This is a genomic window from Microbacterium hatanonis (assembly GCF_008017415.1).
In the GTDB taxonomy this organism is placed as follows: Bacteria; Actinomycetota; Actinomycetes; order Actinomycetales; family Microbacteriaceae; genus Microbacterium; species Microbacterium hatanonis.
Window position 1 is genome coordinate 113,087 of sequence record NZ_VRSV01000002.1, and the last position, 227,158, is coordinate 340,244.

204 protein-coding genes, 3 tRNA genes and 1 pseudogene (2 of these 208 cut by a window edge) are annotated in these 227,158 nt (G+C 70.6%); 106 read left to right on the plus strand and 102 right to left on the minus strand.

Going from position 1 to position 227,158, the window contains the following annotated elements:
• Window positions 1-343: the 3' portion of an LCP family protein gene (locus tag FVP77_RS10740; protein ID WP_147894625.1), read on the plus strand. 920 nt of this gene lie to the left of the window's left edge; only the last 343 of its 1,263 coding nucleotides appear in the window; its start codon lies beyond the left edge, outside the window; it ends in the stop codon at window positions 341-343.
• Window positions 344-482: 139 nt separating this feature from the next.
• On the opposite strand, the gene FVP77_RS10745 is transcribed toward FVP77_RS10740, so the two are convergent.
• Entirely contained in the window at window positions 483-1,556 is a 1,074-nt protein-coding gene (locus tag FVP77_RS10745; protein WP_147894626.1) for a M15 family metallopeptidase, read from the minus strand.
• Window positions 1,557-1,664: 108 nt separating this feature from the next.
• Between FVP77_RS10745 and FVP77_RS10750 the strand changes: the two genes are divergently transcribed.
• A complete protein-coding gene (locus FVP77_RS10750) occupies window positions 1,665-3,764 on the plus strand; it encodes an intein-containing Rv2578c family radical SAM protein (protein WP_187266907.1) in 2,100 nt (699 codons plus the stop codon).
• Between the two features lie 97 nt (window positions 3,765-3,861).
• On the opposite strand, the gene FVP77_RS10755 is transcribed toward FVP77_RS10750, so the two are convergent.
• The gene (locus FVP77_RS10755; protein WP_147894627.1) at window positions 3,862-6,075 is read right to left on the minus strand and encodes a DEAD/DEAH box helicase; all 2,214 of its coding nucleotides are present in this window, start codon (window positions 6,073-6,075) and stop codon (window positions 3,862-3,864) included.
• A gap of 314 nt (window positions 6,076-6,389) precedes the next feature.
• On the opposite strand from FVP77_RS10755, the gene FVP77_RS10760 reads away from it, so the two are divergent.
• Both FVP77_RS10760 and FVP77_RS17070 read left to right on the plus strand, forming a co-directional pair.
• A complete protein-coding gene (locus tag FVP77_RS10760) occupies window positions 6,390-7,295 on the plus strand; it encodes an aldose 1-epimerase family protein (RefSeq protein ID WP_147894628.1) in 906 nt (301 codons plus the stop codon).
• A 310-nt stretch (window positions 7,296-7,605) separates the two neighbouring features.
• Window positions 7,606-8,094, plus strand: a pseudogene (locus tag FVP77_RS17070) (DUF998 domain-containing protein); the annotation flags it as partial.
• Between the two features lie 88 nt (window positions 8,095-8,182).
• On the opposite strand, the gene FVP77_RS10770 reads toward FVP77_RS17070, so the two are convergent.
• The 4 genes from FVP77_RS10770 to FVP77_RS10785 form a co-directional block, all read right to left on the minus strand.
• Complete coding sequence (locus FVP77_RS10770; protein ID WP_147894630.1) at window positions 8,183-11,413, minus strand: efflux RND transporter permease subunit; 3,231 nt, start codon at window positions 11,411-11,413, stop codon at window positions 8,183-8,185.
• Between the two features lie 187 nt (window positions 11,414-11,600).
• Window positions 11,601-12,563 carry a DNA topoisomerase IB gene (locus FVP77_RS10775; RefSeq protein ID WP_147894631.1) on the minus strand — a complete coding sequence of 321 codons (963 nt, stop codon included), beginning with the start codon at window positions 12,561-12,563 and terminating at the stop codon, window positions 11,601-11,603.
• Window positions 12,564-12,567: 4 nt separating this feature from the next.
• Window positions 12,568-12,834: a DUF7218 family protein gene (locus FVP77_RS10780; protein ID WP_147894632.1), complete on the minus strand. Its 267-nt coding sequence runs from the start codon at window positions 12,832-12,834 to the stop codon at window positions 12,568-12,570.
• Between the two features lie 90 nt (window positions 12,835-12,924).
• Window positions 12,925-13,581, minus strand: coding sequence for an FMN-dependent NADH-azoreductase (locus FVP77_RS10785; RefSeq protein ID WP_147894633.1), 657 nt, complete (start codon window positions 13,579-13,581; stop codon window positions 12,925-12,927).
• Between the two features lie 79 nt (window positions 13,582-13,660).
• Between FVP77_RS10785 and FVP77_RS10790 the strand changes: the two genes are divergently transcribed.
• The 3 genes from FVP77_RS10790 (at window position 13,661) to FVP77_RS10800 (ending at window position 15,606) form a co-directional block, all read left to right on the plus strand.
• Window positions 13,661-13,999 carry a winged helix-turn-helix transcriptional regulator gene (locus FVP77_RS10790; protein WP_147894634.1) on the plus strand — a complete coding sequence of 113 codons (339 nt, stop codon included), beginning with the start codon at window positions 13,661-13,663 and terminating at the stop codon, window positions 13,997-13,999.
• 126 nt (window positions 14,000-14,125) lie between these two features.
• A complete protein-coding gene (locus tag FVP77_RS10795) occupies window positions 14,126-15,001 on the plus strand; it encodes a DUF4097 family beta strand repeat-containing protein (RefSeq protein WP_147894635.1) in 876 nt (291 codons plus the stop codon).
• On the plus strand, window positions 14,998-15,606 hold the full coding sequence (locus FVP77_RS10800; protein WP_147894636.1) for a PadR family transcriptional regulator: 609 nt from the start codon (window positions 14,998-15,000) through the stop codon (window positions 15,604-15,606). The genes FVP77_RS10795 and FVP77_RS10800 overlap by 4 nt, the downstream gene beginning before the upstream one ends.
• A 3-nt stretch (window positions 15,607-15,609) precedes the next feature.
• Here FVP77_RS10800 and FVP77_RS10805 read toward each other — a convergent pair whose 3' ends face one another.
• Entirely contained in the window at window positions 15,610-16,158 is a 549-nt protein-coding gene (locus FVP77_RS10805) for a universal stress protein (protein WP_147894637.1), read from the minus strand.
• Between the two features lie 140 nt (window positions 16,159-16,298).
• Here FVP77_RS10805 and FVP77_RS10810 point away from each other — a divergent pair, with 140 nt between their 5' ends.
• Window positions 16,299-16,517 (plus strand): DUF3073 domain-containing protein, encoded by a 219-nt coding sequence (locus FVP77_RS10810; RefSeq protein ID WP_147894638.1) that lies wholly within the window; start codon window positions 16,299-16,301, stop codon window positions 16,515-16,517.
• A gap of 25 nt (window positions 16,518-16,542) precedes the next feature.
• Here FVP77_RS10810 and FVP77_RS10815 read toward each other — a convergent pair whose 3' ends face one another.
• The 4 genes from FVP77_RS10815 to FVP77_RS10830 all read right to left on the minus strand — a co-directional run bounded on the left by FVP77_RS10815 (window position 16,543) and on the right by FVP77_RS10830 (window position 21,432).
• Window positions 16,543-17,760, minus strand: coding sequence for an MFS transporter (locus tag FVP77_RS10815; protein WP_246134080.1), 1,218 nt, complete (start codon window positions 17,758-17,760; stop codon window positions 16,543-16,545).
• A gap of 13 nt (window positions 17,761-17,773) precedes the next feature.
• Complete coding sequence (gene purF / locus FVP77_RS10820; protein WP_147894639.1) at window positions 17,774-19,282, minus strand: amidophosphoribosyltransferase; 1,509 nt, start codon at window positions 19,280-19,282, stop codon at window positions 17,774-17,776.
• A 6-nt stretch (window positions 19,283-19,288) separates the two neighbouring features.
• Window positions 19,289-20,419, minus strand: coding sequence for a phosphoribosylformylglycinamidine cyclo-ligase (purM, locus tag FVP77_RS10825; RefSeq protein ID WP_147894640.1), 1,131 nt, complete (start codon window positions 20,417-20,419; stop codon window positions 19,289-19,291).
• A 167-nt stretch (window positions 20,420-20,586) separates the two neighbouring features.
• Window positions 20,587-21,432 carry an endonuclease domain-containing protein gene (locus FVP77_RS10830; protein WP_147894641.1) on the minus strand — a complete coding sequence of 282 codons (846 nt, stop codon included), beginning with the start codon at window positions 21,430-21,432 and terminating at the stop codon, window positions 20,587-20,589.
• A 216-nt stretch (window positions 21,433-21,648) separates the two neighbouring features.
• On the opposite strand from FVP77_RS10830, the gene FVP77_RS10835 reads away from it, so the two are divergent.
• Window positions 21,649-22,263, plus strand: coding sequence for a zinc-binding alcohol dehydrogenase (locus tag FVP77_RS10835; RefSeq protein ID WP_147894642.1), 615 nt, complete (start codon window positions 21,649-21,651; stop codon window positions 22,261-22,263).
• On the opposite strand, the gene FVP77_RS10840 is transcribed toward FVP77_RS10835, so the two are convergent.
• From FVP77_RS10840 to FVP77_RS10865, 6 genes are read right to left on the minus strand one after another with little or no spacing between them, the layout of a single operon-like run.
• Window positions 22,264-22,608 carry a potassium transporter Trk gene (locus FVP77_RS10840; protein ID WP_147894643.1) on the minus strand — a complete coding sequence of 115 codons (345 nt, stop codon included), beginning with the start codon at window positions 22,606-22,608 and terminating at the stop codon, window positions 22,264-22,266.
• A gap of 52 nt (window positions 22,609-22,660) precedes the next feature.
• Entirely contained in the window at window positions 22,661-23,899 is a 1,239-nt protein-coding gene (locus FVP77_RS10845; RefSeq protein WP_147894644.1) for a hypothetical protein, read from the minus strand.
• The gene (locus FVP77_RS10850) at window positions 23,896-25,071 is read right to left on the minus strand and encodes a hypothetical protein (protein WP_147894645.1); all 1,176 of its coding nucleotides are present in this window, start codon (window positions 25,069-25,071) and stop codon (window positions 23,896-23,898) included. Before FVP77_RS10850 ends, FVP77_RS10845 begins: the two co-directional genes overlap by 4 nt.
• Complete coding sequence (locus FVP77_RS10855; RefSeq protein ID WP_147894646.1) at window positions 25,068-25,874, minus strand: heme ABC transporter ATP-binding protein; 807 nt, start codon at window positions 25,872-25,874, stop codon at window positions 25,068-25,070. Before FVP77_RS10855 ends, FVP77_RS10850 begins: the two co-directional genes overlap by 4 nt.
• Complete coding sequence (locus FVP77_RS10860) at window positions 25,874-27,007, minus strand: FecCD family ABC transporter permease (RefSeq protein ID WP_425463137.1); 1,134 nt, start codon at window positions 27,005-27,007, stop codon at window positions 25,874-25,876. The genes FVP77_RS10855 and FVP77_RS10860 overlap by 1 nt, the downstream gene beginning before the upstream one ends.
• The gene (locus FVP77_RS10865) at window positions 27,004-28,104 is read right to left on the minus strand and encodes a heme/hemin ABC transporter substrate-binding protein (RefSeq protein WP_147894647.1); all 1,101 of its coding nucleotides are present in this window, start codon (window positions 28,102-28,104) and stop codon (window positions 27,004-27,006) included. Before FVP77_RS10865 ends, FVP77_RS10860 begins: the two co-directional genes overlap by 4 nt.
• A gap of 179 nt (window positions 28,105-28,283) precedes the next feature.
• Here FVP77_RS10865 and FVP77_RS16835 point away from each other — a divergent pair, with 179 nt between their 5' ends.
• Window positions 28,284-30,101: a hypothetical protein gene (locus tag FVP77_RS16835; protein WP_187266908.1), complete on the plus strand. Its 1,818-nt coding sequence runs from the start codon at window positions 28,284-28,286 to the stop codon at window positions 30,099-30,101.
• 74 nt (window positions 30,102-30,175) lie between these two features.
• Window positions 30,176-31,189, plus strand: coding sequence for a WxL protein peptidoglycan domain-containing protein (locus FVP77_RS10875; protein WP_147894648.1), 1,014 nt, complete (start codon window positions 30,176-30,178; stop codon window positions 31,187-31,189).
• On the opposite strand, the gene FVP77_RS10880 is transcribed toward FVP77_RS10875, so the two are convergent.
• Window positions 31,163-31,531, minus strand: coding sequence for a sterol carrier family protein (locus FVP77_RS10880; protein WP_147894649.1), 369 nt, complete (start codon window positions 31,529-31,531; stop codon window positions 31,163-31,165). The genes FVP77_RS10875 and FVP77_RS10880 overlap by 27 nt on opposite strands.
• Window positions 31,532-31,575: 44 nt before the next feature.
• On the opposite strand from FVP77_RS10880, the gene purD reads away from it, so the two are divergent.
• Window positions 31,576-32,847, plus strand: a complete 1,272-nt coding sequence (purD, locus tag FVP77_RS10885; protein WP_147894650.1) for a phosphoribosylamine--glycine ligase — start codon at window positions 31,576-31,578, stop codon at window positions 32,845-32,847.
• A 21-nt stretch (window positions 32,848-32,868) separates the two neighbouring features.
• Here purD and FVP77_RS10890 read toward each other — a convergent pair whose 3' ends face one another.
• Window positions 32,869-34,374, minus strand: a complete 1,506-nt coding sequence (locus tag FVP77_RS10890) for a SulP family inorganic anion transporter (protein ID WP_147894651.1) — start codon at window positions 34,372-34,374, stop codon at window positions 32,869-32,871.
• 105 nt (window positions 34,375-34,479) lie between these two features.
• Here FVP77_RS10890 and FVP77_RS10895 point away from each other — a divergent pair, with 105 nt between their 5' ends.
• Window positions 34,480-34,842: a helix-turn-helix domain-containing protein gene (locus tag FVP77_RS10895; RefSeq protein ID WP_147894652.1), complete on the plus strand. Its 363-nt coding sequence runs from the start codon at window positions 34,480-34,482 to the stop codon at window positions 34,840-34,842.
• Window positions 34,843-34,845: 3 nt separating this feature from the next.
• Here FVP77_RS10895 and FVP77_RS10900 read toward each other — a convergent pair whose 3' ends face one another.
• Both FVP77_RS10900 and FVP77_RS10905 read right to left on the minus strand, forming a co-directional pair.
• A complete protein-coding gene (locus FVP77_RS10900) occupies window positions 34,846-36,360 on the minus strand; it encodes an MFS transporter (protein WP_147894653.1) in 1,515 nt (504 codons plus the stop codon).
• Window positions 36,357-36,980 (minus strand): PadR family transcriptional regulator, encoded by a 624-nt coding sequence (locus FVP77_RS10905; protein WP_147894654.1) that lies wholly within the window; start codon window positions 36,978-36,980, stop codon window positions 36,357-36,359. The genes FVP77_RS10900 and FVP77_RS10905 overlap by 4 nt, the downstream gene beginning before the upstream one ends.
• 70 nt (window positions 36,981-37,050) lie before the next feature.
• On the opposite strand from FVP77_RS10905, the gene FVP77_RS10910 reads away from it, so the two are divergent.
• The 3 genes from FVP77_RS10910 (at window position 37,051) to FVP77_RS10920 (ending at window position 39,824) form a co-directional block, all read left to right on the plus strand.
• Window positions 37,051-37,395 (plus strand): MmcQ/YjbR family DNA-binding protein, encoded by a 345-nt coding sequence (locus FVP77_RS10910; protein ID WP_147894655.1) that lies wholly within the window; start codon window positions 37,051-37,053, stop codon window positions 37,393-37,395.
• Window positions 37,396-37,421: 26 nt separating this feature from the next.
• Complete coding sequence (locus FVP77_RS10915) at window positions 37,422-38,357, plus strand: phosphoribosylaminoimidazolesuccinocarboxamide synthase (protein ID WP_147894656.1); 936 nt, start codon at window positions 37,422-37,424, stop codon at window positions 38,355-38,357.
• A 147-nt stretch (window positions 38,358-38,504) separates the two neighbouring features.
• Window positions 38,505-39,824 carry a uracil-xanthine permease family protein gene (locus tag FVP77_RS10920; RefSeq protein ID WP_121151306.1) on the plus strand — a complete coding sequence of 440 codons (1,320 nt, stop codon included), beginning with the start codon at window positions 38,505-38,507 and terminating at the stop codon, window positions 39,822-39,824.
• Here the strand turns inward: FVP77_RS10920 and FVP77_RS10925 are convergent.
• Window positions 39,821-40,201, minus strand: coding sequence for a winged helix-turn-helix transcriptional regulator (locus FVP77_RS10925; protein ID WP_147894657.1), 381 nt, complete (start codon window positions 40,199-40,201; stop codon window positions 39,821-39,823). The genes FVP77_RS10920 and FVP77_RS10925 overlap by 4 nt on opposite strands.
• 93 nt (window positions 40,202-40,294) lie before the next feature.
• On the opposite strand from FVP77_RS10925, the gene FVP77_RS10930 reads away from it, so the two are divergent.
• Both FVP77_RS10930 and FVP77_RS10935 read left to right on the plus strand, forming a co-directional pair.
• A complete protein-coding gene (locus FVP77_RS10930) occupies window positions 40,295-41,149 on the plus strand; it encodes an SDR family oxidoreductase (protein WP_147894658.1) in 855 nt (284 codons plus the stop codon).
• 70 nt (window positions 41,150-41,219) lie between these two features.
• Window positions 41,220-42,530 (plus strand): GNAT family N-acetyltransferase, encoded by a 1,311-nt coding sequence (locus tag FVP77_RS10935; RefSeq protein ID WP_147894659.1) that lies wholly within the window; start codon window positions 41,220-41,222, stop codon window positions 42,528-42,530.
• A gap of 10 nt (window positions 42,531-42,540) precedes the next feature.
• On the opposite strand, the gene FVP77_RS10940 is transcribed toward FVP77_RS10935, so the two are convergent.
• From FVP77_RS10940 to FVP77_RS10960, 5 genes are all read right to left on the minus strand, one after another.
• Window positions 42,541-43,542, minus strand: a complete 1,002-nt coding sequence (locus FVP77_RS10940; RefSeq protein WP_147894660.1) for a LacI family DNA-binding transcriptional regulator — start codon at window positions 43,540-43,542, stop codon at window positions 42,541-42,543.
• Window positions 43,543-43,570: 28 nt separating this feature from the next.
• Entirely contained in the window at window positions 43,571-45,052 is a 1,482-nt protein-coding gene (locus tag FVP77_RS10945; protein ID WP_147894661.1) for a GH1 family beta-glucosidase, read from the minus strand.
• Between the two features lie 41 nt (window positions 45,053-45,093).
• A complete protein-coding gene (locus FVP77_RS10950; RefSeq protein WP_246134081.1) occupies window positions 45,094-46,023 on the minus strand; it encodes a carbohydrate ABC transporter permease in 930 nt (309 codons plus the stop codon).
• A complete protein-coding gene (locus FVP77_RS10955) occupies window positions 46,020-47,069 on the minus strand; it encodes a carbohydrate ABC transporter permease (RefSeq protein ID WP_147894662.1) in 1,050 nt (349 codons plus the stop codon). The genes FVP77_RS10950 and FVP77_RS10955 overlap by 4 nt, the downstream gene beginning before the upstream one ends.
• Before the next feature lie 73 nt (window positions 47,070-47,142).
• A complete protein-coding gene (locus tag FVP77_RS10960; RefSeq protein ID WP_147894663.1) occupies window positions 47,143-48,447 on the minus strand; it encodes an ABC transporter substrate-binding protein in 1,305 nt (434 codons plus the stop codon).
• A 200-nt stretch (window positions 48,448-48,647) separates the two neighbouring features.
• Here FVP77_RS10960 and FVP77_RS10965 point away from each other — a divergent pair, with 200 nt between their 5' ends.
• Genes FVP77_RS10965 through FVP77_RS10980 form a run of 4 tightly spaced genes read left to right on the plus strand, consistent with a single transcriptional unit; the run spans window position 48,648 to window position 51,048 of the window.
• Window positions 48,648-48,896, plus strand: coding sequence for a phosphoribosylformylglycinamidine synthase subunit PurS (locus FVP77_RS10965; RefSeq protein ID WP_121151288.1), 249 nt, complete (start codon window positions 48,648-48,650; stop codon window positions 48,894-48,896).
• On the plus strand, window positions 48,893-49,600 hold the full coding sequence (purQ, locus tag FVP77_RS10970; RefSeq protein WP_121151286.1) for a phosphoribosylformylglycinamidine synthase subunit PurQ: 708 nt from the start codon (window positions 48,893-48,895) through the stop codon (window positions 49,598-49,600). The genes FVP77_RS10965 and purQ overlap by 4 nt, the downstream gene beginning before the upstream one ends.
• A 14-nt stretch (window positions 49,601-49,614) precedes the next feature.
• Window positions 49,615-50,109, plus strand: coding sequence for a cupin domain-containing protein (locus tag FVP77_RS10975; protein ID WP_147894664.1), 495 nt, complete (start codon window positions 49,615-49,617; stop codon window positions 50,107-50,109).
• A 9-nt stretch (window positions 50,110-50,118) separates the two neighbouring features.
• The gene (locus FVP77_RS10980) at window positions 50,119-51,048 is read left to right on the plus strand and encodes a 2-hydroxyacid dehydrogenase (protein ID WP_246134082.1); all 930 of its coding nucleotides are present in this window, start codon (window positions 50,119-50,121) and stop codon (window positions 51,046-51,048) included.
• A 116-nt stretch (window positions 51,049-51,164) separates the two neighbouring features.
• Here the strand turns inward: FVP77_RS10980 and FVP77_RS10985 are convergent, their stop codons facing one another.
• Window positions 51,165-51,722, minus strand: a complete 558-nt coding sequence (locus tag FVP77_RS10985; protein ID WP_147894665.1) for a nucleotidyltransferase family protein — start codon at window positions 51,720-51,722, stop codon at window positions 51,165-51,167.
• 67 nt (window positions 51,723-51,789) lie between these two features.
• On the opposite strand from FVP77_RS10985, the gene FVP77_RS10990 reads away from it, so the two are divergent.
• The 15 genes from FVP77_RS10990 to FVP77_RS11060 all read left to right on the plus strand — a co-directional run bounded on the left by FVP77_RS10990 (window position 51,790) and on the right by FVP77_RS11060 (window position 69,523).
• Window positions 51,790-52,851 carry an XdhC family protein gene (locus tag FVP77_RS10990; protein ID WP_187266909.1) on the plus strand — a complete coding sequence of 354 codons (1,062 nt, stop codon included), beginning with the start codon at window positions 51,790-51,792 and terminating at the stop codon, window positions 52,849-52,851.
• On the plus strand, window positions 52,848-53,312 hold the full coding sequence (locus FVP77_RS10995) for a nucleoside deaminase (protein ID WP_147894667.1): 465 nt from the start codon (window positions 52,848-52,850) through the stop codon (window positions 53,310-53,312). The genes FVP77_RS10990 and FVP77_RS10995 overlap by 4 nt, the downstream gene beginning before the upstream one ends.
• Before the next feature lie 153 nt (window positions 53,313-53,465).
• On the plus strand, window positions 53,466-54,230 hold the full coding sequence (locus tag FVP77_RS11000; protein WP_147894668.1) for a nucleoside phosphorylase: 765 nt from the start codon (window positions 53,466-53,468) through the stop codon (window positions 54,228-54,230).
• Complete coding sequence (locus FVP77_RS11005; RefSeq protein ID WP_147894669.1) at window positions 54,230-55,612, plus strand: 8-oxoguanine deaminase; 1,383 nt, start codon at window positions 54,230-54,232, stop codon at window positions 55,610-55,612. Before FVP77_RS11000 ends, FVP77_RS11005 begins: the two co-directional genes overlap by 1 nt.
• Window positions 55,613-55,727: 115 nt before the next feature.
• Window positions 55,728-56,669, plus strand: a complete 942-nt coding sequence (locus FVP77_RS11010; RefSeq protein WP_147894670.1) for a nucleoside hydrolase — start codon at window positions 55,728-55,730, stop codon at window positions 56,667-56,669.
• A 96-nt stretch (window positions 56,670-56,765) separates the two neighbouring features.
• The gene (locus tag FVP77_RS11015; RefSeq protein ID WP_147894671.1) at window positions 56,766-57,587 is read left to right on the plus strand and encodes an FAD binding domain-containing protein; all 822 of its coding nucleotides are present in this window, start codon (window positions 56,766-56,768) and stop codon (window positions 57,585-57,587) included.
• Window positions 57,584-60,511: a molybdopterin-dependent oxidoreductase gene (locus tag FVP77_RS11020; RefSeq protein ID WP_147894672.1), complete on the plus strand. Its 2,928-nt coding sequence runs from the start codon at window positions 57,584-57,586 to the stop codon at window positions 60,509-60,511. The genes FVP77_RS11015 and FVP77_RS11020 overlap by 4 nt, the downstream gene beginning before the upstream one ends.
• Entirely contained in the window at window positions 60,508-61,119 is a 612-nt protein-coding gene (locus FVP77_RS11025; RefSeq protein ID WP_147894673.1) for a helix-turn-helix domain-containing protein, read from the plus strand. Before FVP77_RS11020 ends, FVP77_RS11025 begins: the two co-directional genes overlap by 4 nt.
• Window positions 61,120-61,292: 173 nt before the next feature.
• The gene (locus FVP77_RS11030; RefSeq protein WP_147894674.1) at window positions 61,293-62,363 is read left to right on the plus strand and encodes an ABC transporter substrate-binding protein; all 1,071 of its coding nucleotides are present in this window, start codon (window positions 61,293-61,295) and stop codon (window positions 62,361-62,363) included.
• Window positions 62,364-62,432: 69 nt separating this feature from the next.
• Entirely contained in the window at window positions 62,433-63,812 is a 1,380-nt protein-coding gene (locus tag FVP77_RS11035) for an amidohydrolase family protein (protein WP_187266910.1), read from the plus strand.
• A 91-nt stretch (window positions 63,813-63,903) separates the two neighbouring features.
• Window positions 63,904-65,409 carry an aldehyde dehydrogenase family protein gene (locus FVP77_RS11040; RefSeq protein ID WP_147894675.1) on the plus strand — a complete coding sequence of 502 codons (1,506 nt, stop codon included), beginning with the start codon at window positions 63,904-63,906 and terminating at the stop codon, window positions 65,407-65,409.
• On the plus strand, window positions 65,406-66,767 hold the full coding sequence (locus tag FVP77_RS11045; protein WP_147894676.1) for an NtaA/DmoA family FMN-dependent monooxygenase: 1,362 nt from the start codon (window positions 65,406-65,408) through the stop codon (window positions 66,765-66,767). The genes FVP77_RS11040 and FVP77_RS11045 overlap by 4 nt, the downstream gene beginning before the upstream one ends.
• An 85-nt stretch (window positions 66,768-66,852) precedes the next feature.
• Entirely contained in the window at window positions 66,853-67,353 is a 501-nt protein-coding gene (locus FVP77_RS11050; protein WP_121151259.1) for a thiamine pyrophosphate-binding protein, read from the plus strand.
• Window positions 67,350-67,964: a thiamine pyrophosphate-dependent enzyme gene (locus tag FVP77_RS11055; RefSeq protein ID WP_147894677.1), complete on the plus strand. Its 615-nt coding sequence runs from the start codon at window positions 67,350-67,352 to the stop codon at window positions 67,962-67,964. The genes FVP77_RS11050 and FVP77_RS11055 overlap by 4 nt, the downstream gene beginning before the upstream one ends.
• The gene (locus FVP77_RS11060) at window positions 67,964-69,523 is read left to right on the plus strand and encodes a GMC family oxidoreductase (RefSeq protein WP_147894678.1); all 1,560 of its coding nucleotides are present in this window, start codon (window positions 67,964-67,966) and stop codon (window positions 69,521-69,523) included. Before FVP77_RS11055 ends, FVP77_RS11060 begins: the two co-directional genes overlap by 1 nt.
• A gap of 124 nt (window positions 69,524-69,647) precedes the next feature.
• Here the strand turns inward: FVP77_RS11060 and FVP77_RS11065 are convergent, their stop codons facing one another.
• The 12 genes from FVP77_RS11065 to allB all read right to left on the minus strand — a co-directional run bounded on the left by FVP77_RS11065 (window position 69,648) and on the right by allB (window position 82,935).
• Window positions 69,648-70,706, minus strand: a complete 1,059-nt coding sequence (locus tag FVP77_RS11065) for an adenosine deaminase family protein (protein ID WP_147894679.1) — start codon at window positions 70,704-70,706, stop codon at window positions 69,648-69,650.
• On the minus strand, window positions 70,703-71,308 hold the full coding sequence (locus tag FVP77_RS11070) for a helix-turn-helix domain-containing protein (RefSeq protein WP_147894680.1): 606 nt from the start codon (window positions 71,306-71,308) through the stop codon (window positions 70,703-70,705). Before FVP77_RS11070 ends, FVP77_RS11065 begins: the two co-directional genes overlap by 4 nt.
• Before the next feature lie 7 nt (window positions 71,309-71,315).
• Window positions 71,316-72,347 carry an adenosine deaminase gene (gene add / locus FVP77_RS11075; protein ID WP_147894681.1) on the minus strand — a complete coding sequence of 344 codons (1,032 nt, stop codon included), beginning with the start codon at window positions 72,345-72,347 and terminating at the stop codon, window positions 71,316-71,318.
• Between the two features lie 60 nt (window positions 72,348-72,407).
• Window positions 72,408-73,289, minus strand: a complete 882-nt coding sequence (locus tag FVP77_RS11080; protein WP_246134083.1) for an ABC transporter permease — start codon at window positions 73,287-73,289, stop codon at window positions 72,408-72,410.
• The gene (locus FVP77_RS11085) at window positions 73,286-74,161 is read right to left on the minus strand and encodes an ABC transporter permease (RefSeq protein WP_147894682.1); all 876 of its coding nucleotides are present in this window, start codon (window positions 74,159-74,161) and stop codon (window positions 73,286-73,288) included. The genes FVP77_RS11080 and FVP77_RS11085 overlap by 4 nt, the downstream gene beginning before the upstream one ends.
• Entirely contained in the window at window positions 74,151-74,975 is an 825-nt protein-coding gene (locus tag FVP77_RS11090) for an ABC transporter ATP-binding protein (protein WP_183042495.1), read from the minus strand. The genes FVP77_RS11085 and FVP77_RS11090 overlap by 11 nt, the downstream gene beginning before the upstream one ends.
• Before the next feature lie 21 nt (window positions 74,976-74,996).
• Window positions 74,997-76,073 carry an ABC transporter substrate-binding protein gene (locus FVP77_RS11095; RefSeq protein ID WP_147894683.1) on the minus strand — a complete coding sequence of 359 codons (1,077 nt, stop codon included), beginning with the start codon at window positions 76,071-76,073 and terminating at the stop codon, window positions 74,997-74,999.
• A gap of 206 nt (window positions 76,074-76,279) precedes the next feature.
• The gene (locus FVP77_RS11100; protein WP_246134084.1) at window positions 76,280-77,584 is read right to left on the minus strand and encodes an allantoate amidohydrolase; all 1,305 of its coding nucleotides are present in this window, start codon (window positions 77,582-77,584) and stop codon (window positions 76,280-76,282) included.
• Window positions 77,585-77,587: 3 nt separating this feature from the next.
• On the minus strand, window positions 77,588-78,814 hold the full coding sequence (locus tag FVP77_RS11105; RefSeq protein WP_147894684.1) for a pyridoxal-phosphate-dependent aminotransferase family protein: 1,227 nt from the start codon (window positions 78,812-78,814) through the stop codon (window positions 77,588-77,590).
• Complete coding sequence (locus FVP77_RS11110; RefSeq protein WP_147894685.1) at window positions 78,811-80,475, minus strand: AtzH-like domain-containing protein; 1,665 nt, start codon at window positions 80,473-80,475, stop codon at window positions 78,811-78,813. The genes FVP77_RS11105 and FVP77_RS11110 overlap by 4 nt, the downstream gene beginning before the upstream one ends.
• Window positions 80,472-81,575, minus strand: coding sequence for an acetamidase/formamidase family protein (locus tag FVP77_RS11115; RefSeq protein ID WP_147894686.1), 1,104 nt, complete (start codon window positions 81,573-81,575; stop codon window positions 80,472-80,474). Before FVP77_RS11115 ends, FVP77_RS11110 begins: the two co-directional genes overlap by 4 nt.
• Window positions 81,576-81,585: 10 nt before the next feature.
• Window positions 81,586-82,935: an allantoinase AllB gene (allB, locus tag FVP77_RS11120; protein WP_147894687.1), complete on the minus strand. Its 1,350-nt coding sequence runs from the start codon at window positions 82,933-82,935 to the stop codon at window positions 81,586-81,588.
• Between the two features lie 93 nt (window positions 82,936-83,028).
• On the opposite strand from allB, the gene uraD reads away from it, so the two are divergent.
• From uraD to pucL, 3 genes are read left to right on the plus strand one after another with little or no spacing between them, the layout of a single operon-like run.
• Entirely contained in the window at window positions 83,029-83,550 is a 522-nt protein-coding gene (gene uraD / locus FVP77_RS11125) for a 2-oxo-4-hydroxy-4-carboxy-5-ureidoimidazoline decarboxylase (protein WP_147894688.1), read from the plus strand.
• Window positions 83,547-83,897 (plus strand): hydroxyisourate hydrolase, encoded by a 351-nt coding sequence (gene uraH, locus FVP77_RS11130; protein WP_147894689.1) that lies wholly within the window; start codon window positions 83,547-83,549, stop codon window positions 83,895-83,897. The genes uraD and uraH overlap by 4 nt, the downstream gene beginning before the upstream one ends.
• Window positions 83,898-83,899: 2 nt before the next feature.
• On the plus strand, window positions 83,900-84,817 hold the full coding sequence (pucL, locus tag FVP77_RS11135) for a factor-independent urate hydroxylase (RefSeq protein ID WP_147894690.1): 918 nt from the start codon (window positions 83,900-83,902) through the stop codon (window positions 84,815-84,817).
• 101 nt (window positions 84,818-84,918) lie between these two features.
• On the opposite strand, the gene FVP77_RS11140 is transcribed toward pucL, so the two are convergent.
• Window positions 84,919-85,446: an adenine phosphoribosyltransferase gene (locus FVP77_RS11140; protein ID WP_147894691.1), complete on the minus strand. Its 528-nt coding sequence runs from the start codon at window positions 85,444-85,446 to the stop codon at window positions 84,919-84,921.
• A gap of 118 nt (window positions 85,447-85,564) precedes the next feature.
• Window positions 85,565-86,767, minus strand: coding sequence for an NAD(P)/FAD-dependent oxidoreductase (locus FVP77_RS11145; protein ID WP_147894692.1), 1,203 nt, complete (start codon window positions 86,765-86,767; stop codon window positions 85,565-85,567).
• A 197-nt stretch (window positions 86,768-86,964) separates the two neighbouring features.
• Here FVP77_RS11145 and FVP77_RS11150 point away from each other — a divergent pair, with 197 nt between their 5' ends.
• Window positions 86,965-88,641 (plus strand): glycoside hydrolase family 13 protein, encoded by a 1,677-nt coding sequence (locus tag FVP77_RS11150; RefSeq protein WP_147894693.1) that lies wholly within the window; start codon window positions 86,965-86,967, stop codon window positions 88,639-88,641.
• A 163-nt stretch (window positions 88,642-88,804) separates the two neighbouring features.
• Here FVP77_RS11150 and FVP77_RS17075 read toward each other — a convergent pair whose 3' ends face one another.
• A complete protein-coding gene (locus tag FVP77_RS17075; RefSeq protein ID WP_246134085.1) occupies window positions 88,805-93,862 on the minus strand; it encodes a family 78 glycoside hydrolase catalytic domain in 5,058 nt (1,685 codons plus the stop codon).
• 38 nt (window positions 93,863-93,900) lie between these two features.
• A complete protein-coding gene (locus FVP77_RS11165) occupies window positions 93,901-95,247 on the minus strand; it encodes an MFS transporter (protein WP_147894694.1) in 1,347 nt (448 codons plus the stop codon).
• A 127-nt stretch (window positions 95,248-95,374) separates the two neighbouring features.
• On the opposite strand from FVP77_RS11165, the gene FVP77_RS11170 reads away from it, so the two are divergent.
• Together FVP77_RS11170 and FVP77_RS11175 are read left to right on the plus strand one after the other, a co-directional pair.
• A complete protein-coding gene (locus tag FVP77_RS11170; RefSeq protein WP_147894695.1) occupies window positions 95,375-96,370 on the plus strand; it encodes a LacI family DNA-binding transcriptional regulator in 996 nt (331 codons plus the stop codon).
• Window positions 96,371-96,518: 148 nt separating this feature from the next.
• Window positions 96,519-97,733, plus strand: a complete 1,215-nt coding sequence (locus FVP77_RS11175; RefSeq protein WP_147894696.1) for an amidohydrolase — start codon at window positions 96,519-96,521, stop codon at window positions 97,731-97,733.
• A 21-nt stretch (window positions 97,734-97,754) separates the two neighbouring features.
• Here FVP77_RS11175 and map read toward each other — a convergent pair whose 3' ends face one another.
• A complete protein-coding gene (gene map / locus FVP77_RS11180; protein ID WP_147894697.1) occupies window positions 97,755-98,528 on the minus strand; it encodes a type I methionyl aminopeptidase in 774 nt (257 codons plus the stop codon).
• 44 nt (window positions 98,529-98,572) lie between these two features.
• Between map and FVP77_RS11185 the strand changes: the two genes are divergently transcribed.
• Complete coding sequence (locus FVP77_RS11185) at window positions 98,573-98,848, plus strand: helix-turn-helix transcriptional regulator (protein WP_147894698.1); 276 nt, start codon at window positions 98,573-98,575, stop codon at window positions 98,846-98,848.
• 96 nt (window positions 98,849-98,944) lie between these two features.
• Here FVP77_RS11185 and FVP77_RS11190 read toward each other — a convergent pair whose 3' ends face one another.
• Entirely contained in the window at window positions 98,945-100,009 is a 1,065-nt protein-coding gene (locus FVP77_RS11190; RefSeq protein ID WP_147894699.1) for a VanZ family protein, read from the minus strand.
• Between the two features lie 59 nt (window positions 100,010-100,068).
• Complete coding sequence (locus FVP77_RS11195) at window positions 100,069-101,433, minus strand: MFS transporter (RefSeq protein WP_147894700.1); 1,365 nt, start codon at window positions 101,431-101,433, stop codon at window positions 100,069-100,071.
• A gap of 139 nt (window positions 101,434-101,572) precedes the next feature.
• On the opposite strand from FVP77_RS11195, the gene FVP77_RS11200 reads away from it, so the two are divergent.
• The 5 genes from FVP77_RS11200 (at window position 101,573) to FVP77_RS11220 (ending at window position 107,869) form a co-directional block, all read left to right on the plus strand.
• Window positions 101,573-103,468, plus strand: coding sequence for a helix-turn-helix domain-containing protein (locus FVP77_RS11200; RefSeq protein WP_187266911.1), 1,896 nt, complete (start codon window positions 101,573-101,575; stop codon window positions 103,466-103,468).
• Window positions 103,469-103,597: 129 nt separating this feature from the next.
• Window positions 103,598-104,869 carry a hydroxymethylglutaryl-CoA reductase, degradative gene (locus tag FVP77_RS11205; RefSeq protein WP_147894702.1) on the plus strand — a complete coding sequence of 424 codons (1,272 nt, stop codon included), beginning with the start codon at window positions 103,598-103,600 and terminating at the stop codon, window positions 104,867-104,869.
• A complete protein-coding gene (locus FVP77_RS11210; RefSeq protein WP_147894703.1) occupies window positions 104,866-105,840 on the plus strand; it encodes a hydroxymethylglutaryl-CoA lyase in 975 nt (324 codons plus the stop codon). Before FVP77_RS11205 ends, FVP77_RS11210 begins: the two co-directional genes overlap by 4 nt.
• The gene (locus FVP77_RS11215) at window positions 105,837-107,060 is read left to right on the plus strand and encodes a CaiB/BaiF CoA transferase family protein (RefSeq protein ID WP_147894704.1); all 1,224 of its coding nucleotides are present in this window, start codon (window positions 105,837-105,839) and stop codon (window positions 107,058-107,060) included. The genes FVP77_RS11210 and FVP77_RS11215 overlap by 4 nt, the downstream gene beginning before the upstream one ends.
• Window positions 107,057-107,869, plus strand: coding sequence for an FAS1-like dehydratase domain-containing protein (locus tag FVP77_RS11220; RefSeq protein ID WP_222707724.1), 813 nt, complete (start codon window positions 107,057-107,059; stop codon window positions 107,867-107,869). The genes FVP77_RS11215 and FVP77_RS11220 overlap by 4 nt, the downstream gene beginning before the upstream one ends.
• A 3-nt stretch (window positions 107,870-107,872) precedes the next feature.
• Here the strand turns inward: FVP77_RS11220 and FVP77_RS11225 are convergent, their stop codons facing one another.
• Both FVP77_RS11225 and FVP77_RS16940 read right to left on the minus strand, forming a co-directional pair.
• Window positions 107,873-108,904: a wax ester/triacylglycerol synthase domain-containing protein gene (locus FVP77_RS11225; protein ID WP_281290333.1), complete on the minus strand. Its 1,032-nt coding sequence runs from the start codon at window positions 108,902-108,904 to the stop codon at window positions 107,873-107,875.
• A gap of 15 nt (window positions 108,905-108,919) precedes the next feature.
• Window positions 108,920-109,135, minus strand: a complete 216-nt coding sequence (locus tag FVP77_RS16940) for a hypothetical protein (protein WP_222707726.1) — start codon at window positions 109,133-109,135, stop codon at window positions 108,920-108,922.
• A gap of 147 nt (window positions 109,136-109,282) precedes the next feature.
• Between FVP77_RS16940 and FVP77_RS11230 the strand changes: the two genes are divergently transcribed.
• Complete coding sequence (locus tag FVP77_RS11230) at window positions 109,283-111,337, plus strand: APC family permease (protein WP_147895640.1); 2,055 nt, start codon at window positions 109,283-109,285, stop codon at window positions 111,335-111,337.
• A 112-nt stretch (window positions 111,338-111,449) separates the two neighbouring features.
• On the opposite strand, the gene FVP77_RS11235 is transcribed toward FVP77_RS11230, so the two are convergent.
• Both FVP77_RS11235 and FVP77_RS11240 read right to left on the minus strand, forming a co-directional pair.
• Complete coding sequence (locus FVP77_RS11235) at window positions 111,450-112,709, minus strand: DUF2254 domain-containing protein (RefSeq protein WP_147894705.1); 1,260 nt, start codon at window positions 112,707-112,709, stop codon at window positions 111,450-111,452.
• 9 nt (window positions 112,710-112,718) lie between these two features.
• Window positions 112,719-113,507, minus strand: coding sequence for a Pr6Pr family membrane protein (locus FVP77_RS11240; protein ID WP_147894706.1), 789 nt, complete (start codon window positions 113,505-113,507; stop codon window positions 112,719-112,721).
• Between the two features lie 290 nt (window positions 113,508-113,797).
• Here FVP77_RS11240 and kdpF point away from each other — a divergent pair, with 290 nt between their 5' ends.
• The 6 genes from kdpF (at window position 113,798) to FVP77_RS11270 (ending at window position 121,682) form a co-directional block, all read left to right on the plus strand.
• Window positions 113,798-113,887: a K(+)-transporting ATPase subunit F gene (gene kdpF / locus FVP77_RS11245; protein ID WP_147894707.1), complete on the plus strand. Its 90-nt coding sequence runs from the start codon at window positions 113,798-113,800 to the stop codon at window positions 113,885-113,887.
• A gap of 1 nt (window position 113,888) precedes the next feature.
• A complete protein-coding gene (gene kdpA / locus FVP77_RS11250) occupies window positions 113,889-115,571 on the plus strand; it encodes a potassium-transporting ATPase subunit KdpA (RefSeq protein ID WP_147894708.1) in 1,683 nt (560 codons plus the stop codon).
• 1 nt (window position 115,572) lies between these two features.
• On the plus strand, window positions 115,573-117,783 hold the full coding sequence (gene kdpB, locus FVP77_RS11255) for a potassium-transporting ATPase subunit KdpB (protein ID WP_147894709.1): 2,211 nt from the start codon (window positions 115,573-115,575) through the stop codon (window positions 117,781-117,783).
• A gap of 11 nt (window positions 117,784-117,794) precedes the next feature.
• Complete coding sequence (gene kdpC, locus FVP77_RS11260) at window positions 117,795-118,391, plus strand: K(+)-transporting ATPase subunit C (RefSeq protein ID WP_147894710.1); 597 nt, start codon at window positions 117,795-117,797, stop codon at window positions 118,389-118,391.
• A 118-nt stretch (window positions 118,392-118,509) separates the two neighbouring features.
• Complete coding sequence (locus tag FVP77_RS11265; protein WP_147894711.1) at window positions 118,510-121,011, plus strand: DUF4118 domain-containing protein; 2,502 nt, start codon at window positions 118,510-118,512, stop codon at window positions 121,009-121,011.
• A complete protein-coding gene (locus FVP77_RS11270; RefSeq protein ID WP_147894712.1) occupies window positions 121,008-121,682 on the plus strand; it encodes a response regulator in 675 nt (224 codons plus the stop codon). Before FVP77_RS11265 ends, FVP77_RS11270 begins: the two co-directional genes overlap by 4 nt.
• A gap of 221 nt (window positions 121,683-121,903) precedes the next feature.
• Here FVP77_RS11270 and FVP77_RS11275 read toward each other — a convergent pair whose 3' ends face one another.
• Entirely contained in the window at window positions 121,904-122,395 is a 492-nt protein-coding gene (locus FVP77_RS11275) for a hypothetical protein (protein ID WP_147894713.1), read from the minus strand.
• Window positions 122,396-122,620: 225 nt separating this feature from the next.
• Between FVP77_RS11275 and FVP77_RS11280 the strand changes: the two genes are divergently transcribed.
• From FVP77_RS11280 to sufU, 5 genes are all read left to right on the plus strand, one after another.
• A complete protein-coding gene (locus FVP77_RS11280; RefSeq protein WP_147894714.1) occupies window positions 122,621-123,553 on the plus strand; it encodes an ABC transporter ATP-binding protein in 933 nt (310 codons plus the stop codon).
• The gene (locus FVP77_RS11285; RefSeq protein WP_147894715.1) at window positions 123,550-124,686 is read left to right on the plus strand and encodes an ABC transporter permease; all 1,137 of its coding nucleotides are present in this window, start codon (window positions 123,550-123,552) and stop codon (window positions 124,684-124,686) included. Before FVP77_RS11280 ends, FVP77_RS11285 begins: the two co-directional genes overlap by 4 nt.
• 165 nt (window positions 124,687-124,851) lie before the next feature.
• Window positions 124,852-127,221, plus strand: a complete 2,370-nt coding sequence (locus tag FVP77_RS11290; protein WP_147894716.1) for a M1 family metallopeptidase — start codon at window positions 124,852-124,854, stop codon at window positions 127,219-127,221.
• Window positions 127,222-127,292: 71 nt separating this feature from the next.
• The gene (locus FVP77_RS11295; protein ID WP_147894717.1) at window positions 127,293-128,591 is read left to right on the plus strand and encodes a SufS family cysteine desulfurase; all 1,299 of its coding nucleotides are present in this window, start codon (window positions 127,293-127,295) and stop codon (window positions 128,589-128,591) included.
• The gene (gene sufU, locus FVP77_RS11300; protein ID WP_147894718.1) at window positions 128,588-129,022 is read left to right on the plus strand and encodes a Fe-S cluster assembly sulfur transfer protein SufU; all 435 of its coding nucleotides are present in this window, start codon (window positions 128,588-128,590) and stop codon (window positions 129,020-129,022) included. Before FVP77_RS11295 ends, sufU begins: the two co-directional genes overlap by 4 nt.
• A 22-nt stretch (window positions 129,023-129,044) precedes the next feature.
• On the opposite strand, the gene FVP77_RS11305 is transcribed toward sufU, so the two are convergent.
• The 7 genes from FVP77_RS11305 to FVP77_RS11340 form a co-directional block, all read right to left on the minus strand.
• Complete coding sequence (locus FVP77_RS11305; RefSeq protein WP_147894719.1) at window positions 129,045-129,656, minus strand: hypothetical protein; 612 nt, start codon at window positions 129,654-129,656, stop codon at window positions 129,045-129,047.
• Between the two features lie 36 nt (window positions 129,657-129,692).
• Entirely contained in the window at window positions 129,693-130,085 is a 393-nt protein-coding gene (locus FVP77_RS11310; RefSeq protein WP_187266912.1) for a TIR domain-containing protein, read from the minus strand.
• A 79-nt stretch (window positions 130,086-130,164) separates the two neighbouring features.
• The gene (locus tag FVP77_RS11315) at window positions 130,165-130,713 is read right to left on the minus strand and encodes a hypothetical protein (protein WP_147894721.1); all 549 of its coding nucleotides are present in this window, start codon (window positions 130,711-130,713) and stop codon (window positions 130,165-130,167) included.
• 88 nt (window positions 130,714-130,801) lie between these two features.
• On the minus strand, window positions 130,802-137,023 hold the full coding sequence (locus FVP77_RS11325; protein ID WP_187266913.1) for a ThuA domain-containing protein: 6,222 nt from the start codon (window positions 137,021-137,023) through the stop codon (window positions 130,802-130,804).
• Window positions 137,024-137,325: 302 nt separating this feature from the next.
• Entirely contained in the window at window positions 137,326-138,573 is a 1,248-nt protein-coding gene (locus FVP77_RS11330; protein ID WP_187266914.1) for an ROK family transcriptional regulator, read from the minus strand.
• Between the two features lie 82 nt (window positions 138,574-138,655).
• Entirely contained in the window at window positions 138,656-139,636 is a 981-nt protein-coding gene (locus tag FVP77_RS11335; RefSeq protein ID WP_147894723.1) for an SRPBCC family protein, read from the minus strand.
• 10 nt (window positions 139,637-139,646) lie between these two features.
• A complete protein-coding gene (locus FVP77_RS11340; RefSeq protein WP_246134086.1) occupies window positions 139,647-140,006 on the minus strand; it encodes an ArsR/SmtB family transcription factor in 360 nt (119 codons plus the stop codon).
• 131 nt (window positions 140,007-140,137) lie between these two features.
• Here FVP77_RS11340 and FVP77_RS11345 point away from each other — a divergent pair, with 131 nt between their 5' ends.
• The 6 genes from FVP77_RS11345 to FVP77_RS11365 all read left to right on the plus strand — a co-directional run bounded on the left by FVP77_RS11345 (window position 140,138) and on the right by FVP77_RS11365 (window position 146,185).
• Complete coding sequence (locus tag FVP77_RS11345; RefSeq protein WP_147894725.1) at window positions 140,138-141,106, plus strand: alpha/beta fold hydrolase; 969 nt, start codon at window positions 140,138-140,140, stop codon at window positions 141,104-141,106.
• An 80-nt stretch (window positions 141,107-141,186) separates the two neighbouring features.
• Entirely contained in the window at window positions 141,187-143,517 is a 2,331-nt protein-coding gene (gene purL, locus FVP77_RS11350; RefSeq protein WP_147894726.1) for a phosphoribosylformylglycinamidine synthase subunit PurL, read from the plus strand.
• A 10-nt stretch (window positions 143,518-143,527) separates the two neighbouring features.
• On the plus strand, window positions 143,528-143,665 hold the full coding sequence (locus tag FVP77_RS16840) for a hypothetical protein (protein WP_183042492.1): 138 nt from the start codon (window positions 143,528-143,530) through the stop codon (window positions 143,663-143,665).
• A gap of 41 nt (window positions 143,666-143,706) precedes the next feature.
• Complete coding sequence (locus FVP77_RS11355) at window positions 143,707-144,432, plus strand: hypothetical protein (protein ID WP_147894727.1); 726 nt, start codon at window positions 143,707-143,709, stop codon at window positions 144,430-144,432.
• Window positions 144,433-144,465: 33 nt separating this feature from the next.
• Window positions 144,466-145,446: a hypothetical protein gene (locus tag FVP77_RS11360; protein ID WP_147894728.1), complete on the plus strand. Its 981-nt coding sequence runs from the start codon at window positions 144,466-144,468 to the stop codon at window positions 145,444-145,446.
• A 7-nt stretch (window positions 145,447-145,453) separates the two neighbouring features.
• Window positions 145,454-146,185, plus strand: coding sequence for a YqjF family protein (locus tag FVP77_RS11365; RefSeq protein ID WP_246134087.1), 732 nt, complete (start codon window positions 145,454-145,456; stop codon window positions 146,183-146,185).
• A 173-nt stretch (window positions 146,186-146,358) separates the two neighbouring features.
• On the opposite strand, the gene FVP77_RS11370 is transcribed toward FVP77_RS11365, so the two are convergent.
• The 4 genes from FVP77_RS11370 to FVP77_RS11385 form a co-directional block, all read right to left on the minus strand.
• Window positions 146,359-147,267: a glycine betaine ABC transporter substrate-binding protein gene (locus FVP77_RS11370; RefSeq protein ID WP_147894729.1), complete on the minus strand. Its 909-nt coding sequence runs from the start codon at window positions 147,265-147,267 to the stop codon at window positions 146,359-146,361.
• Window positions 147,268-147,319: 52 nt separating this feature from the next.
• Window positions 147,320-148,252: an ABC transporter permease gene (locus tag FVP77_RS11375; RefSeq protein ID WP_147894730.1), complete on the minus strand. Its 933-nt coding sequence runs from the start codon at window positions 148,250-148,252 to the stop codon at window positions 147,320-147,322.
• Complete coding sequence (locus FVP77_RS11380) at window positions 148,252-149,559, minus strand: quaternary amine ABC transporter ATP-binding protein (protein ID WP_246134088.1); 1,308 nt, start codon at window positions 149,557-149,559, stop codon at window positions 148,252-148,254. Before FVP77_RS11380 ends, FVP77_RS11375 begins: the two co-directional genes overlap by 1 nt.
• A gap of 542 nt (window positions 149,560-150,101) precedes the next feature.
• Complete coding sequence (locus tag FVP77_RS11385; protein WP_147894732.1) at window positions 150,102-150,419, minus strand: chorismate mutase; 318 nt, start codon at window positions 150,417-150,419, stop codon at window positions 150,102-150,104.
• 95 nt (window positions 150,420-150,514) lie between these two features.
• Here FVP77_RS11385 and FVP77_RS11390 point away from each other — a divergent pair, with 95 nt between their 5' ends.
• Entirely contained in the window at window positions 150,515-151,660 is a 1,146-nt protein-coding gene (locus tag FVP77_RS11390) for an AI-2E family transporter (protein WP_147894733.1), read from the plus strand.
• A 22-nt stretch (window positions 151,661-151,682) separates the two neighbouring features.
• On the opposite strand, the gene FVP77_RS11395 is transcribed toward FVP77_RS11390, so the two are convergent.
• The 4 genes from FVP77_RS11395 to FVP77_RS11410 all read right to left on the minus strand — a co-directional run bounded on the left by FVP77_RS11395 (window position 151,683) and on the right by FVP77_RS11410 (window position 156,548).
• Window positions 151,683-152,891, minus strand: coding sequence for a lactonase family protein (locus FVP77_RS11395; RefSeq protein ID WP_147894734.1), 1,209 nt, complete (start codon window positions 152,889-152,891; stop codon window positions 151,683-151,685).
• Complete coding sequence (locus tag FVP77_RS11400) at window positions 152,891-154,177, minus strand: adenylosuccinate synthase (RefSeq protein WP_147894735.1); 1,287 nt, start codon at window positions 154,175-154,177, stop codon at window positions 152,891-152,893. The genes FVP77_RS11395 and FVP77_RS11400 overlap by 1 nt, the downstream gene beginning before the upstream one ends.
• 88 nt (window positions 154,178-154,265) lie before the next feature.
• On the minus strand, window positions 154,266-155,468 hold the full coding sequence (locus tag FVP77_RS11405) for an acyl-CoA dehydrogenase family protein (RefSeq protein ID WP_187266915.1): 1,203 nt from the start codon (window positions 155,466-155,468) through the stop codon (window positions 154,266-154,268).
• A gap of 120 nt (window positions 155,469-155,588) precedes the next feature.
• Complete coding sequence (locus FVP77_RS11410; protein WP_147894737.1) at window positions 155,589-156,548, minus strand: LysR family transcriptional regulator; 960 nt, start codon at window positions 156,546-156,548, stop codon at window positions 155,589-155,591.
• A gap of 208 nt (window positions 156,549-156,756) precedes the next feature.
• On the opposite strand from FVP77_RS11410, the gene FVP77_RS11415 reads away from it, so the two are divergent.
• From FVP77_RS11415 to FVP77_RS17185, 9 genes are all read left to right on the plus strand, one after another.
• Complete coding sequence (locus FVP77_RS11415) at window positions 156,757-158,010, plus strand: ABC transporter substrate-binding protein (protein ID WP_147894738.1); 1,254 nt, start codon at window positions 156,757-156,759, stop codon at window positions 158,008-158,010.
• Window positions 158,011-158,044: 34 nt separating this feature from the next.
• Entirely contained in the window at window positions 158,045-159,238 is a 1,194-nt protein-coding gene (locus tag FVP77_RS11420; RefSeq protein ID WP_147894739.1) for a flavin reductase, read from the plus strand.
• A gap of 160 nt (window positions 159,239-159,398) precedes the next feature.
• Window positions 159,399-160,100, plus strand: coding sequence for a DUF1684 domain-containing protein (locus FVP77_RS11425; protein WP_147894740.1), 702 nt, complete (start codon window positions 159,399-159,401; stop codon window positions 160,098-160,100).
• Window positions 160,101-160,144: 44 nt separating this feature from the next.
• A complete protein-coding gene (locus FVP77_RS11430) occupies window positions 160,145-161,641 on the plus strand; it encodes an ABC transporter substrate-binding protein (protein WP_147894741.1) in 1,497 nt (498 codons plus the stop codon).
• An 80-nt stretch (window positions 161,642-161,721) separates the two neighbouring features.
• Entirely contained in the window at window positions 161,722-162,684 is a 963-nt protein-coding gene (locus FVP77_RS11435; RefSeq protein WP_147894742.1) for an ABC transporter permease, read from the plus strand.
• Window positions 162,681-163,544, plus strand: a complete 864-nt coding sequence (locus FVP77_RS11440) for an ABC transporter permease (protein WP_147894743.1) — start codon at window positions 162,681-162,683, stop codon at window positions 163,542-163,544. The genes FVP77_RS11435 and FVP77_RS11440 overlap by 4 nt, the downstream gene beginning before the upstream one ends.
• Complete coding sequence (locus tag FVP77_RS11445) at window positions 163,541-164,341, plus strand: ABC transporter ATP-binding protein (protein WP_147894744.1); 801 nt, start codon at window positions 163,541-163,543, stop codon at window positions 164,339-164,341. The genes FVP77_RS11440 and FVP77_RS11445 overlap by 4 nt, the downstream gene beginning before the upstream one ends.
• Window positions 164,338-165,093, plus strand: coding sequence for an ABC transporter ATP-binding protein (locus FVP77_RS11450; protein ID WP_147894745.1), 756 nt, complete (start codon window positions 164,338-164,340; stop codon window positions 165,091-165,093). Before FVP77_RS11445 ends, FVP77_RS11450 begins: the two co-directional genes overlap by 4 nt.
• A 39-nt stretch (window positions 165,094-165,132) precedes the next feature.
• Complete coding sequence (locus FVP77_RS17185) at window positions 165,133-165,780, plus strand: peptidylprolyl isomerase (protein ID WP_147894746.1); 648 nt, start codon at window positions 165,133-165,135, stop codon at window positions 165,778-165,780.
• Window positions 165,781-165,846: 66 nt separating this feature from the next.
• On the opposite strand, the gene mmsB is transcribed toward FVP77_RS17185, so the two are convergent.
• The 4 genes from mmsB to FVP77_RS11475 all read right to left on the minus strand — a co-directional run bounded on the left by mmsB (window position 165,847) and on the right by FVP77_RS11475 (window position 170,592).
• Entirely contained in the window at window positions 165,847-167,052 is a 1,206-nt protein-coding gene (gene mmsB, locus FVP77_RS11460) for a multiple monosaccharide ABC transporter permease (protein ID WP_425463138.1), read from the minus strand.
• Window positions 167,049-168,593 (minus strand): multiple monosaccharide ABC transporter ATP-binding protein, encoded by a 1,545-nt coding sequence (mmsA, locus tag FVP77_RS11465; RefSeq protein WP_147894747.1) that lies wholly within the window; start codon window positions 168,591-168,593, stop codon window positions 167,049-167,051. The genes mmsB and mmsA overlap by 4 nt, the downstream gene beginning before the upstream one ends.
• Window positions 168,594-168,662: 69 nt before the next feature.
• Window positions 168,663-169,784: a multiple monosaccharide ABC transporter substrate-binding protein gene (gene chvE, locus FVP77_RS11470; protein ID WP_147894748.1), complete on the minus strand. Its 1,122-nt coding sequence runs from the start codon at window positions 169,782-169,784 to the stop codon at window positions 168,663-168,665.
• Between the two features lie 343 nt (window positions 169,785-170,127).
• Complete coding sequence (locus FVP77_RS11475; protein WP_147894749.1) at window positions 170,128-170,592, minus strand: VOC family protein; 465 nt, start codon at window positions 170,590-170,592, stop codon at window positions 170,128-170,130.
• Between the two features lie 97 nt (window positions 170,593-170,689).
• On the opposite strand from FVP77_RS11475, the gene FVP77_RS11480 reads away from it, so the two are divergent.
• The 5 genes from FVP77_RS11480 to FVP77_RS11500 all read left to right on the plus strand — a co-directional run bounded on the left by FVP77_RS11480 (window position 170,690) and on the right by FVP77_RS11500 (window position 176,658).
• Window positions 170,690-171,682 (plus strand): helix-turn-helix transcriptional regulator, encoded by a 993-nt coding sequence (locus tag FVP77_RS11480; RefSeq protein ID WP_147894750.1) that lies wholly within the window; start codon window positions 170,690-170,692, stop codon window positions 171,680-171,682.
• 189 nt (window positions 171,683-171,871) lie between these two features.
• Complete coding sequence (argG, locus tag FVP77_RS11485; protein WP_147894751.1) at window positions 171,872-173,314, plus strand: argininosuccinate synthase; 1,443 nt, start codon at window positions 171,872-171,874, stop codon at window positions 173,312-173,314.
• A 58-nt stretch (window positions 173,315-173,372) separates the two neighbouring features.
• Window positions 173,373-173,990 carry a TetR/AcrR family transcriptional regulator gene (locus FVP77_RS11490; RefSeq protein ID WP_147894752.1) on the plus strand — a complete coding sequence of 206 codons (618 nt, stop codon included), beginning with the start codon at window positions 173,373-173,375 and terminating at the stop codon, window positions 173,988-173,990.
• Window positions 173,987-174,808 carry a hypothetical protein gene (locus FVP77_RS11495; RefSeq protein ID WP_187266916.1) on the plus strand — a complete coding sequence of 274 codons (822 nt, stop codon included), beginning with the start codon at window positions 173,987-173,989 and terminating at the stop codon, window positions 174,806-174,808. Before FVP77_RS11490 ends, FVP77_RS11495 begins: the two co-directional genes overlap by 4 nt.
• Window positions 174,805-176,658, plus strand: coding sequence for a YhgE/Pip family protein (locus FVP77_RS11500; protein ID WP_147894753.1), 1,854 nt, complete (start codon window positions 174,805-174,807; stop codon window positions 176,656-176,658). Before FVP77_RS11495 ends, FVP77_RS11500 begins: the two co-directional genes overlap by 4 nt.
• Window positions 176,659-176,746: 88 nt before the next feature.
• Here FVP77_RS11500 and mnhG read toward each other — a convergent pair whose 3' ends face one another.
• From mnhG to FVP77_RS11535, 7 genes are all read right to left on the minus strand, one after another.
• Window positions 176,747-177,145 carry a monovalent cation/H(+) antiporter subunit G gene (gene mnhG, locus FVP77_RS11505; RefSeq protein ID WP_147894754.1) on the minus strand — a complete coding sequence of 133 codons (399 nt, stop codon included), beginning with the start codon at window positions 177,143-177,145 and terminating at the stop codon, window positions 176,747-176,749.
• Complete coding sequence (locus tag FVP77_RS11510; protein ID WP_147894755.1) at window positions 177,142-177,411, minus strand: MrpF/PhaF family protein; 270 nt, start codon at window positions 177,409-177,411, stop codon at window positions 177,142-177,144. The genes mnhG and FVP77_RS11510 overlap by 4 nt, the downstream gene beginning before the upstream one ends.
• Window positions 177,408-177,989: a Na+/H+ antiporter subunit E gene (locus tag FVP77_RS11515; RefSeq protein ID WP_147895643.1), complete on the minus strand. Its 582-nt coding sequence runs from the start codon at window positions 177,987-177,989 to the stop codon at window positions 177,408-177,410. The genes FVP77_RS11510 and FVP77_RS11515 overlap by 4 nt, the downstream gene beginning before the upstream one ends.
• A gap of 25 nt (window positions 177,990-178,014) precedes the next feature.
• The gene (locus FVP77_RS11520) at window positions 178,015-179,571 is read right to left on the minus strand and encodes a Na+/H+ antiporter subunit D (protein ID WP_147894756.1); all 1,557 of its coding nucleotides are present in this window, start codon (window positions 179,569-179,571) and stop codon (window positions 178,015-178,017) included.
• The gene (locus FVP77_RS11525; protein ID WP_147894757.1) at window positions 179,568-180,146 is read right to left on the minus strand and encodes a Na(+)/H(+) antiporter subunit C; all 579 of its coding nucleotides are present in this window, start codon (window positions 180,144-180,146) and stop codon (window positions 179,568-179,570) included. The genes FVP77_RS11520 and FVP77_RS11525 overlap by 4 nt, the downstream gene beginning before the upstream one ends.
• Window positions 180,143-183,082, minus strand: coding sequence for a Na+/H+ antiporter subunit A (locus FVP77_RS11530; RefSeq protein WP_147894758.1), 2,940 nt, complete (start codon window positions 183,080-183,082; stop codon window positions 180,143-180,145). Before FVP77_RS11530 ends, FVP77_RS11525 begins: the two co-directional genes overlap by 4 nt.
• 100 nt (window positions 183,083-183,182) lie before the next feature.
• Window positions 183,183-184,250 carry a LacI family DNA-binding transcriptional regulator gene (locus FVP77_RS11535; RefSeq protein WP_147894759.1) on the minus strand — a complete coding sequence of 356 codons (1,068 nt, stop codon included), beginning with the start codon at window positions 184,248-184,250 and terminating at the stop codon, window positions 183,183-183,185.
• Between the two features lie 57 nt (window positions 184,251-184,307).
• Here FVP77_RS11535 and FVP77_RS11540 point away from each other — a divergent pair, with 57 nt between their 5' ends.
• Entirely contained in the window at window positions 184,308-185,537 is a 1,230-nt protein-coding gene (locus FVP77_RS11540; protein WP_147894760.1) for an MFS transporter, read from the plus strand.
• 9 nt (window positions 185,538-185,546) lie between these two features.
• Here FVP77_RS11540 and FVP77_RS11545 read toward each other — a convergent pair whose 3' ends face one another.
• The gene (locus tag FVP77_RS11545) at window positions 185,547-186,194 is read right to left on the minus strand and encodes a response regulator transcription factor (protein WP_147895644.1); all 648 of its coding nucleotides are present in this window, start codon (window positions 186,192-186,194) and stop codon (window positions 185,547-185,549) included.
• On the minus strand, window positions 186,191-187,393 hold the full coding sequence (locus FVP77_RS11550) for a sensor histidine kinase (RefSeq protein WP_147894761.1): 1,203 nt from the start codon (window positions 187,391-187,393) through the stop codon (window positions 186,191-186,193). Before FVP77_RS11550 ends, FVP77_RS11545 begins: the two co-directional genes overlap by 4 nt.
• Before the next feature lie 118 nt (window positions 187,394-187,511).
• Between FVP77_RS11550 and FVP77_RS11555 the strand changes: the two genes are divergently transcribed.
• The 3 genes from FVP77_RS11555 to FVP77_RS11565 all read left to right on the plus strand — a co-directional run bounded on the left by FVP77_RS11555 (window position 187,512) and on the right by FVP77_RS11565 (window position 189,899).
• On the plus strand, window positions 187,512-188,300 hold the full coding sequence (locus FVP77_RS11555; protein WP_147894762.1) for a GAP family protein: 789 nt from the start codon (window positions 187,512-187,514) through the stop codon (window positions 188,298-188,300).
• A 192-nt stretch (window positions 188,301-188,492) separates the two neighbouring features.
• The gene (gene nucS / locus FVP77_RS11560) at window positions 188,493-189,188 is read left to right on the plus strand and encodes an endonuclease NucS (RefSeq protein ID WP_147894763.1); all 696 of its coding nucleotides are present in this window, start codon (window positions 188,493-188,495) and stop codon (window positions 189,186-189,188) included.
• A gap of 27 nt (window positions 189,189-189,215) precedes the next feature.
• A complete protein-coding gene (locus FVP77_RS11565) occupies window positions 189,216-189,899 on the plus strand; it encodes an HAD hydrolase-like protein (RefSeq protein WP_147894764.1) in 684 nt (227 codons plus the stop codon).
• Window positions 189,900-189,908: 9 nt separating this feature from the next.
• On the opposite strand, the gene FVP77_RS11570 is transcribed toward FVP77_RS11565, so the two are convergent.
• The 6 genes from FVP77_RS11570 to FVP77_RS11595 all read right to left on the minus strand — a co-directional run bounded on the left by FVP77_RS11570 (window position 189,909) and on the right by FVP77_RS11595 (window position 196,099).
• A complete protein-coding gene (locus tag FVP77_RS11570) occupies window positions 189,909-190,880 on the minus strand; it encodes a fumarylacetoacetate hydrolase family protein (protein ID WP_147894765.1) in 972 nt (323 codons plus the stop codon).
• Entirely contained in the window at window positions 190,877-191,890 is a 1,014-nt protein-coding gene (locus FVP77_RS11575) for an amidohydrolase family protein (protein ID WP_147894766.1), read from the minus strand. The genes FVP77_RS11570 and FVP77_RS11575 overlap by 4 nt, the downstream gene beginning before the upstream one ends.
• Window positions 191,887-193,020, minus strand: coding sequence for an FAD-dependent monooxygenase (locus FVP77_RS11580; protein ID WP_147894767.1), 1,134 nt, complete (start codon window positions 193,018-193,020; stop codon window positions 191,887-191,889). The genes FVP77_RS11575 and FVP77_RS11580 overlap by 4 nt, the downstream gene beginning before the upstream one ends.
• A gap of 38 nt (window positions 193,021-193,058) precedes the next feature.
• Window positions 193,059-194,057, minus strand: a complete 999-nt coding sequence (locus tag FVP77_RS11585; protein WP_147894768.1) for a cyclase family protein — start codon at window positions 194,055-194,057, stop codon at window positions 193,059-193,061.
• Window positions 194,054-195,019, minus strand: a complete 966-nt coding sequence (locus FVP77_RS11590) for a fumarylacetoacetate hydrolase family protein (protein WP_147894769.1) — start codon at window positions 195,017-195,019, stop codon at window positions 194,054-194,056. Before FVP77_RS11590 ends, FVP77_RS11585 begins: the two co-directional genes overlap by 4 nt.
• A 69-nt stretch (window positions 195,020-195,088) precedes the next feature.
• Window positions 195,089-196,099 (minus strand): VOC family protein, encoded by a 1,011-nt coding sequence (locus tag FVP77_RS11595; RefSeq protein ID WP_147894770.1) that lies wholly within the window; start codon window positions 196,097-196,099, stop codon window positions 195,089-195,091.
• A gap of 158 nt (window positions 196,100-196,257) precedes the next feature.
• Here FVP77_RS11595 and FVP77_RS11600 point away from each other — a divergent pair, with 158 nt between their 5' ends.
• The gene (locus tag FVP77_RS11600; RefSeq protein ID WP_147894771.1) at window positions 196,258-197,172 is read left to right on the plus strand and encodes a LysR family transcriptional regulator; all 915 of its coding nucleotides are present in this window, start codon (window positions 196,258-196,260) and stop codon (window positions 197,170-197,172) included.
• 28 nt (window positions 197,173-197,200) lie between these two features.
• Here the strand turns inward: FVP77_RS11600 and FVP77_RS11605 are convergent, their stop codons facing one another.
• Together FVP77_RS11605 and FVP77_RS11610 are read right to left on the minus strand one after the other, a co-directional pair.
• Window positions 197,201-198,430: an MFS transporter gene (locus FVP77_RS11605; RefSeq protein WP_147894772.1), complete on the minus strand. Its 1,230-nt coding sequence runs from the start codon at window positions 198,428-198,430 to the stop codon at window positions 197,201-197,203.
• A 191-nt stretch (window positions 198,431-198,621) separates the two neighbouring features.
• Window positions 198,622-198,828, minus strand: coding sequence for a cold-shock protein (locus FVP77_RS11610; RefSeq protein ID WP_116646995.1), 207 nt, complete (start codon window positions 198,826-198,828; stop codon window positions 198,622-198,624).
• A gap of 307 nt (window positions 198,829-199,135) precedes the next feature.
• Here FVP77_RS11610 and FVP77_RS11615 point away from each other — a divergent pair, with 307 nt between their 5' ends.
• From FVP77_RS11615 to FVP77_RS11635, 6 genes are all read left to right on the plus strand, one after another.
• Window positions 199,136-199,348: a hypothetical protein gene (locus FVP77_RS11615; protein ID WP_147894773.1), complete on the plus strand. Its 213-nt coding sequence runs from the start codon at window positions 199,136-199,138 to the stop codon at window positions 199,346-199,348.
• A 37-nt stretch (window positions 199,349-199,385) separates the two neighbouring features.
• Entirely contained in the window at window positions 199,386-200,702 is a 1,317-nt protein-coding gene (locus tag FVP77_RS11620; protein WP_147894774.1) for a sensor histidine kinase, read from the plus strand.
• Window positions 200,703-200,716: 14 nt separating this feature from the next.
• Window positions 200,717-201,382 (plus strand): response regulator transcription factor, encoded by a 666-nt coding sequence (locus tag FVP77_RS11625; RefSeq protein WP_121151060.1) that lies wholly within the window; start codon window positions 200,717-200,719, stop codon window positions 201,380-201,382.
• Window positions 201,383-201,590: 208 nt separating this feature from the next.
• Window positions 201,591-204,188, plus strand: a complete 2,598-nt coding sequence (lanKC, locus tag FVP77_RS11630; protein ID WP_147894775.1) for a class III lanthionine synthetase LanKC — start codon at window positions 201,591-201,593, stop codon at window positions 204,186-204,188.
• 17 nt (window positions 204,189-204,205) lie between these two features.
• Window positions 204,206-204,328, plus strand: a complete 123-nt coding sequence (locus FVP77_RS16845) for a class III lanthipeptide (protein WP_187266917.1) — start codon at window positions 204,206-204,208, stop codon at window positions 204,326-204,328.
• 426 nt (window positions 204,329-204,754) lie between these two features.
• Window positions 204,755-205,078: a hypothetical protein gene (locus FVP77_RS11635; protein WP_147894776.1), complete on the plus strand. Its 324-nt coding sequence runs from the start codon at window positions 204,755-204,757 to the stop codon at window positions 205,076-205,078.
• An 87-nt stretch (window positions 205,079-205,165) separates the two neighbouring features.
• Here FVP77_RS11635 and FVP77_RS11640 read toward each other — a convergent pair whose 3' ends face one another.
• Window positions 205,166-206,146: an aldo/keto reductase gene (locus FVP77_RS11640; protein ID WP_147894777.1), complete on the minus strand. Its 981-nt coding sequence runs from the start codon at window positions 206,144-206,146 to the stop codon at window positions 205,166-205,168.
• 84 nt (window positions 206,147-206,230) lie between these two features.
• Window positions 206,231-207,070 carry an SDR family NAD(P)-dependent oxidoreductase gene (locus FVP77_RS11645; protein ID WP_147894778.1) on the minus strand — a complete coding sequence of 280 codons (840 nt, stop codon included), beginning with the start codon at window positions 207,068-207,070 and terminating at the stop codon, window positions 206,231-206,233.
• Between the two features lie 151 nt (window positions 207,071-207,221).
• Between FVP77_RS11645 and FVP77_RS11650 the strand changes: the two genes are divergently transcribed.
• Window positions 207,222-208,100: a helix-turn-helix transcriptional regulator gene (locus tag FVP77_RS11650; protein WP_147894779.1), complete on the plus strand. Its 879-nt coding sequence runs from the start codon at window positions 207,222-207,224 to the stop codon at window positions 208,098-208,100.
• Window positions 208,101-208,272: 172 nt separating this feature from the next.
• Here FVP77_RS11650 and FVP77_RS11655 read toward each other — a convergent pair.
• Window positions 208,273-208,356, minus strand: a tRNA-Leu gene (locus FVP77_RS11655).
• A 253-nt stretch (window positions 208,357-208,609) separates the two neighbouring features.
• On the opposite strand from FVP77_RS11655, the gene FVP77_RS11660 reads away from it, so the two are divergent.
• From FVP77_RS11660 to pknB, 7 genes are read left to right on the plus strand one after another with little or no spacing between them, the layout of a single operon-like run.
• On the plus strand, window positions 208,610-209,347 hold the full coding sequence (locus FVP77_RS11660) for an FHA domain-containing protein (RefSeq protein WP_147894780.1): 738 nt from the start codon (window positions 208,610-208,612) through the stop codon (window positions 209,345-209,347).
• Entirely contained in the window at window positions 209,347-209,889 is a 543-nt protein-coding gene (locus tag FVP77_RS11665) for an FHA domain-containing protein FhaB/FipA (RefSeq protein ID WP_147894781.1), read from the plus strand. Before FVP77_RS11660 ends, FVP77_RS11665 begins: the two co-directional genes overlap by 1 nt.
• A 17-nt stretch (window positions 209,890-209,906) precedes the next feature.
• On the plus strand, window positions 209,907-211,145 hold the full coding sequence (locus FVP77_RS11670; RefSeq protein WP_147894782.1) for a PP2C family protein-serine/threonine phosphatase: 1,239 nt from the start codon (window positions 209,907-209,909) through the stop codon (window positions 211,143-211,145).
• On the plus strand, window positions 211,145-212,542 hold the full coding sequence (locus FVP77_RS11675; RefSeq protein WP_147895645.1) for an FtsW/RodA/SpoVE family cell cycle protein: 1,398 nt from the start codon (window positions 211,145-211,147) through the stop codon (window positions 212,540-212,542). The genes FVP77_RS11670 and FVP77_RS11675 overlap by 1 nt, the downstream gene beginning before the upstream one ends.
• A 52-nt stretch (window positions 212,543-212,594) precedes the next feature.
• Window positions 212,595-214,052, plus strand: a complete 1,458-nt coding sequence (locus tag FVP77_RS11680) for a peptidoglycan D,D-transpeptidase FtsI family protein (protein WP_147894783.1) — start codon at window positions 212,595-212,597, stop codon at window positions 214,050-214,052.
• Window positions 214,049-215,791 carry a serine/threonine protein kinase gene (locus tag FVP77_RS11685; RefSeq protein ID WP_147894784.1) on the plus strand — a complete coding sequence of 581 codons (1,743 nt, stop codon included), beginning with the start codon at window positions 214,049-214,051 and terminating at the stop codon, window positions 215,789-215,791. The genes FVP77_RS11680 and FVP77_RS11685 overlap by 4 nt, the downstream gene beginning before the upstream one ends.
• Window positions 215,788-217,527: a Stk1 family PASTA domain-containing Ser/Thr kinase gene (pknB, locus tag FVP77_RS11690; protein WP_147894785.1), complete on the plus strand. Its 1,740-nt coding sequence runs from the start codon at window positions 215,788-215,790 to the stop codon at window positions 217,525-217,527. The genes FVP77_RS11685 and pknB overlap by 4 nt, the downstream gene beginning before the upstream one ends.
• On the opposite strand, the gene FVP77_RS11695 is transcribed toward pknB, so the two are convergent.
• From FVP77_RS11695 to FVP77_RS11700, 3 genes are read right to left on the minus strand one after another with little or no spacing between them, the layout of a single operon-like run.
• Window positions 217,511-218,173: an anthranilate synthase component II gene (locus FVP77_RS11695; RefSeq protein ID WP_147894786.1), complete on the minus strand. Its 663-nt coding sequence runs from the start codon at window positions 218,171-218,173 to the stop codon at window positions 217,511-217,513. The genes pknB and FVP77_RS11695 overlap by 17 nt on opposite strands.
• Window positions 218,170-218,325: a hypothetical protein gene (locus tag FVP77_RS16850; RefSeq protein WP_187266918.1), complete on the minus strand. Its 156-nt coding sequence runs from the start codon at window positions 218,323-218,325 to the stop codon at window positions 218,170-218,172. Before FVP77_RS16850 ends, FVP77_RS11695 begins: the two co-directional genes overlap by 4 nt.
• Entirely contained in the window at window positions 218,325-219,125 is an 801-nt protein-coding gene (locus tag FVP77_RS11700) for a class E sortase (RefSeq protein ID WP_246134090.1), read from the minus strand. Before FVP77_RS11700 ends, FVP77_RS16850 begins: the two co-directional genes overlap by 1 nt.
• 53 nt (window positions 219,126-219,178) lie before the next feature.
• Between FVP77_RS11700 and FVP77_RS11705 the strand changes: the two genes are divergently transcribed.
• Window positions 219,179-219,418, plus strand: a complete 240-nt coding sequence (locus FVP77_RS11705; protein ID WP_121150989.1) for a cell division protein CrgA — start codon at window positions 219,179-219,181, stop codon at window positions 219,416-219,418.
• A 60-nt stretch (window positions 219,419-219,478) separates the two neighbouring features.
• Here FVP77_RS11705 and FVP77_RS11710 read toward each other — a convergent pair whose 3' ends face one another.
• Entirely contained in the window at window positions 219,479-220,402 is a 924-nt protein-coding gene (locus FVP77_RS11710) for a rhomboid family intramembrane serine protease (RefSeq protein WP_147894787.1), read from the minus strand.
• Window positions 220,403-220,412: 10 nt separating this feature from the next.
• Complete coding sequence (locus tag FVP77_RS11715) at window positions 220,413-220,970, minus strand: peptidylprolyl isomerase (RefSeq protein WP_147894788.1); 558 nt, start codon at window positions 220,968-220,970, stop codon at window positions 220,413-220,415.
• Window positions 220,971-221,071: 101 nt separating this feature from the next.
• On the opposite strand from FVP77_RS11715, the gene FVP77_RS11720 reads away from it, so the two are divergent.
• Window positions 221,072-221,653, plus strand: coding sequence for a DNA helicase (locus FVP77_RS11720; RefSeq protein WP_147894789.1), 582 nt, complete (start codon window positions 221,072-221,074; stop codon window positions 221,651-221,653).
• Window positions 221,650-222,132, plus strand: a complete 483-nt coding sequence (locus FVP77_RS11725) for an aminoacyl-tRNA deacylase (RefSeq protein ID WP_246134091.1) — start codon at window positions 221,650-221,652, stop codon at window positions 222,130-222,132. The genes FVP77_RS11720 and FVP77_RS11725 overlap by 4 nt, the downstream gene beginning before the upstream one ends.
• Here the strand turns inward: FVP77_RS11725 and FVP77_RS11730 are convergent.
• Entirely contained in the window at window positions 222,129-222,551 is a 423-nt protein-coding gene (locus FVP77_RS11730; protein ID WP_147894790.1) for an NUDIX hydrolase, read from the minus strand. The two genes, FVP77_RS11725 and FVP77_RS11730, sit on opposite strands and share 4 nt — an antisense overlap.
• Window positions 222,552-222,590: 39 nt before the next feature.
• On the opposite strand from FVP77_RS11730, the gene FVP77_RS11735 reads away from it, so the two are divergent.
• Window positions 222,591-223,187 (plus strand): TetR family transcriptional regulator, encoded by a 597-nt coding sequence (locus FVP77_RS11735; protein ID WP_246134149.1) that lies wholly within the window; start codon window positions 222,591-222,593, stop codon window positions 223,185-223,187.
• 2 nt (window positions 223,188-223,189) lie between these two features.
• On the opposite strand, the gene FVP77_RS11740 is transcribed toward FVP77_RS11735, so the two are convergent.
• From FVP77_RS11740 to FVP77_RS11760, 5 genes are all read right to left on the minus strand, one after another.
• The gene (locus FVP77_RS11740) at window positions 223,190-224,515 is read right to left on the minus strand and encodes an NtaA/DmoA family FMN-dependent monooxygenase (protein WP_187266919.1); all 1,326 of its coding nucleotides are present in this window, start codon (window positions 224,513-224,515) and stop codon (window positions 223,190-223,192) included.
• A complete protein-coding gene (add, locus tag FVP77_RS11745; protein ID WP_147894793.1) occupies window positions 224,512-225,522 on the minus strand; it encodes an adenosine deaminase in 1,011 nt (336 codons plus the stop codon). The genes FVP77_RS11740 and add (FVP77_RS11745) overlap by 4 nt, the downstream gene beginning before the upstream one ends.
• Before the next feature lie 28 nt (window positions 225,523-225,550).
• Window positions 225,551-226,621 (minus strand): ABC transporter substrate-binding protein, encoded by a 1,071-nt coding sequence (locus FVP77_RS11750; protein ID WP_147894794.1) that lies wholly within the window; start codon window positions 226,619-226,621, stop codon window positions 225,551-225,553.
• A 203-nt stretch (window positions 226,622-226,824) separates the two neighbouring features.
• Window positions 226,825-226,897, minus strand: a tRNA-Ala gene (locus tag FVP77_RS11755).
• A gap of 10 nt (window positions 226,898-226,907) precedes the next feature.
• A tRNA-Ile gene (locus tag FVP77_RS11760) sits at window positions 226,908-226,981 on the minus strand.
• Window positions 226,982-227,099: 118 nt separating this feature from the next.
• On the opposite strand from FVP77_RS11760, the gene FVP77_RS11765 reads away from it, so the two are divergent.
• Window positions 227,100-227,158 carry the 5' portion of a VIT1/CCC1 transporter family protein gene (locus FVP77_RS11765; protein ID WP_147894795.1) on the plus strand. 664 nt of this gene lie beyond the right edge of the window, so the window shows 59 of its 723 coding nt (coding positions 1-59); it begins with the start codon at window positions 227,100-227,102; its stop codon lies beyond the right edge, outside the window.

The window sequence follows — 227,158 nt, forward strand, 5'->3', positions numbered from 1 at the left end:
GTTCGAGGACATCGTGTTCGTGCAGTATCCGTCGGTGACGGCTGCCGGAGACACCAACCGTGTCGAGCCGAACACCTCCGCGGCGACGCAGCTCTGGGAGGCGATCGAACAGAACCGCCCGCTCGAACTGACAGGAGACGTGGGCGCCAACGGCGGGGTCGTCGAGGTCACGCCCGAGCCCACCGTTCCCGAAGAGACGTCCGATCCGCCGCAGACGCCCGATCCCGCCCAGACGCCCGACGACGCCGCCGCCACTCCCGGCGACGTGGCGACGCTGCCGCCCAGCATCACCGGCTCGACCGCCGCACAGGACACCTGCTCGTCGGGGAATCTCCGCCAGTAGGCATTGCTCGAGCCGTCGACCCCGCATGCTTTCGCCGAGCCGACACGCGGTCGGCGCCGATAGCGTACTGGCTCGGCGAGTGCGTACGGGCTCGACGGCGGGGAAGCGCGCAGGAGGACGGGGCTCGGCCGGGGCGGGCTCAGCTCGCGTAGCCGGGGGCGGCGGGGAGGCCGAAGAACTCCTCGAGCGTCGTCCAGCCGCCGTCGTGGTACGCCCGGGCGAGCTCGGGGCCGACGTACCGCAGGTGCCACGGCTCGGGGAGATAGCCGGTGACGTCGGTGCGCCCGTCGAGGTAACGCACGATCCAGCCGTGCTCCCACGCGTGCTCGGCGACCCACGCGCCCTGCGGGGTCGCAGCGAGGTCGTCGAGCGAGCCGCATCCCGACGTGCCGCACGCCACGACGTCGGCACCGAGGCCCGACTGGTGCTCGCTGAAACCGGGCCGCGCGCTGACGAGGTCGGCGCCGGCGACACCACGGTCGCTGACGTGGCCGCGGTAGGTGGACTGCTGCGTCGAGTAGGAGCGGTAGCCGCTCTCCATCGCGAGATCGCCCACGCCCGCGTCACGAGCGGCGCCCACCATCGCCGACAGGGCGGTCGCCGCATCCGTCCGCAACTCTCCGCCGGAGAGGCTCTTCACTCCCTCGGGGAGGGCCAGGGGCGACGGGCCGAAGTCGATCGGCGAGAACGGCCGCTGCTTGTTGACGACGACCCAGGTGCGGTTCGGGTCGCCGAGCGGGATGCACGGCGCCGCGCCCGCAGCAACCGCCGAGCGGAAAGCCTCGGCGCCGCCCGCAGCGGCGATCACCGCAGCGTCGTCTCCGGAGGCGAGCACCTCGGCGAACGCCGGGTCATCGCAGAGGGCGCCGCCGGCGGCGGTGGCGTTCATCGTCGGCGACGGGAGCCCTTCGACGGGCATCGCCTGGATCATCGCGTCGATGCTCGGCGAGGGTTCGCTCGGGGTGGAGAGACGGTCCGGCGCGGAGACGGGCGCGCCCTCGGTGAGCACCCCTCCCGCGACCGCGGCGGTGACCGCCCCCGCCCCGCCGAAGAGCAGCGCGCCGGAGGCCGCCACGGCGAAGATCGCCCGCAGGCGCGCGGCTCGGCGGCCCCGCGCATGTCGAGCCAGGGTGCGCGGCGGGCTGGACGCGCGCTCGGCCGCCACACGCGCCTCTCGGCGCGTGCGGGGGGAGAACGGGCCGGGTTCCGTCACGTCCCCATTGTCGCCGATGGGCCGGAGCGAAACGAGGGAGCGGCGCGCCCTTCGAGACTGCGTCGCCACAGGCTTGCTTAACATTCGTATTTCTGTTCCCATGGAAACATGAGATGGCAGGGACAACAGCTGGGCGTGACGGATGCTGCGGCCCTGCCCGGTCTCGAGCGCATGGACGGCCTCGTGCGATCGGTCACCACTCCGGAGTTCGCCGGCATGACCTTCCACGAGGTGCTCGCGAAGACGGCGCTCAACCGCGTTCCGGGCGCGTCGGCGATGCCCTTCGACTGGACGGTGAACCCGTATCGGGGGTGCAGCCATGCGTGCACGTATTGCCTTTCACCCGACACCCTGATCCTCATGGCCGACGGACGGCAACGCCCAATGTCCGGCCTGCGTCCGGGCGACGAGATCATCGGAACCGAGCGATCGGGCTCGTACCGGCGATATGTCCGCACGACCGTGAGGGCGACCTGGACCACGCGCAAGCGCGCCCATCGGGTGACACTGGCAGACGGCACCGAGATCGTCGCAAGCGGCGACCACCGCTTCCTCAGCGAGAGGGGCTGGAAATACGTCACCGGCACGATGGCAGGAGCCGCCCGGCGCCCCTACCTGACACCGCAGAACCGGCTGCAGGGATTCGGCATCGGCGGCCCCCCGATGATCGATCCGCCTCTCGGAGAAGACTTCCGCCGTGGATACCTGGCGGGGATGATCCGCGGCGACGGGATGATCTTCCACCGCACCTACGACGACGGACGCCGCGTGCGGACGGTGCATCGCTTCCGCCTCGCTCTCGCCGACACCGAAGCACTCGACCGCACCCGCACGTTGCTCGCCGCCGAGGGGATCGCGACGAATACCCGCCCGTTCGGCGAGGCTACTTCCACGAGACAGGAGATCACCGCGCTCCACACGGCGAAGGGCGGGGATATTCGGCGGCTCGAGAGCCTCGTGTCCGAACCTGCGCTGCGCTCGAAGGACTGGCATGCCGGCTACCTGAGCGGCATGTTCGACGCGGAAGGCTCATGCTCACGTGGCATCCTCCGGATCTCGAACAAGGACGCAGACGTGCTGCGGATGCTGCGCGAAGCCCTCACCGCGTTCGACTTCCCGTACGTGCAGGAGCCGCCGAGGGAGAACGGGGTATCCACGATCCGTCTGCGGGGAGGCCTCCCCGTCCGCCAACGATTCTTCTCGGTCACCGCCCCGTCGATCACTCGCAAGCTCGACATTGTCGGAACCGCTGTCAAGACGTTCAGCGACCTCCGAGTGACCGGCATCGAAGACCTTGGCACCGAGATCGACATGATCGACATCACTACCGGGACCGGTGACTTCGTCGCCAACGGAGTGATCAGCCACAACTGCTTCGCACGCGGCACGCACGAGTACCTCGATCTCGATGCGGGCAACGACTTCGACAACCAGATCGTCGTGAAGGTGAACGTCGCCGAGGTGCTGCGCAAGGAGCTTCGGCGCGGCTCGTGGGCCCGGGAGCCCGTGATGCTCGGCACGAACACCGACCCCTATCAGCGCGCCGAGGGTCGGTACCGGCTGATGCCGCAGATCGCTTCGGCGCTCACCGAGACGGGCACGCCGTTCTCGATCCTCACGAAGGGCTCGCTCCTGCGGCGCGACCTTCCGCTGCTGGCGGAGGCCGCCGCATCCGTACGAGTGTCGCTCGCGATGTCGATCGGGGTGTTCGACGACGCGCTGCAGCACTCGATCGAACCGGGGACCCCCAGCGCACAGGCGCGACTCGACACCGTGCGGGCGGCGACCGAGCTGGGCTTCCGGGTGACGGTGTTCCTCATGCCGGTGATCCCGCACCTGACCGACTCGATCGCGGCGCTCGACGACGCGCTGCGGCGCATCAGCGAGGCCGGGGCCGTGCGAGTCGTCTACGGCGCGCTGCACCTGCGTCCGGGCGTCAAACCGTGGTTCTTCGAGTGGCTCGAGCGGGAGCACCCCGAACTCGTGTCGTCGTACCGCGGTCTGTACCCGGGCGTCTCCACGTCGGCGCCCAAGGCCTACCGCACCTGGCTGTCGAAGCGGGTGCGGCCTCTGCTGCGGATGCACCGCCTCGACGGTCACGACGAGGACGACCATCCGCGCGGCCGACCGCAGCCGGGCCTCGCCGCCCGCACGCCGCTCGCGACGCCGACCGTGCGACCCGCGGTCGCTCCGGCGACCCTGTTCTGACCCTCCCGCGCCGGCCGGTTCGGGGCGCAAAAATCGGGTGGGGGCGCGGAATTCCACGCCCCCACCCGAAGAATGCGCCCCGAACCGGGGCGGGGTGTCAGCCGGTGACGTTCGCGATCTGGCGGCCGGCGATCTCTTCGAGGAGGTCGTCGCCGGGGCGGGCGTCCTCGAACGGCGCGTCGATCTCGGCTCGCTCGAGCATCTCGACCATGCGGCGACGACGCTGACGCGGGATGAGCGTCACGACCCGACCCGTCCGGCCCGCGCGGCCGGTGCGGCCCGAGCGGTGCAGGTAGGTCTTGTACTCGTCCGGCGCGTCGGCCTGGACGACGAGGTCGATGTCGTCGACGTGGATGCCGCGTGCCGCGACGTCGGTCGCGACGAGCACCGCCACGCGGCCCGACGTCATCTTCTCGAGGTTGCGCGTGCGCTTGGCCTGGTTCAGATCGCCGTGGAGCGCGACGGCCGAGATCCCGGCGTCGTCGAACTGCTCGGCGAGCATCTCGGCGTACGCACGGGTGCGGGCGAAGACGAGCGTCTTGCCGGCCCGGTCGACCAGCGACACGAGGATCTCGGCCTTGTCGCGATGGTCGATCACGAGCACACGGTGCTCGATCGTTCCCGACTCCTGGTCTTCGCCGGCGACCTCGTAGACGGCGGGCTCCACGAGGAACTCGTCGACGAGCGCGGCGACCTCGCGGTCGAGGGTGGCCGAGAAGAGCAGCTTCTGGCTGCCGGCCGCGGTGTGGCGCAGAATCCGCTGCACGGGCTCGAGGAACCCGAGCTCGCACATGTGATCGGCCTCGTCGAGAACGACGATCTTGACCTCCGAGAGGTCGAGCTTGCCCTGCTCCACGAGGTCTTCGATGCGCCCGGGGGTTCCGATGACGATGTCGACGCCCTTGCGAAGAGCCCCGACCTGGCGACCCTGGGGAACACCGCCGTAGATCTGCGTGGTGAAGAGTCCGACGCTGCGCGCGATCGGCTGCACCGTGCTGTCGATCTGCAGCGCGAGTTCACGGGTCGGCGCGAGGATCAGCGCACGAGGCGCACGGGCGAAGGCCCGCTTCGTTCCCGCGCCGGCGCGCAGCACGCTCTCGACGAGCGGGGCGCCGAACGCGATCGTCTTGCCCGAACCGGTGCGTCCGCGAGCCAGGACATCCCGGCCCTGGAGGATCGGAGCCACGGTCGCGGCCTGGATCGGGAACGGGCTCGAGGCGCCGAGGTCGGCGAGGACCCGCACGATGTTCTCGCCCAGGCCGAGCTCCGCGAAGCCCAGCTCGGTGACGGTCGCCGCGTCGACGGCGTCGGCCTGGAGTCGCTCGTGCACGACGTCGACGTGCTGCTCCTGCTGCGCGCTGCGCTTCGGCGCCGAGGACCAATCGGAGCGACCCGGCCCTTCGGAGCGACGGTCGTCGCGGCGGGGACGGTCGTCGAACGAACGAGCCGGACGGTCATCACGAGCCGGACGGTCACCGAACGAACGAGCCGGACGCTCGGCCGAACGGGCGGGACGCTCGTCGAAAGAGCGGCGGGGGCCGTCGTCGAACGAACGGGCCGGACGGTCATCACGAGCCGGACGGTCACCGAACGAACGAGCCGGACGCTCGGTCGAACGGGCGGGACGCTCGTCGAACGAACGAGCCGGACGGGCGTCGCGGCGGGGACGGTCGTCGAACGAACGAGCCGGACGGTCATCACGAGCCGGACGGTCACCGAACGAACGAGCCGGACGCTCGGTCGAACGGGCGGGACGGTCATCGAACGAACGACGGGGACGGTCGTCGCGGTACGACGGACGCGCGTCGCCGGTGGTGCGACGCTCGGTGCGGTCGACGCGGTCGGTGCGCATGGGGCGGTCGTCGCGGCGGGGACGGTCGTCGAACGAACGAGCCGGACGGCCCTCGAACGACCGGGCCGGGCGGTCGGACGAGCGTGCGGGACGATCGTCGTAGGAACGGACGGGGCGTTCCGAGGACCGCGCGGGGCGGTCGTCGTAGGAACGGGGCGGGCGGTCGTCGAACGAGCGACGCGGACGGTCGTCGCCGCGACCCGTACCGCCGGCCTGGGTGCGGATGCCGCGCGACTCGTCGCGGCCGGCGCGCTCCTGCGCGGTCCAGCGACGCTTCGGGGCCGCCTCGGTCGTCTCGGCCGCGCGGTAGCCGCGGTGGCTCGGGCTCTTGCTGCCGGGCTTCGAGGCGGAGGCCCCGTCGCCGTGACGCTTGCGATCCTGGTACGCGGGCTTGTCGCCGTAACGCGGTTCGAAGTTCTTGGCGGGCCGGCCGCCGGCCGGCTTCTTGCTTTTGGGCATGGGAGGTGTCCTTCTCGGTTCTCACACGAGAACAGCGCCCGCGCGCAGCGGGAAACCCGGGCTCATCGTCGGCCGGGGGCCATTCCAGTAGATGGTCCGGGGCCGCGGATCGGGCCCCGTGAATCGGCCCCGAGGACTCACACAAGATGCCCGCGCCCTAGGCGCGGTGTCCTCCGCCGACCTGCCAACGCTACCCCAGCTGCCTGTGAGGCGCCCGCACGGTGCATCGACGCGGCTCCGGCGCACTCCGGCGGCCACCTTCTACGCTGTGGGGAGCGGATGCTTCGCACGCCGCCCGAGCCGAGGAGCACCCCATGATCGCCGATCCGACCGGACGCCGTTTCGTCCTCCGCCGCGACGACGTCATCGCGGAGATCGCCCAGGTCGGTGGATCGCTGCGCGCCCTCACCGTCGGAGGCACCGACCTCGTCTCCCGATACGCCGACGACCTTGCGACGCCGTCGGCGTCGGGTGTCGTGCTCGTGCCGTGGCCGAACCGCATCCGCGACGGGATCTGGCACGACGACGGCGAGATCCGACGCCTCGCGGTGACCGAGCCGGCGTTCGGAAACGCCAGTCATGGCCTGCTGAGGTTCTCGCCCTACGCGGCCGATTCCGAGCCGACCGATCGGGTGACGCTCCGTGCCGACGTCTATCCGCAGACGGGCTACCCGTTCCATCTCGCCACCGCCGTGACCTACGCCCTCACCGCGACGGGAGTGCACGCGACGCACGATCTGACGAACGTGGGGACGGGATCCGCGCCCGTCGCGATCGGAACGCACCCGTTCCTGGAGATCGGTGGTGTCGACACCGCAGAACTCGTCATCCGCTCCAGCGGCACGAGCCGGCTCATCCTCGACGACCAGAAGATCCCGGTCGGCGAGCAACCCGTCGACGCCGACACCGATCTGCGCGATGGGCGGCGCATCGGAGACCTCTCCCTCGACACGGCCTACCGCGGGCTCACGCGCGACGCCGATGGACGCGTCCGCCACACCCTCACCGCGCCGGACGGACGGGTGTCGACCCTGTGGCAGGGAGTCGGGTTCGAGTGGGCCCAGGTCTTCACGACCGACCGCTACCCCGCCCGCGACCTGGCCGTCGCCATCGAGCCGATGACCGCGCCGGCGAACGCCTTCAACTCGGGCACCGACCTGCGCCGTCTCGCGCCCGGTGAGACATGGACCCTCGAGTGGGGCATCGAGCTGACCGTCTAGCTCCTCGCCTCGCGGGGGCTACGACCCGCGGCACACGCGGCCGACTCACAGGTTCGATGTCAAGCCCGTCATCTCGCCGACTCATCCGGGCGGTACCATGTGCACGACGGCTTGCCGTCGCGCTGGGGAGCGAATTCTGGATGGAACCCGGCGTTCGCTTTCCGTAGGGGTAGAAGGGGCTGGGGGTCCCGCGGGGGGTGAACGCCCCGTTAGTCCTGGATGGAAAATGCCCGCGTCGAGCGTCGCTGCACCCCTGCCCCTCCGATTCTCCGTGCCGTCGGCTCGCGCCGCCGCGTCGCGACTGACGACGATGCACTTCGGCGCCGCATCCCTCGTGATCCTCGTCGGCGGCATCCTGCTCTCCATCCTCACGACGACCGAGCCGCTGTGGTGGCAGCTCCACTTCAGCGAGCTCGGCACGTACCGCAACACGTCGGGGGGCTTCTTCAACGGCACGCTGATCATCGCGGGGATCGCGGTGACCCTGTACGCGCGCAGCGTGGGGCGCGACCTCCGCCGCATCCGGCGCGTCTACGTGCGCCGCGGTGCGCCTCTCGTCGCGCAGGTCTGCCTGTCGATCGTGGGTGTGAACCTCTCGCTGGTCGGGTGCATCCCGCTCAACGTCAACAAGACCCTGCACGACAACGTCGCAGGCTCCATGGTGCTCGGCTTCGCCGCGTTGCTGCTGACGTCGCCGATCCTCCTGCACCGCATGCCGAAGCGCCTGGTGTTCACGACGAGCATCGTGTTCGTCGTGATCTTCATCGGCGCCTGGCTCTTCGTCACAGAGACGATCAACCTGGCTCTGTTCGAAGTGATCGCCACCAGCGCGATGTTCGCCTGGTCGGGCATCTTCACGCGGAGCCTCACGGCCCGCGTGCAGGCGGTCAGCTCTCCGGGTGCTCTCGTCGGTACTCCCGGCGCGACGCCGGTGCCGCGTCGTCACCGTGCGGTGCGCTCGCACCGGCGTGCGCTGCGACCGACGAGCCGTCCGCAGGTCCGGTCGCTGACGGGAGTGCCGCGTCGCCCCCAGCCGGTGCGCCCCGCCGTGCTGCGCGCCGCTCACGCGCCCCTTCCACGAGGGCGTACAGGGTCGGCAGCACGAGGAGCGTCAGGACAGTGGACGACACCAGCCCGCCGATCACGACGATCGCGAGCGGTTGGGAGATGAACCCGCCATGCCCCGTGATGCCCAGAGCCATCGGAGTGAGGGCGAAGATCGTCGCGAGCGCCGTCATCAGGATCGGCCGCAGTCGCCGTGAGCCGCCCGCGATCATGGCGTCGGCGACGTCGAGGCCCTTACGGCGGTACTGATTGACCAGGTCGATCAGCACGATCGCGTTCGTCACGACGATGCCGATGAGCATCAGCACACCGATCAGCGATGCGATGCCCAGCGGGATCCCGCTGACGATCTGCAGCAGGATCGCCCCGGTGGCCGCGAACGGGATCGACACCAGCAGAAGGAGCGGCTGGAGCAACGATCTGAACGACGCCACCATGATGATGTAGACGATCAGGATCGCCGCGAGCATCGCGAGCCCGAGCTGGGCGAAGCCCTCCTGCTGCTGGGTCAGCACGCCCCCGACCTCGGCGTCCGCCGACGAGGGCAGCTGCGCATCGGCGAGCGCGGCGTTCACCGCCGAGGAAGCCGCGGTCAGATCGTCGCCGTCCGGCGCGACCGTCACGGTGGCGGTCTGCTGACCGCGCACCGTCGTGATCGAGGTCGGCCCCTGCGTCTCGGCGACCGTGGCGATCTCGTCGAGTCGCACGATGCCCGCGGCGGTCGGGATGCTGAGAGCCCGCAGCTCGTCGATGGTGAGGGGCCTCTGGGCGGCCGCGATGTAGACCGTCAGCGAGGTCTCGTCGATCTCCACCGTGCCTGCCGAGCGGGGTTGCATCGTGTTCGAGACGAGACCGCCGACGGCGACCTCCGACAGCCCGCGCTGCGCGGCGGCGTCACGATCCACGGACACGGCGATGTACGGCAGCGAGTCGGACAGGTTGCTCGTGACCTGGCCGATGTCCTCGCGCGCGTCGAGCGCCGTCACGACGGCATCGGTCGCCTCCTGCAGCGTCGACCCGTCGGGCGCGGTCACGTCGATCTCGATGTCGCTGGATCCGAATCCGCCACCGGATGCGGCGACCGAGACCGTGCCGACGTCGTCGAGATCGGCGATCGCGTTCTGCACATCGCGTCGCACGGCTTCCTGGTCGGCATCGGTGTCGGTGGTCACCGAGTAGGTGATGCCGGCTCCGCCGCCGCTGAACGCGTCGCGCAGCGCCGACCCCGTCGAGCCGATCGAGACCTGCACCGTTCGGATGCCCTCGACGCCTTCGAGAGCCGTCTCGACGCGCTGCGCCGCCGCGTCCTCGGTCTCGAGGCTCGCTGCGGGGGCGACCTCCTGAGTGATGGTGAGGGTGTTCTGGCCCGAGTCCCCGAGGAAGTTGATCTTCATCAGCGGAGCGAGGAATCCTGTGCCGACCAGGACGACCGCCGCGAGAACGAGGGTGACCGCCTTGTGGGCGAGCGTCCACCGCAGCACCGGGAGGTATCGCTTCTGGAGACCGCTCGGCGGTGCGGCGGGGTCTTCGGGATCGATGGAGCGGCCTTCGGCGTCGGTCACGGGTTTGCCGGGCCGGAGGAACCAGTAGGCGAGCACGGGCACGATCGTCAGCGCGACGAAGAGCGAGGCTGCCATCGCGATCGACACGGTGAGCGCGAACGGTCGGAACAGCTCACCCGTGAGGTCGCCGACGAAGGCGATGGGGAGGAAGACCGCGACGGTCGTGAGCGTCGAGGCGGTGATCGCGCCGGCGACCTCCCGGACGCCGAGGAGGATGGCCTGGGTCTTGTCGGCACCCCGCACGTAGTGCCGTTTGATGTTCTCGATGACGACGATGGAGTCGTCGACCACACGCCCGATGGCGATGGTGAGCGCGCCCAGGGTCAGGATGTTGAGCGAGTACCCGAAGGCCTGGATGCCGATGAAGGTGATGAGCACGCTCGTCGGGATCGAGATCGCCGTGACGAGGGTGGAACGCACCGACAGCAGGAACACCAGGATCACCAGGACGGCGAAGACCAGCCCCAGCAGTCCCTCGAGGGCGAGCGACTCGATGGACTGCTCGATGAACGGCGCCTGATCGAAGACGACCGTGAAGGTCGCGCCCTCGAACGACGACTCGAGGGCGGGGAGCGCCGCGAGCACACCGCGGGAGACGTCGACGGTGTTCGCCGACGGGAGCTTCGTCACCGCGATCGTCAACGCCGGCTCGCCGTCGACGCGCGAGATGGAGGTCACCGGGTCGGCCTGCAGTTCCACGGTGGCGACATCGGCGATCGTCGTCGTCGCGGCGGCGGCCTGGGCGGCGTCGGTGGGGACGAGCGGGAGCGCGGAGAGGTCGTCGACCGAGGTGATCTTCGCACCGGTCTGCACGGTCAGGGTCTGATCGCCCTCGGTGATCTCGCCGCCGGGGAAGAGCACGCCGTTCTGATCGAGAGCGTCGGTGATGGCCTGCTGCGAGAACCCGCGTTCTGCGAGCGCCGTCTGGTCGGGGGTGATCGTGATGCGCTGACCGACGCCGCCGACGACCTGCGCTGCATTGACCCCGTCGACGTCTTGCAGGTCGGGCACGATCGTCGACTGGAGCGTCGCCTGTGCGGTGTCGGCGTCGGCGTAGCCGGTGACGGCGATCTGGATGACGGGGAAGTCGTCGATGCTCACCGACACGACGTTGGGCTCGACGTCGGTGGGGAGCTGCGCTTTGATGCGGTTGATCGCCTGTGTGATCTTCTGCTCGGCGGTGGCGAGGTCGGTGCCGTACGTGAACGACGCCTGCACGATCGACGCGTTGGTCGTGCTCGTCGCGGTCGTCGACTCGAGGCCGGGGACCCCCTGGATGGCCGTCTCGATCGGCGTGGAGACATCGTTGCTGACGACCTCGGGCGAGGCACCGGGGTAGGTCGTGACGACCGAGAGCACGGGCAGCTCGATCGAGGGGATGAGCTCCTGCTTCAGGCTCGTCAGAGCCAGGCCTCCGAACACCGCGACGACGATCGTGACCAGCGCGATGAGCGCCCGGTTCTTCAGGCTGAGGACGGCGAGGTTCGACACGGGGGTCCTTCGCGGATCGCGGGTGCTGCGGGATCGATACAGAGATGTATCGGTTTCAGTATTCCACGCGTGCGACGGGCCCGGCCGGGAGTTCGGCCGGGGAGCCCGGCACCGAGAACCCCCACTCCCGTCGCGTCGACGACATCCGCGCCTTCGGCCGTCGGCCTGCGGCCCACCGTGCGACGCCTCAGCCGAGGATGAGCGCGCGGATGGCGTTGTCGCGCGACCCGTCGAGACTCAACAGCCGCCCCTTGCGATATCGGTCGAAGACGCGGGGGTCGATGTAGCTGCTCTTGGCCACGGCGGGGGTGTTGCCGAGCCCGTCGGCGGTGGCGCGGATCGCCAGGAGTTCCGCGCGCTTGCGATCGCTCGCGGTGTCGACGGTGCCGATGCGGGCCAATGCCTCTGCGGCGAGGACGGTTCCTCGAAGCGTGCGGAAGTCCTTCGCCGAGAAAGTCCCGCCGGTGAGCACGCGCACGTAGGCGTTCACATCGCCCGGTCGCAGAGCGACGCGGCGGCGCCCCCTCCGGTACGACAGGAGGGGCGCTCTCGGGCGACCGGCGGCGAGCTCGCCGAGGGCCGCGGCGAGGTCGTCGTCGTCGAGCTCCAGGTAGGCGCGCTTGCCGCTCTTCGCCGGGAACGACAGCTCGACGTGCGACCCGTCGACCGTGGCGTCGCGGCGCTGCAGGGTGGTCAGGCCCCGACTGCCGTTGGTCGTGAAGTAGCGCGCCGAGCCGACGCGCGGAGCCACCTGGTCGAGGAGCCGGAACGACACCGCCAGCACGCGCTCGCGGTCGAGTTCGGCGCGTCGCAGCGACTGCGTGACGCGCCCCCTCGCCCGAGGCAGGGTGTCGGCGAGCGCGAGGGCGCGGGCGAACTTGCCCTTGTCCTGACGCTTCGACCAGTCCGCGTGGTAGAGGTACTGCCGCCTTCCCGCCTCGTCGGTGCCGACCGCCTGGATATGGGCGAGCGGCTCGTGCGAGATCCAGACCTCCCGCCACGCCGGCGGGATCACCAGCGCGCGCGCCCGGTCGGCGGCGTGGTCGGCCACAGCACCACCGGCGTGATCGACGTAGCGGAATCCTGCACCCGACCTCACCCGGCGAAACCCGGGATCCTCGTACGGGCGCACCCGAAGGAGCCGCGCCACGGCGTCAGTGCTCGCGGAGCATGGTGATCAGCTCCGCCTTCCTCTTGCCCGAGTACCCGCTCAGGCCGAGCTCCTTGGCTCTCGCCCTCAGCTCGGGAACGGTGCGGTCCTCGTAGTCCTCGGCCCGGCCGCCGCGCGTTCCCACGCGCGAACGTCCCTGCGCCGCGGCGGCATTGGAGATGCGGGCGGCCTTCTCCTTGGACGCGCCGTCTTTGCGAAGCTCCTCGTACATGTCTGGATCTTTGAGACTCGATCCGCGCGCACCGGGCATGGCGGCTCCTTCCGTCACCGAACTGAGCCCGAGATTAGAGCGCGCCGCGTGCTCGGCGCCGCGGGGTTGACACCGCGACGCCGAGCACGTTCAGGCGGCGGCGCGAGAGAGAGCGTCGGCGAGGAAGCGGCCGTGCTCGAGTGCCTGAGCGTGCGACTCCCGCGCGATCTCGGCCGCGGCGTCGGCGAACTGGTCGAGCGCGGGGTTCACACCGACGAGGGTGAACTCCCGCTGGACGACGCGGACGTCCATCCCCCAGACGTCGGCGAGGATGCGGCGCATCCACCCGGTCGCGTGATCCCAGCCCTCGCGCGGCGTGCCGTCGCGGTAGTTGCCGCCCTGCACGGTGGCGAGGACGGCCGGGCGGCCTCGGAGCGTGGTGGCGCCCGGCTGCATCCGCTCGTCCGTGACCACGAGGTCGACCCACGACTTGAAGTGCTGCGAGACGCCGAAGTTGTACAGCGGAACGGCGAACAGGAAGGCGTCCGCCTCGACCAGTTCGTCGACGAACGTCGCCGCAAGGGCGACCGCATCGCGCTGCTCGGCGGAGCGCTCCCCCGGTTCCACGGCGCCGGCGGAGACGGCCGCAGCCCATGCCGATGCGGGGACGGGGTCGACGCCCACGTGACGACGCACGATCGATGCGCCGGGGTGCGAGGCCGCCCACTCGGCCTCGACCACGTCGCCCAGCTCACGGCTGAGCGACCCTTCTTCGCGGATGCTGGCATCCAACCGGAACAGAACCATGGCACTCTCCACTTCTCGAAACCTTGTCACTCGTTATTTGCTAGCGACTGCGGAAAGACTAGCAGAGTAGAATGACCCCATGGATGCGGCCACCCCCCACGATGCGCGGAGTTGCGACGCGGCGCTCACCCACGCGTTCGTGGTACTGGGGAAGCGCTGGAACGGCATGATCCTCGGGGTCCTGGGCGGCGGCGAAGCGTCGTTCTCCGATCTGCGACGCGCCCTCGACGGCATCAGCGACTCCATGCTCTCCGAGCGGCTGAGCGAACTGGCGGCGAACGGTCTCGTGACGCGGACCGTCGAATCGGGGCCGCCGGTGAGCGTGCGATACGCCCTCACCGCCGGCGGGTGCGCCCTGGTGCCCGCGCTCGACCAGATCCGCGACTGGGCGAGCATCCACCTCGTACGCCCGGCCTGACGCTTCGACCGCCGCGCTCGAGGCCGCCGACCCTTGGTCCGCACGCATTGCTCTGGCGAGACGCGATATATCGTGTTATCTTCTCCTCAACGCGATATATCGCGACCATGCGAGAAGGAGTCGACCATGACTATGGAGAAGTGGATCATCCACCCCGGCGAGACGCGCGTCATCGACATCGAAACGGTGCGCTCGCTGAAGGCCGGCCTCGTCGGCGGCCAGATCGATGTCGTCGCCCATGACGAACCGGGCGTGCGCATCGAGGTGCACGGCGTAACGGTCAAAGACCTGCGCATCGAGATGTCGGGCGACGCGCTCGAGATCGACCACCCGCAGCTGCGCTGGGACAACTTCCTCGAGGTGTTCCGCAACTTCGGCGCCGGCGGGCCCAAGGCCGAGATCAGCGTCGCTGTGCCGCGCGACATCGCCTTCACCCTCGGGGTCGTGAGCGCGAGCGCGCTCGTGGCCGGCCTGAAGACCTCGGCGCGGCTCAACACCGTCTCGGGCGACATCATCGTCGACGGACTCGACGGCGACCTCACTCTCAACGCCGTCTCCGGCGACGTGCAGGTGCGGGAGCTCCGCGGCGCCCTCACCGCCAACAGCGTCTCGGGCGACGTCGCCGCCACAGGCGAGATCACCAAGACCTCCGTCGACACCGTCTCGGGGTCCGTGCTGGTCGACTCCAGCGGCCCGATCCACGCGATCAACGTCAACACCGTCAGCGGCAACGCGACCGTGCGCCTCGACGAGGGGCTCGCCGCGAACTACGTCGCGCGCACCGTCAGCGGGCGCGTGCAGGTCGACGGCGTGGTGCGTTCCGGCTCGGGACCCACCAACTACAGCGGCTCGTCCGGAGAACTCGCCGGCAACTTCGTCGACGTGCGCACCAACGCCGTCTCGGGCGACCTCACGGTGCTGCGCCGCCCGGCGCTCGCCTCATCGGAGTCGCCCGCCGTGGCGCCCGCCGCGCACGAGCACGAGTCGGAGGAGGAGCGATGAGCCCGGTGTTCTCGCACGGCGACCTGCGCCTCTACCTGCTGAGCCTGCTCGACGAGTCGCCCCGCCACGGCTATGACCTCATGCAGGCGCTGTCCGACCGCACCGGAGGCACCTACACGCCCTCGGCCGGCACGATCTACCCCCGCCTCGCCAAGCTCGAGGAGGAGGGACTCGTGACGAAGACCGTCGACGGACGCAAGACCGTCTACGAGATCACCGACGCCGGTCGCACCGAGGTGGCCGCCCGTGCCGGCGACCTCCGCGGCATCCAGGACGACCTCGCCGACAGCGTGAGACTCATCGCGCAAGAGGTGCGCGGCAGCGTCCGCGACGCGATGCGCAGCCTCCGCGCCGATCTCGCCGCCGCCTCGCGCGACGAGCGCGCCGAGCCCGCGACGCCCTCGACCGACGATGATCCTCGCGTGCGCAGCCGCGAGCAGCTGTATCGCGCCGACGCCCTCGTGAGCGAGTTCCGCGCGCGGGTGCGCAGCGACCTGCGCACCCGCGTCGCACGAGGCGGAACGCTCACCGCCTCGACGGTGGACGCTCTGGAAGCCGCGCTCGACGAAGCATCCCGAGCCCTCACCCGGGCGATGCAGGGCTGATCGTCACAGGCCCCAGTCGATCTCCTGATCGTGAGGCACCGGTTCGCCCAGCGGCACCACCAGCACCGGTCGGTGCTGCCGGTGGGTGAGCCGAGCGGCGACCGATCCGGTGAAGAACTCGCGGATCGACTCGCCGAGACCCCGGCGGCGGGTGCCGACCACCAGCAGCGGAGAGTCGATGCGATCGGCGAGTCGGGCCAAAGCCGTCGCCGGATCGCCGACCAGCTGATGCACCGACCACGCGACGTCGGTGTCGGCCAGAGCGAGGCGCGCCGCCTTCTCGACCTCGTCGAGCTGCGCACGGGCGGCGTCGGCGGCCATCTCGACCTGCGAGGAGTGGACGTACCCGTCGGGGTCTTCGAAGGTCACGAACCGGGTGACGTCGACGTGCACGACCGCGAGGGGAGCCGACGACAGTCTCGCGAATCGCGCGGCCTCCACCACGACCCGGGGGCTCACGCCCGGCGCGACACCGGCGATCACCGCGCCGCGCGGCACGTCGGTCGAGCCGGCGAGCGGCCCGTCGGGCTGGAGGGATGCTTCGTCGCTCATCGGTCGCGTCCTCTCGCCCCCCGGCGCGGGAAGCGCAGGAGGCCACCGTGATATCCTGAATGCTACTCTTACCGGCTTCGATCCGGATTCGCGAATACCGGGCTGGACAAGCCCGCGTCAGTCAAATGAGGGGGTCTCGCATGGGGCGTGGCCGTCAAAAGGCGAAGCACACCAAGATCGCCCGGGAACTCAAGTCGTTCAGCCCGTCGGTGAACTACTCGGCACTCGAGCGCGAGCTCGGGCACCCCGACGCCGACGAGAACGCTTACGAAGACAAGTGGGCGGATGAGTTCGACGACGACGAAGAAGGCGAAGAGGAAGACACTCCTCAGTCGTCCACCTCGCACGTGAGCCGCTGAGGCTTCTCGAACCCGCGTCGGCTCCTCACCAGGGGCCGTGTCGTCGTTCCCACTCGTCTTCCACCGTGCCCGAGCGCACGACGAAGACGGCGGCGGGAGCGGCCATCGCGATCACGACGCCGAGGATCACCAGCGCGACCGTCCAGTCGCCGGTGATCTCGTGGGTGACGCCGATCGCCAGCGGCACGAGAGCCGCGAAAGCGTAGCCGACGCTCTGGACGAACCCGCTGGTGGCCACGGCGGTGTCGTGCGCCCGCGTGCGGAGTCCGAGCAGCACCAGCATCATCGGGAACAGCAGCGGCGGCAGCCCGAGAAGAACGACCCAGAGCGCGGTCGCTGCCGCCGGAGCGAAGAGCAGTCCGGCGATCGCGACGAGACCGCCGCCGACCGCGACCGCATAGAGGCTGCGGATCACACGGTAGCGGGCTACCAGCAGGGGCACGAAGAGCGTGCAGGGCAGCCCGACCAAGGCGAAGAGCGCGAGCAACGCACCCGCCCCCTCGGCCGAGGAGCCCGCGACGTCGACGAGGATCGCCGGCAGCCAGGCGAACGCGGCGTAGACGACCGAGGCGTTCACCGCGAAGGTACCGGTGAGCGCCCACGCCAGGGGAAGACGCACGAGACGGCGGACGACATCGACGCGCGGCCCCTCGATCGCGTCACGGGGCGAGCGCCGCGCGCGCACGGCGATCACGACCCAGGGGACGAGGGAGGCGGCCCCCACCGCCGCCCACACCGCGAACGACAGCCGCCAGCCGAGCGAGTCGGCCAGGGGCACGGCGAACAGCGGCGGGACGAAGGTGGCCACCGTCATGGCGGTCGTATACACCGCTGTCATCGCACCGACGCTGCGGGGGAAGTACTTCTTCACGATGCCGGGCAGCAGCACGTTGCCCACCCCGACCGCGGCGAACAGCACGGCGGTGACGGCGAACAGCGACCAGGCGTCGAAGGCGAGGGCGCGGGCGGCGAGCCCCACCGCCCCCACGGCCACGGCCGCCAGCGCGAGTCGCTCGAGGCCGACCCGCCGCTCGATGGCGGGCGTCAGCATCCCCATCACGGCGAAAGCCGCGGGAGGCGCCATTCCGATGAGGCCGACGAGCGCGGCCGGCAGGGCGAAGTCGCGATCGATGCGATCGATGACGGGCGACAACGATGCCACGGCGATGCGCAGGGTCGCCGCCATCAGCACGATGCCGACGACGACGAGCGCGCGGCCGACCGGCCGGGACGGCGCGCTCACGGCCGCGACCGTGTCACGAGGACTGCGAACCCTCGACCCAGGCGAGGTACTCGGCCGAGACCGTACCGGTGATGTATCGGCCGTCGAAGCAGCTCATGTCGAGGTCGGTGACGTCCGAACCCTCGAGGATCGCCGCCTTGAGGTCGTCGACCTCCTGATACACGAGGTAGTCGCAGCCCAGCTCTTCGGCGATCTCGGGGATCGTGCGGTTGTGGGCGACGAGTTCCTCGCGCGAGGGCATGTTGATGCCGTACACGTGGGGGTAGCGGACGGGCGGCGCCGCCGACGCGAACGTCACCGTCTTGGCGCCGGCGTCGCGGGCCATCTGGATGATCTCGCGGCTCGTGGTGCCGCGCACGATCGAGTCGTCGATGAGCAGCACGTTCTTGCCCTTGAACTCGCTCGACATGGCGTTGAGCTTCTGACGCACGCTCTTCTTGCGCACCGCCTGTCCGGGCATGATGAAGGTGCGGCCGACGTAGCGGTTCTTGTAGAAGCCCTCGCGGTACTCGATGCCGAGCTTGCGCGCGACCTGCATCGCCGCCGGGCGCGACGAGTCGGGGATCGGCATGACCACGTCGATCGCCTCGATCGGCGTGTACTTCGCGATCGTGTCGGCCAGGCGGTCGCCCATGCGCAGGCGCGACTCGTAGACGGCGATGCCGTTCATCACCGAGTCGGGACGGGCGAGGTAGACGTACTCGAACGAGCACGGCACGAGCTGCGGGGTCGGTGCGCACTGCTGCGTGTGCAGCGTGCCGTCGAGCGTGATGAACACGGCCTCGCCCGGCAGCAGGTCGCGCACGACCTCGAAGCCGGCGTTCTCGAGCACGAGCGATTCGGATGCCACGACCCACTCGTACCCGCCGGAGTGCCCGACCGCCTCCACGCCGATCGACTCGCCGACAGACGCCGACGGGTCGGCCGCGCGGGTGCCGAGGATCAGCGGGCGGATGCCGAACGGGTCGCGGAAGGCGAGCAGGCCGTACCCGGCGATCAACGCGATCGCGGCGTACGACCCCTCGACGCGCTCGTGCACGCGGGTCACCGCGGCGAACACCTGTGCGGGGTCGAGATCGGGGCCGCCGATCTCGGACTGCAGCTCGGAGCCGAGGATGTTCACGAGCAGCTCGGTGTCGGAGCTCGTGTTGAGGTGGCGGCGGTCGCGGTGGAACAGCTCGTCTGTCAGCTCACGGGTGTTCGTGAGGTTGCCGTTGTGCACGAGGACGATGCCGTACGGCGCGTTCACGTAGAACGGCTGCGCCTCTTCCTCGTTCGACGCCGTGCCCTTGGTGGCGTAGCGCACGTGCCCGAGGCCGATGCCGCCGAGGAGCGTGCGCATGTCGCGCGTGCGGAAGCCCTCGCGCACCATGCCGCGTGCCTTCGAGATGTGGAAGATGCCGTTCGACTCGGCCGTGGCGATACCCGTCGAATCCTGCCCGCGGTGCTGCAGGAGGAGGAGGGCATCGTAGATCTCCTGGTTGACCGGGCCTTGGCCCACCATTCCGACGATTCCGCACATGTGGTGTTAGTTCGCTCCGGTTTCGGATGAGCCGTCGGCGTAGGCGCCCACGAGCCGCACTGCTCCTCCGTCGACACCCTTGGCGCCCTGTTCGAAGTCGCCGTCGGGGAGGGGGCTGTCGTGGATGGTGCCGACCGGCCACGTCTGGATGCCGAGGGCCGCGAGGTGGGCGGCAGCAGCATCCGCCTTCCCTGCCGAGACGACCGCGAGGAAGCCGATGCCGAGGTTCCACGTGCCCTCGGTCTCGGTGAGGGAGAGACCGCCGAGGTCCGCCAGCACGCGGAAGACCGGCGGAGGCGACCATGACGCGCGATCGACGTCGACCCAGGTGCCGCGGGGCAGCACGCGCGCGAGATTGGCGGCGATGCCCCCGCCGGTGACGTGTGTCAGCGCGTGCACGCCGTCGCCGAGGGCGTCGACGAGCCCGAGCAGCGGGGTCGTGTAGAGGCGGGTCGGCTCGAGGAGCGCCTCGCCCCACGTCACGCCGAAGTCGGCGGCGACGTCGCCGTACTGGATGCCGCGGCCCGAGACGATGTGGCGCACGAGCGAGTAGCCGTTGGAGTGCAGACCGCTGGAGGCGAGGGCGAGCACCACGTCGCCCGGGCGCACGCGCTCGGCGCCGAGGATGCGGTCGGCCTCGACCACGCCCGTCGCCGCTCCGGCGACGTCGTAGTCGTGGGGTCCGAGCAGGCCCGGGTGCTCCGCCGTCTCGCCGCCGACGAGCGCGGTGCCCGTCTCGGCGCAGCCGCGCGCGATGCCCGCGACGATGTCGGCGATGCGCTCGGGGAAGATCTTCCCGCACGCGATGTAGTCGGTCATGAAGAGCGGCTTGGCGCCCACCACGACGATGTCGTCGACGACCATGCCGACCAGGTCGAGGCCGATCGTGTCGTGCTTGTCGATCGCCTGCGCGATGGCGACCTTCGTGCCGACGCCGTCGGTGCTGGATGCGAGGAGCGGTCGGCTGTAGCCGAGCAGTGCCGAGGCGTCGAACAGGCCGGCGAAACCGCCGACGCCGCCGAGCACCTCTGGGCCGTGCGTGCGGCGGACGGCGGCCTTCATGAGCTCGACCGCGCGGTCACCCGCAGCCGTGTCCACGCCGGCATCGGAGTAGGGATTGCGGGGAGCTTCGGCCACGGTGACAGCCTACCGGCGCGCTGCGGCACGGTCTGCGCCCGTGACGCCGTCCCGCGTCACGCCAGGAGGACCGCCCCCCCGTCACGTAGGGAGGAGATGTCACGAGAGGAGGATGCTGCGCGCCCGAGGGGCCCTCCGCCCGTGAGATCTCCTTTCGCGGTGACGCCTCAGGCGGCGAGGTGGAGTCCTTGAGCGACGGCGCGAGAGAGAAGATCCTGCACCGAGACCCAGTCGTCGACGACCTGCCGGTACCCGACCCGGATCACGTGGTACCCGCGCAGCGCCAACTCGGCGTCGTGCCGCACGTCGCTTTCGCGCTGGGCGCCGACATGGTGGCCGCCGTCGATCTGCAGCACCAGGCGTTCGCCGATCAGGAAGTCGACGGGGCGTCCGGCGATCCACGCCTGCGCGATGATGCGCAACCGCATCCACTTCAGCCTCGGCAGGACGAACGACTCGAGCCCCGAATCGGAGAACGGCTGGGCCGCAGCAAGGATCTCGCGCGCCCGCGACCCGATGGGAAGACGCTGCAGCTCGAGCACGTCGACCCGTTGCGCGCGGAGCGCCGACTCCCACACCGCGAGCGCCGCCTCGAACGGCTGGCAGACCGCGACGAGCGCGAGAACGTTCTGGATCGGATCGCTCAGCGCGTCGGCGGCTCGCGGGAGGAGGGGCCGGGCGCGATGCACGTGCGCACCGGCGGGCACGTCGACACGGCCCGCGTTCGGCGGGGCGGCGACGTGCATCCCGGAGTGATCGAGCACCCACAGGCCGAGCCGCTCGGCCTGTGTGACGCACGTGAGGACCACCCCCGCCCGAGCCGCCACGAGGAGGGCGGGGTCGGCATCGGGCAGGGCGATCCACGACCGCCTGACCCGGATGGCGAGTCCGCGCTCGATCGCGGCGGCGATGGTGCGGTGCGGATGACCCTCGCGAACCAGACGGATGCTGCGGACGAGACCGCCTCCCGCCCGCAGAGCCATCGTCAGTCGTACCAGATCACGTTCGCGCATCCCCCGACCCTGGCCGACGGGGCGAGGTGCGGACCCGACCCGTCGGAGGGGTGGGGACGATCCGCTGCCCGGAACCGCTGGGGAGGAGCGGGCGGTGTCGCGAACGGAGGAGTTCTCACCGGGGGCTGACCCGGCGCGGCCGCAGCATCCTCCGCTCGTGAGATCTCCTCCGCCCGCGACGGGGGCGGGGCGGGCACACGGACCTACAATGGCGGCATGGCGGGCACCGGCGGTCCGGAGTGGACGATCCGCGAGGACGCGGGGGTCGCGGTGCTGCTCGCGCTCTACCTCCGGCAGGCCATCGGCGTCCGTTCCCCCGACGAGCTCCCCCACCTTCGCGGTGTGCCCGCCCGCACCGGCCCCGAGCGCGACGAAGAAGCCCAGGCCCGGCTCGAACGCCAGTGGCGCGAGTACTGGGCGATGACGGTGGAGCCGCAGGCCCACCCCTCACCCGTGCCGCTCGAGCTCGTCGACGACTTCGAGACCATGATCGCGCTGCCCGCCCAGGGCATGGCCGACCTCCAGGCCGCGATCGTGCCGCACGCGCGCGCCTCTCTCGCCTACGCGCGGGCGGAGAACGCGCGGTACTCGTCCGACTCGGGCGGCAGGCCCGGCGTGTCGTATCGCGCCTACGCCAGCGCGATCGCCGAGCACGAGCGACGCGTCGGCCGCCGCGCGCACTCGTTCGAGCTGAACGTCCAGGTGCTTCCGCTGACCCAGCGCGGCGTGTGGTGGATCGGCTCTCTCACCGTCGCCGTGACCGACGGGCTGCGCGGCGATGTGGTCGCGTTCGACGCGGCCATCCACCCGATCATCGCGGAGCTCGCCTGATCAGTCGGGCAGGTGCACCCGCTCGTGATCGACGACCACCTCGCGGGTTCGTCGACCGACCGTGCGGTCGAAGATCAGCGCGACGACACCGCCGATCGCGATGCCGGCGGGCACGCAGATGAGGGCGATGAAACCGAACACCTGCATGGGTGCGTACTCGATGCCCGTGTACTGACTGGTCTCGGCGGGGCGGGAGAACGCCAACGTCAGGATCATCGCGATGACGATGCCGAGAGCGGCGCCCGCGACCAGGAAGACGCTGTACTTGGGCGCCCGGCGCACGGTGACCGTCTCGACCTCGTCGGTGACGGAGGGAGGCGGTGCGTACTCGGGCTGGGCGGCCATGACCCTATTGTCGCACCGCCCGCCCGATACGGCGCCGGCGGTCTCTCGACACCTACGGGATCGCCCTGCGCTGCCAGGGGAGCAGCTGCATGAGACCGAGCACGGCGATGATCGACAGACCCAGTGCCGCGGCCGTGCCGAGCAGCGGCACCACGAGCGGCGACATCGCGGTCGCCGCGTCGGGCACGAGCCCCCGGGGCGACGGCACCGTCGTCAGCGCGGCCGTCGCGACGATCGGCATCGTCGGGACGGACGGCACCGCGAGGGGCGAGGCGACGGCCGGGGCCGTGCGCACCGGGTTGGAGGGCGTCGCCCCGGCGGCCTGCGCGCCGTCGCCGGAGCCGCCCGCAGGGGCGGCGATCGGGGCGGATGCGTCGTAGCTGACGGTCAGCGCGGTCGCGGGCTTGGCGGGGTCGCGCACGCCGCCGGAGGTCAGCCAGTACGCGCGCTGGCCCGTGCGGCTCTGGTAGTCGACGAAGCTCTGCGGGAACGATCCCCAGTACGCCTGGTTCTGCGCGGTGCGCGGCGCCTGACCGTCCGAGACGGCGACGCCGAGGTACTCCGGAACGACCGAGAACCCGGCGCCGCCCGAGGAATCGACGCGACGCACTTCGGCGAGCACGATCGACTGGTCGGGGAGCTTCTCCCACTTCGTCGTGTCGTCCATCGACGTGCCCCATCCGCTGGCCGTGCCCACGAGGCGCCCGGTGCCGGAGGCGTCGATCGTGAGCACCGGATCGGTGACCGACCAGTACGTCATGCCCCCGTAGAAGACGACCGTGAACGAGCCGCTCCAGCGGAGATCCATGCCGCCGTCGGCGCGGACGGAGCCGGTACCGCCGTCGATCACCACGTTGTTCCCCGAGGCGCTGGTCATGCTCGACGTGGTCACGGCGCGACCCTGCGGGTCGAGGCAGCGGGTGTCGAACGACGCCGGCACCCACTCGCCCGCGGCATTGGGCTTCTCGATGCGCACCGAACCGGCTCGGGCCGAGTACAGCCCGTCGCCGGCGCCCCAGACGCGGGCGCTGCCGGCGTCGCCGGCACGCCCCGCGCTCAAGAAGTTGCAGCCGCCGGCGAAGGCGCCGGCCCCCGCCTCGGTGTTCAGGCCCCACCGCAGCTGTGCGTTCGTGATCGTCGTGCCGTCGGCCGGGTTCGCCGGCACCTCGACGAACTCGGGAATGGTGACGGTGATCTCGTCGGGCGCGGCGATCGCGGGCGCGGCGGCCCCGAGGGAGAGGGCCCCCACGGCGAGGACGGCGGCGATGGCGGCCGCGAGACGGCGGGTCATCGGACGACCTCCATCGGAGTCGTGGACGGGACGACGGGTGCGGATGCTGCGGCCGTCGGGGCGTCGGTCGATGCCTCCGCGACCGGGACCGCGGCGGCCGCCTTCCGCGCCTTGTTGCGGCGGTGGCGACGGCGGAGCCCCGCGATCAGGCTCGTGACGATGAGGACGACGGCGAGCACGATGCTCGCCAGCAGCACGACCACCACCCACTGCGGCGTCTCGGTCGTCGCCGCCGAGACGAGGCCCGCTGCCGCAGTGCTGCCGGTGACGGTGACCTCCGCCTCGGCCACGACGCCGGACCCCGCACCGCGGAGGCTGACGAGATGGGTGCCGTCGCGCGCGTCGGACGGCACGGGGAGCGCCCCCGCGACCTCGCCGAGGGAGCCGGCGGTCAGCGGCCCGACCGCGGTGAGTCCGGAGTCGAGCGAGGCGACGATCTGCTCCCCGGGCGTGAACCCCTGGCCCGTGAAGACGATCGAGGTGCCCGCCTCGACGAACCCCGACGCGAGCCCGACCCTCACGGAGCCTGCGGGAGCCGCGGGCGCTGCGGGCGCAGCATCCGTCCCGTCCTCGGCGGCCGCCGGCGCCGTCCCGAAACTCACCGGCGTGAACGTCTCGTTGTTGGCGTTCTTCACGCCGTGCGCGCCGATCGTGATGATGCCGCACGTGACCTGGCGGCAGTCGACCTCCGACACCCGGCCGTCGCGGTCCTGACTCTCGAAGACGGCGCCGGGCACGACCATCGACAGGCTCCACGATCCGTCCGCGCCGAGCACGCCGTTCGCCGAGGATTCGGTCTGGCTGCCGGGGAACGCCAGGAATCGCTGATACCCGGCGTTGTCGGCCGACTCGGCATCGGGAACGTATCGGTAGTCGCTGCCGACCTCTCCTCCCTGCGAGGGGCGCCACGATCCACCGGCCGCGTCGTCGACCCACCCGAACAGCACGTAGACGCCGCCGAAGCCCTTCGCGATCGACTGGAAGCCGGTGCCGCTGACCGTCACCTCGGTCGCGTAGTCGGCCGGCAGGAGGCTGCCGCCGTCGGGCCCGGCGACCGATACGCCCGCGGACGCCCAGGCGGGCGTCGCGCCCGCGATCGCCGAGGCCGCGATGGCCGTCGCGATCGCGAGGGCGGCGAGCGGTCGGACTCGGCGGTGGGTGCTGGCGGTCATGCGATGCGCTCCTCAGAAGAGTCGGAGTGGGTGGCGGACGGGTCGGCGATCACCAGGAGCGAACCCCCGGGCCCGTCGAGGACGTGGATCGGATGCCGGTACACCCGCGTGAGCAGCTCCGGCTCGAGCACCTCGCGAGGGGCGCCCACGGCGACGAGCCGTCCGGCCTCGAGCAATGCGATGCGATCGGCGTAGGCCGCCGCCAGCGCGAGGTCGTGCAGCACCACGACCGCCGCGCCCCCGGCGGCGACACGGGCGCGGGTGCGGGACAGCACGCGATGCTGATGCCGGATGTCGAGGCTCGCGGTGGGCTCGTCGAGCAGCGCGATCCCGCATTCCTGCGCGAACGAGCGCGCGAAGGCGACCCGCGCCCGCTCGCCTCCCGAGAGCGAGGTCACCGGACGCGACGCGAACGACTCGACCTCGCCCGCGACGAGCGCGACGCGTACCGCTTCATCGTCGCGGTCGGCCTCGGGCCGCCGACGCCACGGCGCCCGCCCCATCGCGACCACCTCGGCCGAGAGGAAGGGGAACGAGACCTCGTTGCTCTGAGTGAGCACGGACCGGCGACGGGCACGGTCTTCGACGCGGTGCGTCGCCAGGGGTCGGCCGTCGAGCCGCACCTCGCCCTCGTCGGGCGCGCGGTCGCCGGCGAGCACCGACAGGAGCGTGGATTTCCCGGCGCCGTTCGGACCCACGAGCACGAGCAGCTCGCCCGGGTGCAGGTCGAGGTCGACGCCGTCGAGCAGACGGCGCCCCCCGACCGATACGCCGACGTTCCGTGCGCTCAGCACCGCGGCCATCACCCCCACCCTCCGGAGCGTCGCCGCGTGCGCCGCAGCAGCCAGAAGAAGAAGGGGCCGCCGATGAGAGCGGTGATCATGCCGATCGGAAGCTCCGAGTTCGGCACGACCGTGCGCGCGACGAGGTCGGCGGCCACGAGCAGCACCGCGCCCCCGAGCGCACTGGCGGGCAGGAGCAGCCGATGGCCGGGGCCCAACAGCATCCGCATCAGGTGCGGCACGACCAGCCCGACGAAACCGATGATGCCGCAGAAGGCCACCGCGGCGCCGGTGAGAAGCGCGATGACCACGATCGCGACGACGCGCAGCCGCTCCACCCGCACGCCGAGGTGCTCGGCCTGTCGCTCGCCCAGGGCGAGCAGGTCGAGATCGGGGGACAGCAGCAGGCAGACGGCGACGCCCACCGCCACCAGCGGTGCGACGATCGTGACGTCCTGCCACCGGGTGCCGTTGAGCGACCCCAGCTGCCAGAAGACGATCTGCTCGCGCTCCTGTGTCGACCCGAGGTACGTGAAGAGGGCGATCGCCGCGCCTCCGATCGCGTTGACCGCGATACCGGTGAGGACGAGCGTGACCACCTCCGTGCGTCCGTCGGCTCGGGCCGAGGTGTACACGACGATGGTCGCGGCGAGGCCGCCGAGGAAGGCGAACAGCGGCACGGTCAGAGGCCCGGCGAACGAGAGACCGAAGACGATCACGGCCGACGCGCCGACGGCCGCGCCCGAAGAGATGCCGATCACGCCGGGCTCGGCGAGCGGATTGCGGAACACGCCCTGCATGACGGCGCCGGCGGTCGCGAGCGAGGCACCGACGAGCACCGCCATGAACAGGCGCGGCAGGCGGACGAGCCAGAGGGTGGCCTCGCCGTTCACGTGCGTCATGGCCGCTCCGCTCGGCACCGACATCCAGCCCGCGCCGAAGGAGGAGACGAACCCGTTCCACGCTCGGGCGAACGATCCGAGCACCTCCGCGGGAGGGATCGAGAGCTGCCCGGTGCCGGCCGAGACGACCGTCAGCACGACCAGCGCCGCGCCCATCGCGACGAAGGTCGCGATCGCGACCGCGCGGCGATCCCGACGCCTCGGGACAGCGGCGGGGGCGGCGACGGCGACCGTCTGGGTCGCGGCGCTCACCCCGCCGACTCCGGTGCGTAGATCGCCACGGCGAGCGCGTCGAGGGTCTGCGCGGTGTTCGGGCCGAAGCTCAGGATCGTCGAGTCGGCCATGTCGACGATGCGGCGGTTGCGGCCCGCGTCGGTCTGGGCGACGGCGGGGAGGTGCTCGGCGAGCCCGTCGACGCCCCCGACCGAGGCGAGCCCATCGGTCATCATCAGGATCAGATCGGGGTTCGCGTCGATGAGCGCCTCGTCGGTGACCGGCCGCATCCCCTGCCAGCCGATCTCGCCGGCGATGTCGATACCGCCCAGGGCGGTGATGAGGGTGTCGGCGCCGGACTCCTCGCCGAAGAGGTAGTAGACGCCCGACTGCCCCCGCACGTAGAGGAACATCATGCGCAGCCTCTGCGACGGGTCCGCCGGGGCGACGGCGGCGATCTCGGCGACCTTCGCGTCGACGGCCGCCGTGGTGCGCGCGGCGAGCGTCGCCCCCCGCTCGGATACACCGAGGGCGTCGGCGACCTGCTGGGTCAACGCGCCGACCGTGTCGATCGAACGGTGCGAGTCGACGACGACGACCGCGATGCCTGCGTCGCGCATCTGCAGGATCGTGTCCCACGGACCGAGGCTGGTGTCGGTCAGGATGACGGTCGGGGCGGCGTCGAGGATGGCCTCGGCGTTCAGCTCGTGACCGTTCGCCGTGACGAGGGGGAGATCGGATGCCTCGGGGAACGCGCTCGACACGTCGCGCCCCACGACCGAGTCGCCCAGTCCGAGCTCGAAGACGATGCGCGAGAGCGAGCCGTAGATGTCGAGGGCCAGAATGCGCGACGTGTCGGTGACGGTGACGGTCGTCCCCTGCGCGTCGACGATCGTGGCGGGCAGGGCGGCGGCGCCCTCGATGATGGGGTCGATCGCGCTGTGCGCGGCGACCGCGGTCGCCGGGCCCTGCCACGACAACGGGTCGGCGATCGGCGACACCTCCGCGAGCGGCGGCGTCGCCGGAGCCGCTTGGTCCGTGCCTGCTGTGGCGCCGGTGCACCCGGCGAGCGCCAGCGCGGCGACGAGCAGCGCGGCGGGCAGCGAGAACGTGCGACGTCTCTGCGTGATGGTCATGACGGCCCCCGGCGGGTCGGAAGGTGGTCGAAGTTAGGTCAGGCTTACTTCCATCTTGCCGGAAAGAGCTCGGACATGGTTAGGTAAGCCTCACCTACTATCCCACATCCTTTTCTCAGGATGACGCCGGCACCCGACACCGCCGCGCGATGAGGGATGGCATCACGAAAGGAACGAACGTGGATTCTTCGACCATGCGTCGACGGTTCAACCGCTCGGCCGCCGTCGTCGCCGCCGCGGCGCTCGCACTCGGCGGCGCGGTGGCTTTCGCCGCGCCGGCACAGGCGGCGACCGCGGGTGCGGTGACCAACGCCACCCTCAGCTGGGGGCTGAGCGGCGAAGCGGGAGGCGGCGCGTTCTTCGGCGGCTGCAACTTCCTCAGCGCCGGGAAGGCCGGCAACACCGGGAGCTCCCGTGTCTGGACGGAGGCCGACGGCTTCTTCCAGACCACCGCGGGCAACGTCTCCGTCACGAAGCCCGATGCCACCGGCGCGCAGGTGCCCGTCGCCTGGGCGGACAAGTGCAAGAACCCCTCCGGCACCGCCGTGAGCGCGGCGTCGACGACGTCGCTGACGAAGATCCAGGTCAACATCTCCAACGGTCAGGGGCAGGTGGCCTCCGACGGGTCGGTGCAGCTCGCATGGGACGGCGACTTCACGGTCGCCTTCTACGGCGGCCTGACGTACTGGACCGCGTCCGACCCGACGCTCTCGCTCGACGCGAACGGCAACGGGCAGCTGACGGCGACGGCCAGCGGCTACGGCACGTCCATGGAGGATCAGACGCAGTGGGTGCCGATCGCCGACCAGCAGATCGTGCTCGCCGACATCGCGGCCGGCCAGGTCTCGGACACCGGCTTCACGGCGACGCCCGCCTACCTGGGCGTCGAGGTCACCACGACGGGAACCGCTCAGACGCGCACCGGCACGAACTGGGGATCGTTCCCGCAGTCGTACGTCGACTTCCAGAACCTCACCGGTCAGTCGAGCTACTGGTACTCCTCGGGCGGATCGCGTGACGCGGCCAAGCCGGCGAGCCCGCTGACCGTGGGCTACTCCGTCGCGGCCGCCCCCGCCGCGCCGTCGGTGTCGGTCTCGAAGACCGAAGGCATCTCGCGCACCGGCGAGACCCTCACGATCACCGGCTCCGGCTTCGTGCCGAGCGGCACCTCCACCAACGGCACACGCCCGCCGCTGGCCGGCCAGTTCAGCGGTGCCTACGTCGTGTTCGGCAAGTTCCTCGACGCCTGGAAGCCCTCCGCGGGGGCGGCGAGCTCGGCGCGCAAGGTGCTGACGCAGAAGTGGGCCGTCCCCGAGGCGAGCGCGGCGACGATCGGCGGCGCGAACGCCGGCGCGATCACGCTGCAGGCCGATGGATCGTTCTCCACGCAGATCACCGTCTCGGCGTCGGAGGCGAACGACCTGCTCGCCGGCAACTACGGCATCTACACCTACGGCGGCAGCGGCACCGTGTACGCCCCCTTCGAGACGTTCACGCCGCTCACCTTCACGGGGGCCGACGACGTGGTCGTCGAGATCCCCGAGTGGGTGGATGAGGCGACCGGCTCGTTCGGCTGGGCGTTCGAGGGCTCGAGCCCCGCGAACCTCGGCGTCGCCGCGCAGGCGGGGACGAACTTCGTCGCCTCCGGATCGCTCACCGACATCGTGGTGACCGACACCCGCGCCGGTGGAACATCGCCGTACACGTGGTCGATCGCCGGGCAGGCGTCGGACTTCACGTCGGGCGCGCAGACCTTCTCGGCCGGCTTCCTCGGCTGGACCCCGAAGGTCGTCGCCGGCGGCAGCCTCGTCTCGGCGGGCGCCCCGGTCACCTCGAGCCAGCTCGGCGGCACCGGGCTCGCGTCCTCGCGCGCCCTCGCATCGTCGACCGCGGCCGTCACCGCCACGGTCGGCGCGGACCTGTCGCTCGTGCTCCCCGGCACGACCCCGGCGGGTCAGTACACCAGCACCATCACCATCACCGCCCTGTCGGAGTGAGCGTGCGCGGGGTCCCGGCCGTCGCCGGGGCCCCGCGTCGCTCACCGCAGACCCCGTAACCCGAAAGACCCGCCGTGCCCGCTCACCGCTCCACGACGATGCTCGCCGCAGCGACTGCATCCGCCCTCCTCGTCCTCGGTCTCGCCACCCCCGCGATCGCGGCGGACAGCGGCGGCGTCGCATGGACGGTGAAGACCGTCGACAGTGAGAACGGGACGGGGCGAGGCAGCTTCAGCTACGACCTCGAACCCGGAGCGAGCGTCAGCGACGCCATGGTCGTCGTCAACACGGGCACCGTCGCCCTCCCCCTCGACGTCTACGCCGCCGACGCCTTCACCACGGCCGGCGGCGACGTGGACCTCGTCGCCGATGCGTCCGCCTCCGACGACGCCGGCCTCTGGGTGAGCGTGGCGACCTCCCAGATCGTGCTCGAGCCGGGGGCCCAGGCCGAGATCCCCTTCACCCTCACCGTGCCCACCGGTGCGCAGCCGGGCGACCACGCCGCGGGCCTCGTGACGTCCCTCGCGGGCGCCGACGCCTCGGCGATCCTGTCGGTCGAACGCCGCCTGGGCACCCGCATCAACGTCCGTGTCGCCGGCGCACTGCTGCCCGCCGCCCAGGTCGAGAACGTGCGCGCCTCGTACACGCCGTCGTGGAACCCCTTCGAGGCAGGCACGCTGACGGTCGAGTACGCCCTCCGCAACACCGGCAACACCCGCCTGACGGGCGTCGGTGCGATCGAGGCGGCGGGCCCCGTGGGACTGTTCGCGAGCCGCACGACCGCGGAGCAGCTCGACGAGGTCATCCCGGGTTCGACGATCGAGATGCGCCGCACGCTCCCGGTCTCCGCCCTCGGGTGGCTCTCGGGGGCGGTCGTCATCGACCCCGAAGGCGTCGGGCTCGGGGCGGGACAGCTCGCGTCCGTCGTGACGGATTTCTCCACCCTCGCCGTTCCGTGGAGCCTCGTCGCGCTCCTCGTGGTCGTCGCCGGCCTCGTCGTGGCGGCCGTCGTGCTCGTCCGCCGTCGGCGCGCGAGCGCACCGACGGCCGGGGACAAGCCGTCAGGGACGCAGGGGAAGCAGGGCTGAGAGGTCGGCCCGCACGCCCGAGGCGACGATGCGGCCCGCGGCCGCAGCATCCGCCCATTCCTCGCCTCCCGTGGCCAGCGCGATCCACGTCGCGGCGTCGGTCTCCACGACGTTCGGCGGCGTGCCGCGCGTGTGCCGCGGCCCCTCGATCACCTGGACCGCGCCGAACGGGGGCACCCGCACCTCGACCGAGTTGCCCGGCGCCTTCTCCACCAGCAGCTGCAGCAAGTAGCGCACGGCGGTCGCCAGGTCGCTGCGCGCCGGCGGGTGTCCGGCGGCATCGGCGGCCGAGACCGCCCCCAGTGCCGCTCGTCCGTCACCGGTCTCGATCCGTCGCGCCATGACCTCCACGCTACGCGCGGAAACCCGGTCGATAGGGTGGGCGGGTGAGAATCCTCGTCCTCGGCTCCGGCGCGCGCGAGCACGCCATCATCCTCGCCCTGCGTTCGGAGGATGAGGCGCACGCGATCTTCGCCGCTCCCGGCAACGCCGGCGTCGCCTCCGACGCGCACCTGGTCGACCTCGATCCGAACGACCCCGACGCCGTCACGGCCTTCGCCGACGACGAGTCGATCGACCTGGTCGTCGTCGGTCCCGAGGCTCCGCTCATCGCCGGCGTGGCGGATGCACTGCGCACCCGCGGCATCCCCGTGTTCGGCCCCGGCAAGGCCGCCGCGCAGCTCGAGGGCTCCAAGGCGTTCGCGAAGCGCGTGATGGATGCGGCGGGGGTGCCCACGGGCCGTGCCCTGCGCGCGCAGGACTCCGCCGCCGTCGCCGCCGCGCTCGACGAGTTCGGCGCGCCCTACGTGGTCAAGGCCGACGGCCTCGCCTCGGGCAAGGGCGTCATCGTCACCAGCGACCGCGCCGAGGCCATCGGCCACGCGGAGGCGTTCCTCCCCCGCGGACCGGTGCTGATCGAGGAGTTCCTCGAGGGCCCCGAGGTGTCGCTGTTCTTCCTGTCCGACGGCGACACCGTGCGCCCGCTCAGCCCCGCGCAGGACTACAAGCGCCTCCTCGACGGCGATGCCGGCCCGAACACCGGCGGCATGGGCGCCTATTCGCCGCTGCCGTGGCTGTCGGAGCGCTTCGGCGGCGAGGAGGAGTTCGTCGATCTCGTCACCCGCGAGGTGGCCGAGCCCGTCGTCCGCCAGCTCGACGCCGAGGGCACCCCCTTCATCGGCCTGCTCTACGCCGGCCTCATCCTCACCGCCGCCGGCGTCCGCGTGATCGAGTTCAATGCGCGCTTCGGCGACCCCGAGACGCAGGTCGTCCTGCCGCGCCTCGTCGACCCGCTGTCGCAGCTGCTGCTGGCCACGGCCTCCGGCACTCTCGAGAGCCACCCGCGTCCCGCCTTCGCCGAGGCCACCGCCGTGACCGTCGTGCTCGCGAGCGCCGGTTACCCGGAGGCGCCCCTGACCGGACGCACCCTCCACGGGCTGGAAGCGGCGGCCGACGTCGACGGAGTGCACCTCGCGCATGCCGCGACCGCCCGCGTCGACGACGGCCTGGTCGCCACCGGCGGCCGCGTGCTCAGCGTCGTGGCGCTCGGAACGACGTTCGCCGAGGCGCGGGCGAGCGTGTACCGCGCGATCGAGGCGATCGAGCTCGAGGGCGGTCAGTACCGCACCGATATCGCCGCGCGGGTCGCCGCGTACTGATCCGCGTGCCGGTGCCCGGCCTCAGTGGCCGGCCCCGAGGCCGCCGCTGAGGCGACGGTGGAACGCGGTCGTGGCCTCGTTCATCCCCTCGAAGACCACGCTCTTGCCGTGGGCGGCGTACTTCGTCTCGATCGCGTCGAGAGCCGCCACCGTCGAGGCGTCCCAGACGTGCGAGCGCGCGAGGTCGACGACGACGCGGTCGGGGTCGGCCGCGTAGTCGAACTGGGTCGTGAGGTCGTTGCTCGAGGCGAAGAACAGCTCGCCGTCGACCGTGTAGCGCACCGCGTCGTCGCCGACGTCGGTGCGGGTCACGGTGGCGAAGTGCGCGACGCGACGGGCGAAGAGCACCATGGCCGCGACCACACCCACGATCACCCCGATCGCGAGGTTGTGCGACCAGACGGTGACCGCCACCGTGAGCACCATGACGGCCGTCTCGCTCTTGGGCAGGCGCCGCAGGGTCGACAGGCGCACGCTGTGCCAGTCGAAGGTCGCGACCGAGACGACGACCATGACGGCCACGAGCGCGGCCATCGGGACGATCGCGACCACGTCGCCGAAGACGAGCACCAGTACCAGCAGGAACACGCCGGCCAGGAACGTCGAGATGCGCGTGCGGGCACCGGAGGCCTTCACGTTGATCATGGTCTGCCCGATCATCGCGCACCCGCCCATGCCCCCGAAGGCTCCCGAGAGGATGTTGGCCGCACCCTGCGCCCACGCCTCGCGGGTCTTGGGCGAGCGGGTGTCGGTGATCTCGTCGACGAGCTTCGCCGTCATCAGCGACTCGAGGAGTCCGACGACCGCCATCGCCAGGGCGTACGGCGCGATGATCGCGAGCGTGTCGACGGTGAGCGGCACCTGCGGCAGGAAGAGCTCGGGGAGACTCCGTGGCAGCTCGCCCTGGTCACCGACCGTCGGCACGGCGATCGAGAAGACGACGACGGCCGCCGTCAGCAGCACGATGGCGACCAGCGGCGCCGGCACGACACGGGTGAGGCGCGGCATGAGGAACATGATCAGAAGGCCCGCCGCCGTCAGCGGATAGACCGCCCAGGGGACGCCGATGAGGTGCGGCACCTGCGAGATGAAGATGAGGATCGCGAGCGCGTTGACGAAGCCCACCATGACGCTGCGCGGGATGAAGCGCATGAGCTTGGCCACCCCGAGCACGGCGAGCACGATCTGGATAGCCCCTCCCAGCAGCACGGTCGCGATGAAGTAGTCCATGCCGTGGTCGCGGGCGACGGGGGCGATCACCAGCGCGACCGCGCCGGTCGCGGCCGTGATCATGGCGGGTCGACCGCCGAGGAACGCGATGGCGACGGCCATCACGAACGACGAGAACAGTCCGACGCGCGGATCGACGCCCGCGATGATGGAGAACGCGATGGCCTCGGGGATCAGCGCGATCGCCACCACGAGCCCCGCCAGAACCTCGCGGGTGAGCAGGCGCGGGCTCCGCAGCGCCTGCAGGACGGTGGGTTCGATGCGCGGGCGCGCGGGGGCGGGCGGGGCGGAGGTCATGGGGCTCCCGAATGGGCGGCCGTGGCCGCCGGGCAAGAGAATGGATGCGGCGGAGGGACCGCCGCATGAAACTCTACCCTTACGTAAGGGTTGATTGGAGGAACCGTGGGCGAACGCACGATGCACATCGGCGAGCTCGCCGACCGTCTGGGCCTCTCACAGCGTTCGCTGCGGCATTGGGACGAGATCGGGCTCCTGACCCCCTCGGGCCGCAGCGACGGGAACTTCCGGCTCTACTCCGAGGCCGACGAAGCCAAGGCCCGCTTCGTCATGCTCATGAAACCGCTCGGCTTCAGCCTCGACGAGATCGCCGAACTCGTCGACTCGCGCGACGCCTCTCCGCAGCATCCGCTCGCCGGGCTCACCCCCGAGCGTCGCGCGCACTTCGCCGAGGCGGCGAGGTCGCGCGGAGAGAAGCTCCGCCGCGATCTCGCCGCCGTCGACGACTTCCTCGACCTGGCCGGCTGACCCTCAGTTGTCGGCCGCCGCGGGTGCGGCGCGACGCTCGCCGTGCGCGGGGATCACGCTCGGGCGGCGCAGGAACAGGACGGCGATGATGCCGACCACCATCACCGCGACGGGGAGCAGGATCGTCTGCGACATCGCTTCGGCGAAAGGCCCGGCGACCTGGGCCGGCAGTGTGCCTCCGCCGAACCCGCTGGTCGCATCCGACGCGCCGGGGAGGTTGGCCTCGAGCCGCGACTGCATGAACGCGGCGATCGCGGCCGAGCCGAGCACCGACCCGATCGTGCGGGTGGCGTTGTAGATGCCCGCGCCGGCGCCCGCCTGATCGCGCGGCAGCATCCGCGTCGCGGTGGTCGCCAGGGGGCCCCACATGCCTGCGTTGCCGATGCCCATCATCGCGGAGGGGAGGAGGAACATCCAGATCGGGGTGTCGAGGTTCATGAGCGTCGAGTACCAGATGAGCGATCCGGCCACGAGGACGAGCCCGGGCACCAGCAGGAAACGCGGGTCGGTGCGGTCGAGCAGCCGGCCGGCGAACGGCGCGAGCACGCCCGAGAGCACCGCCATCGGGATGAGCAGCAGCGCCGACTGGGTCGGAGTGAGGCCCCGGGCGAGCTGGATGAAGAAGAACAGCGGCAGCGTCATGCTCGTCACGGTGAATCCGACCGTGGTGATCGCGAGGTTCGACACCGAGAAGTTGCGCTCGCGGAAGAGCCCGAGAGGAACGAGCGGCTCGGCCTTCGTGCGGGCCTGCGTCCAGATGAAGACCGCGAGCACGACGACGCCGGCGGCGATCATCGCCCACACCCAGCCCGCCCAGTCGTAGTGCTCGCCCTCCTGCAGGCCGAACACGATGAGGAAGAGGGCGATCGCGCTGAGGATCACGCCGAGGATGTCGAACCGGTGCGGGTTCGTCGCGAGCTTTGGAACGAGACGCCAGGCCGCGACGAACGCGATCACGCCGACGGGGATGTTGATGAAGAAGATCCATTCCCAGCCGAATCCGTCGACGAGGAGCCCTCCGGCGAGCGGCCCGACGAGAGTCGCGACGCCCGCGGTCGCTCCCCACAGGCCCATGGCGGCACCGCGCCGGTTCGCCGGGAAGGTGCGCGTGATGACGGCCATCGTCTGCGGGGTCATCATCGCGGCACCGAGCCCCTGCACGGCGCGCGCGACCACGAGCACCTCGAGCGAGCCCGACAGGCCGCACGCGAGCGAGGCGAGGGTGAAGACGGCGAGACCGATGAGATAGATGTTCTTCGGGCCGAAGCGGTCGCCGAGGCGTCCGGTGATCAGCAGCGGAACCGCGTAGGCCAGCAGGTAGGCGCTGGTGACCCACACGACGTTGTCGAGGTTGGTCGTGGTGGGGTCGAGCGCCGCCTTGATCGCGGGGTTCGCGACGGACACGATCGTGGTGTCGACGAGGATCATGAAGAACCCGATGACGAGCGCGAAGAGCGCGGGCCAGGGGCTTCGTTCGGGAGTGGATGCGGCGACGGGCGCGGTGCGCGGTGAAGTCATGACAGGGACTTTCGGATAGCGGCGTTCGAGTGATGTACGTGGTCGGGGATCTCATCGACCCCCCACGGGAGCGAGCCGTCGACGAGGCGCGCGTGAAGGGCGTCCTGCCAGGCGAGCTCGGCGTCGAGCAAGGTCGCCTGGCGACTCACCTCGACGAGGAACTGATCGGGGGTGCCGCGCGTCGCGGAGTCGGCGAGACCCCTCCGATGCGCGTCGAGTTCGGCGACGAGGGCGATGCGGCGCTCCGCGAGGAGAGCGGCGACCTCGCCCCGATCGAGGTTGTGGGCCTCGGCGAGCGCGATACGGAACTCCGCCGGGTGATCCATACGCGGCAGCTCCCGTCGCACCCAGTCGATGACGGCCGTGTCGCCCGCATCGGTGAGCCGGTAGGTCGTGCGCTCGGGGCGGTTGCCGTCGCGATCGACGCCCACCTCGGTGAGGAGCCCCGCCCGCTCGAGGCGCGAGACGGTGTGGTAGAACGTGCCGTTCTGAATGCGCACGAGCCGGTCGTCGCGGCGCTGTCGCAGCATCCGCATCATCTCGTAGGGATGCATCTCGCCCTCGCGCAGGAGCGCGAGCACGACGACCCCGAGGGGCGTCAGGCGGGCGGCGTCGCTCATTCGGTCACTCCATCTCGACTAGTCCACGTGGACTATACGCTTCAGGGCCGACGCGCGCTACCGTGTCGGCATGGTCGACAGAGCCGCGATGGAGAGGGCGCACGAGATCTTCGATCCGATCGCCGCCGACCACCTCGCGCGTCCCGACGTCGACATCGGGCCCATGTTCGGCACGGAGGGCCTGCGAGTCCGGGGCAAGGTGTACGCCTTCGTCGAGCACCAGGGCGGACTGATCGCGAAAGTGCCCCAGTCGCGTGCCGACGCGCTGTGCGCCGACGGCACGGCGCTGCGCATGGTCATGCGCGAGCGGGAGATGCGCGAGTGGGTGACCGTGACGCCCAGCGCCGGCGCCGACACCTGGCGGTCGCTGATCGACGAGGCGCACGACTTCGTCGATCGACTGACTCCGCGGTAGCCGCGCCGCCCCGCGATAATGGGCGGATGAGCTCGACGACCGAACTGCCCGGCTGGCGTCACGTCTACTCCGGGAAGGTGCGCGATCTCTACGTGCCGGAAGGTTCCGACGGGGCCGCTGACCGCATGCTCGTCGTCGCGAGCGACCGGGTGAGCGCGTTCGATCATGTGCTCTCCCCCGGCATCCCGCAGAAGGGCGAACTGCTCACCGCGCTGAGCCTGTGGTGGTTCGACCGTCTCGGCGGCGGCGACGGCGGGCGACGCATCCCGAACCACCTCATCGCCGACCACGAGCTCGTCGGCGACGAGGCGCGCGAGATCATCCCGCGCGAGGTCGTCGCCCGATCGATGCTGGTGCGCTCGCTCGAGATGGAGCCGATCGAGTGCGTCGTGCGCGGCTACCTCACGGGTTCCGGATGGGCCGAGTACCGGGCGTCGGGAACCGTGTGCGGCATCGCCCTGCCCGCGGGCCTCGCGAACGGCGACCGGCTGCCCGAGCCCATCTTCACCCCGGCGTTCAAGGCACCCCTCGGCGAGCACGACGAGAACATCTCGTTCGAGCGCACTGTCGAGATCGTCGGCGCCGAGAGCGCGGCGGAGCTGCGCGACACCTCGCTGGAGATCTACCGGCGCGCGGCGGCGACCGCCGAGGAGCACGGGCTGGTCCTCGCCGACACGAAGTTCGAGTTCGGCCGCCCTTCGACGGGCTCAGGGACCGGAGTGCTGACGCTGGCCGACGAGGTGCTCACGAGCGATTCGTCGCGGTACTGGGATGCGGCGGCCTGGGCCTCGGGAACCACACCCGAGGAGCGCATGGCCAGCTTCGACAAGCAGATCGTGCGCGACTGGCTCGCGGCGAACTGGGAGGACCGCGAGGGCGAGCCGCCCACTCTCCCCGCCGACATCGTCGAGCGCACCCGCGACCGCTACGCCGAACTGCTCGAGCGCCTCACCGCGAGCTGACCGGGTACGCCGGGCGCACGGGGTGCGCCCCGACGCACGGGACCGGTACGGCCACGCGCCGTGCGCTCGGGGGCCGTCCGTGCTCTCGCGCAGCGGCGGCCGCCCGCGTCGGTAAGGTGACGTGAGCGAATCTCCGGGAGGAACATCATGGCGCTGTGGAAGCTGCACGGAAACGGCCGCACCGTCGCCCCCGGGGCCGTCGTCGCCCCCGACGAGCGCATGAACTGGGGCGCGACCGTCGCGATCGGCATCCAGCACGTCATCGCCATGTTCGGCGCGACGTTCCTCGTGCCGGTGCTCACGGGCTTCCCCGTCTCGACGACCCTGTTCTTCTCGGGCGTCGGAACGCTGCTGTTCCTGGTGGTCACGCGCAACAAGCTGCCCAGCTACCTCGGGTCGTCGTTCGCGTTCATCGCTCCGATCACCGCGGCGACCGCTACCGCCGGCACAGGGTCGGCCCTCGCGGGCATCGTCGCGGTCGGGCTGCTGCTGGCCGCCGTCGGTGTGATCGTGCAGTTCGCCGGCCTCGGCTGGGTCGACCGCCTCATGCCCCCGGTGGTCGCCGGTGCGATCGTCGCCCTCATCGGGTTCAACCTCGCCCCCGTCGCCTGGACGTCGTTCCGCGAGGCGCCGCTGACCGGAACCATCACGCTCGCCGCGGTGATCCTCTTCAGCGTGCTGTTCCGCGGTTTCCTCGGGCGCATCTCGATCTTCCTCGGCGTGATCGTCGGGTACATCGCCGCCCTCATCCAGAACGAGATCGACTTCACTCCGGTGGCGGATGCGGCGTGGATCGGGTTCCCCGAGTTCCAGCTCGCCGACGTCACGTCGCCGCAGACCTGGTCGGTCATCGCGATGTTCCTCCCCGTCGTCCTCGTGCTCGTCGCCGAGAACGTCGGGCACGTGCGCGGTGTCGCCACGATGACGGATGCATCGGTCAACCGCTCGACCGGCCGCGCCCTGATCGCCGACGGCGCGGCGACCACCCTCGCCGGCCTCTTCGGCGGCTCGGGAACGACGACCTACGGCGAGAACATCGGCGTCATGGCGGCCACCCGCGTCTACTCGACCGCGGTGTACTGGGTCGCGGGCGCCGCGGCGATCGTGCTGAGCCTCTCGCCGAAGATCGGCGCGGTCTTCAACACCATCCCTCCCGGGGTGCTCGGCGGCGTCACCACCGCTCTGTACGGGCTCATCGGCATCATCGGCATCAAGATCTGGGTCGACAACCGCGTGGACTTCTCGCGCCCGGTCAACCAGTACACCGGCGCCGTCGCTCTCGTGCTCGCGATCGCCGGATTCACCATGCAGTGGGGCGACTTCCAGCTCGGCGCCATCGTGCTCGGCTCGGTGGCAGCGCTCGTCATCTACCACCTGGGCAACGCGATCGCGCGTCTGCGCAAGACCGGCGCCGACGACGGTGGGCCGATCCCCGCGGTCGGCCCCCTCGGCGGCGATCCGCTCTAAGCCGCGGGGCGGGTCTCGGGGCGGATCATCGTCTCGGCGTTCTGCGCGACCCATTCGACCAGCGGCAGCATGCGCTCCATGAGGTCGCGTCCCAGGGGCGTGAGGCTGTACTCGACGTGCGGCGGCACCGAGGGGAACGACTCCCGGTGCACCAGACCGTCGTCGCAGAGGGTCTTGAGGGTGCTCGCGAGCATCTTCTCGCTGATGCCGTCGATGGCTCGGCGCAACGCCCCCCAGCGCAGCGTCCCGTCCGACAGCGAGGAGAGCACGAGAACCCCCCACTTGCTCATGATGTGATCGAGCACCGTCCGGGTGCTGCACCCCTCGGAGAAGACCCCGTCGGTCTCACCCCGTATTTCCGCAAAACTCACCGACATGCCAGTACCTTACGCAGAAGTGGGTACCTCCGCGAGGGATGGTTTCGCCGCATCCGACGGTTCTTGCTCGTGTCCACATACGAAAGGCACCCCATGACCATCCTCGTCACCGGCGCGACCGGCAACCTCGGCCGCCTCGTCATCGACAGCCTCCTCGCCCGCGGGGCCGAGCCGCAGAGCATCGTCGCCGGCGCGCGCGACACGGCCAAGGCCGCCGACCTCGCCGAGCGCGGCGTGACCGTCTCCGCGCTCGACTACGCCGTGCCTGCGACCATCGCGTCGTCGCTCGAGGGCGTCGACACCGTGCTGCTCATCTCCGGGTCGGAGGTCGGCCAGCGCATCGCGCAGCACCAGGCGGTCATCGACGCCGCCGTCGCCGCGGGCGTGTCGAAGTTCGTCTACACCAGCCTCGCCCACGCCGACACGTCCGAACTGCCGCTCGCGCCCGAGCACAAGGCGACCGAAGAGGCGATCGCCGCGTCGGGGCTCCCCGCGGTGATCCTCCGCAACAACTGGTACACCGAGAACCACGCGACCGACCTCGCGCGCGCGGCCGAGACCGGCGTCGTGGCCTCGAGCGCCGGAGACGGCCGGATCGCGTCGGCGACCCGCGCCGACTTCGCCGAAGCGGCCGCGGTCGTGCTCCTCGAAGACGGGCACATCGGCGAGGTCTACGAACTGAGCGGCGACACGAGCTGGACCTTCGACGACTTCGCCGCGGCCGCCACCGAGATCACCGGCCGCCCCGTCGCCTACCAGTCATTGTCGACGCAGGAGCAGGCCGCAGCCCTGGAGGCCGCCGGCCTGGACGCCGGCTCGATCGGCTTCGTGACCGCGCTGGAGGCGGGCATCCGCGACGGAGCCCTCGCCGACGCCGACGGCACGATGGCCCGGCTCATCGGGCGTCCGACGACGCCGCTCGTCGCGGGTCTGCGCCCGCTCGTCTGAACCTCTGGGCGGCCGGCGGGCTCCGCCGGTCGCCCTGGAGCGGCGCACGGCCCGCGGCTAGGCTCGGGGGATGCCCGCCGAGATCTCCGCCCTTCCCGCCGACCCGACATCGACCGCCGCACTGGCCGGTCGCGGTCTGCGGATGTCCGCGATCGACGCGACCGACGACGCGGCCGTCCGCGCGTGGGTCGAAGCCGATGCGCGCGGCTTCCACGACGGTGCTCCGACCGATGAGTTCCTGGCCGAGCTGCGCGACGACTTCGTTCTGCAGCGCACCATCGGAGTCTTCGACGACACCCTCGCCGACCCGGCGATCCCCATCGCGACGGTCGCGGGCTGGCCCGCCCCGGTGACCCTCCCCGGCGGCGAGGTCGACGCATGGGCGATCAGCGCGGTCACCGTCGCACCGACTCACCGACGCCGAGGCATCGCCCGGGCCATGCTCGAGGGCGAACTGCGCACCGCCGTCGAAGCGGGCCTGCCGATGGCCGTGCTCACGGTGTCGGAGGCCACGATCTACGGTCGGTACGGCTTCGGCCCCGTCACGTGGGCCAGCCGGTTCGAGGTCGACGTGCGCCGTGCGGGCTGGGTCGGTGCCGACGCCCCCGGGCGCGTGCAGCTGATCAGCCGCGAGATCGCCATGACGACCGCCCGCACGCTGTTCGACGAGGCGCGGCGGGCGACGCCCGGCGACGTCGGCATCGTCGGACACCGGTTCGACCGCCTGTTCGGCGCCCCCTCCGACGCGGCCGAACGCCGCAAGCGCCGCTTCGTGCGTTACGACGACGAGTCGGGCACTCCCCGCGGACTCGCGGTCTATCACGTGAGCGAAGACCCGCACGACTGGTCGGCGCAGATCCTCGAGGTCGACTACCTCGTGACGACCACCGACGATGCCTACCGCGCGCTCTGGCGCTACCTGTTCGAGCTCGACCTCATCGGAACGGTGAAGGCGTCGCTGCGCTCGACCGACGAACCGCTGACCTGGCTCGTCGCGAATCCCCGCATGATCCGCACCCTCGAGCTGCGCGAGCACCTCTGGGCCCGCGTGCTCGACGCGCCCGCCGTGCTGAGCGCTCGTACGTACGGCGGGGCGGGCTCCCTCACCCTGCGCGTGCGCGACCCGCTCGGGTTCGCCGACGGCGTCTTCTCGATCGAGACGGATGCGGCGGGAACGGCGCGCGTGGCGCAGGCCGAAGCATCCTCCGGCCCGCTGATCGACCTCCCGGTCGACCTGCTCGCACCGCTCCTGTTCGGCGGCGTCTCGGCGGCGACCCTCGCCGCAGCCGGGCGCATCACGGAGCGCGCCCCCGGCGACGCGGCGACCGCCGACGGCCTGCTGCGCTCTGCGCGTCAGCCGGTGCTCACGACCTGGTTCTGACCGACGCCGGTCAGGTCGACTCGCGCACCACGAGCTCGATCGGCATGACGGTGGCGTGCTCGGGAGAAGCGCCCCGGAGGAGGTCGAGCAGGATCTCGACCAGGCGTTCACCCTGCCCGCGCGAAGGCTGACGGATCGTCGTCAGCGGCGGCGAGGTCGTCGCCGCGATCATCGAGTCGTCGAAGCCGACGACAGCCACGTCGTCGGGCACCGCGAGCCCGGCATCGCGCAGCACACGCAGCGCGCCGCGCGCCATGAGATCGCTCGCGGCGAAGACCGCATCGACCTCCTGACCGCTCGCGAGGATGCGACGCATCGCGGCGGCTCCGCCGTCCTCCGAGAAGTCGCCGTCCTCGACGGCCACGGGGGCGAGCCCGGCGTCGTCGAGCACGGCGCGGAACCCGTCGAGCCGATCGAGCGAGGAGCGCATCGACGGGGGCCCGGTGATGGTCGCGATGCGCCGCCGTCCCCGCTCGAGGAGGTGCTCGGTGGCCGCGCGACCACCGCCGACGTTGTCGCTGTCGACGACGTGGTCCTCATCGCGCACACGCACGCGCCGCCCGCCGTAGACGACGGGGATCGCGCCGGCGATGCGGTCGATGAAGGTGTCGTTGTCGTGGTGGGAGACGATGATCGCACCGTCGACGCTGCCGCTGCGCAGGTAGCCGGTGGTCTTGTCGCCCGGGTCGCCCGTGGCGAGGATCACGTTCAGGATGTAGTCGGTACTCGCCAGTCGCGCCTGGATGCCCGAGACGACCGCCGCGAAGAACGGGTCGCCGAAGAACCTCGCCGTGTCCTCGGGGACGACGAGCGCGATCGCCTGGCTGTGCCGGCTCGCGAGCGCACGCGCCGCGCGGTTCGGCACGTAGTTGAGGTCGTCGATGGCACGCCGCACCGATTCCCGGGCGACCTCCGAGACCGCGGGCGAGCCGTTGACGACGCGCGAGACGGTCGAGCGCGACACCCCGGCGCGCGCCGCGACCTCTTCGATGGTCGACGCACTGATGACCATGACATTCCTCCCCGACCGGCGGAGAGTGCTACGAGGACGCGGGAAAGCCCTCGAGCGCGCGCGCGGCGATGATGCGACTGTACTGGAGCGCCGAATCCTTCACCGTTCGCTCCTGGGTGTCGTAGTCGACGCGCACGATGCCGAACCGCTTCTCGTAGCCCCACGCCCACTCGAAGTTGTCCATCAGCGACCAGTAGAAGTAGCCGCGCACGTCGACCCCGTGCTCGATCGCGTCGAGCACGGCACCCAGGTGGGCGCCGACGAAGTCCGCCCGGCCGCTGTCGTGCACGCGGCGCTCGCCGTCCTCCACGACCGGTTCGTCGTCGTAGGCGGCCCCGTTCTCGGTGACGAACAGCGCCGTGCCCACGGCGGCCGAGTACTCCTCGTCGACACGACGCAGGAGACGGGTGAGCCCCTCCGGCTGCACCTCCCAGTTCATGGGGGTGCGGGGAAGACCACGGTCGTGCCAGTAGATCCCGTCGACCGACGGGAACGGGGAACGGGTGACGCGGTCGGTCGGCGCGTCTCCGCCGCCGGGCGGCGTGGTCGGCGGCGTGCCGCCGACGAACTCACCGTGGTAGTAGTTCACGCCGAGGGTCTCGATCGGGGTCGAGATGACCTCGAGGTCGCCCGGGCGCACCGCCGCCTCCCACGTCGCGACGGCCTCCGCATCGACGCGGCGGAAGTCCTCGACGATGTCGGCCGGATACGCGCCCCGGAACACGGGGTCGAGGAACCACCGGTTGAACTGCCCGTCGATGCGGCGGGCAGCGTCCGCGTCGGCCGCGACCGTCGGGTCGACCGGATCGGCGACGGTGAGGTTGAGCGTGAGCCCGAGGTTGAGCGACGAGTCACGCGCGCGCAGTTCGCGCACGGTCTGCCCGTGCCCCAGCAGCAGGTGGTGCGCCGCCAGCATCCCCTCACCCGTCGAGAAGTGCCCCGGGGCGTGGATGCCCGCGGTATAGCTGAGGAACGACGAGCACCAGGGCTCGTTGAGCGTCGTCCAGACGCCGACACGGTCACCGAGGGCGTCGTGCATGTCGAGGGCGTACTCGGTGAACTTCTCCGCGGTGTCGCGGTTCGTCCACCCGCCCTCCTCCTGGAGGGCCTGCGGGAGGTCCCAGTGGTACAGGGTCAGCCAGGGCAGGATGTCGGCCGCGAGAAGTTCGTCGACGAGGCGCTCGTAGAAGTCGACGCCCTTCGGGTTCACCGCTCCCCCGTCGGGACGCACCCGCGACCACGACGTCGAGAAGCGGTACGTCTGGAGCCCGAGCCGCTTCATCATCGCCACGTCGTCGCGGTACCGGTGGTAGTGGTCGCAGGCCACGTCGCCGTTGTCGCCGTTGATGACCGCACCGGGAACCCGCGCGAACGCATCCCAGATCGAGTCGCGTCGGCCGTCCTCGGCCGCGGCGCCCTCGATCTGGTAGGCGGCGGTCGCCGCGCCGAACAGGAAGTCGGCGGGGAAGGGCCGCAGCGGCGTCGTGGTGGTCGCGTCGGTAAGGGTCATGGAGCGGGATCCCATCGGTCGGGGCGTGGAAACGGTGACAGTCATCCTTTTACCGCCCCGGCCATGATCCCACTGATCAACTGCTTCCCCGCGAGCACGAAGAGCACCAGCAGCGGGAGGGTCGCCATGACGGCCCCCGCCAGCACGATCGAGTAGTCGATGTAGTAGCCCGACTGCAGCTGGCTGAGCGCCGTCTGCAGGGTGGGGTTCTGAGGGCTGAGCACGATGAGGGGCCAGAGGTAGTCGGTCCACGCCGTCATGAAGGTGAACAGTCCGAGGATCGCCATGGCAGGACGGGCCGCGGGAAGCCCGACCGTCAGGAAGGTGCGGAACTGGTTCGCACCGTCCATCCGCGCAGCCTCGATCAGCTCGTCGGGGATGACGTCGACGAGGTACTGCCGCATGAAGAAGACGCCGAAGGCGGTGACGAGGGTCGGCACGATGACCGCGCCGATGGTGCCGGTCCATCCGAGCTCGCGCATCACCATGAACAGCGGGATGATGCCGAGCTGCGTCGGGATCGCCATCGTCGCGATCACGAAGAGCATCAGGCCGCTGCGTCCGCGGAAGCGCAGCTTCGCGAACGCGTAGCCCGCGATCGTGGAGAACGTCACCACCGAGAGCGTGATGATCGCCGAGATGAGCACGGAGTTGCCCAGCGCCAGCCAGAACGGGATGGCATCGAGCACCTTGACCGCGTTGGCGAGGAAGTTGCCGCCCGGCACGAGCGGCAGGGTCTCACCACGCGTGGCGTTCGTGCCGGAGGCGACCACCACCGACCACCACAGCGGGTAGACGCTGCCGATGATGAACGCGGCCAGGAGTCCGTAGGTGAGGAACCCGGGGCGACTGCCGATGCCGGCCGTGCCCGTCTCGCGCAGGCGTCGCCCACGCCCGGGTCGGCGCGGCGGGTCGGTGTCGAGCGTGTCGACCTGCACGGCGGGGAGGGGTTCGGGCACGACGACGCTCATGACGACGCTCCTGTCTTCTCGCGGCGGGCGGCGGCCCGTCGCGCACGGCGTGAGACGCGCGCATCGCCGGTGGAGATGCGTCGCGCGATGAGGAAGTTGACCAGGCCGAAGCCGACGATGAGCAGGAACAGCAGCCACGCCACCGCCGAGGCCTCGCCGAGGTTGCGGCGGAAGAATGCCAGCTCCCACAGGAACAGCACGGTGGTCTGGAACTGCCGGTCGCTGCCGCCGATGCCGCCGGCCGTGGAGACGTCGAACAGGCGGGGCTCGGCGAAGATCTGCAGCCCGCCGATCGTGGCGGTGATGATCACGAAGATGAGAGTCGGTCGGATGGTCGGGATGGTGATCGAGAAGAACCGTCGCACCGGGCCGGCGCCGTCGATCGCCGCCGACTCGTACAGGTCGCGCGGCACCGCCTGCATCGCCGCCAGGAGGATGAGGGCGTTGTACCCGGTCCAGCGGAAATTGACCATGATCGCGATCGCCAGGTGGCTGAGGAATCGGTCCTGCTTCCAGGCCTGATCGGCGATGCCGAAGAGGTTGAGGAGGTTGTTGGCGAGACCGTCGGCGTCGTTGAAGATGCTCGAGAAGATCAGCGCGGTGGCCACGGGGGTGACGACGAACGGCACGAGCACGCTCATCCGCCAGAAGGTGGGGGCGCGGAGGCCCCGGTCGAGGAGGTAGGCGACGACGAGGGCGACGGCCAGCTGCGGGATCGCCGACAGCAGGAAGATGCTGACGGTGTTGAACACCGAGTTCCAGAACATCCCGTCGGTGAGGATCTCGATGAAGTTGCCGAGCCCGACGAAGTCGCCCTGCCCCTTCAGGAGGTCCCAGTCGTACAGCGAGACGACGAGCGTGTAGACCAGCGGGAAGAGACCCACGAGCCCGAACAGGAGGAAGAACGGGGCGATGTAGAGGTAGGGCGCGCCCTTCTGGTCGGCTGTGGACAGGCGCATCCGCCACGCGGGGCGAGGGCGGGGCGCCGAGCGGCGCGGTGCGGGGGCGGTGGGCGAAGCATCCACCGATGGCAGTGTGGCGGTCATGAGGGGTCCTCTCGCTGGCGAGGGTCGGGGCCCGCTGCGTCCGCAGCACGCAGGCCCCGACCCCCGAGACGGATCAGCCGACCAGTTCCTTCAGGAGGTCCTGGGCCTGCTGCCACGCGCCCTGCGTGTCGGTGTTTCCGAGGTCGAGCGCCTTCAGCGCCGGACCGAAGACGTTCTCCTGGATCACCGAGTCATCCGGGCCCTTGAACTGCGCCACGACGCCCTTCGCTCGCTCGGCGAGGATCGCTCCGGTCGGCGCGTCGCTGAAGAACTCGTTCGGCGTCGCCTCGGCGGCCAGGGTCTCCTGGGCCGCGACCGTGCTGGGGAAGTTGTTCGCGGCGGCGGACTGCTTCACCTGCTGGTCGGGCTGCGTCAGCCAGTCGGCGAGCTTGGCTGCCGCCTCCTTGTGCTGCGAGGTCTCGGACACCGCGAGGAACGCGCCGCCCCAGTTCGCGGGGCCGCCGGGGAAGGCGTCTGCGAAGTCCCAGCCGTTGTCGGCCGTGCCGCCGGCGCCCTCGATCGAGCCCTCCATCGTGCCGAGCATCCAGCCGGGGCAGACGAAGGTGGCGAAGGTGCCGTCGAGGAACGACTTGCCGCCGTTCCAGTCCCACGCCGTCTGCGCGGCCGACAGGCCGTCCTCGGTCGCCGCACCCAGCAGCTCGAAGCGATCCTGCAGTTCGACGTTGCCCTCGACGTTGAGTTCGCCGTCGCTCGTGTAATAGCCCTCGTCGAGCTGGTTCACCATCGCGTTCCAGACGAACCCGGAGTGGTCGTAGAAGGCTTTGCCGGTGGTCTCGTGGTACTGCCGACCGATGTCGAAGTAGTTCTCCCAGTCGCCGTCGAACAGGGCGGCGACCTCTTCGCGGTCGGTCGGGAGCCCGGCGGCCTCGAAGGCGGGCTTGTTGTAGCAGAGCCCCTCGGGGCCGATGTCGGTGCCGTAGCCGATGACGCGACCGGACGGGTCGGTGCCCTGCGCGTACTTCCAGTCGACCCAGTCGGACTTGCGGTCTTCGATGCCGTAGTCGCGGAGGTCGGCGAACTGATCGGAGACCTCCATGATCGCGCCGAGCCACCCCTCCTCGAGCGCGACGACGTCGGACAGACCCGAGCCCGCGGCGATCTTGGTGAAGGCATCGGTGCGGGCGTTGCCGCCGGTGTCGATGTTCGTCGCCTCGATCTTCACGTTCGGATTGAGCTCCTCGTACTCGGCGTAGAGGTCTTCGTATCCGAAGGTGCCGAAGGTGGTGACCGTCAGCGTGATGTCGCCGTCGGTCCCCTCCCCGGTCGAGCCGCCGCCGGAGCAGCCGGCGAGGACGAGGGCGGACGACGTCAGAGCCACCGCGACGATGGCGGTGCGGTGCAGTGCAGGTGATCTCACGGTTCACTCCTGGTGTGTTCGGGTCTTCGATGATCGGAACAGGTGCGAGCAAGCGTTCATGGGAGCGCTCTCATTGCTCGAGGCCACCGTATGGGATCGCTCTCATGGCGTCAAGGGAGCGCTCCCACGACATTCGATAGGGGTGAGCCCGCGCCCGTAGGATGGGCGGTGCCCCTCTTCCCGCGACACTCGGAGCCGAAATGCCCACCATCGTCGTCGACGTCATGCCCAAGGCCGAGCTGCTCGACCCGCAGGGGAAGGCCGTCGCCGGCGCCCTCGCCCGCCAGGGAGAGACGCGTTTCTCGTCCGTCCGCATCGGAAAGCGGTTCGAACTCACCGTCGACGGCCCCGTCGACGACGCGACGCTCGCGGCCGCTCGCGAGATCGCCGACAGCATCCTGTCCAACTCCGTCATCGAAGACGTCGTGGGCATCGAGGTCGTCGAATGACGGTGCGGATCGGCGTCATCACGTTCCCGGGCTCGCTCGACGACCGCGACGCCCAACGCGCCGTCCGCATCGCCGGGGCCGAACCCGTCGCGCTGTGGCACGGCGACCACGACCTCCAGGGGGTCGACGCCCTCGTGCTACCCGGCGGCTTCAGCTACGGCGACTATCTGCGCGCCGGCGCCATCGCCGCCCTCGCGCCCATCATGAGCGAGGTGAAGGATGCAGCGGCCAAGGGCATGCCCGTGCTCGGCATCTGCAACGGCTTCCAGATGCTCGTCGAGGCCCACCTGCTTCCGGGCGGGCTGATCCGCAATGCGCACCAGCAGTTCATCCGCCGCGACCAGCGCCTGCGAGTCGAGAACGCATCGACCGCGTGGACCAGCGAGTTCGCCGAGGGCGACGAGATCGTGATCCCGCTGAAGAACGCCGACGGCGGCTACATCGCCGACGCCGAGACGCTCGCCCGCGTCAACGGCGAGGGCCTCGTCGCGTTCCGCTATCTGGGCGTCAACCCGAACGGCTCGCTCGACGACATCGCCGGGCTGACGAACGAGCGCGGCAACGTGGTCGGCCTCATGCCGCACCCCGAACACGCCGTCGAACCCGGCTTCGGCCCGTCCACGTCGCTCGCGATGCGCTCGGGCGTCGACGGGATCGGCTTCTTCGCCTCGGCGATCGCCGCCGTCGTGGCGACCGCGGCCTGACCCCGCCGCATCCGATGGCCGACGACGCGCTCGCCGAACGCCGCACGCTCGACGGACGGCTCATCGAGCGCCTGGAGCGCCCCGCCCTGGCCGTCGAGCTCGGACTCGAGCCGCACCCCGAGGGCGGCTGGTACCGGCGCACGTGGACCTCTCCCGCCACGGTCGCCGTCGGCGGCGCGACGCGGCCCGCCGCCACGCTCATCCTCTTCCTTCTGCCGACCGGCGAAGCGTCGGGATGGCACCGCGTCTCGTCGAGCGAGATCTGGATCGCGAGCGGCGTCGGTCCCGTGGCGTTGCAGCTGGGCGGCGAGGGCGACGAGCCCGAACCGGGCGAGACGATCGTCGTGGGCGACGCCGGAGAGGGCCACGCCCCGCAGGCCGTGGTGCCGCCCGGTGCGTGGCAGCGCACGCTCCCGGCCGATCACGACGCGCTCGTGAGCTGCCTCGTCTCGCCGGGTTTCGACTTCGCCGACTTCACGATGCCCGATGTCGACGGGCGTACGCCGTAGCGTGAGAGGGTGACCCCCCGAGAGAGCATCGTCGTATCCGTTCCCACCGATCGGCTCGCCGCCGATCTCCAGCCGCTGCCGGAGGGCGTCGACCTCGTCGTCTGGCCGATGGACGGCCCCGCGCCCCGCGACCGTTTCGACATGGTCGTGCCGCCCTACATGACGATGACCCACGTCATCGAGCGCATCCGCGGCGTCGACATCGGCCTGCTGCAGAGCCAGTCGATCGGGTACGAGGGCATGGAGAAGCTCCTCCCGCCCGGGCTCCCCTTCGCCAATGCCTCCACCGTCCACGAGGCGTCGACCGCCGAGCTCGCCGTCGCCCTCACCCTCGCCGCCCAGCGCCGCATCCCCGAGTTCGTCCGCGCCCAGGATGAGCACTCCTGGCGCGCGCGGTTCTCGGAGAGCCTGGCCGATCGTCGGGTGACGCTCCTCGGCTTCGGCGGGGTCGGCAAGGCGATCGCGGCGCGTCTGGCCGGATTCGAGGTCGAGCTGACCGCGGTCGCGAGCCGGGCGCGAGAGGAGGACGGCATCGTCGTCCGCGCGATCGACGACCTGCACGAGGTGCTCGCCGACACGGAGATCGTCATCGCGTCGCTCCCCGGCGGCGACGCGACCCGCCACGTGCTCGACGCCGCGGCGCTCGCCGCTCTCCCCGACGACGCGCTCGTGGTCAACGTGGGCCGGGGCCCGCTCATCGACACCGATGCGCTCGTGGCCGAGGTGGGATCCGGGCGCCTGCGAGCGGCGTTGGACGTGACCGATCCCGAGCCGCTGCCCGAGGACCACCCCCTGTGGTCGCTGCCCGGGGCGCTCGTCGTACCGCACGTCGGCGGGGCATCGAGCGCGATGGGACCGCGGATCGCGCGCCTGGTGCGGCGCCAGATCGACCGACTGGTCGCCGGAGAGCCGCCGCTGAATGTCGTCATCGGCGGCTGAGGCGGCGGATGCGGCGCCGGAGGATGGCGCCGGCGTAGGAGATGACGCCGGCGCAGGAGGATTCCGCGCCGATCCTCCTGCACCAGCGTGATCGTCCTACCTTCGCGACGGCGGACTCAGCGGCGGTCGCGATCCTCGCCCGACCACAGGTCGGAGCAGTCGACGCGCAGCGCACGGTGTCGGGCCAGGTACGGACCGGCGCCGACGTCGCCGGTGACCGCGTTGGCGAGGGCCGCGAAATGGTCGGCGCGCACGAGGACGGGGTGACCCGGCCGGCCGTCGTACTCCGCGCGGACGAGCGGCGCCCGCTCCGCCCCGCCGATGACCCTCGCCACGGCGGCGGCCGGGACGTCGGGGGTGTCCACCGGCACGATGACGGCCGCGTCCGCCTCCGCCGCGGCTGCCAGCCCCGCCCGCAGCGAGTGTGAGAGACCGCCCGCCCAGTCGGCGGCGATCGCCACGCGCGTGCCGTCGGGGACGAGGTCGGCCGCCGCATCCGCCCCGGCCCCGAGCACCACCACGACCTCGTCGCAGCCGCCGTCTCGAAGGGCGCGCGCGGCCCTGGCGATCCACGGCTCGCCCTCGGGGGTGCGCGCCAGAGCCTTCGGACCGCCGAAGCGGGTTCCGGCACCCGCGGCGAGCACGATGCCGCAGATCCGCCCCGCCTCGCCCATGGCGCCTCACCCTACCCGCGCAGCCCCGCGTCGTCTGGCCGAAACATCACGGGGTTACCGTGGAAGCATGCTCCAACTCGCGTCCGCCCTCCTGCCGGTGCTCCGCGGCGGTGAGCCCGTGGCCGTCGTGACCGTGGCGCGGATCACCCGCAGCGCGCCGCGCGGCATCGGAACGGCGATGGCTCTCACCCGCAGCGGCGACGTGATCGGCTCGATCTCGGGCGGATGCGTCGAGGGCGACGCGATCCTGCTGGCGACCGAGGTGCTGGCCACGGGGTGCTCGCGCACCGCCGATCTCGGCTTCAGCGACGACGCCGCCCACGCCGCCGGACTCGCCTGCGGCGGGAGCGTCGCGGTGGTGGTCCACCGGATAGAACCGACGGATGCGGCGGCGATCGCCGCGCTCGGATCCGCGGCCGAGGATCGCCCCACCGCCGTCGGGCTCGTCTCCTCGGGGGCCCACGCGGGGCGGATCATCGATCTCGCCGGCGCAGATGCGCTCGACGACACCCGCATGCTCGAGAACGCATATGACGGATGCGAGGTTCTCGCACTGGTGCACCGACCCCGGCCGGAACTCGTGATCGTGGGCGCGGGCGATCACGCCATGGCCCTCGCCCGTGTCGGCAGCGCCGCGGGCTTCGCGGTGACCGTCTGCGACGTCTGGGAGCGGCTCGTGACCGCCGAACGCTTCCCCACCGCCGACCGCCTCGTCGTCGGACTGCCAGCCGACGAGCTGCGCGGGCTCGTCTCCGACCCCGCGCGCGCCGCCGTGTGCGTGCTGACCCACGACGAGCGGGTCGACGTGCCCGCCATCGCCGCCGCACTCCGCCACGGCGTCGGGTTCGTCGGGGCGATGGGCGCACGCTCCACGGTCGCGCACCGCGCGCACCTGCTCCGCGAGAGCGGGGTCGCCGACGGCGAGCTCGCCCGGCTGCGCAGTCCGCTGGGGCTCGACCTCGGCGGAGCCTCGCCCACCGAGACGGCCATCGCAGTGCTCGCCGAGATCGTCGCTGCCCGGCACGGCGCGCCCGGCTCCCCCCTCCGCGACGGTGACGGACCCCTTCACCGCCGCCCGACGACGGCCGACGCCGTCTGCATCCCCTCCCTCCAGGACGTGACCCGATGAACGATCTCGACCACCTCGCCCACGCCGTGCGGCTCGCCCAGGCCGCTCGCGACCGCGGCGACCACCCCTTCGGCGCGATCGTGGTGACTCCGGCCGGCACGGTCGTCGAGGGCATGAACTCGGTGCTGACGCAGAGCGATCCCACCGGTCACGCCGAGACGAACCTCGTGCGTGCGGCGGGCGCCGCGCTCGAGAGCGTCGAGCTCGCGGCATCCACTCTCTTCACCAGCACCGAACCCTGCGCGATGTGCGCGGGCGCGATCTACTGGTCGGGGATCGGGCGCGTCGTGTACGCGATCGGCGAGGACGAGCTCATCGAGATGGTGCGCGAGCAGGAGGGCGTGCCGACGATGGCGATGCCGTGCCGCGAGGTCTTCGCCCGCGGCGGCCGCGCGATCGAGGTCGTCGGCCCCGTCGAGGTCGAAGGCGCCCGAGAGGTGCACGCGGGCTTCTGGGACTGACGCCGCCCTCGAAACACCGCCGCAACAGGCGGTCGGTAGGCTCGGCGGCACTGCGGGTCCTATCACCATGGCCGGACCGGTTCCTCGCGAGCGGGGCCGGCTCAGGGCGGGGACTGCGGCGACATCACGTCACTGCATCCTCGAAGGAGAACCATGTCCACCGTCGACAAATCCCAGGCCGGACTCACCGAACGGCAGTACCACATCGGCATCGCGCCGGGTGAGGTCTCGTCCGTCGCGCTGCTGCCGGGCGATCCGTTCCGCGTGCCGTTCGTCGCCGAGTTCCTCACCGGCGTGAAGGAGGTCGCGCACAACCGCGAGCACCGCACGATGACCGGTTGGTACAAGGGGCGTCACATCACGGCGACCTCGACCGGCATGGGCTGCCCGTCCACCGCGATCGCCGTGGAGGAGCTCGCCCGCGTCGGGGTGACCTCGTTCATCCGCGTCGGCAGCTCCGCCGGGCTTCAGCCCGGCATCGCCCCCGGCGACCTGCTCGTGAGCGAGGGGAGCCTCCGCGCCGACGGCACGACCGACGCCTACCTTCCCCGCGGGTTCCCGGCCGTTCCCGACCTCGGGCTCACCGTCGCGCTGACCCGGCACGCCGAGCGCATCGCCGCCGCATCCGGCACCCGCGCGTTCACCGGAATCAGCACGTCGAGCGACGCGTTCTACGCCGAGACCCCCGCGCTGATCACGGAGCTCAGCGGCATGGGCGTGCTCAACATCGAGATGGAGGCGTCCGCGATGTACGTCGTCGCGCGTCTGCGGGGCCTGCGGGCCGGCATGATCTGCGCCTGCTCGAGCAACCTCGTCGACGGCGATTCGCTGTACTCCGACAAGAACGCCGCACTCAAGGGCGGATGGATGCGCTCGATCGAGGCGGCGCTCGAGACCGCGGTCGAACTGGAGCTGTGATGGCACGCACGATCATCGAGGGCGGCTACGTCGCCGCGGTCGACGCTTCGCCGCAGCTCAGCACGGGTGCGATGGGCAACGAGTACGACGGCGGACACGTCGTCATCGAGGGCACCCGCATCGTGGCCGTCGGCCCGGGCCGTGCACCCGACGCGTTCCGCGAGGGCGCGAGTGTCGTCGACGCCCGCGGGTGCCTCGTGACCCCCGGGCTCATCAACACCCACCATCACCTCTACCAGTGGCTCACGCGCGGCTACGCGCAGGACTCGATCCTGTTCGACTGGCTCACCTCGCTCTATCCGCTCTGGGCGCGCATCGACGCCGACCTCGTCGGGGCGGGGGCTGCCGGCGCGATGTCGGTGCTCGCACGCTCGGGCTGCACGACGGTCGGCGACCACCACTACGTCTTCCCCCGGGGCGGCGGCGACATCGTGGGGGCGATCGTCGACGCATCCGCTCGCATCGGCGTGCGCCTGCACGCGACCCGCGGCTCGATGGATCGCGGCCAGTCGCAGGGCGGGCTGCCGCCCGACTTCGCCGTCGAGTCGACGGATGCTGCGCTGGCGGCATCGCAGGAGGCGGTGGAGCGGTACCACGACCCCTCGTTCGAAGCGATGGTGAGGGTCGCCGTCGCGCCGTGCTCGCCGTTCTCGGTGACGGAAGACCTGCTGCGCGAGGCCGCCGTGCTCGCCCGGTCGCTCGACGTGCGGCTGCACACCCACGCGTCGGAGACCGCCGAGGAGGACGAGTACTGCCTCGCCACGTTCGGCAAGTCACCGACGGATCATCTCGGCGATCTCGGGTGGCTGGGTCCGGACGTGTGGATGGCGCACGCCGTGCGGCTCGACGACGCGGGCATCCGCCGGTACGCCGAGACCGGCACGGGCGTCGCGCACTGCCCGTCGTCGAACGCGCGCCTGGCCGCGGGCATCGCGCCGGTACGCGACATGCTGCGCGCGGGCGTTCCGGTCGGCCTCGGCGTCGACGGGTCGGCGTCGAACGAGTCGGGGCAGCTCGGCATCGAGATCCGCGAGGCGGTGCTGATGAACCGCCTGCGCACGGGCGCCGACTCGTTCTCGGTGCGCGACGGGCTGCGCATCGCCACGATCGGCGGGGCGCGCGTGCTCGGGCGCGAGGCCGAGATCGGTTCGCTCGAGGTCGGCAAGCTCGCCGACGTCGCGGTGTGGCGGATCGACGGGGTCGAGCACGCCGGCATCCTCGATCCGGTGGCCGCCCTCGGGCTCGGGGCGATGCCGCCCGTCGAGCGACTGTTCGTCAACGGGCGGGTGGTGGTCGACGGCGGGATGCTGACCACCGCCGACGAGCGGACGATCGCCGCCGGCGTGGCCGCAGCATCCGAAGAGCTGGCGGGAAGGCTGTGAGGCGGGCGCCGGCACGGCGCGGCTCGCGAACGTCGGAGAATGTGACGCATGTCGGAGGATCGGCGCGGAACGCTCCGACCACCGCGCGATTCTCCGACCGGGACGAAGGGACAGCATGACCGACCGCATTCCGCTCGTGATCGACACCGACACGGCGGCCGATGACTGCTTCGCGCTGATGATCGGGCTCACCGATCCGCGCGCCGACCTGCGGGCGATCACGATGGTCGCCGGCAACGTCGGCTTCGAGCAGCAGGTCGAGAACGCGTTCCTCACGCTCGAGGTCGTGGGGCGCCGCGGCGAGGTGCCCGTGCACCTCGGTGCGCGGCAGCCGCTCGAGCGCGAGTGGGCGAGCGCGTCGGACGTGCACGGCGACGGCGTCGGCGGCCAGCAGCGCGAGGGGTCGGAGCAGGCCGCGGATGAACCAGCGCCCGACGCGCTGGTGCGGCTCGCGCGCGAGCACGCCGGGGCGCTGACCGTGATCGCGATCGGCCCGCTGACGAACATCGCCCTGGCGGTGCAGCACGACCCGGGTTTCGCGGCGAACGTCGCGGAGCTCGTGATCATGGGCGGCTCGATCAACGCGCGCGGCAACATCACGGCGGCCGCCGAGTACAACATCTACGTCGATCCAGAGGCCGCGCAGATCGTGCTCGACGCCGGATTCGCCTCGGTGCGATTCGTCACGTGGGACCCGCTCTCGCTGCGCGACGTGGTCTTCGATCAGGCGCGGATCGACAGCATCCGCTCTCTCGGCACCCGGCGCAGCGACTTCTTCGTCACCGCCAATCAGCAGACCTTCGAGTTCGACGTGGCCGTGGGCGTCGGCGGGTCGATCCACTGCGACTCGCTGTCGGTGCTGGTCGCGCTCGAGCCGGCGCTCGTGCTCGAGGAACGCGGATACTTCGTCGCCGTCGAGACCCAGGGTGAGCTCACCCGCGGCGCGACCGTGTTCGACTGGCGCGCGGTCGCCCCGCCGGCGAACGCCACGGCGATCGAGGCGATCGACCGCGAGCGCTTCGTCGAGTACATGATGCGGATGCTGGCGGAGGGCTGAAACGCGTCGGGCGGCGGAGTCGGATGTTGACCCAGGAAACATTCGAGTAATCCGCGGATGGTTGACTGACGCCACCGCAGAAGAGAGGGGCGCGCCATGGACATCAACACCGTGACGAGCTTCCGCCGCGCACGCACGCGCGACGACCTCGCGTTGGCTCCCGGCGAGATCTTCCTCGGCGGCGGCACCTGGCTCATGAGCGAGCCGCAGCCGCAGGCCACGGGCTTCGTCGACCTCACCACGATGCCCTGGCCCGACCTCGAGATCACCGCCGAGGGCCTCCGGATCGCCGCGACCTGCACGATCGCCCGCTTCGTCGCGTGGTCGCGGAGCTCCGAGGTGCCCGCCGACTGGACCGCCGTCGCCCGGGTGCCGGATGCGGCGAACGCCCTGCTGGCGAGCTTCAAGATCTGGAACACCGCCACCGTCGGCGGCAACGTCTGCCAGTCGTTCGCGGCGGGCTCGATGACCTCGTTCGCCTCCGGTCTCGACGCGACGGCCGTCGTCTGGACGCCCGACGGCGGCGAGCGCCGCCTCCCCGTGGCCGAGCTCGTCACCGGCAACGCCGAGAACGCCCTCACGCGCGGCGAGGTGCTGCGCGCGATCGAGATCCCCGCGCACGCCCTTCGCTCGCGCATGCTGCTGCAGAAGATCGCGCTCGCGGAGCTCGGCCGCTCCGGCGCGGTCGTCACCGGCCGCATCGATCCCGACGGCGCGTGCGTCTTCGGGATCACCGCGGCGACCGAGGCGCCGACGGTGCTGCGGTTCGACGGGATCCCGGATGCTGCGACCCTCGCCGATGCGGTGGGTGCGGCCTCGCGCTACTACTCCGACCCGCTCGGTTCGGCCGACTGGCGCCGAGGGGTCAGCATCGTGCTCGCCGAGCGCATCCGCGCGGCGTTGGAGGAGGGCGCATGAGGTTCGAGGTCAACGGCGCAGGCGTCGACGCGGAGCCCCGTCCGGGCCAGTCGCTGCGCACCCTGCTGCGCGAGCACGGCCACACCGAGGTCAAGAAGGGGTGCGACGCGGGCGACTGCGGCGCGTGCGCGGTCATCCTCGACGGCGCGCCCGTGCACTCCTGCATCATCCCCGCCATGCGGGTCGAGGGTGCCGCCGTCACCACGGCCGCAGGCCTCGCGCCCGGCGACGACCTGCACCCGGTGCAGGAGGCGATCGCCACCGGCTTCGGGTTCCAGTGCGGGTTCTGCACGGCCGGCATGTCGGTCACGGCGTCGACACTCGCCCCCGACGACCTGCCCGACCTGCACCGCCACATGAAGGGCAGCCTCTGCCGCTGCACGGGTTATCGTCCGATCCGCGAGGCGATCGAAGCATCCGTTCTGGGCCCGGTGCGTGAGACCGGCGCGGGCCTCCCGCCGAAAGTCCAGAACACCCGGACGCTCGAGAGCGCGACTCCGGGTGTCTTGGACTCTCACGTGAGGAGCGACGCGGGCGCGAGCGACGCGGACGTGAGGAGCGGCGCGGGCGAGCCGCAGGGCGTCGGGGCGTCGCCCGTGCCGCCCGCGGCGCGCGGCATCGTGCAGGGACTCGAGCCGTACACCTTCGACGAACCCGTGCCGGGCGCCCTGTTCCTGCGCGTGCTCGGCTCGCCGCACGCGCACGCGCGCATCGTCGCGATCGACACCGCGGCGGCCCGCAGCATCCCCGGCGTCGTGGAGGTCTTCACGCACGAAGACGTGCCGTCGACGCGATACTCCACGGGGCGCCACGAGCACCGCACCGACGACCCCGACGACACACGGATGCTGGACGACACCGTGCGCTTCATCGGGCAGCGCGTGGCGGCCGTCGTCGCCGAGACCGCCGCCGCCGCGGAGGCCGCATGCCGCGCGATCGCCGTGACCTACGACGTGCTGCCGGCGGTGTTCGAGCCGGAGGAGGCGCGCACGGCCGGTGCACCGCTCCTTCATCCCGAACGCACGCCCGACGACCGCGTGGCCGAGGCCTCGCGCAACGTGGTCGCCGCGTTCCACGAAGAGCACGGCGACACCGCGGCGGCGCTCGCGGCGAGCGCGGTGACCGTCAGCGGAACGTGGCGCAACGCCCGCGTCTCGCACGCGCAGCTCGAGACCCACGGCGCCGTGGGATGGCTCGATGACGACGGGCGCCTGGTGATCCGCGCGAGCACGCAGGTGCCGTTCCTCACGCGCGACGAACTCGCCCGCATCTTCGATCTCGACCCGTCACGCGTGCGGGTGCTGACCGCCCGGGTCGGCGGCGGCTTCGGCGGAAAGCAGGAGATCTTCGCCGAAGACCTCGTCGCCCTCGCGGTGCTGCGCACCGGCCGCCCCGTCGCGTACGAGCTCTCGCGCACCGACGAGTTCCAGCGCACCTCGGTGCGGCACCCGATGCGGGTGTCGGTGACCCTCGGCGCAACGGACGAGGGCGTGCTCACCGCGATGCGGGTCGACGTGCTCAGCGACACCGGCGCTTACGGCAACCACGCGATCGGGGTGATGTTCCACGGCGTCGCCGAGTCGACCACCGTCTACCGCTGCCCCGTGCGGCGCATCGACGCGGAGGCGGTCTACACGAACAACGTGCCGTCGGGGGCCTTCCGCGGGTACGGACTCGGCCAGGTCATGCTCGGGGTCGAATCGGCGATGGACATGCTCGCCGAGCGCCTGGGGATCGACCCGTTCGAGCTGCGGCGCATCAACGCGGTGCACGAGGGCGACCGGCTCCACCCCGACCACGTCCCCCACGAGGAGGATCTCGTGTGGGGCAGCTACGGCCTCGACCAGTGCCTCGACCTCGCGCAGGCGGCGCTCGCGCGCGGCAACGGGGTGGCAGCCCCCGCGGGCGAGAACTGGCGGGTCGGCGAGGGCATGGCGATCGCGATGATCGCGACGATGGCCCCGCGTGGACACATCTCCCACACCTCGGTCACGCTCCGCCGCGACGGCACGTTCGCGCTGCGCGCCGGCACGGCCGAGTTCGGCAACGGCACCACGACCGTGCTGCGGCAGATCGCCGCATCCGATCTGTCGGCCTCGTTCGACCGCCTCGACCTGCGCACCGCCGACACCGACCTGGTCTCGCACGACACCGGCGCGTTCGCCTCGGCCGGCATCACGGTCGCCGGCAAGGCCCTCCACGCCGCGTGCCTGTCGCTGCGCGACCGCATGCTGCAGGTCGCGCGGGAGATCGCCCGCCGAGACGACGAGCTCTCGCCGAGCGGCCAGGCTCTCGACGCCGGCGGGGTGTCGACTCGGCGAGAGGCCGTCGACTCGACGAACGCAAGCGCGCAGCTCGAAGCCGGAGGGGTGCGGGTCGGCGACAGGCTCGTCGGGTTCGACGAGATCGTGGATGCTGCGGGCGAGAGCACCGCGGAGGGTCTGCGCGCCGAGGGCAGCGAGCACGGCGACGTGCGCTCGCTCGCGTTCAACGTGCACGCGGTGCGGGTCGCGGTCGACGTCGAGACCGGCACCGTGAGGGTGCTGCAGTCGGTGCACGCCGCCGACGCGGGTTTCGTCATGAACCCGGCGCAGTGCCGCGGCCAGATCGAGGGCGGCGTCGCGCAGGGCTACGGCAGCGCGCTCTACGAAGAGGTGTACATCCAGCCCGACGGGCGCGTGCAGAACCCCGTCTTCCGCACCTACCGGGTGCCGCAGTTCGCCGACATCCCCGACACCGAGGTGTACTTCGCCGACACCGACGACTCAGTCGGCCCGTTCGGCGCGAAGTCGATGAGCGAGTCGCCCTACAACCCCGTCGCACCCGCGGTCGGCAACGCGATCGCCCGCGCGCTCGGCACGCGCGGCTACGAACAGCCGTTCTCGCGTGACCGGGTGTGGCGGCTGGCGCAGGGCACCCCGTGACGACACCGCCTATCGTGGAGCCCGTGCCCGTCGCCCCCGATCACGACGCCCTCATCGGGCAGTCGCTGGGGCGTGCGATCCGCGAGGCCCGCACGGCGCGCAAGCTCTCGATGCGCGCTCTCGCCGCCGAGGCCGAGATCAGCCAGCCGTTCCTCAGCACCATCGAGAACGGGCAGACCATGCCGTCGCTCGCGTCGCTGTACCGGATCGCGAAGGTGCTCGGCATCTCCCCGTCGGCCCTCCTGCCCGCGATGCCCGAGCCCGAGGTCATCCACCTCTCCAGGGCGGATGCGGGCACCTGGGCGCCGATCGCCGACGTCGCCAACGCGGGCGTCCATCGCGTCATCTCCTCGGCCGATGCCCGCGCGGCGACCGTGCAGGAGTACCGGATCGAACCGGGGCAGTACATGGGCGACTGGTTCGAGTCCGACGGAGACCTCACGGTCTACGTCGTCGCCGGACGCATCACCGTCTCGATTGAGGGGCGCGGCGAATGGGAGCTCGGCGCGGGCGACGCCATCGCCCACCCGGGCGCTCTGCGCAACCGCTGGTCGGTCGTCGGTGACGACCCGGTGCGCATCCTGCTGGTCTACGCCGGCAGTCGGTGAGCTCCCCGCATCGCGAAACGAACACGTAACGTGATCGCTATTTGCAATCAACGATAGGTATTTACTATCGGATGCAGGGCCGCCTCCTCCGGGTCCTCGTCGCTTCACCCGCAGCGATGACACCGTTTCCGCCGCGCCCGCCCACCGGGCGCCGCGGGGAGAGCGAGAGAGCCATGACCTCGACCCGTCCCCTGCTCCGTCGATTCGCCGCGGGAGCAGCCGTGGCCGTCGGCGCCCTGCTGCTGTCCGCCTGCGCCGGCGGCGCAGCATCCGCCCCCTCGGAGAGCGCCGCCGAAGCAACCGGCCTCGGCGACCTGACCGTGCAGCTCAGCTGGATCCTGAACGAGGAATGGTCGGGAGAGCTCATCGCCGACTCCGAGGGCTACTACACCGACGCCGGGCTCGGCTCGGTGCAGCTCGTGCCCGGTCCCTCGAGCGGTGTGCCCGAGCTGCTCTCCGGCACCGCCGATCTGTCGCTGACCGACGCCCTGTCGGTGGGCGCCGCCGTCGCGAACGAAGCGGCGCCGCTGAAGATCATCGGCGCGACGTTCCAGAAGAACCCCTTCACGATCGCCTCCCTCGCCGACGGCGCCGACATCACGACGCCCCAGGACATGATCGGCAAGAAGATCGGCGTGCAGGACTCCAACCGTGCGGTCTTCGACGCGTTCCTCGCCGCGAACGACATCGACACCTCCGAGGTCGACATCGTGCCCGTGCAGTACGACCCCGCGCCGCTGACCACCGGCGAGGTCGACGGGCTGATCGCCTTCGTCACGAGCCAGTCGGTAGCGATCGAGCTGCAGGGCATCGAGGTCACCGACCTGCTCTTCGCCGACAACGGCCTGCCGTTCGTCGGCCACGTCATCACCGCCACCGACGACACCATCGCCTCCGACCGCGATGCCCTCAAGGCCTTCCTCACGGCAGAGATCCGCGGCTGGAGCGACGCCGTGGCCGACCCCGGCGCGGGAGCCCAGCTCGCCGTCGACGAGTACGGCACCGACCTCGGGCTCGATCTCGAGAGCTCGACCGCGAGCGCGACCGCCCAGGCGGAGCTGCTCGTCGTCTCGGACGAGACGGTCGAGAACGGCCTCTTCACCATCTCTGACGACCTGCAGGAGCAGACCCTGGCGAGCCTGGCCACGTCGGGCTACGCGCTCACCGCGGCCGACCTGTTCGACCTCAGCCTGCTCGACGAGGTCTACGCAGAGAGCCCCGACCTCGTCGCCTACCAGCGCTGAGCCTCCGGGCCGGGAGCGCATCCCGGCCCGGGTCCCGCCCGTCCCGCACCCCCTCCAGGAAGCACCCCCATGAGCATCACCCCCACGATCCTGCTGACCCCCGACGTCGTGCTGACGATGGACGACGACCGCTCGGTGCTCGAAGGCGCCGCCGTCGCCGTCCAGGGCGACGCGATCGTCGCCGTCGGGCCGCAGGCCGAGCTCGAGGCCGCCTACCCCGGCGCCGCCCGGATCGACCTGCCCGACCGCGTGCTCATGCCGGGCCTCGTGAACGCCCACCACCACTCGGGCATGCTGCGCGGCACCGCCGAGCACCTGCCGGTGTGGGAGTGGCTGCGCCTGCACATCGACCCGATGCACCGGGTGCTGCGCCCCGAGGAGGCGGAGGCCGCCGCCTGGCTCTGCTACGCGGAGGGGCTGCTGTCGGGCACCACCACGGTGGTCGACATGTGGCGCTACATGGACGGCGCCGCCCGCGCGGCATCCGCCCTCGGCAACCGCCTGGTCACGGTGAACTACGTCGGCGAGCACCCCGACTTCGACTACTTCGACACCCTCGACGACAACGAGCGGATGCTGACGCAGTGGGCCGGCGCAGCCAACGGCCGGATCATGCCCTGGGTCGGCCTCGAGCACCCCTTCTACGCCGACGAGGCCGGGCAGCGCCGGGCCGTCGACCTGGCGAAGGCGTACGACACGGGCATCTACACCCACTGCAGCGAGGCCGAGATCGAGGTCGCCGACTTCGTCTCGCGCTACGGCGTGCGCCCGATGTTCGCGCTCGAGAAGCTCGGCTTCTTCGACACCCCGCGCGCCATGATCGCCCACGCGGTCTGGCTCGACCAGGCCGAGGTCGAGCTCATCGCCGAGCGCGGGGTCGGCGTCTCCCACAACCCGGTGTCGAACATGAAGCTCGCCAGCGGTATGGCCCCGATCGCCGAGATGCTCGCCGCGGGCGTGAACGTGGGTCTCGGCACCGACGGCGAGAAGGAGAACAACAACCTCGACATGTTCGAGGAGATGAAGGTCGCGTCGCTCCTCGGCAAACTCCGCACGATGGATGCTGCGGCCATGGACTCCTGGCAGGTGCTGCAGATGGCGACCCGTGGCGGGGCGGCGGCCATTGGCCGTGGCAACGACATCGGCGCGATCGCCCCCGGCTTCCAGGCCGACCTCGTCGCGGTCCGCACCGACACCCCGCGGATGACGCCGCTGCTGCCGTCGGGCGGATACGCGAACGTGCACCACAACCTCGTGCACGCCGTGCGCGGGTCGGACGTCGACCTGACCATGGTCGCGGGCGACGTCGTCGTGCGCGACGGGCGGCTCGTGCACGCCGATCTCGACGAGATCATCGATCGCGTGCGCTCGCTCGTGCCCGACCTCTTCGCCCGCCGCTCGGCCTGGCTCGACGCCCAGGACGACCCGACCGGGCTCTTCCACGGCTGACACACGAGAAGCGATCGGACGTAACAGGACCTTCGTAGCCTCGAACAACCCGATGCAGAACCACGACCCACACCCCGCGACGGAGAAGCTCATGACGATCGAGATCACCCCCGGCGCGCTCCGCGAGCGCGTCGCCGCGTTCCTGGCCGACGACCCGGGGCGCCTCCTCGTGGGCGGCCGCTGGACGCCCGCCCACGACGGCGCGACCTTCGCCACCCTCGACCCCGCCACCGGCGAGACGCTCGCCAGGATCGCCCGCGGATCGGGTGCGGATGCGGATGCCGCGGTGGCCGCCGCATCCGACGCCCTTGCGTCGTGGGCCGGGATGCGACCCGCCGACCGGGGTGCGCTGCTGTGGCGCATCGCCGACCTGATGCAGGAGCACCTCGACGATCTCGCCGAGCTCGAGACGCTCGACCAGGGCAAGAGCGTGCGCACCTCCCGCCTCGGCGAGGTGCCCGCCGCGATCAACCAGTTCCGGTACTACGCGGGCTGGCCGACGAAGATCCTCGGCGAGACGATCCCGACGTCGCTGAGCCGCACGCCGCCGGGCAAGGAGGTCTTCGCCTATACGCGACGCGAGCCCGTCGGCGTGGTCGCCGCGATCGTGCCGTGGAACTCGCCGCTCATCATGACGGCGATGAAGCTCGCCCCCGCCCTCGCCGCCGGCTGCACGATCGTGCTGAAGCCCGCCGAGAACACCCCGCTGACGGCGCTGTACCTCGGGCGTCTGCTGCAGGAGGCGGGGGTTCCCGACGGCGTCGTCAACGTCGTCACCGGCTTCGGCGGGGAGGCCGGCCAGTCCCTCGCCGAGCACCCCGGGGTCGCGAAGGTGGCCTTCACCGGTTCGACCGCCGTCGGCAAGCGCCTGGTCGCCACCGCCGCCGGGAGCCTGAAGCGCCTCACCCTGGAGCTCGGCGGCAAATCGCCCGCGCTCGTGCTGCCCGACGCCGATCTCGCCCAGGCCGTGGACGGCATCTCGCGCGGGATCTTCGACAACGGCGGTCAGGTCTGCGTCGCGAGCGCCCGCGTCTACGCCCACCGCTCGGTCTACCGCGACGTCGTGGACGGGATGGCGGCGGCGGGCGAGAAGCTGCGGCTCGGACACGGCCTCGACCCCGACGCCGACCTCGGACCCCTCGTCAGCCTCGCGCAGGCCGAGCGCGTCGCCGGATTCATCGACGAGGGCCGGGCGCAGGGCGCGACCGTCGTCACGGGCGGGGAGCGCTCGGGCGACGCCGGCACGTTCTACGCCCCGACGGTGATTACCGACGTGCGGGCCGACATGCGCCTCATGCGCGAGGAGATCTTCGGCCCCGTCGCCGTCGTCACCCCCTACGACGACCTCGACGAGGTGGTGGGGTGGGCGAACGACTCGCCGTACGGCCTCGCGGCGAGCGTGTGGACGGAGGGCCTCAGCGACGCCCACCGCGTGGCGGCGCGGCTGCAGGCGGGCACCGTGTGGGTGAACTGCCACTCGTTCCTCGGCCCGGAGCTACCCAAGGGCGGCCACAAGGAATCGGGCTGGGGCTACGAGAACGGCGCGCAGGGCCTGGAGAACTACTTGGAGACGAAGACGGTGGTGATGGTGCTGTGACGAAACGGATCAGGCTCGGGGTCTTCGAGATGATGAACCCCAGCAACGGGATGCCGACGTGGACCGACCCGCGCGGCCGCGGCGACGACTGGGACGACCTCGACCATTGGGTGACGCTCGCGCGCGAGCTCGACGCTGCGGGGTTCGACTTCCTCTTCTTCGCCGACACCTACGGCTATGCGACCCTCGACGGGCGGATGCCCCCAGAGGTGGCGGCGCACGGCATCCAGTTCCCCGCCCTCGACCCCATGCTCGCGATCGCCGCCCTCGCTCGCGAGACCGAGAGCCTCGGCTTCGTCGTGACCTCGCCCACGACGGTGGAGCGCCCCTACGCCACGGCGCGCCGCTTCGCCACCCTCGACCGCCTCACCGGCGGACGCATCGGGTGGAACATCGTCACCGGCAGCTCGCAGGCGACGACCGATGAGCTGTTCGGCGTCACCGAGCAGCTCACGCACGACGAGCGCTACGACGCCGCCGACGCGTTCCTCGACACGTGCCTGCGCTACTGGGAGCACAGCTGGGACGACGATGCCGAGGCGCGCGACCGCGCGAGCGGCGTCTACGCCGACCCCGCCAAGCTCCGGCCCGTCGAGGTCGACGGGCGGTTCCAGCGTTCGCGGGGGATCTTCGCCGTGCCGCCGACCCCCCAGCGCACCCCCGTGCTGTTCCAGGCGGGCACCTCCGACCGAGGACGCGCCTATGCCGCCCGCAACGCCGAGGCCGTCTTCATCCAGGGGCAGACGATCGCCTCGGCCGCAGCCCACGTCCAGGACATCCGCGAGCAGGCGGTGAAGAACGGGCGCGCGGCCGACGACGTGGCCGTGGTGACCGGCATGACCGTGACGGTGGCGCCGACCTCGGAGGAGGCACGGATGCTGCGCGCCGAGTACGAGGCGCTCCTCGGCCTCGATGACGCCGCCGTCATGTTCGCCGGGATCACCGGGCTCGACCTCACCGGCCTCGACCCCGAAATGCGTGTCGTGGACCTGAAGACCGACCTCGGGCAGACGCTCGTGCAGCGGTACGCGCGGCAGGACCCCGACATGCGGGTCGGGCAGATCCTCGACCAGTTCCGCACGAAGGCGATCCGCGGCTTCCAGGTCACCGGGTCGCCGGTCGAGGTCGCCGACGAGATCGAGCGCATCGTCGACGGCTCCGGCATCGACGGCATCATGCTCGAGCCGACCTTCGGCGGCCTCGACGCCTACCGCGCGTTCATCGAACTCGTGCTGCCGATCCTCGTCGAGCGCGGACGCGCCGGAGGCGGCGAGGCATCCACCCTGCGCGAGCGGTTCAGCGGCGCTCCGCGCCTGGCCTCGACGCATCGCGCGCACGGCCTCACCGCCCATTCCTGAAGCCGATGTCCCGTTCCCGCCGGGTATCGCCGCCGCATTTCCGGGTCGATGGGGACATCGACCCCCGAACGAGAGAGAGACCACTGTGAGAGCCGATGCTGTCGACGCGGTCATCCGCGGCCTGAAGAGGGCCGGGGTGAGCGTTGCGACCTACCTTCCCGACTCGCTCCTGAAGGAGCTCTACCCGGCGCTGGACGCCGATCCCGACATCCGCACGATCCCCGTCACGAACGAGGGCGAGGGCGCCGCGATCGCCGGCGGCGTCTTCCTCTCGGGCAAGCGCGCCGTGCTCGTGATGGAGAACTCCGGCCTCCGCGCCGCCACCGAGCACCTCGCCCGCATGGGGCTCGGCGCCGGCATCCCGGTCGTGATGATCATGAGCTACCGGGGGGAGATGGGCGAGAACAACTGGTGGGCGATCCCGCACGGGATCACGATGGAACCCCTTCTCCAAGCCCTCCGCACGCCCTACACGATCGTGCGCGACGTCGATCAGCTCGAGACCGCGATCGTGCGCGCCTACGACACCGCCTACGCCTCGTACTACCACGCGGCGATCGTCCTCGGAGGAGACCTGGTCCGATGAGCTACTCCCGATTCGAAGCCATGAAACTGCTCGGGGCGCGCCTCGCCGACGAGCTCGTCATCCTCTCCCTCGGCGGCGCGGTCGACGAGTGGTACAACGCCGCGCCGCACATGCGCGACGCGAGCCTGTTCCAGCAGCAGCTCGGCTGCGTCACCCCCGAGGCCTTCGGTCTCGCCGTGGGGCTGCCGCACCGCCGTATCGTCTCGCTCGACACCGACGGCGGGCTGCTGTTCAACCTCGGCATCCTCGCCACCCTCGGCAACGAGCGCCCCGAGAACCTCTTCATCGTGGTCTGGGACAACGAGCAGTACCAGTCGATCGGGGGGCCCGCGACCCACACCGCGAAAGGGCGCGTCGACCTCGCCGCGATCGCCCGCGGCGCCGGCGTCGACCAGGCCTACACGGCCGCGACGCTCGAGGAGTTCGACGCGCACTGCGCCGCCGGCCTCGCCGCATCCGAGCCGTACATCGTCGTCGCGAAGACCGACGGGATCCTCGAGCCCGGCATCAAGCGCAAGCACTCCGACGGGCGCGAGGACAAGTACATCTTCGTCCGCCACGTCGAAGCCACCGAAGGCGTGAGCATCATGGGTCCGAGCGAGCACAACTGATGCCGCTGATCGCCTCCCCGGCCGCCGAGTACGACGTGATCGTGGTCGGCGGCGGGGCCGCCGGGTGCGTGCTGGCCGCTCGCCTCACGGAGGACCCGGATCGCCGCGTGCTGCTCGTCGAAGCAGGACCGGACCACCGCGGGGTGGGCGAGATCCTCGACGCCGCGCACTGGGACGCCATGATCGGCGGGCCGTACGACTGGGGCTACCGCTCGACGCCCACCGACCACGTGCTGGGGCGTTCGCTCGCGATGCCGCGTGGAAAGGTGCTGGGCGGCAGCTCGAGCACGAACGCCATGCTCTGGTATCGCGGCAACCGCGCCGACTACGACGCGTGGGCCGCCGCCGGGGCGACGGGGTGGGGGTACGACGACCTGCTGCCGTACTTCCGGCGCTCGGAGGCACGCGCCGGCGGCGACCCGTCCTTCCGCGGAACCGACGGACCCATGCGGGTCGGCCCTCTCGCCGAGGTGCACCCGATCGCCGACGCCCTCATCGCCGCCTCGGCCGAACGCGGCCTGCCGGTGCTCGACGACGCCAACGGCGCCTCCAACGAGGGGGCCGTCTACGCCGACTACAACGCGGTCGCCGCACCCGACGGGGCCTTCGAGCGGTGGAGCACCGCCCGGGCTTACCTCGAGCCCGCGCTCGCACGCGCGAACCTCGACGTGATCGTCGGCAGTGCCGTGCACGGTGTCGTCGTCCGGCACGGTGTCGTCACCGGCGTGCGGCATGTCGTCGACGGCTCGCTCGTGACCACGACCGCAACGCGCACGGTGCTCGCCGCCGGCGCCCTCGACACCCCGCGCCTGCTGCAGCTCTCGGGCGTCGGCGACCCGCGGCGCCTCTCCGCGGCCGGGATCGATGTCGTGCACGACCTGCCCGGGGTGGGCGAGAACTTCCAGGACCACCCGTTGATCCTCGGCATGAACTTCCGCGCGCGCGCCGACCTCGGCCCGGTGATCGGCAACGGCGGGGGCGCGATGCTGAACTGGCGGAGCTCTCACGCCGAAGCCGGACCCGACCTCCACACCGTCATCGCGCACGGCTCGCGCGGCGACGACGCGCTGCACGCCGCGCACGACCTCTCCGGCAACCGCGTCTTCGCGCTCGTGCCGGGCCTGTACCGCTCGCGGAGCACGGGATGGGTGCGCGTGCGCTCGGCCGACCCCGCAGCATCCGCCGACGTCCATCCGAACTACCTGGCCGACCCCATCGACCTCGCCGCCATGGTCGAGGCCGTCGACGCGGTGCACGATCTCGTCGCGACGTCGGCCTACGCAGACCTCGCCGAGGGCCCGATCACCCCGCCGCACGGCCTCGACCGCGCCGCGAAGGTGCGCTTCGTGCGCGAGAACATCGGCACGTTCTTCCACTGCTCGGGCACGGCCCGCATCGGCACCGACGACCTCGCCGTCGTCGATCCGGGGCTCCGCGTGCGCGGCCTGGAGGGCCTGTGGGTCGCCGACGCCTCGGTCATGCCCCGCATCCCGACGTGTAACACCCAGGCGCCCACCGTCGCGATCGCCGAGCGGGCCGCGGAGCTGCTGCGGGCCTGAGCATCCCCGCGCACACCGGAGGGGGTCTGCAGTCCGGAGGGCGGATGCTGGGGAACGCACCTCCCGTGCGCACATCTCCTCCCGCGTGAACCGCGGACGGGGGCGGCACGAGGAGCGACCCGGGTCAGCGCTCGAGGAGGGCGTCGAGTGCGAGGAACTGCGCGGTGAAGTCGGCGCGCAGCATCCGCTTCTGCTCGTCGTCGCAGAACGCGGTGTCGATACCGGTGAGCGCGATGCGCTTGGCCGTTTCGGCGTCGATCCCCATCGCCCGGAGCCCCTCGCGGTACTCCCGGCCAAGATCGGTGCGGAAGAACATCGCATCGTCGGTCGAGACCGACACCGCAAGCCCGGCGTCGATCATCGCCCGGATGCGGTGCGCGGGATCGAGCACCCACCCCGAGCAGATCGTCGTCGACACCGGGGTGGTGGCGAAGCCGATCCCTCGCTCGAGAGCCAGCGCAAGCACCGCCGGGTCGTCCATCACGCGGTAGCCGTGGTCGATTCGATCGCACCCCAGAACCTCGATCGCGTCGCGGACGTTGTGCGGGCTCGCCGACGGCGTCTCGCCCACATGGGCGGTGCGCAGGAGTCCGTGCTCACCCGCCAACGCGTACGCGGCGGCGAACCTCAGCGGGTCTTCGGTGTTCTCCGGCGTGAGGTCGTCCTGGCCGATCCCGACGACCTCCGGGAAGGGGTGCGCGATCATCTCGCGCACCAGGTCGACGGCCGCTTCGGCGGACTCCCGCCGGTTGATCGCCACGATGACGCGGAAGCCGACGCCCAGTTCGCGCTCGGCCCGCCTCAGACCAGCGATCGCCGCGGTCAGCACCTCGACGTACGACATCGGCGCCACCCCGGGCGTCGCCGGGTGCGCGAAGTACTGCGGGTTGATGTAGTACTCGCGATAGCGCAGATTGCCCTCCGCAACGGCATCGGCCACGCCCTCCCACGCGACCCGCTCCAGATCGGCGGGCCTGCGCAGCACCTCGTGCGCCACGCGCCAGCCATGGAGGAACTCGACGAGATCGCCGAACTCGAACAGGCGGTCGGTATCGTCGGTCCACAGCTCGACCGACGAGCGCAGCGCGAGCTCTTGCAGCGTCGCGGGTCGCATCGTCGAGACGAGATGGCAGTGCAGCTCGGTCTTCGGCAGCAGCTGAAGATAATCGGCGTACGAGATCATGCGTTCCTCCAGCCGCTCGGACCCTGCTTCACAACGAGAAGCCGGTAGGTCTCGCCCGTCGCCGACCACCAGCGGTGCGCCACCCCGCCGCGGTAGTAGACGGAGTCGCCTCGACCGAGCGTGAGCACCTCGCCGGCGAGGTCGACACGCACGGCTCCCGCCAGCACGTAGAGGAACTCGTCCTCGGCATGGACATACGCCTCGCCCGCGACGACGTTCTCGCCCACGACCTCGAGCGGATGCATCGGTCTCGTCCCGTGCGCGAGGGTTCGGGCCGGGGTCGCGGCGAATCCGTCGTCGACCAGCCGCTCGTCCGAGCGATGCACCTCGACCTCGGCCGCCTTCTCGTCGGGAGCGTCGGCGGCGGCGATCAGCTCGATCGGACTGGTCTCCAGCGCCACCGCCACGCGTCGCAGGGTCGACAGGCTCGGCTGGGCGAGCCCGCGCTCGAGCTGGCTGAGGAACGGATGCGACAGATCGGTCGCGTCGGCGAGCTGCACCAGCGTCATCGCGCGGGCATGACGCAGGAGGCGGATGTGCGCGCCCAGGCGCAGACTCGCGGCCTTCTCGTCGTGCGCGGCACCCTCGACCATCGTCGTCATGTCGGCCTCAGGCGGGGAGCGCCACTCCGTGGTCGGTCGCGTACGCCTCCACCGCGGCGACGAACGCGGCGCGGCGCGCGGGGGTGAGCCACGACGCCTCGAAGGAGTTGATCGCGAGCTGCACGAGGTCGGTCTGCGACAGCCCCGCCTGCTCGGCGAGGGCGACGTAGTTCTCGCCGACGTAGGCGCCGAAGTAGGCCGGGTCGTCGGAGTTGACCGTCACCCGCAGGCCTTCGCGCAGGAGCCCCACGATCTCGTCGGCCTTCATCTGCTCGGTCACGAACGAGTTCGACACGGGGCAGGTGGTGAACCCGAGACCGCGCTCCTTCGCGAGGGCGACGAGCGCGGGATCCTCGACGATGTTCGTGCCGTGGTCGATGCGGTCGACCCCGATCTCCTCGATGACCGCTCGGATGTTGTCGACCGAGCCGACCTGGTCGATGTCGCAGTGCATCGTGAGGAAGAACCCCTCGGCCTTCGCGCGGGCGAAGACGTCGGCGAACTTGCCGGGCGGGTTGTCGCGCTCGTCGGAGTCGAGGCCCACACCGATGATCCACGCCTTGTACGGCAGCGCCTCCATGAGCGTCGTCATGGCGTGCTCGGCCGAGAAGTCGCGGAGGAAGCAGAGGATCAGTTCGGCTGAGATGCCCAGTTCGCTCTCGGCGCGGACCGCTGCCCTCCGGTAGCCGCCGATGACGTTGCCGAAGGGCACCCCGCGGCTCGTGTGCGCCTGCGGGTCGAAGAACATCTCGACGTGCACGACACCCTGCTCCTTCGCACGCAGCAGGTACGCCCAGGCCAGGTCGTGGAAGTCGTCGGCCGTCTGCAGCACGTTCATCGCCGGGTAGTACACCGCGAGGAAGCTCGTCAGGTCGGTGAAGTCGTACGTCGCCTTCACCGCGTCGACGGTCTTCTCGGCGAGCTCGATGCCGTTGCGCGCGGCGAGGTCGAACTTGAGCTCGGGCTCGAGCGTGCCCTCGAGGTGCAGATGCAGCTCGGCCTTGGGCAGGCCGAAGGCGAAGTCGGTCAGGGAGGTCATGCGGGAGTGTCCTTTCGGGCGGACGGATGCGGCGGATGCGGCGGGATGCGTCAGGATGCGTCAGGACCGGTCGGCCATGCCCATGCGGGCCAGCACCACCGACTCGACGATCTGCACGAGGTTGTAGAGGATGAGCGCGGTGCCGGTGACCAGCACGACGGCCGTCCACACCGCCGAGAACTGCGCCCCGGCGATGTAGCCGCCGACGGCACCGCCGATGCCGCCGCCGACCGCGAGCCATTCCGCGAGGAGCGCGCCGGTGATCGCGCCCGGCACCGAGATGCGCACCGCCGCGAAGAACTCGGGCAGGGAGCTCGGCAGGGCGACCTTGCGCAGTCGCGTCCAGGCGTTGCCGCCGTAGACGGCGACGAGGTCGTTCATCTGCGGCGAGGCCGACTTGAGGCCGAACACGATGTTCACGAGGGCCGGGAAGAGCACCACGATCCCGCCGATCACGGCGACCGAGGCGAACTCGCGTCCGAAGATGAGGATGATCACGGGCGCCATGGCCACGAGCGGCACGGAGCGCAGCAGCATCGCCATCGGCATGAGCGCGTGCTCGACGCCTTTGCTCAGCTGGAACACGATCGCCACCAGCAGTGCGACGACGAGGCCCGCGGCGAACCCGACGAACGAGTGGCCGAGGGTCACACCGAGCTGACCGAACAACTGCGCCCGGTTCGCCTCGGCGTTGGGCACCGTGAAGAGGAAGTTCCAGACGTCGATCGGTCCCTTGCCGACGTAGGCCGACACCTGGAAGACCCCGAGGGCTCCGACCCAGATGACGAGCACCGCGACGATGGTGAGCACGAAGGTCAGGAGAGCACGGGTGAGTGCTCGGACGGTGGACTTCGTCGCCTCACGGCGGATCTCGGCGTTCAGCTTCGCGATCGACTCGGCGCCGCCCGGCACGGTGACCGCGGGCAGGGTGTCCATGCTCATCGGGATGCTCCCTTCGACCAGGGCGCGACGGCCCGCGAGATGAGACCGAGCAGCGCGTAGCCCAGGAGAGCGACGGCCCCGGAGGCGAGCGCGATGTCCCACACCCGGGCCGAGTTGAGTGCCTGCTGGGCGGCGATCATGGCCGGACCGACGCCCACGGTGATCTTGCCGAAGAACTCCCCGAGCACCGCACCGAGGAAGGCCGCGGGCACCGCGATCTGGAGGGCGTTGAGGATCGCGGGGAGGGAGGCGATGAGACGCACCTTCCGCAGCTGCGTGAGCCGCGAGCCGCCGTAGACGGTGATGAGGTCGAGGCTCGCCTTGTCGGCTGCCTTCAGCCCGAGGAGCGCGCCGACGACGGTCGTGAAGAAGCAGCTCAGCGCGGCGAGGAACACCGCTGTCGTCGAGGGCTGACCGGCCGTCGGGATCGGGACGATCACGGTCAGCAGCAGACCCAGCGCAACGATCGGGATGCAGTAGGTGATGATCGCGATCTGCATCACCACGCCCTCCAGGCGCGGCACGATCAGCACGAGCGCGGCGAGCACGAGGGCGAGGCCGTTCCCCCAGAGGTAGCCGATGCCCGCCTCGGTCAGCGTGATGCCGAAGTTCTTGGCGTAGAACTCCCACCCGGTGTCGAAGAACTCCACGACGACCTGCAGCGGAGTCGGAATGGCCTGAACCCCGCCGGGGCCGACGTTCGAGAACACCGTCGCCGCGAGGATCCACCAGACCGCGATGATGCCGATGACGCCGATCGCCCCGGTCAGCCACGCGGGAAGCGCGATGTCCTCCCACTGGATCGCGCGCGGCTTCGAGTCCTGGGGGGCAGGACCGCCCGGGCTCTTCGTCGCGGGAGCGTCAATGGTCATCGGCGGCGGCGCCTCCGACGCCGAACAGCAGTTCCTGCGCGTGATCGACGTAGGCGTGGAACTCGGGCGTGCGCATCATCTCGGGGGTCCGCGGACGAGGGAGGTCGATGGTCATGACCTCCTTGATCCGCCCGGGACGCGGGCTCATGACGGCCACCTGGTCGGAGAGGAAGATCGCCTCCGAGATGCCGTGCGTGACCAGGAGGGTCGTCGCGGGCTTCTCGGTCCAGATGCGCAGCAGCTCGAGGTTGAGCTTCTGCCGTGTCATGTCGTCGAGGGCGCCGAACGGTTCGTCGAACAGCAGCACCGAGGGCTTCATGATCAGCGACCGGGCGATCGACACGCGCTGGCGCATGCCGCCCGACAACTGCGCGGGCTTCGCCTTCTCGAAGCCCTTGAGCCCGACCAGGTCGATCATCTCCGCGACGTAGGCCTTGTCGACGGGCTTGCCCGCGACTTCGAACGGCAACTGGATGTTCGACTGCACGCTCCGCCACGGCAGGAGCGCCGAATCCTGGAAAGCGATGCCCAGCTCGTTGCCCCGGCGCAGCTCCTTGGGGCTCTTGCCGTCGACACGGGTAGTGCCGCTGGTCGGGTCCTCCAGACCGGCGAGGATCCGCAGGATCGTCGACTTGCCGCACCCCGATGGACCGAGGAGGGCCAGGAACGTTCCCTGGTCGGTGTGGAGGTTGGCGTCCTGCAGCGCGACGACGCTCTTGCGTCCGACGCTGAAGACCTTGTTCAGTCCGGTGATCTGCAGGCCGGTGCCCAGGGTCGTCCCCTGGGCACCGGTCTCGGTGGCCGTATCGGTCACAATTGCACTCCCAAAGGGATCTCAGCCCGCGTAGGCGACGAGATCCGGGTTCTCCTCGTAGACCTCGGCCAGCAGGCTGAGGTCGAAGAGGTCGGATGCTTCGAGGTTGATCCCCGCTCCCGCGAGGCTCTTGATGGTCTCCGCCTGCAGGGCATCGGAGATGGTGAAGATGCCGTTCTCCTCGGTCTCGTCCGAGACGACCAGCAGGTTCTGGGCCTCGGAACCGGCGAGGGTCTTGGCCGGGTCGAGGTCGAGGTCGGTGCCGTAGGTGTTGATGGCGAGGTCGGCGCCGGCCTGCGGGTCGGCGAGGGCGTCGGTCCAGCCCTTGATCTCGGCGACGAGGAACGCCTTGAGCATCTCGCGGTTGTTCACGATGGTGTCGTCGGTCACCGTGACCGTCTCGGCGACGAACGGCAGACCGTTGTCGGCGAACGGCAGGTTGGTGGTGGCGGTGCCCGCCATCTCGACCGAGATGGCCTCGTTGGTGAGGTAGGCGACGAAGCCGTCGACCTCGCCGTTGATCAGCGGCGCCGGGTCGTACTGCACGGGGACGATGGTGACCTCGGAGGCGTCGATGTCGTTCGCGGCCAGCAGCGCGTTGAAGAGCGTCAGGTTGGAGTCCTGGACGCCGATCTTCTTGCCCTTGAGGTCTTCGGGGGTGGCGATGTCGCCGCCGTCCTTGAGCGAGAGCACCGTGAAGGGGTTCGCCTGGAACGTCGCGCCGATGATCTTCAGCGGTGCCGACTCGTTGGCGACGGCGGCGCCGACCTGCACCGAGTCGCTCAGCGCGATGTCGGCCGTGCCGCTCAGGAGCTCGGGAACGCCGCCCGAGGGGCCGGGGACCAGCTGCACCGACGAGAAGCCGGCGTCGGTGTAGTAGCCCTTGGAGTCGGCGATGTACTCACCGGCGAACTCCTCGTTGAAGATCCAGCTGAGCTGCAGCGTGATGTCGCCGAAGCCGTCGGCGCTGGCCGAGGCCTCGCCGCCGGCGGTCTCGGTCGTGCCGCCCGCGCAGGCGGAGAGGGCGACGGCCGCGACGGCGATCCCGGCGAGGGCTGCGGCGAGGCGCTTGGCGCGCCGAGGGAGAAGGAAGGACATGGACACTCCTGACGGATGTGGTGCTTCGGGTAGGAACGCGCACGCCCTGGGCCTCGACACTGCGCGTGACCCCGACGCTAGGCGATGTAGATTTCACGAACACTGGCGCGATGTTTCGCCGCCGTTACAGGTGTGCGGGTCAACACATCGATCGGCCGAGACTTCCCGCCTGGCGGCGCGTCTCGGCCGATCGGGACGTCTCGGGCTCAGCGGGGCTCGGCTGCGAGGTGCAGCACCGATTCGGCGAGCGCCTCGATGCCGCGGGCGACGTCGGCGGCGGAGACCGCCTCGTCGGGGTGGTGGCTGATCCCGTCGGGGTTTCGGAGGAACAGCATCCCGACGTCGGTGATGGCACCGATCGACATGGCGTCGTGGCCGGCGCGGCTGAAGATCTTGGGCGGTTCCTCCGAGCCGGGGCCGCGGATGCCCGCGCGTACGACGTCCTGCAGCAGCGGCGCGCAGAACACCGCCGGGGCGTTGTGCACCTCGCGGGCATGCCAGCGGAGCCCGCGACGCCCCATCGCTTCGTCCACCTCACGCGAGATGGCGTCCCACACCCGGTCGCGCGCACCGTCGAACTCCCCGCGGAGGTCGACGGAGAGGTGGGCTTCGCCGGGCACGATGTTGACCGCCCCCGGGAAGGCCTCCAGCTGCCCGACCGTGCCGATGATGTGGTGCTCGCCCCGGCAGATCCGCTCGACGGCGAGGGCGATCTCGCTCGCCCCGAGCAGGGCATCGCGCCGCATGTCGTACGGGGTTCCGCCGGCGTGGCGGGCCTCGCCCTCCACCACGAGCTGGAACCGTCGCGCGCTGGCGATCGACGACACCACGGCGAGCGCCTCGCCGCGGCGGTGCAGCTCGGGTCCCTGCTCGATGTGGGCCTCGAGGTACCCGACGAGTTCGTCGGGTCGGCGCGCGGCCTCCCCGACCCTGCCCGGATCGAGTCCGAACTCGAGGAACGCCTGCCGGAGGGTCACGCCGTCGGCGTCGGCGAGCGACCACCAGGCGTCGTCCCACGTGCCGGCGACCGCCGACGACCCGAGCAGCGCCTTGCCGAACCGCGTCCCCTCCTCGTCGGAGAACGCCACCACCTCCAGAGCGAACGGGAGGGGCGAGACGGCGAGTCCGTCGTCTCGGATGCTGCGCAGCATCCGCACCACTTCCAGGCCCATGAGCACACCGACGATCCCGTCGAAGCGCCCCGCATCGGGCACCGTGTCGAGGTGCGAACCGATCATGAGGGCAGGAGCGTCATCGCGCGGGGTCGCCGAGCCCGCCGAGGGCGCGAGGCGCCCGACCTGGTTGCCCGCGGCGTCCTGACGCGTGGTCATGCCGATCTCTCGCATCCATTCGGCGGCGAGCCTGTTGACACGGGCGTGCTCGGTCGAGAGGTAGACGCGTTCGATGCGTCCGGGGGTCGAGGTGACGCGCGCGAGTTCGTCGCAACGCTGCATCACCCGGCGGGCGGCTGCGGCGAGGCGGTCGGGCTCGACCCGGAGTCGGCTCTGCACGTGTCAGCTCGCCGCCCGGTAGACGTCGTTCGCGGCCTCGACCCCGCCGCCGGCGGGCACCGGGGCGCCGAAGCGGCGCAGCACCGTCTCGAGGGAGGCGAGGGTCTGCAGCACGGCGTCGGTGCGGGCGTTGTACCCCATCGTGCCGATGCGCCAGACCCGCCCGTGGAGCGGGCCGAACGATGTGCCGATCTCGATGCCGAAGTCGTCGAGCATCGCGGAGCGCGCCGCATCCCCCGGCACGCCCTCGGGGATCTCGACGGCGACGACGTTGCTCATCTTGTGGGCGACGTCGCCGAAGACGGTCAGGCCGAGCCCGCGCACCCCCGCGAGCATCGCCTCGCCGTGCAGGCGGTGCCGGTCGATGACGGCGTCGCGGCCCTCGAGCAGCAGCACCCGCGCGCATTCGCGGGCGCCGTAGAGCATGGTGGTCGCCTCGGTGTGGTGGTTCAGGCGACGGGGGCCCCAGTAGTCGAGGATCATGCCGAGATCGAAGTAGTTCGATCGCACGAAATCGGACGCCGTCGGGTCGCCCGCCTCGCGGATGCCGGCCTCGATGCGGGTGCGGGAGCGGATGACCTCCACCGCCGCGTCGGACAGGCTGATCGGGGCCGACCCCGACGGTCCGCCGAGGCATTTCTGCAGGCCGGCGGTCGCCGCATCCAGTCCCCAGGCGTCCATCTCGAACGCGTTGCCGCCGAGCGAGGCGGTCGCGTCGGTGTAGAACAGCACCCCGTTCGCCCGGCACAGCTCGCCGATCTCGTCGAGGGGCTGCAGCATCGTCGTCGACGTGTCGCCCTGCACGAGCGCGAGGAGGTGGGGCTTCACACGCTCGATCGCGTCGCGGACGGCCGAGACGGGGAACACCTCGCCCCACGGCACCTCGATCGTGTGCACCTCGGCCATCGCTCGCTCGGCGATCTCGGCGAGCAGGTGTCCGAAGCGGCCGAAGATCGGCACGAGCACGCGGTCGCCCGGCCGCACGAGCGAGATCATCGCGGCCTCGATCCCGGCGCGGGAGGTGCCGTCGACGAGCACGGTCGCGTCGTTGTCGGTCGCCCAGACCTGGCGGTAGAGCTCCTGGGTCTCGGTCATCGTCGCCGTCATGAACGGGTCGTACTGTCCGACGAGGGGCGCCGACATCGCCCGCAGCACGCTCGGGTACGCCGAGATCGGCCCGGGCCCCATCAGCAGACGTGCGGGCGGGTCGATCGGTGCGGGGAAGGTCATGGGGTCTCCGTTCGACGGACGAGGGATTCGAGGCGGCGGGCCAGGCGTACGAGCGCGATGTCGGTGCCGGCGCGCGAGACGAGGCACACCCCGACCGGAGCCGGACCCAGGGGCGAGGCGACGGTGAGCAGCGGCACCGAGACGGCGGGCAGGCCCGCCACCGCGGCGGGCACGGTCATGCGCAGCGTCGCCGCGCGGGTCGCGTCGATGTCGGCCGGGTCGGCGGTGCGCGCGGGTGCCGGGCCGGGCACGGTGGGGAAGATCAGCACCGCGTCGCGCACGAGCGCGTCGAGGCGGTCGCGCAGAGGTGCCAGCGAAGAACGGGCGGATGCTTCGCCCTCGGCCGTCACGGCGGCACCGGCCCGGAAGCGCTCGGCCGCGGCCGGGCCGACCGCACCGGGATGCGCTTCCAGCCACTCGCCGTTGTTGCGCCACGCCTCGGCGCCCTGCACCGCACGGAACGCGGCCGCGGGCGCGGCGAGGTCGCCGATGGGCACCTCGTCGACGGCGGGGCCGTCGGTCGCGCTCGCCAGAGCCTCGATCAGTGCGTCGAAGGCGGCGACCGTGGCGGGATCGGCATCGGCGCGGATCTCGGCCGGCACGCGCAGACGCCACGGCAGGTCGGGACCCGACTCCCCCCACACGCTCTCGGTCGACTCCGACCCGTCGTAGCTCAGGCACCAGTCGGCGACCCGCTGCAGGGTCTCGCCGTCGCGGGTGATCCAGCCGACCGTGTCGAACGACTGCGCGAGGGGCAGCAGACCCTGGCGCGGAACGAGCCCGTGAGTCGTGCGCAGCCCCCACAGCCCCTGGTACGACGCGGGGACGCGGACCGATCCGGCGGTGTCGGTGGCCAGACCGATCTCGGCCTGCCCGGTCGCGACCGCCGATGCCGGCCCGTTCGACGAGCCGCCGGGGAGAGCCCCCGGGACGGCGCCGTTGGGCGGAGTGCCGTAGTGCGGGTTGTCGCCCGCGATCGAGTACGCGAACTCGTCGGTGCGGGCGATACCGCGCAAAGACGCGCCTCCGCGCAGCAGGTCGGAGACGGCGGCGGCGGTCGTCGCCTCGGCCCGTGCGCTCTCGAGGTACGCCGGGTTGCCCGCACCGATGCGGAAGCCCTTGATGGCGAAGAGGTCTTTCACCGCAACGGTGAGTCCGGCCAGCGGCCCCTCCCACGCGCCCTGCAGGAACGGGTCGCCGACCTGGCGCCAGACGGCACGGTCGAGCGCCTGCGCACGGCCGGTGACGTGGGCGGCCGTGATGACCCAGCGCCCTTCGACCCGCTGCCAGACCTGTGTCTGGAGCCCGGTGCCCCCGCCCCGGAAGCGCGAGACCGACACCAGCAGCGCCACGTCCTCGGCGAGAGGGCGGTACTCGATCCGCTCGATGGTGCGGGGAGCCACCCCGCCGCGCAGCTTCCGGAAGGCCAGGAGGGCGTCGTCGCCGACGAGCAGCCCCGCAGCATCCCCCCGCATGACCTCGGACCCCGAGGCGAACGCCTCGTCGAGCACCGCGACGTCGTCGCTCATGAGCGCCCGCTCGTAGACGTCGAACGCCGCGCGCAGATCGGCGGGGATCGGCGGCTGAGAGTCCACGACACCCGGAGCGTGGTCGGGCGTCGTCCGGGTGTCTTGGCCTTTCGGAAGATCGGGGGCGCTCATCGCGCGTCTCCCGCCGTCGCTACCGCCGCGAAGTCGGACTCGCGGATGCGGGCGTGCACGCCGCACACGATGTCGACCACCTGCGAGATGTCGAAGTCGGTCGCCGCGCTCAGGTATGCGTACGCGAGGTGCTCGTCGAGACCCCACCGCGCCCGGATCAGCGAGAGGGCGGCGCGCACGCACGCACGCATCGCCGCGTTCAGGTCGGGATCGAGGCCGGTGGGAACCAGATACTCCGCCGTGCGGACGAGCGGCCCCGTGACCTCGCCGAACTCGGCGAGGGCGTCATCCCTCGCGACGACGTCGAACCGCAGGGTCGCGCGCAGCGATGCCTCCAGCGCGGTGAGCGCGACCTCGCCGTCGCCCTGCGCGAAGTGCGGGTCGCCGACGTACGCGAGGGCGCCGTCGACCTGCACCGGCAGGTAGAGCACGGTGCCCTCGACGAGCAGGTTGATGTCGATGTTGCCCCCGTGCGCCCCGGGCGGTACGGAGTGCGGCCGATCGGATCCGGCGACGGCGACCCCCATCGTTCCGAGGAACGGTGCGAGCGGGAACGTGACGACCCGCTCGCCGCCCTCGGTCACCGGGAGGCTCCCGAACAGCTCGCCGTCGCGTTCGACCACCGGGCTGAAGACGCTGACGTTCCCCGCCCCGCGCGGCAGCTCTCCGACGAGGGCCCCCTTGCCGTGGCGGTTCGAGATCACTCCGTACGGCACGCGCGGCACGAGCTTCACGACCGTGATCTTCAGCAGGTCGCCGGGCTCGGCGCCCTCGATCCGGATCGGTCCGGTGACCACGTGCGGGCCGTCGGCGGCCGGGTCACGGGTCACGGATGCGGCGATCTCGACCGCATCGTGGAGCACCTCGGAGGCCGCGACCCCGTGCGACGCGAAGAACGCGCGCGGATCCTTCCCCTGATCGTCGAGGATGCCCTCGTGCGAGACGGTGTCGATCGTGACGGTCTCGCCGGGCGCGACGGTGAGCACCGCAGCATCCGTCTCGCACGGCAGCCGCCCCCACCGCACGGTCTCGGGCGAGGCGGGGAGATAGTGGTCGCCGGGGGTCTCACCCACGCCGGGCTGGAGGATCTCGATCGTCATCGCGCGCTCCTCACTCCGCGAGTGACGCGGATCCGGCCAGGATCTCACGCCCCCGCCGCTCGCCGACACCGGCGGCGCTGTAGGCGAGCCCGCCGTGCACGTAGGTCGCCTCGACCCCGCCCCGCAGCTCCTGCCCGTGCCACGGCGACATCTTGTTGCGGTACTCGAGCGTCGAGGCGTCGACCGTGCGCACGGCGTCGGGGTCGAACACGACGAGGTGGGCCGGCTCGCCGGCCGCGATGCGCCCGCGTCCGGCGAGGCCGCCGATGCGGGCGGGGCCGGTGGTGAACAGCGGGAGCAGCCGCTCGATCGGCACCCCGCGGCGGTGCGCCTCGGTGTGGACGGCTGCGAAGCCGGTCTGCAGGCCCGAGATCCCGCCCCACGAGAGCCCGAAGTCGGGAGACGACTTGAGGTCGGCGGTCGACGGGGAGTGATCGCTGACGACCGCGTCGATCGTGCCGTCGAGCAGGCCCTGCCACAGGAGGTCCTGGTTCGCGGCGTCGCGGATCGGCGGGCAGCACTTGAACTCCGCCGCCCCCGCAGGGACGTCTTCGGCGCGGAGCGTGAGGTAGTGCGGGCACGTCTCGACGGTGAGCGGCACGCCCTCGGCCTTGGCGGCACGGACCGCGTCGAGCGCCCCGCCGTCGGAGACGTGCACGATGTGCGCCCGCCCGCGGGTGCGCCGCGACGCCTCGATCACCGCGAGGATCGCCTCGCGCTCGCTCCGCGGCGGACGCGAGGCGACGAAGTCGGCGTACACCTCTCCGAGCGGGCCGTCGGCGTGCAGGTGCGAGGGGTCTTCGGCGTGGACGATGAGGATGCTGCCGAGCGCGGCGATCTCGGCGAGCGCGGCCTCGAGCTGGTCGAGGGCGAGATGCCCGAACTCGTCGATGCCCGACGGCGACAGGAAGCACTTGAAGCCGACGACGCCCGCCGCATCCAGCTCGGACAGGGTGCCGATGTTCTCGGGCACCGCTCCGCCCCAGTACCCGACGTCGACGGCGAGCTTGCCCCGGGCGGCGTCGCGCTTGTCGGCGAGCGCCTCGACCGTGGTGGTCACCGGCACACTGTTCAGCGGCATGTCGAGCAGGGTCGTCACCCCGCCGGCGGCAGCGGCGGCCGTGCCGGTCGCGAAGCCCTCCCATTCGGTGCGCCCGGGCTCGTCGAGGTGCACGTGGGAGTCGACGAGGCCGGGGAGCAGCATCCTCTCGTCGTCGAGCACGAGATCGGCGCGCGGGTCGAAGGCGTCGACGGCGGCGATCACCCCGCCGACGGTGCGGACGGTGGCGGGCACGAAGGCGGCACCCGTCCAGACACGGCGCGCGGCGACCGTGGTGGGCAGGGCGGGGAACGCGGTCATGACGACCACGCTAGGTGCGCCGCGTTTCCCGGATGTTACCCAGGGCAACATTTCCGCCGCTCGCCCGAAATGTGCGCTCGATACGGTGACGGGATGGAACTGAGCGAATTCGACGCGGCCGACGAGGCCCCAGCGACCGCGACCGCCCGCGTCTGGGCCGAGGTGGACGGGTGGGTGAACGCGATCGTGACGGGTCGCCCGTTCGGCTCGGTCGACGCCCTCGCAGCGTATGCGGGCGCGCTCGCGCAGCAGTGGACGCCCGCCGATCTGGAATCAGCCCTCGCCCACCACCCCCGCATCGGGGCTCGCGTGTCGGGCGCGGATGCCGCGGCCTCGGCCTCCCGTCGCGAGCAGGCATCGATGTCGGCCGCGGGCGATGACGTCGTCGGCGCGATCGCCGAGGGCAACGCGCGGTACGAGGAGCGGTTCGGTCGGGTGTTCCTGATCCGCGCCGCCGGCCGGACGCCGTCGGAGATGCTCGCCGAGCTCGAACGCCGCCTGTCGAACGATCCTGAGACCGAGACCCGCGAGGCGACCGCGCAGCTGGCCGAGATCGCGTTGCTGAGACTGCGCGAGACGTTCGCCGCGCCCACCCTCCCGGAGGAGCAGGAATGACCCACCTCACTACGCACGTGCTCGACGCGGCGACGGGGAATCCGGCCGCCGAGGTGTCGGTCGTGCTCGCCCACGCATCTGGCGGGGCCGTCACCGCGGAGGCCGCCGGGGCGATCGTCGCCCACGGGGCCACCGACGCCGACGGGCGTCTCGCTCTCGGACCCGAGACGCTCGAGCCCGGCGACTACACGCTGACCTTCCTCACGGGCGAGTACTTCGCCGCGCGTGACACACCGACGTTCCACCCCTATGTCGCCGTGACCTTCACGGTCGACGGCTCGGGCCGGCACCTGCACGTGCCGCTGCTGCTGAGCCCCTTCGCCTACTCGACCTACCGCGGGAGCTGAATATGACAGAAGTGAGCGTCAGCCTCGGCGCCAACAAGTACGGCAAGGCCGAGAACCGGGTCGTGCGCGTCGTGCGCGACTCCGCCCGGCACGAGATCGTCGACCTCAACGTGACGTCGCAGCTGCGGGGTGCCGCCCTCGCGTCGGCGTACCTCACGGGCGACAACTCGATGGTCGTGGCGACCGACACGCAGAAGAACACCGTCTTCGCCTTCGCGAAGGAACACGGCATCCGCTCGCCCGAAGAGTTCCTGCTCTCGCTCGCCGATCACTTCACCTCGTCGTTCGATTGGATCGAGGGCGGACTCTTCCAGGCCGAGCAGTACGCGTGGGAGCGGATCCTCGTCGACGGCGTGCCGCACGACCACTCGTTCGTGAGGCAGGGTCAGGGCACTCGCCTCGCGACCGTGCAGTCGATCGACGGCTCGGTGCACGTGACCGGCGGGGTGAAGGATCTCACGGTGCTGAAGACGACCGGCAGCGAGTTCGCCGGCTTCCCGCGGGATCGGTACACGACCCTCGTCGAGACCGACGACCGGATCATGGCGACCTCGGTGACGGGGCGCTGGCGGTTCCTGCCCGAGGCGGTCGAGGCCGGCATCGACTACGACGGCCTGTACGCCGAGGTAACCGAGGTGCTGCTGGCGACCTTCGCGTCGGTGCACTCGCTCGCTCTGCAGCAGACCCTCTTCGAGATGGGCAGGGCCGCGATCGAGGCCCGCCCCGAGATCGCGGAGGTGCGCTTCGCGATGCCGAACAAGCACCACTTCGTCGTCGACCTGTCGTCGTTCGGCCTCGAGAATCCGAACGAGGTCTTCTTCGCCGCCGACCGCCCCTACGGCCTCATCGAGGGCACGGTCACGCGCGACGGCGCCGCACCCGCCCCCGACGCCTGGCTGGACCTGCCCGCGTTCGTCTGACCTCGCCGCTGAGAAGCGCTGAGAAGCGTTGAGAGGCCAAGACACCCGGACGACCCTGCGTGGCGGTCCGGGTGTCTTGGCCTCTCGGCGGCTGGTGCTCGTCAGACGTGGAAGAGCGAGTGCAGCGGGGCGTCGCCCAGCGCCGCGCGCCCGCCGAGCACGTCGATCTCGAGCAGCGCCGCCGTGCCGATGACCTCGCTGCCGAGGGCGTGCACGAGCTCTCGCCCCGCGGCGAGCGTGCCGCCGGTGGCGAGCACGTCGTCGAGCAGCAGCACGCGGGTTCCGCGGGGCAGATCGTCGTGCATCTCGATCGCGGCGGTGCCGTACTCGAGGGCGTAGGAGACGGATGCTGCGGGGCGCGGCAGCTTCCCGGCCTTCCGGATCGGCACCAACCCGACCCCGGCGGCGACGGCCGCGGCTCCGGCGAGCAGGAATCCGCGCGCTTCGATCCCGGCGACGACGTCGAAGCCGCCCGCGAAGGGCTCCAGCAGAGCGTCGATCGTGGCACGGAGGGCGGCAGCATCCGCCAGCAACGGCGTGATGTCGCGGAAGACGACCCCCGGCTGCGGGTAATCGGGGATCGACCCGATGAGCGATTCGGCGCGGGCGAGGGCGGAGGCGTCAGGCACCGTACGACCTTACGCGAGCCGCGGCCGCCGCAGACCGCGAGACCCGTCCTGCCCGGCGAGACCCCGGCACCGAAGCCGGGTCTCGCCACGCCGAAGCGGTCTCGCGGTCGGGCCCGGCTCAGCGGATGCGGCCGCGCAGGTCGTCGGGAGTGAGCTCGTCGGCGGCGGCGAGCACGGCGCGAGCGGCGTCGCGCCGGTCTTCCACGCCCCACAGCAGCACGCCGACCACCCGCCCGCCGTCGAGGTAGTAGACGACGCCGCGCTCGAAGGGCTCCTGCCAGTCCTCGACCGTGTCGAGCGACGCGTCGAGCGTGCCGACCGCCTCGTACCGGTGGCCGAACACGGCGGAGTAGTAGTAGGGCGTGTGCGTGTAGGGCTCGTCCGCTCCGGCGAGGTTGCGCCCGACCGACCGCCCCATCTCCTGCGCGTTGTCGACGTGCTCCACCCGGCGGCGGCCGAGGATGCGGTCGGGATAGCGGGCGACGTCGCCCGCGGCGAAGACGTCGGCCGCAGACGTGCGCAAGAACTCGTCGACGACGATCCCGTCCTCCACGACGAGCCCGGCGTCTTCGGCGATACGCGTCTCGGGGGTGATGCCGAGGCCGCCGACGACGGCATCCGCGCGGAGCTCATCGCCGTTCTCCAGCTCGAGACGTGCCCCGGAGCCGTCGACCGCTCCACCGGAGACGCGGCTGCCACCGACCAGCTCGACGCCGGCGTCGCGGAACATCTGCTCGAAACGGCGCGCGAGATCGGCGGGGAAGACGTCGTCGCCCAGCACCGAGCCGGTGTGCACGAGCGTCACCGCCATGCCGTTCTGCACGAGGGCCGCGGCGAGCTCCGTGCCGATGTAGCCGCCGCCCACGACGATGATCGATCCGCCCGCGTCGGCGAGGGCCCGCAGCCGCCGGTAGTCCTCGGCCGTGCGGAACGCGATCGAGCGGCCACCGTCGGAGGCGTCGTCGAGGGGCAGCGCCACCGGTCGGCCACCGGTCGCCAGAAGCAGCCGCCCGTAGGTGAAGGTGCGGCCGTCGGTCGTGACCACCTCGTGCGCGTCGGGTCGGACGGCCCGCACGGTGGTGCGCAGCAGGATCTCCGCGCCGGTGTCGGCGGCGGTGTCCAGCGGCACCTGCTCCTCGGTGAACTCGGGGTCGGTCCAGAGCTTCTTGCTCAGCGCCGGGCGGGTGTACGGCTCATCGACGTCGTCGCTGAGGATCAGGATCGTCGCGGAGGCGTCGACCTCGCGGATGCCGCGTGCCGCGCTGTCGGCGACCATCCCGCCGCCGACGATGACGTGGGAGAAGGGGGTGGAATCAGCCATGATCCGAGCCAAGCCGCCTCGCGCCGTTCGCAGCCACCGCTGGACAACGCGGCCTCGCTGCGTTATCCGGGTGACCGTCAGACCCGTTCCGCGCGACCAGCCCCCGACATGCGCCCCGGGTCTCGTCGGGCAGCTGCGGTCTCGCGGTCGGAAGCCGCTCTCAGCAACGGATCGAACCGATTCGGTAACCTGGTCGCATGACGACCGTTGAGACCGTGGCGACGACCGAGGCACGACCGACCGAGACCGGATCCGAGTGGTGGCGCACCGCCGTCATCTACCAGATCTATCCCCGCTCGTTCTCCGACAGCTCCGGCGACGGCATCGGCGACCTGCCCGGCGTCACCGCGCACCTCGACGACCTCGAGAAGCTCGGCGTCGACGCGATCTGGCTGAGCCCCTTCCAGCGGTCTCCGCAGAAGGACGCCGGCTACGACGTCGCCGACTACTGCGACGTCGACCCGCTCTTCGGCACGCTGTCCGACTTCGACCGGATGCTGGCCGAGGCGCACGCACGCAGCATCCGCATCATCGTCGACCTCGTGCCCAACCACTCGAGCGACCAGCACGTCTGGTTCCAGGACGCCCTCGCGGCCGGCCCCGGCAGCCCCGAGCGCGCTCGCTACATGTTCCGCGACGGGCGCGGTGAGCACGGCGAGCTCCCCCCGAACAACTGGGACTCGGTCTTCGGCGGCCCCGCGTGGACCCGCGTCACCGAAGCGGGCGGCGCCCCCGGCCAGTGGTACCTGCACCTGTTCGACACCTCCCAGCCCGACTTCGACTGGTCGAACGAAGAGGTGCGCGAGGAGTTCCGCACCGTGCTGCGCTTCTGGCTCGACCGGGGCGTGGACGGGTTCCGCGTCGACGTCGCGCACGGCCTCGTCAAGGAGGCGGGTCTGCCCGACTACACGCCCTCGCCGGAGGGCGGTTCGATGGGCGGCGACGAGGCGAACGTGCCGTACTGGGGCCAGCCCGGCGTGCACGAGATCTACCGCGACTGGCACGAGGTGCTCGCCCAGTACGACGGCGACCGCGCCCTGTGCGCCGAGGCATGGCTCCCGACCATCGAGAAGACCGCGCTGTGGGTGCGTCCCGACGAGATGCACCAGGCGTTCAACTTCGTCTTCCTCGAGACCCACTGGAACGCGGCCGACCTCCGCTCGGTCATCGACGAGTCGCTGCGCGCCTACGGCGCCGTGGGCGCTCCGAGCACGTGGGTGCTGTCGAACCACGACGTCGTGCGTCACGCGTCGCGCCTGGGGCTCCCCGCCGACATCCCGCAGGGTGCGGGCATCGGCCCGAACACGGTCGGCAAGCCCGATCCTGCGCTGGGACTCCGCCGCGCCCGTGCCGCGTCGGCGCTGATGCTCGCGCTCCCGGGTTCGGCCTACATCTACCAGGGCGAGGAGCTCGGGCTGCCCGAAGCGATCGACCTGCCCGACGACGCGCGTCAGGACCCGACCTGGTTCCGCACCGACGGCGAGAAGTACGGGCGCGACGGATGCCGCGTCCCTCTCCCCTGGACCAGCGACGGCCCCGCCTTCGGCTTCAGCGACACGGGCGCCTCGTGGCTTCCGCAGCCCGCCGAGTGGGCGACCCTCGCCCGCGACGCGCAGCAGGGCGATTCCGCGTCGACCCTCTCCCTCTACGAGACGATGCTGGCCGAGCGTCGCGCCCGCGGCCTCGGTGCCGGCACCCTCACGTGGGTCGACGGTGCCGGACCCGACGTCCTGTCGTTCCGCAACGGCGACCTGCACGTGCTGACGAACATCGGCTCCGCGCCGCTCGAGCTGCCCGCGGGCACCGTCGTCGTCGCGAGCGAGCCGCTCGAGGGCCGCATGCTCCCGCCCGACACCACGGTCTGGCTGGCCTGACGGGTCCTGCGCCACCGCGCAGCATCCGCCCTGCTCGTCGAGACGCTGTCGTCTCGCCGAGGCGACACGATCTTCGCGCAGGAGGGGTGTCTTCTCGGCGAGACGACGTCGACTCGCGCGCGCCTCCGGGGGAGGAAGCGAACTCCCTCCCCCGCCGCACGGATCAGAGCGCGGCGACCTCGGCGGCGTGGCTCAGCTCGATGAGCTGCTCGAGAGCTGCGTCGGGGATCTCCACCCCGGGGAAACGGGCGAACTGACCCATCGGCATCGACTCGACCATCTTCAGCATGTTGCCGTTGTCGTCGGCCGCGTCGAGCTGCTCCTGGCTGGCGTCCGCCATCATCGCCTGCATCAGCGCGGGGCCGACCACGGGGTGGCCGAACCACTCGCCCACGGTCGAGCCCAGCGTGAGCGGCTCGGGCCGGTCGGTGTCGCCCTCGATCGCGACGTCGGCGGCGAGCGCGATGTCGACCGACGACCGGCCGATCTCGACGGTGTAGGTGCCCGGCTGCACCCACCAGCGGTCCTTCCCGGCGTCCCAGTGCGCGAACGAGCGCCGGCTCAACGCGATCTCGACGGTGGCCGACTCTCCCGGAGCCAGCTCGACCTTCGCGAACCCGGCGAGCTCGCGCACCGGTCGGCGCACGCTCGATCGGGCGGGGGCGAGATAGACCTGCACGATCTCGGAACCCGCGACCTCGCCGGTGTTGCGCACCGTGACCGACACCGACGCCGCATCCGGCCCGGTCACGGTCGCCTCGACGGCGTCGTAGGCGAAGGTCGTGTAGCTCAGACCGTGGCCGAAGGGGTAGCGCACCGGGTGGCCGGTCGACGTGTAGTAGCGGTAGCCGACGAAGACGCCCTCGCCGTAGCGCACCGCGAGGTTGTCGCCGGGGAAGTTCAGGTACGACGGGGTGTCTTCGAGCCGCAGCGGGATCGTCTCCGCCAGGCGCCCCGACGGGTTGACGGCACCGGTGAGCACGTCGGCGAGCGCGCTGCCGACGGCCTGCCCCAGAGCCCAGCCCTCGACGATCGCGTCGACGGTGTCGTGCCACGGTTCGAGCGAGACGACGCCGCCGTTCGAGAGCACCACCACCGTGCGCCCCGCTCGGCCGGCGACGGCCTGGATCAGCGCGACGTGGTCGGCGGGGAGGTCGATGTGGGTGCGGTCGAAGCCCTCGGACTGGTCCTTCTCGTACAGCCCGACGAACACCACCGCCACGTCGGCCTCGGCCGCAGCATCCGCGGCCTCCTGCCTGAGCGCGTCGGCGTCCGTGTCGCCGTAGCCGGGCGCGTACTGAACGCGGTCGTCGCCGAGTGCCGCGCGCAGCTGGTCGAGGGGCACGTCGAGCCGCGTCGGATTGACGTGGGAGCTGCCGCCGCCCTGGTACTGCGGGTGCTCGGCGAGTGCGCCGATCACGGCGATCCGCTGCCCCGCGACCAGCGGGAGGGTCGCGTGCTCGTTGCGCAGGAGCACGACGGATGCTGCGGCCGCCCGGCGCGCGAGCGCGTGATGCGCGTCGGCGTCGAAGGGCTCCGTCTCGGCGGGAAGGGCGGTGCGCTCCACCAGCGCGGCCAGGCGGGCGACGGCCTCGTCGACCGCACCGCGGTCGAGCCGGCCCTCGCGCACGGCGGCGACGATCGCTCCCGTGCCCTCCTCCCCGGTGCCCGGCATCTCGAGGTCGAGCCCGGCCCGGAGCGCCTCGACGCGATCCTTGATCGCGCCCCAGTCCGACACGACGAGCCCGTCGTAGCCCCACTCCTCGCGGAGCAGCTCGGTGAGGAGCCAACGGTTCTCGGATGCGAAGACCCCGTTGATCGCGTTGTACGCGCTCATGATCGACGTGGGGTTCGCCTCGGTCACCACCCGCTCGAACGCGGGGAGGTAGATCTCACGGAGGGCCCGGTCGTCCACCTCGGCGGAGACCTGCATGCGGTCGGTCTCCTGGCTGTTGACGGCGAAGTGCTTCACCGAGGTGCCGACCCCCGTCGACTGGACACCGTGCACGTACTCGGCGGCGAGGACCCCCGTGAGCAGCGGGTCCTCGGAGAGGTACTCGAAGGTGCGACCGCCCAGGGGCGACCGCTTGATGTTGATCGCCGGTCCCAGCAGCATGTTGACCCGCAGCGCCCGGGCCTCCCGGCCGAGGGCCGTTCCGACCTCGCGGATGAGATCGCGATCCCAGCTCGATCCGATCGCCGCCCCCGGGGGGAAGCAGGTCGCGGGGACGCTGTCGTTGAATCCGAGGTTGTCGGCGGTTCCCTCCTGGCGGCGCACACCGTGCGGTCCGTCGACCATGACCATCGAGGCGACCCCCGCGCCCTCGTTCGTCGACCAGAAGTCGCGACCGGTCAACAGGCGCGCCTGCTCCACGAGGCCGGTGTCGACGGTCTCCGCGACCGGCGCGGTGAGGATCTCGGCGGGGATCTCCTCCCCCGCGGCGAGCGCGGCGAAGCCGCGCTCCCAGTCGGCGAGCACTCCGGCGGGATCGGGCAGCATCGCGCTGATCTGCCTCGGGGTGGTCTCGCCCTGTCCTCGCAGGCCGCCCGACATGTGCTCGGCCGCCTCGGGTATCCACTTGCCGATCACACCGGTGAACACCGCCATCGCCCGCTCGTCGTCGATGATGTCGCCCAGCCGGGAGTCGACGTCGAACGTGCGCTGCTCGACGCTGTCGACCTCGAACGCCTCGGCGAAGGAGTGCGTGCCGGGCCCGACCTCGTGGGTGGCGCCCGAGGGGAGCTCGACCACGCCGGTCGCCCCGACGGGCACCTCCACCGTCAGCGCGAGACGGCCCGCGTCGATCGTCCAGCTCGAGGCCGCCCGACCGTACGGGGTGTCGAGCGTCGCCGACGCCGATGCGATCTGCCGGCGGGGCGGCTGGGGGGCGAAGAGGATGCGGCGGTACCCCGGAGCTGCGGGAGCGAGCCCCGCGACGACCCGGTGCATCCAGTCCGCGACTGCGCCGAAGGCGTAGTGGTTGAACGACGTCATCCCCGACGGGTTGACGGTGCCGTCCGGCAGCAGCGAGTCCCAGCGCTCCCAGATCGTGGTGGCCCCCTGGCGCACCGTGTACAGCCACGAGGGCGACTCGGTCTGGAGCAGCAGGCGGTAGGCGGTGTCGACGTGGCCGTTCGCGCTGAGCGCGTCGGTGACGATCGGGGTGCCGATGAAGCCGGTGGAGATCTTGTAGCCGCTCTCGGCGACGATCACGGCCAGGCGGTCGGCCGCCCGCTGACGGGCGGCGGGGTCGTCGATGAGGTCGAACACCAGGGCGAGCGCGTACGCCGTCGTGGAATCGGACAGAAGTCGGCCCGACGGCGAGACGTACTCGCGGTGGAACGCCGTGCGCACCTCGTCGGCGAGCGCGCCGTAGCGCGCAGCATCCTCGTCACGGCCGAGGAGGGCCGCGGTCTCGGCGACGATCCGCGCCGAGCGCGCGAAGTACGCCGTGGCGACGATCTCGGGGTAGGTCTGAGCCTGCTCGGGCCGGTGGGCCGGAGCCGTGGGGTCGAGCCAGTCGCCGAACTGGAAGCCCGCGCTCCAGACCCGGTCGTCACCGGCGGCGGCGGTCACCTCGTCGACCCACGCGGTCATGCTGTCGTACTGGGTCTCGAGCACGCCCGCGTCGCCGTAGGCCTGATAGATCGTCCAGGGCACGACGGTCGCCGCATCCGCCCACCCGGCCGTCGGCCCGCTGTACCCGGTGACGATCGCGGGCACCACCATCGGGGTGCCGCCGAGGGCGCGCTGCTCGGCGGCGAGGTCTTTCAGCCACGAGGCGAGGAAGCCGGCGGAGTCGTAGAGGTAGGTCGCGGTGGGGGCGAAGACCTGCAGGTCGCCGGTCCATCCGAGGCGCTCGTCGCGCTGCGGGCAGTCGGTGGGCACGTCGACGAAGTTGCCCTTCATGCCCCACACGACGTTCTCGTGCAGACGGTCGACGAGCTCGTCGGACGCGTCGAACCAGCCGGTGCGCGCCATGTCCGAGTGCAGTACCTCGGCCACGATGTCGGCCGGGTCGAGATCGCCCGGCCATCCGGCGACCTCGGCGTAGCGGAACCCGTGGAACGTGAAGCGGGGCGCCCAGGTCTCGACCCCGCGGCCTACGAGCGTGTAGGTGTCGGTCGCCTTCGCGCCGCGCAGCGGAGCGGTCGCCAGCTCGCCGTGCTCCAGGACCTCGGCGTGACGCAGGGTGACCACTGTCCCCGCCTCGCCCGTGACCCTCAGACGCAGCCGGCCGACGAGGTTCTGGCCGAAGTCGAGGATCGTCGCGCCCGACGGCGAGGTCAGCACCTCCTGCACCGCGCGCTGCTCGACCACGCGCACCGGCGGGCCGTCGGGGGCGACGAGCTCGACGTCTCCGAGGTCGCGCTCGACGACGGGAGTCCAGTCCCCCGCATCGAACGCGACCGACGACCACCCCGGCTCGAAGGCGCGGGCGTCGTAGTGCTCGCCGTTGTAGAGGTCGGCGGAGGTGATCGCTCCGGCACCGCTGACCCAGTCGGTGCCGGATGCGACGACCTGGCGGGTGCCGTCGGCGTAGGTGACCTCGACCTGCACCAGCACGGCGAGGTCCGATCCGTAGAGCGCCCGCTTCTGCGCCCAGCCGAGGTACCCGCGCCACCATCCGTCGCCGAGCCATGCGCCGATCGCGTTGGCGCCCGCGACGAGGTGCTCGGTCACGTCGTAGGTGCTGTACCGAAGACGCGACCCGTAGGTCGTCCAGCCGGGTGCGAGCTCGTCGTCCCCGACGCGGCGCCCGTTGATCTCCAGCTGGAAGAGCCCGTGGCCGGTCGCGTAGGCACGAGCAGCCACGATCTCGTCGTCGCGGAGATCGAACGACCCGCGGACGAGGGGGGAGGCCACGGTCTCGTCGGCGGGACCGACGAGCCGCGCCGACCAGTCGGCCGCATCGAGCAGCCCCGCCTCGACGGACGACCACTCGCTCCACGCGCTGACCGACCCGTCCGCGCCCGTGACCCGCACGCGCACGTCCTGCCGCTCGCGGGAGGTGAGGGGTGCGAACGGCCACGCGACGAGCACCGAGTCGCCGCCGTCGACGGTGGCCGTCGCGCCGTCGCGCCGCTCGATCTCGACCCCGGCCTGCACCCAGCCGTTCGGAGCGCCCGAGGTGATCCACGACAGGCGCGGGCGCGCCTCGCCGATCCCCCGCGCGGTGCGGTGGTGTTCGAAGCGGACGGGGGCGACGGTCAGCGTCATGGGAGGGTCTCCGGGGTCGTTTCGGGTGGGGGATCGGGTCAGCGAACCGAGCGGATGCGAAGCACCACGGCTCCGGCGATGACGACGGATGCTGCGGCCACGATGAACAGCAGCGCGTAGTTGCGGTCGTCGCCGGTCACTCCGATGAGGAGGATGCCGGATGCGGCGAGCGGGGCGAGCGACTGCGGGATCGACGTGGCGAACCCGGTGATGCCCATGAAGCGGCCGGCATCGGTCTCGCGCTCGGGGAGCACATCGAGAAGCAGCGCCTGGTCGACCGCGGCGAACAGCCCGAGGCCCACGGACGTGGTCAGCGAGCCCACGATGAGCATCGTGAGGTCGGGCGCGAAGGCCTGAGCCAGCATGCCGCCCGCCATGATCAGACCGCCGATCGTGATGAAGAGACGACGACGACGCAATCTGTCGGAGAGGAACCCGCCGCCGATGGCGCCGAGCGTCACGGCGAGGATGCCGCCCAGGCTCAGCGACGCGATGATGCCGGCGACAGACTCGACCGTGATCCCCAGCCGGTCGGCGAAGAAGTAGGCCGTGTAGGTCGTGTTCAGGGTGATGCCGGTGTAGAAGAAGAATCTCCCGAGCCAGTTCCACGAGAAGTCGGGGTGCTTGCGCGGGTTGTAGAGGTACTTCGCGAGCAGCTGCGCGACCGTGATGGGCTCCTTCGACAGGCCCCGGCTGTCGTCCTCGTGCACGAGCAGCACGAACAGCAGCACGAACAGCACGCCGACCGACCCCGGGACGAGGAAGAGCAGAAGCGGGTCACCGGTGAAGAACTGGGCGAGCACCACGCCGAAGACGGGCGCGATCTGCGTGGCGAAGCTCGTCAGGCCCGCGACCTTGCCGCGCTGCGATTCGGGGAGCCGATCGGCGGTCGAGATCTGCAGGTTGCTGAGGGCCGTGCCCCAGCCCCACTGTGCGAGGACCCAGCCGGCACCGAGCACGAAGACGTTAGGTGACAGCGCCATCACCACGAGCGAGACGACGCCGACGAGCATGCCGCCCACCATGAACGGGCGACGGCGCCCGACGCGGGTGCGGGTGCGGTCGGACCAGACGCCCATGAACGGGGAGGTGAGCATCACGAACAGGGCGCCGGCGCCGGTGATGAACCCCAGGTACTCGGGGTGGCCGGGAGCGAGGGTGTTGACGCGGATCGTCAACGAGATCGCGAGCGGGGTGATGAAGGCCATGAACACGCCGAACTGGGCGAGCACCATGAACCAGATGTAGCGGGAGCCGACCTTGGGAAGATCGGGTCGGGCAGACGCATCTGTCTCTTCGGCTGTCGCGGTCGAGTCGACCGGCGCCGCGGGAAGCGTGGCCGCAAGGGGCGTGACGAGCGGTTCGTCGTGGGGAGAGGGGCTCATCGAGACTCCATCGTCAGGAGGGGGCCCATCGGCCCGACCATTGCTAGCGCGCGCTAGCCAGCTCACCGTAATCTACGATGGCTAGCGCGCGCAACCACGATCACGGCGCGCAGGAGCTCGAGGATCGATGGAGCAACGCGAACTCTCCAAGCGGGTCACCGCGGCCGACGTCGCACGCTCGCTGGGGCTGTCGCGGGCCACCGTCGGCTTCGTGCTCAACAACACCGCCGGCCAGACCATCTCCGAGGCCACCCGCCGACGCGTGATCGCGGAGGCGGAGAGACTGGGCTACCGCCCGCACCAGGCGGCGCGCGCCCTCGCGAGCGGCCAGAGCCGGATCGTGCTGCTCGTGCTCCCGGATTGGCCGATCGACCACAGCATCCGCGTCCATCTCGACGAGGCGTCGATCGTGCTGGACCGCGCGGGGTACTCGCTCGTGACCACCACGCCCCACGCCGACGGCCACGCCCCGCCGCTCTGGGAGACGCTGAACCCCGACGTGGTGATGGGACTGCTGCCCTTCACCGCGAAGACGCTCGCGCAGATGCGACGCCGCGGGGTGCGACGCATCGTCCCCGATGCACCGGCGTCGCCGGCACCCGCCGAAGGGGGCGACGGGTTCGCCCTCGGACCCCGCGCTCAGGTGGAGCACCTGCGGGGCCGCGGGTATCGCCGCCTCGCGTTCGCCGGCTCGCCCGACCCCCGGCTGTCGGGGCTCGTCGCCGAACGCCGCGCCCTCGCCCACCGCAGCGCCGATCGGCTGTCGGATGTCGATCTCGTCGCCGACGCCGACATCTCCCCCGACACCGTGGCGTCTGTGCTGTCGGACTGGGTGCGCGACGGCGTCGACGGCGTTGTCGCCTACAACGACGACATCGCGGCACTGCTCGTCGGAACGGCGCTGCGCTCGGGCATCGCCGTCCCGGAGCAGATCGCGGTGATCGGTCACGACGACACACCCGTCGCCTCCCTCTTCGTCCCCGCACTCTCGAGCATCCGCATCGACAGCGCCGGGCTCGGCCGCTACCTCGCCGAGGTCGCCCTGGCCGCGATCGACGGGCGGCCGACGCCTCCGCCGGGACGCGCCGGCGAAGCGACGGTCGCGCATCGCGAGACCACCTAGCGCGGTCCGGCCGCGCGCAGCATCCGTCCGCCTCGCCGAGACGACGGCCGGTCGCCGAGGCGACATGCTCTCGACGCCGAAAGGGTGTCGTCTCGGCGAGACGACGTCGTCTCGACGGCAGCGCCGCACGCACCCGTAGGCTCGGGGCATGACGATCGACCTCGAAGCCCTGTACGTCGACCTGCACAAGCACCCGGAGCTGTCGTTCCAGGAGACCCGCACCGCCGGGGTGATCGTGCGCCACCTCACCGAGCTCGGACTCGAGGTCGAGGAGGGGGTCGGACGCACCGGCCTCGTCACCTCGATCGTGAACGGGGACGGGCCGGTCGTCTGGCTGCGCGCCGACATGGACGGCCTCCCCGTGCAGGAGCAGACCGGCCTCGACTACGCCAGCACCGCGAAGGGCACCGACCCCGCCGGGCTCGAGGTTCCCGTGATGCACGCGTGCGGTCACGACATGCACGTCTCGTCGCTCGTGGGCGCACTCGAGCGCCTCGTGAACACGAAGAGCGACTGGTCGGGAACCGTGGTCGCGGTGTTCCAGCCGGCCGAGGAGTACGGCGCGGGCTCGAAGGCGATGATCGCCGACGGCGTGCTCGACCGGTACCCGCGCCCCGACATCGTGCTCGGCCAGCACGTGACCCCGCTCCCGGCGGGCGTGATCGGCGTGCGCCCCGGCACGCAGATGGCCGCATCGGACGGGCTGACCGTCGTGCTGCACGGCCGCGGCGGGCACGGATCGCGCCCCCACTCCACGATCGACCCGGTGGTGATGGCCGCCGCCACCGTCATGCGCCTGCAGACGATCGTCTCGCGCGAGATCGACCCGAGAGACGTCGCCGTCGTGACGGTCGGCTCGATCCACGCGGGTCTGAAGAACAACATCATCCCCGCCGAGGCGAAGCTCGAACTGAGCCTGCGCTACCCGAACGACGAGGCGCGCGCCAAGGTGCTCGAGAAGGTCGAGCGCGTCATCAGGGCCGAGGCCGCCGCATCCGGCGCCGAGCAGACCCCGACGATCACGACCGACCACACCCTGCCGCCCACGATCAACGACGAGACCGCGACCGCGCGGCTGACGGGCGCCTTCCAGCGCGCGTTCGGCGACGACAGCGTCGTGGACCCCGGCATGTTCACCGGCAGCGAGGACGTGTCGTGGTTCGCCCGCGAGGCCGGCGTGCCGCTGGTGTTCTGGTTCTGGGGCGGCGTCGACCCGAAGAAGTTCGCGGATGCTGTGGCCGGCGGCACGCTCGACCGCGACGTCCCGACGAACCACTCGCCGTACTTCGCGCCCGTGCTGCAGCCGACCCTCGATCGCGGTGTCGAGAACCTCGTGGTCGCGGCTCGGGAGTTCCTCGCCTGAGGCCGACCCGCCGCGAACGGACTAGCGCGAGGGCAGTGTCAGGATCTCGGCACCCGAATCGGTGATCGCGACCGTGTGCTCGCTGTGCGCGGTGCGCGCGCCCGTCGCGCTGCGGAGGGTCCAGCCGTCGGGGTCGGTCACGAGCTCTGCCGTGTCGGCCATGACCCAGGGCTCGAGCGCGAGCAGGAGGCCCGGGCGCAGCGCGTAGCCGCGGCCGGGGCGACCGGTGTTGGCGACATGGGGCTCCTGGTGCATGGTCGATCCGATGCCGTGCCCGCCGAACTCGACGTTCACGGGGTACCCCGCGTCTTTCAGCACCGTGCCGATCGCGCGCGAGATGTCGCCGACCTTGGCACCCGGACGGGCGGCGGCGATACCGGCCGCCAACGCGCGCTCGGTCGCATCGATCAGCGCCAGGTCGTCGGCCGACCGCGTCTCGCCGACGATGAAGCTGATGGCGGAGTCGGCGGCGATGCCGCCCTTCACCACGGCGAGGTCGAGCGTGAGCAGATCGCCGTCGGCGAGGGCGTAGTCGTGCGGCAGACCGTGCAGCACGGCGTCGTTGACGGCGGTGCAGATGTAGTGACCGAACGGCCCGCGGCCGAACGACGGCGCGTAGTCGACGTAGCACGACGTCGCGCCCGCCTCGACGATCATCTCCTGCGCCCACCGGTCGATCTCGAGCAGATTCGTGCCGACGACGGCGCGGTCCTTAATGGTGTGGAGGATGTCGGCGACGAGGGCGCCGGTCACCCGCGCGCGGCTGATCTGGTCGGGGTTCAGGATCTCAATCACCCAATAACTATACCGGCCATATCATCCCGTCTACACTCGAGGCCATGGTCAGACTGCCTCTCAGCCCCGAGGAGATCGAACGCGGGCGACGCCTCGGCACGCTCCTTCGGCAGGCCCGCGCCGGACGCCCGATGCTCGACGTCGCCCTCGACGCGGGCGTCTCGCCCGAGACCCTCCGCAAGATCGAGTCGGGCCGCATCGCGACCCCCGCGTTTCCGACCATCGCCGCGATCGCGGGAGTGCTGAACCTCTCCCTCGACGAGGTCTGGGCCGAGGTCAACGTCGGCGCATCCGCCGCGCAGCATCCCGTCGCGTCCTGAGCGCCCGTCGCCCGAGCGCACGGGTTGCGCCCGAGCGCACGGGTTGTGCGCGTACCCGGGCCGTGTGGTCGGGGTGAAGCCGTGCGCTCGCGAGACCTACTCGACGCGCGCCGACGCCTCGCGCTCGTCGACGACGCGGGCACCGAAGACGCCGGGGAGTCCTCGACCGTCGCGGAACGCGAACAGCATCACCGCGGTCGCGACGACGAACGGCAGCGCCAGGAGGCTCCACGGATCGGGCAGGGCGTCGAGCAGCGTGTACCCGCTGACGCCGGTGATCCACCGCACCGGACGGGCGAGCCACGTCGGCAGCACCCCTCCCGAGAACCGCAGACGCACGGCGAGGTCGCCGACCGAGCGCCCGGTGACCAGGATCACCGCGAGCCAGAGGCCGGTGCCGACGACGAGACCGCTCACCGTGGCGGGCGTGCTGTCCAGGACGGCCTCCCGATCGCCCACGACGAACTGCAGCCACAGCTGCACGACGATACCGACGGCCGATATGACGAGCCCCAGGCCCACCGCGTCGCACAGCATGCCGAGCGCCCGGCGCCGACGGGTCACGGGGCGCGGGACGTCGGCGTCCGCAGCGCGTTCGACCCCGCGCAGTCGGGAGGGGACGACGAGCGCGAAGAGCGAACCGGCCACGGCGCCGAGGGTGTTGGTGAGCATGTCGTCGACGTCGAAGACCCGGTACGCGCAGGGGTGGATGCCCCAGACTCCCGTCACCTGGGTGGTCTCGACGAACGCCGAGGTGCCGAGGCCGACGAGGAGGGCGACGAGGATGCCGCGGCCGCCGAGCACGCGCAGGAAGAATCCGAGCGGCACGAACAGCAGCACGTTCAGCACGAGCTGGAGGATGGCCGGGTCGGTCACGAACGGACCGGGCCGGCGCGCAGCGCCCCGGACGTCGTCGATGAAGGCCCAGATGTCGAGGTTCACCCCGGCGCACCGCATCGTGTCGGGGTCGGGGAGCGGGAGGAGCGTGTACGTCCAGATCGCCCAGAAGTACACCAGCGCCAGGGCCCACAGGACGGCCCTGCCGGCGGTCAGCCGGCCGCGCCGCCGATAGCTGACCGCGACGAAGGGGACGAACAGCAGGAACCCGGCGAAGCCCCCGGCGAGGATCGCGAGGATGCCGTTGCGCACCTGTTCATCCACCCTGCGAGTCTATGGATCTCCAGGTCGCGCGACGATCGCCGCCGCGCGACCTGGAGGGCTCAGTTCGCGCGCACCGCGGTGGGCGCAGCATCCGTCGACGTCGCACCGTCGACGTCGGCGCGGTGCAGCGTCTCGGGCAGGAACGCGATGCCGACGAGGCCGATGATGCTCAGCCCGACCAGGTACGCCGCGACGAGCCAGGGCGCGCCTCCCGCCAGAGCGACGAGCGCGGTCGCGACCAGGGGCGCGGTTCCGCCGACGAGCGCGGCGGGGATCTCGCGCGAGATCGCGATGCCGCTCCAGCGCATGCGCGTGGGGAACAGTTCGGCGAGCATCGCGGCGCTGACGCCGATCGTCGCGCCCTGCACGATGGCGAGGCCGAGGATCAGCCCGAGCGCGACGAGCACCGAGTTCTCGGTCTGGAAGAGGAAGAACATCGGGAACGCGAACGCGATGGCGAAGATCGCCGCTCCGATGAGCACGGGCTTGCGGCCGATGCGGTCGGCCAGGCGACCGAAGCCGAGGGTGGCCGGGATCGTCAGGAGCTCCGCGACGATCAGTCCGATGAGCGCGTGCGTGGGATTCACCGAGAGGGTGCCCGTCGTGTACGACAGCGAGAACGTCTGCACGACGTAGACCCACGGCAGCGCGAAGACGAACAGCGCCATCCCGGCCAGCAGCGTGCGCCAGTGCGACTTCACGGCCATCGCGAGCGGCGCTCGAGACACCGTGCCGTCGCGCTCGGCGGCCTCGAACGCCGCGGTCTCCTTCACCCGGAGGCGGAAGTAGAGGGCGAAGCCGACGATGACGATGCTCGCGATGAACGGGATGCGCCAGCCCCACGCCTGGAACTGCTCGATGGGCAGCAGGCTGATGAGGGCGAACGTCGCCGTCGCCAGAGCCATGCCGATGTAGACGGATGCTCCGGGGAACCCCGCGATGAAGGCGCGGTTGCGCGTGGTCGACGACTCGCTGGCCATCGTCATCGCCCCGGCGAATTCCGCTCCGGCGCCCGCGCCCTGGAAGAGGCGCAGGATGATGAGGCAGATCGGCGCCCAGATGCCGATGGTCTCGGCGGTCGGGAGCAGTCCGATGATGGTGGTGGCGATGCCCATCATGAGCAGGGTGGCGAGCAGGGTCGCCTTGCGTCCGATCCGGTCGCCGTAGTGGGCGAAGATCAGCCCTCCGATGGGACGCGCACCGAATCCGACGGCGAACGTGGCGAATGCTCCGAGAAGCCCCGCGAACTCTCCTCCGCCCGGGAAGAAGAGGGGAGCGAACACGAGCGCCGAGGCCAGCCCGTAGAGGGTGAAGTCGTACCACTCGATGACCGTGCCGACCGAGCTCCCGATCACGGCGCGACGACGCTGCGATCGCGAATCCAATCCCGACCGATCGATGTCGTCTGCGATGTCGATGTCCATGACACTCCTCTGTGTACGGGCCGCGCGGACGCGTGGGCGGGCCTCGGTGGCCGATCCGCCACCAGGTTAGGCAGAGCGGCCTCCCGCTCGTCATGTGCGCTGACCACACGGCAGCCGCCCATTGATGAACAATGGGCACATGCCTTCTCCCTCCGCCCCGCTCGACGCCGAGGCCGCGAGGCTGCTGGTCGCCGCCGTCACCGGCACCTCGCCCGAGGCCGTCGAGCGCGTGGGCGGGCTCCCCGGCGCCGAGGGGTTCCTCCCCGCCGTTCAGGCGGCTCGGCGCGAGGTCGAGGGCCTGCGCCGACGCGAGAACGAGCTCTCGGCGCTGTTCTCCAGCGCCCGCGAGCTCGCGGGCGTCCGCGACACCGACGCGGTGCTCCGCCGGCTCGTCGAGCGCGCCCACGAAATGCTCGGCTCCGACGTCACGTACCTCTCCGACCTCGATCCCATCACGGGCGCCCTCCGCGTCCGCGCCACGTACGGGGCGGTCACCGCGGCGTTCCGCGAGCTCGTCGTCCCGCCCGGACGAGGACTCGTCGGGGCGATCGTGGAGACCGGCGCACCGCTCGCGGTGAGCCGGTACGACGATTACGCCTCCGACCGGCACGAACCGGTCGTCGACGACGCCGTCGACGCCGAGGGGATCGTGTCGATGCTCGGCGTACCCCTGCGCACCGAGACGGCGGTGCTCGGCGTGCTCTTCGTGGCCATGCGGCAGGAGAGGGCGTTCTCGCCCGATCAGATCGCACTGCTGTCGGCGCTCGCCGACCACGCGTCGGTCGTGCTGCAGACCGCCGGTACGCTCCGGTCGCTGCAGAGGTCGGAGGAGGAGGCCCGTGCCGCGCTGGAGCAGCTCTCGTCCCACCTCGTCGAGCGCGACCGCGCCAACACCGTGCACCAGCAGTTGGTCTCCGCGGTCCTGGGCGGCGGGGGCTTCACGCGCATCGCCGAGACCCTCGCCGACACCCTCGGCCGCGCCGTGCGGATCGTCGACGAGCGCGGCGATCAGCGCGCGGCGGTCGGAGACACCGACGGCCTCTCCCGCGACGACGCCGGAGCCGCCCTCGCCGCCGCCGCGGAGACCAGCCGGGGTTCCGGTCACGCCGAGCCCATCGCCTCCCCGTCGGGTCAGCGCGTGGTCGCGGCACTCGCGGCCGGCACGCGGTCGTTCGGGGCGGTGCACATCGAGGCCGGCGCGTTCGAGCTCGGCGCCGTCGACCTGCGCACCGTCGAGCGGGCGGCACAGGTGGGCGCCCTGCTCGCCCTGTCGGAGGAGGCCGTGGCCGAGTCGCAGCAGCGCCAGCACCTCGACCTCGTCGCCGACATCGTGCGCGATGCCACCGAACGACGCGGCGATGTCGCCGCGCGTCTGCGACGCCTCGGTCTCGACCTCGACACTCTCGACCGCCTTCTCCTCGTCGTCGTCCCCGGCGACCGAAGACTCGACGCCCTGAGGCTGCTCACCCGGCGGATCGGCGCCTCCGGCCTCGTGGGCGACATCGACGGCACCCTCGTCGTCCTCGCGGACGGTGCACGGACGCAGCCGGATGCTGCGGCCACCCGACGGGCGGTCGGCGACCTCGTCGGCGCATCGGTCATCGTGGTCGAGGGTCCGCGCACGGGGGCGATCGGGAAGCGCTACGACCTCGCCCGGCGGGCTCTGCGCATCGTCGGCGCCCTCGGCATCGCCGACGGCGCCGTCACGACGGACGAGCTCCTCCCCTACGCGGCCGTCCTCGACGCCGACCAGGCCGCGCTCCAGGGCTTCCTCGACGCGGCCATCGGCCCGGTGCGCGCGTACGACGCGGAACGCGGCACGGAACTGCTGGCCACGCTCCGCGCGTTCGTGCGGCACGGCGGCAGTCCGACACGCGCGGCGCGTGCGCTGGTGTTCCACCCGAACACCATCCTCCAACGACTCGAACGCCTCGACCGCGTGCTCGGCGAGGGCTGGCGCGCCGACGAGAGGCTGTTCCGGCTGTCGCTGGCCGTGAGGCTCGATGAGCTGCGGGAACAGCTCGGATCGCGCTAGCTCGATGAGGTGTGCCCAACACCCACTTGTGAGCCGCCTCGATGAGGCAACGTGACATAGTTCGACCCGGGTGACCTCCCTAGGCTGAGAGCCGACGCGACCGCGAGGCCGCGCGAACGAGGAGGATCAGTGACGATCAACAGCAGGCTCTCCGGGCTTCGCGACCACACCCCCGACGAGCGGCTCGCCCTCGTCGCCGCGGCCGCCGGTCTCGAGCCCGACGCCCTCTCCTCCCTGCGCGACGGCCTGCGTCTCGAGCAGGCCGACCACATGGTCGAGAACGTCGTCGGCATGATCGGCGTCCCCGTCGGGGTCGCGACGAACTTCACGATCGACGGCGCGGACCGCCTCGTGCCGATGGCCACGGAGGAGCCGAGCGTCGTCGCCGCCGCATCGAACGCGGCCCGCATCGCCCGGGTGCACGGCGGATTCCAAACCTCCCACTCCGGCGACGTGATGATCGCGCAGGTGCAGGTGCTCGACACCGTCGACCCGGAGGGCGCGCGGATGCGGCTCCTGGAAGCGCGCGACGAGCTGCTCGACCTCGCCGACGCGCAAGACCCCGTTCTCGTGCGGTTCGGCGGTGGCGCCCGCGACGTCTCGGTGCGCGTGCTCCCGACCCGCGCGGGCGTGCACGTCGTGCTGCACCTCCACGTCGACGTCCGCGACGCGATGGGCGCGAACGCCGTCAACACCATGGCCGAGGCGATCGCGCCCCGGGTGGCGGAGATCGCCGGCGGGCGCACGCTGCTGCGGATCCTCAGCAACAAGGCCGACCTCCGGCTCACGCGGGCACGGGCGGTCTTCGACGCCGAGCTGCTCGGCGGGCCGCAGGTCGTCGACGACATCGTCGCCGCATCCGCCTTCGCCGAGGCCGACCCCTACCGGGCCGCGACGCACAACAAGGGGATCATGAACGGCATCACCGCCGTCGTGCTCGCCACCGGGAACGACACGCGCGCCGTCGAGGCGGGGTGCCACTCGCACGCGGCCCGCGACGGCGGTTACCGCGCGCTCTCGCGCTTCGAGAAGGACGCCGACGGCAACATCGTCGGCACTCTGGAGGTGCCCCTCGCCGTCGGGCTCGTCGGCGGCGCCACGCGCGCGCACCCGGCAGCCCAGGCCGCGGTGACACTGCTCGGCGTCGAGACGGCCCGGCAGCTCGCCGCCGTCGTCGCAGCGGTCGGGCTCGCCCAGAACCTGGCGGCATGTCGAGCCCTGGCGGCCGAGGGCATCCAGCGCGGCCACATGTCGCTGCACGCACGCACGATCGCCGCGAGCGCCGGCGCGACGGTCGAGGAGGTCGGTGCCGTCGCCGAGCGCATCGTCGCCGAACGGCGCATCGGCGTCGAGGCCGCGCGCGAGGTGCTCGCCGAGCTGCGCGAGGGGTCTCGGGTATGAGCGGATCGCCGCAACCGGTGCGCGTGCCGCTCGACGGCCTGCCCGCGCGGGTCACCGTCTACGAGGTCGGCCCGCGCGACGGACTGCAGGCCGAGACCGACCTCGTCCCCACCGCCGCCAAGGTGGAGCTCTGCCACCGGCTGTACGACGCCGGTGTGCGCGACCTCGAGGTGACGAGCTTCGTGCCGCCGTCGTGGATCCCGCAGCTCGCCGACGCCGCCGACGTGGTCGCCGCGCTCGACGTCGCCCCAGGCTCGCGCGCCGTCGCGCTCGTGCCTAACCTGCGCGGCCTCGAGCGCGCGTGGCAGAGCGGCCTCGACGACGTCGCGGTCGTCGTCAGCGCGACCGAGGCGTTCGCCCGGGCGAATCTGAACACCGACCGGGCGACCGCGGTCGCCCGGTCCGTTGAGACCACCCGCGCCGCCCGATCGCAGGGCACGCGCGTGCGGGGCTACGTCTCGATGGCGTTCGGCGACCCCTGGGAGGGCGAGGTCGCAGTCGAGGCGGTCGTGTCCGCCGCCGTCGCGCTCCACGCCGCCGGGTGCACCACCGTCGCCCTCGGCGACACGATCGGGGTCGCGACCCCCGGCCAGATCGCCCGCGTCGTCGGCGCGGTTCTCGACGCCGGCGTTCCGGTGGCGGGTCTCGCGCTGCATCTGCACGACACGTACGGTCAGTCGCTCTCGAACGTGCTCGAGGCGCTGCGCATGGGCGTCGCCGAGTTCGACTCGTCGGTCGGCGGCCTCGGCCGATGCCCCTATGCGAAAGGCGCGACCGGCAACCTCGCGACCGAAGACCTCGTCTGGATGCTGCACGGCCTCGGCATCGAGACAGGCCTCGACCTCGACGCGCTGGCCGCCACCACCGCCTGGCTCGCCGGCGTACGCGGGCGCCCCGCCCCCTCCCGCGTCGCGCGGGCCCTGAACGCCGCGACCACCGATCCCGCCACCCAGGAAGCCCCCGCCACATGAGCCTCCCCACCACCCCCGGCGCCCTCAGCGGCGTGCTCGTCCTCGACCTCTCGCGCGTGCTCGCGGGGCCGTTCGCCGCCCAGATGTTCGCCGACTTCGGAGCGACCGTCGTCAAGATCGAGAACCCGCGCGACCCCGACGTCGCCCGCGGCTTCCCGCCGTACCTGCGCGACGGCGAGGAGGAGTTCAGCGGCTACTACGGCCAGTACAACCGCGGCAAGCTCGGAATGGCCCTCGACCTCGCCGCCCCCGGCGGGGCCGACGTGCTGAAAGACCTCGTCGCGAAGGCCGACGTGCTGGTCGAGAACTTCCGCCCCGGCACGATGGCGAAGCTCGGACTCGGATACGAGGTGCTGCGCGAGATCAACCCGCGACTGGTCTACCTCGCCATCTCCGGCTACGGCCAGACCGGGTCGCGCAGCCGCCGCCCGGCCTTCGACAACACCGCCCAGGCCGCCGGCGGCATGTGGTCGATGAACGGCTACCCCGACCAGCCGCCGGTCCGCGTCGGCGTGACCATCGGCGATCTCTCGGCGTCCCTGTTCGGCGTCATCGGAGCACTGGCGGCACTGCGGCACGCCGAGCGCACCGGCGTGGGCCAGCTCGTCGACGTCGCCCAGGTCGACAGCATCCTCGCCCTCACCGAGACAGCCGTCGTCGACTACACCGTGGACGGGAAGGTCGCGAGCCCGGCGGGCAACGCGCACGCCTGGGTCCGGCCCTACGAGCTCTTCGACTGCGCCGACGGCCAGGTGTTCTTCGGTGCCTACACCGACAAGCTGTGGCGCGCGGCGTGCGACCTGTTCGGCACGCCCGAGGTCGCGTCCGACCCCGAGATCGACACGATGCGCAAGAGATTCGACGCCGAGGTCTACGAGCGGCGGGTGAAGCCGATCGTCGCCGGATGGGTCGCGAGTCGCACGAAGGCGGAGCTGGAAGACCTCGCCGGCGACGTCGTGCCCCTCACGGCGATCAAGACGATCGGCGAGGTCGTCGACGACCCCGGCACGGCGGAACGCGACATGGTCGTCTCGGCCGACTACGGCGATCTGGGCACGCTCCGCATGTTCGGCCAGCCCGTCAAGCTCAGCGAGACCCCCGCGCTGCCCGCCCGCCCCGCGAACCGCTTCGCCGAGCACGCCGACGCGGTGCTGACCGGTGTCGCGGGCTACGACGCGGCGCGCATCGCCGACCTGCGCTCCACCGGGGCGCTGCCGTGACGGTCACGCGCTCCGCGGTGATCGACCCCTCGACCGTCGAGGCCTACCGCGGCACGTTCGCCGCGGCCGAGGCTCCCCTGCACGTCGGAGACGACCTGCCCGCCGGCTGGGAGGGAGTCTCCTTCCCGTTCGCGGTGCCGCTCGCCGACCTGCGCCCCGACGGCACCCCCGCGCGCGACGGGGTCGTTCCCGAGATCGACCTCCCCCGTCGCATGTACGCGGGGGAGGACACCGAGTTCGTCTCAGTCGTCCGCCTCGGCGACACCGTGCGACAGACGACGGCGCTCGGCCCGGTCGTCGAGAAGACCGGACGCAACGGCCGGCTCACGTTCGTCGACGTCGAACGCGAGTACGCCGTCGACGGCGCGGTCGCGATCCGCAGCGTGTGGCACGACGTCTTCCTCGAGGACGCGGGCTCGCCGGCGCGCGATCCGAGGCGCGATCCCGCGGCCGCAGCATCCGCCGAGTGGATCGAGACCGTCACCCTCGACATCCGCCAGCTGTTCCGGTTCTCGGCCCTCACCTTCAACACCCACCTCATCCACTACGACCGCGCCTGGGCACGTGAGCGGGAGGGTCTTCCCGATCTGCTCGTGCACGGCCCGCTGACCAGGATCCTGATGATGGATGCTGCGCGCCGCCGCACGCCCGGGCGCACACCCCGCCGGCTCTCGGTGCGCGCCGTGGCGCCGGTGCTGGTCGACCGCGAGATCCGCTTCGCAGGACGCAGCGGCGACGACGCGACGACCGTCACCGCCCTCGACGCCGACGACGTCGTACTGGCCGTCGCCGAGGTCGCCTGGGCGTGACGCTCAGGTCGGGGCGAGCGCCTCGAAGGCGTCGTGCGTCGCGTCGGCGAGGCCGGTGACGTCGGCGACGGCGGTCGGGTCGACGCAGAAGCCGACGCCCATCCGGTCGGCACTGGAGATGGCCGAGATGCGCAGGGCGTGGTGGGCCGCGGGCTCCGATGACGTGTAGAGCCGCTCCACCCGCCGACCCGACACCACGACGGCGGTGCGGGGTCCCGGCACGTTCGAGATCGCGACGCCGAACTCCCGGGGATTGTCGGCGACGGCCCGCGCGAGGCTCCCCGCCCGGCCGAGCGCGCGGAAGAGATCGTCCATCAGCGCGGCGTCGTGGTCGAGCTTGCGGACGCGGGTCTGCGCGCTGATGCCGTCGAGGCGTCGCAGATCGTCGCTCTCCTGCAGGAGCAGGTCGACGTTCAGGAACGAATCGCGGTTGCCCGCCCCGGCGTCCTCCCCCGCGACGCGCAGGCTCACCGGGATCTGCGCGCGCAGGCGCGGGAGGGCGTGTCCTCGGGCCTGCGGGAGCCCGCTGATCCACCGGCGCAGCCCCCCGGCGACGACGGCGAGCAGCACGTCGTTGACGGTCGCATGCTCCGGGCGGGCCGCGCCGACGGCCCGGAGTGCGTCGAGCGGAAGATCGGCGAAGGCGAGCGCCCTCTCCCGGGTGATCGGCCGATCGAACGGCGAGCGCGCCCCGGGGCGGCCGAGCTCACGCGCGAGCGCCCCGGGCATGCGCTCCCACTCGAGCCAGCGGGGGATCGGAGGAGCCGCCGCGCGCACCCCGACCGGATGCACCGGAACGTCATGGGGATCGAAGAGCACCGCGTCGAGGAACCGGACGCCGCCGATCCCGTCGGCCATCGCGTGGTGCAGCCGCACCGCGACGGCGTGCCGGCCGTCGTGGAGCGGACCGACCAGGTCGACCGTCCACAGCGGCCGCGAACGGTCGAGGTGCTGCGACATGAGCTCCCCCACCACGCGACGGAGGTCTTCGGGGGTCCCGGCCGAGCGACGCCGCACGTGATGGTCGAGGTCGATGCGCTCGACCCTCTGCTACACCGGACCCGACGGGCCCGCCTCGACGCGATCGAGCGCTCGGGGGAAGCGGTCGAGGCCGGCGAGGATGCGCTCGCCGACCGCGCCGGCGTCGAGCGGAGCGCCCGGTTCGAGCACGAGCAGTTTCAGGGTGTGGCCGAGCACCGAGTCGGACTCGAGGGCCAGGATGCGGGCGTCGTCGGCCGCCAGCGGCCGCGTCGCATCCCCGTTCACGACCACAGCTTGCCAGTCGCGTTCAGCCGTTGTACACCGCGCCGTGCGCGCCGCGTTGCGGAGGAGTTCGAAACCAGCGTAGTGTCGCGCGTCGTGACTGATGAAAGTCGCGACTCCGGCGAGGACGTGCCGGTCGCGCAGACCCCCATGGCGAAACGCCTGCTGATCGGCGACCCGCTGACGTCGGAGAAGCTCGACGACCAGCTTCTCCCGAAGAAGATGGCGCTGCCGATCTTCGCCTCCGACGCTCTGTCGTCGGTCGCGTACGCGCCGCAGGAACTGCTGATGATCCTGCTCATCGGGGGTACGGCGCTGCTGACCTTCAGCCCCTGGGTCGCGGGCGCCGTCGTGCTGGTGCTCGTGGTCGTGGTCACGAGCTACCGGCAGCTGATCAAGGCCTATCCCTCGGGCGGCGGCGACTACGAGGTCGCGCGCACGAACCTGGGCGAGATACCCGGCGTCATCGTCGGGGCGGCCCTGCTGGTCGACTACATCCTGACCGTCGCGGTGTCGGTCGCGTCCGGCGTCGACAACATCATCTCGGCGATCCCCGAGCTCAACCCGTTCCGCATCGAATTCGCCGTCGGGTTCGTCGTGCTGATCGTCATCGTGAACCTGCGCGGGGTGCGCGAAGCATCCGCGGTCTTCGCGATCCCCACCTACCTCTTCATCGGTTCGGTCGCGCTCATGATCGTGGTGGGCCTGGCCCGCACGGTCGCCGGCGACCCGCCCGTCGCCTCGAGCGCCGACTACGCCGTGCAGGCGGAGTCGCTCACGCAAGCGGCGATGATCCTGCTGGTGCTGCGCGCCTTCTCGAGCGGATGCTCCGCCCTCACCGGCGTCGAGGCCGTCTCGAACGGCGTGCCCGCGTTCCGCAAGCCGAAGATCCGCAATGCGCAGACGACGCTGAGCCTCATGGGCATCATCGCGATCGTGCTGTTCGTGGGCCTGACGATCGTCGCGCTCGTCTCGGGCGTGCGTTACGCCGAAGACCCCTGCCACCTCGTCGGCTTCGACTGCACGCAGCCCCAGCCGAGCCTCATGGCGCAGGTCGCCGCGGCGACCTTCGGCATGGGCAGCATCCCGTTCTTCGTCATCCAGGCCGCGACCGCCTGCGTGCTGCTGCTGGCGGCCAACACCGCCTTCAACGGCTTCCCGCTGCTGGGGTCGACCCTCGCCCGCGACGGCTACGCCCCGAAGTCGCTCAACACCCGCGGCGACCGGCTGGTCTACTCCAACGGCATGATCGTTCTCGGCATCGTCGCGATCATCGTGCTGATCGTCTATCAGGCCGATCAGACCGACCTCATCCAGCTCTACATCATCGGCGTGTTCGTCTCGTTCTCCCTGGGCCAGATCGGAATGGTGCGGCACTGGCGCCGCGCGCTGCGGGGCCTGCAAGACCTGACGCCCGAGGCGGCGAAGCAGGACTCGGCGCGATACGAACGGCGCTCGGCGATCAGCGGACTGATCATCAACGCCATCGGCGCGGGCCTGACGGTGGCCGTGCTCATCATCGTCACGATCACGAAGTTCACCCACGGTGCGTGGCTGGTGTTCCTCGCGATCCCGATCCTCGCGGTGCTGATGGTGGGCGTGAACCGCTACTACCGCGACGTCGAGCACGAGATCGAGATGGACGACACGGTGCACTTCGGGGCCGAGGGCGACGTCGCGATCGTGCTGGTGAACCGCTTGCAGAAGCCCATCGTGAAGGCGATCGACTACGCCCTGGCCGCGAACCACGAGAAGACGCTCGCGGTGCACGTCGCCGTCAACGAGGCCGATGCCGCCCGGCTGCAGAAGGACTGGGCGGAGCACGAGGTGCCGGTACCGCTCGTCATCATCGACTCGCCCTACCGGGCCTACACGTCGCCGGTCGCCGGCTTCATCCAGAAGTACCGCGAGAAGCACGGCTCATCGGTGGTGACGGTCTACCTGCCGCAGTACATCGTGGGGCACTGGTGGGAGGCGTTCCTGCACAACCGCAGGGCCCGCCGCCTGGCGAACCAGCTCATGCTGCTGCACGGCGTCTCGATCACGCTCGTTCCGTGGCTGCTCGACTCGTCGGAGATCATCTACGGTCGGCGATCCCGCCCGCTCCCGGGCCAGCAGCGCGGCGGCCAGCCGATGCCGGAGGTCGGGCACCGCCCGCACCACCTGTCGCGCGGCTCCGACGAGACGCCGCCGTCCGCCGGATAGCGCGGCCCCGCCGCATCCATTCGCCCTGAGAGCCCAGAACACCCGGACGCGCACATCGCGCGCTCCGGGGGTTCTGGGCTTTCGACGTGGGTAGACGGATGCGGGGCCCGACTCAGCGAGCCCGGAGGGCCCACGCCTCGCGCGCCGCCGAGCGGACGATGCGGAAATCGTCGCGGTGCATGGCCCGCTTCGCGCGACGCAGCGCATCGTCGGCGGCCGCGATGAAGACGTGGCGATGCTGCGCCGATACCGCAGCGAGGCCTGCCAGGCACTTCTGCAGCCGGATCTGCACCTCGACGATGCCGGCGCCGTCGCGGGCGAGGGGCCGCACGGCATCGGTCACGAGCGTCTCGAGCCGGGGCGCCTCGATCCAGACGTGCTCGAAGTGCACCTCGGGGTCGGGGTCGGCCTCGAGGGCGACCGTGAAGACGCGATGGAAGGCGGAGACGACCTCGATGGCCGTGCCCGGGTCGTTCGTCGCGGGCGAGAGTGCGCGGCTGCCGATCTCGGCGAGCGCGATCACACCGAGGCGCGGATCCTGCTCGTAGTCGCGGTGCGGCGTCAGCCGGAACGCGCGGCGCATGGCGGACAGCCCCGCCTCGTCGACGGCGCCCGACACGTGAGCGAGCGGATGCAACCGGTCAGCCTGGCGCCCTGGTGTCGTGCCGACGAACACCTGCGCCCCGGCCTTGCCCGCCTCGCGGTCGAGAGCGGCGACGTCGATCCGGGTGACGTACCCGACCTCGTCCGCCCAGAGCGGCACCGCGTCGACCGGCACCGCGGTGAGGGGCCTCGCCCCCAGCGTGGGCGCGGCGGCGTAGGCCGTGAGCGACGCGGCCGCAGCACGCTCGACACGATCGATCACGTCGGCCATGCGGCCGAACTGGGCGAGGTGGGCGATCCATCGCATCAGCGTGACGACGATGACGGCGACGATCACCAGGGTGCCCAGGAACAGGATCGTGCGCCCCTGGTCGTTGTAGTAGCCGGTGGAGAGGGCGATGATCCCCACCATCGAGAAGACGAATGCGCCCACGAAGGTCGACAGGGCGTTCTGCGAGGTCGGGTCGGCGATCAGCAGCTGGGTCGACCGCGGGGTCGCGATGGTCGTCGCCGACGAATACGCGGTGACCATCGCCGTGATGGAGAACGTGGTCGCCGTGAGCATCGCGGTCGCGATGATCTGCAGGAGCGAGCCGACGGAGTTCTGGCCGAGCTCGATCACGAGGCGGAAGGGCACGACCGCGCCGATGAAGCCGGCGGCGAGCGCGAACAGGACGGCGATGAGGGCGAACAGGGTCGCGCGCACCCATACCGTGCGCGTCAACCTCGCCAGGAAGGATCCGATCGTGCCGCGGGGACGTGAGGACATCGGATCACCCTAGCCGCGCCTCCGCGGGGCGCTGACGTCGAGGTCGCGCCCGCGCCTGCGTCCCACGGCGACGACGACCAAGGCCGCGAGGAGGACGACGAGCCCGATGAGCCCGACGAAGCCGGCGACGGTGACGTATCCGCCGGGCTGGTACGGGTTGAGGAAGGGGTAGGGATACCAGTACGGCACCCCGGTCAGGGTGTTGGTCACCAGGTTCGCACGCGCCAGCGTATAGACGACCCACGCGGCGGGGAAGGCCAGAATCCACGCGACGCGCGACCACGGCAGGGCCCGCCGATTCGGGCCGAGGAAGAGGTCGAGCACGAAGAACGACGGCACGATCCCGTGGAGGATCACGCTCGCCCACGGCAGGATCGCGTTGCGCGCCATGGGCATGCCGGGCACGTTCACGTTGTAGACGACACCCGTGACGAAGATGCACGTCGTCGCCGCGGCGAGAGCCATCGCCAGCGGTGCCGGTTCGCGGCGGCCGCCGCGGGCGATCCAGAACCAGACGGCCGCCCACAGCAGCACGACGGCCGCGGCCGAGTTCGACACCATGGTGAAGAAGCCGAAGTAGTTCGCCGCCACCGTCGGCACATGACGGTCGCCCTCGATGGCGCCGCGGATCACCACCTCCGCAGGAGCCGCAACGCCGACGACGGCCGTGATGGCCGCCGCCACGCGCAGCATCGTCCAGGTCTGCGCCCACTCGTTCGATCGCAGCGCGGTGGCGATCATGCGACCCGCCGCACGCGCGCGGGTGCCGCGGATCGGCGTCGGCCGCCCATCGTCCACCAGGACCTCCCCCGGTCGTCGACTCGGCCTGTCGGTGCCATTATGGCTCCCGCCGTAGGCGGTCCGTGAGGGCTTGCGCCGGGGCCGTATGGATTCCGTGAGGACGGGCGGATGCGGCGTCGCAGCGCGGTTGCATCGGAACCGTGACCCGGGGATAGCGCCGGGTCGCCCGCGCGCAGCAGCGCGGCCGCACCGTCTTGAGGAGCTCCCGTGCTCGATGTCGTCTACATCGCCGCGACGATCGTGCTGTTCGCACTCGTCGCCCTGATCGCCCGGGGGGTCGAGCGGCTATGACGTTCTTCTCCCTGCTCGCCGGCGTGCTGGCGATCGGCGCCGTGGTCTACCTCGTCGTCGCCCTCGTGCGACCGGAGAGGTTCTGAGGTGACCGCCGAACAGTTCTGGTTCGCCGTCCTCCAGGCCGGCGCCCTCGCCCTCCTCCTCGCGCTCGCCTACCGTCCGGTCGGCGACTACATCGCACACGTCTACACCTCGGCGAAAGACCTCGCCGTCGAGCGGGGCACCTACCGCCTCATCGGCGTCGACCCGCGCTCCGCCCAGACCTGGCAGGCCTACCTCCGCGGGGTGCTGCTCTTCTCTTTCGTGGGGGTCGTGGTCGTCTACGCCCTCCAGCGCCTGCAGTCCTTCCTGCCGTACGCGCTGGGACTGTCCGCGCCGAGCGAACCGCTCGCGTTCAACACGGCCGTATCGTTCGTGACGAATACGAACTGGCAGTCGTACTCTCCCGAGCTCACGCTCGGCTACACCGTGCAGTTCGCCGGCCTCGCCGTGCAGAACTTCGTCTCGGCCGCCGTCGGCATCGCGGTGGCCATCGCGCTGGTGCGCGGCTTCGCCTATCGCCGGTCGGGCACGATCGGCAACTTCTGGGTCGACCTCGTGCGCGGCACCTACCGGGTGCTGCTGCCCTTCTCGGTCATCGCGGCGATCGTGCTGCTCGCCGGCGGCGTGATCCAGAACTTCGCGGGCTTCACCGACGTGACGACCGTGGCCGGAGCCACGCAGTCGATCCCGGGCGGGCCGGTTGCCAGCCAAGAGGCGATCAAGCTCCTCGGCACCAACGGCGGCGGGTTCTTCAACGCAAACTCCTCGCACCCGTTCGAGAACCCGGCGCCCTGGACGAGCATGTTCGAGATCTTCCTCATGCTCGTGATCCCCTTCTCCCTCCCCCGTGCATTCGGACGGATCGTCGGCGACGACCGGCAGGGCTACGCGATCCTCGCCGTCATGGCAGGCATCTTCCTCGCCTCCCTCGTGCTCGTCACGTGGGCCGAGGCGGCCGCAGGCGGCACCGCCCCCCAGCTCGCCGGAGCCGCGATGGAGGGCAAAGAGACACGGTTCGGGCTCTTCGGCTCGACGCTGTTCGGCTCCACGTCGACCCTCACCTCGACCGGCGCGGTCAACTCGATGCACGACAGCTACACCGCTCTGGGCGGAATGATGCCGATGATCAACATGATGCTGGGCGAGATCGCCCCCGGCGGAGTCGGCTCGGGCCTGTACGGGATGCTGGTGATCGCCGTGATCGCGGTATTCGTCGGCGGCCTCCTCATCGGGCGCACCCCCGAATACCTCGGCAAGAAGATCGGCCCGCGCGAGATCAAGCTCGCGAGCCTCTACATCCTCGTGACCCCGATCCTCGTGCTCGTCGGCACGGCGCTGAGCTTCGCAATCCCGGCCGTCCGCTCCGACGTCGAGACCACATCGATCTGGAATCCCGGCATCCACGGCCTGAGCGAAGTGCTCTACGCGTTCACGTCGGCAGCCAACAACAACGGCTCCGCCTTCGCCGGCCTCACCGCGAACACCCCGTGGCTCAACACCGCGCTCGGTGTCGCGATGCTGCTCGGCCGCTTCGTGCCCATCGTGCTCGTGCTCGCGCTGGCGGGCTCGCTCGCCGCGCAGGACAAGGTGCCGTCGACCGTCGGAACGCTCCCGACGCACCGTCCCCAGTTCGCGGGGCTCCTCGCGGGCGTCGCGGTGATCATCACCGCTCTCACCTACTTCCCGGTCCTCACCCTCGGACCCCTCGCCGAAGGACTCTCCTGACATGTCCACCACCGCCATCCCGGTCCCCGATCCCGTCGAAGGGCGCGCACCGATCCCTGATCCCGCCGAAGGGTCGACGACCCGCGGCCCGCAGCGCGCCTTCGGCGTGGCCCAGCTCGTCGAAGCGCTCCCGGGAGCGCTGATCAAGCTCAACCCGGCCGCCCTCTGGCGCAACCCCGTGATGTTCCTCGTGTGGGTGGGCGCGGCCCTGACCACCCTCATCGCGATTGCCGAGCCGTTCCTCGGCGGCCCCGAAGCCTCCGGCGGCACCGCCGTGCCCGCCGGTTTCACGTGGGGCATCGCGGTCTGGCTCTGGCTGACGGTGCTGTTCGCGAACCTCGCCGAGTCGGTGGCCGAGGGCCGCGGCAAGGCGCAGGCCTCGGCGCTGCGCCAGACCCGCACCACGACGAGCGCCCGGCGGGTGGTCGGATACGACGCGTCATCGGATGCGGCGGCCACCGCAGCATCGATCGTCGAGGCACCGTCGGCCGACCTCACCCTCGGTGACGTCGTGGTGGTGACCGCGGGCGAGCTCATCCCCGGCGACGGCGACATCGTCTGGGGGATCGCCACGGTGGACGAGTCGGCGATCACGGGCGAGTCGGCCCCGGTCGTGCGGGAGTCCGGCGGCGACCGCAGCGCGGTGACCGGCGGCACCCGCGTGCTGTCGGACCGGATCGTCGTGCGCATCACCTCGAAACCCGGTGAGACGTTCGTCGACCGCATGATCGCCCTCGTGGAGGGCGCCTCGCGCCAGCGCACCCCGAACGAGATCGCTCTGAACATCCTGCTGGCGAGCCTGTCGATCGTGTTCGTCATCGTCGTGCTGGCGATGAACCCGATCGCCTCGTACGCGGCGTCGCCGGTCAGCATCCCGGTGCTGATCGCGCTGCTCGTCTGCCTCATCCCCACCACGATCGGGGCGCTCCTGAGCGCCATCGGCATCGCCGGCATGGACCGGCTCGTCCAGCGCAACGTGCTCGCCATGTCGGGCCGCGCCGTCGAAGCCGCGGGCGACGTGACGACGCTGCTCCTCGACAAGACCGGAACGATCACCTACGGCAACCGCCGGGCGACCGACTTCGTGCGCATGCCCGGCGTGCCGGCCGACGACCTCGCCCGCGCCGCCTCGCTCTCGTCGCTCGCCGACCCGACGCCCGAGGGCACCTCGGTCGTCGAGCTGGCCGCGGCGCAGGGGGTCGTCGCGACCCTCCCCGACGGGGCCGTGTCGGTGCCCTTCACCGCTCAGACACGGATGAGCGGTCTCGACCTCCCCGACGGCACCCAGGTGCGCAAGGGCGCTGGCTCCGCGGTTCTCGCCTGGCTGGAGGCGTCCGACGCCGCCCCCTCGACGTCGCTGCGGGCGCAACTCGTGAGCGAGACGGATGCGATCGCCGCCTCGGGCGGCACCCCGCTCGTCGTCGCGACCCTTCGGCAGGCTCAGGGACCGGGGGAGGCGGGCTCGGCGACCGGCACCGTGCTCGGGGTCGTCCACCTGAAGGACGTCGTCAAGGACGGACTGCGCGAACGGTTCGACGAGCTGCGCGCGATGGGCATCCGCACGGTCATGATCACCGGTGACAACCCGCTCACCGCGAAGGCGATCGCCGCCGAGGCGGGCGTCGACGACTTCCTCGCCGAGGCAACCCCCGAAGACAAGCTCGCCCTCATCCAGCGCGAGCAGGAGGGCGGCAACCTCGTCGCGATGACCGGCGACGGCACCAACGACGCCCCCGCGCTCGCCCAGGCCGACGTCGGGGTCGCGATGAACACCGGCACGTCGGCGGCGAAGGAGGCCGGCAACATGGTGGACCTCGACTCCGACCCGACCAAGCTGATCGACATCGTGCGGATCGGCAAGCAGCTGCTCATCACGCGCGGCGCGCTCACGACGTTCTCCCTCGCCAACGACATCGCGAAGTACTTCGCGATCATCCCGGCGATGTTCATGGGGGTCTTCCCCGGTCTCGCCGCGCTCAACGTGATGCAGCTCAGCTCACCGGCTTCGGCGGTGACGAGCGCGATCATCTTCAACGCGCTGGTCATCATCGTGCTGATCCCGCTGGCGCTGCGGGGCGTGCGGTACCGCGCGGCGAGCGCCTCGGCGACCCTCAGTCGCAACCTCGTGATCTACGGCCTCGGCGGCGTGATCGCGCCCTTCATCGGCATCAAGCTCATCGACCTCGTCGTGAGTCTCATCCCGGGCTTCTGAAAGGTCCAGCCATGCGTACCATTGTCCGCACCACCGGCGTCGCCGTCCGCGCGATGCTCGTCTTCACGGTCGTTCTCGGCCTCGGCTACATGCTGCTGATCACCGCGATCGGTCAGCTCGCCCTCCCCGGCCAGGCCAACGGCTCGCTCGTCCGGGACGCCGACGGCCAGGTCGTCGGCTCGTCGTTGATCGGCCAGTCGTTCACCGACGCCGACGGCGCCCCGCTGCCGGAGTACTTCCAGTCGCGGCCGTCCGCGGCGGGCGACGGCTACGACGGCGGGGCCTCGAGCGGGTCGAACTACGGCCCCGAGAACGACGACCTCATCGCCGCGATCGGCGAGCGCCAGGCGACGATCGCCGACCTCGACGGGGTCGCTGCGGCCGGGATCCCCGCCGATGCGGTCACCGCCTCCGGCTCCGGTCTCGACCCCGACATCAGCGTCGCGTACGCCCTCCTCCAGGTCGACCGCGTGGCCGAGGCCCGCGATCTCGACGCGGGAGAGGTACGCGAACTCGTGGAGCGCAGCATCCGCCCCCGCGACCTCGGGTTCCTCGGCGAGCCGCGCGTGAACGTGCTCGAGCTCAACCTCGCGCTCGACGCGCGCTGATGTGCCGCACGCATCCCGCTCCCTGTCGCGCAGGGCGGGTCGCCGGCGACATCTGCGACAGGGGAACGGATGCTGCGCGCCCGCGCACCGCACGAACGGCAGAGATTAGGGTGACGACATGAAACGCGGGCGGTTGCGGGTGCTGCTCGGGGCAGCGCCCGGCGTCGGCAAGACGTACGAGATGCTCGAGGAGGGCAGGCGCCTGCAGGGCGACGGGCGCGACGTCGTCATCGCCGTCGTCGAGACGCACGGCCGGGCGGCGACCGCCGCGCAGACCGCCGGCCTTCCCGAGGTCCCCCGGCGCACGGTGATGCACCGCGGGGTCGAGCTGACCGAGATGGACCTCGACGCCGTCCTCGAGCGGCGCCCCTCGCTCGCCCTCGTCGACGAGCTCGCGCACACGAACGCCCCCGGATCCCGGCACGAGAAGCGCTGGCAGGACGTCGACGACCTGCTCGCCGCCGGGATCGACGTCATCACGACCGTCAACGTGCAGCACATCGAATCGCTCAACGACGTCGTACAGAAGATCACGGGCGTCGAGCAGCGGGAGACGGTGCCGGATGCGGTGGTCCGCGGCGCGGATCAGATCGAGGTCGTCGACCTCGCCCCCGCATCCCTGCGCGACCGCCTGGCTGCGGGCCACGTCTACCCGGCGGAGCGGATCGACGCCGCCCTGTCGAACTACTTCCGCCTCGGCAACCTCACGGCGCTGCGCGAGCTCGCGCTGCTGTGGCTCGCCGACGAGGTCGACAGCGCGCTGAAGACCTATCGCGCCGAGCACGGCATCGAGGGGGCGTGGCAGGCGCGCGAACGCGTCGTCGTGACCCTGACCGGCGGGCCCGAGGGCGAGACGCTCCTGCGGCGGGGCGCCCGGATCGCCGCGCGCTCGGCGGGAGGCGAACTGCTCGCCGTGCACGTCACGAGCCAGGACGGCCTCCGGCAGGCGGCACCCGGGGCACTCGCGGCGCAGCGTGCTCTCGTCGAATCGCTCGGCGGCACATACCACCAGGTCGTCGGCGACGACGTCGCCCGCACGCTCGTCGAGTTCGCGCGATCGGTCAACGCCTCGCAGCTGGTCGTCGGTGTCAGCCGTCGCGGTCGGCTCGCCGCCGCCCTCACCGGGCCCGGTATCGGCGCGACCGTGATCCGCGAGTCGGGCGACATCGACGTGCACATCGTCACGCACGCGGCTGCCGGCGGACGCTTCGCGCTCCCCCGGCTCACCGGCGGCGCCCTCAGCCTGAAGCGCCGCGTGCTCGGCTTCGTCGTGGCCGTCACCGGAGGGCCGCTCCTGTCGTGGCTGCTCTTCGCCACCAGTTCCGACGAGTCGATCACGTCCGACGTGCTCGCCTACCAGCTGCTCGTCGTGATCGTCGCGCTCGTGGGCGGCATCTGGCCGGCGCTGTTCGCGGCCGTGCTGTCGGGCTTCACGCTCGACTTCCTGTTCGTCGACCCACTGTTCACGGTGACGATCGACGACCCGGCGCACGCCCTGTCGCTCGTCCTGTACGTCGTGATCGCGATCCTGGTCAGCTACATCGTCGACCAGGCGGCCCGCCGGGCGCGGGCGGCGCGGCGGGCGCTGGCGGAGTCCGAACTGCTCGCCACCGTGGCCGGCAGCATCCTGCGCGGCGAGAGCGCCGTGCCCGCCCTCGTCAGCCGCACGCGCGAGGCGTTCGGCATGGCCGGGGTGCGTCTGGTCGATGCGTCGGGCGACGTGCTCGCGACCGACGGCGAGCCGTTGCGCGGCGACGCGGCCGTGGCGATCCCGGTCGGTGCGGGCCGCGCGACGCTCGAGCTGCACGGCGGAGACCTGGATGCTGCCGAACGCCGCCTCCTCGACGTCATCGTCGCCCAGCTCGGGGCGGCGATCGAGCACACCGACCTCACCGAGACCGCTCGCGAGGCGGGGATCCTCGCCGAGACCGACTACGTGCGCACCGCCCTCCTCTCGGCCGTCAGCCACGACCTCCGACGCCCGCTCGCCGCGGCGGTCGCCTCGGTCGGGGGCCTCCGGGCCACCGACGTGCGGCTGTCCGAATCCGACCGCGCCGAACTGCTCGCCACCGCCGACGAGAGCCTGCACACGCTCACGGCGCTGGTCACCGATCTCCTCGACGTGAGTCGCGTCCAGGCGGGGGTGCTCGCCGTCTCGCTCGCCCCGGTCGACGCCGCCGACGTCGTGCTGGCCGCGGTCGACGAGCTCGGCCTCGGCCCCGACAGCGTCGAGCTGGCCCTCGATCCCGACCTGCCCGCAGTCTCGGCCGATCCCGTGCTGCTGCAACGCGTGCTCGTCAACGTGCTGGCGAACGCCGCCCGGCACTCGCCCGCCGGCACGCGCGTGCGCGTGGCGACGAGCCGTCTCGCCGGAACCGCGGAGATCCGCGTCGTCGACCACGGGCCCGGGGTCGAGCCCGATCGCCGCAGCGACATGTTCGCCCCCTTCCAGCGCTTCGGCGACACCGACAACAGCACGGGTCTCGGGCTGGGCCTGGCCCTGTCGAAAGGCTTCGCCGAGGGCATGGGCGGTACGCTCACGCCCGAGGACACACCCGGAGGAGGGCTCACGATGGTGATCGCGCTCCCCGTGGCATCGCCCGAGGCGGTCGCGCCGTGAAGGTGCTGATCGCCGACGACGACCCGCAGCTGGTGCGGGCGCTGCGCATCACCCTCGCCGCGCACGGCTACGACGTCGTGGCCGCCTCCGACGGAGCAGCGGCCATCGCCGCGGCCGCGCAGGCGCACCCCGATCTGGTACTGCTCGACCTCGGGATGCCCCGGCTCGACGGGGTGCAGGTGATCGAGGCGATCCGCGGGTGGTCGAGCGTGCCGATCCTGGTCGTCTCGGGGCGCACGGGGTCGGCCGACAAGGTCGACGCGCTCGACGCCGGTGCCGACGACTACGTCACCAAGCCGTTCCAGATCGACGAGCTGCTCGCACGGCTGCGTGCGCTCTCGCGGCGACAGGGCGCGGCGACCGACGAACCGACCGTGCGCTTCGGCGACGTCGTCGTCGACCTCGCGGCGAAGTCGGTCACCCGGGCCGGCACCACCGTGCACCTGACGCCGACGGAGTGGCGGATGCTGGAGTTCCTCGCCCGGAACCCCGGCGCACTCGTCACCCGCCAGACCCTGCTGAAGGAGATCTGGGCCAGCGAGCAGGTGAGCGACTCGGGCTACCTGCGCCTGTACATCTCGCAGCTGCGCAAGAAGCTCGAACGCGACCCCGCGCACCCCGTGCACCTCCTGACCGAGTCGGGCATGGGCTACCGCCTCGTCACCGACTGACCCCGCGCTACGGCCGCCGCTCGCCGAACCTCTGACCGCGAGACGTCATCCCGGATACGAGACTGCAGGCGTAGGTCGCAGTCTCGTATCCGGATTGAGGTTTCGACGACTCGGGCGCGACGCGCGTCAGGCGGGGTCGTCGTCGGGCGGCTCGGGAGACGACGCGGTGGCCTCGACACGGGCGCAGCGCACGGCGTGGAGGATCGTGTGGAGCAGCACGGTCAGCGCCCGCGGGAGGGGCGCACATCGCCCACGCTGAAGCATCCCGGGCAGGGCACGGCGACGAGGTCGCCGACGCGCGGGTCGCCCGGAATGCGCACCACACCCGACACCGCGCCCGAGTTGGCGTCGAGCACCGAGAACGGCTGCTCGTACGCGTGAGAGACGCGGCCGAGGAGCCGCGCCTCCCGCCACAGCGGAGCGTGGAGGCGGAACGTCGCGTCGAGGCGGATGCTGCCCGCATCCGTCTCGGCGATGCGGGCGACCACGACCGTGGTCGAGTCGGTCGACGACACGACGCCCCCCGACATCGGGATCACGGCCGCGCCGGTGTAGACGCAGGGCGTCGCGCAGAGGTCGACGATGCGCAGGAGCGACACCCCCGCGACCACGACGTCGTCGAGGGTGGGGGTCGTGCGCGCCGGCCAGACCTCCCGGTCGAAGGGCGAGGGAAGGCTGTCGCGGAGCGTGGGGAGGATCGACGTGAGGGTCATGTCGTCCGGTCTACGCCCGCTCACCCGGCCCGCCCGCGGTCCTCACGCAATCCGTGCGCGCCCTCCCCCGTTCCTCACGCCTCCCGTGCGCCGCCCGCCCCTGACCGCGAGACTTCATCCCACGCACGAGACTGCGCGCGTCGGAGGAAGTCTCGAGCCTGGGATGGAGTCTCGCCGCCTCGGCGAGGCCGGGGACGAAAGAACCCGTCCCGATAGGGTCGAACGATGAGCGCCACCATCGTCGCGGCCGGAGTCCGTCGTTCGTTCGGCACCGTGCCCGCGGTGCGGGACGTCAGCCTGCGGGCCGAGGCGGGGCGCGTCACCGGCCTCGTCGGACCCAACGGATCGGGCAAGACGACGCTCATGCTGATGCTGTCGTCGCTGCTGGCGCCGGATGCGGGCGAGATCAGCGTCGGCGGATTCGACCCCGTCACCGAACCTCACGAGGTGCGGCGGCTGCTCGGCTGGATGCCCGACACGCTCGGCGCGTGGGGCTCGCTCTCCGCCCGCGAGACGCTCGTCGTGACCGGCCGTCTCTACGACGCCACGCGCGAGGACGCGCACGAGCGGGCCGAGGAGCTGCTGCAGCTCGTCGACCTCGCCTCCCTCGCCGAGGCGCCCGCGAGGGTGCTCTCCCGCGGACAGAAGCAGCGCCTCGGGCTCGCCCGCGCCCTCGTGCACGACCCCCAGGCCCTCCTCCTCGACGAGCCCGCCTCCGGCCTCGACCCCGAGGCCCGGATCGCCCTGCGCGTGCTGCTGCGCCGGTTCGCCGACGAGGGGCGCGCAGTTCTCGTCTCCAGCCACGTGCTCTCCGAGCTCGAGGAGGTCGTCGACGACGCGGTCTTCCTCCTGGACGGCGCGACGGTCGCCCCCGACCGCGTGGCCGCCGCCACGAGCCGTCGGCGCGCGTGGCGTGTGCGCCTCGCGAACACGCCGGCCGCAGCATCCGTCGAATCCATCGCCTCGGCGCTGCGCCTCGAGGCGTGGACCCTCGCCGTCGAGCGCCTCGGCGTGATGGTGCCGGTCGGATCCGACGACGAGGCGGCGTCCGCACTGCGCGCGCTCGTGGAAGCGGGTCTTCCCGTCGTGGAGTTCGCTCCGGCGACCGGCACTCTCGAACACACCCTGCTCGACCTCCGCGACGGGAGCCCGACGTGAACGCCGCCCGTATCGGGGTCATCGCCCGACTCGAACTGACGCAGCGCGTGCGCAGCGTCGCCTGGTACGTGCTGCTCGGCGTCTTCGCCGTCCTCCTCGTGGCGGTCACGGCCCTGTCGTTCGGGGCGACGGGGATGGCGTCGGGTGACACCGCCGGCGCGACCGTGTTCTCGATCGTCGTCTACTTCGTGCTGCTGCTGGTCGTGCTGGTCTCGCCGACCCTGAGCGGCAACGCGATCAACGGCGATCGGGATGCAGCGACCCTCGCCCCCGTGCAGGTCACCCTCGCCACCACCGGCGACATCCTGGTCGGCAAACTGCTCGCCGCGTGGGTGACGGGCCTGGCGTTCCTCGCGGTCGCGGTTCCGTTCCTCGTGCTCGCCACCGTCTCGGGCGGGGTGTCGATCGGGGTGCTGCTCGTCTCGCTCGTAGTGCTCGTCGTGGAGGTCGGCGTGGTCGCGGCGATCGGCGTCGGACTCAGCGGCATCCTCGCCCGCCCCCTGTTCTCGGTGGCCGTGACCTACCTGACGGTCGCCGCCCTCGTGCTGGGCACGCCGATCGCGTTCGGGCTCGCCACCGCCGCCAGCTACACCACCGTCGAGTCGAGGTCGCGAAACCTCGAACCCGTCTATCCGACGGATGTGCCCACGGTCGCCCCGGAGTGCATGACCGCCGCCCCCGGGCAGACCGAACCGCTGCCCCAGTGCACCGGCAGCGGGTCGGGGTTCGTCGAGCCGCAGTACGTGTGCGGCGAGTGGACGACGAGCGAGTACCAGACCACGCGCAGCGACCACGTGTGGTGGCTGCTGGCCGCGAACCCGTTCATCGTGCTCGCCGACGCCACGCCGTCGCCGTTCGTCGACGGGGAGCCCCGCGACATGTTCGGTTCGCTCAAGGTCTTCATCCGCTCCGCGCAGCTGTCACCGGAAGCCGCGTCGGAGTACGACGGATGCGCCACGCAGTCCGGCGCCTTCGGCTACACCCCGTCCGAGGAGCGCATCGAGGGCACCACCCCGAGCTGGTTCGTCGGACTCGCGGTGCAGGTCGCCCTCGCCGCGCTGCTGCTGTGGCGCGCCGCGGTGCGCACCCGCACCCCCGCGAAGCGCATGCCCCCGGGAACCCGCATCGCCTGAGCCGGCGCCCCCTTCGAACGCGACGGATGCCGCGCGGTGCCCGCGAGCGTGACGCACGAGGACGACGGGGGAAACGTCGCGGAAACCCGCGTCTCCTACAGTCGACCCGATCGCTCGCGTCGCCGCGCGGTCAGCATCCTTCTCACCGTCGCACGAAGGGGCGTCATGTCGCCGATCAGCACCGCAGCTCATCCCACCCGTCGCCGCGCCTCCCGCTTCGCCGCAGGCGCCGTCGCTCTGAGCCTCGTCGGTGCGGGTGCGCTGGGCGCCGCGCCCGCTCACGCCGCCGAGCCCGGCGGGCAGGGTACGGCCGACTCCCTCTTCCCGAACGTCGGGAACACGGGCTACGACGTGCAGCACTACGACATCGACCTCGCGTACGACCACGCGACCACGGCGATCGCGGCGACCGCCGAGATCACGGCCGAGGCAGACGTCGAGCTGTCGTCGTTCAGCCTCGACCTCGAGGGGCTCACCGTCGGCTCGGTGACCATCGACGGCGCTGCGGCGACCTTCAGCCGCGTCTCCGACCTCCCCTCCACCACCCACAAGCTGATCGTCACCCCGGCGGCGCCGGTGACCGGCACGTTCACCACCGTCGTCGAGTACTCGGGTGTGCCGACCCGCCACACCGACCCCGACGGGAGCTACGAGGGCTGGGTCGCGACCGCCGACGGCGCGACCGCGGTGAGCGAGCCGGTGGGCGCCATGACCTGGTTCCCGAGCAACAACACCCCGCTCGACAAGGCGACCTTCGACTTCTCCTTCACGATCCCCACCGCGATCACGACATCGACCGGCACGGGCCCGGCGGCCGCCGTGAGCAACGGCGAGCTGATCTCGCGCACGGTCAACGCCGACGACACGACGACGTGGGTCTGGCAGCAGCGCGAACAGATGACGACGTATCTCTCCCTCGCGTCCATCGGCAAGTACGACGTGCACGAGTCGACGATCACGCTGCCGAGCGGTCGAACGATCCCCGAATGGAGCTTCATCGACTCCGACCTCTCCGACGCGCGCAAGACGACGTCGCTCGCGTCTCGGGCCGAGATCGGAGCGGTGCTCGGGTGGCTCGAGACCGCTTACGGCCCCTACCCCGGCAACAGCACGGGCATCGTGGTCGACAACGCGGGCGTCGGTTACGCGCTCGAGACCCAGGACCGCTCCTTCTTCGACCGCTCCGCGAGTCGTGGCACCCTCATCCACGAGCTCGTGCACCAGTGGTTCGGCGACGCCGTGACGCTCTCGGACTGGAGCGACATCTGGCTGAACGAGGGGCCGGCCGAGCACATCACCTCCCAGGTCGAGGCGTCGCTCTACGACGGCGACGCGATCGAGACGGTCTGGTACTCCGCCTGGAACGACACGGCCGCCGATGACGCGGCGTGGCTGACACCCGTCGCCGGCTTCGACGACCCCGCCGAGCTCTTCGGCTTCCAGGCCTACTCGCGCTCGGCGATGGCACTCGAGGCGTTGCGCCTCACGATCGGCGACGACGAGTTCGACGAGATCTTCCGCCAGTGGTACCTGCGCCTGAACGGCGGAGACGGATCGACCGCCGATTTCATCGCGCTGTCGGAGGATATCTCCGGCCTCGACCTCCAGGCCTTCTTCCAGGACTGGCTCTTCGACCTCGACAAACCCACCTGGCCGCTCACCCGCACACTGGAGATCTCGCCGAGCACGCGCTCCGGGGTGCAGCTCGAGCGCGGCCAGGGGGTGCAGTACACCGTCGAGGTGGGCAACGTCGGACCCACCGACCTGCAGGGAGGCACGGTCGAGATCGACCTGACCGGTCTCGTCGGCTCGGCGAGCGTGCTCGAGCCGCTCGCGGCGGGCCTGACCCGGAGCGGCGACATCCTCACCTGGGCCGTTCCCACCGTCGCGCAGGGGGCGCCGGCAGCATCCGTCTCCTTCACCGCGACCGTCGACGACGATGCCACGACGGGGCAGCTGAACGTCTCGGTCTCGGCCGTCGACTTCGGCGCCGACTGCCTGCTGTGCGAATCGAGCATCGGAGTCGTGCAGCCGATCGATCCGTTCGGTATCGCGACCGTCTCGGGCGCGCCGATCGTCGGTCAGACCCTCACCGCCGACCCCGGCGTCTGGGCCGAGGGCACCTCGCTGACGTACGAGTGGCTCCGCTTCACCGCCGACGACGCTCGCGAGTACGAGGAGATGACCGGCCAGCCGGTCGACCCCGGATTCGTCGGCCAGCCCGTGGCGGGAGCCACCGGCTCGACCTACACCCTTCAGCCCGGCGACGCCGGTTACGCGTTCCTCGTGGTCGTCACCGGCACGCTCGAGGGCTACGGCGCGGTGTCGTCGCTCAGCGCGCCGACCGCGTTCGTCACCGCCGCGGCGGTCCCGCTCCCGACGACGACCCCGACAGCGGCCCCCGCGCCGCCGGGGCTCGCTGCCACCGGTGGCGACGCCGTCCCGCTCGGCGCCGCGGCCTTCGCAGCCGCGCTGCTGGTCGCGGCGGGCGCCGCGATCGTGGTGCTGCGCCGCCGGCGGGCGGAGAGCGCCTGAGCGCGACACCTTCAGCCCCCACGACCGGGACGGACGACCCCGGGACGGATGCTTCGGCATAGCCTGGAACGATGAGCTCTCCTGACGGTGCGATCCTGGCCGCCGGTTTCGACCCGGTCGCCGTCCGCGGCGACTTCCCGATCCTCGCGCGCGACATCGACGGCGCCCCGCTGGTGTACCTCGATTCGGCCGCGACGAGCCAGAAGCCCCGCGCGGTCATCGACGCGGAGGTCGCCTTCCTCGCCGGCGCGAACGCGGCTGTGCACCGCGGCGCGCACACCCTCGCCGCCGAAGCCACCGAGCTGTTCGAAGACGCGCGCGAGACGGTCGCGGCCTTCGTGGGAGCGCGTCCCGAGCAGCTCGTGTGGACGAGCGGGGCGACCGCGGGCCTCAACCTCGTCGCCTACGCCCTCGGAAACGCGTCGATCGGGCGCGGCGGACCGGCGGCACGGAGATTCTCCCTCGCCCCCGGCGACGAGATCGTCGTCACCGAGTCGGAGCACCACGCGAATCTCATCCCCTGGCAGGAGCTGGCCGCCCGCACCGGCGCCCTCCTCCGTCACATCCCCGTCCTCGACGACGGACGTCTCGACCTCGGGGTCGCAGCGTCGGTCATCGGCGAGCGCACCCGCGTCGTCGCCTTCCCCCACGTCTCGAACGTGCTCGGCATCGTGAACCCGGTCGCCGACCTTGTGAGCCTTGCCCGCGCTGCGGGGGCGCTGACCGTGCTCGACGCGTGCCAGTCGGCGCCGCACCTGCCGCTCGACCTGCCGACGCTCGGGGTCGACCTCGCCGTGTTCTCGGGCCACAAGATGCTCGGCCCCTACGGCATCGGTGCACTCTACGGCCGCAGCGACGTGCTCGAGGCGCTGCCGCCCTTCCTCACCGGCGGGTCGATGATCACCACCGTGACGCTCGATCGCGCCGAGTACCTGCCGCCGCCGCAGCGGTTCGAAGCCGGCACGCAGCCCGTGTCGCAGGCCATCGCCCTCGCCGCCGCCGTGCGCTACCTCGGCGGGCTCGACATGGCGGCCGTCCACGCTCACGAGACGGCGCTCGAGCAGCGGATGCTGCGCGGACTCCGCCAGATCCCCGGCATCCGCCTGCTCGGCGATGCCGACGGCGTCGAGCGCGTCGCGCTGTGGGCGTTCGACGTCGCCGGCGTGCACGCGCACGACGTCGGCCAATTCCTCGACGCACGCGGCGTGGCCGTGCGCGTCGGCCACCACTGCGCGCAGCCGCTGCACCGCCGATTCGGGATCACCGCGTCGGTGCGCGCGAGCGCCGCGCTCTACAACACGGAGGACGAGATCGACGTGTTCCTCGACGCGCTCTCGGGCGTGCGCCCCTTCTTCGGAGCCGACGCATGAGCGGGCTCGAGTCGCTCTACCAGGAGCTCATCCTCGACCACGCGAAGAACCGGCGCGGCTTCGGTCTGGCCGGGTCGGATACGGATGCGACGAGCCACCAGCGCAACCCGATCTGCGGAGACGAGATCACGGTGCGTGTGCACATGGAGGGCGATCGCGTCGCATCCCTCACTTGGGAGGGCGCGGGGTGCTCGATCTCGCAGGCCTCCGCCTCGATGCTCGCCGAGCTCTCGACCGACCTCGATCGCGCCGGCGCCGAGCACCTCATCGAGGGCTTCCGCGAGGCGATGCGCTCGAAGGGCACCCTCGAACTCGACGAGGACGAGTTCGGCGACGCCACCGCCCTGTCAGGAGTGTCGAAGTACACGGCCCGGGTCAAGTGCGCGATGCTCTCGTGGGTCGCGTTCGAAGACGCCCTGCGCCGATCCTGAGCGGGACCCCCGGCCCCGTCCGCTAGCGGCGGAGCGCGGCGACGTCGGCGGCGACGCCGATCACGTCGTCGACCGGCACGGCCGTCTCCTCGGCGGTCGCGCTCAGCGCGGCACCCGTCGTGACGACGGTGACCGTGCCCTCGGGGAAGAGCAGCTGCACACTGCCGACGTCGGCGAGCGTCTCCCCCTCGGCCAGCAGATAGACGCGGCCGTCGACGGCGGCGGCCCGCGGGTCGTCGATCACGGTGCCGGTGGCCGAGAGCATCTCCATGTCGTCGGCGGTCCAGCCCGTGCCGTCGACGCCGATCGCGATCGCCCCGTACCCCTCGAGGTCGGTCGTCCCCTGGTCGACGTCATCGGTGATCCACACGCACGACGTGGCCGAGGAATCCTCCGACGAATCGTCGGGCGAGAAGATCATGCCCGCCGTGATCGGCGCGGCGACCGCGGCGACCTGGTCGCACGTGATGACGAGCGCCGATGATCCGGCGTCGACCGGCCCCGCCGCATCCGTCTCCGCCACCGGACTCGCGGGCGCAGGCTCCGCGGCAGCGGAGCAGCCGGCGAGGAGGACGAGCCCGACGAGTGTTCCGGCGAGGGCCAGGGAACGGGTGCGAGATGCCGTGTGCGCCATATCCCACACGCTATCGGTCGCCCGCGCAGTCACCGATCACGGCAGACGGGCGCCCCATTCGGGCTTGCAGCACTCGATCGCATCGATGAAGGCGGCGATCTCGGGCGACCCCCACTCGGCCATCGTCAGGCCGGCGAAGGGTGGCCGATGATCGGGGTCGGCCCACACGCCGAGGATCGGCTTGCCCTCCTCCCGCGCACGGCGCAGCTCCCAGGACTGCCCCTCCGACGACCGGGTGTGCCGGCTCACCAGTGCGATGACCGCGTCGCACCCTTCGATGCGGTGACGCGCGCGACGCACCCAAGTGCGGTCGTCGGGGCGCTTGACCGCCAGGTCGACGAGGACGAAGGGATCGCGTGTGCGGAACGACTGCGCCCGGAAGGATGCTTCGCGATGCTCGTCCTCGACGGCGAACGATACGAAGATCACCTTCGATTCGACGGCTACGGCTCCGGTTCTCCGACGTACGGCCGACCGGACGGGGGACTCGATGCTCGCCGCGCTCATCTCAGACCGCTCGATCCTTCGTACGGCGGCGGAGCACGATCGCCCCCACCACGCCTCCGACGAGGAGGACACCCGCACCGAGTCCGACGATTCCGACGCCGAGAGCCGAGGATGCGTCGTCGTCCACCGCTGCGGAGGTCGTCTGAGCGCTGATCGGCTCGTCCAGTTCGGTCACGGTGAAGACGGCGGTCGTCTCCGCGACGTCGGGCGTGGTCGTGCGCACCGTGACCGTCCATCGCCCCTCGCCGAGGAAGGGCTGCTCGCTCACCCAGCGCCCCTGCCCCTCCGATGACGAGACGAGCGAGACCGGCCCGGCCGTGCGCCCGTCATCGGCCTTCGCCGTCACGAGCGGGTCGATGATCTCGTTGACCATGTGGCCGTCCCGCACGTATTGGGCGTAGAGCGACACGCCTCCGATGCCGTCAGGACCGATGGTCAGCTGGATCGGACCGCCGTGCGCGCGTGCGGCACCGGGCGCCAAGAGGACGAAAGCGGCGGCCAACAGGAGGGCGAGGGCCGCACCGAATGGGCGAAGGACAGTCTTCGTCATGGTGTCATCTTCTCTCGTGATCGACGGGGAAGGCTAGACCCGGGGAAGCCCCGGACGCATCGCGCCCGGGGCTTCTCCGGTGGGGGGATCAGTCCTGCGCTCCGCGGCGGCGGCGCGTGACCAGGTAGACCAGGGCTCCCAGGAGCAGCAGGCCCGCTCCGAAGGGGAGCTGCAGCTGCCAGGCGTCCGAACCTGTCGCCGGGAGGCTTCCGCCGCCCGTGCCGCCACCGCTGCCCGAACCCGCACCGGTGCCCGTACCCGGCCCGGTGCCGGGGCCTGTGCCGGGGCCCGTGCCCGGGCCTGTGCCGGGGTCGGTGCCGGGGTCGGTGCCCGGATCGGTGCCCGGATCGGTGCCGCCGCCGCCGGGTGCCGCGGTGACCGTCAGCTCACCGCTGCGGGCGACCTCGACGCCGTCGATGCGGAGTGCGATGTGGTGCACGCCCGGGTCGACGCCGGCCGGGATGGTGACGTTCACCGAGAAGGTGCCGCTGGCGCTCGTCTGCACCGTCGCCAACCGCAGCGGGTCGGAGAGGATCCAGATCTCCACCGCGGTGTCGGCGGGCAGATGAGCGCCGGTGACCGAGACCTGTCCGCCCACGGCGACCCCGGTGGGGTTCACCACGACCGACGGGTCGGGCTGCGGCTCGGGATCGACGATCACCTCGGCGACCTGGGCCGCCTCGTCGGCGCCGACGTTGCCCGCCGCGTCCACCGCCCGGAACGCGACCGTGGCGGCCGCGGTGCCGGGGACGACGATCGGCTCGGCGTACGAGACCCACGCGCCATCGGCGGTCAGGCGGTACTCGATCCGGTCGATCCCGCTCGTCGCGTCCGTCGCCGTGAGGGTGACGGTGCGCGCCGCGACCGTGGCAGACGCGGTCGGGACGACCGTGTCGATGCGGATGACCCGCTGCTCGGTCACCGAGACGTTCTCGCCGTCGGTCGCACGGATCCACAGGGTGGTCGTGCCCTCGTCGTCGATCACGAGCGACGCGCCCAGGGCGGTGAACGTCTCGCCGTCGGTGGAGTACTCCACCGAGACGGGCTCCTCACCCGTGGTCGTGCCCGTCGCGGTGACCTCGACCTCGTCGACGTACCACCCGTTCTCGCCGGTGGGCTGCGACGGGTCGATCGTGACGTCGAGACCGATCACCGGAGTCTCGTCCGAGACTGCGGGCACCTCGACGCTCACGGCCTCCGACGTGTTGCCTGCCTCATCGGTGGCGCGGTGCCAGACGGTCTGCGCCTCGTCGGTCAGGGAGACGACCGACTCGTAGCCGGTCCACGCTCCCTCGCCGATGCGGTACTCGATCGACTCCACGCCGCTCGTGGCGTCCGTCGCCGCGAGGGTGAGCGTCCGCGGGCTGGCGACGACGTCGACGACGGCCGTGCTCACCGGAGCGAGCGCGTCGATCTTGAACGACACCTCGTCGGTGACCGGCTCCTGGTTCGGAGCCGACGCTCGGAACTGCACCGTGTGCTCGCCGTCTCCGGTCACCCGCACGGCCGAGGTGTACTCGACCCAGCCGGCGCCGTCGACGTTGATCTCTCGGTACACCGTGCTCTCGCCGCCGCCGGTCGTGGTGACCGTGACCTCCACAGCATCCGTGTACCAGCCGTTCTCGCCCGTCGGCTCCGCCGGGTCGAGCGCCGCGCTCACCGAGATCGGCTCGGCGGCGGTGTCGATCACCCGGAAGTAGTCAAAGTGCGCGGTCTTCGAGACCTGGCCCTGCGCGGAGTTGCCCAGCGCGTAGAGACCGATCCGACCGGCTGCCGCCGGCTCGTTCTCGAACGTCTCGGCGAACGCGGTCCACGTGGTGCGGTCGGCGCTGTACGACCCGGAGATGGTCGTGCCGGTCTTGGCCAGTCGCAGCCAGACTATGCCGTTCGACGGCGCCGCCGCGTTCGGCTGCGGGTTCTGGACCACGCCGCCGATCTCGCTGCGGATCTCGAGGTTGCGCGGCGGGTTCTCGCCGCCCGAACCGGTCGCCAGGATGTCGATCTTGACGTAGTTGTCGTCGTCGGCCCGAAGGATCAGGCCGCCCTGCTGGTAGGCCCGGTCGAGGCGCGAGGCGTCGACCTTCGTCTCGACGACCCAGTCACCGTCGGGCTGCGCCTGCGTCACGAAGTTCGGCACACCGGTGTCGGCACCGTAGATGTCGTTCGGCGTGGTGTCGATCTGCAGCTCGCCCCCGGCGACCCGGTAGCCCTCGGGCTGCGGGTTCTCGACGGTCCAGCGGCAGGCGTCGAGCGACGTGCCGTCGAATTCGTCGTCGGGGGTGGCGGCCGAGGCCGTGTCGTCCGGCGTGATGTGGAACCAGTCGAACCTGGCGTCGATCACGCTGGGCGCCGAACCGCTGTTCGAGAAGGCCGCGAGTCCGATGCGCGGGTTCGAGATACCGGCCAGCTGCTTCGTCTCGGGCATCGACGTGTAGGTCGATCCGTCGGCGGAGTACGACGCCTGCAGGTTGCTGCCGTCGCTCGTCAACCGCACGAAGTAGGTGTCGGGGAACGCCTCGCCCAGGGGCGACGTGTTCGAGGCCGCGACCTCGTTCGGGGTGCCGTTCTCCTCGCGGATGAACTGGAACACGCGTCCGGCGGCGCTGGCGTCACGCGCCTGGAGCACCATCTTGGCGTAGTTGTCGTCGTCGCCGTACACGAGCAGACCGGCCTGCTGGTAGGTCGCCCGCGCCGGCAGGGTCACCTTCGCGGTGGCCTGCCAGGCGCCGTCCGGGAGGTCCTGCAGCACGATGTTCGGCGTGTCACCACCGGCCCCGTAGATGTCGGTCTTGCTCGCGGGGATCACGAGGCTGCCGTTCTCGAGGCGGAGGTCCTGGTTCACCCGCACGTTGCCGTTCCACCGCTCGGTGTCGAGCGCGTCGCCGTCGAACCCGTCGGAGCGGCCCGACAGGCAGGTCTCACCGCCCGGCGTCGACACGGTGATCTGCACGACCTCGTCGCGGTAGGCGCCCTGCTCGTCGGTGGCGCGCACCGTCAGCAGGTAGGTGCCCGGCGTCTCGTAGATGAACTGCTGCTCACCCTCGCCCGGCGCGAAGCCGTCACCCGTGCCCTGGTCCCACTGCAGGGTCACCGGGCCTCCCTCGGGGTCGGTCGCCGCTGCCGTCGCGTTCACGACGAGCGGCGCTGCGCCCGATCGCGTGTCGACGTTCAGGGTGACGACAGGGAGTCCGTTGCTCTCCACGCCGTCGCCGAGCCAGTCGAAGTAGTTCACGTTGACGCCGCCCGAGATCAGGACGAAGTACAGCGTGCCGGTCTCCTGGGGAAGGTCGCCCAGCTCGGCGTCGAAGTACTGGTAGGTCTGCCAGGCTCCGGTCGCGGTGAAGTCGATCGTGCCGATCTCCGGCCCGGTCGGCGAATCCCAGCGCATCGAGATGGAGCCGCCCGCGTCGGGCGAGGCGAGACGGGCGCGCAGCCCGTCGATGCCGGTGAAGTTGATCGGCTCGTACGACCACCAGTCGCCGGGCTCGACGTACGACAGGTTCGATCCGCCGCCCGCGTCGCCCGTGGTCTCGGTCTGCACTCCACCGGGTCCGTCGACGTTCCCGGTCGCGGTGAAGAACTCGGCCTCGAAGTGCTTCGGGTTCAGGATGTTGGTGCCGTAGCCGGTGAGGGGCACGCCCGCGGCTCCGCCGTCGTCGGTGTAGCGCACGTCGACCACCCAGAAGATGTTCGAGGTGATGCCGTGCCCGCCGTCGCGGCCGGTGGGGATGCTGCCCGAGCAGCCGCTCAGCTCACCCCACGGGTGCTGGTGCGAGTCGTGGCCGAGGGCGGGGAGCACCTGCACCTTGGCGCAGTCGATCGGCTCCGATGCATCCGGGTCGGTGATGACGACCTCGTACGCGACCTCGTCGCCCCAGTTGAAGAATCCGCCCGACTGCGGGAAGACGATCTCCACCTTGGGCTCGGCGTTGCCGACGACGAGGTTGATGGTCGCGATCGAGGTGCGTCCGTCCTCGTCGGTCACCGTGAGGGTGGCCGTGTACTGGCCGACGCCCTCATAGGTGTGCGCCGGATCGGCCTCGCTGGTCTTCGGCGATCCGTCGCCGAAGTCCCACTCGAGGGTGAAGGGCTTGCCCGCCGGGTGGCGCGTGCCCTCGGAGGAGAAGTTCACCGCGAGGGTGTCGCCGGCGCCGTTGGTGACGTCGGAGCTCGCCCGTGCGAGCGGCGAGGGGTTGGCCTGCACGTAGTCGATCCGGTAGATGCCCGAGCTGGCGTTGTCGCCGCCGAAGCCCTGGCCCCAGTCGATGACGTAGAGGGCGCCTTCCGGGCCCCACGTCATGTCCATGGCCCGGTAGAAGCCCTGAGCCGGGTCGAGGATGCCGGGGAGGACGCGGTTCACGTCGACGATCTCGGTGTTGCGCGGCGCATCCGTCGTGTCGGTGTTCAGCTGCATGCTGAAGACCTGACCGGCGTTCCAGTCTCCGAAGATGGCCTTGTTGTCCCAGTAGGCGGGCCACTTCACGTCGGAGTCGAGCTCGGGGTCGAACTGGTAGACGGGTCCGCCCATCGGCGCGCCGCTGTAGCCCGAGCCGTTGCCGATCTCCTTGAAGGGGTTGTCGGCGCCGCTCGAACCCCAGTACTCGGGCTCGATGACGGGGGGCAGGTTCGTCAGACCGGTGTTGTTCGGGCTGTTGTTGACGAGGTTCTGCGGGTCGAACACGGCGCCGGAGACGCGCGTGCCGAAGTTGTAGTCGTTGTAGCAGGTGACACCGGCGCAGTACGGCCAGCCGTAGTTGCCGGGCTCGTCGACGATGTTCCACTCGGTGGTCGCGGCGGGGCCGCGCGACGGGTTCGCGGAGCCGGCGTCGGGGCCGTAGTCGCCCACGAGGACGTTGCCGGTGTACGGGTCGAGACCGATGCGGAACGGGTTGCGGAAGCCCATGGCGTAGACCTCGGCGCGCGTCTGGGCGGTGCCCTCGGCGAAGAGGTTGCCCTCGGGGACGGTGTAGGTGCCGTCGTCCTGCGGGGTGATGCGGATGATCTTGCCGCGCAGGTCGTTCGTGTTGCCCGCGGTGCCCTGAGCGTCGTAGTCGCTGCGCCCGCTGCGCTCGTCGATCGGCGTGTAGCCGTCGGACTCGAACGGGTTGGTGTTGTCTCCGGTGGCGAGGATCAGGTTGCCGTCGAGATCGAACACCATGTCGCCGCCGGCGTGGCAGCAGGTGTTGCGCTGGGTCTTCACCTTCAGCAGCGCCTTCTCGGACGCCGCGTCGAAGGTCTGGGTGGCGGGGTCGTACGTGAAGCGCGAGATGCGGTTGTGGGGGCCGTCCTCCGGGGTGACGGTCGCGGGCGCCCAGTACACGTAGAGCCAGTTGTTCGTGGTGAAGTCGGGATCGAGCACGAGGCCGAGCAGACCGTCTTCGTTGCCGAGGGTGACCGGCAGGTTCAGTGCGGTGCTCACCTGCTGGGTCTCGGGGTCGATGCGCTGGACGCGGCCGTTGCGCTCGGCGTAGAACACCGTGGTGTCGTCGGCCACTTCGAGTGCCATCGGGTTGCCGGTGTTCGTGTCGAGGGCGACGAGCTCGAAGCTCTCGCTCTGCGTCGCATTGCAGTCGGCGTCTTCGACGCCCGCCGCGGTGCGGATGCCGCCGAGGAGGTGCTCGACGAACGCGGCGTCTTCGAACGACTCGTTCGTGTGCCCGCCGCCGGTGTACCAGGCGCGGCCGCCGTCGTAGGTCTGGCACCAGGCCAGCGGGTGGTCCACGCCCATGCCGCCGCCGGTGTAGGTCGACTCGTCGAGCGACATGAGCACGTGCACGTCGTCGCGGGGGTTCGTGCGGAAGTCGTACCACTCGTCGTAGCGCGGCCAGACCTCGGGGAGGTGCGCGGTCGAGGGGTGCGCGTGGTCTTCGACCTTGACCTCCGCGTTCTGCGGTGCGGGGTGGCCCTGGAAGTAAGCACCGACCAGCTGGTTGTACCAGGGCCAGTCGTACTCGGTGTCGGAGGCCGCGTGCACGCCGGCGTAGCCGCCGCCGGCCTGGATGTAGCGCTCGAACGCCGCCTGCTGGTCGGCGTTGAGCACGTCGCCGGTCGTCGACAGCCAGATGACGACGTCGTAGGCGGCGAGGTTCTCGTCGGTGAACGCGGCGGCGTCCTCCGTCGTGTCGACGTCGAAGCCGTTGTCGGCACCGAGCTTCTCGATCGACGCGATCCCCGCGGGGATGGAGTCGTGCCGGAAGCCGGCGGTCTTGGAGAAGACGAGGGCGCGGAACTCGCCCGCCTCCTCGGCCGCGGCCTGAACGGGGGCGGCGGCCGGGGCCGTGGGAACGGCGGATGCGGCCGGTGCGCTCATCAGTGCGAGGGGGATCGCGAGAGCGGCGGCCGTGAGGCCCGCCAAGACGCGTGAACGGCGATTTCGTACAGCTGTGTACAAGGGGTGTTCCTCTCGAGCCGAGCCACCGTCGATGTGGTCGCGCTTCCCGCGGCAGGCGGGTCCCGATGGAGCGACGGTGCTTCCGGGGGGTTGCGGCGATCCTATGAGGCGCATTTGTTGTCTGTCAAGACATACTCACCCGAAGCCGCGGCCTGAGGGCGCGCCGACGGCCGCCGCGGGCGACACGCGGCGGGTGGAGGACGGATGCCGCGCCCGGAGCCCTATCCGAGATCGGCGAGCGACGCGCGACCGGCGGCGACCGGTACCGCGATCGGATCGCTGAGGAACGGACGGAACGCGAGCTCCGCGGCGCCGATGAGCAGGCTCATGCGCCCGAGGCGCGCGCCCTGGAGGCGAACCTGCTCGGCGGGGCCCGGAAGAGCGTCGGCGCGCAGCATCCGCTCGAGCCGCTCACCCCCGATCCGGCCCAGGATTTCAAGGAAACCGCCGAGGACGACCACCTCGGGATTCAGCGTGTTGATGATCGTCCGCAGCGCGACGGCCAGGGAGGCGAGCTGCGCGTCAAGGAGGGCGCGCACGTCGTCCCGGTCGACATAGGCCTCGGCCAGGAGCGCCTCGAGTTCATGCGAGCGCTCGACCCCGAGGTCGACCGCCTCGAGGAGCGCGCGACGGGTGACCTCGGCCTCGAGGCAGCCCTGCGATCCGCACCGGCACGCCGCACCGTCGGTGCGGACGAGAGTATGTCCGATCTCCCCGCCGAACCCCCCTCGGCCCTGGATCAGGCGGGCTTCGGCGACGATCCCGCCGCCGATCCCGCTCGCCCCGCCGTTCAGGAACACCACGTTCCCGCTGCCGGTTCCGGCCCCGAAGAGCACCTCGGCGACGACGCCGCAGCTCGCGTCGTTGGCCGCCCACGCGGGCACGCCGAGCGCGTCGGCGAGCATCGCCGAGATCGGTTCGTCGACCCAGCCGAGGTGGGGCGCGAGGCGCACGGACCCGTCGACCGCCGACACCAGTCCAGGAACGGCGAGTGCCACCCCGATCACGACGTGGCGCTCGCCCAGTTCGGGCTGCATGCCGGCGACGAGCGCCCTCACCGAGTTCACGACCTCACGGGCGGTCGGCGGCCGCTCGTGCTCCATGCGCACCTCGCGGAGCACTCGGCCGCCCATCGCCACGATGCCGAGCGTCGTCGCGTCGAGCTCGGGGTTCACGGCGATCACCACGTGCCGCACGGATGTCGAGATCTCGAGGCTCGGGCGACCGATGCGCTTGGTGTCGCGGGCCTCGCCGACCACGATCAGATCGCGCGCCTCGAGGTCGGCCACGATCGTCGCGATCGTCGAGCGGTTGAGCCCCATGGAGCGTGTCAGGTCGGCCCGCGAGATCGACCCCGCGGCGTGGATCAGCCCGAGCGCGGTCGACAGGTTCGCGCGCCGCAGGTCGTCGAGGTTCTTGCCGCGCACGGGCGCGTCGAAGAACCCCGTCATGGCGCGCGCCGCATCCATGGATCCCATCCCTACCGCCCCGATTGCCAGAGTAGACCCCTTGCGCGCGGACACGCACGCGAGGGGTGTGGTCCGGTTCCAATCAGGCGTCGGCGAGCACTCCTTCGAGGCGGGCGTAGCTGGCCTCCATGCCGTCGGTCATCCCCGTGGCGAGCACCATGTCGCGGGTCTCCTTGTTCGGGTACTCGATGAGGAGCGTGAGGAGGGTCACGCCGTCCTCCTCATAGAGCGACATGTCGTTCGTCGTCGACGGGTAGTCGGTGCCGGTCATGTGCTCGGTCGTGACCGATCGCACGGGAGCCTCCGACAGGAGCACGTCGCCGTCGAACCCGAAGGGCTCCCCCTCGGTGCCCTCCTCCGGCGCCCACGCGTAGCGGTAGCGGCCACCCGCCTCCGCGCTGGGCTCGCAGACGGTCATGCGCCAGCCGTCGGGGCCCAGCAACCACTTCTTCATCAGTTCGGGATCGTGGTGAGCACGCCAGACCAGGTCGCGGGGCCCGTCGATCACCCGGGTGATGCGCACGTGGGTGTCGTCGAGCAGCTCGGTCTGCGTGCCTTTGCCCATCGCGTAGTCGCGGAGGTCGGCCACGACCCGGTCGAGCTGTCCGATCGCCAGCGTGGAGCCCTCGACCATCCCCATCGAGGTGAGCTGCTCCAGCGCCTCGGCCGAGGGGAAGTACGTGACGCTGGTGACGCGTGCCCCCGTGTCGGTGCCGTCGAAGGCGAAGGTCATGCGCATCGACGGCATCCCCTCCGCCGTACGCCCCTCCTCGTCGACGAACGAGTCGATGACCTCGTAGCCGCTCGTCGGGTCGATGCGCAGGAACTCCCAGGCGCCGCGCGACTTCTCGCCCCGGGGGCTCGTCATGGCGTACTGGGCGCGTCCGCCGACGGTGAAGTCGAACGTCTCGAAGGTGGCGGGCCAGCCGGGAGGGCCCCAGAAGCGCCCGAGCTGCTCGGGCTCGGTGAAGGCGCGCCAGACGCGCGACGGCGAGGCCTCGACCTCGGCGACGAGCGTCATCGTGAGCGACTCGGGATCGGTGGTGACGGCGGTGACGGGCATGGTGTTCTCCTCAGTTCTCTGGGTCTTGCTGCTTCTCGGGCAGTCGTTCGGGCTCTGCGAGGAACGCGTCGAGCCGGTCGATGCGGGCGCGCCACAGGGCTTCGTAGCGCGTCATGAGCTCGCGGACGCGGGCGATCGTGGCGGGGTTGGCCCGCACGAGGCGCTCGCGCCCGTCGGCGCGCTTGACGATGAGCTCGGCCGCCTCGAGCACGGCCACGTGCTTCTGCACGGCGGCGAAGCTCATGTCGTAGTCGGCGGCGAGCGCCGACACCGACTGCTCGCCGCGGATGGTGCGCTGCACGATGTCGCGTCGCGTCGTGTCTGCCAGCGCCCGGAAGATCCGGTCGAGCTGCGCGTTCTGGGTTTCCATTTCTACAACCATTTGGTTGTACGTTAGCCCCGCCTCGTCCACCCGTCAAGAGTCCGGCGCACGAGTCTCGCTGCCCCGACGGACGTGAGGGCATGGATGCTGGGCCCGCCGCGGCCTGGCAGGCTGTACCGATGAGCGAAGACGACGCCCCGATCGACGTCTCCGTCGAGCACGTGCACAACGGCGACGTGGTCACGCGCGTCACCCGCATGACCACCGACGGCGGCGACGCCGCCACCGCCTTCGTGCTCGTCGCCGGGATCGGGGTGGCCGCGACCTACTTCGAGTTCCTCGCCCCGCTCCTCGCTCGCAGGGGCGCGGTCTACGCCCTCGACCTCCCGGGGTTCGCGGGGGTCCGGCGTCCCGACGAGGCCCCCACCGCCGCGTTCTTCGCCGACCAGGTCGAGGCCGTGCTCGACCGTTTCGACCTGCGCGATCCGGTGCTGATCGGTCACTCGATGGGCACCCAGGTCGTCACCGAGTTGCTTGTACGCCGCGCCGACCTCAGCCGCAGCGTGCTCGTCAGCCCCGTCGTCAACGAGGCCGAATCGGCCCCCCTCCTCCAGGGCGTGCGGTTCGCCCAGTCGGCCGCACGCGAGTCGTTCCACCTCGCCATGACCGCCCTGTCGGCCTACATCCTCTGCGGGATGGTCTACTTCCTCACGGTGCTGCCGCACATGCTCCGCTACCGCATCACCGACCGCGTGCGTCTCGTGACGGCGCGCACCCTCCTCATCCGCGGGGAGTTCGATCGATCGTCGCCCCGCCGCTTCCACTCCCGACTCGCCGACGCCCTCCCCGACGTCTGGCGCTGGGAGATGAAGGGGGCGGCCCACTCGATCATCAACGGTCACGCCGTCGGCGTTGCCAAGCTCGTGCTCCGACACCTCGACGACGACCTGCCGCGCCGGGGACAGATGCCCTCGGACGAGGCCGAAGTGCCTCCCGCCCGGCACGCCGACATCCGCATGTTCGTCGCGGCACTCGCCTCGCGCGTCGCGGAGTGGATCAGCGCGCTCCGCGGCGACGAGCGCGGCGTGGGCCGGGCGAAGTCCGAGCACGCCAAGCTGCTCTGGCGCGCGTACTCCCCGCGCGGCTAGAGCGCCGACCGGGCTGCGTCCACACGCGCCGATAGGATGGGCGCTATCCCCGATCCCCGCGATCTCTGGAGTTCAGCCGCGTGACCAGCCCCGCAGCATCCCTCGCCGACACCGTGCAGAACGCCGCGTCGACGCCCGAGAAGGAGCAGCCGTACGGCGCGCTCGGCCTCAAGCCCGACGAGTACGCGCAGATCCGCGAGATCCTCGGCCGCCGCCCCACCAGCGGCGAGCTGGCGATGTACTCCGTGATGTGGTCGGAGCACTGCTCCTACAAGTCGAGCAAGATCTACCTGCGCCAGTTCGGCCAGAAGGTCTCCGACGAGATGAAGACCCGCCTCATGGTGGGCATGGGGCAGAACGCGGGCGTCGTCGACGTCGGGCAGGGCTGGGCGGTGACCTTCAAGGTCGAGTCGCACAACCACCCGAGCTACATCGAGCCGTTCCAGGGCGCCGCGACCGGCGTCGGCGGCATCGTGCGCGACATCATCTCGATGGGCGCGCGCCCGGTCGCCGTCATGGACCAGCTGCGCTTCGGCGCCATCGACCACCCCGATACCGCACGCGTCGTCCACGGCGTCACCAGCGGCATCTCGTTCTACGCGAACTGCCTGGGGCTGCCGAACATCGGCGGCGAGACCGTCTTCGACGCCGTGTACCAGGGCAACCCCCTGGTCAACGCGCTCGCGGTGGGCGTGCTCCGTCACGAAGACCTCAAGCTCGCGAACGCGTCGGGCGTCGGCAACAAGGTCGTGCTGTTCGGTGCCCGCACCGGGGGCGACGGCATCGGCGGAGCATCCATCCTCGCCTCCGACACCTTCGCCGACGGCGGACCCACCAAGCGCCCCGCGGTGCAGGTCGGCGACCCCTTCGCCGAGAAGGTGCTCATCGAGTGCTGCCTCGAGCTCTACAAGGCCGAGCTCGTCGAGGCGATCCAAGACCTCGGCGCCGCCGGCATCTCCTGCGCGACGAGCGAGCTGGCCGCCAACGGCAACAGCGGCATGAAGGTCGAGCTGTCGAAGGTGCTGCTGCGCGACCCGTCGCTCACGCCCGAGGAGATCCTCATGAGCGAGAGCCAGGAGCGCATGATGGCGATCGTCGCTCCCGAGAAGCTCGACGCGTTCCTCGCGGTCGTCGCGAAGTGGGACGTCGAGACCAGCGTGCTGGGCGAGGTCACCGGAGACGGCCGCCTCGTCATCGACTGGCACGGCGAGCGCATCGTCGACGTCGACCCCTCCACCGTCGCGGTCGACGGGCCCGTCTACGAGCGTCCCGTCGCCTATCCGACATGGATCGACGCGCTGCAGGCCGACTCGGCGAGCGCCCTCCCCCGCTCGAGCGATCCCGACACGCTGCGCGAGCAGTTCACGCGCCTGCTCGGAAGCCCCAACCTCGCCGACACCTCGTGGATCACGAACCAGTACGACTACTTCGTGCTCGGCAACACCGCCCTGTCGTTCCCCGACGACGCCGGCATGATCCGCGTCGACGAGGAGTCGGGTCTCGGCTTCTCGATCGCCACCGACTGCAACGGCCGCTACTGCCAGCTCGACCCCTACCAGGGAGCGCGTCTCGCCCTGGCAGAGGCCTACCGCAACGTGGCCGTCACCGGTGCCGCCCCGACGGCGGTCACCGACTGCCTGAACTTCGGCAGCCCCGAGAACCCCGAGGTCATGTGGCAGTTCTCGCAGGCCGTCGAGGGCCTCGCCGACGCATGCCTCGAGATCGGCATCCCGGTCACGGGCGGCAACGTGTCGTTCTACAACCAGACGGGTGACGCCCCGATCTTCCCGACCCCGGTCGTCGGTGTGCTCGGCATCATCGACGACGTCGCCGCGCGCATCCCGAGCGGTTGGCAGGACGCCGGCGAGAACCTCTACCTGCTCGGCATCACGCGCGAGGAGCTCGACGGCTCGGCCTGGGCCGACACGATCCACGACCACCTCGGCGGACGCCCGCCGCAGGTCGACCTCGCCGGCGAGAAGCGGCTGGGCGAGCTGCTGCGCGCAGCATCCGACCAGTCCCTCGTCTCGAGCGCGCACGACCTCTCCGCCGGCGGACTCGGTCAAGCCCTCGCCGAGGGCGTGATGCGCTTCGGCGTCGGCGCCCGCGTGTGGCTCACCGAGATCATGGAGCGCGACGGGGTGGATGCTGCCACCGCCCTCTTCTCGGAGTCGACCGGCCGCGTCATCGTGTCGGTGCCGCGCGAGGAGGACGTGAAATTCCGCGGGCTCTGCGCGGGCCGCGACTACCCCGTGCTGCGCATCGGCGTGACGGACCCGGCCGCGGAAGGCGAGGAGGCGGCGCTCGAGGTGCAGGGCGTCTTCACGCTGCCGATCTCGGAGCTCCGTGCCGTGTCGACCGCGACGCTGCCCGCCGCGTTCGGCGCGACCGTCACCGAGCCCGCCGCTTAGGGTTGATGCCATGAGCAACGACGAGGACTACGGCGATCTTGTAGGCATCCGTCAGCGACGCGTGAAGGTGATCGCGTGGGTCGTGATCGCCGCGCTCATCATCACCGGCGGCGGTGCCACGGTGTTCGCCCTGCTCGTGCAGCGCTGAGACCCAGGCTCGAGCTCCGGTCGCGGGGCTAGCATGACGAGGTGGAACCGTTCTTCACCTTTCTCAGCCACTACTGGTGGCTGGCGTTCCCGCTGATGGGCGTGGCGGGCGGCGCGGCGCGCGCCTGGGAGAAGAACGCACGCGGTCGCCACAAGCGCCGCCTCGAGATCCTCCAGGCCAAGAGCGAGCTGAAGGCCGCGAAGACCGGGGCCGCCGCGATCTCCCCGCAGGCGTCGGATGCTACGGCCGGCTCATCGCCGCTTGCCCGCGTCCTGCAGTCCCACGACGACATCACCGCGCGCTGGCTCGAGTACGAACTCGACGTGGGCAAGATGATCGCTTACCCCGCCATGAGCGACGGACGTCAACCGCTGACCGCCGCGTTCCTCCGAGCGAAGCGCGCCGCCGACGGCCTGCGGCCCGATTCCTCGACCGCGGTACTCACACCCGAGCAGCTGCGTGAGTACCGTGAGGCCGTCATCGACTACGAAGCCGCGTTCGATGTCGCCGAGCGCGACGCACGGCGCCTCAAGGATTCCGGTTTCACCGACGCGGAGCGCAGGCGCCTCGATACCGCACAGCAGCTGCTTCGAACGGCCGTCGACACCGCGGCAACCCCCGCCGAGCGCCAGCTCGCGTATCGACGGGTTCGCGAGGAGCTCGACGGACTCCTCTCGATCTCCGACGAGGCCATCGACACACTCGAACGACGCGTGGCGCTGGAGCTTCCCAGCCACGCGACCGAGCGGCCCGATGCCCGATCCTGAACGTCCCGCCGACGAGCCACGTAGCATGAAGGAGTGGATCCGCTCTGGCTGTTCGTGGCCGACTGGTGGTGGATCGGTCCCGCAGCGGCCGGCACAGCCACTCTCGGCTGGATCGGCGTGCTCACACAACGGGAGCGGGCGAAGCGCCCGGCGGTGGCGGGCGGCCTCGGCCGGAAGACCATGAGCAAGGGTGCCGCGCGTCGGCTCGAACTCGACGCCGCCGTGCTCGATCTGCAGTCCTCGCGCGATGCCGTCACGCGCAGCCGCGCCGAGGTGCAGGTGGCGCAGGCCGAGCTCGCGCGCGTACAGGCCGACAGCGCAGCATCCCGCGTCGCTCCCGGCGCGATCGCCGCCGCCCGGGCGCGCCTGCAGGCCGCACAGCGGCAGGTGCGCGCCGCGGGCGCCGACCTGCGCGCACGACGCGCCGGCTTGAAGGCCGCCAAGGCCACGTTGCCCGCCATCCGCGCGGGGCGCGCCATGCTGCCGCTCGACCGGCTCATGGCCCAGCACGACGCCCTCAACGCCCGCTGGCTCGCCTACGAGACCGACATCGACCTGCAGCTCGCCTACCCCGCGATGAGCGACGCCCGCTCGCCCCTCCTCGCGGTCTTCCTGCGCGAGCAGTCGCAGGCGCAGTGGCTGCGCCCCGCCTCGAGCAGTGTGCGCGTCTCGCCGGCGGAGTTCCTCGCCTACCGGGACGCGGTGCGTCGGGCGGGGCACGCGTTCGACGACGCCGAGCGCGAGGCGCGTCGGCAGGCCGGCGAGGCGCCCCCTCGACCGACGGATGCCGCGTCGGAGATGTGGTCGCAGATGGCCCAGACCCTCGGCGACAACGCGCAGCGCGCCGTCTCCGACTCCGTGCGCGCGATGAGCCGCGCGGCGAAGGACCGCTTCGACCGCGCCCGATCGTCGCGCGCCTCATCCGACGACGCGCCCCGTCGCCCCACCGACGGAGACGACCCGACGCCCCCGGGCGATCCCGTGTGGCCCGTCCCGGGCCGCGACCGGCCCTAGTGCCGGGGTGACCATCGACGACGCCGCCCCGCCGCTCGACGGACGCGCGATCATCGAGCAGCGCTGGAGCACGGCGCTCTTCCTGCACTGGCGGATCGAGCCCGCGGCGATCGCCGACCGCCTGCCGCCCGGCACGCGCCCCGATCTCTTCGACGGGTCGGCCTGGGTGGGGCTGATCCCCTTCGTGCTCGGCGACTTCCGCTTCCTGCCGCTGCCACCGGTGCCCGTGGTCGGATCGTTCGTCGAGATCAACGTGCGCACGTACGCCGTCGACGGGCACGGGCGCCGTGGGGTGGTCTTCCTCACCCTGGAGGCCGAGCACCTGCTCCCCGTGCTCGGCGCGCGGACGCTCTTCGGTCTCCCCTATCGCTGGGCGAGGGCTGGTCTCCGCGTCGACGAGCGGGCGATCGCGTACCGCTCACGTCGGCATGGACCCGGCCCGAGACCCCGCACGCGCATCCGTGTCGCTCCCGGCGCGAGCCCCGTCGACACCGATCTGTCACGCTTCCTGACGGCGCGGTGGGGGTTCTATCAGTCCCACCTCGGCCGCACGATCTGGGCCGCGAACGAGCACGAGCCATGGCCGCTCGTCGACGGCGAGCTCATCGCACTCGACGACGAGCTGCTCGGCGACAGCGGCTTCCCCGACCTCGCGGCGCGCCCGCCCGACTCCGTGCTCGCGATGCCGTCGCAGCATCCGGGATTTCTCACCCGCTTCGGTGCGCCCGTCCGCATCTGACCGCGACCGCCGTCACCGCGGGAGGAGATCTCACGAGCGGCTGACCGCCGGGCTCCTGATGGTCCTCCGCTCGTGAGGTCTCGTCCGCTCGTGACCGCGACCGCGCAAAACCCGCACGGACGAGAGAGCGGGCGGGCTCCCCGGAAGGAACCCGCCCGCTCATCGAACTCGGATCAGCGCGCCGCGACCGTGGGGATCACGTCGGGGTACTGCTCGAGCCACGCGGTGATGGCCTCGGCCTCGCGGCCCTCGCCGTACTCGTTGACGACCATGTCCTCCAGGGCGCCGTACTGCTCGTCGTCGAGCTTGATGCCGGAGATCAGCTCCGCAGCATCCGGGTACTTCTCGGCGAAGCCCGACGCGCCGAGGAAGTGCAGCGCCTCGGGGTCGCCCATGAGGCCCTGCGGGTCGGCGAGGTCCTTGATGTCGAACGCGTCGTTGGCCCAGAACGGACGCCACAGCGTCACGACGATGTCGTCCTGCGCGGAGATCGCGTTGTCGAGCTCGGTGAGCATCGCCGCGGTCGACGAGGTGACGAGCTCGAACTCGCCGTCGAGACCGTAACCGGGGAGCGCGGTCTCCTGGGTCTGCTTGGTCAGGCCCGCGCCGGGCTCGATGCCGTAGATCTTGCCGTCGAAGCGGTCGGCCTGGCCGGCCAGGTCTTCGATCGAGTCGATGTCGGAGTAGCTCGGCACCGCGAGGGTGAGCTTCGCGTTGTCGTAGTAGGCGCCGAGGTCGTCGATCGAGTCGCCGTACTGCTCCATGTACGAGGCGTGGGTCAGCTCGGGCCATGCCGAGGGGTAGATGTCGATGTCGCCCTGGGCGAGGGCGGTGTAGAGCGGGCCCGCCTCGGTGAGCGTCTCCATCTCGACGGTGTAGCCGAGCTCCTCGAGCTGGTTCTGGAGGAGGTAGGCGGTGCTGAGGCCGTCGGTCCACGAGGGGAGGAAGCCGAGGGTGATGGTGCCCTTGTCTCCTCCTTCGCCCGATCCGCCGTCGGCCGCGTTGCCGCTGGCGCATCCGGCGAGGGTGAGCGCCGCGACGGCGCCGAGGGCGAGGGCTGTGGTGAGGTGTCGCTTGGTCATGTGCGGGGTCCTTTTCGTATGTGATCGCAGGTTTCGTATGGGTAGGGGTGAGTCAGACGCGAGCGGGCTCGCGTGCATCCGACGACGAGCCGGATGCGGCGGACCGCGCCGCAGCGGAACGGCGCCGCGCGAGCAGGCCGAGGAGCGATGAGGGGTGCTCTCCGGGGGTTCCGAGCGCGGCGGTCATGCGGTCGAGGAAGACGGCGATGATCACGACGCTGAGCCCGGCTTCCACGCCCTTGGCGAGGTTCACCGTCGACAGCGCCTGCACGACCTCCTTGCCGAGGCCGTCCGCTCCCGCCATTCCGGCGATGACGGCCATCGACAGGGCCAGCATGATGACCTGGTTGACGCCGGCCATGATGGTGGGCATCGCTAGAGGGAGCTGGATGCCGCGGAGGATCTGGCCGGGGGTCGCACCGAAGGCCTGCCCGGCCTCCACCGTCTCGGAATCGACGCCGCGGATGCCGAGCTCGGCGAAGCGCACGCCGGGAGGGAGCGCGAAGATCACCGTGGCGACGAGGCCCGGCACGACGCCGATGCTGAAGAACACGATCGCCGGGATGAGGTACACCAGCGCCGGCATGGTCTGCATGAAGTCGAGCACCGGCTTGACCACGGAGCGCACGCGCGGGTTCCGGGCCGACCAGATGCCGACCGGGATGCCGATCGCGACCGCGATGGCCGTCGCGACGAGCACCAGGGCCAGCGTCTGCATGGTCGTGACCCACTGGCCCATCGCGAGCACGAAGACGAACGAGACGGCGGTGCCCAGGGCGAGCTGCCACGAGCGCACGAGCCAGCCGAGGAGCGCCGCGACGACGATGACCCCGGCGATCGGGGCGGCCAGGAGCACGTCGGTCAGCGACTCGACCATCCACCGGGCGAGGAAGGCGATGACGTCGAGGACGCCGCGGAGATTGTCGCGGATCCAATCGATGCCCTCGGCGACCCAGGTTCCTACGGGGATGCGGAAGCCCTCCATCAGCGCACCACCTCCACGTCGTCGGCGCTGACACCGTCGGCATCGGGGCTCGTCTCGAGGATCCGGTCGATGACCTCGGCCGAGACCGGCTGCGGCGGCAGCGGGATCTCCGACGTGGCCGAATGAGCGGGCCCGAGGGCGGCGAGGAGAGTCACACGGGGGATGACACCGGTCAGACGGCCCTCGGCGTCGACCACCGCGAGCGGCAGCTGCGACTCGACGGCGGGCACGAACAGGTTCATGAGCACCTCGTCCTCGCGCACGCTCTGGGGCACGGGCTTGAGCACCGATTCGAGCGAGGTCGTTCCCGCACGCACCAGCTTCACGGCATCGCGGTCGGAGACGATTCCCCGCAGCGTCCGATCGCGGCCGGTGACGTACGCGGCCGACATGTAGGCATCCCGCATCTGGCGCAGCGCCGTGCGCGGACCGGCCGACGACGAGACGACCGGGCGCGGCCGCTCCATGACGTTCGCGGCGGTCAGCACGCGCGCACGATCGACGTCCTGCACGAACTGCTCGACGTAGTCGTTGGCGGGGTCGGTGAGGATGTCTTCCGGTGTCCCGATCTGCACGATGCGCCCGTCGCGCATCACGGCGATGCGGTCACCCAGGAACATGGCCTCGTTCAGGTCGTGCGTGATGAAGACGATGGTCTTCTGCAGCTTCTGCTGGAGCGAGAGCAGCTGCTCCTGCATCTCGCGTCGGATGAGCGGATCGAGTGCGCTGAAGGCCTCGTCCATGAGCAGGACGTCGGGGTCGGCGGCGAGAGCCCGGGCGATGCCGACGCGCTGCTGCATTCCGCCCGACAGGGCCGACGGGGGCTTGTCGCCCCATCCTTCGAGTCCGACCAGTGTGAGGATCTCCTCGGCTCTCGCGAGCCTCTCGGCCTTGGCGGTGCCCCGCAGCTCGAGCGGGTACGCGACGTTCTCGGCGACGGTGCGATGCGGAAGCAGCGCGAAGTGCTGGAACACCATCGACACGCGATCACGACGGAGGCCGCGCAGCTTCGACGCGGTCGTTCCGGTCACCGGCTCGCCGTGGACGAGCACCGACCCCGCGGTCGCATCGTGCAGACCGTTGAGCATGCGGATGATCGTCGACTTGCCGGAACCCGACAGGCCCATGATGACGAAGATCTCGCCCTCGGCGACGTCGAAGCTCGCATCGATGACGGCGGCGGTTCCCGCGTCGGCGACGTCGGTGCGGCTCTCACCGGCTTTCAGGCGTTGAACGGCCTTCTGGGGGTTGCGTCCGAAGACCTTGAAGAGATTGCGCGCCTCGAGGGCAGGCGGAAGAACGGTCACAGTGTGCACCTCGGCTGCCCCGCACGGGGACGGCATCGGTCACGCCCGGGTGGCGGTCGCAGACGCGCACCTCGGGTCGAGGCGCGGCCGGGCGGCGGGTGTCGGACCCGCGCGCAAAGACCGCCGACCGTACGATCGCGGTCTGACACCCTCGGGAGATGTCACCGCGACCGCGGACTGGTCGGGTGGCCCGACAACGGGCACATCTCAACGTTTCACGGCCTCGGGGGCGTTGGCAAATCGCCGCGACCCCGGCTCCGGCGTCGGGTCGTGCGGCGCCCGCGGCCGCGTGATACCAGGCGTAGCAACCGTCCGCAAGCGGTCTGGCAGGGCGTCCGTCGCCCCATACGACACATAGGTTCCCGTACCTGTTCACCGCGATGAGGTCGGGCCGTCGTCGCCTCGCGACTGCGCAGAGCGGACCGCACTCACCGCGGCGCCTTCAGCCCGGGACGCGGCGAGGATCGTGACCGATCCGTTACGGAATCTGGCCCGCGACCGGCGGCACCATCGCGTTCGTCCGATAGCGCCCGACCCCGACGTCAGGACTGCTGGGCAGCCGCCTCGTTGCGGTGGTGGCGGATCACCTCGGCGACGACGAAGTTGAACCACTTCTCGGCGAACGCGGGGTCGAGGTCGGCGTCTTCGGCGAGTCGCTTGAGGCGCGCGATCTGCTGCTCCTCGCGGGTCGGATCCGACGCCGGCATGTCGTGCTTGGCTTTGAGTACGCCCACCTGCTTGGTGCAGCGGAAGCGCTCGGCGAGCAGGAAGATCAGCGCCGCGTCGATGTTGTCGATGCTCCCCCGGAGCCCGGCGAGAACCACGGCGGGGTCGGACTCGGTCGGTGTGGGTTCGGTCATGGCTTCCTCCGGCTCCGACGATACCGGTAGGTCGCGCGCATACCGCAGTGCCGCGTTCCCTGTGGTCGCGCCGCCGCAGCCCTAGAGTGTGACCCATGCGCGTCACCCCCAAGAAGTCCGCCTCAGACGCGGATCCGACCTCCCCCGGCGCCGACGGCGCGCACTCCGAGGGGCGCTCTCCGAACAAGCCGATCTGGGCGAACCTCGCCAGCCCCTTCGGCGTCGGTTTCTTCATCACGCTTGGCGGTCTCGCCGCCGTGCTGCTCGGTATCGCCATCTCGAACCTCTCGACGGTCATCATCTACATCGCGTTCGCGCTGTTCGCCGCCCTCGGGCTCGACCCGCTGGTGCGGTTCCTCGGGCGCCGAGGGCTGTCGCGCGCGTGGTCGATCGTCGTGGTGTCCATCGCCTTCGCGGGGGTTCTCATCGGGGTGCTGCTGCTGATCATCCCGACGGTGGTGCGGCAGATCACGCAGTTCATCAACGACGCACCCGGGCTCGTGAGCGACTTCATGCGCAGCGACGTCTACCAGTGGCTCGAGGCCAACTTCGGCGACAGCGTCACCGACATCGTCGCCGAGGTGCAGAAGTTCCTCACCGATCCCGGCAACATCGCCGCGATCGGCGGCGGCGTGCTCCAAGTCGGCATCACGATCGGCACCGGCATCTCCGGCATCATCATCGTGATCGTCCTCAGCCTGTACTTCCTCGCTTCGCTCCCGAACATGAAGACCTCGTTCGTCCGCCTCGTTCCGGCTCGCAACCGGGCGGGCGTCGCCGACATGACCGAGCAGATCACCGACTCCGTCGGCGGCTACCTCATGGGCATGGTGGTGCTGGCGTTCTGCAACGCGGTCGTCGCGTTCTTCCTGCTCCTGTTCCTCGGCTTCCCGTTCCCCGCCCTCATGGCCGTGGTCGCGTTCTGCATCACGCTCATCCCGCTCGTCGGCTCGGTGCTCTTCTGGGCCATCGGCACCGTGCTCGTCCTGTTCGTCGATCCGGTCGATGCCCTGATCTTCGCCGGCGTCTACCTCGTGTACATGCAGCTCGAGGCATATGTGCTCACGCCGCGCGTGATGAACCGCACCATCTCGGTGCCCGGCTCGCTCGTCGTCATCGGCGCGCTGGTCGGCGGAACGCTGCTCGGGCTGCTCGGAGCCCTCGTCGCGATCCCCGTCACCGCATCGATCCTGCTCATCATCAAGCAGGTCGTCGTGCCGCGCCAGGACGAGAAGAAGTAGGCGCTCAGCGCGCCGCCGTCGGTCAGCGCGTCGGCAGGAGGCAGGTCGGGGTCGCAGCCGCGGTGCGGTGACGCACGCGCCCGGGGATGCCGGTGCGCTCGTCGACGAGGAGCGAGACGACCTCGCTCGCGCGCTGGCCGGCGACGAGGATCGTGTCGCGCACCACGACGTGGTTGCGCGGCCAGTGCGTGCCCGCCTCCACGAACGCGAGCGACGTGAGACCGCTGCCGTCACCGGTGATGCGCACGACACCGATCGCGTCGCTCCCGCGCACCCCCGCGTAGAGCATTCCGCGGTCGTGACTCGGGGTGATCTCGGCCGCGGTGTCCGACCCGAGCTGCACGTCGGGCGACAGCGAGACGCCCGAGACGATGCGCCAGACCCCGTCGACGCCGGCACGCAGCGCGAACACCTCGCAGCTGAGCTCGGTGAGCACGTAGAGATGGCCGCTCGGATGCCACACCGTGTGCCGGGGGCCGCTCCCGCGGGGCAGCACGACCTCCTGCACCAGCCGGAGCCCGCCCGTCGCCGCCCGCCAGAAGCGCACGAGGTCGAGCCCCATGTCGGTCGTGGCGACGAGACCACCGCCGAGGAAGACGCTCTGGTGCGCCCGGGAGGGGCGCGGTTCGGATGCGGCGTCGTCGGATGCTGCGCCGCCGCGCGCCGGCGGAGGCTGCACAGCATCCGGCTCGTCGTGATCCGGAACGAGATGCGCGAACTCCGCGCCCGCGGCCTCCCGCAGGGCGCGGGTCGCGGCAGCGAGGTCGCTCGCCGGCGAAGAGGCGACGCTCGCGGGGCCGTCGGGGCCGAACGGATCGCTCGCGGCGGGAGCGATCCACGGCGATGAGGGCCGACCGTCGGCGTCCAGCGCCATGCGGACGACCCGCCCGTCGTTCCAGCAGCTCGCGATGAGGAACGCGCCGTCGGGTGAGACACCGACGTGGCAGACCGCCGAACCCGCCTCGACAGGACGACCGTGGCGGGCGAGCGTCGTCTCACCCGTGAGGCGGTACGCCTGCACCGTGCCGTCGGCCTCGAGGGCGGCGTAGAGCACGTCGAGCGAGGGGTGCCGGGCGATCCAGGAGGGCGATCCGGGGGCGATGACCGCGGTCGGACCCAGTCCGAGCGGACCGGAGGCCCAGGGCGAGTCGGCCTCGCCCGCCTGCAGCAGTCCGATGCCCTCGGCCTCGCCCTTGCCGCTCGCGGAGTACCCGCCGACCCAGAGGCGCATCAGTCGACCAGAGGCGTGCGCACGATCACGGCGTCGCGGGCGGCGCCGACTCCGATGACCGAGATGCGCGTTCCGCTCATGCCCTCCAGTGCGAGCACGTAGTCCTGGGCCTCCCGCGGGAGGTCCTCGAAGGTGCGGGCGCCCGAGATGTCGCTCTTCCATCCGGGGAAGTACTCCAGGATCGGCTTCGCGTGGTGGAAGTCGGTCTGGCTCACCGGCACCTCGTCGAAGCGCACCCCGTCGACGTCGTAGGCGACGCATACGGGGATCTGCTCGAGGCCCGAGAGGATGTCGAGCTTCGTCAGCACGAGGTCGGTGATGCCGTTGATGCGCGTCGCGTAGCGCGTGATCGGGGCGTCGTACCAGCCCACCCGGCGAGGACGACCGGTGGTGGTGCCGAACTCGAAGCCGCGCGAGCGCAGCCATTCGCCCTGCTCGTCGAAGAGCTCGGTCGGGAACGGGCCCGATCCGACGCGGGTCGTGTAAGCCTTCACGATGCCGACGATGCGGTCGAGTCGGTTGGGTCCTACGCCGGCACCGGTCGCCGCGCCGCCGGCCGTGGCCGACGACGACGTGACGAACGGGTAGGTGCCGTGGTCGACGTCGAGCATGGTCGCCTGGCCGCCCTCGAAGACGACGACCTCGCCCGCGTCGAGCGCCTCGTTCAGCAGGAGGGAGGTGTCGGCGACCATCGGACGCAGCCGCTCGGCGTAGGAGAGAAGGTCTTCGACGATCTCGTCGACGGCGATAGAGCGACGGTTGAAGACCTTCACCAGCAGATGGTTCTTGCCGTCGAGGGCGCCCTCGACCTTCTGGCGCAGGATGTTCTCGTCGAAGAGGTCCTGCACGCGGATGCCGACGCGGTTGATCTTGTCGGCGTATGCCGGACCGATGCCGCGGCCGGTCGTACCGATCTGCCGCTTGCCGAGGAAGCGCTCGGTGACCTTGTCGAGCGTGCGGTGGTACTGGGTGATGACGTGGGCGTTGGCGCTGACGCGCAGACGCGACGTGTCGAGGCCGCGGGCGTTGAGGGCCTCGAGCTCGTAGAAGAGCACCTCGAGGTCGACCACGACGCCGTTGCCGATGACCGGGATGACCCCGGGCGAGAGGATGCCCGAGGGCAGCAGGTGCAGGGCGTACTTCTCGTCGCCGATGACGACGGTGTGCCCGGCGTTGTTGCCGCCGTTGAACTTGACGACCCAGTCGGTGCGTTCGCCGAGGAGGTCGGTCGCCTTCCCCTTGCCTTCGTCGCCCCACTGGACTCCGACGATGACGATTCCAGGCATGGGCGCTCCTCGCGTCGATGGCACAGATCGTGCTCATTCTACCGAGGGGGCGTCGAACGCCGTCGCCCCCTCGCCCACGGACGGGCCGTCAGGACACGGCAGCGAGGTACCGTACCGCTCCCTGGCGCCAGTTGAGCGTGACGTGGTGCGAGATCATCTCCACGTCTCGCTTCGCCCGGGACACCGGGTGCGACGCGTTGCCCGCCTTCGCTCCGACGAGGGAGAAGATCTGCTGAACGCTGCGGAGCGCGGTGCGGGTGGAGAGGGCGTTGTCGCGCAGATCTCGTGCCACCTCCGCCTCGGTGGACTCGACGCGGGCCCGCGCTCGCTCCGAGGCCTGCAGACTGCGCTTCTCGATGAGGAGGCGTGCCATCTCGGCGTCCCCCTGCGCCTGGGCGAACTCGGAGGCGACGTAGTCCGATTCGCTCAGACGCACGGCCCCGCCGAGGGCGTTCGCGACACGGGTGCTGGTACCGACCGTCTCGGCGAAGTGCTCGGCCGCCCCCCAGGCCGCCCCGACCGCGCACGAGGCGAACGGGAAACGTCCGTTCGAGGGCCATGTCGCCCACATCGTGTCGAAGGTCGGGTGGAGCGCACGCCGCTCCTTGAGCTTGTGGACCGTGTCCTTCGCCAGCTGCACCCGGTGCTCGGGGACGAACACGTCGCTCACCGACATGGTGCGGCTTCCCGTGCCGCGCATCCCGGTGGGGTACCAGTCGTCGACGGTCTCCGCGTCGGAGTGCGGGAGCACGAACATGTGCCCCTCGCCGTCGTCGCCCGCGGGCGCGTTGAAGATCAGCCACTCCGAGAAGTCCGAGCCGCTGCAGAACCCCCACTGCCCGGTGAGACGGTACCCGCCGCGCACCTTCTCGGCGACGGCCTTCGGGTTCATGTTGGTGTTGCCAGCCAGGGTCGCGAACGTGTCGGGGCCCCAGATCTCGTCCTGGACCTCTTCGGGGAAGGCCAGGATGGCGGTGTTGTCGGAGCTCAGGATGCTGAAGACCCACGCCGTCGAGGTGCAGCCGCGCGCGAGGTTCATGGCCACCCGGGCGTGCTCGTGCTCGCTCAATTCGAGGCCGCCGTACTTCTTCGGCTTCAGCATGTGGAAGAACCCGGCGTCCCCCAGACGACGATAGGTGTCGGCGGAGATGCGGCGATCCGCATCGACGTCGGCCGCCCGTTCCCGCAGCAGGGGGATCATCGCCTGGGCGGCGGCGACCATGTCGTCGGCCGTGAGGTCGGGAGAGGGGGCGGGCCGCGCTGCGGCGACCCTGCTGGCTTCGGATGTCATGGCGTTCATGGTGGGCCTCTCCTGCGGCGTCGTCGCCGCAGTCGCTCGGAAGGGATCTCCCTCCATGGTGTGAGCGGCTTCATCACCGGTCAAACAGAACATTCCGCGCAATATGCACGCTCAGAGCGTGGAAGCCGCCCGCGGGTACTGGGCGCGCATGAGCTCGGCGAGAGCCAGGGTGCGCTGCGACGGCGACGTCCCGCGGGCCCAGGCGAACACCACGGAGACCGGCGGCGGAGTGGGCTCGATCTCCTTCTCCACGATGGGCAGGCCCTCGTAGCTGCTCTTGTTGGAGGGGCGTTGGACGAGGATCGCGTACGCCGAGTCGGACCGCGCCACGATCGAGCGCGTGAGCTCGAACACGTGCGTGCGGTGCCGCACGCGCGGCACGACGCCGTGCCCGTCGAACAGCGACATCGCGTAGCGCGTGCTGGGCGTCTGATCGAACAGCACCAGGGGCGCCTCCGCGAGCTGCTGGACGGTGACCGTGTCCTGCCGCGCCAACGGGTTCGACTCCCCGAAGAGCGCATAGCCGCGCGCCTCGTAGAGGACGAACGACTCGAGGTCGTCCATGTCGCCCATCGCGTACATGATGGCGGCGTCGATCGAGCCGGCCAACAGCGCGGCGCGCAGCTCGTCCTGCGCATCGACGGTGAAGTCGATCGAGACGCGGGGGTGCAGGTCTTCGAACTCCTCGAGCACCCGTGGGAGGATCGCGGGCGCCAGGGTCACGAAGCATCCGACCACCAACGGACCCACGAGCTGCTCGCCATCCCCGCGGACGGCGAAACCGAGCTCGGCGACCTCCGACAGCAGTCGCCGCGCTCTCGGCAGCACGAGCGAACCGGTCGAGGTGAGGGTGATGCCCTGCGCGCGCCGTCGGATGCAGAGCTCCGCCCCGAGGACACGTTCCAGTTCGGTGATCGACGCGGCGATCGCCGACGCCGAGAACTGCAGCCGTCGGGCCGCCCCGCTGATGGTCCCCTCCTCCGCAGCCGCCACGAAGTGCGCCAGCTGCCGGAAGGTCAGTTCCGCCCGGAAGAGCCCGGCGTCGATCATCTCGTCACTGAGATTGTCCATGGCGGGATGATTGCACGGTCAGACCGCTTTTCTTCCGCGATTAGTTGAGTTTGACCGACGAAGAGCCCGCGCCCAGGCTGGGGGCGAACCCACCCACCCCGTGATCCGACAACCGGAACCGGGCGAGACGGACCGGAGTTCCCGCGGCCTCAGCGACGAGGCGGCGATGGCTTCCTGCGTCTCGCAGCTACCTGGAGGCAGACGATCGATGAAGATTTCCGCACACACCCGCCGCGCCGGGGCCGCGATCGCGGCCGCGGCCCTGTTGGCCGGATCCTTGGCCGCCTGCGCGCGAGGAGGCGACAGCCCGTCGGACGCGAGCGCCTCGTCGCCGGGGATCACCGACACCACCATCACCTTCGGGTCGACCGCACCCTTGACGGGGCCTGCGGCGGGCGTGGGCAACTGCGCCATCGACGGTGCGACGGCGTACTTCGAGATGCGCAACGCCGAGGGCGGAATCGCCTTCGGCGACGGCAAGACGCGCACCGTCGAGTTCCGCGCATACGACGACGGATACGACCCGCAGCGGGCTGCGGCGAACTTCCAGCAGATGGTCTCGGACGGCGTCGTCGGCGCCGCGCTGAGTCTCGGTACGCCGACGAACCGCGCCTGGCGGGAGGCCGCCATCGCCGAGGAGGTGCCCCAGGTGCTGCTGCAGACGGGTGACCCCATCTTCAGCGACCGGGCGGAGAGCCCCTGGCAGCTCGGACTCCTGCCGATCTACCAGCTCGAGGGCGAGGCCTTCGGCAGGATGCTGGTCGACAGCGGGGAGACGCACGAAGTGGCGGTCCTCTTCCAGAACGACGACTTCGGCGAGGGCTACGTCGAGGGGCTCAAGCGGGCCATCGAAGGCTCGGAGAACGTGACGATCGTGAAGGAGGTCGGCTACGAGGCGACCGCGACCGACGTCTCGGCACAGGTGACCGATCTCGCATCCACGGGCGCCGACGTCTTCTACAACGCCATGTCGTCGCTCGCGCCGCTGGTGATCGGTTCGCTGCAGCAGGCAGCCTCGCTGAACTGGACCCCGAGCGTGTTCCTCCCGTCCACCTCGTCGAGCCCGGCGGCGCTGCTGACGCCCTCCGGCGTGGCCGACCGCTTCCCCGCGATCTACACGACGGCGTCGTCGGCGTCGGCCAGCGCCCCCGACTTCGCGACGAGCGAGGACGGCACGGAGTTCCTCGACGCCCTCGCGGAGTACACGAACCAGGATGCCGCCCCCGGATTCCCGCAGTGCCTGTGGGGATGGATCGGTGCGTCGATCCTCGAGGAGGCGTTCACCCACATGCAGGAGCCCACGCGGGAGTCGTTCATGACGGCACTGCGCGACATCTCCGACTTCGAAGCACCGTTCCTCCTGCCCGGCGCGACGATCAGCACGACCGAGGACGGCCTGCCCGCGATGAGCGACGTGCAGGTGATGGGTTACAACGGCGCCGGATTCTCTCCGGCCGGATGAGACGGCCGTGGTCACCACCGTCGAAGGAGATGTCATGACGACCGATGCGATCGCCTCCGCCCAGCGCGCTAACGAGAAGTCCGTCTGGTGGCGGGCCGTGCTCGGCGAGTATCCGACCGGCGTCTGCCTCGTCGCCTCGCGCGGCGACGATGACGAGCCGATAGGGATGGTGGTCGGGAGCTTCGTCGCCGTCAGCGAAGAGCCCCCTCTCATCGGCTTCTTCGCGGGGCGGGACTCGCGCACGTTGCCCGAGCTGGTCTCGAGCGGACGCTTCAGCGCCAGCGTGCTGAGCGACGACGACGAGACCTTCTGCCGGGCGTTCGCGAGCAAGGCGCCGGACAGGTGGGACCGCAGGCCGTTCGTCGACACACCGAACGGCGCGCCGCGGCTCGCCGACGCCGTCGCCTGGTTCGACGCCTCCATCGAATCCACCCGGACATACGGCGACCACACCTTCGTCGTGGGACGGGTGCACGATTTCGGAGCGGGCGCCGGCGGGGCGGAGATGCCTCTGCTGTTCCGGCGCGCGGGCTACGGGTCGTTCTCGGCCCCCGGCGAGACCTACGACGCGAGAGCGTTCATCGAGCGGCTGCGCTGGGCGTCGATGGCGGAGCGCGAGATCGAATCCCTCTCGGCCGAGCTCGGGGTCGAGGTCGCCGTCAACACCCAGCTCGGCGATTCCGTCGTCACGCTCGCCTCCGTCGCCCCCGACTCGACGCTGAGCACGTTCGACAACGTCGGCGCGGCACACCCGTGGGCGGCGCCCATCTCACCGGTGTTCGCGGCGTGGGCGCCGACGGCACGACGGCATGCGTGGGAGGAGGCCTCCCGCCACCTGACGGGGTCGGTCGACCGCGCGCTCATCGAAGACCAGCTGCGCGGCGTGCGCGAACGCGGCTACGCGATCGCGGGAGATCAGGCCCTCACCGACCGCTTCCTCCGGCTGGTCCGCGGCAACCGCACCGACCGTGTCGCGTACGCCCGGGTCTGGGCCGAGATCGCCGCCAGTCGCCGACGGCTGGAGGACGACCACGGAGTGCACTGGGGCGAGGTCGCCGTCGTGCAGGTGCCGATCTTCGACGAGGGGGGCGACGTGGTGCTGAGCATCTACGCGATCGGGTGGCAGCACTCGATGTCGCAGCGGACCTCCGAGCTCCTGGTGGAGCGGATGCGTACGGCAGCCGATCGCATATCGACGAGGATCGCCGCATCGCGCACAAGGGGCTGACACGGCGGCGTCGCCCGGTACGGCGGCGTCGTCGAGCGCGGGACGGGGTCGGCTCCCCGGCGGCCCGTGCATGCGGGGGAATACATCACGGTCGACGTGCATTGCTCTTCGTGACGGTCGATTCGTCCGTCGCCTCCCCCCGATCGAGAATGTTCGAACCATGCCCGCATCCGACGACCACGCCCGCTGGCGCGCCGCCCGAGAGCGCTCCGTCGCCTCGCCGACCGGCAACCTCTCCCTCGTGGAGACCCGCTGGACCGGCGAGCGCCCCGACATCGACGCCGCCCGATCCGCAGCATCCGACACCGTCGAGGTCACGCCGATACAGCGCACCGCGATCGACGGCAGCGGGGCGATCGAGCATGGTCTGCGGTTCTGGGACGCCGACGCCTCTGCGATCCGCGCGTTCGACCGCATCGACGCCTACCCCTACGACCCGGCGTGGGTGCTCGAGGGCACCTTCACCCCGGTGGCGGAGGGCCGCACCGTGCCGTTCGAGCACATCCGCGACAACGGCGGCACGCGCGACCTGGTCGTTCCCGGCGACATCGCTCTGACCCTCGACGGCCACGACTACACGCTCGCCGCCTTCGACGACGGCGGAAAGCTCCTGCTCGTCTTCGGCGATCCGACGAACGGCGATGAGACGTACGGCGCCGGCCGCTTCCTCTTCGTACAGCACGACGAGAACGATCCGCAGCGGGTGGTGCTCGACTTCAACCGTGCGTTCGTGCCGCCGTGCGGCTTCTCGGCCCAGTACAACTGCCCCCTGCCTCCCGCCTCGAACCGGTTCCCCGTTCCGGTCCGCGCCGGGGAGAAGTCCGTCGTCTTCCGCGACGGCTTCGACATCTACGCGGCCTGAGCCGCGCGCATCCACAGCACCCGAAGCACCCTGGAGTACCCCCCATGAGAAGACCCCTCATCGCCGTGTCCGCGGCCCTCGCCGCAGCGCTCGTCCTCACCGGCTGCTCGACCGGCGGCGGCACCACCGCCGAGAGCTCCGACGACGCGACCATCGCGATCGGCTCGCTGTACGAACCGCAGAACCTGAGCAACACCCAGGGCGGCGGCCAGGGCGTCACCGAGGCGTTCAACGGCAACGTCTACGAGGGCCTCTACAAGCTCACGGACGACGGCCAGGTCGAACCCCTCCTCGCCGAGGGCGAAGAAGTCAGCGACGACGGCCTCACCTACACGATCACCCTCCGCGAAGGCGTCACCTTCCACTCCGGCAAGGCGCTCACGTCGGCCGACGTGAAGGCGAGCGTCGAGGCGGTCACCGCCGAGGACTCGCAGTCGGCCCGCAAGTCGAGCTTCGCCACCATCGCCGACATCGCGACCCCCGACGACCAGACCGTGGTCTTCACGCTCTCGCAGCGCTCGATCTCGTTCCTCTACAACCTCAGCTACGTCTGGATCGTCAACGCGGAGGCGGGCGACCTGACGCAGGACGAGGACGGCACCGGTCCCTACACGCTCGACGAGTGGCGCCAGGGCAGTACCCTCACGCTCACCCGTTGGGACGAGTACTGGGGCGAGCCCGCGAAGAACGCCGAGGTCGTCTTCACCTACTTCACCGACGCCACCGCCGAGAACAACGCGCTGCTGACCGGCGAGATCGACCTCATCACCAGCGTGCAGAGCCCCGATTCGCTCACCCAGTTCGAGGGCAACGCCGACTACGTCGTGAGCGAGGGCACCTCGACCACGAAGGAGCTGCTCGCGTTCAACGACCGCGTCGCCCCCTTCGACGACGCGCTGGTGCGCAAGGCCGTCTACTCCGCGATCGACACGCAGAAGCTCCTCACCTCGATCTGGGGCGACTACGGCACCCTCATCGGCTCCATGGTGCCGCCGACCGACCCCTGGTACGTCGATCTCACCCAGGTGAACCCCTACGACCCCGACCTCTCGAAGCAGCTGCTGACCCAGGCCGGCTACGCCGACGGGTTCACCTTCACGCTCGACACCCCCAGCTACGACCCGCACCCGGCGGTCGCCGAGTTCCTGCAGTCGCAGCTGGCCGAGGTCGGCATCACGGTCGAGATCAACACGATCAGCGCCGACGAGTGGTACTCGAAGGTCTTCAAGGAGCGCGACTTCACCGCCACGCTCCAAGAGCACGTGAACGACCGCGACGTCGTCTGGTACGGCAACCCCGACTTCTACTGGGGCTACGACAACGCCGACGTGCAGCAGTGGGTGTCCGAGGCCGAGCAGGCCCAGACCACCGACGAGCAGACCGAGCTCCTGAAGAAGGTCAACGAGCAGATCGCGGAGGATGCGGCTAGCGTGTGGCTGTACCTGTACCCGCAGATCGTGGTCGCCTCCAGCGACCTCAGCGGCTACCCCGTCAACGGCCTGAACTCCCAGTTCTTCGCCTACGACATCGTGAAGTCCTGATCGTCTAGCTCATCCGTCGGGGGATGCTGCGGTCCGCACGGGCTCGCCGCATCCCCCCGCCCGTTCCCTGTCGAGATCCGATGCTCACCTACGTGCTCCGCCGCTCCGGGTTCCTCCTGGTGTCGCTGGCGGTCGCCCTCATCGTGATCTTCGTGCTGCTGCGGCTCCTGCCGGGCGATCCCGCCAACGCGCTGCTGTCGATCGACGCGACGCCCGAGCAGATCGCCGCGGCCCGGGCGCAGGTGGGCTCCGACCAGCCGCTGCTGACGCAGTTCGCGACCTGGGCGGGGCAGCTCGTGCGCTTCGACCTCGGCGAGTCGTACATCAGCTCGCGGCCCGTCGGGCCCGAGATCGCCTCGCGCCTGGCGATCACGCTGCCCCTGACGCTGCTCGCCTTCGGTCTCGCGCTCGTCCTGTCGCTCGTCATCGGCATCACCGCCGCGGTGAAGGCCGACCGCTGGTACGGAGTGGTGCTGAGCGGTTTCTCGCAGCTCGGGGTCGCCGTCCCCGTCTTCTGGGTCGGTGTGATCCTCGTGTGGATCTTCGCCCTCCAGCTCGGACTCCTCCCTTCGGGAGGTTTCCCCCGCAGCGACTGGGAAGACCCGGCCGCCGCGCTTCGCGCCCTCACGCTCCCCGTCATCGCGATCGCGATCGTGATGAGCGCCTCGCTCAGCCGCTACGTGCGCTCGGCGACGCTCGACGTGCTCGGCAGCGACTACCTGCGCACCGCCCGCGCGGGCGGCGCCGGGATGACCGAGGCGCTGCTGCGTCACGGTCTGCGCAACGGCGCCGTGCCCGTCGTCGCGGTGCTCGGCGTGGAGCTGTCGACGACGCTCCTCGGCGCGGTCGTGGTGGAGAGCGTCTTCACGCTCCCCGGTCTCGGCAGCCTGCTGCTCACCGGCATCCAGCAGCACGATTACGCGAACATCCAGGGCGTGCTCGTGGTGAGCACCCTGTTCGTGCTGCTCGTCGGGTTCGCCGCCGACATCGCGCAGCGCCTCATCGATCCGCGCCTGCGCACGAGCGTCTCGGGCAACCGGTGAGCGCGGTCATCGAGCAGAACATCGCGGATGCTGCGCCCGCAGCATCCCGGCGACGCTCGATCACCCTGGTGGTCGGGATCGTGCTCACCGCCCTGGTCGTCCTCGTCGCGCTGGTGTCGCTGTTCTGGCTGCCCTACCCGCTCGACGACATCAGCGGCGGCCGTCTGGACGGCCCGAGCTCGGCACACCTGCTCGGCACCGACCGCCTCGGCCGCGACCTCCTGTCGCAGCTGATGGTCGGCGCGCGCATCGCACTGCTGGTGGGTGCCGGCGCGGTGCTCCTCGCCGGCGTGCTCGGGACGCTCATCGGGCTGGTGACGGCGTTCTCGCGCCCCTGGCTCGACGACACGCTCTCCTCCGCCCTCGACGTCGTGATCGCGTTCCCCGTGCTGCTGCTGGCGATGCTCGTCGTCGCCGTGCAGGGCGCGTCGCTGTGGTCGGCGACCCTCGCGATCGGGTTGGCGATGTCGGCCGTGGTCGCCCGACTGACCCGTATCCTCGCCCGGCGCGTGCTGCAGGAGCAGTACGTCACGGCCGCCCGCACGAGCGGCACCCGTCTGCTCGGGATCGTGTGGCACCACGTGCTGCCGAACATCGCCCCCACCCTCGCGGTGAGCCTCGCCCTGCAGTTTGGCGTGGCCGTGCTCGCCGAGGCGAGCCTGTCGTACCTCGGCCTCGGCGCCCCGCCGCCGAACGCCTCGTGGGGCCGGATGCTGCAGGAGGCCCAGGGCACCGTGCTCAACGCACCCGTCGGGGCGATCGCGCCCGGACTCGCGATCGTCGCCCTCGTGCTGGGTGTCAACTTCCTCGCCGACGGCCTGCGCGACGTCGCCGATCCGACGAGACGGAGAGCGCGATGACTCTTCTCGATGTGAGCGGGCTCTCGGTGCGGGCGGATGCTGCGCCCCTCGTCGACGCCGTCTCCTTCACCCTCGACGCCGGAGACCGCGTGGGGCTGATCGGGGAATCGGGGTCGGGCAAGTCGCTGACCTCGCTCGCCGCGGTCGGACTGCTGCCCTCTGCTCTGCGCGTCTCCGGCTCGGTGCGCCTCGCCGGGCACGAGATCGTCGGCACCCCCGACGCGCGGCTGCGTGCGCTCCGAGGTCCCGTCGCGCAGGTCGTCTTCCAGGAGCCGCTGACGGCGCTGGATCCGCTCATGCGCGTCGGGAAGCAGCTCGCCGAGCCGCTGCGACGCCACCTGAACCTCCGGGGCGGCGCGCTCGGCGACGCCGTCTCGACGGCGCTGTCGGAGGTCGCACTGACCGACCCCCGCATCGCGCGCGCCTACCCGCACGAGCTCTCGGGCGGTCAGCGTCAGCGCGTCGCGATCGCGATCGCCCTCGCAGCACGCCCGCAGCTGCTCATCGCCGACGAGCCGACCACCGCGCTCGACGTCACCGTGCAGGACGCCGTGCTGACGCTGCTCGAAAGGCTCATCGCCGAGCGGGACATGGCGCTGCTCTTCGTCAGCCACGACCTCGCCGTCGTCTCGCGGATGGTCGAGCGCATCGTCGTGCTGCAGCGCGGCGTCGCGGTCGAGGAGGGGCCGGTCGACCGCGTGCTGCGCGATCCGCAGCATCCGTACACCCGCGCCCTCGTCGCCAGCGCCCGCTCGCTCGACGCCGCGCTCGACGCCTCCGAGGGAGGTGTCGAATGAGCGTGCTGGAACTTCGCGACGCCGGCTTCTCCTACGGATCGCGCAGCGTGCTCGACGACGTCTCGCTCAGCGTCGCCGAGGGGGAGTCGGTCGGGCTCGTCGGCGAGTCGGGTGCGGGAAAGTCGACGATCCTGCGCCTCCTGCTGGGCCTCGCCGCCCCACGCGACGGGTCGGTGCTGTTCGACGGCCGGCCGCTCGACCTTCGCGACCGGTCGCTGATGCGGCGGTTCCGCGCGAGCGTGCAGCCGGTCTTCCAGGATCCTTACTCCTCCCTCGATCCGCGCCAGCGCATCGACCGGATCGTCGGTGAGCCGCTGCGCTCCCTCGGTCTCGCGCGCGGTGCCGACGCCGCATCGCGCGTGGAGGAGGCCGTCGCCGCCGTCGGCCTCGACGCCGGCACCCTCACCCGGTACCCGCACGAGTTCTCCGGCGGGCAGCGCCAGCGCATCGCGATCGCCCGCGCCCTCGTGTCCCGTCCGCGCGTGCTGCTGGCGGACGAGCCGGTGAGCGCCCTCGACGTCACCACGCGAGTGCAGGTCATCGACCTGCTCGCTCGCCTCCGCCGCGAGAACGGCCTCACGCTGGTGATGGTCTCGCACGACCTCAGCGCGGTGGCCTCGGTCTGCGAACGCACCGTGGTGCTGCAGCACGGGCGCATCGTCGAGGCGGGCGCGACGCGCAGCATCCTCTCCTCCCCCTCGACGGCGTACGCCCGCCAGCTCGTCGCCGCGGTGCCCCGCCTGCCGCGCTGACGGCGATGACCGCCCGGGCGGCGGCTCTAATCTGGAAGCATGCGCACCCGCTTCGCCACCGTCTCTCTGGCCGCCCTCTCGCTGTTGGTCCTGGCGGGATGCGCGAGCCCCACGTCACCTGCCGCGGAGCCGACCGCCGACGGCGGGTGCTCCTACGTCGAGAGCGGCCAGGCAGCGGCCGGTGACGTCACCGCTCCCCCGGCCGATCCCGTCGGCGCGCAGAACGTGACCCTCGAGACGTCGGCCGGCGCGATCCCGATGACGTTCGACGCCGAGCGCACCCCCTGCACCGTCAACAGCTTCGTCTCGCTCGCCCAGCAGGGCTACTTCGACGACAGCGAGTGCCACCGCCTCACGACCTCGGGCATCTACGTGCTGCAGTGCGGCGATCCCTCGGCCACCGGCATGGGCGGCCCCGGCTACAGCTTCGGCGACGAGCTCGACGGCAGCGAGACCTACCCCGCCGGCACCGTCGCCATGGCCAATGCCGGCCCCGACACCAACGGTTCGCAGTTCTTCCTCGTGTACGAGGACTCGCAGCTCCCCCCGTCGTACACGGTCTTCGGACAGATGGATGCTGAGGGCCTCGCGGTCGTGCGCGAGATCGCCGCCGCAGGCGCCGAGGGCGGTTCCGGCGACGGCGCTCCCGTGACGCCCGTCGTGATCTCGGGCGTCACCATCGACTGATCCGCGACCCGGCGGGAACGACGAAGGGGACGGCCGCTCGGCCGTCCCCTTCGTCGTCGCTGCCGGTCAGCGCCCGGAGCGCCGCTTGCTCATCACGTCGAACGCGACGGCGAGCAGCAGCACGAGTCCCTTGATGACCTGCTGCCACGCAGCATCCACCGACAGGATCGACAGGCCCTGGTTGAGCACGCCCATGACCAGACCACCGATGACCGCGCCGACGACCGTGCCGACGCCGCCCTGCACCGCCGCGCCGCCGATGAAGACCGCGGCGATGGCGTCGAGCTCGAAGCTGGTGCCCGCCGATGCGACCGCGCTTCCGGCCCGGGCGGTGCTGACCACGCCGGCGAGTCCGGCGAGGAACCCCATGTTGACGAAGATGAAGAACGTGACCCACTTCGTCTTCACTCCCGACATCTGCGCCGCGAAGAGGTTGCCGCCCATCGCGTAGACGTGGCGGCCGAACACGGTGCGGCTGAGCACGAACGAGTAGATGAGGATCAGCGCGGCCAGGATGATGAGGATGATCGGCGTGCCGCGGTTGTAGGCCAGCAGGTACGCCACATAGAGGATCGCGGCGACGGCGATCCCGACCTTGATCCAGGCCGACACCGCGCGCTCGCGCGGCAGTCCGAGGCGCCGCAGCGTCGCCCGCGTCCGCACCTGCTGGAAGATCAGGGCCACGGCGGCGAGCGCCGCGATCGCGAAGGTGATGAGGTCGGGCGTTCCCGTGGTCGGGAGGGTCCCCGAGCCGATCGCGTTGAACTCCGGCGGGAGCCCGCTGATCGTGCCGCCGGTGAGCAGCACCAGCGCGAGACCGCGGAAGACGAGCATGCCGGCAAGGGTCACGATGAAGGCGGGTATGCCGACGAAGGCGACCCAGAAGCCCTGCCAGGCCCCGATCAGCGCCCCGGTGATGAGGGCGATCACGACCGCGGCCCACCACGGCAGCCCCCACGACTGCATGGACAGCGCCGCGACCGCGCCGACGACCGCGACGATCGAGCCGACGGAGAGGTCGATGTGGCCCGCGATGATCACGATCACCATGCCGATCGCGAGGATCAGCACGTATGCGTTCTGCTGGATGAGGTTGCTGACGTTGCCGGGGTAAAGGAGTCGTCCTCCGGTCAGCACCTGGAACAGCAGGATGATGATCGCGAGCGCGGCGAGGATCCCGTACTGCCGCATGTCGATGCGCAGCCGTCGGCGCGGCTTGCTCGGCCCGATCGGACCGGTCGGGGTGGCCTGCTCGGGTGCGGTGAGGGTCACGGCTTTACTCCTTCGGGTCGACCTGCGGTCATGTGCCGCATGAGTTCCTCCTGCGTGGCGTCGGCGCGGGCGATCTCGCCCGTGAGGCGCCCCTCGGCGATCGTGTAGATCCGATCGGCGAGACCGATCAGCTCGGGCAGCTCGGACGAGATGACGATCACGGCCTTGCCCTGGGCGGCGAGCTCGTTGATGATCCCGTAGATCTCGAACTTGGCGCCCACGTCGATCCCGCGGGTGGGTTCGTCGAGGATCAGCACGTCAGGACCCGAGTAGATCCACTTGCTGAGCACGACCTTCTGCTGGTTGCCTCCGGAGAGGAACCCCGTGAGCGTGGAGACGGACGGGGTCTTGATGTTCATCTGCTTGCGGTAGTCCTCGGCCACCGCGTATTCGCGGTTGCGATCGATCACGCCGAGACGGGCGAGCTTTCCCAGAGCGGCGGCCGAGACGTTCACCGTGATGCTGCCGATGAGGTTGAGGCCGTACCGCTTGCGGTCCTCCGTGGCGTAGGCGATCCCGTGACGGATGGCCTCGTCGACGGTCTTCGTCGAGATCTCGACGCCGTCCTTGAACACCTTCCCGGAGATGTCGGTGCCGTAGGAACGACCGAAGATGCTCATCGCCAGCTCGGTGCGCCCGGCGCCCATGAGCCCGGCGAACCCGACGATCTCCCCCGCGCGCACCGAGAACGACACGTCGTCGACGACCTTCCGGGCGGGGTCGACCGGGTGGTAGGCGTTCCAGTGCTCCACCCGGAACTTCTCCTCGCCCAGATGCGGTTCGCGATGCGGGAACTGGCTGTCGAGCGAGCGTCCGACCATGTCACGGATGATGCGCGTCTCGATCTCCTCGCTGTCGTCGACGGGGAACGCCTCGATGGTCGAACCGTCGCGGATGACGGTGACCGTGTCGGCGATCGCGCGGATCTCCTTGAGCTTGTGGGAGATGATGATCGACGTGATGCCCTGCCCGCGCAGGTGCTTGATCAGATCGAGCAGATGCGCGGAGTCGTCGTCGTTCAGCGCCGCGGTCGGTTCGTCGAGGATGAGGAGCTTGACACGCTTGGACAGGGCCTTCGCGATCTCGACGAGCTGCTGCTTGCCGACGCCGAGCTCGAGCACTTTCGTCGCCGGGTTCTCCTGCAGACCGACGCGCGCGATCAGCTTGGCCGCCTCGGCGTTCGTCTGGTTCCAGTCGATGACGCCGGCGCGCGCATTCTCGTTGCCGAGGAAGATGTTCTCGGCGATCGACAGGTAGGGGCTGAGGGCGAGCTCCTGGTGGATGATCACGATCCCGTCGCGCTCGCTGTCGTTGATCGACCGGTAGGCCACCTCCTTGCCCTCGAAGGTGATCGTGCCGTCGAACGACCCGTGCGGGTAGACCCCGCTCAGCACCTTCATCAGAGTGGACTTCCCCGCGCCGTTCTCGCCGCAGACGGCGTGCACCTCGCCGCGCTTCACCTCGAGGTCGACGCCGTTGAGCGCCTTCACGCCGCTGAAGTCCTTCACGATGCCCTGCATCGTGAGTATGGCGTTGTCCATGCTTGCCCTTCGCTCGACGGACCCCGATCGGCGCCGGCCGCGAAGCCGACGCCGATCGGGGTGTGGTGATCAGAGTCCGACGTCGGACGCCTTGAGGAAGCCCGAGTCGATCAGCACCGACTGCACGTCGTCCTTCACGACGACCTGGGGGTCGAGCAGGTAGGACGGAACGACCTTCACGCCGTTGTCGTACGTCGTGTCGTCGTTCGTCTCCGGGACCTCGCCGGCGACGATCGACTGCACCATCGACTGCACACGGTCGCCGAGGGCTCGCGTGTCCTTCCAGACGGTCATCGACTGCTGGTCGGCGAGGATCGCCTGCACGTTGGCCTTGTCAGCGTCCTGTCCGGTGATGATGGGCCAGTCGGCGCCCGGGGCGTATCCCGCCGACAGCAGCGACTGCTCGATGCCCAGCGCGAGGCTGTCGTTCGGCGAGAGCACGACCTGGACCTTCTGGCCGCCGGTGTAGAACGACTGCAGGCGGTTGTCCATCTCGGCCTGGGCGTCGTCGGATCCCCAGCCGAGGATTCCGATGGACTTCCAGTCGTCGTTGGTCGCCGAGAGCTTGCCCGACGGGATGACGAGCTGGCCGCTCTCGACGTAGGGCTGGAGCACGTCCCACGCACCCTGGAAGAAGAAGCCCGCGTTGTTGTCGTCGGGGCTTCCGGCGAACGGCTCGAAGTTGAACGGGCCGGCGCCGTCGGCGAGGCCGAGCTGGTCTTCGATGAACTGTCCCTGCAGCGTCCCGACCTTGTAGTTGTCGAACGTCGCGTAGTAGTCGACCGCCTCGGTGCCGTTGATCAGGCGGTCATAGGCGATGACCGTCACACCCTGACTCGTGGCGTCCTCGAGCACCGGTCCGAGCGTCTCACCGTCGATCGCGGCCACCACGAGGATCTTCGCGCCGCCGGCCACCTGGTTCTGGATCTGGCTGATCTGCTGGTCGGTCTTGTTGTCGGCGTACTGCAGGTCGACCGTGCAGCCGTCGCCCTCGAGCTTCGTCTTCAACCCTTCACCGTCGTTGATCCAGCGCTCGAGGCTGCGGGTCGGCATCGCGATGCCCACGTTGCAGTCCGTGCCGCCGGCGTCGCCGCCCGTGCCGCCCGAGGTTCCGGCCGGTGCGCACGCGGCGAGGGAGGCGAGAAGGCCGCCCGTGACGACCAGGGTGATGAGTGTTCTGCCTTTGAACATGAGAATCCTTCCAAGGAATACGAGTCGGCGTCGACCCGCATCGCTCATCCCGCTCGTGTCACCGAGTGGAGTGGGAGACGCCGGTGTCCGGTTCCGTAGACGACGCTGGCTTCCGGGTTGCTGCTTGTGGCGCACCGCCGATCCCGATTGCAGGACATACGTTGCGTGGGTCAACTTACTCGCGGTGTGGAGGGCACGTCACGCATTTTCTGCGTCGAATCTCGTCACAACTTGGTATCGGCCGCGACCGGGCTCGCGGTGTCCGGGAGCGCTCCCGGCCCCGGGCAGGAGCGGATGCTGCGTCACCGCCGCACGCGCGGCCGCCGCAGCATCCGCTCGCCCCTCAGGCCGCGGGGTGGACGGCGGCCACGTCGACGATCCAGGTGACGCCGAACCGGTCGGTCAGCATGCCGAAGCCCGGCGACCATGCCGACGCGGCGAGGGGCTCGACGACGATCGCCCCGACCGCCAGCTGCCGCCAGTAGCCCTGCGCGTCGTCGAGCGAGTCGCAGCGCACCGAGACGAAGAACGATTGATCGGTGAGCGTGACGCCGTTCTCACGTCGCGTCGAACCGGTCTCCCGCGCGCCTCCCGTCTGCCCCGGGATGTCGTAGGCCATGACGCGGAACCCCTCGGGCGTCACGACCTGCCCGAACACGACGCCGTCGGCCCCGGGTGCGTCGGCGGGCATGCCGAGATCGCCGTACGTCGCGATCGTCACGTCGCCGCCGAAGACCGACTGGTAGAACTCGAGCGCCTGGCGCGCGTCGCCGCGGAAGTTGAGGTGGGTGGTGGTCGTGATGCTCATGCTCTGCTCCTCTGTGTGCCGTCGGGCTTCCCGACGACATCCACCCTCGTCGCCGTCTAGGACAGATTCGGTCCTGCACTCGAACTACTGTCGAGTCATGTCAACGCCCGCCGCCCGCCTCCTCGCGCTGCTGTCGCTGCTGCAGACGCGGCGCGACTGGCCGGGCGCGCTGCTCGCCGAACGTCTCGAGATCAGCGACCGCACCGTGCGGCGCGACGTCGACCGACTCCGCGAGATGGGATACACGATCCGCGCGACGATGGGACCCGACGGCGGATACCGTCTCGATGCCGGCAGCGAGCTGCCGCCGCTGCTCTTCGACGACGACCAGGCGATCGCCCTCGCCGTGGCACTGCAGACCGCGGCGGTCACCGGCGCCGGCATCGAGGAGGCGGCGCTGCGCGCGCTCACCACGGTGAGGCAGGTGATGCCGTCGCGTCTGCGCCACCGCCTCGGCGCCCTGGAGTTCGTCTCGATCCCCGGGTCGCCCGGCGACCCCGTCGTCGAGCCGGTCGCACCCGACGTGCTCGTCTCGCTGTCGAGCGCGGTCCGCGCGAGAGAGACCCTCCGCTTCGACTACGCCGGAGACTCCCGAGCGGGCGAGAGCGAACCCCGACCGCCGCGCCGCGTCGAGCCGCACCACCTCGTGAGCGCGAACCGCCGCTGGTACCTGGTGGCGTGGGACCCGTCGGCCGACGACTGGCGCCTCTTCCGGGCCGACCGCATCTCACCCCGCACACCGAACGGACCGCGTTTCGCGCCCCGCGAGGTGCCGGGTGGCGATGTGGCCGCCTTCGTGTCGGGCCGCTTCCGAGGAGCGACCGGCGCCGACCGGTGGCCCTGCACGGGCACGGTCGTGCTGTCCCTCCCCGCTCGCGACGTCGTGCCCTACATCGGGGACGGCGTGGTCGAGGAGCTCGACGGCGCGCGCTGCCGCGTCGAGGTGGGCGCGTGGTCGTGGGTCGCGCTGGCGGCCTCGCTGAACCGCTTCGACACGGATGTCGAGGTGGTGGGCCCGCCCGAGCTGGCCGACGCCTTCGCGACGCTCGCCACGCGCAACGCGGCGACGGCGACAGGTTTTGCGAACTGACGGCACGAATCGGCGTGGTCAATGTCAGGAATGCGCCACATTCCGGCGCTCGACCCGCGCCCGGGGGCCAGCGCCACAGCATCCGGCGAATGACCGTACCAATCGGTACGGGCAGTCGTAGGAATGCGCCACATTCCGGCACAGACCCGCGCGCGAGGGCGGAGACCGGGTCTCAGTAGAATCGAGAGCATGTCCAAGGTCCTTCAGTCCCTGCCCGTCGGCGAGCGCGTCGGCATCGCTTTCTCGGGAGGACTCGACACCTCCGTCGCCGTCGCGTGGATGCGCGATAAGGGCGCCGTGCCCTGCACCTACACCGGCGACCTCGGGCAGCCCGACGAGGACGACATCGCATCGATCCCGGGTCGCGCGCTCGAGTACGGCGCCGAGGTCGCTCGCCTGGTCGACGCCAAGTCGGCGCTCGTCGAGGAGGGCTTCGCCGCCCTCTCGTGCGGCGCGTTCCACATCCGCTCCGGCGGACGCACCTACTTCAACACCACGCCGCTCGGTCGCGCCGTCACCGGCACGCTGCTCGTGCGCGCCATGAAGGAAGACGGCGTCGACATCTGGGGCGACGGCTCGACCTACAAGGGCAACGACATCGAGCGGTTCTACCGCTACGGTCTGCTCGCCAACCCCGCTCTGCGCATCTACAAGCCGTGGCTCGACGCCGACTTCGTCACCGAGCTCGGCGGCCGCAAGGAGATGAGCGAGTGGCTCGTCGAGCACGGCTTCCCCTACCGCGACAGCGTCGAGAAGGCCTACTCCACCGACGCGAACATCTGGGGAGCGACGCACGAGGCCAAGACCCTCGAGCACCTCGACGTCTCACTCGAGACCGTCGAGCCCATCATGGGCGTACGCTTCTGGGACCCGTCGGTCGAGATCGCCACCGAAGACGTCACGGTGACCTTCGACCGGGGACGCCCGGTGGCCCTCAACGGCGTCGAGTACACCGATCCGGTCGCCCTCGTCTTCGAGGCCAATCGCATCGGCGGCCGCCACGGACTCGGCATGAGCGACCAGATCGAGAACCGCATCATCGAGGCGAAGTCGCGCGGCATCTACGAAGCGCCGGGGATGGCACTGCTGTTCATCGCCTACGAGCGGCTGGTCAACAGCATCCTGAACGAAGACACCCTCGCCACCTACCACGAGCAGGGCCGCAGGCTCGGCCGCCTCATGTACGAGGGCCGCTGGCTCGAGCCGCAGTCGCTCATGCTCCGCGAGTCGATTCAGAAGTGGGTCGGTTCGACCATCACGGGCGAGGTCACGCTGCGCCTGCGTCGCGGAGAGGATTACACGATCCTCGACACCACCGCGCCGACCATGTCGTACGGTCCCGAGAAGCTCTCGATGGAGCGCGTCGGCGACGCCGCCTTCGGCCCCACCGACCGCATCGGACAGCTGACGATGCGCAACCTCGACATCGCCGACTCGCGCACCCGCCTCGAGCAGTACGCGGGGTTGGGCCTCCTCGGCGGACCCACGGGCGAACTCGTCGGGCGCGTCACGGCCGGCGGCGCCGACGGGGTCACCGAGCCCGCGCAGCGCCCCGATGCCGCCGACCAGCGCCTCGCCGAGGCGACGGATGCTGCGGGCGAAGCCGCCGCGTTCGACTCCGGTACCGACTGACCCGAGGGTGGGAAATTAAACTGCACACACGTGTGCAGTTTCGTGTCAGAATAGCGGCATGACTTCTTCTGCCGTGCGCCGACCGCGCCGCGACGCCCAGGCCAACCGGGCGGGCATCGTGTCGGCCGCCGCCGTCGAGATCGCACGCGACCCCCACGCCTCGCTCGATGCGATCGCGAGATCGGCGGGCCTGTCTCGGCGTGCACTCTACGGACACTTCGACGACCGCGATGCCCTCGTCACCGAGGTGATCGTCACCGGTGCCGCCCGGTTCAACGCGATCGCCGCCCGCATCGACGATCCCGATCCGCGTCGAGCGCTCGCACTCCTCGCCGCCGCGCTGTGGCACGAGGCGTCGCACGTGCGCGCGGCTGCCGCGATCGCCCTCGACGAGACCCACGTCTCCCACACCGCCGCGGCCCTCGCGCCGCTGCGGGCGAAGATCGCGGAGATCGTCGCACGAGGCCGAGCCGACGGATCCCTGCGCACCGACATCCCCGCCGACGTGCTCACCGACCTCATCGAGGGCACCGGCCGCGCCGTGGTCTCGCACCTGCACGTCGATGCGGGCGACGGGGGCGAGCTCGCGGTGAAAGCGGTGCTGGGCATCGCGGGCCTCTCGTGGCGCGAGAGCATCGAACTGCTGGCCGACGACGCCGAGGAGGCGGGCGAATGAGGATCGAGCTGCGCGGCGTGAGCAAGGGGCGCGCCGAGCGGGCGCTGCCGGAGACGTCGCTCACCTTCGAGACGGGGCGGGTGACCCTCGCGGTCGCCGAGACCGAGCAGCGCCCCACCGTCCTGGGGCTGCTGGCGTCCGGGCGCATGCGGGCGGACACCGGCGAGGTGCTGCTCGACGGACGCAAGGATGCGGCGGGCATCCGTCGCCGGGTCGCGCTCGTCGACGCGCTCGAGGTGTCCGAGCCCGCGCCCGCGGTGACCGTGGCCGGCGTCGTCGCCGAGGAGCTGATGTTCGCCGGGGCGTCGCCGAACCCGTTCGCCGCCCGGCGCTGGCTCGACGACCTGGGCCTGGGCGAGTTGGCCGGCACGCCGATCGGCAACATCGAGCCGGCCGCGCGCATCCGCATCCTGCTCGAGCTCGCAGCGCTCCGGAAGGGCGTCGAGGGCATCGTGCTCACCTCCCCCGACCGCCACGGCGGCGAACCGCAGAACTGGTGGCGCGTCGCGACGGAGTTCGCCGAGCGCGGCTACGCGGTACTCGCGATCGCCGGGCGCGCATCGCAGTCGGTGCTCTCGGTCGAGATCGACGCATCGCTCCCCGCCGACGCGACCGAAGTCGTTCCCGCCGCTTCCGAGGGGGAGGACGAGACACCCCCGCCGACCGGCGAGACGGCACCCGAACAGGTCTCCCCCGACACCGGGGCCGACGCCCCGACCGCCGACGACACGGTGGCCGCCGACACCGACCCCGCACCCGGCATCGGCGCCGATGCGCCCGACACCGAAGCATCCGCACCGACGGAGGACGAACGATGAAGGTCCCGCAGATGATCGCCGCCGAACTGCGGCGGCTCACCTCATCGCGCATGTCGCTGATCGCGCTCGTCGCGCTGCTGCTCGTGCCGATCCTCTACGGCGGCCTCTACCTGTGGGCGAACCAGGACCCGTACGGCAGCCTCTCCCGGGTGCCCGTCGCCCTCGTCGTCGACGATACGGGGGCCACGGTGAACGGCCAGCAGCGAAACTTCGGTGACGAGGTCGCCGACGAGCTGCTCGGCGGCGACACGTTCGAGTGGCACCAGGTCTCGACCGATGCCGCAACGGCCGGGCTCGAGAACGGCGACTTCGACTTCATCGTGGAGGTGCCCGCCGACTTCTCTGCCTCCATCGCCTCGATCTCGACCGACGCGCCCCGTCAGGCCGACATCGTGCTGCGGACGAACGACGCGAACAACTACCTCGCCTCGACGATCGGCACGCAGGCCGTCGCCCGCATCCAGTCGACCGTGGCGCAGAAGGTCGTCGACCAGGGCGGCCTCACACTGCTGAACGCGCTCTCCACGATCCGGGTCAAGCTGACGGATGCGGCGTCGGGGGCCCAGCAGCTCGTCGACGGCCTCGGCACCGCCCGCGACGGATCCACGCGACTCGCCGACGGCGCCGGGGCGCTCGCCTCCGGCACGGCCCAGCTGCGCGACGGTGCCACGACGCTCCGCGACGGCGCCGCACAGGTGAGCTCGGGCGCCCAGCAGGTCGCCGCCGGCACGCAGCAGGTGGCGACCGTCGCGGACCGCGTCGCCTCAGCATCCGCCGACGCCGCCTCGCTGCTGCCGACCGCCCGCGCCGACATCGCGCAGAGGCTCGCCGACGCCGGTGTCGACCCGGCCCGTATCGCGGAGGTGCTGGCGGCCCTCGACCCGGTGGGGCAGCGCCTGACGGACGCCAATACGCGCGTGCAGACCGCCGTCGGGCAGATCGATCAGCTCTCCGCCGGCGCGCAGCAGGTGTCGACCGGCGCGCAGCAGCTCGCCTCGGGTTCCGCGGCCCTCGCCGACGGCGCAGCATCCGCCGCGGACGGCGCCGCGCAACTGAGCGACGGCGCGAGCAGCCTCGACGGCGGCATCGCCCAGCTCGCCGACGGCGCCGCGCAACTGCAGACCGGGCTCGCCGACGGGGTGAACCAGATCCCCGACACCGACGATGCGACCCGTGCCAGCCAGGCGTCGACGCTATCCGACCCGGTGGCGGTCTCGACCAGCGCCCTCACCCAGGCGCAGAACTACGGCGCGGGACTGGCGCCGTTCTTCGCCGCCCTGGCGGCCTGGATCGGCATCTACGCCCTGTTCCTCATCGTGAAGCCGGTGTCGCGTCGCGCGGTCACGGCCCTTCACTCGCCCCTGCGGGTCACGCTCGCCGGGTGGCTGACGCCCGCCCTCCTCGGCGGCCTGCAGATGCTGGGGCTGTTCGGCGTCCTCGCCCTCGCCCTCGGCTTCTCGTTCGCGAATCCGCTCGCGACCCTCGGCATCCTGCTGCTGGCGACGGCCACGTACGCGGCGATCGTGCTCGCGCTGAACGTGTGGCTCGGATCGGTCGGACAGTTCCTCGGGCTCGTGCTGATGGTGCTCCAGCTCGTCACCGCGGGCGGCACGTTCCCGTGGCAGACGTTGCCCGCGCCTCTCGCGGCGCTCCATCACGTGCTGCCGATGGGTTACGTCGTCGACGCGATGCGCCAGGTCATGTACGGCGGAGACCTCGACCGGGTGTGGCTCGACCTCGCCGTCCTCGGCACGTGGCTCGTCGGCGCCGGCATCTTCGCGGCCATCGGCGTCGGGCGCATGACCCGCTTCCGCACCCTGCGCGACCTTCAGCCGAGCGTGATCGGCTGAGCCGGCCGCACCGGAGGTAGGAGATGGGCCGGAGGCAGGCCGATTCTGCGGGAATCGTCCTACGCCCGCGTCATCTCCTACGGTCGGGTCAGCCGCCCGCCGCGGGCGGGGTCTCCTTCGAGGCGCGCAGCTCGTCGGTGTACAGCGCGGCGCGGTCGAGCGTGCCGTTGCGGTAGGCCTGTCGGCCGACCATGTGCGCCGAGAGCGGCGCGGTCGCGAGCTGGATCAGCACGATCGGGATGATGAAGGCGAGCACCGCCCACGAGCGCAGCGACAGCGCGATCGCGATGCAGATCACGATGAGGCCGAGCACCTGCGGCTTGGTGGCGGCGTGCAGCCGGGTGGGCACGTCGCGGAAGCGCAGCAGGCCGATGGCGGCGGTGAGGCACAGCAGTGCGCCGACGAGGATCAGCACGAGGGCGACGGTATCGAGCACCGCGTCGAGCGGAGAAGCCGTGACTTCGATGGGGGCGGTCGCGAGGATCATTGGTCTGCGTTGTCCTTCCTCGCGACGAACCGAGCGATCGAGATCGACCCGAAGACCCCCACCGCGGCGATGATGAGCAGCACCGGCAGGGTGCGGGTGTGCTGGTTGATCGCCATCTCGGCGCCCAGCACGCACATGACCTCGGTCAGCAGGACGTCGGAGGCGACCGCACGGTCGAGGATCGACGGGCCGGTCACGATGCGCCAGAGCGTCAGGAGCGCCGCGACCGCGAAGACGACGAAGATCACCAGCAGCAGGATGTTCATACGGGCGTTCCTCCCTGGCGCGGCGTGTCGACGGAGGCCTTGCGGATCATCTCGAGCTGGCTGCGAGAGCCGGCCGCGCGCACGATGCGCGCCTCCCAGCCGAGGATCGACTTCCGGAGCGCCTCGACGTCGTCGTCGCTGTCGACGCCGATGACGTGGAGATACAGGATGCGTCGATCCCGGTCGGCCTCGACGATGAGCGAGCCGGGGATCAGCGAGGCCGTCACCGCGGTGTGGGTCATGATCAGGTCGTCGTCCGTGCGCAGCTGCACCGCGATCACCGCGCTGCTGGGCTGCCGACGGATGTCGATGACCTGCCAGGCCACCAGGAGCGAACCGCGCACGAGGGCCGCGAAGAAGGTCACGACGAAGACGAGCCCGTACCAGAGGTTCAACCGGCCCGACAGCTGCACGGGCGGGAGGCGGAACACGCGCGTGACGATCACCGCTGCGACCACGCCCGTCAGGAAGGCCACGACCGTGAACTGCCCCCACAGCAGCATCCACAGGGCGACGAGCCACACGAAGAACGGCAGCTGCCGCCACAGCTGGTGCAGCGCGTCTTTCTTCTCTCGCATCATGAGGCGACCTCTTCGTCCCGCATCATGAGCCGGCCTCTTGTTCGAGCTGCACGACGGTGACCGGCTGCAGGAGCGATTCGCCGATGCGCGTGCAGACCTCGTACAGCGGCCCGGCGAAGATCGTCAGCGCGACGGTGACGGCGACCATCCCCGCCGTCGAGGCGGTCATGATCTTCGGGATCGCGCGACGCTCGGTCTTCGTGCCCGCCTCGGGCGAGTCACCCAGGTACGAGATGCGCTCGTCCGACTCCGCCGAGTCCTCGTCCTCGCGCCAGAAGGCGAGGTTCCAGGCGCGCATGAGGGCGTACAGGGTGAGGAGCGAGGTGACGATACCGCCCACGATCAGCACGATCATGATCGGAGTGCCGATCTCGGCGGCGGCGTCGAACAGGGCGTACTTGCCGATGAAGCCCGAGAACGGCGGCAGGCCGCCGAGGTTCACCGCGGGGATGAAGTAGAGCACCGCGATGACGGGCGCGGCACGCATGAGTCCGCGTACGCGCAGCACCGACGTGCTGCCCGCCCGGCGCTCGACGAGTCCGATCGCGAGGAACAGGGTCGTCTGCACCACGATGTGGTGGACGATGTAGTAGATCGTCGCCCCGATGGCGGCCGGCGTCGCAATGGCCAGGCCGAAGATCATGTAGCCGATGTGGCTGACGAGGGTGAACGACAGGATCCGTTTGAGCTCCGCCTGGGCCACGGCGCCGAGCACACCGACGATCATCGTCGCCAGCGCCACGATCAGCAGCAGCAGGTTGATGTCGTTGTCGCGGAAGATCTCGGTCTCGGTGCGGATCAGCGCGTAGACGCCGACCTTCGTCAGAAGGCCCGCGAACACCGCCGTCACCGGAGCCGGCGCGGTGGGGTAGGAGTCGGGCAGCCAGAACGACAGCGGGAAGACGGCCGCCTTGATGCCGAAGGCGACGACCAGCATGAGGTGCAGCACGAGCTGCGTCTCTTGCGGGAGCTCGACCATGCGCTCCGACAGCTGCACCAGGTTGACCGTGCCGAGCGCTCCGTAGATCGCGCCGATCGCCGCGAGGAAGAGGATCGACGACACGAGCGAGACGACGATGTAGACCACGCCCGTGCGGATGCGGTTCTCGGTGCCGCCGAGCGTGATGAGCACGTACGACGCCACGAGCAGGATCTCGAACCCAACGTAGAGGTTGAACAGGTCGCCCGCGATGAAGGCGGTGAAGATGCCCGCCGCCAGGATCAGATACGACGGGTGGAAGATCGACACCGGGGTGTCTTCGTCGCCGTCCTCGGCGCCCTGTCCGACCGAGAAGAGGAGGACGGAGAGCAGCACGACGCTCGAGACCAGCACGAGCAGCGCGGCGAGCCTGTCGACGTAGAGCACGATGCCGAAGGGCACGGGCCACCCGCCGACAGACACGGCGATCGGCACGTTGGACGCATCGACGTAGACCAGCAGCACGGCGGCGATGACCATCGTCAGCGTCAGCGTCGCGATCGACACGGTGATCTGGGTGCGGCGGTGGCGCCCCGCGATGAGGGCGATCGCCGCGCCGAGCAGCGGCAGGGTGACGAGGAGGGGGACGAGAGAACTCATCGGTCTTCCTCGCTCTCGTCGTCTCGGCTGTCGGGTCTGTCGGTTCGAACCGGCTGTTCGGATGCGGCGGGGCGGTCGGACGGCGCATCGTCGCGCAGATTCGTGTAGTCGCGGTTGCCGAGGAGCCGCAGCGGCGAGCTCTCGACCCCGACGAAGTCGGTCGTCGCGTCGTCGTCCTCCTCGTCGACCTCGACGTCCATTGCCTCCTCGTCCTGCGAGGTGCGCGCGCGCATGGCCACGTCTTCGGCGTCGTCCTCCACCGTGTCGGCCTGACCGAGCTGCCACGACCGGTAGATGAGGGCGAGCAGGAAGGCGGAGACGGCGAACGTGATGACGATCGCCGTCAGCGTCAGCGCCTGCGGCAGGGGGTCGGAGTACCCCTCGGGGGTCGACGAGTCGGGGTAGAACGGAGCCACTCCTGGCTCGCCCATCACGATGAGCAGCATGAGGTTCGCCGAGTTGCCGAGCAGGAGGAACCCGATGAGCACGCGGGTGAGGCTGCGCTCGAGCATCGCGTAGACACCGCAGGCGAAGAGCACCGCCATGATGATGATGAGGACGAGCGAGACGTTCATCGGGCACTCGCCCCCTGCGCGCGCAGCTCCTGCGTCTGTCGGTCGACCTCGGCACCGAGGCTGCGCAGCACGTCGAGCACGAGCCCGATGACCACGAGATAGACACCGACGTCGAAGATCGTCGAGGTGACGAACTCCACGTGGCCGAGGACGGGGATCTCGAACTCCCAGAACGTGCTGGTGAGGGGCGCCGCACCGAACAGCAGCGGCACGATCGCACAGCCGACCGCGAGCGCCATCCCGACGCCGAGCAGGCGGCCAGGGTCCGCGGGAGCCGCGGCTCCCAGCTCGTAGCGACCGCCCGCGACGTAGCGCATGACGAGGGCCATGCCGGCGACGAGGCCGCCCGCGAAGCCGCCGCCGGGAAGGTTGTGACCGGCGAAGAGGAGGTACAGCGACACGACGATGATCGTGTGGAAGAGCACCCGCACCACGACCTCGAGGATGATCGAGCGGTTCTCGGGCCGCACCCGCTGCCCGGCGAACAGCCAGGCCTGCGGACGGTTGCTCGTGTCGTCGGTGCGCGCGCGCACGCCCTCGGCGGTCTCGACGAGGGCACCGCGTCCGCGCTTGGTGAGACGCGGCAGACGCGTGGTCAGCTTCGACAGCGTGTCGGAGCGGTGCGTGACGAACACCAGGGAGGCGACGCCGGTGGCAGCGAGCACGAGCACCGACAGCTCGCCCATCGTGTCCCACCCGCGGAGGTCGACGAGGGCGACGTTCACGACGTTGCGACCGTGGCCGATCTCGTAGGCGAGCATCGGGAAGCTGTCGGAGATGGGCCGCACCTGTCGGGCACCGGTCGCCACGATCGCGACGAGCGCCATGGTCGCGCCGGCGCCGATCGCGAGCACGGCGCGGGCGAGCGGCCAGACCGACGCGTTGTGGTCGCCCATCCGCGCGGGGATGCGGCGCAGCACGAGGGCGAACGCGATCAGCGTGACCGTCTCGACGAGGATCTGCGTGAGGGCGAGGTCGGGGGCGCCGCTCGTGGCGAAGAGCACGACCATGCCGAGGCCGGTGACGGAGACGAGCACGACGCCGCTGTAGCGCTTGCGGGCGTTCACCGCGAGCACGCCGGCGGCGATCATGACCGGGGCCACGGCCAGCTGCGCGGGCGTGTGCCACGCGTCGAGCTGCGCCTGCCAGACGGGGCTCGACAGGAGCACGGTGCCCTCGGCGACGACGAAGACGAGGAAGATCATGCCGACGTAGACGGGCAGCGAGCCTCGCTGGGTGAGGCTCGTGGTGAAAACCGACGCGCGGGCGATGAAGCGCAGAACCGCGTTGTAGACGTCGACCGCGGTGAACGGCAGCACCCGGCGGGCGGTTGCGGGCGTGGCGCGACGGGTGATCCAGAAGACGAACACGCCCACGACGAGCGTGCCGAGGGAGATGAAGAGCGCGGGCTCGAGGCCGTGCCAGAGCGCCAGATAGGGGGTGCTCTCGGGCTCGGGCAGTCCGGGGCTCGCGGGAGCGGCCGTCTGCGCGTACGGCTGGAGCACGCGGTCGAGGAGCGGAGCCCCGAATCCGCCCGCGAGCGTGAGGAGGGACAGCACGACCGGCGACGCGAGGAAGCCGATCGGCGGATCGGGCCACTCGGTGCGATCGATCGCGCGGCCCTCGTCGTCCTTCTTCGTGCCGAACGCGCCCCACAGGAACCGGGCTCCGTAGGCGGCGGTGAGCACCGAGCCGAGCGATACGCCGATCAGGGCGACGAGCCCCCACGTCTCACCGTGGAGAGCCTCTTCGACGAACGCCGTGAGCGCGCTCTCCTTGGCCACGAAGCCGAGCGTGGGAATGATGCCGGCCATCGAGGCGATGGCGATCGTGGAGACCACCGTGAGCACGGGTGCCTGTCGCGCGACGCCGCTGAGCTCGCGGATGTCTCGGGTGGAGAGCTGGCGGTCGATGACGCCGACGACGAGGAACAGGCACGACTTGAACAGGGCGTGACCGAGCAGCAGCGCGAGGCCGGCCAGGGCGGCCTCCTGCGTTCCGTAGCCGAGCACGACGGTGAGGAAACCGAGCTGCGAGACGGTGCCGAACGCGAGGATGCGCTTCAGGTCGGTCTCGCGCAGCGCCTGGAGCCCGCCGAGCAGCATCGTGAAGATGCCCAGCGCGAGCACGATCGGGCGCCAGCTGGGGGCGAACGCGAAGACGGGCGCCAGCCGGGCGATCAGGTAGATGCCCGCCTTCACCATCGCGGCCGCGTGCAGATAGGCGCTGACCGGAGTCGGCGCGGCCATGGCACCGGGGAGCCAGAAGTGGAAGGGGAAGATGGCCGACTTGCTGAGCGCCCCGACCAGCAGCATCACGAGTGCCGCGTCGACGATCGGCCCGGTCGGCGCGAGGGCGAGGATCGCGGAGATGCTCGACGTGCCGGTATCGACGACCAGAAGCACCACGCCGATGAGCATCACGAGACCGCCGAGGGTGGTCACGAGCAGCGCCTGCAGCGCGGCACGACGGCTCGCACCGCGGCGGTGGTAGTACCCGATGAGCAGGTACGACAGGATGCTGGTGACTTCCCAGAACATCACGAGCACCACGAGGTCGTCGGTCAGCACGAGGCCGTACATCGCCCCCGCGAAGGCGAGCAGGACGGCGGAGAACTGTCCGAGCCCCTCGTCCTTGCCGCGGAAGTACCAGCGGCAGTAGATCATCACGAGCGCCCCGACGCCGCTGACGACGAGCGCCATCAGCCACCCGAGGGTGTCCATCCGCATCGATAGCGAGATGCCGAGCGAGGGGATCCAGTCGTATGCCTCGAAAGGAATGTCGCCGTCGAGGACGACCGGGGTCGCGATGGCCGCCTGCACGAACGCGGCTGCCGGGAGGAGGGCGGCGACGTAGAAGGCCCGTGCTCCCAGCCTCTTCACGAGGAACGGGAGCAGGAGCGGCACGACCGCGAACGCGGCAAGGAGTACCAACATGCGGCCTCCTCGGGGGTCGACGGGCGGTTGCCCGGGCGCTCGGGGTGTCTGACCTATTCTACCCGGCGCATCAGCGCCCGGCGTCCAGCCACCGGACCGATCAGGCCTCGCGCGCGACGGGTGCGGTCGTATTGCCCTCGCGGAACACGCAGGTGAACAGCAGCGACGCGGCGTCCCGCCCCTCGAGCATCGCCGCGACGGCGTCGCCCGCGGCCCGACCCTTCTCCGTCGACGGCTGGATCAGGGTCGTCAGGGCGTAAGGCGCCAGCCCGTCGACGATCACGCCGTCGAATCCCGTCACGCTCACGTCGTCGGGAACACGGAGCCCCGCTTCCTCGGCGGCGCGGATCACACCCGCCGCGAGCAGATCGCTCTGCGCGATGACCGCCGTCGGGTGCGGTCGTGCGGCGAAGATCGCCCGACCCGCCGCGAAGCCCTCGTCGATCGAGCTCGCCGCGGCGGCGAACGCCGGGGCATCGGGGTAGACGTCGCGGGCGCCCGACAGTCGATCGCGGGTGACGTCGACGCTGATCCTCGACTCCTCGGCGTGCTCCATCCACCGCCCGGGGCTGTCGAGGCCGCTCGGCAGTGTCACGATCGCCACCCGGCGGTGTCCGAGCGACGCGAGGTGGCTGGCCGCCTGCCGCTGCGCCTCGCGGTTGTCGAGACGGATCTGGGGCACGCCCTCGCCGGCATCGCCCTCGATCACGACCACGGGGATGTTGCGCGCGCGCATGACGTCGAGCGACTCGCGCATGACCGTGCTGCATCCGATGAGCACGGCGGCATCGATCGGCGCCGTCATGAGGGTCGGCTGCGCGTCGGCGAGATCGGGATCCTTCGAGTTGTCGCGGAGGAGGAGCACACCCGCGCCCAGCTCGGCGACCCCTTCGGTGAGTCCGTCCATGACCTGCGTCGTCACAGGATCGAGGAAGGCGGAACTGAGAGGAGAGTCGAAGACCACGCCGACGATGCCCGACCGGCCGCGTCGCAGAGACGCGGCCCGCGGGTCGGGCCCCGTGTACCCGAGTTCGGCGGCGGCGGCGAGCACCCGCTGGCGGGTGGCGTCCGACACCGGCGTCCGCCCGCTGAAGACCACCGACGCCGTCGACGGCGAGACACCCGCGGCACGGGCGACGTCGGCGATGGTGGCTCGGCGCGCGCGCATCCCTCGATCGTACCCGCGAGTGTGACAATCATCGAATCGATTCGGTACGCTCCTCGAATGGACACCGACCTCTCGCCGTCGCAGATCGTGCGCTGGCGCACGGCGATCTTCGCGATCTTCCTCGCGAGCGGGCTCAGCATCGCCACGTGGGCGTCCCGCGTTCCGGCGATCAAGCAGTCGCTCGGCGTCGACAACATCCAGATCGGTCTGCTGCTGCTGGGGATGGGCGTCGCCTCGATCCTCGGGCTCTCGGTCGCGCCCATCGTGCTGGCGCGACTGGGTGCGAAGAGGGGGATGCTGGGCGGACTGCTGCTCGTCGCGGTCGGCGTCACGGTCATCGGCGTCGGCACCGACCTCGTGCACTCCTATCCGGTCGTGCTCATCGGTCTCGCCCTGTTCGGATTCGGCAACGGCTCGGTCGACGTGATGATGAACGTCGAGGGTGCGGCCATCGAGAAGCAGACCGGGAAGACGATCCTCCCCCTCTTCCACGCGTTCTTCAGTTTCGGCACCGTGATCGGTGCCGGCCTCGGCGTCGCCGCCGTGGCGATGGACCTCGCGGTCGTCGCCCACGCGAGCATCATCGCCGTTCTCATCGTCGTCATCGCCGTCGTCAGCGTCGCGAACGTCCCGGCACGCGAGATCACCGGCGACGAGCAGGCGACGAGCGCCCCGCGGGGCTGGCGCGAGCGCCTCCACACCGCGATGTCGGCGTGGCGCGAGCCGCGCACGTACGCGCTGGGCGTGGTGATGCTCGGCATGGCCTTCGCCGAGGGCGGCGCGAACGACTGGCTGCCCCTCGCCCTCGTCGACGGGCACGACGCCGACCAGGCGCTCGGCGCTGCCGGCCTCGCCGTCTTCTCGATCGCGATGACCGTGTTCCGCGTCTTCGGCGGACCGCTCGTCGATCGCTTCGGCAGGGTGATGGTGCTCCGCGTCCTCGCTCTCACCGCCGCGGCGGGCCTGCTGCTGTTCATCCTCGCCCCGACTCTGCCGCTGGTCTTCGTCGGCGCGGCGCTGTGGGGCGCCGGGGCATCGCTCGGCTTCCCGCTCGGCATGTCGGCCGCCGCCGACGACCCCGCCCACGCCGCCACTCGCGTGAGCGCTGCCGCCACCATCGGCTACGTCGCGTTCCTCTGCGGTCCGCCGATCCTCGGATTCATCAGCGAGCACATCGGTCTGCTCGAGACGCTGTTCATCGTCGTCGGGCTGATCGTGGCATCCGGGCTCTTCTCGGGCGCCGCACGCCCGCTCGTCCCGGCCGCTCGCGAGCGCGTGGAGAGCTGACCGCCGCGCTCAGCCATGGCCGCGGGCGATCGCGACCGCGTGCGAGCGGCTGCGCGCCCCCAGCTTCGCCAGCACGCTCGAGACATGGCTCTTGACGGTCGGCACGGTGATCCTCAGCTGCTCCGCGATCTGGGCATTCGAGAACCCGTCGCGCATCGCGTCGAGCACTTCCGCCTCGCGAACGGTGAGGCCCGGCACCGGCGGGGCCACGACCGGATCGGCGCCGCGCCCGATCAGCCCGAGGGCGCGCCGCGTCACGCGGGGGTCGAGGACCCCCTCGCCGCGCGCGACACGTCCCACGGCGTCGACGAGCGTGGCAGCATCGGCCGTCTTGAGCAGGAAGCCGACCGCCCCCGCCTCGAGGGCGCCGGTCACCAGCTCGTCCTCGTCGAAGCTCGTGAGCACCAGCACGTCGCTCGAGCCGTCCGCGACGATGCGGGCCGTCGCCACGACACCGTCGGTGCGCGGCATCCTCAGATCCATCAGCACGACGTCGGGTCGGAGGGCGGCGGCGTTGCGCACCGCCACCTCGCCGTCGGCGGCCTCACCCACGACCTCGAACCCGTTCGCCTCGAGGATGATCCGAAGCCCCTCGCGGATGGCTCCGTGGTCGTCGGCGACGAGCACCGTGGCACGCCGGCGGTCGCCGCCCGTCATACCGACGCCGTCTTGGGCAGGCGCGCTCGCACCGTCCATCCCTCACCGTCCTCCCCCGCTGTGAGATCGCCGCCGAGGGCACGGGCCCTCTCGCGGATGAGCTCGAGCCCCCATCCGCTCCCTTCGAGACCCGGGTGACCGAGTGTGGTGCCACCGCGCGAGTCGACGCGGACCTTCACCTCCGCGTCGTCCTCGGTGAGGTGCAGGTCGACGACGGCGCCGGCGGCGTGACGGAGGCAGTTCGCCAACGCTTCCTGCACGATCCTCGCGGTGGCCTGGTCCACCGGGCCGGGCAAAGGCCCGCGGATCTCGTCGTGCACGGTGATGCGCAGCCCCGACGACCGGGCCGCCTCGACGAGACCCGCCACATCCTCGCGCCGCCGCGGGGCGGCGATATCGGTTCCGGGCGCGCGCAGCACGGAGATCATCGTGCGAAGCGCCTCGTGGGCGTCGAGTCCGGAATCGCGCACCGCCCGGAGGGCCGCTCGATCGCGGCCGGGGTCGGCGGTCGAGGCCAGCGACGCCTCGGCTCGGATCGCCATGGCCGAGACGTGGCCGGCGACCAGATCGTGCAGTTCGCGCGCCATCGCCTCGCGTTCGCTCTGCACCGCAGCCTGGCGCGCCCCGGCGGCGAGGGCCTCGGCATCCTCCGCGCGCTGACGGTGCAGCGTCACGAGCTCACGCGACTGCGCGACGGCGGTGCCGTACCAGTAGGTGGTGCCGAGGAGCGCCCCCATCTGCAGAGCCATGACGGCGGCGATCCGCACCTCGCCCGTCGCAGCGAGCGCGGCGCCGGCGACGACGACGACCGCCAGGGCGACGGCGACGAGGATGATGCGGCGCCGTCGGGCGGAGGCGTCCCGGGTCGCCGCGTAGAGGGTGTCGAGCACGACCAGGAGCGGCACGAGCCCGCCCACCGTGAGCAGATCAACGAGGAGGATCACCACCGCCGCCAGCAGCGCGGCGAGAGGGAACCGATCGCGGAAGAGGACGACCACGCACGCGGGGAGGGCAGTCGCCAGCGTCCACCAGGCAGAGACGGGCACGGCGAGCAGCGAGAAGAACTCCCACAGCCCCGCGAGCTGAAGAACCGCGGCGGCCACGGCGACCAGCACGTAGACCGTCGCGTCGACCGGTCGGCGGTGGCTCGTGATCCACGACAGCGCGTGGCGGCGAGCGCCGACGATTCCGGACGTCATCGCTTCATGCAATCACAGGGCCGCGGGCCGCACCTCGTCCGAAAGGCGGAGACCCCGGGGCGATCGCCTCCGCCTTCGGCCCGATGCTGTGGAGACGGGCGGGTCCGATGCTGGCGGGATGGACATCCTTCCCGGCGTACCGCTGCCCCTCGCGCTGGTGCTGCTCGCCCTCCTCGACGGCCTGAGCATCGGCACGCTCCTCATCCCGCTGTTCTTCCTCCTGGTTCCGGGACGGGTGCGCGGCGGCCGGATGCTGCTGTACCTCGGCACCATCGCGGTCTTCTACCTGATCGTCGGACTGCTCTTCCTGACGGGCCTCGTCAACGTCGTGGACGCCGCGGGCGACTTCCTCTCCTCGACCCCGGGACGCGTGACGCGGCTCATCATCGGCGGCGCCCTCCTCGCCACGGCGATCGTCATGCCCACCGGCTCACGGGCGAAGAGCAAGGTCGCCGCCGCCCCCGGCGGTGCGGCCGAGGAGGTCGGGAGGGAGGACGAGGCGCCCGGCAGGCTCAGCCGCTGGCGCGAGCGCCTGCTCTCCGAGAGCGCACCGCGCACCGCGATCATGGGGGTGGCCGTCGCCGCGGGTGTGGTCGAGGTGGCGACGATGGTCCCCTACATCCTCGGGATGACGATGCTCGCCGAAGCGGCGCTGCCCCTCCCCGCGCAGGTCGGCGCTCTCGCGGGCTACTGCGCGGTGATGATCGCCCCCGCGCTGCTCCTGCTCCTCCTGCGGCTCGTCGCGGCGCGGATCGTGGACGCTCCGCTGCGCAGACTCGCCGCATGGCTGCAGCGCACGGCGGCGGAGAACACCGCGTGGATCCTGGGGATCGTGGGGTTCCTCGTGCTCCGGGCGGCCGCCACCGAGCTCGGGCTGTTCGACGCGATGTCGTCGGTCGCGGGCTGAGCCGCCGAAATATCCTCGGGTGCCGCACGCCCGCCCGCCCCGGCCGCTCCCCAGCCTCTTCCCGAGCACGGAATGTGACACATTCCGGCGAATGACCGTATCGATTCGTGGAGGCATTCGCCGGAAAGTATGGCGAACACCCCCGCACCTCGCCCGCCCGGAGGCGTCTCGGCGGCGGGCTAGGCTCGTCGGGTGCGTCTCGTCATCGCCCGCTGCTCGGTCGACTACTCCGGCCGCCTCAACGCGCATCTCCCCCTCGCCACCCGTCTGCTCGTCCACAAGGGCGACGGGAGCCTCCTGGTGCACTCCGACGGCGGCTCGTACAAGCCGCTGAACTGGATGAGCCCGCCGTGCACCCTCACGCTGGAGGTGCCGGATGCGGAGGCCGCCGAAGACGGCGTCGTGCAGCAGTGGCGGGTGACCCACGCGAAGTCGGGCGACGCGCTCGTCGTGCGCATCCACGAGGTGCTCCACGACTCGAACCACGAGCTCGGCATCGATCCGGGACTCATCAAGGACGGCGTCGAGGCCGATCTGCAGCGCCTGCTGTCGGAGCAGGTCTCGATCATGGGCGACGGCCTGACCCTGGTGCGCCGCGAGTACCCGACCGCGATCGGGCCGGTCGACCTGCTCCTGCGAGATGCGGCCGGAGGCACCATCGCGGTCGAGGTCAAGCGACGCGGCGACATCGACGGCGTCGAGCAGCTGACGCGCTACCTCGAACTCCTCGGCCGCGACCCCGGGCTCGCGCCGGTGACCGGTGTCTTCGCCGCCCAGGAGATCAAGCCCCAGGCCCGCGTGCTCGCCGCCGACCGCGGCATCCGCTGCGTCACGCTCGACTACGACGAGATGAAGGGCATCGACTCCGGAGCCCCTCGCCTCTTCTGACCTCCCGCGGCCGGTAGCGTGGGAGTCATGCCCGAACGCTCCCCCTTCTCGTGCGTCCTCTGGGATGTCGACGGCACCATCGTGGATGCGTCCGAGGGCATCCTCCGACGGTTGACCGCCACCCTGACCCACTTCGACCGGCGTCCGCCCACCCGCGACGAACTGTCGCACTGGATCGGCCCGCCGATGTTCGAGTCGTTCCAGGTGAACGTGGGCATGACACCCGACCAGTCCACCGAGGCCGTCGCCTACTACCGCTCGCTCAACAAGGCCGAGGGGTACACCTCCAGCGCGATGCTCTTCCCGGGCGTCGGAGAGCTCATCCACGACATCGCCGCGGCGGGCATCCCCCAGGCGACGGCGAGCTCCAAGCCCGAGGTGCAGGTGACGGCCCTCATGGAGCACTTCGAGCTCTCGCCCGCGTTCACCGCGATGGTGGGCGCGAGCCTCGACGAGCGCACGCTGAGCGCCAAGTCCGACATCGTCGCCGAGGCCCTTCGTCGCCTCGAGGTCGCCGGCGTCGACACCGATCGCCCCGTGCTCATCGGTGATCGGCACCACGACGTCGAGGGCGGCCTCGAGAACGGCGTGCCCGTGATCTTCGTTCGCTGGGGATTCAGCTGGCCCCACGAGTCGGAGGGCGCGCAGGCAGCCGTCGAGACGGTCGACGAGCTGCGCGCCCTGCTGCTGGTTCCGAACGGCGGGCGCTGAGCCGACGACTCAGCGCCGACGCGCCCGCGAGCGCTTACGCGCCGGCGGGAGGGACGGTGCCGCAACCGACTGCCCCACGCGCCCGGTGATCTCGCCGATGCCCTCGACGACCATCCGCACCTCGTCTCCGGCGCGGAGCGGTGGCGGCGTCACCTCCTGGTTGCGGCCCCAGAGCTCGCCGAGGCAACCGCCGTTGCCGACCGTGCCCGACCCGAGGACGTCGCCGGGCACGACGCGGGAGTTGCGCGAGGCGTAGGCCACGAACTCGGGGAAGGTCCACCCCGCGTTCGAGACCAGGTCTTCCCCGACGAGCGATCCGTTGACGTAGACCTCGGCGCGCACGGCGAGGAAGCCATCGGGGTCGACGAAGCCCGCCAGCTCATCTGCCGTGACGATCCACGGACCGAGGGTCGTGCCGAAGTCCTTTCCCTTGCAGGGCCCCAACCGCACCCTCATCTCGCGGGCCTGCAGGTCGCGCGCCGACCAGTCGTTCATGATCGTGTATCCGAAGATGTGCCGGGATGCGGCGTCCGCCGTCAGATTCGCGCCGTCGGCCGAATCCGCAGCCCCCACGACCACGGCGACCTCGAGCTCGAAATCGAGCCGTTCCGTCACCGGCGGCGACACCTCGTCCGCAGGACCGAGGATCGTGTGCGGGTTCGTGAAGTAGAACGTCGGCGCCTCGTACCATTCGTCGGCGACGTGGCTCTTTCCCTCCACCCCCGCGCTGACCCCCTCCACGTGCTCCTCGAACGCGACGAAGTCCCGCACCGACGCCGGTGCCAGGGGCGCACGCAGACGCACCTCGCGCAGCGGGGTGCCCGCAGCATCCGCCACCGCCTCGAAGAGCTCGCCGGTCGCGGCGAGGCCCCGGGCGAGCACGTCGGCCACGGTGAGCGCGTCGGGGAAGTCCACCACGCGATCGCCGATGACGAAGCCCTCTCCGTCGGTGCCGGCGTGTGTCCAGCGGGCGATCCTCATACCCGGACTCCGCTCGTGAGGAGCGCCTGCGCGTTGCCGGCGAGCACACGCTCGACGACGTCGTCGGCAAGCGCGGACGAACGGACGAACCCGACAGGATCGTCCAGACCCATGTCGAACGGGAAGTCGCTGCCGAGCACGACCTGCGATGGGCCGGCGGCCTCGACGAGGTGGCGGAGCGCCACCGGGTCGTGCACGACCGTGTCGAACCAGAGCTTCTTCAGGTAGCTCGACGGCTCGTGGGCGCAGCGTCGCGCGTCGGGACGCACGCGCCAGGCGTGGTCGCTGCGCCCCATCGCCGTGGGCAGGTAGCCGCCCCCGTGCGCGGCCACGAGCCGCAGCCCGGGATGCCGGTCGAGCACGCCCGCGAAGATCAGGTGCGACAGCGCCACGGCGTTCTCGGTCGGCTGGCCCACCGTATTGGCGAGGTAGAAGCGGTCGAGCCGCTCGTCGAGCGAGCAGCCGAACGGGTGCAGGAACACGACACAGCCGAGCTCGGCCGCCCGCGCCCAGAAGGGTTCGAGCCGCTCGTCGGAGAGTTCGACGTCTCCGGCGAACGACGAGATCTCCACGCCGGCCAGGCCGCGGCCGAGCACCGCGTCGTCGAGGTACTCCACGATGCGCGACGGATGCTGCAGCGGGATGAGGCCGAGTCCGACGAGCCGATCCGGAGCCTGCGCGACGTGCTCGGCGATGAGACGGTTCGCCTCCATCGCCGCCCAGACCGCCAATCCCTCGGGCGCCCACGGGTAGAAGTGGTTCGGTGAGGCGCTGACCCACTGCACGTCGACGCCCTGGGCGTCCATCGCCGCCAGTCGCACCGCGACGTCGGTGAGCTTCGGGATGCGCGCGCCGACCATCGGCCCCGAGACGGCCTGGCTCTCGGCGCCGTTGCGCCGGAAGTCGAGGGCTGCCGCTTCGGCGACGAGCTCGGGGGCGCGGCGCTCCACCTCGGCGTGCAGGCCCGGCATGAGCAGGTGGGCGTGGACGTCGGTGATCGGCGCGCTCATGCGGGCTGCGCCATCTTCTGCGCGATGCCGAAGATGAGTCCGCCCGCGTCCGCGTCGCGGTCGCCGTCGATCTGCCACTGGGCGAGTTGCCGGGATGCCTCGACCACGGCCGTCGCCCGCGGGATGCGGCGGTCGTGGAACTCGTCCCAGAGATCCTCGTCGACCGCGGCGCGCCCGGTGAGCAGCTCGGTGAGCACGAACGCGTCCTCGAGCCCCTGAGCCGCGCCCTGCGCGATCGTCGGAGGGCAGCTGTGGGCGGCGTCGCCGATGATGACGACGCGACCGCGGTTCCAGCGACCGGGCACGATGTGGGAGGTGAACCAGGTGTAGTTCGCGGGAGCTCCGGCCTCGAGGTCGGCGCGGATCGCGTCCCACGGTCCGCCGTAGGCGCGCGACTCCTCGAGCATGATCCGGGTCGCCTCCTCGGCCCCGAGTCCGGCGCGGTCCTGCGCCTTCTCGACGAGGAAGGCGTACATCGAGTCCTCCCCCGTGGGCGTATAGCCCGCGATGTAGACGGGACCGCCGTAGTACAGCTCGCTCTTCTCGACCTCGGCGGGCCGCGACACGAACGTGCGCCAGATGCCCATGCCGTTCTTCACCGGTTTGGTGTCGATGCCGATGAGCTCGCGCACGGTCGAGTTGAGTCCGTCCGCGCCGATCAGGAGGTCGTACGTACCGGCCGATTCATGGTCGATGAAGACCTCTACGGCGTCTGCGCTCTGCTCGACCGCCGTGACGTGGGCGCCGAACCGCGTGCGCACGCCCGCCATCTCGGCGTGCGCGAAGAGGATCCGCGCCAGATCAGCCCGAGGCATTCCCATGGCGGCGGGGTAGTCGGGCCCGCCCGTCTTGACGTCGGGGAGCGCGGCGACGATCGGCGCGCCCGGGCCGGGTGCACGGAGGTTCAGTCCATCGAACGCGTACCCGGCCGCGCGGATGTCGTACCACGCGCCGAGCGCGTCGAACACCCGCAGGGCGTTGCCCTGCAACGAGATGCCCGACCCGCCGATCCCGAGCTCGGGCTTCGCCTCGAAGAGATCGACCGCGACCCCCGCCTTGGCCAGTTGGATGCCGGCGGCGAGGCCCGCGACACCCGATCCGGCGATCGCCACCTTCTTCACTGCGGTCATTTCAGAACCTCTCTGTTCCCTGTCATGTCGTGCGTCGTTCAGAAGATCGCGACCGGGTTGATCGGCGATCCGACCGCCCCGGTGATCGGCAACGGCGGAGCCGACAGCAGCACGTCCCAGCGCCCGCGTGCGGCGCACGCCTCGGCGAGCTCGTCGAAGTCCCACATCTCGCCGATCGTCAGCCCCATGTTCGGGATCGCGATCTGGTGCAGCGGCTGGAACGCGGGCACGTCGAACTCGTTCGGACGCACCTCGAAGCCCCAGGTGTCGGTCGCGATGGCTGCGATCTCGGACCGGTGCAGCCATCCCGCCGCCGTGATCGAGATGCCCGCCGCGTTCCCACCCGCGTAGTCGTTCCACCCCTCGCGGCGAGCGCGGGCGAGCCTGCCGGTGCGCACGAGCAGGATGTCGCCGCGTCCGACGCGACTCGACTCCCCCTGCGCCCGGATGCACGCGTCGAGGTCGGCGGCGGTGATGCCGTACCCGTCGGGGAGCTCGCCCGTCTCGGGGCTGAGGTGCCGGGCGACGTCGAGCAGCACTCCGCGCGAGACGATGACGGATGCTGCGTGCTCGACGCCCGTGACGAGGTCGCCGTCGCTGGTGACCACGTCACCGGCACGCCGTCCGTTCCACGCCGTGCCGTGATCGAAGATGTGCCCGAGGCCGTCCCACTGGGTGGAGCACTGCAGCGGCATCGTGATGTAGTCGTCGGCGCCGCCGATGCCATGGGGGAAGGGCTGGTTGCCCCGTTCGGCGTCGGTGCCGGTGTCGGTCATGGTGTGCACCGGGTTGATCCGGCGACGCCAGCCCTTCTGCGGGCCGTCGGTGTCGAACGACTGCGAGAGCGACACGACGCGCCCCTCGGAGACGAGGCCCGCCGCCTCGACGCGCTTGGCCTCGTCGATGAAGTTGAGGGTGCCGAGCGCATCGTCCTCACCCCAGCGGCCCCAGTTGCGGTAGGCCTCCGCGCGCACCGCGATCTCGGCCTCGGGGTTCTGGCGGTCGAGGCCCGCGGGGTCTTCCGTGAGCGAGCTCATGCCGACTCCTCCGCGACGCAGCGCACGACCTGCGTGCCGAGCCCCTCGATCGTCCCCGTCATGACATCGCCGTCGCGCAGGAAGCGCTTCCAGTGCTGCCCGTTCCCTGCCGGGCTGCCCGTGAGGAGGAGGTCGCCGGGCAGGAGCGGGAGGGTCTGGGAGGCGGTGGAGACGAGCGCCGCGACGTCGAAGAGCAGCTCGGCGGTCGTCGCATCCTGCATCACCTCGCCGTTGAGCTCGAGACGCACCGCCAGGTCGGACGGGTCGACGAACGTCGCGGGGACGAGGAAGGGACCCGTCGGAAGGAACCCGGGCGCGTTCTTCGACCGGAACCAGTCGGCGCCGATGTCGCCGACATCGGGCGGGAAGACGAGATCGCGCGTGGTGACGTCGTTCGTGATCGTGTAGCCGGCGACATGGTCGAGGGCGTCTGCCCTGTCGACCCGGAACGCCTCGCGCCCGATCACGACGGCGAGCTCCAGTTCCCAGTCGTGCACCTCGCTGTACGACGGGAGCGAGAGGGCGACGTCGTCACCCACCACGCATTGCGCGAGCCCCAGGAAGATGAACGGGCGGCCGCTCGCGGCGCGCACGTCCATGATCTTCTCCGCGCGGGCGCGGATCTCGTCGGGGGTGCCGTCGGGGTCGCCCTTGGTGAGACCTCCCATGATGAGCTGCACGACATGGGTGCGGTAGTTGGCCCCGGCCTGGAGCACCTGACGCGGCTCGACCGGGGCGACCAGGGTGGCGTCGTCGAGCGACGACCACGGGCCCTCGGTCTGAGCGAGACCGGCGAGGCGGTCCCAGTCGGGTGCGGCGAGGAAGGCGTTGAGGTCGGCGGCGCCGAGATCGGCCGCCTCGAGCGGGCGGATCCGCTCGCCGGCGACGAGGCCCAGAACGACGTCGTCGCCCTGCCGGTAGCGGGCGAGGGCGAAGGGTGCGGTGGTGCGGGCGTTCGTCATGAATCCTCCTCGAGTCTTGACGGTGGTGTCCCGGGGCGGCGGGCTCGCCGCCCCGGGAAGTGTCTCGGCTCAGCCGTGCTGCGTGTACGGGTTGAGCAGCGCGTCCTTGATCTCGTCGGGCACGCCCTCCTCGGTCGCGCTGGGGCCGTCGGCCGCGGGGAAGGACTCCGTCATCGACATCGGCATCGCACCGTTGCGGTAGAGGTTGCTCGACCCCAACGACGGCTTCCACGTCTGGGGCTCCCAGTCGGGGACGTAGTTGCGGTAGCCGCCGGTGTTCAGTTCGATGCGCATGCTCGAGGGCTCGCGGTAGTAGAGGAAGCTCTGCTCGCCGATGCCGTGGATCGACGGCCCGTACTCCATGCCCGTGCCGCGCTCCATCAGGACGTCGGCGGCGATGAGCAGCTCTTCGCGGGTATCGACCCAGAAGGCGTAGTGGTTCACGCGGCCCGCGCGGCTCGAGCCGTCGAGCACCACGCCGAGGTCGTGCGACTTCTCGTTCGTCGTGAGAACCGAGAAGACCGAGATCGGCGCCTCGTCCAGCTCGGTGCGGGCCATGATCCGGAAGCCGAGCACGTCGCGGTACCACTGTGCGAACCCGTCGACGTCGCTGGCGGCGACCGTCACGTGATCGAGCTGACGGGGAGCACCCGCGACGTGGCTGCGCTTCTCGGGACGGTCGGGATAGATCGAGGCGACCGCGGGCTCGGCGCGGTGGCGCGTGACATCCCAGTGCAGGGTCATGTCGTGTCCGTACGGACCGACGAACCGGTAGGCGCGACCGATCTTGTGCGCGTCGATCCACTCGCCGGTCACCCCGGCGGCCTCGATCTGCTGCACGGCCTTGTCGAGCGCCTCGGCGCTGGAGGTGCGCCACGCCATGGTGGCCAGCGTCGCCTCGTCTCCGGGCAGCACCACGAGCGAGTAGGAGTAGTAGTCGCCCCAGCAGCGCAGATAGACGGCGCCGTCGACGCGGTCCACCTCGGTGAGACCGACCTGCGTCTTGTAGAACTCCACCGACGCCTCGACGTCGGGGGAGGTGATGGCGACGTACGACAGGTGGGAGAGCAGCTTGATCATCTTCGACCTTTCAGGAACACCGGCCCGTCGGCGGGCCTGTCTCCAGCATCGGCCGCGGTTGCACATCGGGGAATCCCGGGTTCGCTATGCGCCGCATCCGTCTGACTTATAGTCGTCTCGTCCACGCCGTCGTCGACGAACTCGCTGAAGAGGACCCCATGCCCGCGGAACCGCCGCTGTCCCGGCTCGATCTCAACCTGCTCATCGCGCTCGACGCGCTCCTGGCCGAACGCAGCGTCACGAGGGCCGCACAGCGCCTTCAGCTGAGCCAGCCCGCCCTGTCGGCCTCGCTCGCGCGGTTGCGCACGCACTTCGGCGACCCGATCCTCGCGCGCCGCGGCAACGAGTACGACCTCACGCCGCTCGCCGTCCGCCTCTCGGAGCAGACGTCGACCGCCCTGGAGATGGCCCGGCGCATCTTCGACAGCCAGACCGAATGGGACCCGCAGACCTCGACGAGGGAGTTCTCGGTCTACGGCTCCGACTACGGATTCGCGACGATCGGGCGGCGCGTCTCCCGGCTGGCGAGCGAACGGGCGCCGTCGGTCAAGTTCAGATTCCTTCTCCACTCGCCGCAGATCATCGAATCGGCCGACGAGAGACTGCGCTCGACCGATGCGCTCCTCATCCCCCACGGCTTCGTCTCCGATCTGCCGCACATGACCCTGGCGAAGGACCACTGGGTCGTCATCGCCGCCACCTCCAACGACGCCATCGGCGACGAGCTCACGATGGACGACATCATCCATTCGCCCTGGGTGTTCACCTACCAGTCGCGCACCGCGTACACCTCGGCGAGCCGGCAGCTGCAGGAGCTGGGGGTGGAACCGCACGTCGAGGCGGTCGTCGAGAGCTTCCTGTCGCTCGGCCCGTTCGTCGCCGGCACCAGGCGTCTCGCCATGGTGCAGGCCGGTCTCAGCGACCTCGTCGTCGGGATGGGCGGCGTCCGCGTGCTCGAGCCCCCGTTCGAGGCCACCCCTCTCACGAACGCCCTGTGGTGGCATCCCGTGCACACGCACGATCCCGAGCACGTCTGGATGCGCGAGCTGTTCGCCGAAGCCGCCGCGTCATGACGACACGGCGGCCTCGACGCATCCGTTCTCAGCGCGCGACGGTCTCTCCCGCGCGCGCCCGGAGCACCAGCATCGTGATCCCCGCGACGACCGCGGCGGCCACGCCCACCACTCCGACCGCGATGTTCAGCGCGCCCAGGATCCCGACGAGCACCCCCACGATGATCGGCGTCACGAACTGACCGAGGTAGAACGACGCCGTCCACCAGCCGGTGACGCGTCCGCGCTCCTCGTAACGAGTGGACGCGACCACCCACGTCAGCAGTGAGGGAAGCAGCAGACCCGATCCGAACGAGGCGATGACCGCACCGGCGATCACACCGCCGAGCGCCGGAACCACCCAGATCACGATCATGCCCACGGCCTGCAGGGCGAAGGCGAGCGGCAGAAGGGAACCCGGTCGCACCCGCGCCAGACGCGAGAAGGTGAAGCCCGCGATCGCCGTCGCGAGCGACGCGACGGCCGAGACCAGGCCGATGACCCGCGTGTCCTCGGCGTCCACCCCGGTGCCGACCACGAGGTAGCTGACCTCGATGATGAGCACGTAGAAGGCGAAGCCGCCGAAGAGCGTGATCACGAGAGGCGCGGCGATCCGGCGCCAGGGGATGCGCACCTTCTCGCCCGGGGCGGCGTGACGGTCGCCCTCCGCACCGCCGCGCGGCTCCCACAGCGCGAAGATCATCGGCACGGCGACCACGATGCTGATGGCGTAGACCCAGAACGGCGTGTGCCAGCCTCCGACGCCGAGAGCGCCGCCGAGGATGATGAAGACGGTCGCGGCGAGCGTCGTGGTGACCGTCTGAAGGCCCAGGTACTTGTTACGGCGCCTCTCCTCGAAGAAGTAGTCGACGATGAGCGTCGTGCAGACGGTCATGATCGCCGCCTCGCACACACCGACCAGCACGCGGCTGAAGAGGATCTCGGGGAGACCCTCCAACCACGCCGGCGCGGTGCCGACCAGCGCGTAGGCGATCATCGCGCCGATGAGCAGGTTCTTCCGCCCCAGCCGGTCGACGATCTGGCCGGCGAACGGCGCGAAGATGGCGATCATCAGCGCCGGGATCGCGACGATCATCGGCACGAGGATCTCCGACCCGGCGACGTCGGCGAAATGCGCCGAGAGCTGGGGAAGCACCGGGGTGATGAGCACGGAGCCGAGGACGGGCATGCAGCTGCCGGCGAGAAGCAGGATGCCCTGCAGTGCGCCGGCTCTGCGGGTGGTGTCGGCGACGGGACCGACGGACGTCGAATTCGACATGGGAACTCCTTTGTTCCCGCTCATTCGACCGCGCGCATTCACGCCTGTGAAGGTGGAGATGCGTTATAGCTCGCATAGACCCCAGTGATGAGGCGTTCATGACGCGAATTCCCACGCATGGCGATCCGCATCGCCGCCGGAGATCTCGCGGCGATGCGGATCGTGACGTACCCGCCGGGGCGGGCGGTGATTCAGATGGGGTTGATGTTCTCCGCCTGCAGGCCCTTCGGCCCCTGCGCGACATCGAACTCGACCCGCTGGTTCTCTTCCAGGGAGCGGTAACCCGAGGCCTGGATCGCCGTGTAGTGCGCGAAGACGTCCGCGCTGCCGTCATCGGGAGCGATGAATCCGAAACCCTTCTCCGAGTTGAACCACTTGACCGTGCCCTGCGTGCTCATTGCGTGCCGTTCTGCTGCTGCCGACGCCTTCTGCGCCGGTCCATTGACACGCTAACGGTCGACATGTCGTCGCCGAAAGGATGGTGACAGAAACGTTGCATGCGGTTACGGCGGCGAAACGCGCCCGGAAACCATACGACGCCCGGGCCGAGCTGAAGCTCTGAGGCCCGGGCGTCGACGGATCCCCCCGGATAGGCCACGCAATGCGTGACTGCGAACACTCTACTGATGAACGGACGGTTCCGGCGACAGCAATTTCTGGGAACTTCTCCTGGGGTGCGGACGACCCCCGGCGTAGGGTGACGACGTGGACCCCATAGACCTTCGACACCTGCCCGACGACGGAGGAGCCAGGATCTCCGAGCTCGTCGCGACGGTCGCGGAGCGCCCGCTGTACGTCCGCGTGGGGGCGGACGACGCCGCATCCGTGTCGCTCCTGTCGAAGCTCGGTTTCACCGAGGTCTCGCGCACGACGTCCGACGACGAGATCGTCCTCGCACTCCCACCCACACTCGAGTAGCCGAGCGGGAATCACGCGGCACCCCGACAATGAAGGGGTGTCTCTTCAAGCCGGAACCAGGTCTTCGAGTTCGCTGAGGTCGCCGACATCGCTCGGCGGCATCCTCGCCGAGCCCGAGACCCTCGACAGGCGTATCCTCGGCAGGCCTCGGGCTGCGCTCCTCTTCGCCCTCACGGTGTTCGTCGCCACGGCCGTGCAGGTGCTGTCGGTACCGATCAGCGCCCTCGTCAGTGCGCAGGGCCAGTGGAGCCTTCCGATTCCGCTCCCCGCCATGTTCACGCTGCTGATCGTGGGCTGCGCCGCGCAGTGCGCTCTGCTGCTGATCTGCGACCGCCACCCGGTGATGGCCGTCGCCGGCACCACGGCGATCTACCTCGCCCTGGCCCTCGGCCTGTCCGTTCCTTCGTGGCTCGTGCCCATGCGCGCCGTCATCGCGATCGCCCTCTTCCTGCTCGCCACCCGCGCCGCCCCCGTCCGCACACTGCTGACCCTGGCTGCGGTCATCGTCGTCAGCGTGGTCGGCTTCCTCCTGTGGGCGCTCGCACTCGGCGGCGACGTCGGTGTCGCTGTCGGATTCGTCGTCGCCGAAGCGGTCGGCATCGTGGCCATCACCGGCGGCGCCACTGTGCTCGGGCTCTGGTGGGGCGCGCAGACCCGCCGACTGCTGCTGGAACGCCATCGCGCCGACACCGCGCGGCGCGAGCACGAGAAGCGCGTGGAGGAGGCCCGCGGACGGGAGCGAGCGCGCATCGCGCAAGAACTGCACGACGTCGCGGGCCAGCACCTCGCAGGTCTCATCGCCCTCACCGACGCAGCGATGAGCCTGGCGCCGGAACACCCCGAGCGGGCTCTCGAGCTCGTCGAAGACGTGCGCAACGAGGGGAGGTTCGCCGCCGCCAGCCTCGCGGGCGCCCTCGCCGACTTCCGCGCGGTCGGCGCGACGCCCATCGAGGCGACGCGCGATCTCCGCCGTGCCGATGAACTGGTCACCTACTGGCAGAAGCGCGGGATGCCGCTGCAGTTCGCGTCGTCGGGTCCGATGGACGAGCTCCCCGCCGTCGTGTCGACGACCGCCTACCGCGCACTGCAGGAGGCTCTGACCAACGCGGCCAAGCACGCGCCGGGTGCAGCCGTGGACGTCGATCTCGCGCACTCGCCCGGGATGCTCGAGCTGCACGTGAAGAACGACCCGCCTCGACCGGGTACCGAGCCCCTCCCCGGCCTCAACCTGGGCTGGGGCCTCACGGGAATGCGCGAACACATCGACCTTCTGCGAGGCACAATGACCAGCGGGGACACCGCCGACGGCGGCTGGGGCGTGCGAGTGCGCATCCCGGTGGCACACATCGACTAGACGAGGAGTTGCCGATGGGCGGCAAGACGACGATCCGCGTGCTGATCGCCGACGACAACCGCACCGTCCGCAAGGGTCTGCGCCTCCAGCTCGAGGGTGCCGCAGGCATCACGGTGGTCGGAGAGGTCACCAACGGGGTGGATGCTGTGGCCGCGGCGCGCTCCGAGCACGCCGACGTCGTGCTCATGGATCTGCAGATGCCGGGCATGAGCGGACTCGAAGCCACCCGTGAACTGACGACGTCGCCCGACCATCCGACCGTCGCCGTCATCGTCATGACCAGCTTCGCGATCGACGGCTACGTCTCTGAAGCACTCGACTCGGGTGCGGTCGGATATCTGCTCAAGAGCCACGACTCCGACGTGCTGCTCGAGGCGATCCACGCGGCCGCGCGCGGGCACGCCCTCGTGTCGTCGCACGTGACCGCCACCATGCTGCAGGAGTTCGTCCGCCGGGGTTCGTCGCGCGATGACCGGGCCATCGCCCATCGGCTCACCGCGTCGGAGCGCCGGGTGGTCGGGGTGCTGTCGAAGGGCGTGACCAGCAGCGAGGCGATCGCCGAGCACCTCGGAGTCTCCGTGCACACGGTGCGCTCCCACATGCACTCCGCGATCAAGAAGGTCGGGCTCGAAGACCGCACGCAGCTGGCCCTGTGGGGAGCGCGCAACCACCTGTCCTGACTCTCGCACCTCATACATATGTATGAAGTTTGCCGACGGATTTTCGTGCGCGTCCGAGGCGTCCGACGGTCTGGTATCGAGTCGCCGCGCCACAATGCGCGACCCCGGATGCGCGGCGCCCCCTTCGCGCACGATCCGCTCCGTCCCCCCTCGAGCGCCCGTGATCGCAGACTGACCTGCGCGGGGTTCACGGTGACAAGGGGGGCTTGTGGACACCAACTATTCGGCGTTCGCGAATGCCGATCCACAGTTCTACGACGCGCCGTCGCGGGCGGGGGCGCCGAGCGGTCGACGCTTCGTCGTGCCCGGCCATCTCGACTGGAGCGGGTGGGACCACCTCATCGAGCGGCCGTGGTCGTTCTGGCGCCTCCGCGGCACCGTCCTTCCCGAGCAGGGATGGAAGATCCACGTCAGCGCGACGACGTCGACGGCTGATCGGATGCTGCGCGAGGTCGCCGCGTTCTGTCACCGCCGCGGGATCGCGTTCAAGATGCTCGTCGACCAGAGCCGGCTCGAGCGCTCCCTGGGCAAGGACGCCGACCGATCGTCCGCGGGGAAGTTCCTCACCGTGTATCCGCCCGACGAGCGAGCCCTGCACGACGCGCTCGTCGAGCTGGACGCCCGACTCGGCGGAGCCCCGGCACCGTACATCCTGTCCGACCTGCGCTGGCGCGAGGGTCCGCTGTTCGTCCGGTACGGCGCCTTCGTCAAGCGCTGGGCGACGGTCGACGGCGTCCCCGTGCTCGCCGTCCGTGATCTCGACACCGGCCGATGGCAGCCCGACGTGCGGTCGGCGTCGTTCCATGTGCCCGCGTGGGTGCAGATGCCCGGCTTCCTCCGCGAGCAGCTGAGCGCGCTCGACCTCACGCCCCCGGCCGGCCTGCCGACGATCACGGGGGCGCTGCACCATTCGAATGCCGGCGGCGTCTACGAGGCCACCGTCGGCGGCGCGTCGGTCATCGTGAAGGAGGCCCGTCCCCACACCGGGCGCACTCCCGACGGCCGCGACGCGGTGACCCGACTCCGTGACGAGGAGCGGGTGCTGCGGGAGCTCGCGGCCCTTCCGACCCCCGACGTCGTCGGCGTCTTCGAGGCGCACGGGCACCGCTTCCTCGCCATGGAGCGCATCGACGGCACCCCGCTGAACGCGGCCGTCGTCGCTCGTCACCCGCTCGTGCGCACCGGTGCCGACGCGACGTCGCGGACGGAGTACCGCGACTGGGCGCTCTCCGTGACCGCGGCGACCCGACGCGCGATCGCGGAGCTGCATGCCGCGGGCTATGTGCACGGCGACCTCCATCCCGGCAACGTGATGGTGCGGCCCGACGACTCCGTCGCGCTCATCGACCTCGAGATGGCACGCGGCGTCTCCGCGCCCGACTCGGCGGGCATCGGCGTCCCCGGTTTCGTGCCGCCCGACGGCCGGGGCGGAAGAGCGCGCGACCTCTATGCGCTCGCCTGCATCGACCTCTTCGTCTTCCTGCCCCTCACCGCGCTCCTCCCCCTCGACGACGCGAAGGCCGACCAGCTGATCTCCGCGGCGGCGGAGGAATTCTCCCTCGACAACGGCTGGGTCGAGCGTTCGGCGAGCGCTCTGACCCTGCGAGATCGTGAACGCGCTCCGCGCAGCATCCACGACCCTGCCGAGACGACGGATGCTGCGCTGTCGCGCACGATCGACGGAATCGCCGCCGCGCTGCGCGCCGACCTCGATCTCGAACGCGACGACCGCCTGTGGCCGGGCGACCCCGCGCAGTTCGCCGAACCCTCCACCGGCGTCGCTCATGGAGCCCTCGGCGTCATGACCGCCCTGCTTCTGGCCGGGCACGCCGACCTCGCTCTCGAGCGGGCGTGGGTCGAACGCGCTCTCGCTCGGGAACAGGCGCCCCGCGCCGGGCTGATGGACGGCACGGCCGGGTCGGCCTGGGCGTTCGGACTGCTCGGCGATCGCTCGGCGGCACAGCGCGCGACGGAGTGGCTCGGTGACGGCAGGCTGAGCGGGCTCGGCAGCGACCTCTACTCCGGGCTGCCGGGCGTGGGTCTGGCATTCCTCGCCGAGAGCGACGAGAGCCCCCCGATGCTCGACGCGGCGGTGCGCATCGCCGACGATCTGCGCGACCGTCTGGCCGCCGCCGCGCCGCAGACCCGTGTCGCAACCGGCCGCGGTGGCCTGCTGCACGGCGCGACGGGCACCGCGCTCTTCGCGCTGCGTCTGTACGAACGCACGGGCGACAGGCGCCACCTCCGTCTCGCCACGGACGCCCTGGAGCACGACATGGCCTCGCTCGCCCGGTCGACCGACGCATCGCTGCAGGTGAACGAGGGGTGGCGCGTGCTCCCGTACCTGGGTCACGGTTCGGCGGGCATCGGAGCAGTGATCGCCCTCGCGCTCGCGCACCTCGGCGAGAGCGAACGCCACCTCGAGTCGCTCGACGGCATCGTGCGGGCAGCATCCGCGCCGTTCGCGATCCAGTCCGGTCTCGTCCAGGGGCGCGCCGGTCTCATCCAGTTCCTGCTCCTGCTCGAGATCGTCGGGCGCTCCGACGCGATGTCGAGCGGTGCGCTGGTCCGGCACATCGACCAGCTCTCCCTTCACTCGCTCTCCTCCCCCGACGGCACCCGCTTCGCCGGCGACGGGCTGCTCCGCGCCTCCTGCGACCTCGCCACCGGGTCGGCGGGAGTGCTCACGGCCCTGGTGGCCTACCGCGCACACCTTCGCGGCGAGACCCCCGTCCTGGTGGGTCTGCCGTATCTGATCTCCCCCCGCGATATCGAGATGCGCTCGCTCCGGCGGCGCCCTTCGTAACGAGGGAGGTGAGATCCATGGGATATCTGTTGTCACTCCAGACGCTCGACGACGCGTCGGGCGAAGGGCGGGGAACGCAGTTCGCCAGCACCTTCAGTGCCAGCGTCTGCGTGAGCACGGCATCGGCGTCGATCTGCTGACATAGACGTCGGTTCGAGGTCGGGGGGAGCGGAGTCGCGAGGCGAACCCACTTCCCCCGATCACGAGCCCTCACTCATATGTATGAACTTCCGGCGGTAATCTGCATCGGTAAGCGGATGCCGGGGGCGACCGTGCGGCGCAGGCGAGTCGGCCCGGATCCCGCGATCTTTCTTGTCTCTCTAGGCAAGTCGCCGCCCCCGCTCAGTCGTCAGCTGGGAACCACGAGCCTGGATCAGGCCGATCTGTCCCCCATTCGGGGGACATGCGCGCAGCATCCACTCTGACCTAACGTGCGTGGTGGACGGAGTCGTGACTGCGGACCTCGGCCCGTTTATCGAGCTCGGACCTCCAGCCCGAGGTCCGAGCTCGTCAACGTCCGTGGTGGGTTCACGTGGGGTGGCGCACCAGGGCCCTCGAGGAGAAGCATGGCCGACCTGACCGTTATCGACGACTCTCTCGTCGTGCGGATCGAAGGCGCCGAGCGGATCCTCTCTCAGGAGCGGGAGCTCAGAATCCCGCTCGCGCACATCGTGGGAGTTGTGCGTGACCCGGACCCCTTCTTTCGGGTAGAAGGGGTCCGGGCATCCCCCGGCACTCATCTCGACGACGACGAGAGATCGTTCTGGGCGGTCGACGACCACGCCAAGGCGATCGTCGTCATCCTGCGCGACAACGAGTTCGAGAAGCTCGTGGTCGACGTCGACGACCCCGACGCCGCAGTTCGCCTCATCGCGAGCAGCCTGGACTGACGGAGCGCGCGGCCGCCATTCCATCTCGTGCGGCGTGTGAGGCGTGAGCAGACCCGTCGCTATCGCGACGCGGTCATGAGGGGTTACTCAACGGTCGATGGAGGCGAAATTGGCTTCGTCGTGGCGGTCGCCGGCCGCCGGCTCGAGGGCATTGAGACGGTCGATCTGTTGCGCGCTGAGTTCGATGGCGTCGGCGGAGGTGTTCTCCTCGACCCGTGCGACACGGCGGGTGCCGGGGATCGGGGCGATGTCGTTACCGCGGGTGAGTATCCATGCCAGCGCCGTCTGCGCGGGGGTCGCCCCGATCTCTGCGCCGATGGTTTTCACTGCTTCGACGATGCGGAGGTTGCGGTCGAAGTTCTCGGCGGTGAATCGGGGGTTGGTTCTCCGCCAGTCGCCGTCGGGGATGTCGGCAGCGGAGCGCAGCTGGCCAGTGAGGAGCCCGTGTCCTAGCGGCGAGTAGGGCACGAATCCGATGCCCAGTTCGCGAAGGAGCGGGAGGATCTCTGATTCGACGTCACGGGTCCATAGGGAGTATTCGGTCTGCAGCGCGGCGACCGGGTGAACGGCGTGGGCGCGGCGGATGGTCTGCGGGGATGCTTCGGAGAGACCGAAGTGGCGGACCTTGCCTTCCTTGATGAGGTCCGCCACGGCGCCGGCGGTTTCCTCGATGGGAGTGTTCTTGTCGACGCGGTGTTGGTAGTAGAGGTCGATGTGGTCGGTTCCGAGGCGCCGGAGGGACCCTTCGACGGCGGTCTTCACGTTGGAGGCGCTGCTGTCGATGCTGCGGCCCTCACCGTTGCCGTGGGAGATGAGCCCGAACTTCGTGGCGAGGACAACCCGGTCGCGGCGTCCGGCGATAGCGCGTCCGACGACTTCCTCGCTGTGGAACGGGCCGTAGATCTCGGCGGTGTCGATGTGGGTGACCCCGAGGTCGAGGGCGCGGTGGATAGTCCGGATCGACTCGTCATCGTCGAGGCTGCCACCAGTGGTGTAGGTGCCGGCCATCGTCATCGCGCCGAGGCCGATGCGGGAGACGGTGAGATCGCCGAGGTGCGCGTTCTTCATAGTGCTGTCCTTCTTTCTGCGGTGCTGGCGGGCGAGAACATCCCGCCACCCCAGGAGGGTCAGGCGGCGGGACGATGGTGAGGGCTACTCGGCGAACCCGAGCGACGCCGACAGGTCGCGGTGTGCGTCGATCTGGCCCTGGATGGTGGCGAGGTTCTTTTCGACGTTCTCCATCACGTCGGCGCCGGCGAGGAACCGCAGGGGCAGGTCGCCGGCGTCTGAAAGGGTGACGAGCGCTTCGGCGAGCTTCTTGGGGTCGCCGCCCTGGAGGCCGTTCATGCTCTTCCACGCTTCGATGGTCTGGGCGGTGAGTTCGGCGTAGTCGTCGATGTCGAGTTCGGGCCAGATGGTGGAGGCGCCCTCGACCAGGAGTTCGGTGCGGAAGAATCCGGGCTCCACAGCCATGGTCTTGATGCCGAAGCGCTCTACGTCGTAGCGCAGCGATTCCATCCATCCCTCGAGGGCGAACTTCGATGCGGCGTAAGCGGCGACGAATTCCTGGCCCATCAGACCGGCGGCCGAGGTGACGGTGATGACCTGGCCGGAGCGCTGCTTACGCATGACGGGGAGGACGGCGCGGGTGACGTTGAGGGGGCCGAAGAAGTTGGTCTCCATCTGGGCGCGGACCTGGGCCGGGCTGGTGTTCTCGAAGTAACCGGCATAGAAGTTGCCGGCGTTGTTGACGAGAACGTCGATGCGTCCGAAGTGCTCGGCCGCGGCGGCGGCGGCGGTCTCTGCCGCGGTGGGGTCGGTGATGTCCAGGGCGACGGTGAGCAGGTTCTCGTGGGACCCGATGGCATTCTTCACGCGTGCCGCGTCGCGACCAGTGGCGACGACGCTGTGGCCGGCAGCGAGGGCGGATCGTGCGATGTCGATACCGAGGCCGCGGCCTGCTCCGGTGATGAACCAGACGTTGCTGCTCATGGTCTTGCCTTTCTCGAAGTTCGTCGCCGACCCGGTCCCGGGCGGCTGATGATTCGAGTCAACGTGCTCGCGCGATTTTTAGCGTGGCCCCGACTATGGGTGCACCGAGGGGGACCCCCTGAACGCGAGAAGTCGGCGTAATTTCGATGACATGGAGAGCCACGACGACCTGAGCGAGTTCCTCACCTCACGGCGAGCGAAGCTCACCCCCACCCAAGCCGGGCTCCCCGACTTCGGTGGGCGTCGACGCGTCCCGGGCCTGCGACGTGAGGAGGTCGCGCTCCTGGCAGGGATGAGTGCCGAGTACTACAAACGCCTCGAGCGGGGCAACGCGACCGGCGTCTCCGAAGCGGTCATCGACGGTGTCAGCCGGGCTCTCCAGCTCGACGGAGCCGAACATGCCCACCTCTCCGAGCTCGTCCGAACTGTGAGCGCCGGCGCTCACCCGCAGCGCCGGAAGTCTCCTCCGAAGACCCAGCTCACGGCGGGGATGCAGCAGACCATCGACGCGATGTCGACGGTGCCCGTGTTCGTGCAGAACGGTCGACTGGACTTCGTGGCCGCGAACCGACTGGGTCGGGCACTGTTCTCGGAGATGCTCGACACTCCTCGACCTCCCGCCAACGCCGCACGGTTCGTGTTCCTCGACCCGAAAGCCCGAACGTTCTACCAGGACTGGGAAGGCAACACCCGTCAGATCGTCGCGATACTTCGCGCCGAAGCCGGCCGATCCCCCTACGACCGAAACCTCAGCGACCTCGTCGGCGAGTTGTCCACTCGGAGCGATCTGTTCCGCCGATTGTGGGGAGCGCACGACGTCCGAGAGCATCGCACCGGCCTGAAAAGCATCCACCACCCTGTGGTCGGCGACCTCGATCTGACCTACCAAGGGATGGACCTCGCGTCCGACCGGGGACTGCAGATGCTGGTGTTCAGCGCCGAACCCGGATCGCCCTCCCAGGACCGGTTACAGCTGCTGGCCAACCTGGCCGAGACGGACGCAAGCCTCCCAGACCCGACGCATAGCTGAGTCACCCCCGCCTGAGGCAGCCCTCGGGAGCAGGCGCTCAGCCAATCGGCTAGATGTCCTCGCACGCCAACGGCCAGGGGTACAGAACGGGAACGACAAAGGCCCGAGGTCTGCAGAAACCTCGGGCCATTTTCGTCACTAGAACGTTCGAGTCTCCTCAGAACGTCGTCTGTGCGCGAGGGGGGACTTGAACCCCCACGCCCTTGCGGGCACTGGCACCTGAAGCCAGCGCGTCTACCTATTCCGCCACTCGCGCGAGGCGCAGCATCCGAGACACCGCGCACTCAACTTCCCGAGAATATCACGCGCCGGGCCCTGCCGAATCGAGGAGGTGCACGAGACCGAGGATGCTGCGTCACGAGCCCCGGCCCTGAACGACATCTCGCAGCGGTGCGGCGCTCGGCGACACCACTGAGCACCCTCCACACACGCAGAATGACGCGCGTCCACGGGGCATCCAGCCGCGGCAACTACGATGTAGCCACCATCTGCCTGCCTGAAGGAGTCTCGTGGGGCTACTCGACAGTTTCGAGAAGGGTCTCGAACGTGCCGTCAACGGTGCGTTCGCGAAGACCTTCCGCAGTGGCATCCAGCCCGTGGAGATCGCCTCTGCGCTGCGCAGCGAACTCGACAAGCAGGCCGCCGTCGTCAGCCGCGACCGCATCCTCGCTCCCAACACGTTCCTCGTGCGGCTCTCCGCCGCCGATGACGAGAAGATGCGCGCCCTCGGGCCGACCCTCGTCGAAGAGCTCGACGGCCTCGTGAAGAAGCACGCGCGCACGCAGGGCTATTCGTTCGCCGGGCCGGTGAGCATCACGATCGAGCGCGATGCGAGCCTGTCGACCGGAACGCTCCGCGTCGAGTCGCAGACCGCCAGCGTCGGCAACGTCTCGTGGCGCGCGGTCGTCGACATCGACGGCAAGAGGCACCCCCTGGTGGCGGCGCGCACGGTCATCGGCCGCGGGAGCGATGCCGACATCACCATCCCCGACGCGGGAACCAGCCGCAAGCACGTCGAGATCCTGTGGGACGGCGAGCGCGCCATGGTGCGCGACCTCGGGTCGACGAACGGAACGCAGCTGCAGGGCCGCAAGGTCTCCGAAGCGCCGCTCCCCCCTGACGCCACCGTCACCATCGGCCGCACGAACATCGTGTTCCGCATCGTCGCCGAGGCATCGACGCCGCCGCGACCGCCGGTTCCCGATGCGACGCGCGCCTTCGACACTCGACGAGGAGACTCGCGCTGATGGTCACCGACCTCACCTACCTCCTGCTGCAGATCGGGTTCCTCGTTCTGCTGTGGTTCTTCGTGTTCGCCGTCGTCTATTCGCTGCGCGCCGACCTCTTCGGCGTCAAGGTGCGCAAGATGCCCGAGCCGGCACCCGCTGCGGCTGCGCCGTCGGCACCGATCGCACCCGGCCGCCCGAGCGACAAGACCGAGATCGTCAACGCCGCGCCCCGCGCTTCGGCGGCACCCACCGGCAAGGCGACCACCGCGACCGTCTCGCGCATCGTGATCACCAGCGGCCCCAAGGCCGGCCTCGAGCTTCCGCTCGGCACCGAGCCTCTGACGATCGGACGATCGAGCGAATCGGGCCTCGTCATCCGCGACGACTACACCTCGAGCCACCACGCACGCCTCGTGCTGTGGGGCGAGCAGTGGATGCTGCAAGACCTCGACTCCACGAACGGCAGCTGGCACGCGGGCTCACGCGTCTCGTCGCCGGTGGCGATCGATGTCGGCGCGCCCATCAAGGTCGGCGCGACGACGTTCGAACTCCGGAAGTAAGCGGCGGACTCCTCACGATGGTCTTCCAGGGCTCGAGCGCGGCGATCTCGCACACCGGCAAGGTGCGGTCCAACAACCAGGACTCCGCATACGCCGGGTCGAACCTCTTCGTCGTCGCCGACGGCATGGGCGGCCACGCCGGCGGCGATGTCGCGTCGAGCCTCGCGATCGCGCGCCTCGCCGAGCTCGACCGGCCCTACACCTCCACCGCCGAGGCCGAGCGCGCGCTGCGCGACAGCATCGCCGACACTGCCGTCGCCCTGATCGACACGGTCGCGCAGCGACCGGAGCTCTCGGGCATGGGAACCACGGTGAGCGCCCTGATCATGGTCGACGACTACGCGGTCATCGGCCACATCGGCGACTCGCGCATCTACCTCTACCGCGACGACGCGCTCACCCAGATCACCGCCGACCACACGTTCGTGCAGCGACTCGTCGACTCGGGACGCATCACCCCCGAGGAAGCGCGATACCACCCGCGACGCTCGGTGCTCATGCGCGTGCTCGGCGACATGGACCCCGATCCCGAGGTCGACACGTTCATCATGCCGACGCAGCCGGGCGACCGCTGGCTGCTCTGCTCCGACGGCCTGTCGGGTGTCGTCGACGACTCCCACACCGCCAAGGCGATGGCCGGGGGGCTCGCGCCCGGGCGCACCGCCGACCTCCTCCTGCGGCAGGCGCTCGACGGCGGCGCCCCCGACAACGTCACGATCGTCCTGGTCGACGTCGGCGGACAGCATCCGGTGTTCATCGGAACCCCGACGATCGTCGGCTCCGCGTCGAACCCCAGCGGCATCGAGGTGCCGGCCGCCCGGGTCGGGCGCAGCGGATGGCTGCACCCCAACCGTCAGGCCGCGAACGAGCCCACCCACTTCGAGCCCGCCGCCGAGTTCCTCGAGGAGCTCATCGAAGAAGACCGCCGTCGCGCCCGCCTGCGACGCGTCGGCTGGTTCGTCGGGTTCGCGCTCGTCGTCGCGGCGATCGTGGTCGGTCTGGTGCTCGCCTACAACTGGACGCAGACGCGCTACTTCGTCGGCGCCGACGACGACACCGTCGTCGTCTACCGCGGCATCCAGCAGTCCATCGGCCCGATCACGCTCTCGACCCCGTACGAGGACACGCAGATCCCCCTGGCCGACCTGCCCGACTTCGACCGAGCGACCGTCGAGGGAACCATCTCGGCGCGCTCGCTGTCGGATGCGCAGCTGATCGTCGCGCGACTGCGCGAGACCTCGGGGGTGGGGGGATGATGACCACGGCCACCGACGGCAAGCCCACGACCGACACCACGGTCATGAAGGCGCTGCGGCGCCTGCGCGTGCCGCAGACGCAGCGCAACCGCGAACTCGGACTGCTCGTCTTCGCTCTTGTGATCGTCGCGGGCGCCGTCGCGCTCGTCGAGCTCGGCACCTCGGGCACCCTGAACCCCCAGATCTTCTACTACGCGGGCATCCCCGCGGCTCTGGCGATCTCTCTGCACATCGTGCTGCGGTTGCGCGCGCGCGCCGCCGACCCGTTCGTCCTTCCGATCGCGACGCTGCTCACCGGCCTCGGGATCGCCGAGATCTACCGTCTCGACATCGCGAACGACCGGCTCGGCTGGGACGCCTTCTCAGCCCGGCAGCTCGTCTGGGCGGCCATCGCCACCGCCGGGGCCCTCGCGATCGTGCTGCTGCTGCGCAACTATCGCGTGCTCTTCCGCTACACCTACGTCTTCGGCTTCGCCGGCATCGCGCTTCTGATGCTCCCCTTCATCCCCGGGCTCGGTCTCGCCGGCGCCAACGCCAGCGTGTGGATCTCGGTCGGCGGCCTCTTCCAGTTCCAGCCGGGCGAGCTCGGAAAGATCGCCCTCGCGATCTTCTTCGCCGGCTACCTCGTTCGAACGCGCGAGAGCCTGACCTCCGTCGGCACGCGCTTCCTCTGGATGACCTGGCCCCGCGCGCGCGAGCTCGGCCCCCTCCTGGTGATCTGGTTCATCTCGCTCGGCATCATCGTGCTGCAGCGCGACCTCGGCACGGGACTGCTGATCTTCGGCATGTTCGTCGCCATGCTCTACGTCGCCACGGGCAAGACGAGCTGGGTCGTGATCGGTGTGACCCTCGCCGTGGCAGGAGCCGTGCTCGCCTCCCAGGTGCTCACTTACGTGGGGTGGCGGTTCGCCAACTGGCTGAACGCGTTCGACACCGAGATCATCGACCGCGTCGGAGGAAGCTTCCAGCTCGTGCAGGGTATCTTCGGCCTCGCTCAGGGCGGTCTCATCGGCACCGGTCTGGGGCAGGGCCGCCCCTACCTCACCCCCGTCGCGGAGAGCGACTACATCTTCCCGAGCCTCGGCGAAGAGCTCGGCCTCGTCGGCGTCTTCGCGATCCTCGCGCTCTACATGGTGTTCGCCAGCCGCGGCATCCGCATCGGCGTCGCCGGTCAAGACGACTTCGGCAAGCTGCTCGCGGTGGGTCTGTCGTTCACGATCGCGCTGCAGGTGTTCATCATGGTCGGCGGCGTGACCCGGCTCATTCCGCTCACCGGCTTGACGACGCCCTTCCTCGCGGCCGGCGGATCCTCACTGATCGCGAACTGGCTGATCGTCGCGATCCTGCTCAGGATCTCGGATGCTGTGCGCAGCCGCCCCCGGGTGGTCATCGGATGAGCGTGCAACCCACCATGACCACGCACCGAACGACGAGGGGAGGCACGACCCGATGACGAAAGAGCTCCGCCGTCTGAGCATCGTGATGCTCCTCATGTTCATCGCGCTGTTCGCCTCCACGAGCGTGATCCAGGTGGTCCAGTCCGGATCCCTCGCCGAGAACCCCCAGAACACCCGCGCGCGATACGACTCCTACGAGGTGCAGCGAGGATCGATCATCGTCGACGGCACCGCGATCGCCTCGTCCGTTCCCGCCGACGACGTGTACCGCTGGCAGCGCCTCTACGTGGACGCCGACATGTGGGCACCGGTCACCGGCTACCTGAACCCCGTGCTCGACTCGCGCACGGGTCTCGAGCAGACCGAGAACAGGGCCCTCAGCGGCACCGCCCCCGAGCAGTTCCTGCAGCGGATCGACCAGATCGTCACCGGGCAGGCGGCCCGCGGATCGAACATCGTGCTCTCGCTCGACGGCGAGGTGCAGCGCGCGGCCTATGACGCTCTGGGTGATCTCCAGGGCGCCGTCGTCGCGATCGAACCGAGCACCGGACGCATCCTCGCGATGGTCACCAGCCCGAGCTTCGACACGAACGCACTGGCATCCCACGACGTCGCCGCCGTGAACGCGGCCGACGCATCGCTGCAGGCAGACCCCAGCAATCCGCTGTTCAACCGCGCGATCGGCGGCAACCTGAACCCGCCCGGTTCGACGTTCAAGCTTGTCGTCGCCTCGGCCGCCCTCGCCAGCGGCGAATGGACGCCCCAGTCGACGCTGCCCAACGTGTCGAGCTACACCCTCCCGGGCACGTCGACCTCGATCAGCAACGCCGGCAGCGGCGCGTGCGGCGGCGGCGACACCGTCACGATCGCCGATGCTCTCCGCCTGAGCTGCAACATCCCGTTCGCGGAGCTCGCCGTCGAGCTCGGTCAGGACGCCATCCGCACCGAGGCCGAGAAGTACGGATTCAACTCGGCGTTCGAGATCCCGCTCACCTCGACGGCATCGGCGTACCCGCGCCTCGAGAACGACGCCCGCACCGCGCTCTCCGGCTACGGCCAGGGGGATGTGCGCGCCACCCCGCTGCAGATGGCGATGGTCTCGGCGGGCATCGCGAACGGCGGGCTGGTGATGAACCCCCGCATGATCGACTCGGTCATCGCGCCCGATCTGTCGGTGCAGGAAACGGCCACCGACAGCGAGTACGGCCGTGCTCTGGACGAGGCTCTCGCGGATGAGATGGTGGCCATGATGGTCGCCAATGTCAGTGACGGCGCGGCGTCCGGTGCAAGAATAGACGGGGTCGAGGTCGGCGGAAAAACCGGCACCGCGGAGAACGGCGACAACTCGCCGTACACGCTGTGGTTCACCGGATTCGCCCCCGCAGACGACCCCCAGGTCGCGGTAGCGGTAGTCGTCGAAGACGGCGGCGGTAAGGGACAGTCGGGCAGCGGGAACACCCTCGCAGCACCGATTGCGAAGAAGGTCATGGAGGCGGTGCTGGGAAGATGAGACCAACACAGGGTGCGACCTTCGGAGGACGCTACGAACTGGACTCGCGGATCGCTATCGGCGGGATGGGCGAGGTCTGGGAAGCCACCGACCACGTCATCGGCCGTACGGTCGCGATCAAGATCCTCAAAGACGAGTACATGGGCGACCCGGGATTCCTCGAGCGCTTCCGCGCCGAGGCCCGTCACGCCGCACTCGTCAACCACGAGGGCATCGCGAGCGTCTTCGACTACGGCGAGGAGGACGGCAGCGCCTTCCTGGTGATGGAACTGGTGCCGGGCGAAGCCCTGTCCACCATCATCGAGCGCGAGGGCTCCCTCTCCACCGACAAGACCCTCGACATCGTCGCGCAGACGGCGTCGGCACTCCAGGCCGCCCACGCGGCGGGTCTCGTCCACCGCGACATCAAGCCGGGCAACCTCCTCATCACCCCCGACGGTCGCGTGAAGATCACCGACTTCGGCATCGCCCGCATCGCCGACCAGGTGCCGCTGACGGCGACCGGCCAGGTCATGGGCACCGTGCAGTACCTCTCGCCCGAGCAGGCCTCGGGTCACGCGGCGTCGCCCGCGACCGACATCTACTCGCTCGGCATCGTGGCGTACGAGGCCCTCGCCGGCAAGCGCCCGTTCACGGGTGAGTCGCAGGTCGCGATCGCGATGGCGCAGATCAACGAGACGCCGGCACCGCTTCCGCCGACCGTCGCCGTGCCGGTGCAGAACCTCGTCATGGCGATGATCGCGAAGAAGCCGGAGGAGCGCCCGGCATCCGCCGCAGCGGTCGCCCGCGCAGCATCCGCCCTGCGTCGCGGTGATCTCACCGCGGCCACCGCCGCCGTTCCCGCCATCGCGGGGGCCGCCGGCGCGGACGAGCTCACGCAGCTGCTCACCCCGGGGTCCGATACCTCCGCGGCGACGCGTCTGATGGCGGCGCCCGCGGTCGTCGACGTGGCTGACGACACGTTGACCGACGAGCCGAAGAAGAAGCGCAGCCCGTGGACGTGGCCGCTGGTCGCGCTCATCGTGCTGCTCGTGCTCGTCATCGGCGGCACGATCTTCGCGATGGTCGTCAACAACGACCCCGCGCCCGATCCGTCCAATTCTTCCGCGACCCCGCCTCGTTCGCCGAGTCCGAGTCAGTCCAGTTCGTCGCCGACCCCGTCCCCCTCCGAGACGCGGGTCGACGTGAGCTCCCTGGGCCTCGTCGGACAGACGTGCGACGCGGCGCGAGGAATCCTCGAAGATGCCGGCCTCGTCGCCAACTGCCAGCCGGGCAACGCCGCGACCAGCGAAGACCAGGTCGGCGTCGTCTACTCGGTGAACCCGACCGGCGGCGTCGCCGAGGGCGCGACGATCACGGTCACCACCTACGCCGAGCAGACCCCCATGCCGACCCCGGGCAACCCCACGCTGCCGGCGTCGGTGACCCCGTCGAGCACGGCGACCGCGAACTGGACCGGCTACAGCTGCCCGGCCGGCACGCCGACCGTCAGCGCCTACACGCTCACCGCGATCAACGGTGTGTTCGCGACCAACGGACAGTCGACCGCCGTCTTCGGTCCGAACGACCGGAACGCGCAGATCGAGGTCGCCAACGCGCCCGGTGAGACGCTCACGGTCAGCTACACGGTCACCTGCACGGGAAGCAACACGGAGCGCACCTCGGGATCGTCGGCGGAGGCCAACGCGCCGATCGCCGCGGCCAACACTCCGAGCCCGACCACGAGCTCCACTCCGTGACCTCGGAACCGCGCGTCCTCTCGGGGCGCTATCGCGTCGACGACCTCATCGGTCGCGGCGGGATGGCGACGGTCTATCGCGGATACGACCTGACCCTCGGACGCGCGGTCGCGATCAAGATCCTCAAGCGCGAGCTCGCCGAGAACGCGGCGTTCCGCACGCGGTTCCGCCTCGAGGCCCAGGCGGCCTCGCGCATGGCGCACCCGACGATCGTGCGCGTCTTCGATGCGGGCGAGGCCACCGAGGTCGGCGCCGACGGTCAGGCGCGACCCGTGCCGTACATCGTGATGGAGCTCGTCCACGGCTCGCTGCTGAAAGACGTCATCGATGAGGGGCCGGTGTCGACCGCAGACGCCCTCCGCTACGTCGACGGCATCCTCGAGGCGCTCGAGTACTCGCACCGCGCCGGCGTCGTGCATCGAGACATCAAGCCCGGCAACGTCATGATCACCGACGCCTCCGAAGAGCACAGCGCCGGGTCCACCACCGAAGCCGGCCGGGGCGAGGTCAAGGTCATGGACTTCGGCATCGCCCGCGCCGTGTCCGACTCGTCGTCGACCGTCGCCGAGACGACCGCGATCATCGGCACGGCCGCCTACTTCTCCCCCGAGCAGGCGAAGGGTGAGCCGGTCGACGCCCGCGCCGACCTCTACTCGGCGGGCGTCGTGCTGTACGAGCTGCTCACCGGGCGCCCGCCCTTCCGTGGCGACACCCCGGTGGCCGTCGCCTACCAGCACGTCAGCGAGACCCCGGTGCCACCGTCCGAGCTGAACGAGTCGGTGCCCCGCGGTCTCGACGCCGTGGTGCTCCGGGCACTGGCGAAGGACCCCTTCCAGCGATACCCGGATGCGGCGGCCTTCCGCGAGGCGCTCGACGCCGCGGTCGGCGGCAAGGCCCCCACGAAACGACAGCTCGGCGCACTGACGAGCGAGCTGTACGGACCGAACCCGCGACAGGCCGCGGAGACGGCCAGGTCGCTCCGGCAGCTCAGCACCGACACCACGATGCGTCGCACCCAGGCCGGTCCTCCGGTCGCGTGGGTGTGGGCGGGTGTCGCGCTGCTCGCGGTGCTCCTCGTCTCGGTGCTCTTCTGGGTGCTCTCCATCCGGCCGGCCGACGAGGTTCCGAGCAACGCCCGTGTCGTGCCCGACATCGCCGACATGGCGTACGACCGAGCCGAAGACGTGCTCGCCGAGAACGATCTGCGCGCGTCCCGCGTGAACGAACCGAGCGACTCCGTGACGGAGGGCAACGTCATCCGCACCGACCCCGGGTCGGGGGAGTCCGTCAGCCCGCAGCAGTTGATCACGGTCTACGTCTCACAGGGCGAAGCCACCTCGACCGTCCCGACTCTCGAGGGAATCTCCGAAGACGCGGCGCGCGGCGCTCTCGCCGAGGCCGGACTCACGATCGGCACGATCACGCAGCGCAATGACCCCGGAGCGGCGGCGGGCACGGTGCTCGAGGCCGACCAGGTCGCCGGCGCGAAGGTCGGAGTCGGCAGCACGGTCAACCTCGTCGTAGCCAGCGGCCGCGTGGTGATCGTCGACTACACGGGCTACACGGTCGACGCGGCGACCCGTCTGCTCGAGAGCGCCGACATCGGTCTGACGGTCCTGACCGAGCAGGACCCCGGTTGCCCGACGACGAACCCGCCGACCGTGCGCACGCAGTCGCTCGCTCCGGGCGAGGTGCCGGTGCGTTCGGAGATCGTGCTGATCAGCTGCTCCGGCTGACTTCCCGCTGAGCGGAGTCGGAACGACGCGGTCGCAGCATCCGCCCTCGCTCCGCGGCCCCCGGGCTGCCGGCTGCTTCCAGCCAGTTGCCGAGCAGGCGGTGTCCGCCCTCGGTGAGGATGCTCTCGGGGTGGAACTGCACGCCCCACATCGGCAGGGTGCGGTGGGCGAGGGCCATCACGACACCCGACTCGGTGCGAGCGGTCACGACGATCTCGCTCGGGAGCGAGACCTCGTCGACGGCGAGGGAGTGATACCTCGTCGCGGTGAACGGGTCGGGGAGTCCGGCGAACAGGATGCTGTCGTCGTGCCGCACGTCGGAGGTCATCCCGTGCATGAGCTCGGGGGCGTGGACGACCCGTCCGCCGTAAGCGGCACCGATCGCCTGATGCCCGAGGCACACGCCGAGCAGCGGCAGGCGGCGTTCGGCGGCTTCCGCGACGACGGCGATCGACGCGCCGGCATCGGCAGGATCACCCGGCCCCGGAGAGACCAGCACCGCATCGTGGTGCGAGAGCTCCACCGCCGGATCGATCGCGTCGGCCTCGACCATCGTGACGATCGCACCCAGTTCGGCCAGGTAGTCGACGAGGGTGTGGACGAAACTGTCGTGGTTGTCGACGACGAGGACGCGCAGCGCGCTCACCCGAAGGTGGGATCCTGCGGATTGACGAACGAGCTCACCCACGGGAACGCGTAGAAGAAGAGCCCGTACAGCGCCGCAGCGATCAGGATCAGGAGGATGAACAACCGCACGAACCACGGCCCGGGCAGCACCCGCCACAATGCGCCGTACATCAGACCACCGCTTCCGTGAGTGAGGCGGGCGGTGTGCCGTCCGCCCTCGGGGTGAAGGATTCGAAGAGCCCGTATCCGACGATGCGCTCGGCGAGCGAGAACATCGGGCTGCAGCTGGTCAGCGTGATGTATCGCTCACCGGTCGGCACGTCGGGAGCCTGCGGCACGTCGAGCAGCACGTCGACCTCGGTGGGCTTCACGTACTGCAGGGTGCGAAAGCGGTAGGTGTACCACCCCGCCTGCGTCTCGATCACGATCGCGTCGCCGACGTGCAGCTCCGCGAGGCGGTTGAACGGCGCGCCGTACGTCGTACGGTGCGCGGCGACGGCGAAGTTGCCGACCTCGCCCGGCATGGCGGCATCCGTGTAGTGCCCGATGCGGTCGGTGTCGAGCGTGCGAGCACGGGTGGTTCCGCCGGCGATCTCGCGGGAGTAGTCCGCGCCGAAGCGGGGGATGTACATCACGGCGAATGTCTCGGCGTCGGCCGGCTGCGGCAGGATCGGCGGTTCGGCCGTGGCGGGCTCCGCCTCCGGCGCCGACGGATCGGCGATCGGGGGGGCCGGGTCGTACTCCTGCGCCCAGCTCTGAGAGAGCTCTTGGCTGGCCGCATTCGCCTGCGCGCCGGTGATCACGTCACCGATCCACATCTGCCACGCGACGTAGAGGAAGATGATCACCCCGGCGGTCATCAGCAGTTCGCCGATGACACCGATGACCGAGACCCGACGACGGCGCTTCGGAGGCGGCGTCGCGCGACGCTCGCGGCGCGTGGCCGGTGGGGCGTCTTCAAGGGTCTGCACGCAGGGATTCTCCCACACCGGGATGAATGGCACCGTGGAGTTAGACTGACGGCATGGCACGAACCACGAGTGGCGAAGACCCGATCGCCGAGCGCAGTGAGAGCGAAGCCGCACCGAATCCGGTGTGGTTCAAGCCCGTCATGATCGGGCTCATGCTCGTCGGGCTGGTCTGGGTTCTCTTCTTCTACCTGAGCAACATGCAGTACCCGATCCCAGGGATCGGCGCATGGAACCTCGTCATCGGCTTCGGAATCGCGTTCATCGGGTTCCTCATGACGACCCGCTGGCGCTGACACACCGAATTACACCGGTGTGATTCATCCCCAGGTGTGGATGAAACTGTGGATAACTTCTCAGCCGACCAATGACGGCACGGCGAGGAGACCGACGAGCACGACGCTGACGGCGACGAGCGCCCCGATCTGCAAGGGTCGCTGTTTGGCTGCTCGCGTTCTCGCGTAGACGAATCCGACCAGTGCTCCGACCACCAGGCCGCCGAGGTGCGCCTGCCAGGAGATGCCGACGGCGTTCAGTGCCGCGACGAAGGACCCCGAACCGATCGAGTTGATCAGGGCGAGCACGAACGGGAACGCGAAGTTGATGCCGATCAGCACCGCGATCACGCGGATGTCGGCCCCGATGTGGCGCCCGATGACGAGCAGCGCACCGAACAGCCCGAAGATGGCTCCCGAAGCGCCGACGACACTGGTCAGCGGCGCGAGCAGTGTCACGGCTACAGAGCCGCCCAGCGCACTGATCAGGTAGAGCGCGAGGAAACGCCCCTTACCCAGCAGCGGTTCCAGACTCCGGCCGAGGATCCAGAGCGTGAACATGTTGAGGGCCAGGTGCAGGAAGCTCGCGTGCGCGAGCGCCGCGGTGAGCACCCGCCACGGCTGGAAGGGGTATCCGGGCGAGACGAACCCGCTGTTGAACACCAGCATCGACTGGATCACCGGACCGTAGCCCGGGATGAGCGTCAGGATGTAGAACAGCGCGGTGATCGCGATGATCGCGAGGGTGACCACGGGGCGTCCGCTCGACACGGCGGCGAGGGCCTGCGGCCTCCGCGCCCAGCGACGCTCGGCCTTCCGCTGCACGGGAGTCCGCGCCTTCCGCTGCTCCGCCATGCACTCGGGGCAGATCACCCCGACAGCACCCTGCGTCTGGCATTCGGGGCAGATCGTGCGCATGCACCGCTGGCAGAGCACGAAGCTCTGCCGGTCGGGGTGCCGGTAGCAGAAGTTGTCGCGGTTGCGACGGAACTCGTCCGTAGTCACCGGTGTGCGATCAGACGGAGACGACGTCGATCGACGAGATCACGACGGGCTCGACCGGCCGGTCGCCGGCGCCGGTCGGCACCGCGGCGATCGCGTCGACGACGGCCTTCGAGGAGTCGTCGGCGACCTCGCCGAAGATGGTGTGCTTGCCCTGAAGCCACGGGGTCGGGTCGGTCGTGATGAAGAACTGCGAGCCGTTGGTTCCCTCGGCCTTGCCGGTGATGGCGTTCCGGCGCAGGCCGGCGTTGGCCATCGCGAGCTTGTAGGGAGCGGCGAAGTCGAGCTCGGGGCTGATCTCGTCGTCGAAGTTGTACCCCGGGCCGCCGATGCCCTGTCCGAGCGGGTCGCCGCCCTGGATCATGAAGTTGGGGATGATGCGGTGGAAGATCACATCGGAGTAGAGCGCGCCTTCGCCGGGCTTGCCGGTGGCCGGGTCGGTCCACGCCTGTGACCCGTCGGAGAGTCCCACGAAGTTCTGCACCGTGCGGGGTGCCTGGTCTCCGAAGAGGTTCACGACGATGTCGCCGTGGTTGGTGTGGATGGTCGCAACCGCGCTGTGGATAGGCATGGGTACATTCTCGCAGAGTTATAAGCAAGCCCCTCCGCCCGGAGAAGCCCGCTTCTGGCAGTATGGGTGCATACGTCCCATCTATCCGGGAGGGCATCATCGTGAGCCTCAGCCGTAAGCGCAAAAAGCAACTCCGCAAGCTTCAGGATCAGGCATCGAAGCTGTGGGAATCGCAGCAGGTCCTCGTCGGGGAGAGCGCGCACGTCGCGCGTGAAGCCGGACGCCAGTTGGGTTACTTCGGCCGCGAGCAGGTCGTACCCACCGTGCAGGACTCGTACCAGAAGTACGCCGCTCCCTATGTCGACCGCAGCGTCGACTACTCCAAGCACGTGCTGTCCGACAAGGTCGTGCCGGCCGCCGGCGCCGTCGTCGGATCCGCGCTGTCGGTGTGGGACGCCGCACACGACACCCGTGACCGCATCGCCAAGGGCCGCGGTCTCGAGCTCCCCGACGCGAAGAAGTACGCCAAGCGCGCCGACAAGTACGGCAAGAAGGCGACGCGGAAGCTCTCGAAGAAGCTCTCCGTTCAGCCCCGCCACGACGGCATCAGCGCCGGTGGCGTGATCGCCATCATCCTCGGCGTCGCCGCCGCCGTGGGCGTGGCCTATGCCGCGTGGCAGACGCTGCGCGCCGACGACGAGCTGTGGGTGGCCGACGACCCGCTGCGCGCCCCCGACGCGTGACGCCGGATCCCACGGAGCGCGTGCGCTCAGCCGCCGCCGAGCGAGGGCTCGACATCGAGGTGCGAGAGCGCCCCGCGGCTCACAGCCTCGTCGATGCCGCCGCGCTCCTGGGGATCCGTCCCGCTGACATCGTCAAGACCCTCGTCGTGAAACGGTCGGACGACACTTTCCTGTTCGCCCTCGTGCCCGGGGATCGCGCTATCTCCTGGCCGAAGCTGCGTGCGGTCGTCGGTGTCAACAAACTCCGCCTGCCGGAGCCGGAGATCGCCCTCGCGGCGACCGGTTACGAGCGCGGAACGATCGTTCCCATCGGCAGCTCCACCGATTGGCCGATCTTCGCCGATGAGCGCATCGTGGGCACCCGGATCGCCATGGGAGCCGGTGCCCACGGGTTCAGTCTGTTCGTCGACGCCGACGCTCTCATCGAGGCGTATGGCGCGACCGTCGCCGACATCTCCGGCGAACTTCCGGCGTCCTAGCGACCGGCCATCTTGAGCGCGATCTCGACGAGCTTGACCTTCTGCAGGTGACGCACGTCCGGTAGGGCGAACCATGCTGCGCGATCGGTGGAACCGTCGAGCTCGTTGCGCAGGCGCCCGCCCACGATGTGCGCGCGATACACGATCCGCAGCGTGTGCAGCGGACCGGGGGCATCGGCCGTCAGCCGGCTCGACGCCGGGATCACGCGCGAATGAATGCCCAGCAGGCCGTCGACCGAGACCCGGTAGCCGGTCTCTTCACGCACCTCGCGGCGCACGGCGTGCTCGGGGTCTTCGCCCGGTTCGAGCCCTCCGCCGGGGAGCGTCCACGCCGCGCGGCGACCCTCGTTCCAGTGTGCGAGCAGCATCCGATCGTCGGCGTCGACGACGACAGCGTATGCGGCGACCCTGGTATCCATCCGACCCAGACTACTCAGGCTCGTAAGCTGGCGAGTGTGATGGCTCCCCGAACGCCCGAAGCCGCCCGGCTCCTCGCGCTCGCGGCCGACTACATGCTGCGGCATGGAATCAGCGGTGTCTCCCTCTCGCGACTGGCGAAGGACATCGGGTCGAACAATCGGATGCTGCTGTACTACTTCGGCTCGAAGGACGAGCTCTTCACCGCCGCCATCCAGACGGCCTATCAACGGTTCCCGGGTCTGCACGGCCTGATGAGCGCCTTGCAAGACGGCGACGGCGGACTGGAGGAGCGCATCGCCTACGGCTGGCGCACCATCCGTGCGGAAGAGCACCGGGCCTATGTCGCGCTGTTGTTCGAGTCGTTCTCCATCGCCGTGCGCGAGCCCGCCGACAACAAGAAGCAGATCGCCGCGGTCGGGTCCGAATGGCCGGCCGGTCTCACCGCTCTCTTCGTCATGCACGGACGTGAGCCCGTTGCGGCCCGGCGCCAGGCCACCCAGCTGCTCGCCCTCTGGCGTGGGCTGCAGTTCATGCTCCTCGAGGGCACCGACGTCGCCGAACTCGACGATGCCCACGACCGTGCGGTCACCGCGATGTTCGGTGGCGGAGCACGCTCCGCGGTCTCAGGAGTCTGAGTTCACCGACGCATCCGCTCGCGCAGCGTTTCGCCATCGACACGGTCGGCCAGCCGTCCGCGCTCGCGCAGGATCGGAAGCACGAGCTCTCCGAATGCGGCGATGTCTCGGGTGCCGAAGACGGGCTCGATGAGGAAGCCGTCGAGCCCGGTCTCGGCCGCCAATGCCTCGATGCCGTCGGCTACCTTGTGCGGGTCGCCGACGATGCGGAAGCCCCGGGTTCCCTTCCCTTTCAGGTCGTCGATGATCTCCCGGACGGTCGGCGCGGGTGCGCCGTTCGAGCCGAGGAACCGCTCGATGTTGCTCGTACCCATCTGCCCCACCGGGCCGCCGGCCTCGAGCACCTGGTGAAGGGTGCGCTCGGGGTCGAGTGCCAGGAGGTCGATACCCGTATTGCCGGCGTAGAGGGTCGCGACGACGTCGTCGGTCTGCATGGCGTCGAACTCCGCGGCCAGGCGGTGCGCCTCCTGCGATGTCTCGGCGACCACGACGGTGAGTCCGGACATGATCCGCGGGTCTTCGCGACCCTGCTCCGCAGCGACCTCCCGGATGTGCGCCACGTTGCGGGCGGTGTGCGCGGGGACGGTGGCCTGCACGAAGACGCACTCGGCGTGGGTCGCCGCGAAAGCGCGCCCGGCCGGCGACGTCCCCGCCTGGAAGATGACGGGCGTCCGCTGCCGCGTCGGGGGCGCCCCGAAGTATCCGTCGCTGCGGTAGTGCTCCCCGTCGTAGGTCACCCGCGTGATCCCCGTGCGGTCCGCGTAGATCCCGCGCACCGGGTCGGCGACGAGAGCGTCATCCGACCACGACTCCTCCCAGTACTTCTTCGCGAGCTCGACGTACTCCGCCGCGATCGCGTAGCGCACGTCGTGCGGCACCATCTCGGTGTGCCCGAAGAGTTCGGCGACGGCGTTCTGCGAGGAGCCGGTCACGACGTTCCAGCCGAACCGTCCGTTCGAGATCGCATCGAGGGTGGAGAACCGCCGGGCCAGCTGCACGGGATGGTCGACCCCGGTGTTCGCCGTGATCACGAACCCAAGGCCGGTGGTCTCACGCATCAGGATCGGGACGAGCCCCGCGGGGTCGTAGCCCGAGAAGTTGATCCCGCGCTCGACTGCTCCGAGGGCGATGTCGTCACCGAGGATCGGATAACCGAAGCCGTCGGCGAAGAAGAGGAAGTCGTACCCGGTCCGATCCATGATCTGCGCGATGTCTACCCAGTGCTGGGAGTCGGCGAAGTCGATCGAGTCGCTGAGGGGGTGCGGCCAGCTGAGGGTTCCCCCCACCTGCGGTCCGTAGACCTCGAAGACTCCGAAATGCAGGCTCATCGTGCCACCTCCGTCGATCCGATCCATGCGTCTATGCCGTCCTTCGCCTTCTTCTTCACGTCGTCAGGTGCCAGCGTCGTCTCGATCGACGTCCAGGCGCACGCGGCGAGCTGTTCGTCGGTGAGCCCGACCTCACGACGCGCGATGTCGTAGTCCTCGAGGATGCCCGGTCCGAACAGCACGGGGTCGTCGGCGTTGATGGAACAGCGGACCCCGGCGGCGAGGAGGGAGGGGAGAGGATGCTGCGCGAGGTCGGAGACCACGTGCAGCAACAGGTTCGACGTCGGGCACACGTCGAGCGGGATGCCGCGCTCGGCCAGCACCGTGATCAACCGCGGGTCTTCGATGGAACGGACGCCGTGGAGGATGCGATCTGCGTGGAGCGCGTCGAGGGCCTCCCAGACGGACTCCGGACCGACGAGCTCACCCGCGTGCGGGGTGGATTGCAGGCCCGCGGCCTTCGCGATCGCGAACGGCTCGGCGAAGTCGCGCGCCGGGAAGCCGCGCTCCTCGTTCGCGAGGCCGAGCGAAACGACACCCGTGCCGGCGCGGGAGGCGGCCGCCCGCGCGACCTCGACGGCCAGGTCGTGGCCGAGTGTCCGGTCGACGGTGACCATCAGCCCGACGGCGACCCCGTGCCGTGCGCCTGCCTCGGCCGTCAGTTCCGCGTGTCGGTCGAGGGCGGTGCCGATCGACCCGAACAGGTCGACATACGCGTGGGGGCTGACGCCGAACTCCACGTAGACCGCGCCGTCGTCGGCAGCATCCGCCATCGCCTCGTCGACGAGCCGCGCCAAGCGGGTCTCGTCACCGATGACCGACGCGACGCCCCCGTACATCTCCACGAAGCCGGTGAAGTCGTCATAGCCGCGCGTCGGCGGCGTCGCGACTCCGACCTCCCGTGCGAAGTCGGCGAGGGTCTCTGGACGGATGGCGGCCTCGAGGTGCAGGTGCAGGTGCCCTTTCGGCAGCGCGCGCAGGTCTCGGGTCGGAGAGGGGACGTTCATGAGGCTCCCGGGGTAGACGACGATCGGATCAACCGGCGTAGGCGATGAGGTCGGGGTTCTCGGCGTAGACCTCGGCGAGCAGGGTCATGTCGAAGAGGTCACCGGCCTCGAGTGCGATGCCCGAGCGCGCGAGGCTGCCGATGGTCTCGGACTGCAGGGCATCGGAGATCGTGAGCAGGCCGTTCTCCTCGGTCTCATCCGAGACGACGAGCAGTTCGGCCTGAGCGACTGCACCGGCCATGGCCGTGTCGAGGTCGAGCCCGAGGTCGACGCCGTACTGCTCGACCGCGAGCCGCGCTCCCTCGGCGGGGTCGTTGACGGCGTCCGTCCATCCGCGGATCTCGGCGACGAGGAAGGCCTTCAACCGCTCACGGTCGTTCGTGATCGCATCATCGGTCGTCACGAAGCTCTCGGCGACGAACGGCAGCCCATTGTCGGCGAAGAGCAGGTCGGTCACCTCCACCCCCTGGGACTCGATGATCACCGACTGGTTCGTGACGAAGGCGACCATCCCGTCCACTTCGCCGTTCACGACCGGAGACGCGTCGTACTGCACGGGCACGATCTCGAGCTCGGACGCATCGATGTCATTCGCGGCGAGCAGCGCCTGGAACGACGAGGTGTTCGCGTCCTGCACGCCGATGCGCTTGCCGATCATGTCTTCGGGGGTGGCGATGTCGGCGCCGTCGGTGAGGGAGAGGATCGTCAGCGGGTTCCGCTGGAATGTGGTGCCGATGATCTTGAGAGGAGCACCCTCGCTGGCGATCGCCGCCCCGACCCCGACGGCGTCCCCGATCGAGACGTCTGCCGCCCCGCTGATGACCTCCGAGACGCCGCTCGACGGACCGGGCACCAGGTTGACGGTCGAGAAGCCCGCGTCGGCGAAGTAGCCGTTCGTGTCGGCGAAGTACTCGCCCGCGAACTCCTCGTTCAGGATCCAGCTCAGCTGAAGAGTGAGGTCGCCATGATCGACGGATGCTGCGGACCCGCCGGAGTCTGATCCCGAGGGCGCGGACGCACCGCTGCAGGCGGCGAGAGTCGCCGCCGCGGCGACGAGTGCGGCGACGGTGAAAAGACGGGTTGCGGTGCGGACGCTCATGCGGGGTTCTCCACTCGTTCTCAGCCCGGCGAAGCGGTCGAGGAGCAGAGACCGCCGGGTGACCGATTCGAAGTGAATCGATCAGTTCACACGGTAGGCGGCGGTTGTTTCGAGGGCATGACGCGACCTCGACGGCGGCGTAACGGTCTCGGCACGGAAACGACGAAACGGCCGCCCTCTCGGGCGACCGCTCTCTCCATCTGTGGAGCCTAGGAGATTCGAACTCCTGACATCCTGCTTGCAAAGCAGGCGCTCTACCAACTGAGCTAAGGCCCCGGGGCTGTTGTGGGGCTACCAGGACTTGAACCTGGGACCTCTTCATTATCAGTGAAGCGCTCTAACCGCCTGAGCTATAGCCCCGAACTACATCGACGCAACAAGTCGTCAACCTCGAAGACTTTACCGGAACGGCGGCGAATTCACGAATCGGTGCCGCGCCGGTGCAGGGTCTGACCGGCACGGCTGATTCACTGAGCACGTGACCCCAGAACCCCGCGCACACGACGGCGAAGAGCACGGCACCGGTATCGGTCGCCG

What these genes read in the sequence shown, in the direction of transcription:
- FVP77_RS11020 (WP_147894672.1), top strand. Translation starts at nt 57,584, where the DNA reads ATGAGGTTCGAGGTCAACGGCGCAGGCGTCGACGCGGAGCCCCGTCCG.
- FVP77_RS11340 (WP_246134086.1), bottom strand. Translation starts at nt 140,006, where the DNA reads ATGGAAACCCAGAACGCGCAGCTCGACCGGATCTTCCGGGCGCTGGCA.
- FVP77_RS10990 (WP_187266909.1), top strand. Translation starts at nt 51,790, where the DNA reads ATGCTCCAACTCGCGTCCGCCCTCCTGCCGGTGCTCCGCGGCGGTGAG.
- FVP77_RS10965 (WP_121151288.1), top strand. Translation starts at nt 48,648, where the DNA reads ATGCCCACCATCGTCGTCGACGTCATGCCCAAGGCCGAGCTGCTCGAC.
- FVP77_RS11665 (WP_147894781.1), top strand. Translation starts at nt 209,347, where the DNA reads ATGGTCACCGACCTCACCTACCTCCTGCTGCAGATCGGGTTCCTCGTT.
- FVP77_RS10865 (WP_147894647.1), bottom strand. Translation starts at nt 28,104, where the DNA reads ATGACCATCACGCAGAGACGTCGCACGTTCTCGCTGCCCGCCGCGCTG.
- FVP77_RS11605 (WP_147894772.1), bottom strand. Translation starts at nt 198,430, where the DNA reads ATGTCGAATTCGACGTCCGTCGGTCCCGTCGCCGACACCACCCGCAGA.
- FVP77_RS10755 (WP_147894627.1), bottom strand. Translation starts at nt 6,075, where the DNA reads ATGCCCAAAAGCAAGAAGCCGGCCGGCGGCCGGCCCGCCAAGAACTTC.
- FVP77_RS10810 (WP_147894638.1), top strand. Translation starts at nt 16,299, where the DNA reads ATGGGGCGTGGCCGTCAAAAGGCGAAGCACACCAAGATCGCCCGGGAA.
- FVP77_RS10785 (WP_147894633.1), bottom strand. Translation starts at nt 13,581, where the DNA reads ATGGTTCTGTTCCGGTTGGATGCCAGCATCCGCGAAGAAGGGTCGCTC.
- FVP77_RS10905 (WP_147894654.1), bottom strand. Translation starts at nt 36,980, where the DNA reads ATGAGCGACGCCGCCCGCCTGACGCCCCTCGGGGTCGTCGTGCTCGCG.
- kdpC (WP_147894710.1), top strand. Translation starts at nt 117,795, where the DNA reads ATGCGTACCATTGTCCGCACCACCGGCGTCGCCGTCCGCGCGATGCTC.
- FVP77_RS10850 (WP_147894645.1), bottom strand. Translation starts at nt 25,071, where the DNA reads ATGACCGCCAGCACCCACCGCCGAGTCCGACCGCTCGCCGCCCTCGCG.
- kdpB (WP_147894709.1), top strand. Translation starts at nt 115,573, where the DNA reads ATGTCCACCACCGCCATCCCGGTCCCCGATCCCGTCGAAGGGCGCGCA.
- FVP77_RS11410 (WP_147894737.1), bottom strand. Translation starts at nt 156,548, where the DNA reads ATGGACAATCTCAGTGACGAGATGATCGACGCCGGGCTCTTCCGGGCG.
- FVP77_RS11385 (WP_147894732.1), bottom strand. Translation starts at nt 150,419, where the DNA reads ATGACCGAACCCACACCGACCGAGTCCGACCCCGCCGTGGTTCTCGCC.
- FVP77_RS10880 (WP_147894649.1), bottom strand. Translation starts at nt 31,531, where the DNA reads ATGGCGCGACGGATCGAGACCGGTGACGGACGAGCGGCACTGGGGGCG.
- FVP77_RS17075 (WP_246134085.1), bottom strand. Translation starts at nt 93,862, where the DNA reads ATGACGCTGACCGTCGCCCCCGTCCGCTTCGAACACCACCGCACCGCG.
- FVP77_RS11495 (WP_187266916.1), top strand. Translation starts at nt 173,987, where the DNA reads ATGAGGATCGAGCTGCGCGGCGTGAGCAAGGGGCGCGCCGAGCGGGCG.
- FVP77_RS11200 (WP_187266911.1), top strand. Translation starts at nt 101,573, where the DNA reads ATGCCTTCTCCCTCCGCCCCGCTCGACGCCGAGGCCGCGAGGCTGCTG.
- FVP77_RS10805 (WP_147894637.1), bottom strand. Translation starts at nt 16,158, where the DNA reads ATGAGCGACGAAGCATCCCTCCAGCCCGACGGGCCGCTCGCCGGCTCG.
- FVP77_RS11010 (WP_147894670.1), top strand. Translation starts at nt 55,728, where the DNA reads ATGACCGACCGCATTCCGCTCGTGATCGACACCGACACGGCGGCCGAT.
- FVP77_RS10985 (WP_147894665.1), bottom strand. Translation starts at nt 51,722, where the DNA reads ATGGGCGAGGCGGGGCGGATCTGCGGCATCGTGCTCGCCGCGGGTGCC.
- FVP77_RS10910 (WP_147894655.1), top strand. Translation starts at nt 37,051, where the DNA reads ATGGTCGACAGAGCCGCGATGGAGAGGGCGCACGAGATCTTCGATCCG.
- FVP77_RS10950 (WP_246134081.1), bottom strand. Translation starts at nt 46,023, where the DNA reads ATGAGCGTCGTCGTGCCCGAACCCCTCCCCGCCGTGCAGGTCGACACG.
- FVP77_RS11515 (WP_147895643.1), bottom strand. Translation starts at nt 177,989, where the DNA reads ATGCGAGAGAAGAAAGACGCGCTGCACCAGCTGTGGCGGCAGCTGCCG.
- FVP77_RS10935 (WP_147894659.1), top strand. Translation starts at nt 41,220, where the DNA reads ATGCCCGCCGAGATCTCCGCCCTTCCCGCCGACCCGACATCGACCGCC.
- FVP77_RS11060 (WP_147894678.1), top strand. Translation starts at nt 67,964, where the DNA reads ATGCCGCTGATCGCCTCCCCGGCCGCCGAGTACGACGTGATCGTGGTC.
- FVP77_RS11490 (WP_147894752.1), top strand. Translation starts at nt 173,373, where the DNA reads ATGACTTCTTCTGCCGTGCGCCGACCGCGCCGCGACGCCCAGGCCAAC.
- kdpF (WP_147894707.1), top strand. Translation starts at nt 113,798, where the DNA reads ATGACGTTCTTCTCCCTGCTCGCCGGCGTGCTGGCGATCGGCGCCGTG.
- FVP77_RS11085 (WP_147894682.1), bottom strand. Translation starts at nt 74,161, where the DNA reads ATGACCATTGACGCTCCCGCGACGAAGAGCCCGGGCGGTCCTGCCCCC.
- FVP77_RS11110 (WP_147894685.1), bottom strand. Translation starts at nt 80,475, where the DNA reads ATGAGCGCCCCCGATCTTCCGAAAGGCCAAGACACCCGGACGACGCCC.
- FVP77_RS11555 (WP_147894762.1), top strand. Translation starts at nt 187,512, where the DNA reads ATGGACATCCTTCCCGGCGTACCGCTGCCCCTCGCGCTGGTGCTGCTC.
- FVP77_RS10940 (WP_147894660.1), bottom strand. Translation starts at nt 43,542, where the DNA reads ATGGTCATCAGTGCGTCGACCATCGAAGAGGTCGCGGCGCGCGCCGGG.
- FVP77_RS16840 (WP_183042492.1), top strand. Translation starts at nt 143,528, where the DNA reads ATGAGCAACGACGAGGACTACGGCGATCTTGTAGGCATCCGTCAGCGA.
- mnhG (WP_147894754.1), bottom strand. Translation starts at nt 177,145, where the DNA reads ATGATCCTCGCGACCGCCCCCATCGAAGTCACGGCTTCTCCGCTCGAC.
- FVP77_RS11215 (WP_147894704.1), top strand. Translation starts at nt 105,837, where the DNA reads ATGAGCCTCCCCACCACCCCCGGCGCCCTCAGCGGCGTGCTCGTCCTC.
- FVP77_RS11400 (WP_147894735.1), bottom strand. Translation starts at nt 154,177, where the DNA reads ATGCCTGGAATCGTCATCGTCGGAGTCCAGTGGGGCGACGAAGGCAAG.
- FVP77_RS11345 (WP_147894725.1), top strand. Translation starts at nt 140,138, where the DNA reads ATGAGCGAAGACGACGCCCCGATCGACGTCTCCGTCGAGCACGTGCAC.
- FVP77_RS11095 (WP_147894683.1), bottom strand. Translation starts at nt 76,073, where the DNA reads ATGTCCTTCCTTCTCCCTCGGCGCGCCAAGCGCCTCGCCGCAGCCCTC.
- FVP77_RS11705 (WP_121150989.1), top strand. Translation starts at nt 219,179, where the DNA reads ATGGCACGAACCACGAGTGGCGAAGACCCGATCGCCGAGCGCAGTGAG.
- FVP77_RS11680 (WP_147894783.1), top strand. Translation starts at nt 212,595, where the DNA reads ATGACGAAAGAGCTCCGCCGTCTGAGCATCGTGATGCTCCTCATGTTC.
- FVP77_RS11395 (WP_147894734.1), bottom strand. Translation starts at nt 152,891, where the DNA reads ATGCGCCTCTGGGTCGGCGGGTACTCCGCGAGCGGCAAGGGCGAGGCC.
- FVP77_RS11510 (WP_147894755.1), bottom strand. Translation starts at nt 177,411, where the DNA reads ATGAACATCCTGCTGCTGGTGATCTTCGTCGTCTTCGCGGTCGCGGCG.
- FVP77_RS11325 (WP_187266913.1), bottom strand. Translation starts at nt 137,023, where the DNA reads ATGAGCGCACCGGCCGCATCCGCCGTTCCCACGGCCCCGGCCGCCGCC.
- FVP77_RS11315 (WP_147894721.1), bottom strand. Translation starts at nt 130,713, where the DNA reads ATGACGAAGACTGTCCTTCGCCCATTCGGTGCGGCCCTCGCCCTCCTG.
- FVP77_RS11185 (WP_147894698.1), top strand. Translation starts at nt 98,573, where the DNA reads ATGGTCAGACTGCCTCTCAGCCCCGAGGAGATCGAACGCGGGCGACGC.
- FVP77_RS11550 (WP_147894761.1), bottom strand. Translation starts at nt 187,393, where the DNA reads ATGACGTCCGGAATCGTCGGCGCTCGCCGCCACGCGCTGTCGTGGATC.
- FVP77_RS11520 (WP_147894756.1), bottom strand. Translation starts at nt 179,571, where the DNA reads ATGAGTTCTCTCGTCCCCCTCCTCGTCACCCTGCCGCTGCTCGGCGCG.
- FVP77_RS11295 (WP_147894717.1), top strand. Translation starts at nt 127,293, where the DNA reads ATGAGCTCTCCTGACGGTGCGATCCTGGCCGCCGGTTTCGACCCGGTC.
- FVP77_RS10890 (WP_147894651.1), bottom strand. Translation starts at nt 34,374, where the DNA reads ATGACCTCCGCCCCGCCCGCCCCCGCGCGCCCGCGCATCGAACCCACC.
- FVP77_RS11080 (WP_246134083.1), bottom strand. Translation starts at nt 73,289, where the DNA reads ATGAGCATGGACACCCTGCCCGCGGTCACCGTGCCGGGCGGCGCCGAG.
- FVP77_RS11675 (WP_147895645.1), top strand. Translation starts at nt 211,145, where the DNA reads ATGACCACGGCCACCGACGGCAAGCCCACGACCGACACCACGGTCATG.
- FVP77_RS11445 (WP_147894744.1), top strand. Translation starts at nt 163,541, where the DNA reads ATGACTCTTCTCGATGTGAGCGGGCTCTCGGTGCGGGCGGATGCTGCG.
- FVP77_RS11595 (WP_147894770.1), bottom strand. Translation starts at nt 196,099, where the DNA reads ATGATCAAGCTGCTCTCCCACCTGTCGTACGTCGCCATCACCTCCCCC.
- FVP77_RS11335 (WP_147894723.1), bottom strand. Translation starts at nt 139,636, where the DNA reads ATGCCCGTCACCGCCGTCACCACCGATCCCGAGTCGCTCACGATGACG.
- purF (WP_147894639.1), bottom strand. Translation starts at nt 19,282, where the DNA reads ATGTGCGGAATCGTCGGAATGGTGGGCCAAGGCCCGGTCAACCAGGAG.
- FVP77_RS11415 (WP_147894738.1), top strand. Translation starts at nt 156,757, where the DNA reads ATGAAGATTTCCGCACACACCCGCCGCGCCGGGGCCGCGATCGCGGCC.
- add (WP_147894793.1), bottom strand. Translation starts at nt 225,522, where the DNA reads ATGAACGTCCCCTCTCCGACCCGAGACCTGCGCGCGCTGCCGAAAGGG.
- FVP77_RS10830 (WP_147894641.1), bottom strand. Translation starts at nt 21,432, where the DNA reads ATGCGCGAACGTGATCTGGTACGACTGACGATGGCTCTGCGGGCGGGA.
- FVP77_RS11585 (WP_147894768.1), bottom strand. Translation starts at nt 194,057, where the DNA reads ATGAGCTCGCTCACGGAAGACCCCGCGGGCCTCGACCGCCAGAACCCC.
- FVP77_RS10835 (WP_147894642.1), top strand. Translation starts at nt 21,649, where the DNA reads ATGGCGGGCACCGGCGGTCCGGAGTGGACGATCCGCGAGGACGCGGGG.
- FVP77_RS11735 (WP_246134149.1), top strand. Translation starts at nt 222,591, where the DNA reads ATGGCTCCCCGAACGCCCGAAGCCGCCCGGCTCCTCGCGCTCGCGGCC.
- FVP77_RS11235 (WP_147894705.1), bottom strand. Translation starts at nt 112,709, where the DNA reads ATGTCCTCACGTCCCCGCGGCACGATCGGATCCTTCCTGGCGAGGTTG.
- FVP77_RS11070 (WP_147894680.1), bottom strand. Translation starts at nt 71,308, where the DNA reads ATGACGACGATGGTCGAGGGTGCCGCGCACGACGAGAAGGCCGCGAGT.
- FVP77_RS17185 (WP_147894746.1), top strand. Translation starts at nt 165,133, where the DNA reads ATGCGCACCCGCTTCGCCACCGTCTCTCTGGCCGCCCTCTCGCTGTTG.
- FVP77_RS11430 (WP_147894741.1), top strand. Translation starts at nt 160,145, where the DNA reads ATGAGAAGACCCCTCATCGCCGTGTCCGCGGCCCTCGCCGCAGCGCTC.
- FVP77_RS11565 (WP_147894764.1), top strand. Translation starts at nt 189,216, where the DNA reads ATGCCCGAACGCTCCCCCTTCTCGTGCGTCCTCTGGGATGTCGACGGC.
- FVP77_RS10920 (WP_121151306.1), top strand. Translation starts at nt 38,505, where the DNA reads ATGGCGCTGTGGAAGCTGCACGGAAACGGCCGCACCGTCGCCCCCGGG.
- FVP77_RS11685 (WP_147894784.1), top strand. Translation starts at nt 214,049, where the DNA reads ATGAGACCAACACAGGGTGCGACCTTCGGAGGACGCTACGAACTGGAC.
- FVP77_RS11000 (WP_147894668.1), top strand. Translation starts at nt 53,466, where the DNA reads ATGTCCACCGTCGACAAATCCCAGGCCGGACTCACCGAACGGCAGTAC.
- FVP77_RS11305 (WP_147894719.1), bottom strand. Translation starts at nt 129,656, where the DNA reads ATGGCGCACACGGCATCTCGCACCCGTTCCCTGGCCCTCGCCGGAACA.
- uraH (WP_147894689.1), top strand. Translation starts at nt 83,547, where the DNA reads ATGACCCACCTCACTACGCACGTGCTCGACGCGGCGACGGGGAATCCG.
- FVP77_RS11425 (WP_147894740.1), top strand. Translation starts at nt 159,399, where the DNA reads ATGCCCGCATCCGACGACCACGCCCGCTGGCGCGCCGCCCGAGAGCGC.
- FVP77_RS16845 (WP_187266917.1), top strand. Translation starts at nt 204,206, where the DNA reads ATGGGATATCTGTTGTCACTCCAGACGCTCGACGACGCGTCGGGCGAA.
- FVP77_RS10900 (WP_147894653.1), bottom strand. Translation starts at nt 36,360, where the DNA reads ATGACTTCACCGCGCACCGCGCCCGTCGCCGCATCCACTCCCGAACGA.
- FVP77_RS11580 (WP_147894767.1), bottom strand. Translation starts at nt 193,020, where the DNA reads ATGACCGCAGTGAAGAAGGTGGCGATCGCCGGATCGGGTGTCGCGGGC.
- FVP77_RS11570 (WP_147894765.1), bottom strand. Translation starts at nt 190,880, where the DNA reads ATGAGGATCGCCCGCTGGACACACGCCGGCACCGACGGAGAGGGCTTC.
- FVP77_RS11370 (WP_147894729.1), bottom strand. Translation starts at nt 147,267, where the DNA reads ATGACCAAGCGACACCTCACCACAGCCCTCGCCCTCGGCGCCGTCGCG.
- FVP77_RS11645 (WP_147894778.1), bottom strand. Translation starts at nt 207,070, where the DNA reads ATGAGCAGCAACGTCTGGTTCATCACCGGAGCAGGCCGCGGCCTCGGT.
- FVP77_RS11065 (WP_147894679.1), bottom strand. Translation starts at nt 70,706, where the DNA reads ATGATCTCGTACGCCGATTATCTTCAGCTGCTGCCGAAGACCGAGCTG.
- FVP77_RS10780 (WP_147894632.1), bottom strand. Translation starts at nt 12,834, where the DNA reads ATGCCCGGTGCGCGCGGATCGAGTCTCAAAGATCCAGACATGTACGAG.
- purQ (WP_121151286.1), top strand. Translation starts at nt 48,893, where the DNA reads ATGACGGTGCGGATCGGCGTCATCACGTTCCCGGGCTCGCTCGACGAC.
- FVP77_RS11635 (WP_147894776.1), top strand. Translation starts at nt 204,755, where the DNA reads ATGGCCGACCTGACCGTTATCGACGACTCTCTCGTCGTGCGGATCGAA.
- FVP77_RS11210 (WP_147894703.1), top strand. Translation starts at nt 104,866, where the DNA reads ATGAGCGGATCGCCGCAACCGGTGCGCGTGCCGCTCGACGGCCTGCCC.
- chvE (WP_147894748.1), bottom strand. Translation starts at nt 169,784, where the DNA reads ATGTTCAAAGGCAGAACACTCATCACCCTGGTCGTCACGGGCGGCCTT.
- FVP77_RS11435 (WP_147894742.1), top strand. Translation starts at nt 161,722, where the DNA reads ATGCTCACCTACGTGCTCCGCCGCTCCGGGTTCCTCCTGGTGTCGCTG.
- FVP77_RS11500 (WP_147894753.1), top strand. Translation starts at nt 174,805, where the DNA reads ATGAAGGTCCCGCAGATGATCGCCGCCGAACTGCGGCGGCTCACCTCA.
- FVP77_RS11145 (WP_147894692.1), bottom strand. Translation starts at nt 86,767, where the DNA reads ATGGCTGATTCCACCCCCTTCTCCCACGTCATCGTCGGCGGCGGGATG.
- FVP77_RS11405 (WP_187266915.1), bottom strand. Translation starts at nt 155,468, where the DNA reads ATGACATCCGAAGCCAGCAGGGTCGCCGCAGCGCGGCCCGCCCCCTCT.
- FVP77_RS11265 (WP_147894711.1), top strand. Translation starts at nt 118,510, where the DNA reads ATGAAACGCGGGCGGTTGCGGGTGCTGCTCGGGGCAGCGCCCGGCGTC.
- FVP77_RS11590 (WP_147894769.1), bottom strand. Translation starts at nt 195,019, where the DNA reads ATGACGAACGCCCGCACCACCGCACCCTTCGCCCTCGCCCGCTACCGG.
- FVP77_RS11390 (WP_147894733.1), top strand. Translation starts at nt 150,515, where the DNA reads ATGCGCGTCACCCCCAAGAAGTCCGCCTCAGACGCGGATCCGACCTCC.
- FVP77_RS11575 (WP_147894766.1), bottom strand. Translation starts at nt 191,890, where the DNA reads ATGAGCGCGCCGATCACCGACGTCCACGCCCACCTGCTCATGCCGGGC.
- add (WP_147894681.1), bottom strand. Translation starts at nt 72,347, where the DNA reads ATGACCTCCCTGACCGACTTCGCCTTCGGCCTGCCCAAGGCCGAGCTG.
- FVP77_RS11610 (WP_116646995.1), bottom strand. Translation starts at nt 198,828, where the DNA reads ATGAGCACGCAGGGCACGGTCAAGTGGTTCAACTCGGAGAAGGGTTTC.
- FVP77_RS10930 (WP_147894658.1), top strand. Translation starts at nt 40,295, where the DNA reads ATGACCATCCTCGTCACCGGCGCGACCGGCAACCTCGGCCGCCTCGTC.
- FVP77_RS11175 (WP_147894696.1), top strand. Translation starts at nt 96,519, where the DNA reads ATGACGATCGACCTCGAAGCCCTGTACGTCGACCTGCACAAGCACCCG.
- FVP77_RS10975 (WP_147894664.1), top strand. Translation starts at nt 49,615, where the DNA reads ATGGCCGACGACGCGCTCGCCGAACGCCGCACGCTCGACGGACGGCTC.
- FVP77_RS11375 (WP_147894730.1), bottom strand. Translation starts at nt 148,252, where the DNA reads ATGGAGGGCTTCCGCATCCCCGTAGGAACCTGGGTCGCCGAGGGCATC.
- FVP77_RS10945 (WP_147894661.1), bottom strand. Translation starts at nt 45,052, where the DNA reads ATGACCCTTACCGACGCGACCACCACGACGCCGCTGCGGCCCTTCCCC.
- FVP77_RS10800 (WP_147894636.1), top strand. Translation starts at nt 14,998, where the DNA reads ATGAGCCCGGTGTTCTCGCACGGCGACCTGCGCCTCTACCTGCTGAGC.
- FVP77_RS11290 (WP_147894716.1), top strand. Translation starts at nt 124,852, where the DNA reads ATGTCGCCGATCAGCACCGCAGCTCATCCCACCCGTCGCCGCGCCTCC.
- FVP77_RS10760 (WP_147894628.1), top strand. Translation starts at nt 6,390, where the DNA reads ATGATCGCCGATCCGACCGGACGCCGTTTCGTCCTCCGCCGCGACGAC.
- FVP77_RS10915 (WP_147894656.1), top strand. Translation starts at nt 37,422, where the DNA reads ATGAGCTCGACGACCGAACTGCCCGGCTGGCGTCACGTCTACTCCGGG.
- FVP77_RS11030 (WP_147894674.1), top strand. Translation starts at nt 61,293, where the DNA reads ATGACCTCGACCCGTCCCCTGCTCCGTCGATTCGCCGCGGGAGCAGCC.
- FVP77_RS11280 (WP_147894714.1), top strand. Translation starts at nt 122,621, where the DNA reads ATGAGCGCCACCATCGTCGCGGCCGGAGTCCGTCGTTCGTTCGGCACC.
- FVP77_RS11480 (WP_147894750.1), top strand. Translation starts at nt 170,690, where the DNA reads ATGTCAACGCCCGCCGCCCGCCTCCTCGCGCTGCTGTCGCTGCTGCAG.
- FVP77_RS11600 (WP_147894771.1), top strand. Translation starts at nt 196,258, where the DNA reads ATGCCCGCGGAACCGCCGCTGTCCCGGCTCGATCTCAACCTGCTCATC.
- FVP77_RS11005 (WP_147894669.1), top strand. Translation starts at nt 54,230, where the DNA reads ATGGCACGCACGATCATCGAGGGCGGCTACGTCGCCGCGGTCGACGCT.
- FVP77_RS11535 (WP_147894759.1), bottom strand. Translation starts at nt 184,250, where the DNA reads ATGCGCGCGCGCCGAGCCACCATCGCCGACGTCGCCCGTGCCGCGGGT.
- FVP77_RS11525 (WP_147894757.1), bottom strand. Translation starts at nt 180,146, where the DNA reads ATGAACGTCTCGCTCGTCCTCATCATCATCATGGCGGTGCTCTTCGCC.
- FVP77_RS10750 (WP_187266907.1), top strand. Translation starts at nt 1,665, where the DNA reads ATGAGATGGCAGGGACAACAGCTGGGCGTGACGGATGCTGCGGCCCTG.
- FVP77_RS11195 (WP_147894700.1), bottom strand. Translation starts at nt 101,433, where the DNA reads ATGGACATCGACATCGCAGACGACATCGATCGGTCGGGATTGGATTCG.
- allB (WP_147894687.1), bottom strand. Translation starts at nt 82,935, where the DNA reads ATGACCGCGTTCCCCGCCCTGCCCACCACGGTCGCCGCGCGCCGTGTC.
- FVP77_RS11450 (WP_147894745.1), top strand. Translation starts at nt 164,338, where the DNA reads ATGAGCGTGCTGGAACTTCGCGACGCCGGCTTCTCCTACGGATCGCGC.
- FVP77_RS10790 (WP_147894634.1), top strand. Translation starts at nt 13,661, where the DNA reads ATGGATGCGGCCACCCCCCACGATGCGCGGAGTTGCGACGCGGCGCTC.
- FVP77_RS11055 (WP_147894677.1), top strand. Translation starts at nt 67,350, where the DNA reads ATGAGCTACTCCCGATTCGAAGCCATGAAACTGCTCGGGGCGCGCCTC.
- FVP77_RS11105 (WP_147894684.1), bottom strand. Translation starts at nt 78,814, where the DNA reads ATGACCTTCCCCGCACCGATCGACCCGCCCGCACGTCTGCTGATGGGG.
- FVP77_RS11420 (WP_147894739.1), top strand. Translation starts at nt 158,045, where the DNA reads ATGACGACCGATGCGATCGCCTCCGCCCAGCGCGCTAACGAGAAGTCC.
- FVP77_RS11115 (WP_147894686.1), bottom strand. Translation starts at nt 81,575, where the DNA reads ATGACGATCGAGATCCTCCAGCCCGGCGTGGGTGAGACCCCCGGCGAC.
- FVP77_RS11545 (WP_147895644.1), bottom strand. Translation starts at nt 186,194, where the DNA reads ATGACGGGCGGCGACCGCCGGCGTGCCACGGTGCTCGTCGCCGACGAC.
- FVP77_RS10840 (WP_147894643.1), bottom strand. Translation starts at nt 22,608, where the DNA reads ATGGCCGCCCAGCCCGAGTACGCACCGCCTCCCTCCGTCACCGACGAG.
- FVP77_RS16850 (WP_187266918.1), bottom strand. Translation starts at nt 218,325, where the DNA reads ATGTACGGCGCATTGTGGCGGGTGCTGCCCGGGCCGTGGTTCGTGCGG.
- FVP77_RS11640 (WP_147894777.1), bottom strand. Translation starts at nt 206,146, where the DNA reads ATGAAGAACGCGCACCTCGGCGATCTCACCGTCTCCCGCATCGGCCTC.
- FVP77_RS10955 (WP_147894662.1), bottom strand. Translation starts at nt 47,069, where the DNA reads ATGACCGCCACACTGCCATCGGTGGATGCTTCGCCCACCGCCCCCGCA.
- FVP77_RS11750 (WP_147894794.1), bottom strand. Translation starts at nt 226,621, where the DNA reads ATGAGCGTCCGCACCGCAACCCGTCTTTTCACCGTCGCCGCACTCGTC.
- FVP77_RS10855 (WP_147894646.1), bottom strand. Translation starts at nt 25,874, where the DNA reads ATGGCCGCGGTGCTGAGCGCACGGAACGTCGGCGTATCGGTCGGGGGG.
- FVP77_RS10995 (WP_147894667.1), top strand. Translation starts at nt 52,848, where the DNA reads ATGAACGATCTCGACCACCTCGCCCACGCCGTGCGGCTCGCCCAGGCC.
- uraD (WP_147894688.1), top strand. Translation starts at nt 83,029, where the DNA reads ATGGAACTGAGCGAATTCGACGCGGCCGACGAGGCCCCAGCGACCGCG.
- FVP77_RS11715 (WP_147894788.1), bottom strand. Translation starts at nt 220,970, where the DNA reads ATGCCTATCCACAGCGCGGTTGCGACCATCCACACCAACCACGGCGAC.
- FVP77_RS10925 (WP_147894657.1), bottom strand. Translation starts at nt 40,201, where the DNA reads ATGTCGGTGAGTTTTGCGGAAATACGGGGTGAGACCGACGGGGTCTTC.
- argG (WP_147894751.1), top strand. Translation starts at nt 171,872, where the DNA reads ATGTCCAAGGTCCTTCAGTCCCTGCCCGTCGGCGAGCGCGTCGGCATC.
- FVP77_RS11040 (WP_147894675.1), top strand. Translation starts at nt 63,904, where the DNA reads ATGACGATCGAGATCACCCCCGGCGCGCTCCGCGAGCGCGTCGCCGCG.
- FVP77_RS11670 (WP_147894782.1), top strand. Translation starts at nt 209,907, where the DNA reads ATGGTCTTCCAGGGCTCGAGCGCGGCGATCTCGCACACCGGCAAGGTG.
- FVP77_RS10795 (WP_147894635.1), top strand. Translation starts at nt 14,126, where the DNA reads ATGACTATGGAGAAGTGGATCATCCACCCCGGCGAGACGCGCGTCATC.
- FVP77_RS11170 (WP_147894695.1), top strand. Translation starts at nt 95,375, where the DNA reads ATGGAGCAACGCGAACTCTCCAAGCGGGTCACCGCGGCCGACGTCGCA.
- FVP77_RS11150 (WP_147894693.1), top strand. Translation starts at nt 86,965, where the DNA reads ATGACGACCGTTGAGACCGTGGCGACGACCGAGGCACGACCGACCGAG.
- FVP77_RS11330 (WP_187266914.1), bottom strand. Translation starts at nt 138,573, where the DNA reads ATGGATGCGGCGCGCGCCATGACGGGGTTCTTCGACGCGCCCGTGCGC.
- FVP77_RS11035 (WP_187266910.1), top strand. Translation starts at nt 62,433, where the DNA reads ATGAGCATCACCCCCACGATCCTGCTGACCCCCGACGTCGTGCTGACG.
- FVP77_RS11015 (WP_147894671.1), top strand. Translation starts at nt 56,766, where the DNA reads ATGGACATCAACACCGTGACGAGCTTCCGCCGCGCACGCACGCGCGAC.
- FVP77_RS11625 (WP_121151060.1), top strand. Translation starts at nt 200,717, where the DNA reads ATGGGCGGCAAGACGACGATCCGCGTGCTGATCGCCGACGACAACCGC.
- FVP77_RS11275 (WP_147894713.1), bottom strand. Translation starts at nt 122,395, where the DNA reads ATGACCCTCACGTCGATCCTCCCCACGCTCCGCGACAGCCTTCCCTCG.
- FVP77_RS11540 (WP_147894760.1), top strand. Translation starts at nt 184,308, where the DNA reads ATGGACACCGACCTCTCGCCGTCGCAGATCGTGCGCTGGCGCACGGCG.
- FVP77_RS11230 (WP_147895640.1), top strand. Translation starts at nt 109,283, where the DNA reads ATGGCGAAACGCCTGCTGATCGGCGACCCGCTGACGTCGGAGAAGCTC.
- FVP77_RS11740 (WP_187266919.1), bottom strand. Translation starts at nt 224,515, where the DNA reads ATGAGCCTGCATTTCGGAGTCTTCGAGGTCTACGGACCGCAGGTGGGG.
- FVP77_RS11650 (WP_147894779.1), top strand. Translation starts at nt 207,222, where the DNA reads ATGGAGAGCCACGACGACCTGAGCGAGTTCCTCACCTCACGGCGAGCG.
- mmsA (WP_147894747.1), bottom strand. Translation starts at nt 168,593, where the DNA reads ATGGACAACGCCATACTCACGATGCAGGGCATCGTGAAGGACTTCAGC.
- FVP77_RS11730 (WP_147894790.1), bottom strand. Translation starts at nt 222,551, where the DNA reads ATGGATACCAGGGTCGCCGCATACGCTGTCGTCGTCGACGCCGACGAT.
- FVP77_RS10845 (WP_147894644.1), bottom strand. Translation starts at nt 23,899, where the DNA reads ATGACCCGCCGTCTCGCGGCCGCCATCGCCGCCGTCCTCGCCGTGGGG.
- FVP77_RS11165 (WP_147894694.1), bottom strand. Translation starts at nt 95,247, where the DNA reads ATGAGCCCCTCTCCCCACGACGAACCGCTCGTCACGCCCCTTGCGGCC.
- pucL (WP_147894690.1), top strand. Translation starts at nt 83,900, where the DNA reads ATGACAGAAGTGAGCGTCAGCCTCGGCGCCAACAAGTACGGCAAGGCC.
- FVP77_RS11530 (WP_147894758.1), bottom strand. Translation starts at nt 183,082, where the DNA reads ATGTTGGTACTCCTTGCCGCGTTCGCGGTCGTGCCGCTCCTGCTCCCG.
- sufU (WP_147894718.1), top strand. Translation starts at nt 128,588, where the DNA reads ATGAGCGGGCTCGAGTCGCTCTACCAGGAGCTCATCCTCGACCACGCG.
- FVP77_RS11475 (WP_147894749.1), bottom strand. Translation starts at nt 170,592, where the DNA reads ATGAGCATCACGACCACCACCCACCTCAACTTCCGCGGCGACGCGCGC.